Origin of the sequence: Algibacter luteus, from assembly GCF_030344935.1 — a bacterium.
GTDB classification, from domain to species: Bacteria; Bacteroidota; Bacteroidia; order Flavobacteriales; family Flavobacteriaceae; genus Arenitalea; species Arenitalea lutea.
Genome location: NZ_CP128313.1, coordinates 1647672 through 1878357, shown reverse-complemented (window position 1 = coordinate 1878357; position 230686 = coordinate 1647672). Strand labels below are relative to the sequence as shown.

Here is a 230686-nt window from a genome sequence, read left to right as displayed (position 1 = left end):
TTCTTATTCGTTTTCGCTAAATCGCAAACCACTTTAAAATTTTTCGCAGATACTGAATTGAAGTCGCTTAAACTCACGTAATAAGAAACGTTTATTACCTTTGGAAAGTATTTTATTTTCACATTTTTAGGCACATTAATAACATGAACCGGAAGTTTCAGCGTGCCTTCTGTGAATTTTTCCACATTACCTTTTAGCATGATTTGTTCAACTGAAAATTTCAAATCTTTTGTTTTAGCTGGTAACTTTAATTTTACTAAATCTTGTATATCTTCTCTAACACCAGCTAAACTAAATGGCTCTGTTTCTAGCTGATTAATTTCTGATACTAATAAATCAGGACCAACAACAACTACTGAATCTGGCTCAGAAAATAATTTTTCAGACATATCAAATCCTGGATGAAAGCTAATATCTGTGTTTAAAACCACAGGAACCTTCTTAACCTTATTTACACCGTATTTAAAAATCAACGGGTCTGGCGTTATATTTAAAATCTCCACTTGTTTATCAAATTGTGTATTATTTAAGTAAGACTTTGACTTATTCCAAACAAACTCTCCTTCTCTTTTTAATACATCTTTACTAAAATCGATAGTTATTTTAGGCGAATAGAAATAATACTTTAGCCATTTGAATCCGTGAGTTTTTAAGGTAATATTTAAACTGGCAGTATCGTTTAAAATGACGTTTTCTTGAGGGACATTTATTTTTTCAATATCAAATGGAATAGTTTTGGTATACTCTTTTGATAGTTTGGTAAAGAATAAGATAACAAAAGCCGACAATAAGAATAAAATAAAAACATTAATCTTTTTATTTTTAAATGATGCTATAATATCTGCTTTTATTTTTTCCATTATTTTAATTTAAAGAATAATTTAGGAAAATGAGTTTCAGGATCTTTATTTAAGAATGAAACCGCGAAGGTAGATTTTAAAAACCCGATGCCGTAGCCGAAAAATTGAATTAAAATGGCGGGTATTACCAATATTGAAACTATAATGTTTTTTGTTTTGATTAAAGCCAGAATAAATGCCAATACAAAATAGAAACCATAAACAATTAGCAACCAGTTAAATCCGACAACAGCTAAAACTACTGTGACGATTAAGCCTAGGGTAAATAAGGTTGGGAACCAATAGGTTATTTTTTTTGTTGAAGGATGCCATTTATTTAAAATAGGGCGAACCATCCCGAATTTATTGACTTGTTTAAAAAAGTTAGACCAAGAAATTCTGCGTTTATGATATACGAAAGCCTCAGGAATAAGTTTGGTTTTAAATCCTAAATTCCACAATCGAATCGATAAATCGGGGTCTTCTCCTGGATGTATTTGTCCGAATCCTTTGGAAGCTTCAAATGCTTTTTTTGAAAGTCCCATGTTGAAACTTCGGGGTTGAAATTTATCTATACTGCTCTTTTTTCCTCGAATTCCTCCAGTTGTAATAAAGGACGTCATTGAAAAGTTGATTGCTTTTTGAAGATTTGAAAATGAATCGTGGGCAGCATCAGGACCACCAAAACAATCTACATATTCTTTTTCTAAACTCTTCTTTACTTCTACTAAATAGGTTTTAGGAAGAATACAATCTGAATCTAAAATGATAAAATAATTGCCCTTGGCTTTTTGCATTCCATAATTTCTAGAATCTCCAGGGCCTGAATTCTCTTTAAAATAATATGAAATGTTTAAACTTTTACTAAACGAATCAACTACTTGTTTTGATGTTTCAGAAGAGCCATCTTCAACAATTACAATTTCATAGGATATATCGCCTTGTAAAGCTTCAAAACTTTCCAAAAGTTCTTGAATCTCGTTAGGTCTGTTATAAACTGGAATTATAAATGAATATTGTAATTGCATAATACAAATGTAATTAATCCTGTTGCATTTATTGGCAAACTTACAGTTGCTTTTTGATGAGATACTTATTTGGCGGACACTTGCGAGAGCGATAGTAGTGGTTAGCTTTTGGCGAGGCGCGCATCGAGCCAAAACTAGTAACGTATAGCGCGGTTTTTTTAAAACTCGCCATAATTATATCAACATATAAAAGCATAAAAAAGCCACCGTTTTATGGGTGGCTTTCTTGTATATTAAAAATTATTTTACTCTTCTCCAACAAAAGTAGACATTACTGCATCGCTCACACCCATGTTACTAAAACCGCCATCGTTATAAAGGTTTTGTAAAGTAACTCGTTTTGTTAAATCGCTAAACATGGCAACGGTGTAATTTGCACAATCCATTGCGGTTGCATTACCAAGTGGCGACATTTTTTCGGCATAAGCTATAAAGCCATCGAACCCTTTTACTCCACTACCTGCAGTTGTTGGTGTAGGGGATTGCGAAATGGTATTAACACGAACGTTTTTATCTCTTCCGAAGAAATACCCAAAACTACGTGCAATACTTTCTAAATAGGCTTTATTATCTGCCATATCATTATAATCTGGAAATACACGTTGTGCTGCCATGTACGTTAGCGCAACAATACTGCCCCACTCATTCATAGCGTCAGATTTATATAAGGTTTGCATTAACTTATGAAAAGACATTGCTGATACATCTGTTCCCTTCTGTGTCCAATCATAATTTTGATCGGTATAATGCTTTCCTTTTCTAACATTTATAGACATGCCTATGGAATGCAAAACGAAATCAATTTTACCACCTAATATTTCCATAGATTGGTCGACTAAATTCTGTAAATCTTCAAGCGAAGTCGCATCAGCAGGAATTATTTGAGAACCAGTTTTTTCTGCCAATTCGTTAATTTGCCCCATTCGCATTGCAACCGGTGCATTTGTTAACACAAATTGTCCGCCTTCTTCATGAACGCGTTCTGCTGTTTTCCAAGCAATTGAATTTGAATCTAGTGCTCCAAAAATGATTCCTTTTTTTCCTTTTAGTAAGTTATACATATGTAATGGTTTATATCTTGATTAGTTATGTTTTAATTTTAGACTTTAAATATACTAATTAATTGAGTAATTCTTTGGCATGAGCTATTGCAGAATTTGATATTTCTGAGCCACCAAGCATTTGTGCAATCTCTACAATTCGTTCGTTGTGATTTAGTTTTATTAAATTAGTTTGCGTTACCTCATTAACATCTTCTTTATAAACTTTGAAATGTGAATGGCCTTTTGCCGCTATTTGAGGTAAATGTGTTATTGAAAACACTTGCATATGCTTACTCATTTGAAGCATAATATCGCCCATTTTGTTCGATATTTCGCCTGAAACACCCGTATCAATCTCATCGAACATAATGGTTGGCAGTTGAATGTATTTTGCTAAAACTGATTTGATAGCTAACATGATTCTAGAAAGCTCACCGCCTGAAGCTGCCTTTTTTAATTCGTTAAAATTACCACCTTTATTTGCTGAAAACAGCAGCGTTAATTCATCTTTTCCGTTAGAATAAAAGGTATTACTCAATTCTAAATCTATTTTAAACTGAGCGTTTGGCATTCCTAAATCTACCAAAATAGTTTCTAATTGTTGTTTTAACTGCGGAATAACTTCTAGCCTGTTTTTATGAATTGATTGTGCGATTTTGTTCAGTTCTTCTTCCTTTTTGGTGATTTCTGAAGATTTCTTCTGAATGGTTTCATCCAAGTTTTCAGTAACTGCTACTTTTTCTTCAAGTTGATTTTTTATGTCGATTAACTCTGAAACTTCTGAAACAATATGCTTTTGCATTAAATTATGGATGCTTTTTAATTTCGCATCTACAACTTCTAATCTCTGCGGGTCTGCTTCTAAGCTTTCTTGTAGTTCATAAACTTCACTATACAGATCGTCCATTTCAATTAAACTGCTATTGGCTCTGGTAAATAACGTCTCATATTTATTAGAAATACCCGATAGTTTCTGAAATATATTTTTTAAAGAAGTTAATGACGTAATAATGCCTATTTGCTCTTCACTTAAGAGTTGATAGGCTTCATCCAGCTTTTCTTGAATCCCTTCTACATTGCTAAGTGTTTCATATTCTTCTTCTAAAGTTTCAACTTCTCCTTCAACTAAATGAGCTTCAACCAATTCATTTAATAAAAATGTATTGTAATCATGCTCTTTTATTGCTTCTGCCTGAAAAGCCAATAATTCTTGATGTTCCTTTTGAAGCGCTTTTAAGCCTTTTAATTCCACTTTATAATGCGATACAAGGTCGTCATGTTTTGCTAAAGCATCGATAACTTGAAACTGAAAATCGTTGCTTGTTAATTGTAAAGTTTGGTGTTGCGAATGAATATCTATTAATCGCTCACCTAGCAATTGCAAACTCGATAAGTTTACTGGCGAATCATTTACAAAAGCTCTTGATTTTCCTGATGGTAATATTTCTCTTCTGATGATTGTTTGATCTTCATAATCGAAATCTTCAGATTGAAAAAGCGATTTTAAATTGTAATTAGCAATATTAAAAATGGCTTCGATAATACATTTTTGAGTTGTGTCTTTTAAACTACTTAAATCGGCACGTTTACCTAAAATTAAAGACAAACCTCCTAGTAATATGGATTTACCCGCACCCGTTTCACCTGTAATAATGGAGAAACCATCATTAAAATCGACATTCAAATTATCAATTAAAGCGTAATTTTTTATGGAAAGTGATGTTAACATTTTTGATTTTCAGTAATTCAGGATAAGAATTTAAACTTAAAAATTCAATTATTAAGATAATACTTTTGTACTATTTATTTAATACTTGATATTCTGCCATTTACTACTATGCATTGGTGCAATTTTCTGTAAAGTTTCTTTTAGACTTGAAATATTTACACTCGGGCCATCAGTAAAAATTTGTTCAATTTCTTCAGCTTTAGCATCAAAAAATGTTCGTAAAACAAAAGAATTAGGTCTTCGGTTATTCATTGCCTGAAATGTTTCTAAAGCTTTACTAATAGACTCTTTTCCCGCTTTTACATCGTCGCTCATAACATCTAAACCTTTGCGGTGATAATTATAAAGCACAGTTCTGAACTCTTTAAAAGTGGGAGACAAAACATTATCAATTAATGTGAATCTACTTTGCAAACCATCTTCTAATTTCCAACCTTGAAAATTTCCTTGCTGTGAATAATTTGTAATAATTTGAGCTTGTTTATAATATTCATCACCTCCATTTTCCTTGAAAGAATCAGCATCTAAAGCCAACATCATATTAACATGAAACGCTATAACAGAGATTAAATTAGACTCAAACTGCGAGGGGTTGTATATTAAGTTTTGAAATTCTAAGTATCTAAAATTAAAATCTTTATCGTTAAAATTGTAGATAGGTGAACTGTACGAAGAACCATATATTGGTCGAGAAGACTGCACTTGTATTGTAGCCTGAAAAGACTCGCCACTATAATTAATAACATTTATAAACATGTTACAATTAATACGCTCTTGATCTTTGAATACTTTATTAGTCCACTTTGTATTATTTACAAACTCGTTTATTTGCTTTTCAAGGGTTTTAAAAATTGGAAAGTTTTCATTACCGGTTTGTTCTGCATTTACAACAACATTGCAATTTAACTCTTGAGAAAAACCTGCAAGTCCAATACAAATTAATAATACAACTAAAATATTACGCATCAATTTCTGATATAATTTTATTTATTAAATCTGAAGCTACTTCGGCCTTCGACTTTAATTGAAATTCGGTAATAACTTCCTCATTATCAATAAAAGTAACTTTGTTAGTATCGGTTTTAAAACCAGCTCCCTTATCATTTAACGAATTTAATACAATTAAATTTAAATTCTTTCTTTTTAATTTTCCTTTGGCGTTTTCTAATTCGTTAGTTGTTTCCAAAGCAAAACCAACAAGATATTGGTGTTTTTTTATTTCACCTAATGAAGCTAAAATGTCTTTAGTTTTTTCTAACTCTAATGTTAACGTATCAGACTTCTTTTTTATTTTTTGAGTTGCTACTTCTTTAGGCTTAAAATCTGCAACAGCTGCCGAAAGTATTGCCACATGTGCTGATTCATAATGCTTATGCACTTCATCATACATATGTTGTGCATTCACAACAGGAATAATGTTTATTAAATTATGGGTTACACTTTGATGAGTAGGACCTGTGATTAATATCACCTCTGCTCCATTATTTGCAGCCGCTTTGGCTATTTCAAAGCCCATTTTTCCACTAGAATGATTACCAATATACCTCACAGGGTCAATAGCTTCATAAGTTGGTCCCGCAGTTATAAGTATTTTTTTTCCTTTTAATGGAAGTTTTCCTAAAATATCATTTTCAATAAACGAAACAATATCCTCAGGTTCAGCCATTCTGCCCTCACCCACTAATCCACTTGCTAATTCTCCACTTGTAGCAGGAATCATTATATTTCCAAAGGCTTTAAGTTTTTTAAAGGATGTAAGTGTTGTAGCATGTTTGTACATATCCAAATCCATTGCTGGTGCAAAATACACGGGACATTTAGCTGATAGGTAGGTAGCTAACAATAAATTATCACAAACACCATTAGCCATTTTAGACAAGGTATTTGCCGTGGCTGGCGCTATAACAAAAAGGTCTGCCCAAAGCCCTAAATCTACATGGTTATTCCAAACTGCATTATCATCTTCTTCATTAGTAAAAGATGAGTAAACAGGATTTTTGGAAAGTGTGGATAAAGTTAAAGGCGTAACAAATTCTTTTGAAGCTGGTGTCATGACTACTTTTACATGAGCTCCTGATTTTATAAACAACCTGACTAAAGATGCTGTTTTGTATGCAGCTATTCCACCAGTAACACCTAACAATATATTTTTCCCGCTTAATACGCTCATAAAGAGACCCGTGTTTAATAACCAAACAAACTCCAATACCATCTATTAAAACGGTATTGGAGTTTGTTTAATGGTGTTTAAATTTAGAAATTATTCTTGAGAATCTTCCTCTGTATTTCTAAAATAAATTTTATCTGTTAACCATTCTTGAACAGCTAACGCATGAGGTTTAGGTAATTTTTCGTAAAATTTTGAAACCTCAATTTGCTCTTTGTTTTCAAAGATTTCTTCAAGACTATCGTTATAAGTAGCGAATTCTTCTAACTTATCAATAAGTTCTTTTTTAATCTCGGTGTTAATTTGATCTGCACGTCTTGCAATGATTGAAATAGACTCGTAGATGTTGTCTGTTGGCTCATCTATTTGATTTCTATCGTACGTTACGGTATTAACCGGAGCATTGGTTTTTTTTAAATCCATTCTTTTATTATTTAACTTTTGGTGCTGTAACTTTCTAATTCTTGGTTTATAGCAGATGTCATTTCATTAACATCTTCTATGTATTTTGAGTCGGCATAAAGTAATTTAAACGAATCAGAATATTCTTTTGCTATTTCTAATCGCTCTTTTCTTAAATGCACAAGTCCATTTTGAACTGTATTTTTATATTCTACACTGTTAATTGCCAATTTATATGCTGAATCTAACCTGTAATACAATGCATCTTCACGCAATTTTGAACCTGGAAATTCGAATATAAAATTATCAAAAGATTTAACTGAAGCAGGATAATCTGAAATTAAATTAAATTGCTTAGCAATTTCAAACGCCTTTTTTTCTAATTTAAAATCAAGTTCTTGAATTAATTTATTAGCCTCAGAAACGTGTTCGGATTCTGGGAACAAATTGATAAATTCTTGCAACTTTTCAATCGCTTCTACAGTTTCTTTCTGTTCTTTACTGTAAACTGGCGATAAATGGTAATAACTTTTTGCAGCTAAAAAAGAAGTCTCCTCCAACTTTTCGCTTTTAGGATAACTTGATGCAAAGCGTTCTAGTTGATATCCAGAAATATAATAATCTTCCATTTTATAGAAGGAAGTAGCATACAAATACATTAATTTCTCCGCTTGTGGTTTGCCTCTGTAATTGGGTACTATTTGAGCAAAAAGTCTATTAGCCTTAGCAAACTTACCTTCATTATACAAAGCCTCACCCATTTTAAATTTCTCAGCAATTGCTCCTTCTCCATCAGCTTTTAACGCTTTTTGATATTCGCTACAACTACTAAAAACTGCGAAAACTATTAATATGTAAAAAAAGTTCTTCATTTATTATTTTTCACTTTAAAAAACGGTCAAACGTCTTTCGCATTGTGTGTGTTTTAAAAAAAAGCGTTGCATTAATTAAGTTCATTTCAACGATTTTTAATACAGCAGGCAAAAATACGCTATTAATATGGATTTTAAAAATATTATTTCGGAGCTAAAATAAGAGCTTAACCTCAACGAAAATAAGGTTTAAGTAATATTTAACAGACTTAAAAATTATTTACGAATCTTTCTATTTTTTGTTTTAATGCTTTTGATGCTGGAACCAACGGTAAACGCACCGTATCTTGACATAAATTTAAGGCTTCAAAAACAGATTTTATTCCGGCAGGATTATTTTCTTCAAAAATATAGCCAATAACATCCATAAGTTTAAAATGAAGTTTGTACGCTTCTTTTGCATCACCTTTTAATCCTAAACGAATCATTTCTGAAAAATCTTTTGGGAAAGCTTGACCAATTACCGAAATTACCCCAGCACCACCAGCTAAAGTAACGCCTAATGCTAAATCATCATCGCCAGAAATAATTAAGAATCCGTCTGGTTTATTTTTTATTAACTCTAAATATTGAGCCATATTATTTCCGGCTTCTTTTACTGCTACAACATTTTTAAAATCGTTTGCTAATCTTAATGTAGTTTTTGCTTCTATATTTTTTGATGTTCGTCCTGGAACATTGTAAAGAATAATGTCTATTGGTGAAGCTTCAGAAATAGCTTTAAAATGTTGGTAAATCCCTTCTTGTGTAGGCTTACTATAATAAGGAGATACTGATAAAATAGCATCTATTTGACTTAAATCAGTAGATTTTATTTCATCTATAATCGTTGCAGTATTATTTCCACCAATACCAAGAACCAAAGGCAGTTTTCCTTGATTAGCTTCAATAATTGTAGCAATAACTTCTTTCTTTTCTTGTTTAGTAAGTGTTACACTTTCGCCTGTTGTACCACAAATTACCAAATATTCAGTCCCGTTTTCAATATTATATTTTACAATATTACTTAAGGCTTTATGATCTATACTTAAATCAGGATTAAAAGGCGTAACTAACGCAACCCCCGTTCCTACAAACTTACTATTCATTATTACTTATTTTATTTAATATCGTTAGGTATTTAAATACTTCGGTTTTAAAAAGACTAAACTCTTTTAAATCGGTTTTTATAATTAAATCGTTTAATCGTTCATCCGATTGTAAAATTCCAATTTTTAACTTGGCTTGAGATTCGGCAGTTATCATTTTTAATTCTAAAACTTCTTGCTCGTAATAACTTATCAAAGCATCAAATTTAGTGTCTATAAAAGACTTTAATTCTATATTTTTTATAGACCCACTCCATCCAAAATCTTTAGGATTAAAACAGTCATCCCAAGTAAGTGCAGCATCTTTTTTAAAAGATGAAAAAGCTATAATTTTAAGCTTATTTGGTCTTATTTTTATTAATTCTGCAAGGTCTCTAAAAGCCTCATAATCATCGAATTCATCAACATTTAAGATAACTCCTAAACTATTTACTTTACGCGCATCAATATTAACCTTACGCTTAGCCAGTAGTTTGTTTAAGTACTTTTTATTAGATTTTTCTTTAAATCCTTTTAAAATCATTTATATTTATACTTTGCGCAAAGGTAGCAAAAGTACATTCAAATTATATGTTTTCATATGAGGTTTACACATTTCTTTTTTTTGTTAAATTTTTTAATTTTTCTGAATTGCAAGCAAGAAAAATTACAACTTTCTAAAATAGAAGGAAAACAAATTCAAATTACTGATTCTATTTTACTTGACCCTGAAATTGAAGCCTATGTAAAACCATTTCGCGATAATATTCAAAAAGATTTAGACAGTGTTTTAGCGTATTCTGTAGATACATATTCAAAAAATGATGGTCATCTTAATTCTGCATTAGGCAATTTTATGGCAGATGTATTATACAGTGAAGCCAACCCAATTTTCAAATCTAGAACGGGTAAAGAAATAGACATGGTATTGTTAAATCATGGTGGAATTCGGTCGAGCTTAAATCAAGGAAACGTTTCTAAAAGAACTGCTTTTCAGCTCATGCCATTTGAAAATAGTGTGGTTATAGTGGCAATTAAAGGCGCACAAATTGATAGTTTAATAGACTATTTGAAAAGTTCGAAAAGAGCACATCCCATTTCTAATCTTAAATTGGTTGTTGATAAAAACTTTGATGTAGTTGAAGCCAAAATTAAAGGAAAAAATATTGAACAGAATTACACTTATTACGTAGCCACAAGTGATTATCTTTATAATGGTGGCGACAGAATGCGCTTTTTTAAACCAAACGATACGGTATATTATTTAAATTATAAAATAAGAAACACCTTAATTGATAGATTCAATAAGGTAGATACTATAAATCCTGTTATTGACGACAGATTTATTCAAATAAAATAGTTATGAAGCGTAGAAATTTTATTCAACAAGCGTCAGCAGGTACCGCTTTAGTTGCATTGGGAAGCTTTGGATTACAATCGTTTACGAGCAGTTCAAAATTAAGAAAAATAACCATCCTTCATACCAATGATGTACACAGTCATATTGATACTTTTGGTCCTGAAGATGGCAGAAATGCCAATAAAGGAGGAGTTGCAAGACGTGCAACTTTAATAGAAGCTATAAGAAATGAAAACCCAAATACACTATTATTAGATGCTGGCGATATTTTTCAAGGGACACCTTATTTTAACTACTATGGTGGCGAATTGGAATTCAAGCTAATGAGTAAATTAAAATACGATGCCGCAACTATTGGTAATCATGATTTTGACAATGGAATTGACGGTTTATTTGCCCAACTTCCACATGCGGAATTTGAATTTGTTACGGCTAATTATGATTTTAAAAACACAATCTTAGACACACACACCAAACCCTATAAAGTATTTAAAAAGGATGGTGTGAAAATAGGCGTTTTTGGTATTGGAATTGAACTTAATGGACTCGTTGCCCCTGCTTTGTATAAGGAAACAAAGTATCTTGATCCTATTGAAATGAGTCAAGAAATGACTAGAATTTTAAAAATCGAAGAACAATGTGATTTAATCATATGTTTATCTCACCTTGGATATTATTATAAGAACAACCCAGATTTAATAAGCGACCTAAATTTAGCCAAAAGTACTAAAGACATTGATTTAATAATTGGCGGACATACACATACCTTTTTACCAAAGCCAACAGTAGTTAAAAATAAAAATAACGAAAATATGCTGGTAAATCAAGTTGGGTGTTATGGAATAAATTTGGGTAGAATTGATTTTTATTTTGATGCTAATAAAAATAAAACTGCAAACGGTACTTCTATTATCGTTTAATAAATAAAGATTAATGCTACTCCACACAACTTATCACCGAAGTAATATTAGTTTAATATATATTGGGGCTTTTAATTCGAAAAGGAGTTCAACAATCTTGATATACCTATTTTAAAACTTAGGAATTAGCATTCTCATAATACATATGCATCCTCTTCACTAGAAATATTCAACCATTTTGATTGCTGATAGAAAAAATAAAAGGCGCTAAGGGCAAGTGTAGTTGCTAAAAAGTTTAAAAGACTTCTTTGAGTGATGTAGATATAAGCAATATCCATTACCTCGGAAAAAACGATACAAAGTGCACCTAAAAATAGATACAAAGATTTTCTATTGTCTTTATAGAAATAATTTAATAAAGCAATAGACAATAAAAGAATAGTAACTACATTGTATACAAATTCTATGTAAAAATCACTATCTAATACCAAATTAGGACTGATAATATTTTGTAAAACATAAATTAAATAAATATTCAAAATACTAAGCACCACCAAGTGTAATTTAAAGTGCTTTACGACATGTTTAAAACTAAGTGATTTTCCAATTTTTAATATTAAAAAGATATAAGCTAAAATATAAAGTCCATTTCCAAAATAATACTCAAAATCATATAAACTTGAGGTGCCATCTACAGGTATATTATCAATTATAATTCCTAGAATATCAGATAGAGAGTAAACAATTAAAAACCATAAAAATAATTTACTCTTTCGTTTTATAAAGAAAATGTAAATAATGGTTATTAATGGCACAATAAAAGAATGAAAATAGTAGGCAACTACTTGATTACCGTTAAATTCAAAAACGGCAAACAAAATATAGCATAATAAAACAAATCCTACTAATATTTTCGATTTGTACATGAGAGTTATTAATTATTGATGTACAAATATAAAACAAATTTTACAATTAAACGTATAAATATTACATTTTATCGATAAAATATTGATTTTAATTCAATTTTTGTAGGAATAAATCCTCTGAAATTAAAGACACACCTAGCTTTTCCGCTTTTTCTTTTTTGCTTGGTCCCATATTATCACCTGCAATAATATAACTTGTTTTAGAAGAAATTGAACTACTCACCTTACCTCCGTTATCCTCGATAAGCTTTTTTAATTCATTTCTAGACACTTTATGAAACACCCCAGAAACCACAACAATATCACCTTTTAGCTTATCTGTTTGAGCACTAAGTTGTTCTTCTGATAATTCTAATCTTACTCCAAAATCTTTTAACCTATTGATAATTTCTATATTTTCTTCTGCAGCAAAAAATGCAATGACACTTTCGGCTATTTTCACCCCAATTTCATCAACGTTTACCAATTCTTCCTCCGTAGCATTGGCAAGAGCTTCAATACTTTTATAGTGTTTAGCAAGCTTTTTAGCCACAGTTTCACCAACATATCTAATCCCTAAAGCATAAAGAACACGCTCAAAAGGTATGTTTTTAGATGCTTCAATGCCTTTAATTAAATTATCAGCACTTTTATCAGCCATTCTTTCTAAAGGTATTATTTGTGTCTTCGTTAACTCGTATAGGTCAGAATAATTTTTTATCATTCCTTCATTAACTAATAATGCAACAGTTTCTCCTCCTAAACCATCAATATCCATAGCTTTTCTTGAAATGAAATGCTGAATTCTTCCAATAATTTGTGGATTACATCCATTATAATTTGGGCAATAATGTTGTGCCTCACCGTCTTGCCTAATTAATGGAGTTTTACATTCAGGACATTCTGTAACATAACATGTTGGCTGAGAATCTGCTGGACGTTTAGACAAATCGACTCCCAAAATTTTAGGTATAATTTCACCTCCTTTTTCAACATAAACTTCATCACCCACCCTAATATCGAGTTTTTCTATTTGGTCTGCATTGTGTAATGAAGCTCGCTTAACCGTTGTTCCAGCTAATTCTACTGGTTCTAAATTTGCAACTGGTGTAATGGCTCCCGTTCTTCCAACTTGATATGTAATACTATTTAATCGTGTTGAAACTTGTTCTGCCTTAAACTTATACGCCATAGCCCAACGCGGTGCTTTGGCTGTATAACCTAATTCTTCTTGTTGTTGTAAATTATTTACTTTAATTACAACCCCATCGGTTTCGTAAGGTAAATTATGCCTATTAACATCCCAATACTCAATAAATTCGAAAACTTCATCAATGTTGTTTGCCAATTTAGCCGCCTCGGGTACTTTAAATCCCCATTGCCTTGCCATTTCTAAACTTTCGTATTGGGTTCTAATTCCTAAATTAGTTCCTGTTATATTATAAAGTAAACACTCTAAAGGACGTTTAGCTACCTCTGCACTGTCTTGTAATTTTAAACTTCCTGAAGCAGTATTTCTTGGGTTTCTATATGGTTCTTCGCCTATTTCAATGCGCTCCTCATTCATTTTATGAAATCCTTCAAATGGCAACACAATTTCACCTCGAATATCAAATTTTGGTGGATAATTACCTTTTAATTGTAAGGGTACCGATTTTATGGTTTTTATATTTGCAGTGACATTATCACCCTGAAATCCATCACCTCTAGTTACGGCTTTTACTAATTGGCCATTTTCATAAGTTAAGCTAATTGAAGCGCCATCGTATTTTAATTCACAAGTATATTGTAAATCCCCATCAACAAGTTTTTTAATTCGGGTTTCCCAATCCAGTAAATCTTCCTTAGAATAAGAATTGTCTAAAGAATACATACGATACTCGTGTACAGTAGTTTCAAAATTTTTTGTCACCTCACCTCCAACACGTTGAGTAGGTGAATTGGCATCAAAAAATTCAGGGTATTTTAATTCAAGTTCTTGAAGTTGCTTTAATTTAATATCAAACTCGTAATCTGAAATCGTTGCATTATCTAAAACATAATAGTTGTAATTGTGTTCGCGCAATTCATTTCGCAGATTATCTATCTGTTTTTTTATATCCATACTAATCAATTCTAACAGTCAAATAAGTTACCTCGCTTCTTTTTTACCTTTTATCATTCTATCTTTTTTAAAAATATCTTGTTTTAATTCAATCTCATAGAATTTATTCTCATGCAATAGGTTTATCATATCTTTTCCTAAATATTCATTGATTTCAAAAAACAAGCATCCTTCACTTTTTAAATGCATTATAGCAAATTGAGTAATAACCTTGTAAAATAGTAGAGGGTTTTCATCTTTTACAAATAGTGCTAAATGCGGCTCATTATCTAAAACATTGGGTTTCATGAGCTGTTTCTCTTTTTCTCGAACATACGGAGGGTTGGAAATAATTATGTCAAATTTATCAGGCAAAGATTCTTTTTCAATATTTTGAAAATCTAAAATATCAGCTTCAATAAATGCAACATCAACCTCGTTTAAAACAGCGTTTTGTTTGGCGATTTTTAATGCTTTCGCTGAAATATCCAAAGCATAAACTTTAGCCTTAGGCAAGTTTTTTGCTAACGAAATTGCAATACAACCGCTCCCCGTTCCAATATCAATAATATTTAAAGGTTTTTCTTTGTCAACCTTTTTTAACACCCACTGCACCAACTCTTCAGTTTCTGGTCTAGGAATTAATACATCGTTTGTTACTTTAATTGGTAAACCGTAAAATTCTGTTTCTCCAATTATATATTGAATAGGTACATGCTCTTTTAAAAAACTAAGTGCTTCAAATATTTTTTCCGGATCTTCGATAATATATGAAGTGTCCATAGCCATTTGAATTCTAGTAATATCAAAATAGTCATGGATTAGCATATAAAAGAAGCTATCCACTTCTTCCTCGCCATAAATGGCATCTAAATCTTCGTGAAAAATATTTTGCAGTTGTTTTAACTTCATTGATGTTGTTATAAATCTTTTATCATCCAAACACCACATGAATAATGTCCTGTGTTACCAAGGGCTTTATCTAAATGCTTAAATCCGTAACTTTCGTATATGTGGATTGCTGCTTTTAATTGCGATGCCGATTCTAAATAACATTTTTTATAGCCCAATGCTTTGGCTTTTTCCATGCATCTTTCAAATAAGGCACGCCCATAACCTTTACCTCTTACTTTTGGCGAGAAATACATTTTTTGTATTTCGCATATTGAAGCGTCATAATCTTTTAACGGTTTTACACCTCCACCACCAAGTATCTCACCATTGCAATCAATTACAAAATAAACATCGTTTATGTTTTGGTAGGATTCAAACATATTTGGAGTTTCGTCATCAGAATAGGCTGTGCCCTCCAACGGAATCTTAAACTCATGAAAACAGGCTCTTATAACCTGCTCTAACTGGGCATTGTCCTGAGCTTCAATTTCTCGAATAACTATAGTATCTTTACTCACTTTAATTGGTACTTTTAAAGTAGTGAAGATACATTAAATCGAAAAAAAATAGAATGAAAAAGCTTATAATCTTATCAACAATCTGTATCGCATTTGTAAGTTGTACTGTGAATGAAAAACCTCAATTTATAGGTATTGAGAATATAAAAGTACTAGAATCAACATCCAAATTTGTTACGTTTACCGCTGATGCATTATTTATAAACCCAAACGATATTGGCGGCGAATTACAAACCGACGACATTAAGGTATTTATTAATGATAATGAAATGGCAAGTATTTCTACTGAAAGTTTTGATGTGCCTGCGAAAAAAGAATTTTCAATTCCGCTTAAAACAAACATCCCAACAGACAGTATATTTAGTAATAAAAGCTTAGGCGGACTTATAGGAAGTTTATTCAGCAAAAAAGTAAAGGTGCAATATAAAGGCGATATTAAATATAAAGTCTTAGGGTTTTCGTACACTTATATCATCGACAAAACAGAAGATGTAAAAATTAAATTTTAGTATTGAAATCACATGAATTCTATATAAAACGCTGCTTACAAATTGCTAACAACGGATTAGGAAGCACGCGACCTAACCCTATGGTTGGAAGCGTTATTGTTTTCAATAATAAAATTATTGGTGAAGGATTTACCAGTGCTTATGGCGGAAATCATGCCGAAGTAAATGCCATAAATTCGGTTGCAAATAAAGAAATTTTAAATGAAGCCACCATTTATGTCACGCTTGAACCTTGCTCGCATTTTGGCAAAACACCTCCTTGTAGCGACCTTATTATTAAACATCAAATACCAAATGTTGTTATAGGTTGTGTTGATGACAACCTAAAAGTTGCCGGAAAAGGTATTAAAAAATTAATGGAAAACGGTTGCAACGTTACTGTTGGAGTTTTAGAGAAAGAATGTAAACAGCTCCATAAACGTTTTTTTACATTTCATAACAAAAAACGCCCTTATATCATTTTAAAATGGGCAGAAACCAAAGATGGATTTATTGCTCCCAAAACTAAAAATGAACAAAAGCCTGTTTGGATAACAAATTATTACTCCAGGCAACTGGTCCATAAATGGCGAGCTCAAGAGCAGGCTATTTTAGTAGGCACAAATACTGTTTCACATGACAACCCGAGTTTAACTACCAGAGATTGGGTTGGACAGAATCCTGTTAGAATAATTATTGACAGAGATGAAAAACTTTCTAAATCATTTGCTGTTTTCAACCATGAGTCTCAACATTTAATCATTTCAAAAAATAATATCAATTTCTCTAAAAACGTAGCTGCGCAAATTTGTGATATTCTATTTCAAAATGATATTAATTCTGTAATTATTGAAGGTGGTTCAAAAACGCTGCAAACCTTTATTGATGAAAATCTTTGGGATGAAGCTCGCGTGTTTTACGGGAATATCGCATTTAAAAAGGGCATTAAAGCACCTGTATTTCAAGGTAAATTCATTGCAGAAACGCACATTTTAAACGATAAACTTAAATTTTACTTAAATGATTAAAACCATTATTTTCGATTTTGGTAACGTGTTTATAAATTTAGATCTTGAAGGCGCTTATAAAAACGCAATAGAAACGTTTAAAATTGATACTTTATCAGAAGAAATGGTTGGTTTTAATAGTTTTTATGAGCAAGGATTAATTTCTACAGAAGAATTTCTAGGTTTTTACACTGATAATTTTCAGAATATATCTCAAGATAAATTAATTGATGTTTGGAATTTTATGCTTAAAGATTTTCCGAATTATCGTTTAGCTTTTTTAAAAAAATTGAAGCAATCTTCAAAATACAATTTGATTTTATTGAGTAACACGAACGCACTGCATATTGATTACATTAAAGCACATGTTCCATTTTACGAGGAATTTAAAAACTGTTTTGATGCGTTTTACTTATCTCATGAAATAAATCTCGTAAAACCAAATCATGATATTTTTGAATTTGTTCTATCAGAAAATAATATTAATGCTGAAAAATGTCTTTTTATTGATGATAATTTAGATAACATTACATCTGCCAACACTTTAAATATTCATACGTGGCATATTAATAATAAAAAAGAAGACGTTATTGATTTATTCGAAATTAATAAACACCTATTTTAAGTCGGTTGATTGAAAAAGACACATATAAAACTATTGATGTAGCCCCAGAATCATCATTTTTTAAAGATAAAAACAGTAAATTCTTAGGCTATGCGTTTCCGGTTCAAAATGAACATGATGTAAAAATTCATTTAGAATATTTAAAAAAAGAGCATTATTCGGCAAGACATTGGTGTTACGCATATCAAATAGGAACTGAAACACTAATTTATCGTGCCAATGACGATGGTGAGCCTAATAATTCCGCAGGCATGCCTATTTACGGACAAATTCAATCTTTTGAAGTCACCAATATTTTAATAGTTGTTGTTAGGTATTATGGCGGAGTAAAACTTGGTGTTGGTGGTTTAATTACTGCCTATAAAACAAGTGCACAACAAGTTCTTGAGGCTTCAAAGATTATTGAAAAAACAATTGATATTCATTATAACATCTCTTTTGAATATAAAAATATGAATACCGTAATGCGCATTATCAAAGAAAAAAATCTAAATATTATTAATCAAAAACTAGAATTAGATTGTGAAATAACCATTTCAGTCAGAAAAAACGAATCCGAAACGGTTTTTAATCTCTTTGATAATCTTTACGAGATAAGTATTAAAAAAGTATAATTAATCCGTGATTTGATCTAAAACGTATTGCGGTGCTCTCATTGGTCTTCCTGTATTTTTGTCAATAAATACCAAAGTTGTGTTTGCCGTAGTTAAAATATCACCTTGTTCATCAGTAATTTCATAATCGAATTCAATCTTCGCAGTTGGCATTCTTTTTAGTTGAGTTTTTACATTAATTACGTCATCATAACCTGCTGATTTTTTATAGTTTATAGATAAAGAAACTACAGGTAACATAATTCCATTTTCTTCCATCGATTTGTAAGAAATACCAAGTTTACGCAACCACTCAATTCGCCCCATTTCAAGATATAGCGCATAATTGCCGTGATATACCACTCCCATTTGATCGGTTTCACCATATCTCACTCTTATTTGTATTTCATCGATTTTCATAAGATTATTTGAATATTTTTTTGTAGTTTCGGCATGAGCTTAAACATGGGGAAAAATTTCTTTAAATTCAATAGAAAATCATTTTTTTTTTAAGAATTTTGTTCACATATTTGCGACTCGTTTAAGGGGATGACTTTTGTATTGCTCTTTTCACAAACTAACTAAAAACACGTAATTAAAACTAACAAATGAGTATAACTGCGCAAACGGTATGGAATAATTGTCTGGAGTTTATAAAAGATAACATTCAACCGCAAGCCTATAAAACTTGGTTTGAGCCAATTAAAGCGGTTAAACTTACTGATAACTCCTTGAGTATTCAGGTTCCTAGTAAATTCTTTTACGAATGGTTAGAAGAGCATTATGTTAAAATCCTTAAAGTTGCGCTTACCAAAGAGCTTGGTGAAACTGCCAAACTTGTTTACATTATTAAAATGGAAAACACCTATGGTAACAAGCAACCTTTTACAGAAAAAATTCCAAGTTCCAATAGAGGTGCACTTAAATCTCAAGATGTTGATGTTCCTTTTAATAATAAAAGTCCAGAATTACGCAATCCTTTTGTAATCCCTGGTATAAGGAACGTAAAAATTGAATCTCAGCTAAATCCAAATTATAATTTTGAAAACTTTTTAGAAGGTGATTCGAACAGGTTAGCTCGAAGTGCAGGATTAGCAGTTGCGAACAAACCAGGTGGAACTTCTTTCAATCCTTTATTAATTTTTGGAGGTGTTGGATTAGGCAAAACACATTTAGCTCATGCTATTGGTGTTGACATAAAAGATAAATACCCTGAAAAAACGGTGCTTTATATTTCTGCGGAAAAGTTCACACAACAATATATTGATGCCGTTAAAAAGAATAACAGAAATGATTTCATTCATTTTTATCAAATAATAGATGTTCTAATAATTGACGACGTTCAATTTTTATCAGGTAAAACGGGTACACAAGATGTATTCTTCCATATCTTCAATCACTTACATCAAAACGGAAAGCAAGTTATTTTAACAAGTGACAAAGCGCCTGTTGATATGCAAGATATTGAGCAGCGTTTATTATCTCGTTTTAAATGGGGTCTTTCTGCCGAATTGCAAAATCCAGATTTTGAAACCCGAGTCTCTATCTTAAAAAACAAACTTTATCGTGATGGTGTTGAAATGCCAGAGGATATTGTAGAATATGTTGCCAAAAACATTAAATCTAATGTTAGAGAATTAGAAGGAGCAATAATTTCTTTAATTGCGCAATCTTCATTTAATAAAAAGGAAATTACCCTTGACTTAGCCAGAATTATTGTAGAGAAGTTTGTTAAAAACACAAAACGCGAAGTTTCAATAGATTATATTCAAAAAGTAGTATCAGATTATTTCCAAATGGATATCGATACACTGCAATCTAAAACAAGAAAGCGTCATATTGTACAAGCCAGACAATTAGCTATGTTCTTTGCTAAAAAATTCACAAAAGCATCTTTAGCTAGTATTGGTTCCCAAATAGGAAAAAGAGATCATGCCACTGTATTGCACGCTTGTAAAACAGTAGACAACTTATCTTCAACAGATAAACAGTTTAGAAAATATGTTGAAGACATCAGTAAAAAACTTTCCGTTTAATACTACCAAATCATGACTAAAATATTGATGGTCTGCCTAGGAAACATTTGTCGTTCTCCGCTGGCCGAAGGTATATTAAAATCTAAATTATCAAACAATTTTGTTGTAGATTCTGCAGGCACTGCCAATTATCATGTTGGTAGCTCTCCTGATAAGCGTTCGGTTGCTGTTGCTAGAAAGCACGGTTTAGATATATCAAATCTAAAAGGAAGACAATTTGATTTGTCAGATTTTGACACTTTTGATATGATATATGTTATGGACGAAACTAATTATCAAAATGTAGTGAAATTAGCCCGAAACCCAGAAGATATAGCGAAAGTAAATATGATATTGAATGAGGTTCACGAAAATAAAAACTTTGAAGTCCCCGACCCCTATTACGGTGGCGATCATGGTTTTGAAAATGTTTACCAAATGCTCAATGAAGCTTGTACTATTATAGCAAATAAACTACAATAAAAAATTGAAATAGTTAGCGCTGCTTTTAAATATAAAATAGAATACAATGAATAACTCAATTGGTAAACTCTTTCTCATACCAACAACTTTAGGCGAAAATGAGCCTTTAGAAGTTTTACCAATTAAAGTTAAACAAACTATAGAACGATTAGATACTTTTATTGTTGAAAATGAAAAAACAGCAAGACGCTTTATAAAAAAAATAGCTCCAGAAAAATCACAACCTTCATTAAAAATTTTTCATTTAAATAAGTTTACTGACGAAGCTGAATTGCCAACATTTTTATATCCATGTTTAAATGGTTTTAACGTTGGGTTACTCTCTGAAGCTGGATGTCCAGGAATTGCAGATCCAGGCGCAGATATTGTAAAAATAGCACACGAAAAAAGTATAAAGGTCGTTCCGTTAGTAGGGCCTTCTTCAATTTTATTAGCTCTTATGGCATCTGGTATGAATGGACAAAGTTTTGCTTTCAACGGTTATTTGCCTATTGACAAAGGTGAACGTAAAAGCGAAATTAAACGATTAGAACGGTTATCATTCGATCAGAACCAATCTCAGATTTTTATAGAAACACCTTATAGAAACAATAAAATGCTAGAAGATTTAACATCTATTCTGGAGAATAACACCAATGTTTGCGTAGCCTGCGATATTACTTTAACTAGCGAGTTTATTAAAACCCAAACAGCAAATCAATGGAAAAAAAATAAGGTAGACCTCCACAAGAGACCTACCATATTTATTATTCATAAAAACTAAATGCTTAAATCGCTTTAGCTTTTTGATTAGGTTTTATAAAAGAAGTATCATACCCCGAAAAACGTTTCATGTAGTAATGTACCGTAGTTCCGTAACCATCGGCAAAATTATCTAATCCGTAACTTCTTAAATATTTTTTAATGCTACCAGGACCCGCTAAATGTGCTGCAGCAAGTATACCAGACTCTGTAATAATAATTCCGTTGATACGTTTACCTACAAAGTTTTTGATATCTCTTCTTAATATCCATTTATTACGAGCAGCATTCGCTATAAATGCCTTTTCTTGTAATCTTGGATTTTTTAAAAATTTCGCAGGATTATAAATACCTATCATTTTTAGAGTTTCCGCTCCAAATTGATATTTACCTAAATAACCATAAGTATTTACTGAATTGTAATCACCACCAGATTCTTTAAAGGCTAAAGCCTCTTTAAAACCAACAAACGACTTTCCTAAATAAGGAGAGAAAGAGTTTTCAGAATCTAAAGTTTTAGGTAGCGAAGCTGTTTCAGAACTTACAGTATAAGTGAAGTCTAAACCCTCTGTAGAGTAATTACTTAAATCAATCGTTTCGTTTGATTGAAACGAAAAATACAATAGTGCTAATATTGTAAGCGTCAGTGTGCTGTAACTCGCAATATTTTTTACCATAATTTTAAATTTTTTCAGTATACTTTAAAATCAAATTATACCTTGAAATTTGAGCGTGCAAAATTAGTGATTTTTTTAACAACTTCAAAATTAATCGCTTAAGTACTGTTATTAGTAGTAGAATAGATGAAATACTGCCCCTTTTTTATTAAATTCTAAAGTCGGGAAAGGTATTTTTATCATATTCAAAACGTCAAAAATAGACCTAAGTACTCTTGATTTTGTATTAACTCCATTCAAATTTAAGTCAAAACTTAAATAGAATTGTCTGTAGCGTTGATTACTTATTAACACCTGACTGTCAACATCTTCATTCCCAGTAAGCATACCGTGCCCTCCATAACCCACCGCAACATTTATCCATTTAGGAATGTGTTTGTCTTTAAAAAAAGAATGCAAATTAGCACTTAACCAATAGGTTTGCCCATTATAATCTTTCAAAATTTGTTCTAAATACGATTCCCCAAGCTTATCTGGACGTTGATTCGCAAACTTTGTTTGGTGAAATGAGTATTTTAAAGCTATTCGTTGTTCTTTCCAGAGTAATTCTTGCCCAATATAAAGTCCAGTTCCAGCCCCATTGGCCAAAATATCGCCCCAAGAGAAGCCCCATTCTTTAGAAAAACCATCAAAAACTTCTACCGCCGATAAAAATGTAAATCCAAGAGTTGCGCCATATATTAGTTGATTTTCTTCACTGACACCACTCCAATTTAAAAGATTAGCACCATGCTTACCAAGTTGATAAGAGGTAAAAACATGCCCAATTTTATCCATTTGCAACCACTCGTTATTATCGTTTATGGTATGGAATTTAGAGCGTTCAAAATCTTTATACCAAAGCTGATTTAACCCAACAAGTGTAAGAGATCCTAATGAAGCTTCAACTGCAATTACTGCATTTCTTCGCGGTTTATTTAGCGTGTCACTAGGTGTAAGAAATGCATTTAACTTAGATTGTGAAATTGATAAAAAAGGTAACAACACAAAACAAATGATATGTGCTTTTAAAAAACGCACTATCTGTTAATACCTTGTGATGTTAAATAGCGTTGATATTCTCGAGCATTCGCGTTATGTTGTGCCAGATTCTTTGCGAATTTATGATAGCCTAATCTTTTGGCATCGGCAGCAAAATATAGGTATTTGTGCTTTTCATAATTTAAAACGGCATTGATAGCAGAAATATCTGGCATTGCGATTAACCCAGGAGGTAATCCTCTATATTTATAAGTATTATAAGGTGAGTCTATATCTTTATGAACGTTTAAAACTCTTTTAATTACCGTATTCTTATACTTAGGAAGTTGATAAGCTGCAAATTTTAAAGTCGGGTCTGCTTGAAGCGGCATGCCTATTCTTAATCGATTTAGGTATACACCCGCGATTCTTGGCTGCTCTGTAGCCCGTTTTGACTCTTCATGAACAATAGACGCCAAGGTAATGACTTGATTTGGAGTCAAGCCCAAATCATTTGCTTTTTTAATTTTTTCTGGTGTCCAAAAACGATTATATTCTTTCAGCATTCTATCGCGAAAGGCTTCAGCAGACGTGTTCCAAAAAAACTCATAACTATTCGGTAAATACATGCCTAAAGCCGTTTCTAGCTTGAAATTATTATCAACTAAAAATGTTGAATCTTTCATTGCGGCTAAAATTGAAAGACTATCTGCTTCAATTTGATTTGCAACTCTACCTGCCAACTTTTCTAAAGTTTCTTGATTGTTGAACGATAATTTAATTGGTAGATTCCGACTTCTAATGGAATTAATAATATCATTATTTGTCATTCCTTTTTTAATTTCGAAACGACCAGCTTTAATATTGGATGTGTATTTTTTTTGTTCAGCTAAATCATCAAACGAATTAATATCTTCTAATAATGGCTCCAATTGCGATCTTACCTCTTGATAATTTGCACCTGATGCCACAAATATATATGCCGTTTCGTTATTAAACGCTGTATTCGGTTTTAACATGGCTTTGTATACAAAATTTGCAAAAAATGCTGCTACAATAAGCCCGACAATTAAAATAGCTAGAAGGATTTTTTTTATATACATCTAATTATTAATAAGTTGAAATAAATATTCGTTTTTAAAAGTACCATTTACATAGTTCCATTCTTTTTTTAATCCAATGTTTTTAAAGCCTTGATTGGAAAATAATTTAATACTCGCATCGTTTCCTTCAGAAATATTGCAATATAACTGATGCAAATCGAGATGCTTAAAACTATAATCTATCAATAATTTTAAAGCCTCTTTTCCATAGCCTTTCATTCTATCTTCCGGTTCTTTAACCAAAATACCAACACCTGCTCTCCTATTTTTAAAATCGAAATCGAATAAATCAATCATTCCTAAGGCTTCATTATTAAAACTAGAAATTACTAATCGTAATTGTTTTACTTCAAAAATATCTTTATGAGCATGATCGAGATATTGTTTTATAAGAAATTTAGAATATGGTGTTTGGGTGTTACTAATTTCCCAAATGGATTCGTCGTTTTCAATAGTATGAATAAACTCTAAGTCTTCAGGCTCAAGTGCACGTAAATATATGTTTTGGCCTTTTAGAGTTTTCATATGTTTCCTTTAAAAACAAAAGTTGCTGGCCCTATTAGCCAAACATTAGAATACGTATTATTTTTAACATCAAAACACACTTTGAGCTCACCACCTTCTACTTGAAGTGTCACTTGGTTTTTATCTGTTTCACCCAGAAAATGCATTGCTATAGCCACTGCGGTAACACCTGTACCACAAGAAAGGGTTTCATCTTCAACACCTCGTTCGTAAGTTCTAACTCTAAAAGCATCGTTAGAAAGCTTTTTAACAAAATTAACATTGCTTCCTGCTTCATTATAAGGTGCTCCATATCTAATTTTAGCCCCTTTGGTTTTGATATCGAAATTTTCAATTTCAGATTCAAATTGCACATGATGTGGCGACCCTGTATTTAAAAACACATGATTATCGTGCTTCTCAATGGTATTGACATCTAACATTTGCAATTGCACAATATCACCATTAATTTTGGCGTGATGCAAACCATCAATAGCTTCAAAAACAGCTTGGTTAGATATAACGCCCAACTGTTTTGCAAATGCCACTAAACATCGTCCACCATTACCACACATGGAACTTTCATTGCCATCGGCATTATAGTAAACCATTTTAAAATCGTATTCTGGATGGTTTTCAAGTAATATGAGTCCGTCAGCACCTATGCCAAAACGTCGGTCGCATAAAAATTGAACACGTTTGGTATTATTTTTGTCGAATATTTGTTGACGATTATCAATCATCACAAAATCGTTTCCTGTGCCTTGGTATTTGTAAAAAGTCTGTTGCATAATGTAAGGCAAAGATAAAGAAGTGAATTAAATTTTTTGATGAAAATTAAAAACTTGATGATTATTGACAGATACGAATTGGAAGCGCGTTAAGGATTGCAGCTGTATCCTTTTTTGAGATTATCGAAAACAATTTTTTTTAGTTGAAGATACCGAACCTAAGCTTTAAAATAGATATAGCCCTTTGACTCTGCTCAGGATAAATTACAAGCTCAACCCTTGTGGCAACCTGCCTAACGGCAGGCAGGCGCCGATTAAGGAATGATTTTAAAGATTGTTAAATCGTAGTTAAAGTTGAATTTGAAATTCAATATTTATTTAATTTTAATCGTTAATAAATAAAACTTAAACGAACATTATGAAGAAGATTTTAACATTAGTATTGGTTTCTGCTTTAGGTGGTATTTTTACATTAGGCGCCTACAAACTTTTTATTGAAGAAGATAAACCTGTCGTGGTAGCTACACAAGCTGCAACGCCTGCGTTTTTGCCAACAAATAGTTTGAATGCGGTTTTAAATACTGAAACGGCTCCCGATTTTACTTTGGCTGCAGAAAATACAGTTAATGCAGTAGTGCATGTTAAAAATTTAGCACAGAGTTCTGGACAGCTGACTTTTGAGGATTTATTTTTTGGAAGACGCTCACAAAGTCCGCAAATTGGTACGGGTTCTGGAGTGATTATTAATGCTGATGGGTATATTATTACCAATAATCATGTGATTAATAATGCGCAGCAAATTTCGGTAACGATGAATAATAATAAAACTTTTGTTGCTGAACTTATTGGAACAGACCCAAAAACTGATATTGCACTATTAAAAATTAATGCAGATGAAGATTTACCATTTGTAACATTCGCAGACTCTGACACGGCTAGAATTGGAGAATGGGTTTTGGCTGTTGGAAATCCGTTTAATTTAACTTCTACAGTTACAGCCGGAATTATTAGCGCTAAAGCAAGAGATTTATCGGGCACGAGTAGGCAATCTTTTATACAAACGGATGCAGCGGTTAACCCAGGTAATTCTGGTGGTGCGCTTGTAAATACAAATGGCGAATTGGTTGGTATTAATACGGCTATTACCTCGCAAACAGGATCGTATGTTGGCTATTCTTTTGCGGTTCCTAGCAATATTGCAAGAAAAGTTGTTGAGGATATTATGGAATACGGTAATGTGCAAAATGGAATTTTAGGCATACAAGGCGGTGCATTAAACAGCATAATGGCCGAAAAAATTGGCGTTACAGATACCGAAGGCGTATATATTGACAGCGTGATTGAAGATTCTGGTGCTGAAAAAGCAGGCGTGAAAAAAGGTGATATTATAAAAGAAATTGATAATATTAAAATCTCTAAATTTTCTGATTTAACAGGGCATTTAAATACCAAACGTCCTAATGATGTGGTGAATTTAAGAGTTTTAAGAGACGGTAAAACCAAAACTATACCAGTTATTTTAGCAAAAAACGAAACCACTACAATTCCTTTGGTTGGTCATGTAAAAAATGCTAAAGCAGCAGATTTAAAGAAATTTAAAACGCCTTACGGTGTAAAAATTACCGATTTAAATTCTCAATATGCCGATTATTGGAAAAGAAATGGTATTGAGGAAGGCTGTATTATCACTTCAGTGAATGATATTAAAGTCACATCAGTTGATGATGTTCAAAATGCATTAAAAATGCAAACTGATTCTGGCTCTTTAAGAATAGAACTTATAAATACTAACGGAGAAAAAGAACGATATAATTTTAAATAGTGACCCATTTTTCTTAAAAACAACCCTTCAGATTCAACGAAATTTGAAGGGTTGTTTTTTTTATTTATTTTAATTTTTGTTGCCTATTATGTTATCGAAACTCTATGCTGTTTAATTCTTATATTTTTTTTAAAATAGCTTACGAAAACGTTTGAATTATGGTATTTTTGTCAAAATTTATCAATACAAACTAAACTATTTAAGCAATGAGTTCTAACAAAACTTATGAAAAAGAATTGGCTTTTCAAGCCGACCGAAGAAAGGCCACCGTAGAATTTATAAAAACTGTAAGTGATTTGTGGTACGACAAATCTATTGAACTGGTTTTATTCAGAAATCAGCTAATTGACAGAAATGTAAGTCAGATTTTAAACTTACATGAATATGCAGGCAAATTTGTTCAAAAACCCATCTCTATTTTTGATTCGGTTGAAATTGCTCAGGCTATTAAAAGTCTAAATGTTCCACCCGCAAAATTAGATATTGGTAAACTAACTTACGAATATCATGTAGAAGACAATAAACACGCGAATGCTAAAGCATTTGTGGCTTCAAAATTAAAAGATGCTGGTAAGAGTAATGACTTTGACCCAAAAGATGTGGTGCTTTATGGCTTTGGTAGAATTGGTAGACTCGTTGCCAGAGAACTAATGGTAAGGACTGGAAAAGGCAGTCAATTAAGATTAAGAGCCATTGTTACTAGAGGTGCAATAGATGCCCAAATACTTGAAAAACGAGCGTCTTTACTCCGAAATGATTCGGTACATGGTGATTTTCCCGGAACAGTTAATATTGACGTAAAAAATAGTGCCTTAATTATTAACGGGACTACAGTACGTGTCATTTCTGCCGATACCCCAGAGGAAATTGATTATACCAAATACAATATTAATAATGCCTTAGTTATAGATAATACTGGTGCTTTTAGAGATAAGGCGACGTTGAGTAAACATTTAAAATCTAAGGGCGTAAACAAGGTATTACTCACTGCTCCTGGAAAAGAAGTTCCCAATATCGTTTATGGAGTTAATCATAAAGAAAACGACCCCGATAAAGTGGATATATTTTCTGCAGCATCATGTACAACCAATGCGATTACGCCTGTTTTAAAAGCTATTGAAGATTCGTTTGGTGTAAAGAGCGGGCATTTAGAAACCATTCATGCCTATACTAACGACCAGAATTTAGTGGATAATTTTCACAAAAAATACCGTCGTGGAAGAGCTGCAGCTTTAAATATGGTTATTACTGAAACTGGAGCAGGAAGCGCCGTTGCTAAAGCCTTGCCTAGTTTAGAAGGCAAGCTAACCTCGAATGCGATTAGAGTTCCGGTTCCTAATGGATCGTTGGCCATTCTTAATTTAGAATTGAAAAGTAAAACGTCATTAAATGGTGTTAATACTATTTTGAAGAAATACGCCTTAGAAGGTGATTTAGTTGAACAAATAAAATACGAATTGAGCGACGAGCTTGTTTCTAGCGATATTGTAGGCAGTTCTGCACCCTCAATTTATGATAGTAAGGCAACCATAGTGAGAAAGGACGGAAAAAACATTATTCTATATATTTGGTACGATAACGAATATGGTTATAGCCATCAAGTTATACGTTTAGCAAAATATATTGCCAAAGTAAGACGTTATACATATTATTAAAATCTAAATTGAAGTTTAAACCGTATATAAATTAGCCTCATAAAAATGAGGCTTTTTAATGATTTATAAGTAATTACTAAACAATATTTTATAAATTCGCAAACCAAATACAACCAAAATATTTATTAAAATGAATTCTATCAAATCTTTACTTTTTATAGTATTTACCTGCTTAATTACACTAAACTCTTTTTCACAAGCAGTACAAGACGACGAGGCCTTATCATTGTACAAAGGTACAATCGATAATCAATTCGAATATGTCTTAAAAAAGTCTGGAAATTTTAAAGGCACTAACGGTCAACCTTATGAAGCAGTAAGACTTAGTATGTTACTGGCTTTAAGAGCTCACACCTTAGATTCATTAAAAACGGTTCATAAAAATTTAGCTGAAACAAAAGCAGTCGTAGAAAATCAAGCAAAAGAAATTGAAGAATTAAAAGCTAATCTTTCAAACACGAAAGCCGATTTAGATAAAACTGATGCTGAGAAAAACAATATGGCATTGTTTGGGATGCAAATGAGTAAAGTTAATTACAACGTACTTATGTGGACCATTATAGCTGGTTTATTAGCGCTTTTAATTTTATTTATTTATAAATTTAAAAATAGTAATGCCATTACCAGAGCCGCCAATAAAAGTTTAGCTGAAATAGAAGAAGAATTTGATGAACACAGACGTACGGCTTTAGAGCGTGAACAAAAGGTAAGACGCCAATTACAAGATGAAATTAACAAACAAAAAAAGGGATAAAAAGGCTTTTTTTGTCTTTGCATAAATTTAAAATCTGTAATTTCACATTACAGATTTTTTTTTATGACAATAATTCAAGCTACAACAAAACATTTAAAAGATATTGTGCCGCTATTTGATGCATATCGTGTGTTTTACAGGCAACCTTCAAATTTAATAGGAGCTGAAAACTATATAAAAGAGCGTCTTACAAAACAAGATTCCGTGATTTATATTGCTTATATAAATAATGTAGCTGTTGGGTTTACACAATTATATTCCTTGTTCTCTTCCGTAAGTATGCAAGCGATGTATTTACTTAATGATTTATATATTGACACCCAATATAGAAACCAGAAAATTGGCACTTTATTGATTCATAAAGCGAAAGAATTGTGCCGAGAAAAAGGATGTAAAGGCCTCATGATTCAAACCGAAAAATCCAATCCTGCGCAACACTTATACCAACGTGAAGGTTTTATAAAAGACGAAGACTTATCGTTTTTTTGGAAGACGATTTAAAATTGACTTTCTAAAAAAATTTTGACTATCTTAGTTAGTACTTGACATCATACATTTTTTTATAATTTTTATAAAATGGATAGACTTCTCATCATATGTTTCCTCCTAGTTTTAATTAATTCCTGTAAAGATTCTAAAACTACAGATAGTAAAGTCACAACAAATAGTAATGAAGAGAAAATCGCATTTGTTACTAATAGAGATGGAAACTCCGAAATCTATCTAATAGATGTTAATGGAGAAAATCTTCAAAACATTACAAACAATAACGCACTCGATTTTAGTCCAGCCTGGGCTTTCGATAATTCAAAGCTTTTTTTTTATTCTAAAAGAGATGGAAATGCCGAAATTTATAGTACGGATTCTCAAGGGAATGCTGTTATACGGTTAACAAATCATCCTTCGCATGACGTGTTGCCAGTCCCCTCGCCTAATGGTGAGTTTATATTATTCATGTCTGAACGAGATTCTTTAAGCAAAAATATTTACGTAATGAATAAAGATGGTTCTAACGTAAAAGCGCTCACACAAAATAAATCATATGAAGAAAGTCCAGATTGGTCGCCAGATGGACAGAAAATTATTTTTACACGACAGCTTAGAGATCCTTCTGATACGTCTCATGCCGCCAATGGAGAAATACATATCATGAATGCTGATGGTAGCGATGTGAAAAGGCTAACGTTTAAAGATGGTTATGATTCAGGAGCAAAATTCTCACCAGATGGAAAAAGCATAGCATTTTACGGAAGTACAAACAATCAGTGGGATCTATTTATTATGGATTCTAATGGAACTAATTTAATTAATCTCACAAATGATGCTATAGAGTGTTATTCACCTGATTGGTCGCCAAATGGTGATTGGCTAGTTTATACGGCAGGCTCAAAAGGCAATTATAATATCTGGAAAATAAATATCAATACGAAACAACGCATCCAATTAACAAACACTACCGGGAGAAACGAAGGACCTGCATGGAGTAATTAGTTCGCTTTTTTAAAATAAATTCCCCATTTTCGTTCTGTATAAAAAAAGTCTGCATTGTCATGCAGACTTTTTAATTTATGTGGGGAGAGCAGGATTCGAACCTGCGAAGACGTAGTCAGCAGATTTACAGTCTGCCCTCGTTGGCCGCTTGAGTATCTCCCCAAAATCGTTCGCAAATATATTATTGTTTATTAATTCTGCAAAAAGAATTTTAAAATTTTAATTTAATTAATCGCTTTCCATCATATCATATTTCAAATAAAGTAAGTCAACCGCTTATAACTCATAACGTACTCTAAAAGTAACAAACCGTGGTTGTATAAATGTTTCAGAATTTAAAACTGATAAGTTTGTGGCGCTATTGGTTACTCTTGAATCTATATTCAGCAAATTGGTAGCTTTAATTTCGTATTCCCATTTGGAGTCTTCATTTTTGCGATACGCCAAAGATGCATCCCAAGTTTGAAACGATTGTGCAGGTTGCGTTCCACTATCTTGATTGGTATATGTATAATCGGTTTTAAATGTTAAGCTTTTCCAGATATAAGCATCAAAATCAATGGACGGCGCATTAGTAACAAATTTTGTTGAACTTGTGCCTTGATTATTATTTGAAACACTGTATCTGTAACGTAACCTAATGTTAGGAGCTTCAGTAAAATTAGTTCGTAATTCTGGCGTGTAGGTTTGAGTAATATTTTCGTTTACAGACTGTCTATCTTGAATAAATTGATTGATTTTGCTATAATTGAAACCCGTTGTAAGTCCAGCTCTTAATTTTCCAAAAGTACGTTGAATACGTCCGCTGGCTGAAACGCTTTCATCTGCAAAATTCGAATTAAAAAAGGTACTAGTTCTAATAACATTTTCAAAATTTGTTAACCCACGTATTTGATCGATATTCTTATTGTAAGATAAACGCGCAAAAACATTGGTATAATTAAACAAATTAAAGCTTCTGTAAACTAAATTAACTTTGTGAGATAACGCGTTTTGTAATTCAGATTCACCAAACTGAATACTGCTATAATTGTTGAAAACCAAACCTTCAGCTAACTTGGTGATGTCGGTAAAATTGTTCTGCATACTGTAACGCAAGGTTAAACTTTCGCTTTTCTTAAATTGAATTATAGTTTCAAAATCTGGTAAAAATTTCACGAAATTATCTTTATAAGTTTCACCAAACTGTGAATTTTTATTACCATAACTATGTATCGAAAAACCAGGAATAATGGTGAATTTCCCCGATTTTAAGGTGTAATGAGTTCCTAAATACACATCGGTAAAGTTATAATCGGTATCATTTTTTGCTAAACCATCATTAAAAGTTGGTGTAGGTTCAAACTCGGTACCATCATCTAAAAACTGAAAAATGTTCGAATTAAATTCTTGTTTACTTAATATGGTTCCTAAAGTAAAATTGATATTACTTTTAGAATTCAAAATGTAATAATAATCTAGTTTAGCATCTAACTGATTTGATTTTACAAGTCGGTCTTGGCCTAAATCGTAATTATCGAAAGAGGCATCAAATCCCATAGCTTCGGCAGTAGAATCAAAGGCATCGTCATCTGCATCATCATTATTCTCTGGGTCGTTTAGCAATACTGCATTATAAAAAGGATCTTCATTTTTAATTAAATGTTGAGCTTCAAAAGCAAAAATATTTGATTCGTTCAGCGTGTAATAATAATTTATATTTTGATTGATACTAAAAGGTGTTACGTTATCCAACTGGCTCGTGTTTCCTACAACAGAAGATAATAAATTTTGATCTTGAACATCTTTTGAAAAACGTCCTAAAACATCATAATCCAGTTGATTATTAACGTTTGGCTTGTAAGCCGCACTTAATTTCAAAAGACCCTGATCTGAACTTTCATTACTTGTTTGCTCTGTAGTTTCATCAGGTATACCCAAATCGGAATCGGTATATTGCACAAAATTCACTTCTTTAGATAAAGTACGGTTGCTATTTAATATCGCAAACCCACTAATATCTAAAGCTTTATTAGGAGAATAACTAAAGTTAGTAGCCGCCATTTTATTTTTAATCTCAAGAGCATTTGCTTGCGAGGTTAAAAAATTCAAACTATTATCTCCTAAATCAATACTGGTTCCGCTGCTTCTGCTAGGTGCTCGAAATCCACCTCCAAAACTTCTAATATCTCGCCTTGTAAGTGCTAATTCTCCTGTATTATTTAAATCACCTAAAAAATTAATGCTAAACTTTGGGCTGTAGTAAAACAATTTTGGCTGTACTAAATACAACTCATCTTCGGGAGAGGCTCCAGCACTTGCTGTAATGTTTCCAAACCAAAAGTTTTCTTTCCCTTCTTTTAATTTTATGTTAATGGCATAATTGTCTTGGTTATTAGTCACGCCACTTAATTGGCTTACTTCAGAGTAATTTCGAAGTACTTGAACTTTATCAACGGCATTTGAAGGGATATTTTTAGTGGCCAATTTGGTATCGCCATCAAAGAAATCTTTGCCGTTTACCATCAGTTTAGTTACTACGTTGCCTTCAACTTCAATTTGCCCAGAATCATTTATTTCAACTCCAGGTAACTTTTCTAAAACATCTTCAAGTTTTCTTTCCGAACCGTTTTTAAACGAATCTGCGTTGTAAACCAAAGTATCGCCTTTTATGGTTACTGGCATTTCATAAGTTAATTCAACCGCATCTAAAACATTGTCTGTTTGTAATACAAAATCTTTTGTGAGATCTTCTTCTTGTGTAGAAATATTTTCTGTTACCGTTTTCATACCAACATAGCTTACTTGAATGCTATAATTGGAATTTTTGGATAAACTTATTTGAAAACGCCCGTTTTGATCGGTTATACCGTAAGATTGAAGGGTTTTGGTTTCTTGATTAATGGCAATGACATTGGCCAATTCTAGTGAAACGCCTAAACTATCTTTTACTACACCTTGCATTTTAAGTTGTGCAAAAGCACAATTCGCAACTAGAAAGAGTGTAATGAATACTATTCTTTTTATCATTTGTGTTCAGTTAAATAATGTGTATAAATAGTTATCTTCTTCCGCCTCCTCCTCTACGTCTGTTCGCCCTAAATTCTTCCATTTTTGCAGTAATTATTTCATTATACTCTTGCTTAGTGACTTCCTCCCCTTTTTTAGGCGCTACAATTTTTGTTTTCTCTTCTGGATTAATCACAATCTTTGTACAAAGCATAGTGTTATTCCCAGCACTTATTTCTAAAATTAAACCTGGTAGTCCCCAAAATTCAGATGGTCCTTGGCTTACCGGTATTTGCGGAGTATACCACGCCACGACATCTATCATATCATCCTCTTCTTTTTTATCAGCGTCTTCTATAGGCTTTATAGAATCCGTTTTAGTTTCAGCATTTTCTCTTCTTGGTGGTGGACCTATATTTACTTGTGTTGAGCGTTTTTTAGCCGTTGCTTTAAAACATAAATACTGTCCTATTTGTTTGGTTTCGGTTCCCATAACCCATTCAATAGATTCTAATTCTTCTTTAATCAAAAATTGTTTTCCAAAAAATTCTTGATCTTGTAAATACAAACCTTCTTTAATGTTTTTGTATTGCGGACCAGGAGAAAAACTACTTCCAAACATGCCCATACCGCGTCCCGAACCAGGCGCAGCAAGCTTTTCTTCTTCAATAAAAATAGATTCCTCTTTATTAAAAGTTAAAACATAAGTTTTCTCAAACATCGATTTTAAGCGGTTTTCCATTTGCTTTTTTTCTTGCTCATTCATTTGTCTACCCCTACCAAAACGACTCATATCCATGGTTGTTTTAGAAAAATAATAGGCTTTCCCTTGAAAATCTTGAGCCTCAACTTTGGTAGCACCGATAAATGCGAAAGCCAGTATTAAAATAATTGTTGTAATTTTTTGCATTGTGGAAGTTTTTAATTGGTTAAATACTATTGCCGTTTAATAAAGAATGAACTTTTTTTAGACTGTAATGTTAACTTGAAGTTTAATTCTTAATCGTTAATATTAAGTTAAAATAAAGTCGCTTTACTTAAATCTCCACTAAAAACAACTTCAAATTAGTTTTATCTGTATCAAACTTTATAAGTGGTTTGATTTTTGTATTTTTCAAGTTGCAATGAAATACACCATTTATCTTTTTTTATGTCTTTCAGTTTCAATAAGTGCACAAAAACCTATTGAAACACAAGCATTATCAAACACCTCTTTAGATGCCGACACGATTATTTCGGTAGATAATTTTGGCACCACATATTTCATTAAAAATGATGTTTTTCATAAAAAAACAATAAACAAAAGTATTACATATAATAATGTACAACTGGGGGATTTATATTCAGCTAACGCATTCAACCCATTAAAAATCAACCTGTTTTACAAAGATTTTAATACCGTAATAATTTTAGACAATCGGCTAGCCGAAATATATAAAGTAGATTTTAACACGTTAACACCATATAAAAACGTAACGCATATTTCAACAGGACATGATAACACCATTTGGCTGTTTAATCAAGATTTACAAAAATTAGAAGTTTTTGATTATAAAACTAATACTACAAGAGCTCAAACCGTTCCAGTAAATAGTCCAGTTTTAGACTTAAAGAGCAATTATAATTACTGTTGGTTACTTACCAAAAACTATCTATTTATCTATAATTACTTTGGAAGTTTAATTCAAAAGATTCAAAATAATGGCTATACCAATATGGTAGAAAGCAATGGAAACATTATCTTAAAAAAAGATAACAGCTTATTTTATCTGAAAAAAAAACAAGACCAAATTATTCCTATAGAAACTCCAAATTTGTTGATAAAACAGTTTTTTGTAACCAATGAAACCTTGTATATTTACAACACCAAAATCTTACAACAATTCCAATTAAAAATTAATTAACCATGCACATTGCTATTGCCGGAAATATTGGCGCTGGAAAAACCACTCTCACCAAATTATTAGCCAAACATTACAAGTGGGAAGCGCAATTAGAAGACGTAGTAGACAATCCATATTTAGATGATTTTTACAATCAAATGGAGCGCTGGAGTTTTAATTTACAGGTGTATTTTCTAAACAGCAGATTTCGTCAGGTTCTTCAAATTCACGAAAGTGGAAAAGACATCATTCAAGACCGCACCATTTATGAAGATGCACACATTTTCGCACCCAACTTGCATGCTATGGGATTAATGACCAATCGCGATTTCGAAAACTACAAATCACTTTTCGAGTTAATGGAATCTCTTGTAAAAGGTCCAGACGTTTTAATCTATTTACGTAGCTCCATTCCAAATTTGGTGTCGCAAATTCAAAAACGTGGTCGCGATTACGAAAACTCAATAAGTATCGATTATTTAAGCAGGCTTAACGAGCGTTACGAAGCATGGATTCACGGTTACAGCAAAGGTAAATTATTAATTATCGATGTTGACAATTTAGATTTTGTAGACAAACCAGAAGACCTCGGAAGCGTTATAAACACTATCGATGCAGAAATAAACGGGTTGTTTTAAAATAATTTTGGCGTTCCCCTATGGGGTCGGGCTTTTCAATGCAATCTTTTTATTCGTGCCTCATAAAAAGGATTTTCTTTACAATCCCTAACGCACCATTTTGCCAAAACTAGGTCATAACTCCTTAATAATAGAATTTTTATTAAAGTTATATAAACCCATGGTTTCTAGCGTGACTTATTGCTTGTTGGGTACTTTCAACCAACAAAACCTCAGTGGTATTATAATTTTTGTACAATTCGGCAACTTTAATCATTTTTTTACTGTGGTTCACATGGCGCAAGTAAATTGCCAAAATCCTATCCGGAAATGCTTCAGCTACTTCTTTATAAATATAGGGATCGTGCTCACCACTATCGCCAATCAAAATAAATTTTAGCTTAGGGTAAGTTTTTAAAATTCCAATAATTTCCTTTTGTTTTTGAGGTTTTTCATTTTTAGATTTCTTCGAAAAAGGCTTGGGGAAATTTCTTAAAATAATTGGTCCCTTCGGAAAATTATTCTTTTTCAAAAAATACTCTAAGTATCGGTATAAATTCCAAGGGCTATGACTCACATAAAAAATAGGATTTGCTTCGTGTCTTGTCTTTCCTTGATGTAGTAAGTGATATAATTCTGGAGCATCTTCAAGCGGTAACCGCTTACCAGCAGAAGTTAATAAGGTATTTATTAAAACGCGCCATTTTAATATCGAGGTTAATCCTGTATGTAAAATTGTATCGTCAATATCGGTAATAACACCAAATTTTGCATTTGCGCAAGGAATAAGCATTTCACCAGGAAATCGATTTTCAGCCTGTATTGTTCTAGTTAATTGTTCTTCTTCATAAGAGAATTCAAATTTTACCCAACCTTCGACGTTAGCATACTTATTTAAATCGTTAACCCTTTCGTCTAATAAAAAATAACCTCGATTATCTGTTGTTACATAATAAAACCTATCATCGCCTATTTTTACTCTAAGTTTGGCATGTTTTATTTCATCGGTTTCAAAACGTTTCCACGCATTAAAAAGTAACTTAAAGGCGCCCTTTTGTTCTAAATTTATCGTTTCATCTTCAATCGCCCTTCCACGTAAATATAAATGATTGGCAGTTCCGTAAGTTTGAAAAACAATTATTTGAAGCGGATCTTTTCTAAACATGTACGATTTTAAATTCAGATTAAAAATACAAAAAAAACCACACCTTTTGGCGTGGTTTTTTAAGTCTACTAAAAGCTAAAAACCTTTAGTTTCCAACTTCTTTTTCAATCTCTTTAATTATCTTTTTCGTTTTAATTTTAACATCATCACTAGATTCGTTTAAAGCTTCAATTTTAGCTTTAACTTCATCTTCAGTACCTTCAAAAGTTTCGTAATTTGTTGAAGATTCTCCATCTTTAGTTGTTACTGTTGTAACAACTGCCTTTACAGTTCCATCATCATTACTAGTCATTTTTACTTTTACTTCTTTTGAAACAGATTGTTCAGTTGCATTCGTATGATTTGCATAAGCTGATACATCATCAGCAGACATAGCAATACTTGGTGCTATAACTAAAGCTACAACCGACATTAATTTCAATAATATATTTAAAGAAGGTCCTGACGTATCTTTAAAAGGATCTCCTACCGTATCTCCAACAACTGCCGCCTTATGTGCATCAGTTCCTTTTTTACCTTGCTCTTCTATAGTTTTTTTAGCATTATCCCATGCACCACCTGCATTAGATTGAAAAATTGCCATAAGTACGCCACATGTTGTAACACCTGCAAGTAATCCTCCTAACATTTCAGCGCCACCAATAAAACCAACAGCAACAGGAACCGCAATAGCTAATAAACCTGGTAATACCATCTCTTTAATTGACGCTTTTGTTGAAATATCAACACATTTATCATATTCTGCATAACCATCAGCAGCATCAAATATAGCTCTCTGCTCTTTTGTTGCTTTCGTCATATCAGAATCTACATCTCTCATAACTTGTAAAGCCGCTTTTAATTGAGGTATATCTCTAAACTGGCGACGTACCTCTTCAATCATAGCCATGGCTGCACGACCAACTGCATTCATCGATAAAGCCGAAAACACAAATGGTAACATCCCACCAACTAATAAACCAGCCATAATATCAGGTCTTGAAACATCAATAGCAGTTACACCTGCTGTTTTCATAAAGGCGGCAAATAAAGCTAATGCCGTTAATGCCGCAGATGCAATAGCAAAACCTTTACCAATTGCAGCCGTAGTATTTCCAACTGCATCTAATTTATCGGTACGTTCTCTAACTTCACTTGGTAATTCCGCCATTTCAGCAATACCACCAGCGTTATCAGAAATTGGTCCGTAAGCATCAACAGCTAATTGAATACCAGTATTAGCTAACATTCCAACCGCTGCAATGGCGATACCATATAATCCTGCAAAGTGATGTGACACTAAAATTGCAGCCGCAATTAAAATGATTGGAATTGCCGTACTCATCATACCAATACCTAATCCTGCAATAATATTGGTTGCAGCACCAGTTTCAGATTGACGTACAATAGAATTTACTGGTCCTTTTCCTGTTCCAGTATAATATTCAGTTATTTTTCCAACAGCTAATCCTGCTACTAATCCAGCAATAGTTGCCCAAAAGACACCCATAGCCCCGAAAGGTAATCCTTCAACAGTTTCTGGTATTAACGCATTTATTATAAAATAAGATGCCACTACCATTAAACCAGCAGAACCAAATTCTCCAATATTTAAAGCTGTTTGTGGATTTCCACCATCTTTTACTTTCACAAAAAATGTTCCTATAATAGACATTATAATACCAATTGCAGCTAAAACTAATGGTAAATAAACAGCTCCTAAACCATTAAACTCTGGTGTAATAATAAAAGCTCCAAGTACCATCGTACCAATTATAGAACCTACATAAGATTCGAATAAATCGGCACCCATACCAGCAACATCTCCTACATTGTCTCCAACGTTATCTGCAATAGTTGCAGGGTTTAATGGGTGATCTTCTGGTATACCAGCTTCAACCTTACCAACTAAATCAGCACCAACATCGGCAGCTTTAGTATAAATACCACCTCCAACACGCGCAAATAGAGCGATGGATGACGCTCCTAGTGAGAATCCAGAAAGTACATTTAATACTTCATTTAAGCCCCAGCCCATTTCGCTATAAATAGCAAATAAGCCACTTAAGCCTAAAACACCCAGACCTACAACACCTAATCCCATTACGGCTCCACCGGCAAAAGCGACTTCTAATGCTTTTCCTAGAGAAGTTCTGGCAGCACTTGTAGTTCTAACATTAGCTTTCGTCGCTACTTTCATTCCAATAAAACCGGCTAATGCAGAACAAATAGCTCCTACAATAAACGATACAGCTACCATACCGTTTGAGCCTGCTTCTGCACTACCTTTAAAGTAAAGTAAAATAGCCACTGCTATTACGAATACCGATAATATTTTGTATTCCGCTTTAAGAAAAGACATAGCACCATCGGCTATATTTTTTGCTATCCTTTTCATTTTTTCATCACCTTGATCTTGTTTTGTAACCCAGGCACTTTTAATAAATACAAATAGAAGTGCGAGTACTCCAAAAAGCGGTAAAAATTTTACTATTAATTCCATATTAAATTGATTAGTTTAATTAAGTTATTTTTTTAACGGTGCTAAAAATATGAAAATATAAATGATAAAAAAAACCTATATAAATTAAAGATTATTTATTGTTAAGACCCATAAAATTATAATTCATAAAATCATATGATATAAGACAGTTTTTTCTGGTTATATTTCCTTTTTCTTTTAAAAAATATTAATCATTTTAAACAAAAAAACACCCTAAATTAATAGCGTGTTTTTTAAACAAAATATATTCAATATATTATATTGTGAATGTTCTTTTTTTCTTGTGTTCGCTATTATCATAACGAGAAACACATTCGTGATAAATTTTTACTGCTTCTTCAGCACTTCCCCAACCACCTGTATCAACTTTTTTCTTCTCTAAATCCTTATATACTTGAAAGAAGTGTTCAATTTCTTTTAATCTGTGAGGGTTTAAATCAGAAATATCATTTCTTTTACTCCATATTGGATCTGAAACTGGTACACAAATAATCTTTTCATCTGGACCTTTTTCATCAGTCATGTAAAAAACCCCTATCGGCCTAACTTCCATAACTACCATAGGAAAAGTTGGTTCTGTACCTAATACCAAAACATCTAATGGGTCTTGATCTAACGCTAAAGTTTCAGGAATAAAACCGTAATCACCAGGATACATCATAGAAGAGAACAGCATACGATCAAATCGAATTTTATGTAACGTAAAATCGTATTCGTATTTATTTCTACTTCCTTTTGGTATTTCTATTAAAACATCAAATGTTACCATTTCTAATTTTTTATCACTCATATTAATATTATTTTTTGCTATTAAAAAGCTAGAATCCAATTATAATAATGTTGCAAATGTACTGAACACTTTAACTATTAGCAACTTTAAAACTTGCCTCAAACATCTTTTTAAAAAAGTATAATTTTAACATAATCTTACTGCGTATTTGTAAGAAATACAGGTCTTTATTTATTATATTGTGCAGGACTAACTTAAATAATTATTGAATCATGCGTACGTTAACATTTTTGCTGCTGCTATTTGTCTGTAATATTAATGCTCAAACCCAACCATGGCAAGGTAAATTTGAACCTATAGACAATATGATTTCAGCACCAAATGTCTATAGAGCTGCCAGTGGTGCTCCAGGGAAAGCGTATTGGCAACAACGTGCAGATTATAATATTAAAGCGACGCTTGATGAAAAAAACAATACACTTTACGGGGAAGAAACTATAACATATTATAATAACTCACCTGATGATTTAACTTACCTATGGGTTCAGTTAGAGCAAAACGTCAATAAAAAAGAAAACGAAGACTTTGGATCTATAAACAATAGAATGAAAGATTCAATTACTTCTAGAAAATTACAATTCCTAACAAGAGCAATTGATTTTCCTGCGGGTTACACCATTAAACATGTAAAAGATACTGATGGGAATCATATTAAAACTATGGTAAACAATACCATGATGAAAGTTAAACTCAATACTGTTTTAAAATCAGGTGAAACTACAAAACTTTCAATAGCATGGTCATATCCAATTACCGATAGAAGCATGTATTTATTATCTAGAGAAGGCTATGAATATTTCCCTGAAGATGATAATACAGTGTATTTAATAGCACATTGGTTTCCTAGAATGGCAGTATATAATGATACCGAAGGTTGGCAAAATCAACAATTCCAAAAACTAGGAGAATTTGCTTTAGAGTTTGGCGATTACAAAGTGGAGATTACAGTTCCAGAGGATCATATCGTTGCCTCTACAGGAGAACTACTAAATAGTGAATCGGTTTTAACTAAAACACAGCTTAAAAGATTAGAACAAGCTAAAAAATCTTTTGAGAAACCAGTAATGATTATTACTCAAGCTGAAGCTGAGGCTAATGAAAAGGAAAAAAGTAAAAAACAAAAAACTTGGAAATTTCATGCTAAAAACGTTCGAGATTTTGCATTTGCATCATCAAGAAAATTTATGTGGGATGCCCAAGCTGTGAAATTACCAACAAATACTGTAATGGCAATGTCTTTCTATCCTAAAGAAGGATTACCCGTATGGCAAGAAGAATCCACTAAAGCGATAATGCATGCTTTGGAAGTGTATTCTGAAGCTACTTTTGATTATCCTTATCCGGTTTGTATTTCTGTGAATACGTCAAATATAGGCATGGAATTTCCCATGATAAGTTTTAACGGTGGAAGACCTATAAACGGCAAGATAAGTGACAACGCAAAACAAGGCATGATAGGTACAATAATTCATGAAGTAGGACACAATTGGTTTCCTATGATTGTGAGTTCAGATGAACGTAAATGGATGTGGATGGATGAAGGTTTAAACACTTTTATACACCAAAGAACTGTTGCTGAACGCTATCCCGACTTCAATAGTGTGACGCCTAAAAGCATTGTACCCTTTATGAGCGGTGACCAAAACATTTTAAGACCAATTATGACGAATTCAGATAATGAATTAATGTCTCAGTTTGGAGCTAATTTCTATTTAAAACCAACTGTAGGCCTACAGATGCTTAGAAATTCAATAATAGGAAAGGAACTTTTTGATGATGCTTTTAGAGAATATGCTAATCGATGGAAATACAAACATCCTAATCCTGCAGATTTATTTAGAACATTAGAAGATGCCACCGCAGTAGATTTGGACTGGTTTTATAGAGGATGGTTTTTTACAACAGATGTTGTAGATATGGAATTAACCGCCGTAAAGTGGTTTAAAGTATATGAAGAACACTCAAATATAGAAGACCAACAAAATACCAAAAAAGTAAAACTAAGTGCTAATAGTAATAACACGAATGAAGCGGCTAAAGATTTTACTGAAGGACCAGAAATTGTAACTATGATTTCAACACCTGATAAAGCTTACGGTCAGTTTTTATCAAGACTCGATGATGATGAAATAAGAAAACAACTTTCTGGTAAAAACATTTATGAAGTAACTATAAAAAATATTGGTGGTTTAGTAATGCCCATAACTATTGAATGGATTTTTAAAGATGGAACATCAGAAATAGATACTCTTCCAGCAGATATATGGCGCAGAAATGAATATGAAATTCAGGAAACCTTCATTAAAACTAAAGAAGTAAGTCAGGTAAAATTAGATCCTAATTTTGAATTTGCTGATACTAATATAAATAACAATATTTTTCCTAAGACTGAAGAAATTTCAGAATTTGATGAATTTAAAAACAAAAAATCATAGGTTTATTATAGGTTGAAAATGCGCTCTACCTATAAAACTAAGGCATATTCACTTTTATTCTAAAAATTTAATGATTATCGGAAAATCCTTATATTTGAGATAACCAACCCAATTAAGTCGATATGAAATATCTTTGCAACATCTGTTTATGGTTAACAACGTTATCTGGTTTTAGTCAGGAAAAAGTATGTAAAGAGTTTAGAACTGGCGTATTTAAATATTCAAATCCTAATTATGCCGAATGGACTGTAAAAAGATTTGATTCTATACAAATTGAAACCAGCAATAAAACAGGGATAGAAATTCACAGTTCAATTGAATGGAATACGGATTGCGATTATATTTTAACTTGCCAAAAAGTAACTGACGCTAAGTATCAAAATATTATTGGAAAAGCATTTCAAATATTTATAGTAGAAACATCTAATAAAAGTTATCGCTGCATTTCAAAAAAAAATGAAGTTCAATTACAGGATTTAGAGCTTACCATGATAAAAATTAACGAACTATAAATTTCGTTAATTATTTTCTTCAAATTAAAATACGCACAACTACTTATTTTATTTACCGTTTTCATGGTCTATCTTTACGATACAACCTTAAAAACCAACATATTATGATACGCCTTAATTTAAAACCTTCGATAATAAAAAAGCTAAGTTTTAATAAAAAAAAGAAATCTTTAGAGATTGAATTTAAGGAAAACATTAAAACATCTAAATGTATAAATATTCCACTTTCTATTTTGCAAGAATATGTAGATTCATTAAGTCGTAATGAAATATTTACTGACAAAAATGAATATCAATCAACGCTAAAAATAGTGCACTCTAATTTTAAAGCATCCTAATTAAATACGTTCAATTTTAGCACCAATTGCTCTTAAACGTTCGTCAATATTTTCATAACCACGATCTATCTGTTCTATATTCTGAATAGTAGATGTTCCTTTTGCTGAAAGTGCTGCAATTAACAACGAAACGCCAGCACGAATATCTGGAGATGTCATTGTAGTAGCCTTTAACGTTGATTGAAAATCGTGACCAATAACAGTCGCTCTATGTGGATCGCAAAGAATAATTTTTGCTCCCATATCTATTAATTTATCTACAAAAAACAAACGACTTTCAAACATTTTTTGATGAATTAAAACACTTCCCCTTGCCTGAGTAGCAACAACTAATATAATACTTAATAAATCTGGTGTGAATCCAGGCCAAGGCGCATCTGAAATCGTTAAAATAGAACCATCAATAAAATTTTGAATTTCATAACCGTCAGTATGTGCAGGAATATGAATATCATCACCTTGTTTTTCTACAGTAATCCCTAATTTTCTAAACGTTTCAGGTATTAACCCTAAATCGTTCCAAGATACATTTGTGATAGTCAATTCGCTTTTTGTCATAGCAGCAAGACCAATCCAACTTCCAATTTCAATCATATCAGGAAGCATTCGATGTTCTGTTCCTCCTAAACTATCAACACCATCAATAATTAACATGTTAGAACCAACACCACTAATTTTTGCTCCCATCCTATTCAGCATTTTACACAATTGCTGTAAATATGGTTCACAAGCAGCATTATATATAGTAGTTTGTCCTTCAGCCAAAACGGCAGCCATCAAAATGTTTGCTGTACCTGTTACAGAAGCTTCCTCAAGCAACATGTATGTACCTTTTAGTTTATCTGCTTCTACACCATAAAACTGTTCTTCCTTACTATAACCAAACTTAGCGCCTAGTTTAATTAGACCATCAAAATGAGTATCTAAACGTCTACGACCAATTTTGTCTCCACCAGGTTTTGGAATATATCCTTTACCAAAACGCGCTAAAAGTGGCCCAACTATCATAATGGATCCTCTTAAACCACGCCCATCTATTTTAAATTGATCAGACTCTAAATAATTTAAGTCAACTTCATCAGCCTGAAAACTATACGACCCCTTACCAAGTTTGTTCACTTTTACGCCTAATTTTTGCAATAAGCTTATTAGCTTATTTACATCTACGATATCAGGAATATTATTTATTGTTACTGTTTCTGGTGTAAGTAAAACAGCGCACAAAATTTGTAACGCTTCATTTTTGGCACCTTGAGGCTGAATATTTCCTTTCAAACGGTGACCTCCTTCAATTTTGAATGTTCCCATGCTTATTTAATAGCGTTTACGCTGACGATTATTAGAGTTTTTCTTAGAGTGAGATTTTTTACTGCTACTTGAGTACTTACCTTTGGTTCTCAGTAAACTCGTTGAGTCTGATAAATCTTCATCAGAATTTTTAAGGTTTAGTTTACCACCAGAAAGCTCAAATAAATGATCGTAAATAACACTGTCTTCAACCGTATCTTTATTCCAATTTAAAAAACACTTCTTCATATGGTTTGCAATAGTAAAAGTTAAAGCTTCTTTTAGCTCTCCCTCTTCCCAAGTATTTGCAACATCTATCATCGTTTTAATGTTGTTTCCATAAAAACGATATTTTGGAAAATTTTGTGGGTATTTTAAAGGCTCAGGACGTTCTTCAAAAAGTTCTTTTGTTGGCTTCTCATAAGGTGAATCAACGTCCAATTCAAAATTGGCCATGATAAATAATTGATCCCATAATTTATGCTGAAAATCTGGAACGTCTCTTAAGTGGGGTTGCATATTACCCATTACAGATATAATAGCTTTAGCCACCTTATTACGTTCTTCTTTTGTTTCAAGCGTCTTAGCATAATTAATCATTTTTTGCATATGGCGCCCATATTCTGGAATGATTAAATGTTCACGCTCTGTGTTGTATTCTAAATTGTCTATAGTCAAAATAATTGTGTAGAGTTAAATGTTGTAGCACGCAGTTATTGTGCATGCGCAAAATACAAAAAAAAACTAAAGACTTATTACGCCTTCAACTTTTTCTGCAACTTCTTTGTACTTTTCAATAACAGCATCAGGGTTTTTCATTCTAACATTAATGGAAACACTCGTATATTTGCCGTTTTTTGATTCTCTATTTTCAATAACCGCTCCTAAATGGTTAAAAATACTTGCAATTTTATTAAGTTTTTCTTTATCAGAAATCACAATAAATTTATATAAATACTCTGACGGCCAAAGTGTTGTGTCTAAAAGCTGTGATTTCAATTTTTTATAAAATTCTTCAGAATTTGAAGGTGTGCTCATTGTCTTTTTTTATTGTGCAAATATAGAGTTTTGTTTCCATTTTTTTTATAGAAGTTAAATTCCGATTTTTACATCAAATTTGCTGCATTGAATACTAGAAAAATTGTGATTACTGGCGGTCCAGGAACAGGGAAATCAACCCTAATAAACAACCTTATTGGTAAAGGATATAATTGTCTTGAAGAAATTTCACGACAAGTAACTTTAAATGCTAAAAAGGAAGGTATTGAGCAACTGTTTCTAACCAACCCGTTGTTGTTTAGCGAACTTCTTTTAAAAGGTCGAGAAAAACAATTTTTAGATGCGAATATGTATAAAAATGATATTGTTTTTTTTGATAGAGGTATTCCGGATGTATTAGCTTATATGGATTTTATAGGTGATAAATATCCTGAAGAATTTGTGGAGTCTTGCAAAAAAGCTACATATGATTGTATTTTCATTCTAAAACCATGGGAAGCCATTTATACTATTGATAATGAACGCTATGAAAGTTTTGATCAAGCTTTAAAAATTCACGATCATTTAGTAAAAACGTACCAATCTTTCAATTATGATTTAGTTGACGTACCTTTTGATACTGTTGAGAATAGAACGGATTTTATTCTTAAAACGCTAAACATGTAACATGGAACACCCAATTAACATTTTAGAACGTTATTGGAATTTTACTAGTTTTAGACCTGAGCAAGAGGCTATAATTAATGCCGTTATAGAGGGGGAAGACACATTTGTTCTATTACCTACTGGTGGCGGAAAATCACTTTGTTTTCAGATACCTGCTTTAGCAAAAAAAGGCATTTGTATTGTTATTTCTCCACTTATAGCCTTAATGAAAGATCAAGTACAATCTTTAAATGATAAAGGCATTAAAGCCATGGCCATAACAAGTGGCATAAGTTATAGTCAACTTGATACTTTATTAGATAATTGTATTTATGGCAATTATAAATTTTTGTACCTCTCCCCTGAACGATTGCAACAAGAATTAGTACAAGACCGCATACGGCAAATGCATGTGAATTTAATAGCTGTTGATGAGGCCCATTGTATTTCGCAGTGGGGAAGTGATTTCAGACCTGCCTATAAAAACATAGCTTTATTAAGACAATTACAGCCTAGTGTTAATCTGGTTGCATTAACGGCTTCAGCGAAACCAGATGTTGTTCAAGATATCATAAAGGAACTCGATTTTTTAAACCCTAAAATATTCAAACAATCGTTTTTAAGACCTAATTTGGCATACATGGTTTATCATGAAAACGACAAATACTATCGTTTAGAAACCATATTGAAAAAATATACAGCGCCTTCAATAGTTTATGTAAGAAATAGAAAATTAACATTAGAAATAAGTGCCTTTTTAGAATCAAAGAAAATTACAGCAACCTTTTATCATGGAGGGCTTTCAAATCAAGAAAAAGACACCAACATGAGTGCTTGGATTAACAATCAAAAGCAAGTAATCGTAGCAACAAATGCTTTTGGTATGGGCATAGACAAGCCTGATGTAAAAACGGTAATACATCTTAATTTACCAGAGAGTATTGAAAGCTATTTTCAAGAAGCCGGAAGGGTTGGAAGAAATGGTGAAAAAGCATTTGCCGTAATACTGAAAAATAAGAGTGATGAAAATTTGGTTAAAAATCAGTTCTTGAGTGTTTTGCCAACTGTAGAATTGGTGAAGCAAGTTTATAGAAAATTATGTAGTTATTTTCAAATATCCTATGGTGAAGGCGCCTACCAAACTTTTGACTTTGATTTTAACACCTACTGTAAAACTTATAATTTCAGTCCTATATTATGTTATAATGCGCTTTTATTGTTAGATAGGAATAGCGTAATTACCTTATCAAAACAATTTAAAAACAAAGTAACGGTTCAGTTTATAATTACAAACAATGTCCTTTTTAATTATCTGGAAACACACGAACAATATAATATTATTATTAAATCTATTTTAAGACTTTATGGAGGAATTTTTGATCATATAACAAAAGTTGATTTAGCAAAAATCGCTGAAAAAGCATCAACTTCAGAAAACGTCATTATAAAAGCATTGCAACAATTAGAAAGTGATAAAATTATAGATTTAAATTTAGCTAAAACCGATGCCCAAATCACCTTTATTGAACCTAGAGAAGATGATAAAACCATCAATAGAATAGCGTCAATTATAGAACAACAAAATAAATTAAAGACGCAGCAAGTAAAAGCAATGCTAGATTATGTTGAGAATGAAGCGATTTGCAAAAGCATGCAATTGTTGAACTATTTTGGCGAAAAAAACACTAAACCCTGCGGCATATGTTCCGTTTGTATAAATTCTAATAAAAGCAAGTCTAAAACTGATAAAGTCTCCATAAAAAATCAAATCATAAAATTACTTGAACATGGCGATTTATCTTCAAGGGCTTTAATTTCAGAATTAAACTGTGAAGAAAAAGAAATGAAAACGGTTTTAAAACTACTAATAGAACATAACATTATAAGTATTACATCAACCAACACATATAAATTAAGTCATTTATGAGCGCATTAAGAATTGTATTTATGGGTACTCCAGATTTTGCAGTTGCCACTTTAAAAGCATTGGTAGAAAACAATTATAATATTGTTGGTGTTATTACTGCTCCAGATAGACCCGCAGGACGAGGTAGAAAATTAAATGAAAGTGCAGTTAAAGTTTATGCAAAATCAACAGGGTTAACCATTTTACAACCAACGAATTTAAAAAATGAAGAATTTTTAAAGGCATTGAAAGCACTTCATGCTAATCTTCAAATTGTAGTTGCTTTTAGAATGCTTCCTAAAGTTGTTTGGCAAATGCCAGATAAAGGTACTTTTAATTTACATGCATCGTTGCTACCTAATTACCGCGGTGCAGCCCCTATTAATTGGGCTATTATTAATGGTGAAACTAAAACTGGTGTTTCTACTTTTTTTATTGATGAAAAAATAGACACTGGCGATATGATTTTGCAAGAAGAGAGTGAAATACTGCCTGAAGAAGACGCAGGAAGTCTACATGATAAATTAATGGCAATTGGTAGTCAATTGGTTTTAAAAACCGTTTCCCTAATTGAAATGGGTCAAGTTGAAACCATTCCGCAACGAGAAACAAAAGATATCAAAACAGCTTACAAGTTAAATAAAGAAAATTGTAAAATTAATTGGAAACAATCATTAGATAATATTTACAATCTTATTCGTGGGTTATCTCCTTACCCTGCTGCCTGGAGTCAATTAATAAATGGTGAAGAGAAATTAGATGTAAAAATAATGAAGGTAGAAAAAGAATTAATAAACCATTCTTTACCCGTTGGAAAAATAGTTAATACAAAAAAAGAATTAAAAGTAGCTGTTACAAATGGTTACATTATAATTAAAGAAATTAAGTTACCTGGGAAGCGCGCCATGGACGTAAAATCACTTTTAAATGGCTACTCATTTGATGAAAATGCTAAAATGCTCTAAACCCTTATTAACACTGATATTATAAAATATCGACAAAATGCAGTTCCTTTATTAACAAATGCCTTAAGTTATCAACAAAACCGCGTTTTTCCCTTACTGTTACTTGCATGGTTGCATAATCCGTATAAATTTGTAAAGGATTTAACAAAAATGTTTAACCGATTTATTAATAATTAAATTTTATATTATGAACAAAACAGATTTAATCGACGCAATGGCAGAACATGCTGGAATTACTAAAGCAGCTGCAAAAAAAGCATTAGAATGTGCTTTAATTGAAATTGAAGGAGCTTTACAAAAAGGTAACAGAGTTTCTTTAGTAGGATTCGGTTCTTGGTCAGTATCAAAAAGATCTGCTAGAGAAGGAAGAAATCCTCAAACTGGTGCTACAATCAAAATCAAAGCTAAAAACGTAGTAAAATTTAAAGCTGGATCTGATTTATCAAATGCTGTAAACTAATTATTTACTTCTTAATAATAGTATTAAAGCTTCCAAAATTTGGAAGCTTTTTTTTATATATAGGCTCAAGAGTTGCATTTTTAATAAATAAATATTAGATTTAATTACTAATTCCTGAAAATATGGTTACAACAAAGCCCAAAAAAGGAGATTTATTAATCGCTGAACCTGCAATTATTGGCGACGTATCTTTTAACCGTTCTATTGTCCTACTTGCCGACCATACAGACCAAGGATCTATTGGATTTATACTAAACAAACCCCTAGAATACAATATAAATGATTTAATTCCTGAGGTTGAAGCTACATTTAAAGTATATAACGGTGGACCAGTAGAACAAGATAACTTATATTTTATTCATAAAGTACCAAAACTTATTCCAAATAGCATTGAAATATCTTTAGGTATTTATTGGGGAGGCGATTTCTCTAAAGTGGCAGAACTTATTAAAGATGGTACTTTACAAGAAAACGATATTAAATTTTTCTTGGGTTATTCTGGTTGGGACTCTAGCCAATTAGAAAATGAGCTTAAGGCTAATTCTTGGGTAGTTACCGAGAATATCTACAAAAAAAATATTATTGAAAAAAACTACGAGTCCTTCTGGAAAGAAAAAATGTTAGAGTTTGGGGGTGAATACAGTATTTGGTCGAATGCGCCAGAAAATCCAAGCTACAATTAAGACAATCTGAGTTTTACTATAAGTTTTTGAAGTACAAGGGCTGCTACATCATTAGTAAATATCTTTTTTCTGTACTTAGTTATCGGTTGTATTCCAACAATGACATTGGTTAGAAACATTTCATCTGCTTTTTGAATTTCAAATGGAGATATTGAATCTTCAAGCAATTCATAATCTGGCATTGATTTTACAACGCTAATTATTTGAGTTCTCATTACCCCTTTCAAACAACCATCGTTTATAGGTGGCGTTTTTATCACATTTCCTTTTACCAAGAACACATTGCCATTTAGTGCCTCCACTACATGCTTGTTGGTATTCAACAATAAACAATTATTTAAATTATTTTCTTTGGCATAAATACTTCCTACAACATTTAATGCTTTGTTATTCGATTTTAAGGTTGACAACAAACTAGGAGCAACATAATAATCTTTAAACAAATCCACTTCATAATGATTTTCATTTATTTTATAAAAATCATCTGAGAGTGCTTTTGTATCAATAATATAACTAACATCGTTTGTGGTTGGCGTATATAACCCACCTTCATTTCTAAAAACGGTAAGCTTTACGCGAGAACTTTGGTTTTTTAATAGCTTAGCTTCTAACAACTTATGAATTTCTTCTTCTAAAAATTCCATAGTAAAGTTCATTGGAATTTCCATTCGCATAATACGCATAGAAGCCATCAGTCTAAAATAATGATCTTCCCAGAATAAAAGTTTACCATGACTTATTTTGATGGTTTCAAAAAGCGCATCACCATAGGCAAGTCCACGATTGTTTATAGAAATTAGTTGTTCTTCTGTTGCTATTGTACCGTTAAAATTGATCATAAAAAAAGTCCCGAAGTAAAATTCGGGACAAATATAATTTAAAATATCCTACTGATTATTAAGCAGAACCTAATACTTGCTTGAGACTTGAAATTTGATTGGTCCAAAGCATTTTAGCTTCGTCTACTTCATCTTCTTCAGCAAAATCTGTAACCATTAATGAAACATCCTTTGTAATTTCATCAACCTGTATTCTAATTTCAAAATAACAAGTTAAACCATCCTCCTCATCCTCTAACCATCTAAATTTAACACGTTCTCCGTTTTTCTTATTTAATAATTTTGCTTTCTCTTCACTACCATCCCAAATAAAAGTAAATAATTCACCACGAGAGTTTACATTATCAGAAAACCATTCAGATAAACCCGATGGGGTAGATATATATTGATATAATAATTGAGGTGAGGCGTGTATTGGAAATTCAATATCAAATTTAATTTTATCGTCCATAAATACTTTTAAAAATTTATTTTGCTCAATATATACATTAATTGATAAGTATAACAACAATTTTTAATAATATTTTCCCTTAGTTCTGTTTGCTTACAATAATATTGTTTTTATATTTGCAGCCTTAAATTAGGCGAGGTAGCTCAGTTGGTTAGAGCGTCGGATTCATAACCCGGAGGTCGGGGGATCGTGCCCCCCTCTCGCTACAATTCGAAATTGCCCATAAACAAACGGTTTAGTTCACTCTAAACCGTTTTTTTTATGTCTACATTAAACAAAATTCTTACATTTGAATACCAAAATGAACACGTTTTAGAATACAATTTAGAACACGATTTGACCCAAAAAACTCAATTTTCAACACCTAAAATTTATAATGCCAAAGGCGATTTATCCAAGCGCTGGTATGTGTATTTCTCCTTTAGGAACCCAAAAACAGGCAAGCTCGAACGGAGTAAAAATATCTACGGTAAAGCCAATGTTTATAAAACAAAAGAAGATCGTCTTTCTGTTTTAACAACCTATAGAAAACGCCTTATTATTCTTTTAAAAAAAGGATATAATCCATATGAAGATAATACAGCTTTATATGAAGCGAGCTTGACGCCAAGTGACCCGACGACAATGCCAGTTGAAAGCGTAACAATTAAAAAACCTGTTGAAAAAGTTCCTACTACCTTTAAGAACCCTCCCGAAGAAAAAAAATTAGACACCGAAAAAGAATCTGATAAAATGAGTATTCGGGATGCATTTGATTTTAGCTTGAAATTAAAAGCAAGTGTCATTGGTGAACGAACACTTAAAGATTATGAAGGCAGGTCGAATAAATTCATAAAATGGCTGGAAGTTGAGCGGCCAAAAGTGACTACCATTGATCAAGTGAATAAAAACGTTATCAATTCGTTTTTAAATGCCATGCTTTCAGCAACGAGTTCTAGAAGTTATAATAACTACAGAACAGATTTAAGTAGTTTAATGCAAACTATGGAAGATAACGACCTCATCGTTTCCAATCCTGTTAAAAAAATCAAAGCACTTAAAACAAGTCCTGAAAGAAATAAAACGTATTCTTTAGAGAAACAAACCGAAATTTTTGAGTATTTAAAAACAGAAGATCCCATTTTGTTGCTTTATATTCAGTTTATATCCTATAATTTATTGAGACCTATTGAAGTTTGCAGATTAAAAATTAAGGATATTAACTTACAAGAGAAGCTTATTCAGTTTAAAGCAAAAAACAGTCCATTAAAAACCAAGCGTATTCCTGATATTTTACTCAAGGAATTACCAGACCTAAGCCAACTAAATGGCGATTGGTACTTGTTTACACCAGATAAAATTGGCGGTGAATGGGATACCATTGAAAATAACAGGCGTGATTATTTTTCAAAACGTTATAAAAAAGTAGTGAAACAACATTTTAAACTGGGCAAAAACTATGGGTTATATAGTTTTAGGCACACTTTTATCACAAAACTCTATCGTGCTTTGGTTATTGATTCGTCACCACATGAAGCTAAAAGTAAATTAATGCTTATTACAGGGCATTCTACCATGGATGCTTTAGAGAAGTATTTACGCGATATTGATGCGGCCATACCAGAAGATTATTCACACCTTTTGAAATAAAACGATGAACGAAACTTTCAAAATTATACTTGATAATCTGATTCGGTCATATATCTATTATGTCCCTAAAAGCTTTTACAACGACTTGCAAAAGACTGAGTATAAAGATTTATTGGCCTACACTGATGTTAATACAGTTGCTTATATTGATAAGGATAAAAATCCAACCCTAAATAAAAGCCTGTTTAACAACATAGATCTCATAACAAAATCTAAGTTATTACAAGATAACACCTTCCTCCTTCTTGAAGCTCAATCTCAATTAGACCTTGAACAGTTTGGTTATCTTTTAAGGACGTACAGAGAGCATTTGGATATTCATACTCATATTACTGACTGGATGTCTAATAATATTTCTAAAGATATAATATATGCCACTGAAGATCTTAAAAACATGTTTAACAAACAATCGGCTCATTTTAAATCACATCAAGAAGAGATTCAAAAAAAGTTTGGAGCTGTGGAGTCTCAATTGAAAGGCATTGAACTCAATAACTATTTTAAAGAAAAATTTGCATCGCCAGATTTTAAACATTCTCTGATGAATTTTTTTAAGAGAAAGGAGAACCTTGGTAATAAAACCAAGAAGCCTCGAAAAAAGAAAAAAGTAATCATTAGTGATGAAGAAGCCGATGCTTTTTTACTAGAATCTGTTTTTAACGTTAAAATGAACTAAAATTTAATACTATTTGACCATGGAATTGATAATGGCTGTCTTTAATTGACCTTGGATCTTATCATGGCTGTCTTAAACTGACCATGGATATCATAATGGTTGAATACATTTTACCATGGAATTTATAATGGATTAGCTTAAAATCGGTTCCATTTGTAACCTAATATCCATAAATACACTAAAATTTACTTGAATACCTATTTAAAAATCGAAAATAATATTGATAAAAAGAAATTTAAAGTTATCGCATGATTATAATATAAACTAAACCCGATAAAATGCATCGCGAATACCTAATACAATCGTATTATAAAAATCGTATCTAATTTCAATTTGTTTAGCATGAGGTAAACTAAAAAACCAATCGGTTTTGACCAAATAGTCCTCGCAATTTCTATACATCCCGTATTTTGAAATTTTGAACTTAGAAAGCTCATTCATGCGTTCAATCATAATGTTTATCTCTCTAATAGGAATGTACTCATCTAGAGTGGCGAGATGTAGATAATTGTTTATCGAAGCCTCCAAATCCCTATAATGAAGTATGAATTGGTCGTATTCTTCTTGAATACTAGGTATTTTGTTCAACAGTGCCTCAATGGTATTCAAATTAAACAAATTGTCATCATAAAAATCATCAATAAAGGCACTCATAATTAACTATCCATTCATTTTTTAATGGAAATAAAATTATAAGATTAGTATAAAAAAACGAAGCGATTTGCTAAAAATAGTTCTCTACAGAAATTTATGTTGACAAGTCTAAATTATTAACAAATGTTATATTTCTGACGTGATTTTTCTGTTTACTCTTATTGTGTTATATGCAATTGACTTCAGGTAAGATATCTAATATAAGTAATTTCAAAAAAAAAATTATCCAGCTTGTTGATAAACATTTTTTCCATTACCATAATAGTTGGTATAAATATGCTGGTAGACATTTGCCGTTTTTAAACCAACTTCTTCATCAGAATATGATTCTTGAGGTAAATACAGAAGATTATCATAAATCGTACTTTTTACTTGTGCTTTTATTTGCCTACTTTCTCTCCAATTTTCAATTTTAAGCTTTTCTGATTTTAATGTTTCCAAAGTTTTAGCTGCAACTTTTTTAACTTCTTTTAATTCCTTTTCAGACAGTTCTTTACCTTCTTTTAGTAAATCAAATATTGCTAATGTTTCTTGATCTTTTAGATTTTCTCTTACCACACGTTGTTCTTCAACGGATAAATCTTTGATAAAGTTATTTAATTTATCAAATGTTTTTATCGTATCCTCTAAGCTCTTGCCCCTATTATATTCATCAATTATTTCTTTGTAGCGTTCGTAAAACTCAATACGTAATGGGTTTTCTTTAAGCATTTGCTCTAAACGTTGCTCGATAGCATTTTGAAGATTAAAAACTAACGTGTTTTTACGGGGTGTTTTTGCGAAAGCAGCTCTTAACTTATCAAAATCTAAAGATGATAAATCAACATAAACTTCTTCGTCACCTTCATTAACTTCTTTATCCTGAATTACAACGCTATCACTAACGATAGACTGTAAATCCATAATAATTTGCGTTACGTCAGCAGATTTTACATTTTGATTTAGTGCTGCATAAATGGCTTCTATAGCATTAAAATCTTTAACATGCTTCTTTAATTTATCTGATGGAAACAAAGCTTTGTACTTTCTAAATACATTACGCGCCATCATTTCAAAAGTGGTGCGCGTTGTTTCATTTAAACACACACAATCTGTTGCGTCTTTAATCATAGCGATTTTAAACATAGGTTTGGCATCTTTTAAGTCTTGAAGCGAAAAATTAAGTTCCTTCAAATACGCCTTTACATCTTTAATCGCTTGCTTTAACTCTATTTCAACATCTTCTAATGGTTCTACTGGTTTTCCTGATGGCTTTCCTTTTCCACCAGATTTACTGCCTTCTCCATAAATAGAGTAAGCATGCTCTAATTGTTTATATACGTTGCCATAATCTACAATTAAACCATTTTCTTTTTCATCATCATACACACGATTTGCTCTTGCAATGGTTTGCATTAAAGTGTGACCTTTTATAGGTTTGTCAAGGTATACTGTGGATACACAAGGTGCATCAAAACCAGTAATCCACATCGCACATACAATAGCAAGTCTAAATGGATTATCTTCATCTTTAAACTCTTTTTCAAGATTACGCTCTACCATTTTTCTGCGATGCACTTCGATATCTAAATCCATTTTACGGAATTTATCTACTTCGTTCTGCTCGCTACTTACTACTACACAAACTTCGGTTTCTTTTACTTTGTTATATTTTCGTTTTAGTTCTTGCGCTTCTTGTTGATCTTCTGCGTTTTCAATGCGTTCTTCCAACTCTTTTAAATATTCAGGCCAATAACCTTGTATGAGTACATACATTCTAACCGCAGTAGGTTTATCTAAAGCTACATACATCGCTTTACCTTGATAACCTCTTTCATTAAAATGCCACACTAAATCTTTGGCAATGGCGTCTAATCTTGGTTGTGCTGTAAGTATAGGATAATCTCTATTAAAAAGGTATTCTAATTTTTTCTTTTGGTCGTCGTCTAAGTCTTCATTTTCAAAAACCTCAGCCATTCTTTCATCAAGCTCGGGATTAGTGATGTCTAACTTTTCACCTCTGTTTAAATAGCGCAATGGTAAGGTGGCTTCATCTTCAATGGCACGTTTAAAATCGTAAACTGACACATATTCACCGAAGATGTTTTTAGTTAACTCTTCTTCCTCCTTTATAATAGGTGTGCCTGTAAACCCTAAATATGAGGCATTTGGTAATCCATGAAAACGCATATTACGCGCATAAGTACCAGATTGTGTGCGATGTGCTTCATCACTAATGACAATAACGTTTTTGCGTTCTGTAATTAAAGGATATTCACTTTCAACTTTTGGGTCGATAGAGAACTTATGAATGAGTGTAAATACATATCTGTGGTTTTCAGACAATAACTCGCGTAAATGCTCACGTCCTGTCATGCCTTTCTTTTTGCCAGCGATGACATTTTTATCATTAACCACACCTACTCCAGAAAACGTGTCATACAATTGGTTTTCTAATTCGGTTCTATCAACAGCAATTAAAAAGGTGTAAGAACCACCTAATTTACGATGAATTTTTTCACATAAAAATACCATTGAATAGGACTTCCCAGAACCTTGCGTATGCCAAAACACCCCCAATTTCCCTTCTAAATCTTCAATGTTATTTACGTTTTCTATAACTTTATTTACACCAATGTATTGGTGGTTTTTTGCCATTAACTTCACCACATCGCCTTGTGAATCGTCAAATAATAAATAATTTTCAAAAATATCCATTAGACGATGCTTATCACAGGTACCTCTAATCATGGTATCTAAACTTACTTCGCCTTCTTCATCTTCCTCGATTCGTTTCCAATCTAGAAAATATTTAAACGGACTTGTTATGGTACCGACTTTTGCATCTAAACCATTACTTAAAATGATAAATCCATTGTTATGAAATACATGCGGAATGGCATCTTTATAATCTTTTAGGTTGTCGTTATACGCATGACGTAAATCTTGATGATGTGCTTTCAACTCAAAAAACACTAGCGGAATCCCATTTACAAATCCAACCACATCTGGACGTCTTAAATATAATTCACCCAAAACTTCAAATTGTCTTACCGCTAGAAAATGATTGTCGTGATAATCCTTAAAATTAAAAACACGCAGTTTCGTTCTAATCAACTCTCCTTTATCATTGGTATAACTTATAGGAACACCATTTTTAAGTAAATTACTTTTGTCTTTATTGATGCGTCCCAATGTTTGGTCTGCTACATTTTGAGTAATAAACTCAATGGCTTGTTCATAAGCTAATTCTGGGTGATTTGGGTTCAACTTTTTTAGCGCTTTAAGCAAATAGCGCACTAATACAACCTCACTTTTATTGTCTCTTCCCAATAAACCATCAGAACCAAATGATTCCTTTTTCCATGCTGTAAGTACTGTCCAACCCAATTGTTCTAATACATCTTGTGTGGCGTTCTCTATAAGATTATCTTCTGAGTATTCGTAGCTCATTCTTAATTACTTTACTAAGGGTAATTTAACACCTAATTTATAAACATCATAATAATGTTTAACGGGTTTATTTTTCAAATTAACTTCTAACAAATGATCTAAACCATTTTGATCTGGATGAATAATTAAACAGTCAATTACTTCTCCTCGTTCTTTATTTAATGCTTCATATACTTTTTTAAGTCTAGCATAACCACTTACCTGCCTTATATCTTCATCGTATTTACCATTCAAATATTTAAGTTTGTATTTAGCATCGATAACCATTTGGTAATCTTCATTATTTAAAAGGTAATCCAACTCATTGCCATAGTGTTTGTATTGATATTGCACCTGATTATGAAACCTATCTTTAAGCAAGCCAAGTACATACAATTCAAACAAATTGGTCATGTCTATCCAAAAAGGCGGGGATTGAATTGTATCTTTTACTGTATTAGAGATATTATAACCAAAACGTCTTAAAATGAGTTTTGCTAAATATAACGCTTGCTCGTATTCTTTATAAAACACATTGGTTTTGGTGTGTTTTATTTCTGTGATTTCTATCTTGTCTGATACTTGTGCAAATGCTGGATTGATATAATTAAAGGTATTTTGCATAACCTCTTTATTAGTAAGTTGCGCATAAGTTGGCAAGTAGTGTTTAATAAACTGCAAGGCTTTTTTTAGCAATCTATTTTCTTTATTGTTTATGCCAAACTCATCAAAACTACAATAGGTGTAGAGGCTTTTGTTTTTAACTAAGTTTTGTTTTATAGTTTTGGCCACTTGCACTTTACCCTTTACCCTACCTTGTAAATTGTGCTCCACTTTGTAATATGATTTTTTTAAACCCTTTCTAACAATTTGCTTTAATAAGCTTAAAAACTCGACCACTAAAAATGGTGTTAGTAAATCTTGTTTCTGACTAATTTGAATAGTTGGTTTATCCCATTTTACTTCAAATAGCTCATGTAATTCTTTGGAAACTCCATCATGCTTTAATGAGGCTAACAGCATGTTTACAAAATCTATTTCTTGAGTTTCATAGTTAAGCTTTGGTGCTATGTATAAAGCCGATTTATTAGGTTCTATCCAATCTAAACCTATAAAATAGCCAGTATCTATGGTATATAATTCACTGTCTGCAACATGTTTATTTATTGAAAAGCATGGCAAACTAGCATCATATCCGCGATGCTTTTTAGCAAAGGTTTTTTGGTAACGCTCTTTTACAAAAGCACTAGCATCTTCGTGAGGTATGACCCTCGCTTTTTCATGCTCATTATATGTTAATAGCCTAACACTCAAACTTTGCTATTTCTTTTAATTTTTCTTTAGCTGTTTCTAGTAATAAGCCATCTTTTACATACTCATTAAGTATTGGCATTATTTCGTAATCAAGCTTTAATTGCAGTTGTTCAGACTCACTTAACTCACTATTTTCATCCAATATAAAGTAACTATGCCCTAAATGCACATCTTTACTCTCAAAATCTGAAGCCAAATATTTCTCTGTAAACAACTCGCTAACTATGTTAAATAGTGTTTTAGCCTTGTCATTAGTTATCACCTCAGCATTAGGTAGCATATCTACAAAAGCGAAACGACGCTTTATCGCATAGTCTATATGCCCAACACTACGGTCTGCCGTATTCATGGTGCCAATAATGTACAGGTTTTCTGGTATGGTAATTTTAGCATCACCATCTATGGCATACATGCTATCTACAGCTTCACCCCTGTACTCTAAAGCGTAAATAAGCTCACCTAAAACAGAAGGCAAGTTAGCTCTGTTTATTTCATCTATGATTAAAACGTAATTTTTTAACAGTGGCTTTGATACCCTCTTACTAACAGCTTCATTTAACTGACTACCAAATTCTTTTTTAAATTGCTCTAATACTTTAAAAAAGTAGGTTGCATGTTGTCTTGCTAATCCTGAAACGCTGTCTAACCTCTTAAATTCTTGTCTAGAGTTAACATTTTGCAAAATAGCAGAAACTAAATCTTTAAACTTCATGCGCTGGCTTGTTTTCCATTTGCCAGTATATCTAAATGCATCTTCTTCTACAGCAACTATAGAAACTGCTTCAGTAATTTTATAGTCTTCATTTTCATCAATCTTATCTTGTACACTTTCAGAAAATTCTATTAACAAGTCTTTTATGCCTTCCTCCTTTGAATAATCTTCTACATCTTTTTTACTTGCTATTAAGTTAATATTGGCTTCTTCGGCTAATAGTGCTAAAGTTTTATTTTCAGTATCGTAACTTATATGTTCACCTTCACTTTTTGCGGTAATTCCTCTTATAAAATCTTCATAGGTGTATGATGGATGAAATTGTACCAATTTAAACTGACCACTTGCTTCTAACTTGTTTTTTTGGTAACGTTTATCTGATGATATAGGATCATTCGGAAAAATAATTCGTTCAGCAATATCCTTACCTGTATAGGTTTTTCCAGTTCCTGGAGGTCCTTGTAAAATGATTTGCTTTTTTTGATAGAGCAATTGCTCGTATATGCTCTTAGTTATCTCAGTGTTCATACTTTCTAATTCTAATAATAAGCCCTTGTATTTTTTTAATGATGAAGAAAACATACTGTGACCCACTCTATTTCTTTCCTTATACTCTTCAACCTTTTTAAGACTAGCCATTAACGTTTCATAGCTACTCATATCCTGAACCTCATAAAGTGTTTCGTTTAATATATTAGCATCAATTCCTATCCTATTAATTGTAGATACGGCCGACAAATAATTATTTACACTATTAGGGATGACTTTTATAAGGTATTCCTTAAATAGTTTCTCCATTTTCTCAAACGAATACTTTCTTGTTGCCGTTGTTTTCATATTACTAATTACTTCTTTATACGTTTCAAACAATATCCCTTTTAAATTACTAATCATTTCTTGAAAAAAAGCATCGCTTAACTCAAACACATCCTCTTTTTTGATTACCTCTATTTTTGAACCAATTAAAACATAATTGTCATAAACCAGATTTTTTAAATGGTTTTCATCACCTATTACATACTCAAATCCATTATCTTTTAAATTTTTATATAAATTAGGATTAGCTAAAAAACTATCAACATATGGTTGAATATACTCTACTGGTGATTTCTTGTTTGCAAAAGGAACATACTGTGTATTAAACCCTAAACCATAACAAACCACATTATCCCTTAAAAATAAATGGTATTGAAATTCTGTGCCACCACCAGGGTTTATTACCCAGTCTCTACTATCATTAGAATTAATAAAAAGTTTATCCCTATTAGTGGCACTACCCATTTTTAACAATTCTTTTCTTTTGTATTGAAACTCAGAACAAAATTCGCCTAAAGTAGTATTGATGATATCTACTAGTTCCTTTAAGTTTTTAAACGTCACTTTGTTATTTAATTCAATTACTGGATAACCAGTCATTTCTTCAAGATTTAATCTATAATGTTTATTACTACTAAAATCATTAGCGGTTAAGTTTACTCCTACTAATTTTGCTGCTTCTGTAATGAGTAATTTAAAAGGGTAGTTTTTGCCTTTAATAGTAACGGCATATTTTGTACCCATTCTACCAGTAGGAATACCGTTTTTATCAATTTCTAAAACTGCTCTATCTATTAGCTCTTTGGTAACAAAGTCTAGCTTTTGGTTCATTTATTCATGTTATTATAGGTTTCACTACTCTCCGCAACCATACCCAAACCTGCATTTACCTCCAAACTATCTACAACCTGCCCTGAGCTTGCCGAAGGGTCTATCATCCCACTCATTAAACGTGGCAATAAAATATCGCGTGCTTCTTTTAATTTTGTGATTTGATTGCCAAGAATATATACAGACTTAATTATTGGTTCAACTTTTTGATTAAACTTATTTAATTTTTCTTTTTCTGGCATCTTTACTTTTTGAAATTTCAAAAATGCTTCCCAGTTATAATTAACAATATTACTTGCACTTCGCTTTTCAAATATTTCAGTTCCTTTAGTCTTTCGTAAATATTTTAAAAACAAAATCAAAGCGTATGAGAAATCTTTAGTTTTAGGTCTCATTAGTTTGCAAAAACTCGCACACATAACATCTGAGTCAAATTGTTTTAATAAACCATCTGTGACTAAAAGAGTTTTTGCGACTCCCTCGTAAGTACTGCCACCTGACACTTCAAAAACAATGTCACCATCTTGAAGCTTTCTAGATTTTAAGTTTGACTTTTTATGCCAACGTAAAGGAACATTCTCAATTGAACCTAAAGGTAAATTATCCATATCTGTTCCTCTTATAACATAAGCTTGGTCTGGAAAGTCATCTTCTTTTACCTCTTGTCCCCATCCACCTCCTATATGGTAGCCTATTAAATCACCTAAAGCATACTCTTTCCAACCTACTGGCACTCCAGATACACTAAACCACTCTTCATAGGTTTGTTGTGCTTGTTCTTCTAATAATTTGATGCGTTTGAGGTTGTTTTCTATTAAATCATCATAAGCAGATAAAATGGATGCTATTTTACGTTGGGTTTTTAGTGGTGGAAGGTTGATTTCATATTGAGGAATAGATTTTTTATTACCACGAGGCATCTTAGTACCGTTTGCTCCAGCCATCATATAATCGAAGAAATCATCTTTTGATAAATAATAGTAAATAAAAGTTGGGTCAGCTAAATCCAGTTTCGTTCTAAAAACAATAACATCATTAGAGCATCCACCATTTTTATTTGCAAACCAAATCTTCTTAAAATAAGGTCGAATATTGGAAACTAAAATATCCTTCGTTTTAAAACTTGTTGCTTTACCTGAAGATGGTGCATAGCTAGATTTTTCAACACCTCCTTTTTCAGGAAACATATTGTCTGCAGAAATAAAATTATGTTCATTTAATAATTCTGCTTCAATTTTTCCTGTCCAATATGGAGCTACTTCACTTAATTTAATCTTCTTCCAACCTTCCGTCATAACTTCACCGCTTGTATTTGCTCCATTAAACTATTGGCTTCGGTATTGAGTTTGGCAAGTTCGTTATGTATTTCTGCCATACGTGTTTTATAATCAAAATCCATATCAATATCAATGCTTACACCAACATAGCGTCCTGGTGTTAGGCTGTAGTCTTGCTCTTTTATTTCTTCAATAGTAGCTATTTTGCATAGGCCCTCTACGTCTTGGTATTTTCCTTTTGGGAAGTGGGTTTTTAGCCAATCGTTCTCTTGGAGAGATTGCTTCGTGCCTCGCAATGACGTTTCGTTGGTTCTAAAGGCATTCATTATAGCAGTTAAGCCTTCTAGTTGCTCGTCGCTAAAGTCGTTAATGGTTGTGCTTACTTTTCTAAAGGTATTGCGCGCATCTATCATAAGCACCTTGTCTTTATTTTCTTTTTTCTTGCCTTTGTTAAAAAACCAAACGTGGCATGGTAAACTTCGGGTGTAAAAAAAGTTGTTGCTAATGGCTACAATACATTCTACATCGCCTGTTTCTATCAGTTTTTGTCTTATTAGTTTTTCGGCATTGCCAGCATCTGTTGCCGAAGATGCCATGACGAATCCTGCTCGCCCTGTTGCATTTAAATAAGAATGAAAATACTGCATCCATAAATAGTTACCGTTGCTAATGGTACCTTTTCCTGTAAGTGGTGGACCAAATGGCAAACGGTCATCATCGGCTAGAAACTTATTTTTGGCATCAATCTTATCGACATTAAACGGTGGATTAGCCATAACGAAATCGCACTTTCCTGTAAGGTTATGCGGATTGGTATAAAAGCTATTGCTTTCTATAATTTTACCCTCAATCCCATGAATAGCGAGGTTCATTTTGGCTAAGCGTGTGTTGTTGCTTTTTAGTTCTGTACCATAAACTCTTATGGTTTCGTTTACTTTTTTATGCTCATGGTCTTCTACAAAATGAGCGGTTTGTACAAACATACCACCTGAACCACAAGCTGGGTCGTGCACAATCCCATGATTGGGTTGTATAAAGTTAACGATGAGGTTAACCAACGATGGTGGTGTAAAAAACTCGCCACCTTCTTGTGCGCCTGCACCTTGCATAGAGAATTTCATTAAGAAAAACTCGTAGATACGACCAAACACATCGCCTTTGGCATTTTTAACAGCGTCTTTATTAAACACACGTACCAAATCGCGCAATAGCTTATCATCAAACTCTTGGTAATTTTTTGGCAGAATACCTTCAAGGTCTGGATATTCGGCTTCTATGAGTTTCATGGCATTGTTAATGGCTTCGGCTATGTTTGCCTCTTCAGGTAAGTCTGCTAAATAATCGTACTTTGCTTTTTCAGGCAAGAACATAGCGCCTTCACCTGCATAATCTCCTTTATTGGCTTCTCGTTTTTTGCCTGTTCGTGGGTTTATAGGTAGTTTTTTTTCTACCTCTATTTTCGCATCTTCGAAACGGTTTTGAGCAAAACGCAGAAGCACTAAGCCTAAAAGTGGGTCTTTGTATTCGGCTGCTGTTAGTTTGGAATTTGCTCTAAGGTCGTCTGCTGCGTCCCATAGTTCGATTTCGAGTTGTTTTATGTTTTGTTGGGTCATTACTTGATGTTAGTCTTTTTTTATAATAATTCTGATAAAGATTCAGGGTAAACAATCCACTTTGTTCCTTGTTTATTTTGTTTATAAGCAATGCCCTGTTTTTCGCCTTCTTGAGAAATAGTATTTTTATCCAGGATGAAACCTTTTTGCAACATAACTTGAATCACCTCATCATAAGATTTGTTTTTAAGTCTTCCTAAACTTGTAGCTGAGTGTTTCTTTTCGTTTTTCTTTGCTTCAGCTAATTGATTAGCTTGATACTCATCCCTTGTAACAACCTCATTGTTTTCTTGGACATTAACATAAGATTCTTCCATGTAATCAAACACAGGTATTTGTTGTGATAGGTTACCAGCTACTAACTCTTTAGTTAAATCTAATTTAGTTTCAGATCCTAGATAGTCTTTACCAAGTAACTTTTTTTTATAAAAAGGTCTTCTAACATAAACGGTATAACTATTTGATAAAACTTTCATAGTTTCATTCCAAGCTTGTTTATCTATATCTGTACCACTAAAAAGAGAACTTTCACTAACTACACCAAATTCTACATTATTATCAAAAGAATAATCGTATAAATTTACTGAAGTTATAAGTCCTCGTCTTTCATTCGCGTAGTACTTTGCATGTAAATTAGGAATGTACACAATTGAGATATTTGGAAATTCTTTAAAATATTCTACATCTTTTTCCTTAATACTTTTCGATGGGTTTTTTTGGTTTTTACCAAAGGCAATTAAAATATGAAGACTAGAATTACCTTTGAGCTTATTAAATAATTCATTTTTAAAATAATCATCTAGTTTAATATAAGGAGAAACTATTAGTAATTGTTTTTTAGCTCCTCTTAATATTGCACACAATTCATCTGTAAGTTCTTTTCCAGTAATAAATTTAGCCATTTTATTTTGTTTGTTTTTATAAATTAAGCGTCTCAGAGAGAGTCGCTATTAGTAAGTAATTTTAGGACTTTAAAGATATAAAAACCGAGTTATAAACCTAAGTAGTTACGCACAAATATTATAAGTGTATTTCAATAAATAAAAGTAAAGTAAAATAGTATAGTTAACTTATGGAATTCCGTAACATTAAATAACATTTTAAATAATAATTTTCTGCTCCAATCTTATATTTGCTTAAAGTGAATTATCCTTAAGTAAGTTCTTTAAATCTACAAAAGGCATTCGCCAATTTAATTTGATATGGACTTTTACACTCTGCTTCAAAAATTTCTGGGTTCGCCACCATAATAAATCGAGTTCTGGCTCTAGATACAGCAACGTTAAAACGATTTGGGCTAAACAGAAAATCCATACCACGTGGGGCTTCATTGGAATTAGAAGTGGCTACAGAATAAATAACAACAGGTGCTTCCTGCCCTTGAAATTTATCAACGGTTCCGATTTCCATAGTTGGTAATTGCTGAGAGATAGCTTGAACTTGAGCATTGTAAGGTGTTATTATTTTAATATCACTAGATTGTAATGTAGCTTCCTCTCCGTTTTCGTTGATAAAATACACTTTACCATTGGTAAGCTGATTTACAATTTCCACAACTTTCTCAACTTCTTCTATTGATGAATTTGTATTTCCACTATGTTCAACTGGTTCTAAATACAAACCAGCACCTGCATATTTAGAACCAACTATTATCTGCTGGTCTAAATGTTCTTTTGAGTGTAATTTATTTTCATAAAATAGTTCAGAAACAAAAGCATTAATAGATGAATGCATTCGCCAAGTTTTAGCTAAAAAAACACCTTTTTCATCGGAAATGGTCTTCTTGCCCTGCAAAACGTGCTCCAAAACAGAAACTTCAGTACCATCTGGGTGCACTCCTTGTTGTGGTTGTTTTAGTTGTTGAGGATCACCTAATAACACTAAATTTGAACAACAATGAGATACTGCAAGTGTATCAATTAAAGATAATTGTCCTGCTTCATCCACAAAAAGGTAATCTACACTATCTTCGTAAGGCACCTTACTCCACATAAACGATGTGCCGGCAATAACATCTACATTTCCTATTCCTGCTTGGATAACATTCTCATCTTTACTAACAGTCCAAGGGCAGGGGTTTTCTTGATCTGGTTCATTTTTCTGTAATAATTGAATATCAATCCCTTGTTCTTGAGCTGCTTCCCAAACTTTAGTAAGCAGGTTTGCTATAACCTTATGACTAAGTGCTGTAATGCCTATTTTCTTACCTTGCTCAACCAAACGAACAATTAAATAACTACCTGTAAAACTTTTACCCGCCCCAGGTGGGCCTTGAATAGGCAAATAGCTATTGCCTAATTTTTCAGCAAAATCAATTGTTCTTTTAAGTATATCTTTAGTTTCAATAAGCTGATCTTTCAAACTTGGTGGATTATTCATTAACAATTGCCGTACTGCACTATATTTTTCTAAATCACTATCTATACCATTATCAACAACCCATTCTGCAAAGTTAATTATAGACTCTTCCTTAGTTCTAGTATTAATATTCTCTAAACTCATGACAGAAATAGGATGTGGAAACTCTATTTTAGATGGTCCTTTTTTTATCTGAATGATACCTTTATCTAGATCAATCGAATGAATAGTACCCAACTTATTACTTTCTTTATCCTCCAAAGAATGTCCTTCGCGCAGATCACATTCTTGCCGAGGAAAAGTGTAAGTATCTATAAAACTTCTTTTTATGGGTTCTCGAATTCCTGTGAATTGAAGAAAAGATAATGCCTTGCGTTCGTCTAATAGCTCATCTTCAGGAAGCTCCTTCAATCTAAAAAATTCCCACCAGAATGACTTTTTCTCTCTACGATACCAATCTAACATATGCGCCAGAATATATTTAGCTTGTTGAACTCTATTACGTTCTTCTTTTAATAATGGAACATCATTTAACAATGACTCCATAATTGGTAGTATTCGTTCTTGATGGGCTGTAATGTTTTCACTTGCCTCTCCATCTCCATCATCTGGTCGTGTGATATTTACGCCTTCTATTACAAGATTATTACGTAAACCCTCTAACCATTTTTGAAGCCGAACTAAAGACTCACAGTCATCTTGATTATATAGTTGTACAGCGTCTTTCGTTTCATTTGTTAACTCCTCAATATTTCCAGTTTGCAGAAGAAACTCTAACTGTGCTTTCATACTTGATACTTTGCGTAAATCCATCTTTCTTTCATAACCAAAAAATATCTCCAAGTCCTTAATTGAATACTTTTCAACACTAGCTCGAACGGATTGACGCACCACACTGTATAGGTCTACAAATGTGTTTGATCTTAAAAAAATATCTATCTCATTTTCACGAGAGGCATATTTCCCCATTAGCCGTTTCAACGCTGTAACTTCGTAAGGTGCATAGTGGTATATATGCAGAGAAGGATCTTCTTTTTTTAAATTAAAGGCAAAATCTACAAATTCTTCAAAAATTAATTTTTCTTCGGCTTCATCTTTTGCCCAAAGTGCGCAGTACAGGCCTTTGTGCACATACCCTATCATATATTCGAGACCATTGGGTTCAACCATGTGATCTCCTTCAAAATCTAGGTAAATATCATTAACAGAGGGTTCTGGTAGTTTGTTTAACCCCTTACCTTCTTCAATTTCTAATATTTCATATATTGGTTTATACCCCTTTTCTCTGGAACTGTATTGTATTCTTGCTTGTTCCCTAAGCTTATTGTACGTTTCTTTGACGCCTTTAGAAGGTTCAAAAGGTATAGGCAAGTCTATTTTAGCTAGCTTTTCTAAAGTATCAACATCATGTAATTTAAACTCCTTCATTTGAGAAGATCCCATTCCAGCAACAAAAGTTAAATGATCATCTTTCCTGCGTCTTGAATTACAATTTTTCCACCACCTACAAACATCGCAATGACCAACAGGATCAGGGTAAGTTTCATAATCGTTGACGATTGCGTCTTCAAGATTTTTTTTGACCAATCGAATATAGGCCGCATAATCATCAATTCGATACTGCTCAATACCTTCAGGCTTTATAACGCCCATGTGTTCTGGTATTGCCTCCTGAATTTGAGCAACGCGCTCCGAGTAAAGACCTATCTGTAAAATTGTACCGGCCTTTGTTTCATTTGCAAGTTTAGTGTCCCAAACTTCATAAGACCAAGCGCCTAATGCACTCGGTTTTGATACCTTTTTAAGAAAATCAGCCCATCCACTCCATTTACCTTCCTCCTTTAACCGTGCCTGATAAATAACATCAACACCAGCTTTCATCGCATCAATTGTATCTTTTTCTGCATTAGAATCATCTGGATTGATTTCTAAAACAGTCATTCCATTATCTTTAAGCTCTTGCAGATGTTTTTCTTCAAACTCAATACCTTTATCCTTGAGCATTGACAAAACATGATTTGTGTATACTTCGGGATCATTAATTTCACCTCTAGAATGTCTTTTGTTAAGTTGAGTTAGGTGTTTACAGCTGATGTGAGCTGATAAATCTGAAGGACTGTAATAAATTTGATTGTTTTTATTTTTCATGGGTGATTAATAAAATAGACTTTATTAGTATAAATTGAAAATAAAATTCAGTCTTATTCATAATTACATTTAAATACATAAAACCAATAATGGATTTTATTAATTAGAAAATAATTAAGTTTATCCTCCTAAACACAAAGCGTACATTTTTTAATTTTGTGTCATTATAAATAACATAAGCACTTGATCTTACTTTAATATCTCTTATAAAACCTTTACTATAGACAGTTTATACTTCGGACTTTTTAAATATTGTTATTATTAAACCCAAACCAACAATGACATCGACCACATTCCATAAATCTCTTCCTAACGCTATTTTAATAAATGGTTGAAAAAGTAACGCAAGTGCACCATAAACAATCATTTGAGTCTGTTTTTTCTGTTGATTTGATTTAAATGCCAAAACTCCGAATCCTATTAATGCGGTAAAACGGACAAATTGATAATATCCGTAAGGCATATCCAATAAACATATGAACATGAGAATTGCTAATGCAACCTTAATCATGATCTGACTATTCTTCATTGCTCTCTTTCAAACTGTCTAAAAGTTCATCATCAATCTCACTTATTAACTCAAATTCGTTAGAAATATGAGTGTCAAAGAAATCATCTTGAAGTCTCGCTAAATATGAGTCAGTAATAATGTCTTGCTCCAAATAGTCTTCAAAATCAGGATGCTTTTCAAGAATTGGTTCATTGTCAATTTTTAGTTTTGAACGAATTACTTTGAAAAACTTGATTTCGCTATATTCAACTTTTTCGTCTGCTTTTATTGTGTCAATTGCAACTTCAATCAAGTTAAGCTCATTGGCTTCTGTCAATTCAGAAGTTGTTAGCTCATCAAAATAATCTCTCATAAATTGATGTCCATCTTTATTGATTGCAATTAAAAGATTGTCCATTTCGGTATTTACATCCAAATTCCCAAAAGTCTTTTTCTCTTTATGTAAACGTTTAATCAGTTTTATTTCTCGCTTGTCTATGTCGCCATCACAAGCCATACAGGAAAAAGCTGTTTTAAGCAAAAGTTTGTCGAATTGTAATGTTTCCATATCTAATTGTTTTTAAAACCGATTCTTGGTCGGTCGTTTGTATTTTCTGTTAAACCTTCCATTTTTGCTTTTATTGCGATATAACTATTCAAATCTTTTAGCGAAATAGAGGGTTTGTTATTCTTTATTGTTTCAAGCAAAATCTCCTTTGAAATTCTTGACTTTAACTTTAATGCTGTCCTTGAAGCTTCATCACAAAGAAATTTAATGTCGCTCGAAACATAGTTTTCTGTTTTCCTTGCTAACTCGGAATAATCTAAACCAATCTCTCTTGGTCTTTTCTCCAAGTATAATTTAAACATCAATTCACGAGCTTCAAAATCTGGTGGTGGTAAATAAATTACTTTGTCCAATCTTCCTGCTCTCAAAATAGCTGGGTCAATTGAATTTGGTCTGTTGGTTGCACTAATAATGAAAATGCCATCTTCACCACAATTATTCATTTGTGCTAAAAATTCATTAACAGCACTTGTGTTCATATGATTAACACTCGAATTATCACGATTTGGAACAACTGCATCTAATTCATCAATAAAAATTATACTTGGTGCATTTTCACGAGCTTCATCAAAAATATCTTTAATTTGTTCTTGTGTTTGATTTACATACTTGCTTTGAATGTCGGAAGGTTTTAATTGATAAAAGCTAAATCCTATTTCTTCTGCCATTCGTTCTGCAAAAAATGTCTTTCCACATCCTGGTGGTCCATATAGTAACATTCCGTTAGGAATTGTTAAACCATATTCTGCATAACGTTCTTTTTCGTTTAAAGCATCAATAACGTCAAGTTGGATTGTGTCTTTTAATTCCTGCATTCCTGCAATAGCTGAAAAACCTCTTCCTTTTTTTATTTCTTTTAGTTTAGGTTTTGAAGTCTGTTTTAGCGAAGACAATTGAACTTCCAATTCACCGTTAATAGCTTTTACAAAATCAATTACATTTTTAAAACGATGTTCCGCATTTGGTTGTAAAGATTTGTTAATGATATTTTGGGTTTGTTCGTCATTAATGTTTGAAAATTTTAAAGGCTTTTTTCGTTCGCCAATAACCACATCTTCTAACTTTACGGCATCAGCCTTGTATTTGGAAATTTCAACAAACCAAGGTGGTAATCCTTCTAACAAATGATAATACAAAGCTCCAACCGAAAACACATCACTTTGCACAGAAAAGATTTTATTAAATGCTTCATTCGCTTGGTAAAATGGATTTAAACCATCTTTCAAAAATTCCTTATTAGATTGACTTAAAAAACGAGCATAACCAAAATCAATTATTTTTGGAATAGATATTTTACCTGATAAATCCAACATCACATTTAAGTTGGTAATATCGTTGTGGATGATTGGGTTGTTTAAAGAATGTAAATACTTCAATCCGTTTAAAACTCCTAAAATGATGTCTTTTGCTTCGTAAATATTTAGTGATTGTTCACGTTTTAATCTATCCGCCAAAGTTTCACCACTAATGAAATCAAGAATAGCATAAGCATATTTTTGACCATCAAGAGGTAATTCACCGCTATCACAGAATTTAACTAAATTAGGATGTTTGATTTCCTTTAAAATCTCAACTTCCAAAACTTCATCATTTTCGGTAAACTGTGTTCTATTCAATTTTGAATACGCAAACAGCTTCAATAATTTGGTTTTTCCTTCTTGGTCTTTTACTCGATAGGTCTCTGCATAACTTCCCTTTTTAAGAAAGAACGTTACTTTGTACTTATCATCAATGGATTGACCTTTGGACAATATGTTGTTCTGTTTATTCATTCAAAAAGCTTCTTCAGGATTGCTAGGTCGAGTACTGAAGTTTCCATTTTGTTGTAAAATTAGCTCATACGTTAATACATTATTACTTAAATGCTGAGGGTCATCTTTACCGAAACTCTCGTTTGTTATAAATCCTCCTTTCATTTCTCCTCCTTTCATTTCTTTGTTTGGATTCCATCCTTTACCATAGTAAAAGAATGTTTGATATGTACCATTAGGGAATGAAAACGTATAACTGTTTCCTGAATTAATGAAGGCGTGACGAACTACCCGATTATTCTTTTTAATTGTTACAATCACATCAGAATTACTTGTCCTTACTTTAATCTGTGAACAACCATAATCATCACAAGACGAATTGCCACCGTAATAGCGAGAATAAGGTGTTGCACCTGTTCGAAGGGAATTATTAATATACTTTTCATAAATGGCTTTTTCCCTTCTTTCTTCTTCAAGACGAGCTTCTCTAGCAATGCGTTCTGCTTCTTCTTTTTTTTCTCGCTCTATTCGTTCTTGTTCCAATTGAAATGCACGTTCTGCTTCTTCTGCTTTTCGTTTTTCCTCTATTTCAACTCTTTGTTGTTCTTCTTTTGCTAAACGTGCTTTTCTATCTGCTTCACTTTCGCAAGAAGAAAGAATAAAGACAAAACAAATAAGCGGCAGAAATAATGCTGTTTTTAATTTCATAACTTTAAATATTTATCCAACTAAAACAGAATCGTCTCCGCTTGGTCTTTCTTCCATTGGTAATAAATCATAAAGCGAAACAACAATCGGTCTTAAATCATTGACATTTGGATTTTCGCTAATAATTTGTAACCCTTTGTTTACTAATGTTCTTGCTCTATTCGAATCAGCCCAATGCAATGAGTGGAATTCACTATCAAATCCTCGAAGAATACCAACTAATTGATAAATCATGGTTAATTGGAAAAAGAAACCTCCAATTTCTTCTAAAAGTACATTTCCGCGTTTAACGTCTTTTGCTCGAATGACTTCATCTAATTGTGAACGGAATTGATTGACTACTTGATTAGTTTGCTCGTTACCTAATTCATTGTTGGCTTTTTCTAATCGATAATATTCCTCTTTGAGTTCTTCTTCCAATTTAGGCCACTCGGTGGTCGCGTTCAGTTCATCAATGGTTTTTAATGATTTTCTTAAACTGGTTAAAACTTCCTGTTTCCCATCAACATCGTTTTTGTTGTTTTCAAACGCCTTTTCAATCTGTGCTATTTCTGCTTCAACTTTCTCCAATTGGCCATTTTGAGAATTACCATCTTCTTTCAATTCAGCAATACTTCCTTTTGCTTTTTTGATTTCATTAGCTAACCAAGATGTTTCAATTGATGAAACTGTTCTTTCTACAAAAGCTTCATAAGTAAAGTCTAAATATGGAAAGTAGGCATTTACAGTAATTTGTTCAGACCTATCTATATTAACAGTCAAATCTACATCTTGATTTTCAGGTAGAAGTGAAGGCAAATCAGCACCACTAATTATAATATCCTTTACGTGATGATTATATATTGCTCTTGTTCCTTCAGCGTTATGCTCTCCCTCATAAATCGGAATTTTAATAAAATCCGAATCCATTCCTGGGCGAATTTGCTTTTGGGTTTTTAGTCCATTTCTTGTACCAACAGCTGGTATCGATTTGTTTTTTTCTAAATTTTTTAATGTCGAGAAAACAACTTTACCCGTTGCTCTACTTTTTATTTCAATTCCTACATTGAAAGGTAGCGTAGCACTTCCAATTTTTGAACCTTGAATTACACTAAACGATGATGGTTCACATTCCAAAATATTTCCTTTATTATCATAAAGCACTACTTCAAAAATATTGGTTTTACCCTCGTTCAGTTGGATTTCTACCACTTCACCAATGGTGTTAATCTCTACCTTTCCACTTGACCAAGCTTTGTCTCCTCTTGTAACTTCTGCAAAAACGGTTACAGGAATGCTACCTTCCGTTTTATCTTCTAAAATTTTAATAGGAACAAATTCTTCAGTTTCAACTGTTGATGCTTCGTGTGCTATTTCAAGTTGAATTTTTGTTTTGTCTCTTGTTTGTTCTCTTACTTCTTCAGAAACGTCAACAGTTGATGCGTATAATGCAGCTCCTTTTGAAACTACTGTCATTGGGTCTGCACTTGTATCAGGTTTGCAAATTTGTTCTTCCAACATTTTTCTTAATACAGGCGAAAAAGTTGGTCCACCAACAAGAATTAGAGAATCTAAATCAGCACCTTTTAAATTTTTACGCTTTAAAAGACTTAAACTAACGTCAATTGCTTTTTGAAAAACAGGTGCAACAGCCTTAGTTATATCTACTTGGGTAACAGTAATGTCTAACTCAAATTCTTCGCCTTCGTCATCTTCTCCTGGAATATCACCTAAATCTGAAAGGATATTATGTGTATCATTAAAAGAAAGCTTTATTTTAGTTTCCTCTGCATAAAATTTCATTGCATTACGCAGAATTTGCTTTTTTGTATCATCTGCTAAAATGGAATCTATCACAAAATTTTCTTGGATGTATGGTAAAATGATTTCATCAACAATAGCAAAGTCCAAATTTTTACCGCCCAAATAATTGTCACCTTCGGTGTCAATTACTTTCATAATACCTTCTTCTACTTTTAGTAATGCTGCATCAAATGTTCCACCACCAAAGTCAAAAACTAACCAAAAGCCATCTTTTTTATTAGAATCCAAACCATAAGCCATTGAAGCTGCCACAGGCTCTTGTAACAATTCGATATGATTGAAACCTGCTAATTTTGCGGCTTCTCTGGTTGCTTCTTTTTGATTGTTTTTGAAAGCCGCAGGAACTGTTATGACAATAGAATTTACATTTTCATCTTTTACAAAAGATTTTAGCGTTTTAAGGACTTCTGCAGACAATTCTTCACTCGAAAGTTCTTTCTCAAGATTGGAACTTTGATATTTTTTGTCAGTTCCCATTGTACGTTTGAACTCAATAAAAGCATTTGATTGAAAAGTATCAGCACCTTTCATTGATTTCAATTTGTCTCGTTTTAAGGCATTATAAGCACTATCTCCAACTTGAATTGCTTTCTTTTTGTTGATATACACACAAGAGGGCATTGTGTCTTTTAATGTATCCGTTTTTTTAATGGTTGGCTCTCCATTTTCCATTCTTGAAATAGCGGAATTAGTTGTGCCTAAATCAATTCCGTAGTCAATTTTAGTTCTTGCCATTTGAAAATATTTTTTTATGCTTCTGTTACTTCTATTTGTGCTGTTTGAATCATTGTTCCTTTGTAATTTACTTGTGGTTTAATGATTCTTGTTATAACTCTTTTTCCTTCTTCAAAATCTTCATCTTGAACAAAGTTTACTGTTGCTTTCATTCCTTCATTATATTCTTTACCAAGCATATCTACCAATTCGTAACCATTAGAAGCAAAATTGTCTTGAATACGTTTTACGGAAGAATTTAACTGTTTTAAACCTTTGGTTTTTTCATCCATTCTACTCAAATTCTTTTGAATACGAATAATTTCATCTGCAACTTTCAAAGCCAACGAATGGTCTGCTTTTTCTGTCGATGAAACTGGTTGTGATTTGCTTGCTTCTTGTTGCAGTTTTAATTGTGTTTCTAAAACTTCTACCAATTTGTTGTCCAATTTTATACTTTCCTCTTCAAGTGAAGCTTTGGTATTTCTAATTTGAGTTTCCACATCTGTTTTGCTTGAAGTGATGCGTTTGCCCAATAACCAATAAATCAAACCGCCTAAAAGAAGTGTTCCTAAAGTCGCAATAATCCAATACAAACGATTTTTCTCAACACTACTATCTAATTCTGCAATTTGAGAATCTGCTTTCTTTTCTGTGTCTTGAATTTTAGTCCCAAGTTCTTCGGAATTGGTTACAATGTTTTGCTTATTGGTTTCAATAAGTTGACTCAAACTATCAATAGTAGCGTTTAAGTTTTTATTTTCAATTTTCAAACTAGAAATTGTTTGACCTTGCTTTACAATCGTATAGTTTTGACTGTTTAACTTTTTGGTTAAGTCATCAATTTCTTGTTGTTGCTTTAATAAATTGCTTTGTATAGTTGGTATTTCTTTAACCAAAATTGAATCATGTTGCTGTTGTGCAAAAAGATTACTTATTGTGAATATTGATATTATGAGAATAATTCTTTTCATATTTGTAACTTTTAATCGAATATTACGGATAGTAACCAAATGATAAATAATATAATAGCAAATCCAATAATTCGGCTAAAAATCTCTCCTAAACAACCACCTGATGCATCATTTGCACTTGATGCTGTGTCGACAGCTGTCCTACCTATTTTTTTTGCTGTAGATTTAGCTTGAGCTGCTCTAACATCCTTCCAATAGCAAAGATATTTGACTTTATTAATTTGAATTGGACCAAGTTTACTAAAGAGAAAATCAACAAGATTTTTGTAATCTAAAACTTTGCTTTGGTTCGAACAATTTTGAATGATTGCAACATCATTTGCACTTATGCCATTGCTCAGAACTTCTACAACCTTTGACCAATCAAGACAATTAGCCTTCATTTTATCTACTTTAGAGTAATTTATGGTTTGATTGTACGACATTGTCATAAGCATTTGAGATACTTGATTATCAATTTCACTTATGGCTTTCTCGTAAGCTAATTTTATTGAACTCAATAAAGTGACTGCTTTATTAACCTCTTGGTCTTTCATTTCTTCAAGAGTTGCGAGACAATCTTTTGCTTTATCCTTTGTAAGCTTTCCAGTAGCAATTCTATCTGCAATCTTTGTTAATTTTTGGGCTTGATCTAAATAGTTCTCATTTGAATTGTTTTCTCGACTTTCATTGAAATAATCTATACCACATTGCATTATTTCGTTAGCCAATTTATCCGCAACTGCTTGATATTCTATGTCCACATTTCCAAGTAAAGAATTTAAAAAAGATAAATCGTCTTTACAGTCAGTCACTAATTTCAATCCAAATTCATAAGCATCGCCATTGGCTGCTCTTCGTTTCTTTTTGCAGCTTTTGATTTGGTTTTCGATTTTATGAAGCGGTTCTTCTGCTAGTTTTTTAAATAAATACTGTTTTATATCTCCCTTGCATCCACTAAAAAGCTCCAAAGTATCTGAACTTGAATATCTATTTTTTAATTGAGTCAGCAATTCATCTATCAGTATTTCGGACTGTTTTTGATTGTCAATTGTATAGGTTTTATCTGCAACCGTATGAACAAAATTTTCAAAATAATCAGATTCAATTAGTTTGATTTTGGCTTCAATTCCTGCTTTAATATCGGTTTTGTATCTACTTAATAGCTTGTAAGTTCCTAAATTATTGAAAGCAGAATAATTTTTAGAATTAATATTCTTGTCGCTTGTGACTTTTTCCCATATTTCAACTGCTTTTTCTTTATCTCCATTTTTCAAGTACTCAATCGCAGTGTTATCAAACGGACTTACATTTAAAAACCAAAAGAGTGAGTAATTTACCTTTTCTTGATTTTGCTGTACTTTTGAAAATGCCTTGTTAACAGAATCCTCTGTTCTGGAAATATTAACTAGAAATTGAAAATCTAGGTCTGATTTAATTTCTTTTCCAACCTTAGTATATGCTTTGATTCTCCCTTTTTGCCTTTCAAATTCTCTTGTAGTTGCGCTTGATAAAATACCCGCAATTCGATAAGGATTATTATGGATTATATTCATCTTTATTAGAAGATTTTGAAAATTTTAAATGTAATGTATTTCGTTTTAAATTGAAAGGAAAAATACTATTAATAACAACTTAATCTGTCATTAATAGTATTAAATTCATATATAATAGTTTTATAACTTTGGTTTGGCTATATGTACTTATGCTTATAACATACCTCAAAAAAGAATTGATGAATTTCAATAATATTACTTCTTCCTATTTGTACAAGACCTTTCGTTTCTTTTAAAAATATATCTAACGGTCGTGCATTATAAACCAATTTCATTTCGAAAGAATATTTGGTCACAACATAAACATCTCCATTTAGCTTGAAAAACGGTAAAACCAATTTAATCTTGTTATTTATATCTTATTTACTACTTTACCATGAGACTCGTCTTTTCATTTTCTGATAAGTTTTTATCAAAAAAAAGCTTTGTCTATTCTCTCATCTCACATACCAACTTTTTTGTAGCGTCCTTTATGATTAATTCATACTCATTTTTTTTTAACTCCTTCATAACCTTTAAACTCTTTTTTGAGATTTATTTTATGTTCTTCTAAAAACTATTTAGTAGATTTTTTAGTCATACATCCTTCAAGACTAGGAGTATATTTAAGCTTATAAATTCTAGCAAATTCATTGAATTTAATTAATCAAGCATTTAAAAAAATATAAGAATGAAAACTTTTTTCATTGCTTTTAAGTTAAAAATTAAGCTTCATCAAATCTAAACCTTACAAAACACAAAACCTTACGGTATCCCGTAAGGTTCTTTAAAATCAAAATTGAACTATTATTTACTTGGTAAACTCAACAATTTGAGCAGAAACAATGACTTTGTATTTACTGACAAATGGAAAACCAGATTTTTTTATTTCAACGGTTTCATTAATAACGGTTCGGGAAGCTCCTTCCATATCAGCTGACGCCAACATTTGCTTTTTTGCTTCTGCTATTAAACCATCTTTAGATAATCCACCAATACCAAATATGTATTTGGCTTCTGCTTCGCCCTTAACAAGTTTAACTATTTTAAAATTATTTTGAGTTAAAACTACTTCGGTGTTGTGTTGGTTGTAATTTCTTGTTAATCCATGATGTGTTGCACAACTAGATAAGACAATTGAGGCTAAAACAATTAAGGCTATTTTCTTCATTAAAAATTAATTTGATTATTGAGTGCCTACTCCTGGTTATAGTCTGTTTTCGGCTTATTCCGACTTTTCTAAATCAAAACTATTACTCCATTCATTTAAAAACTTACGGCAATCCGTAAATACAATAAATATTTTTATAGAATTTGCATAAAAAAAGCATGCTTAAAAAACATGCTTTACTTTCCCTCTAATCCTTGTTGATAAGATTGAGTATTAATAGCAATACAAACTTATTTATAATTGATATAATTATTTTACGGAAAACCGTAGCAAAAAAAATTTAAATAATCCCGAAATCTTTAACAATGGCTACCAAATGGATGGCATTATTAGCTTTGAATTGATCCCGAAGTTTATTCAATCGTTTTTCAATAGAACTTAAACTACTTGGAGAGATATTCTGTTTTTTTAGATTTTTACTAATTTCATCTTGAGATAATCCTAAAGAAAGTTGTTTTAAGAGTTCGATATCGTAATCGTTAATCTCTAAGTTATTTTTTGGGTTTAGCGCGCTAGAAACTTCTTGCGAGAGGTATAAATTATTATTATAAACGGCATTTATGGCTTTTGACAATTCTGAAAGTCCTTTTCTTCCCTTACAGACATAAGCATTTACATTATAATCATTTACTAGGCTTCTTACTTTTTGAATACGATCTTCTACTGAGTAAACGATAGCCTTTAAATCTGGAAATTCTTGCTTTAAAACCTTAATAAGATCATCACCTGCTGTAATGCGTTCTTCACGGTGGTCAGATTTAAAGGATAAATCGGTAATAAGTAAATCAAAAGGTGCATCATCTAAAAGTGCTTTTTTGAATTTAAGATAGGCGTCATCGCAATATTGTACTTGAACAATTTCTTTACAACCTATTTCTAAAAGCGTATTATAAATACCCTTGTTGATGTCATCCATATCCTCAGAAACTAGAACTTTACTAAACATATTCTAAATTGTTATTTTTACTTTAAATCCCTTATTAACTTGAGAATCAAATGTAATAGTTCCATTTAGTGATACGATACGGTTTTCCGCATTTTGAAGTCCATTATGTTTTTTTATGCTACACCCAATACCATTATCGCTATAATTGATAATGAGTTTATCTTTTGATTTTTCAAACTTTAGCACAACTATCGTAGCATTACTGTGCTTTTTCATATTGGTCATTAATTCTTGAACAACCCTATATATTGCCGTCTTTTTTAAATCGGTTACAATATCCCAATTTAATTGCTTTAATCCCTTTGTGATGACACTTACTTCGCTGGAATGAAAGTTTTGTAATAAATCATTAAGGACCTCATCAAAATTTTCGGTTAAATCTATAATGCCACTTTCTTTTGAAATGTCTCTTGTTTTAGAATAAATCGATTCTAAATCGTCTAAAACAGTTTCTTCCTTGGCATTTTTACTTTGAAGCTTATTCATGACATGATAAATTTCATTGGCCACCTCATCATGTACCTTTTTTGAGATTCTAGTTTCCGTATTATAAACTTGAAGGAGTTTTTCTTTTTTGTGTTTTGATTTTATAATGATATATAAGAAAATAGTGAGCAAAAGACCTATTATTGTAATAGATTGAAAGATTGTTTTATTTAATTTTTCCTTTTCTGCTATAAGCTGACCTTCTTTAAACTTAAGTTCAATAGCACGTGCCTCCTGCTCTTTCTGAAAATAATTATACTTTATGTAAGCAAATTTATTTTCGTTGATTTGTTGAGCGTTCGCAATACTATCTGTTAACTTCTTGTACTCTTTAACCAAACTTACATCTCCAGTTTCTATTAAAAATGATAATGCCATGATCCTATCGATACTATTGCCTGTAACTAACGTCATATCATAGGCTTTTTTCGCATAATATGCCATTTCTGTTATACGCCCTCTATCTTTAAAATACTCAGCAATTGAGGTATAACTAGAAAACAAATCATGTGAATCATTATGTTTTTTCCTCATGTTTAACGCCATCATTAAATCTTCTAAAGCCTTTGGATTGTTAAATTTAGATTTAACAAAGGCCAAGTTATTTAAAGCACGTGCTATTTGTTTTTCATCATTTAATTTCAAACTATTATGATATACTTTTTCAAACTCGGCGGCTGCTAACTCAAACTTTTTCTGCTCTCTATAAACATTTGCTTTATTGTTATGAATAATGTTTATATGATGAATATCTGTTGCTGTTTCTAAAAGCTTATTATATAAATCAAGTGCGCCTTCATAATTCCCTAATTGATTGTAAATAATACCTAAGTGATTTGACAAACCAATACGCGCCTCTGAGGTTTTTGCATTAACAGGTAATTTATCGAGTATCTTAATGGCTTGAACCGCTGAAGATTCACTTTCATGTAATAACCCTAGTTTGTATTGAATACTTGTTATAAATCTTAAATCTCTTATAATGCCTAAACTATCGTTTAGTCTTATATTTAAATCTTTATGTTTTTGATAGTATTGAAAGGCATTAAGAAGGCTATCATTACGTCGGTTATAATCAGCCAATTTTCGGAAAGCTAATAATATTTTAGAAGTATCTTTTTCTTTATTGCTTATCTCAAGTAAAATTTGAGCAGTAGAAATGGCTTTATTATAATCTCCGATTTTTGAATACAGATAACTTTTACGATTTAAACCGTTTAATACAAAATCAATTTGGTTATGCTGGTTAGCCAAATCGATTAATCTATTTATCGCTTTTAACTTCTCGTCGCTAGTTTTTTGATTATCCTTAGATAAATCGTAATAATAATTTAAACTATCATTTAATTCTTGACCTTGAAGTTGAAAACTAAAAACACTCAAAAAGAATGAATAAAAGAAGAAAAAAAAGAGGAATGAGGTTTTTATAAAATTCATTCCCCAAAATTAACAACTAATATTTATTTAGAGTTTTAATTCAATAAAAAAACACATTAAATTAGTACAAATAATTTAATGTGTTCATTTTCAATAGAAATTTAAGTAAGACTAGAAAGTATTACTTCTTAACAATTTTTTCAGTAATAGTACCTAATTCATTTTTGATTTGTAAAAAGTAGACACCAGATTGATAGTTCATAATATCTAATGTATTCTCCCCTTGTTTTACGTTACCTGATTCAACAAGTTTTCCGTAGACATCTATAATCGAATAAGTACTATTTCTGTTTATTTTAACGTAGAGCAATTCATCAACTGGATTAGGATATAGAACTAACGCTTTTTCTTGATTATCAAGATAATCTGTACTCAATGTGCCATTTATTGTTATTTCACCAATACTAGGCGCTGCGGTAGAGATATCTGTATTGTTAATGTCTGAAATAGTAACATCCGTAAATGGAATGGAATATATTCCAGAACTCATATTGGACTCTATAAAAACAGGAATATTGAAAGCAAGACCTGTTCCTGAATCAATTATTGCAGCGGTTAACGAGAAGACGATAACTCTATAAGTATTTGTGTCTATTTCTTGAGCAGTTATGGTGAAACCGTCGAGTCTAGGACTGCCATTTATACTTGAAGGATTAAATGTAATGCCTTCTGGTAAAACAAAATCGAACTGTAAGCCTTTAACGTCATCTTCATTTTCTAAGTTTATTTCAATTGTTTCAGATGAGTTTGGAGCATAAGAAGCATTGTTGACTACTAAATAATTAGCACCAGCTAACCCTTTAGCAGCAGTTCCCGTAGTTTTAACTGTGGATGATTTTGCTGCAGGATTTAATATAATATCTTGAATACCTAAGACATCTAAAATATTGATGTTGTTATCAGAGTTAATATCAGCTAAGGCAAAATAAAATTGAGACGATGGATTTTCAAAAATATAATCCACTGTCCCTAATATATCTAATATATTAACTGCATTATCCCCATTTGCATCTCCCTTAGGATAGGTGTATACAGTAATTACACCATCTGCTATACATGAAGTTGATATGTCAAGATTATTAACATCAGAAAGTGTTACATTACTTATAGGTATTGCATACTCCCCAGCAACTGTCCCTTCATTAATGAATGTTGGAAACTTAAGAATTGATGTAATTCCAGCTGCAATGGTTTCATTTGTTAATGAAAACCCAACTACACGGTATGTATTTGCTCCAACATTAGACGCTGAGATTTGGAAATTTTCAGGTAGCCCTGTATTTATTATATCATTTGAATCAAAAACAAATCCTTCTGGAAATGTGATATCAAACTGAAATCCTTTGATCATTTCAGAGCTCTCTAAACTTAAACTAATATCATTTGATATTCCAACGAATCCATTTGCATCTTCAACAGATAAACAATTAACTATGATATCACTACAATCCAAACCGCCATCAGTTATTGTCCATCCATAAGTATTAATGATGTAATCTCGAGCAGATTCACTATTACAATAACTTGCATAGCCACCAGAGAAGATGACATTAGATTGCAAGGTGCCGAGTGCTGCCCAACTATTAAGAATTGAGTCATAGTTTTCAGTAGTTAAATTTGTTTCATTAAACATATTGTCCATATATGTAACATTGCTTACATTCCATTTGCTAATAGTCTGATTGAAACTAGAATTCTCGAACATAGAAATCATATCAATCACATTACTCACATCCCAATTTTCGATGGGTTGATTAAATTGGCTATATCGAAACATACCTTTCATATTAGTAACATTACTCACGTCCCAACTACCTATATTTTGGTTGAACGAACTATCAGTAAACATAGAATACATATCTGTAACACTACTAACATCCCAATTAGCTATATTCATATTGAATGAACTATTTCTAAACATATCTCTCATATCAGTAACTTTACTAACATCCCAATATTCAATAGATTGGTTAAATGAAGTTGCATTATGGAACATTTGTCTCATATTGGTCACATTACCTACATCCCAATTTTCAATGGGTTGATTAAAATTTTCAAAACCTGCAAATAAATTATTCATATCTGTAACTTTTGAAGTTGACACTTTAGTTACATCCTGATCATTCAAAATCATTTGTCTTAACATAGTTTCATCAACAACAGTATATATTATTCCATTAATTTCACCAGTATCTCCTACATTAGCCCAGTAGTGACATTTAATTGTAATACCATTATCAGCCAAATAAATTGGATTTAAGTTATTACAATCTTCACTAAAAAATGACTGAGTATCTATATTTGTCCAGTTGGAGGTGCTATACTCAGCATCATCTACTTCAATGCAGTTTAAATTATAAGTTTCACCATCTTCATTATTACCGCCATTATTTGAAGCGTCAAAATAGGTGAAATTGGTATTGTTTCCATTCTTCACATTCAAACTGCTTAAATTATTGTCACTGCAGTCCAAAAAGTTTAAAGCAGTATTACTACTTAAACTCAAGCTCTTTAATCTATTAAAATTACAATCCAATTCGACCAAGTCTGTATTATTGGATAGATTCAAAGTCTTTAAACGATTGTAACTACAGTTCAAATAAGTTAATGCTGTATTATTATCAATATTTAAACCATGATTCTCATCATTATGACTGCAATCTAAATAAGTTAAGGCAGTATTATTTTCAAAATTAAAATATTCAATAGAATTAAAACGACATTCTAGATGAGTTAAAGAGGGCCCGAAAGTTATTTCACCACCCCAAATACCTAAATCATTTTCATTACAAATCAAATGGGTTAATGATTCATTGTAACTTAGATTAGTTAAAGAATTAGAACTACAGTCCAAATAAGTCAAGGCAGTATTATTATCAAATGAAACGCTTATATAGTTATGGTCCGGACCAATGCCTAGACGATTATTATTACATTTCAATTCAGTTAAACTGATAAAATCTTCTATTCCTGTTAAATACGTTATACCTTTATCGCTAATATCCAAAGTAATAATCGAGGATACATCACTTGTAAAAACCTGCCCATTAATTATTCCATCACTATCGATATTCAAATCTATTAAGGCCTGCTCGAAATTGGCATCTGGTATTAATGTGATTTCACTGCAATCGAGACCTCCATCTGTAATCGTCCAACCAAAATTATTAACTAAAATATTTCTGGCACTTTCCCCATTACAATAAACAGAAAGTCCACCGTTAAAATCAACATTAGATTGTAACGTGCTAAGTGCCGCCCAACTATTTAAAAGATTATCATAGTTTGCAGTTGACAAAGAACTATTAGCAAACATCGAACTCATATCTGTCACACTACTTATATCCCAATTACTAATTGGTTGGTCAAAATTGCGTGCATATTGAAACATCCCATTCATATTGACAACATTACTAACATTCCAATTACTGATATCTTGGTTAAAGGATGCTGAACTAAACATGTTACTCATATTGGTTACACTACTAACATCCCAATTCCCGATAGGTTGATTAAAATATGTTGAACTAAACATACCACTCATATTAGTAACATTACTTACGTCCCAATTGCCAATAGGTTCATTAAAATACGCAGTACTAAACATATAACTCATATCAGTTACACTACTTACATCCCAATCGCCAATATACCCTTCGAAGCCAGTCTCAAGAAACATTCCGCTCATATTGGTTACATTACTCACATCCCAGTCACTAATATCTGTATAGACACCATCGATATATGCAAACATACCAGACATATCTTTTACATTGCTTACATCCCAACTACTAATATCATGATAAACTGGATGGTTATAAAACAAATATGACATATCTGTAACGTTACTAACGTCCCAATCACTAATGTGCCCGTATGTAACTTCAGCTGCTGGACGATCATAGTTCCATAAATCAACAGCTTCATGAATATTTGAATTTGTAAGAGGTGTTAAAGCACAACCAATACCACCATCTGTAATTGTCCAGCCATAATTATTAACTAAAATATTTCTTGCACTTTCCCCATTACAGTACAAAGAAAGTCCACCGTTAAAAACAACATTGGGCTGTAAAGTACTAAGTGCCGCCCAACTAGTTAAAAGATCATCATAATTTGCAGTTGACAATGAAACACCACTAAACATTCCACCCATATCAGAAACATTGCTAATATTCCAAGAACCTATTGGTTGGTTATAACTTGACCCAGAAAACATAACATGCATATTAGTCACATTACTAACATCCCAGGTATTTAATGGTTGGTTGAAACTTGAATTTTCAAACATACCACTCATATCGGTAACACTACTAACATCCCAATTGCCAATGTCCTGATTAAAAATAGAACCTGTAAACATGCCACTCATTGTAGTTACATTGCTAACATCCCAATTGCCTATGTCGCTGTTAAATCCTGTATTTACAAACACCCAGTGCATATCTATCACACTACTAACATCCCAATTGCCTAATGGTTGATTAAACGCTAATGCATTATAAAACATACCACCCATATCTGTAACACTGCTTACATTCCAATTACTGATATCAGCATTGAAATCAGTTTTACCCAAAAAAGCATTTGCCATGTTGGTCACATTACTAACATTCCAAGTGGGCATTGCTCCGTATTCTGAATCATTACACAATCCATCAATAGGATTTGTACTTAAACAGGTTTGTATAGCATCGTAAAAATTTGCGTCCGTAATAGGCGTTTGAGAAATTGAATAGTTAGAATAAAACGTAATAAAAAGAAATAATAAAAATGTAATTTTTCTCATGAGGAATGGATTAAATTAATTAACAGCACATAAATAGTTTGCACATAGTTTTGCAACTACGAAAAATTGATAGAGAGAGAATATTTACTACTTCTTGAAATGCTATTAAATTCAAGAATTTAGAAAGGGAATTAATGTTATTAATAAAACATAACAACTATAATAAACCTAACACAATAATATAAATAATTTGGGGAAAAATTTTACGGGATACCATAGGAACTTGTATCTCAAATGTAATAAAAATAAGTTAAAAATGTCAGTTTTTTTACAATAAATTATTAAGTAAATTTTGATAAAAAGCGTCAAAAACTTTTGGTTTTTTAGTTTAATAACTATCTTTATTTCAAGAAATATATTAATAATTAGTGAACACAAAACTGCACACGTTTTGGAACACGATTTAGAATATAAGCATCTGGGAAGCCTTATAAACAGGGGGTTCAGGAATTTTTAAATTCCTTCATAACCCGGAGGTCGGGGGATCGTGCCCCCCTCTCGCTACAGTGAACACAAACAAAAGCCAAGGAATTAAATCCTTGGCTTTTTTGTTTTGCTAAAACATTTACTCTTTTATAAAGCACGTAATCACATGTTTTATAAATCGCGCAGTAAAATTTATACAATAGAATTAATTTTGCATTCTATGAAACCCAAACATTAGTCCTTCTTCGCTACTTTTTTTTCGCTGAAGCACTCATTTACCAATTTTTTCTCTTAAACCCAACCCGTAAAATTAAGACGAGGGATAGAAATACAACAAATTATTCTTATCTTAATACAAGATATTAGTGTTTAAATGTATTGGTATGGCCTTTAAAAATAAGTTAAAAAAAGACTTAGGATTATTTGATGTTTTTGCTATTAGTACGGGAGCAATGTTTAGTTCTGGTTTCTTTTTACTTCCAGGTATTGCATCGCACTACACTGGCCCTTCTGTTTTTCTAGCGTATTTATTTGCTGGCATATTAATATTACCCACCATGTTTAGTATTGCAGAAATATCAACCGCTCTACCTAGATCTGGCGGCGCTTATTTCTTTCTAGACCGTAGTTTAGGCCCTATTATGGGTACCATCGGAGGGTTAGGTACTTATTTTGCTTTAATGTTAAAAACGGCTTTTGCCATAATTGGTATTGGGGCTTATGCGGCTATTTTCTGGGAAGTTCCCACAAAAATCGTTGCCATTGTTGCAACATTTTTCTTTATGATTTTAAATCTGATAGGTGCCAAAAAAACCTCTGCCTTCCAAAAAGTATTTGTAATATTTCTACTCATAATTTTAACAACCTTTATTATTGATGGTTTTTTTTCAATATTCAACACAGCGTCTATTAATAAAGAATCTATTACATCGCAATTCACCCCATTCTTTTCAGATGGTATAGGAGGTTTGTTTACTACCGTTGGATTTGTTTTTGTATCTTATCTTGGATTAACCCAAATTGCAAGTATTGCAGAAGAAATTAAAAACCCTGAAAGAAACATTCCTTTAGGTATGATATTGTCGTTAGTTGTTACAGGCCTAATTTATGGGTTGGGTGTATTTTTAATGGTTGCTGTAATTGAACCCACAACATTAGCCACAGACATGGCTCCGGCTGCCACTGCTGCCACACAATTTTTTACATGGTTACCTGAAAAGGCCGGGGTATTGTTAATGTCTATAGCTGCACTTGCTGCTTTTGCTTCAACAGGTAACGCTGGGTTATTATCAGCATCACGTTATCCTTTTGCTATGGGACGAGACAAATTGCTCCCTGATATTTTCTCAAGAATAGGTCGAAAAGGAAGTCCGGTTATTGCCATTATGTTTACCACGGTTTTAATTATTTTATTTATTCTGTTATTATCAGAAGAAGGCATTGTAAAACTAGCCAGCACCTTCCAGTTACTCATTTTTATTTTTATCAATTTCTCGGTGATTGTTTTTAGAAAAAGTAAAATAGAATCATACGACCCCGGCTATTTATCGCCACTGTATCCCTATATGCAAGTTGCTGGTATTGTTATTTCGTTTATTCTTATAATATATTTAGGGTGGATGCCCATTCTTTTTACCACAGGCATAGTAATCATGGGCTTGCTTTGGTATCATTTTCATGCCCGAGGGAAGGTTAAACGAGAAGGCGCCATATTTCATTGGTTTGCACTATTAGGTCAAAACCAAGACAGTGAGCTGGAAAATGAATTGATGACTATTTTAAAGGAAAAAGGGCTAAGAGAAGGCGATCCGTTTGATGAAACAGTAATCAATTCAAAAATTTCAATTTATAAACAACCAGTAGATTTTAAAGACCTTTTAAAAAAAGTTTCTGATAATTATAGTGCTGCATTAAACCTTAATTACAAAGGTGGTATTCATAAATTAATACATTCTACTCCCGATGAATCATTAATAAGTTTACCTGGCGTTTTGGTTTTTCATGCAAGACTTAAGGAGGTTTTAAATCCTTCAATGCAAATAGTGATTTCTAAAAATTCTATAGAAGGTATCTTACCTTTTGATGATGATTTTGATATAAAAAGGCCTTTACACATATGTGTGTTTTTGGTTAATTCTGACAATTACCCAAAACAACAATTACGTATGTTGTCAAGGCTTCTTGATATTTTAGAGCGAGAGGATATTGTAAAAACCCTTATCAATATGGATAGTCACCGTGAAATTAAGGAGTACTTATTGCAAAATGAACGCTTTGTGAGTATAAAACTAAAAAAGGGAACTCCACAAAGCGAAATGATTGGTCTGCAATTAAAGGATACACAGCTTCCTAGCGATGTTTTGGTAGCATTAATTGAAAGGAATAATAAAACTTTTGCTCCTAATGGTTCTACCGTTTTATTGAAAAATGATATCCTCACCATACTTGGTGAAGTTAAATCAATTTCAAAATTATATAACACGTTTATGAGTTACGAAATTGATGATTAGTCACAACATTAGAAACTTAAGATGGCTATAAGTAATTGCTTGTTCTCACCTACTTCTGAAAATCCTAGTAGATTTTCGGTTAGGTGGGGTCTTGTAAAGTTATGTGCTAAACAACGCAACTAACCACAAACAAACACATTTTTAAATATTTGATTAATAAACTTTTTTTGACATAGATTAACTAAAAATTAAACCTTTTAGTATCTTTCTTAACGAATGAAATAAGAAATATTATGAAACTTGAATCTAATGCAACAATACAAATTCAAAAACCAGTTGGAGAAGTTTTTGAAGGGATTGTAAACCCAGAGAAAATGACTAAATATTTCATTTCGGAAAGTACTGGAAGATTAGAAACCGGAAAAGAAGTGATTTGGAAATTTCCTGAATTTGATAATAAGTACCCAGTCAATAAAATTAAAATAGAAACCAATCGTTCAATTTCCTTTGTATGGGACCCTGAAACTATTGTAAAGATTACCTTAGAAGAGTTACCAGACCATAGTACCCTAGTGAGAGTAAACGAAAATGGTAAAGAACTAAATGAAAATAACCTTAAATGGGCTTTAGAAAATTCAGGAGGATGGGCAAATTTCCTCGCCTGTATGAAAGCCTATTTGGAATACGGTATTCAACTTAGAAAAGGTGCATTTGACTTTATGAGAAAAGGTTAATCATTTAAATAGTATCAAAATGTAAGATGCTGCCTAAAAATTCAAAAAGTCACTAATAAGATATTTGCATCCATTTATACTTTACATGAATAGTTGGTAGAAGAAAGGAAGAATAAATGTGAACTTAATTTAAAGCGGGTTAGTTATGAAAAAGCACTTCAACATAATTATTGCAGGCGCTGGAGGTATTGCTGAAGCTGCTGGACTTATTTTGGCAGAATGGAGCACCGTAACACCAACCATTTATATTGGTAACCGTACACTATCTAAAGCTAAAAAAGTTGCCCAATGGATTATTAATGGCACCGCCAAGTCTTGTAAAGTGATAGCATTTCATTTAGATCCGTTACATATTTCTGACGAGGTAAAAACGATATTAAAAAATGGTGATGCACTACTAGATTGCTTACCTGGTAGTTTAGCACCAACTATGGCGATACTCGCAAATAATTACGAACTTCAATATGCTAATCTTACCGAATATGTTGATGAAACCAACCAAATTATAGCTTCATCAAAAAACGCCAAAACAGGTTTCGTGTTGCAAACAGGTTTGGCACCTGGTTATATTGATGTATTATCACATTATATGTTTCAAGAATTTTGCGAGAGCCACCAAGTGGACCGTGTTGCCAGATTAGAATTAAAGGTAGGTGCGCTTACCAATCACGCCATTGCACCACATTTTTATGGATTTACCTGGAGTCCCATTGGTGTAGCCACGGAATATGTAAAAGACTGCATTGTAATTCGAGATTATAAAAAAACATCGCGTCCTGCCCTTTCAGAAAGAAGTGGTATTATCATTAATGGCATTTCTTATGAAGAAGACCTAACCTCTGGAGGTGCAGCAGATCTTCCTGATGCCTTGAGTGGAAAAATTCAACATTTGGATTATAAAACGTTGCGTCATCCAGGGCATTATAATTGGGTTGATAACCAATTAAAAAAGATAAAAAATAACGAGAACCCTATTTCTGATTTGCAAGACATTATGCTGAACGAAATTCCGCATATTGAAGACGACCAAGTAATAATTTATGCCGCCTTAGAAGGTAAGGATTCCAAAGGCGTTTTACGCAGACAAGAAATTGCTAAACAAATTAAACCACAACAAATAGGTAAACATAAGTTTCGTGCTATACAAACAACTACTGCGGCTCCTTTGGTGCAGTCAATTCAATGGTTACTCGAAACAAAGCCTCAAGGCGTTATACTTCAAAGTCAGTTAGATGCCAGGGCTTTTTTAAATGGTTCATTTGTAACATCTGTTTATGGTAAGATTAATTAAATTGTGCTAAAAAATTAGCATATTGAGGATTATTAGGATACAATTGAACCAGTTTAATCAATATTGTTTTTGCTTTTTCGGGTTGATTAGTTTTTGAGTAATGATACGCCAAAGCGTAAAGTAAAGATTCATTGGTATCATCAATAGTCAAGCCCTGTTTTAAAATATTTTCAGCCTTTATATTGTCGTTCACTTGATCATATAATAAACTTAAATTATAATACAATCTTGGGTTTTCTGGCATTTTAGTAATTGCCTTATTTAGCAATTCTATGGCGTCATCGTTTTGCCCTAATTCGGCATATAATAACGCTAACGAATAGTAGGCCGGACCATAATCTGGTTCTTGTTCTATTACAGTTTTAAACGATTGTTCTGCTTTTGTGAAATTTTGAACGTTGTAATATAAATTAGCTAAGGTTAATCGTAACTGATTGTTCAAATTATCCATGGATAATGCACTCTCATAACCCGCAATACCTTTATCAAAATCTCCTTTTTTTAAATAATAATTCGCTCTTTTTGCTCTTCCACCTACAAAATCAGAATTCGTATCTAAATGTGCAAAAAACTCTAATTTAACTTTTTCATAAAGTTCTTTGTAAGCTTCAGGTACACTACTTTCGTTCATTCCACTTAATCCATAAAAAGCTTTGATTCTCACACTTCGTTTCGGGTCCTTTAAAAGTGGTAAAAATGAATTTACGTAATCGGTGGAGTTTATTTCACTTAAAATATCTATTGTGGCTCCTCTTACAATTGCAGACTCATCATCTAACCATGATAAATACTCATTTATAAAATTTTCCACATTATAATGAGATAATGCTTTTACTGCTGATGCCCTAACCACTTCGGTATGATTTTTATCTTTTATAAGTTCCAATAATCCTGTATCTCCATGTGGCAGCCCCATTACTCCAGGAACCAATTTATCGGAGTAATGAATGGAATCTACAGTGCCAAAAAGCTCTTGAAACGCTTCCCATGCCCATTTATCATCCTTTTCATGACAACCTGCACAAGCGTTTGGAGTGCCATATTTAACACTTAAATCGGGTCTTGGCACTCTAAAACTATGGTCTCGTCTAAAATCGTTACCCATATAAAATTTACCAGGCATATGGCAATTTATACATTGAGAACCATCAGTATCCATCTTATGAAAATGATGTTTTGGTGTATCGTAGTTTTCTGGAACATGACATTGCGTACATAGATTGTTACCTTCAAACTTAAGTTTCAGTGAGTGTGAATTATGGCAATTATTACAGGCTACATTATTCTTATACATTTTACTTTGCACAAAAGAACCGTAAACATAATCTTCATCGCGAATTTGCCCATCGGCATAATAAATAGGCTCTTCTATTAATTGCGGGAAGTAATGGTCTAGCATGGTTCCTTCAAAATTAAAAGCTTCAGAGAATTGCTCTCTACGCATATGGCAGCGTGCGCATTGGTCTACTAACTCTTTTGGTTTAATATCCGATGTCATATGCATTGTTTTGGTCGAGGTATATTGATCTCCAAGCCTATTCACATCTTCTACATGCTGTTTTCCCGGACCATGACATGCCTCACAATTCACGTTAATAATTGCGTATTTTGTATCGAAACTTTCGGTTTTTAAATCGTAATTTTTTCTAACATTAGTAGAATGGCAATCGGAACACATGGTATTCCAATTTAACCCACCTCTTGACCAATGCAACCATTCTGAATGTACTACTTTAAAATCGGGGTATAAATCAAACCATTTATTTTTTACAGAATCCCAAGCTGTTCTTAAACATTGAAATCTGCCATCTGGAAATTCTACGATGTATTGCTGTAATGGCATCACGCCAAAGGTGTAGATTATTTTATAATCATAATATTTACCATCAGGACCTTCGGTATTTACATAGAAATCGTCACCTTTTTTAAAAAAACGAGATGTTACACCTTGACTAGTGAACTTTACGTCATCAAAATTTCCCAAAACGGATTCGTGATTAGCCGATTCCATGGCTTTATCATGATGTGATCCTTTCCACTCTTTAAACTCTTCTTGGTGGCATTCTTTACATTTTCCGTCTCCTAAAAAATGACTATCAGGTATAAGTTTATCTGAAATAAAAACGCCATCATTTTGACTTATATATTCTTGTTCTCCATCTTTTTTACAGCCTATTACCGAAGAAAAAACGATAAATAAAATAAGAAGAAATTTGATGTTCATATGAAGAATTTGAATTTTAAAAATACAAATATAACATATAATAAGTCACCCCCTTTCTAAATAAAATACAACGTGTTTTTCATAATTAATCTGATCACTACAATAAATTTGGATACTTGATAAGAACAAAAAACCCAAGATTATTATTCTTGGGTTTTATATTCAATAGAGTTTTGACTTACTCTTATTAAACACTTAAAAAACGTTTATGTTATTTTCAGAAATTAAAAGAAACATTATTAATCATGCGTAATTTTAAAATCGTAAGTATTAAGATTTGCCGTTAACCTTACACTAGTTTCACCATTCACCCAGGCTACATCAAATACATGCTCTGGTGAATTATGGATTTTAAAACTACCGAGAAATGCTTTTGAAGTGTTTCTTAAACGAATTAACTCTAATTGTTTAATTACGATATCTTTTGATAGGCCTTCTTTAACCTCTTGCATGTTTATGGTTGTTCTATTTATTTCTTTATGCCCTCCGCTACCTCCAGCATCAGCAGCTGCATAATTGTTTTTACCCGCAAAAAGATCTAAATACCATATTTGAGGTGTCCCAGGCATAAACAATTGAATGGCTCTAGCTACCAACAGTTTTTTTTCATCTTCACCTAATGCACTAAAAAATGTAGCGTTAACTTGATAGTAAGAAATCTTATTACCAGATGCATCGTAAAGATTCTTTACACGACCACCACGTTCTAAAATTACGGACATAATAGATTCAATTTCATGATCTTCTAGCAGTCCTTTATTATAAATTCCATTAACCTCTTTTCCTTTTAAATCTAAAACAGGAATCCCGTCGTGGCAACCTAACATATTTACCGTTTTATAATCTTTGGCTATAATTTCTTTAGCCCAATTTAAAATCGCTTTACTTGAATGTTTTTCAAGTGTATGAATCATTAATCCTGGTAGAAAAAAATCGTAAATCTGATAACCTTCTTCGGCTACTTCATTATGCAGGTTTAAACCATATTCAGCATGAATTTCTGGCAATAAAATTAACTCGTTTTTATCAGCTATTTGTTTTATGCGTTTCAAATAATCCCAAGTTCCTGGTTTATTGAAAAAGTTCGATTGACCAACTTCTTTGTGTAAATAAGCAAAAGCATCCAACCTTAAAATTTTGCATCCAAAATCTTTCAATTTAGCGAGTGTTTCTTCATAAAAATCCCAAACAAGTTCAGATTTTGCATTCACATCCATTTGTCCTAAATAGCTGCGTTTTTTATTGACAATTTTAAGTATTTCACTTTTAAGATGATTACAATCTCCAAAATCTATACTCGCAACATCTTGATTTTCTTCAATGGCTTTATTAATATTATCTGAAATGAATTTAGATTGCCAACTGTTTAATTCTTCAATACTTTGTAATTCGCTTTCAGAAATTTTATGGTAAGATATTTGCTGATAAAACGTATTCCAATAGGGCTTTTCTGAACCATCTGGAAAAAGCACCTTCAAAATTGGAAGTCCAGATTTTCGCATGAACAATTTACTCAGATATTCTTTATGTGGAACTATTATTCCATCTTCATTCATAGTTCCGTTTCCTTCCCAAAAGGTATTCCAGTTGATAAAAAAGTCTTTATATTTTGAACTATCTCCGTGTTCTAACAAATCTTTGAACTGTGGAGATGCTACCGATAAATGATTGAGAACAATATCGAATTTTAATGAAACATTCAACTTCTCTAAATCTTCTAAATCTGAAACTGAAACTAGGTCTTTATTCAAATTGTAATCAATGATTGAAAAGCCTCTGTCTAAATCGCTATTAAAAAATGTTGGTAAGACATAAAAAAGCGAAAATGCATTTTTAAACTCAGGCATTTTAAGCATTCTAACAATATCGCTTAAATTGTTACCAATACTATCTGGGTATGCATTAAGCATTACACCATTATTAATGCTAGTATTCTTTTTTACTTCAGACATTTATTTTATTTATTAAAGAAGTTGTGATAACACGTCTATGTTATTTGGCAATCTACCAACATTTTGAAGTTTTAATGCCGCTAGTTTAAGTGCAACTTTTAAACATTCTTCAATAGGTTTTTCTTTTAAATATGCAAATAGAAACCCAGACCAAAAGGCATCACCAGCGCCAGTGGCATCCATAACCTGTTCTATTTTCATTGCAGGTAATTGAATAATGCCATTTCCTTTTTGAGATAATTTAACACCTTTACTACCAAGAGTTAGGCATATCGTTTCAACCCCTAAATCATGAAAAAATTTAAAAATATCCTCATGTGGCAATTCCTTTTCAAACAAACGAAGCATATCATCTTCACTAATTTTAATAAGCGGATTAAATCTGCAATAGTCCTTTATTACTTTTATAGCATCTTCATGAGAAGTCCATAATTTCTTAGCATAATTTATATCAATACTAAGCTTACATCCTAAATTATAAGCCTCTTCAGCTTTCTTAAGAATAACCGATTGCGCTGGCTCTTTGCTTAACGCGAAACATGTGGTATGAAAAATATTTGTGTTGTAGAGTGTTTCCGTAGAAATCTGATGTTCTAAAATATAAGCATCGGCTTCTCTAAATGGAATAAAATCTGGTGTACTATCCGTTCTTGAAACAAAAATTACACTTGTAGGTTTAGTGCTTATTTTATTGATATAATCAGTATTAACTCCAACTTCATTTAATCTTTCTAAAATATATGTGCCGAATCCATCATCGCCTACTGTAGCAACCAATACGGCATTAAGCCCTAATCTGGCCGAATTCATTGCGACATTTGCTGGTGAACCTCCTAAATAACGATGATAATCTCTTGTTTGATCTATTTGAGCACCAATTTGATGACCAATAAAGTCTACAAGCACCTCACCCACGGATAAAATATCAATACTTTTCAATTTGGTTTCGTCTAGTTTTTAATTCTTTAGAACAAATTACAATTACAAATTCCATAATATCAAATTCTGACGCCAAAATAGTTTTTTAGCTACACGAAAACGATTTCGAAAGCTTTCAAATTCTTTAGTTTCTGTAAGTTTTAAACCTAAAATTTGATTTTTCTTTTTGTCAATGCCGTTAGAAAAGCAACAATTGATAATATAAACAAGGCGAAAAAACTTACTTTCAAATTGAAAGTGTTTGAAATATAACCCAATATAACTGGTCCTAGAAGAAAGCCTACGAACCCAACTCCGGAGACAAAAGAAATACCTACAGATGCTTTTACGCCTTCTGTTTTTCCTGCTATCCTAAATAATTCTGGAATGATTACAGATAGCCCCAATCCTAAAATACCAAAACCTAAAATAGAAGTGTAAAATTGACTCGTTAATATGGCCAAATAGCCGATACTAGCCAACACACAGCCAAGTAATATAATTTTTATTGAACCGATGTTTTCACTTATTTTATCTCCAAAGAAACGTCCAATAGTCATAGTTGTTGAGAAAACTATAAACCCTATTCCAGCTAAATTATTTTTAGCTACCCCAATTACTTCAGTGAAATAAAGCGTACTCCAATGCTCAATAGCTCCTTCACTACACATAATAACAAATGCTATTAAAGCTATGGTATACAAAGGTTTTAGCGTTTTAAAATGATAGCTTGTTTTCTCTTTTGGCACAACTTTTTCAGCAATAAGAAAGTAATGTTTACCTAAGATTAAATTAACCAATATGATAAACGATACCATAACAACCATATGATAAAATGGTTTGGTAAAAAATGGCATTAAAAGACTGCCCAACATGGCGCCTAAAGCACCTCCCAAACTAAAAAATCCATGAGCTGCAGACATGATATTACATGAGTTGTTTCTTTCAACTTCTGAGACTAAGGCGTTCATAGCCACATCTGTAGTTCCTAAAAATATTCCTGCAAAAAATAATGAAGCACAAAGCGTTAAATAACTTGGAGCTAACAACGGTAACAAAAATGTCATTGAAAACAATAAGACACCAATTAAGGTATAGCGACCTAGACCTATCTTTTTACTTAAAAAAGGTACAAATGGAATAAATAATAACACGCCTAATGCCAAACAAAATAGAGCCAAACCTAATTGTGAATCATTAAGTTCTAATTTGGCCTTAACATAAGGTATGTATAAAACCCAAGTGCCGATTATAAAATTCAATGAACTAAATACCCAAACTGGAGCAAAATATTTAAGGTTTGTTAAAATTAGTTTTAGTGAGTTCATTTAAGGTTATTAGAAAATCTTTTCAGGTTCGATGAGGGCGTTTAATTTTTGAATAAATTTTTCCTCTAACAAGTTTAAGCCATACTGATAAGAAGCGTTCATCCAACCAAACCCTTCTTGAGAAATATATTCAAAGTCGGTACCAACATTTCCGTATTCTGCAAATACTTTGTGCGTAGCTTCAACAACATCATATTTTTCTGGTATAGTACCGTTATAATCCACCGCATTCTTAGTAATCATAAATAGCCAACGGTAAATCAATTCTTGAGCTTCTTTATTAAAACCGTAATTGAGCAGCCCTTTCCAAATCATCATTTGATGCGGTGCCCAACCATTAGGATAATCCCATTGGCGTGCTGGACGCTCATTCGTAATATCTCCTCTACTCGCTTTGGTACTACCTGCAATTCCTCCTTTTTCCTTTAAAAGCGGTAATGCATTTTTAACTATTGCTTTAGCTTGTTCTAAACTAGCTATATTACACCATAACGGCGTGAATGTAGTTGCAGCCACAAATGTAGATTGCGTTTTAGTAACATGATTATAATCTACATACAAACCATTTTTAGGGTTCCAACAGAACGAATTAACCAATTGTTTTCTCTTTTCTGCTTTTTTCAACCAATATGAACTTGTGTATGTTTTTGAATTGAATTCAAAGCTATCATCAAAAACATCTTTTATCAATTCAGCAAAATCTAATTCGTATTTGTAAAGCAATACATTGAGTTCTACTAAATTTAAATCGGCACAATTACCTTCAATTCTATAAGAAGTATCGTGTCCCGACTCTCTTACGGTTCTATCATGCAAAAAGTAAGTATCTAAAAAATCATTTTGCAACTCACCTTTCTGATATTTTGAAATATAATCTTCAATACTACAATTAACCTCTGATGCAAAAGGTTTTAAAATGGCATCATAATGGCCTTCTTCACATTCAGGAGGTATCCCTAAACCTTCAGCTAAATATCTATTTAATCCATTTTCTGTAAGCCTTTTACCTTGAACCATCCAAACCGTTTCGTATTCTTTGATTGCTGTCTTTAAATGATTATTTAACCAATTTTTATCCTTAGTAATATCAAAAACTTCTCTAATTAAACTTGTATAAAATGGTGGTTGTGTTCTGGTTAAATAATAAGACCTGTTGGCATTTAATATTTTTCCATAATGTTCTATTTCATATTGAAAATTATCAGCCATAGCTTTTGCTAAATCCACTTTACCATCAATAAGCAACCCAATGGACTCAAAGTAACTATCCCAACCGTACATTTCGTTAAATCTACCTCCTGGAACTACAAAAGGGACGCCTTTAATTTCTCCATTTTCCTTTTCTAATTTCAATGATAAAATACCTGGTTTATCATTTAATGTTTTTACAAATTCAGGTGAAATATCTTCTGGTAACCTAGACGCTTTTATATTTAATTTATCCTCTAAAGTTTTATAGTAATTAAAAGCTAACTCATCTTGAAAAGGAACATAAATAGGGAGTTTTTCTGCAGTAAGCGCTTCGTTTTTTGTGTCTGAAATCAGTTTTTCAACACCTTGAGCATCCATGCTTCTAGTTAACCCTTTCCAGTAATACTCACGTATCATTCGGGATATTCGACTTACTGGCGCTTCGTCAATTTTATGTAATGGAATTTTAACAGACCTTTTACCGTCGTACTTGGCAATAACCAATTCTTGTAGCAAGTTAGATAGTTGATACGTTCCTTTTACAGTATGCTTTGTTCCATCCTCAGACTCTAAATGGAATGCTTTTGGTCCTTTATCTTCAATGGTAATTTTTTTATCACCATCGGTATCTTCTTGAAGTAGTAAACTGTTTAATGTTTCTTCAATTTGTAAATTAAAAATCTTCATTATACGACTACTTGTTTTTTAGACATTCTATCAATAAGCAATACAAAAACAATCAATAACCCCATTGGAATTAGTAAAAAGTAAAATGCATTGGCACCACCAACACTTTCAAAAAGTTCGCCAACTATTCTTGATCCAATTGTACCGCCCAATGCCGAAAAAATGATAATTAAACCAGACATGGGTGAATGTAAACTCTTTGGTAATGAACTTAATACCGTAGAGTTAAGCAACGGATAAATGGGCGCAATAAACAACCCAATTAAAGGTAAAATAAAACCCAAAGTTGGCACATCTGATAAGCTGGTAATTTCTCCAATCGCTTCAACGTCGCCTTGCAGTTGCGGTAAAATATAAATCAAAATACCTCCTGAAATCACAACACAAACTACCACTAATACCACCCAATTTATATACTTGGTTAGGAAACCTGCAATGAATCTTCCTAGTGCCAAGGTAAGCGCTAGAATACTTGCCATTTGGACACTTAACACAGAATTAAAATTGAATATTTTTTTATTGAATGTTGGTAACCACGTCATAATACCTTGTTCTATCATAACGAACAAAAATGCTGAAATAATAAAAACCAAAACCAAAGGCACAATTATCAATTTAATAGACTCCATTAAATCGTCTTTTAAACTGCTGCCAATAGCTTCAACTTCATACTCAACCTTTGAAAAAAGTAGAAAAATAAAAGAGACCGTAATAAGTCCACATAATAGATAATAGACATTTAACCAAGAATTTTCATCTTCAGAATAAAAAGCAGGGAATAAAAAATAGGCCAATGCAATTCCTACCATAAAAAACCCTTCTATAGAACTCATTAAAGACGCGTGTTCTTTTTTTGATGATGTTAATATGCCTATAAGCGAATACACTGATAATTTTATCAATGCAAAACTTACACCTATAGTTAGAAATAACACTTTGGTGTAGAAAAATGAATTACCAAATATCATTTGCAAACAACCAAAAAACACAATAGCTAAAGCTACTAACATGGCTTTTTTATACCCAAAACGTGGTAAAAACGAAGCAATTAAAAAGGATACTAAAGCAATTGGTAAATCTTTAAACGCCTCTAAAACGGATGCTTGAGACTCGGTTACTTTATAAACATCAATAGATTTTTCGATAACTATGCCAACACTATTTAATAAAATAGCAAAAACAAAATAGTTGAGGTAAATGGAAATCTTAATACCTAAATTTTTCATAATTATATTGTATTAAAATTACTCGTTTATTTCCGACTTCGGTTCGTTTAAACGAAACGCTAATAAAGCGGCAATAATAAAGAAAACACCTGCAAACAGAATAGCATTAATAGCATTTCCTCCTAAAAGATACTTATAAATAGGGCCAAAAGTTAGTGTTTCTATACCCATAGGTATAACTATCATCATATTTAAAATACCCATATAAACACCTCTTCTGTCTTGGGGTACAGCTTTAGAGACCATGGTATATGGAATCCCCATCATAGCTGCCCAACCAATTCCGAATAAAACCATAGGCGCTAAAACCAATGTCATATTTTCAATAAATGGAATTGAAAATAATGCTATTGCGGTACCAATTAAACTAAAAGCATACACTTTCTTACCTCCAAACTTCAAAGTTAGAGGCACTAAAGCAAGTGCTACTACCATCGTTACAATGTTATAAGTCAAACTCATTTGAGCTGATTGTGAAGCGGCATCAGAAATGCCATAATCCATCGTTTTCATAAACAGAGGCGTGATATACTGCCAATAAACAAATAACGCATACCATTGAAATAAGTATACCGCACTTATTTTCCACATAAATTTTGGCATCTCCTTTATGGCTAGACCAATTTCATTAAATGGTTGCCAAACCCGTTCCATAAATGGCTTGCTTTTGGCTTCAATAATCTCTGATAATTCCTCTTCTGAAGGCGGTATTTCGGGAGTTTTTAGAACAGACCATAATACCGTTGAAATTGATAATATGCCTCCTAAAGAAAAAGAATAAAACATCCAGGTTGGTATCACACCATCATCAGAAACAGCCTCGGCACCAAATATTTTTTGAAACAATACAATTGAACCCATGGCAAGTAAAATACCTGCTCCAACAAAAAGACTTTGCATTTGATATCCTAAACTCAATTGTTTTTCAGGAAGTTTATCACCTACAAAAGCTCTGTAAGGCTCCATAGCCATATTGTTTCCAACGTCTAAAATCCACAATAAACCAACCGCAAACCATAAGACTGGACTTGTAGGAAAGGCAAATAAGCAAATACTACCAATAATGGCACCTAATAAAAAATAGGGCTTTCTTCTACCCCAACGCGGAGACCAAGTTTTATCTGACATAGCACCAATAATAGGTTGCACTACTAAACCCGTTACGGGTCCAGCTATATTAAGAATTGGCAACATATCTTCAGGAGCACCCAGATAAAGAAAAATTGGATTTATAGCCGTTTGTTGTAATCCGAAGCTATATTGAATCCCGAGGAATCCAACATTCATATTGAATATTTGCCAAAACGATAATCTTGGTTTAGTTAGTTTCATGTTTATTTTAGTTAGTTAGTTTAATCTTTATTTACACTTATTCCTGCATTATACTGATTGCAAATCCTCCTCCTGGAGCTAGTTTCACATTGATTGTTGACTCATTTGTTACTTTCATTTCTTCTATTTCATAGGCTTGTGGATTGTTATCCCAATGCGCGGTGGCTGCATCCTTATAAATAGTAGCCTTGTACGTTTTACCAGTCTCAAGAAAATCAAAAGTCACACTTTGGGATCTTTCATTCTCATCTGTTACACCTCCAACAAACCAATTGCCGGTGCCACGTTCTTGACGAGCAATAGTAACATAATCTCCTATTTCACCATCTAAAACTTTTGATTGTTGCCAATCTACACCCACATCTGAAATAAATTTAAACGCAGGATGTACTTTACCATCAACCATATAATGCTCTGGCAAATCGCAAGCCATTTGTATCGGGCTATAAATTACAACATATAAGGCAAGTTGATGTGCTAACGTGGTATTTACTTGATTATCTTTTTTATATTCATCAAACTTAATATTGAAAACACCTGGTGTAAAGTCTATGGGACCAGATAACATTCTAGTAAATGCAACAATAGAAATATGATTAGGAGGGTTCCCACCATCTGTAGCCCAAGCATTAAATTCCTGCCCTCTTAAACCTTCTCGAGAAATGGCATTTGGATAGGTTCTACGTTTTCCGGTAGCTTTTATAGGTTCGTGTGCATTAACGGCAATTTTCATTTTAGCTGCTTCTTCTAAAACCTTATGATAATGATTTACCATCCATTGACCGTGATGATATTCTCCTTTAGGAATAATTTGACCAACATAACCTGTTTTTACAGAATTAATGCCATTGACTTTCATGAATTTATAGGCTTCATCCATTTGCTTTTCGTAGGTAAGTGGTGCTGCCGAAGTTTCGTGATGCATAATAACCTCAACACCTTTTTCTTTAGCGTAATTCATAACCTCATCAAAATTATAATCGGCATATGGTGTCATAAAATCAAAAAGACCTTCTCGCGCATCGGCATCCGAAAGCCATTTGTCCCAACCAGTATTCCAACCTTCTACCAATAATCCTTTAATTCCATTTTGTGAAGCAAAATCAATATATTTTTTAGCGTTTTCAGTCGTTGCTCCATGCTTAGACGTTGCCGATTTTCCTTCAGTCCAGGTATTCATATCCTGACTTCCTTCCATATCCCAAGTCGATTTGCCAATATGCATTTCCCACCAAATACCTACATATTTCATAGGTGTAAAATAGCTAACATCGCCTATTTCGTTAGGGTCATTAAGATTTAAGACCATTTTGGACTCGATTAAATCTCCAGCTTTTTCTGAAATTTGAATAGTTCGCCAAGGTGTATTAAATGGCAACGTCAGTTTTGCTTTTCCACTTAATCTGTCAGAACCAACCAACTCGCTAACCATTTTTAAATTTTTATAGTTAACCTTTAAAGTCATGCCCGAATAATTTGTTAAATCTGCTTCATGAAAACTCAAATACAAACCATCAGTAGTTTTCATTGTAACAGGTGTATTTACGGCATTTTCTGGAATATAAGTTGCCGCTAAATTCTCATGATTTCGTTTGGATAAAGCATCAATTTCAGAAAATTTAGTTTCGCTATATAAATGTTCGTAAATATCCCAATCTCCAGGAATCCACCATACTTTATGGTCACCAGTTAGATTGAACTCAGTATTTTCATCTGTAATTAAAACCTCTTTTAAGTTTGCTTGTTCTGGAAATTCATATCTAAAACCAACACCATCGTTATACACTTTAAAGTGGATATTCAAAAGCCTTTTTGCTTCAGATTGTTCTTCTAAATTTACAACCAATTCATTGTAATTGTTGTTTACAGTTAGTTGCTCACCCCAAGGCATATCCCAATCTTCGTTTACCGTGTTAGAACTTGTGCTAACAACTTTAAAATTATCCTTTAAAGCTGGTAAATCTTTAAAATCGAAACTCATAAAAGAGGTATCAATCACTGTTTTGCTTTTATGATTAACCATGTATAATGGTTGACCAGCTTTTGAGAGTGTAAACTCAACTGAAATATTTGTGTCTGGCGAATTAACTGTAAAACTTGTTTCTTCTTTATTACAAGAAGAAAAAATAAATGCCGCTAGAAATATTAAACTAAAATGAAACTTTAAATTTTTCATAATGATCTTATTAAATTATTTAGTTAGTTCACAAATAATAGCTTGATAAGGTTTTAGAGTTATTCTATTATCTTCTTTTGAAAAGTCTTCATAGTTATTAATAATAGTACTATCAATTGTATTGGCCTCATACAATTCTATACTCGAATCGTGGTCAGTGAAATTTAACAGCACAAGCATTTTTTTATCTTCTAAAGTCCTTGTATAAGCATATATCTCAGGATGTTCTTCTTGTAAAAGCTGATAAACTCCGTATACTAAAAGCTTATTATCTTTTCTAATTTTAACCATTTTTCTAAAATGGTTTAATACGCTATTGGGTTCATTGTTTTGTTGTGCAACGTTTATTTCTTTATAATTTGGATTAACGCGCTTCCAAGGTGTTCCTGTTGTAAATCCAGCATTATCTGTATCATCCCATTGCATTGGCGTACGTGCATTTTCACGTGAGCTATAATTTAGAAATTCCATAAACTCATCCATATCAGCATTTGCTGCCAAAGCAGATTTATACTTACCGATAGCGTCAATATCAACATATTCTTCAATAGTTGGCATATCTATATTGGTCATACCCAATTCGTCTCCGTAATAAGTGTATGGTGTGCCTCTCATACTTAATAAAAATGTATTAAGCATTTGCGTTGAAACTCTTCTAAATTCTGGGCTAGGATTTCCGAATCTATTTACCAATCTTGCATTATCATGATTGGATAGAAAAATAGCAATCCAACCTTTTTCTGAAAATTCTTTATCCCATTTTGTAAATACTTTTTTAAATTGAGTTAGCTCATACCCTTTTGGTGTATTAGACATATCAACATATTCAAAATGATAAGCCGTTTGTAGCTCGTTTCTATCTTCATCTACCAAATCGTGAGCATCTTGAAACGTACTTCCTGCACCTTCTGCAACTGCAAATAAATTATAAGGCTCAATAACTTCTGTGTACATTTCCTTTAAATAATCGTGAAGTTGTGGTCTTAAGCCGTACCATTTGATGAAATCTCTTTCATGACCTTCTGGGAATTCAGGATAAGTTGTGTCTTTACTTGCAAATTGAAAAGCGTCCATTCTAAAACCATGTACCCCTTTTTCTGCCCAAAATTTCATAATATCATAAACTTCCTGACGAAGTTTAGGGTTTTCCCAATTTAAGTCTGGTTGTGCTTCAGCAAATGTGTGCAGATAATAGGAATCGGTTTCTTCAACATAGTCCCATCCACCTTCGGGATCAAAAAGACTGTGTCTGTGAGGCGGTTTTCCTTTTTCAGCTGGCCACCAATGGTAATAATCTCGATATTCACTGTCTCGTGAACTACGTGCCGATTTAAACCATTCATGCTCATCACTACTATGGTTTACTACAATGTCTAGAACAAACCTTATCCCCCGTGCTTTCATGCCATCCAACATCTCTTGAAAATCTTCCATCGTTCCGTATCGCGAGTGAACTGCTTTATAATCACTTACATCATAGCCATTATCAACTAAAGGAGATTCAAAAAATGGGTTCATCCAAACCATGGTTATGCCAAGGCTTTCCAGATAATCTAATTCTTCAATAACTCCTCTTAAATCTCCAAAACCATCACCATTGGTATCTTTAAAACTTTGCGGGTAGATTTGATAAAGTACACCTTCTTTCCACCATGTTTTTGAGTTATCAGAATTCATTTCTGCATCAGTTATTAATTTAGAATCTTTTTTTTTACAACTACTTGTTGTTAATACAATTGAAAACAGTAATAGAATTATCTTTTTCATTCTAATGTAATTTTTAAAAATTAAAACAATTTCACTATAATTTTAAGGAACAGCAATTATAATGTCTTAAAAATGATAAATCTTTAATCTAAATCGTTTTCGACTCTATTAAATAATTAATATTAGAAGCATATAAAAGTTAAATAAAGCTAATAATGATTAAAATAAACAATTATAAATTGATGTTTTCCAAAATATTTGAACCTAATGTATTCAAAATATTGAGGCAAAACTTTTATTACAACTCGAGTTTTTTCGCAACAAAATGCCCCAATTGCTTTCCTTGATCTAAACCATTATCAATAGCTGCTCTATAATGAATACCGCCATATAAACGACTTAAAGCAGCTTCAGCAGAAGCATCATAAAACGAATTAAAACTTCTAACTGGTAATCCGAAAGGGATTTCGGTATCGTCATCAAAATAAAAATCATCACCAAAAAGACCAGTTAGAACAACGGACGCAGCACCTGAAACTACCGAGTGTCCGCTGGTATATTCAGGAAATGGTGGTGTTTGTAAGATGGGTAACCAGTCCGGATCGAGAGTTTGATTAATCAATGTTTCTGGTCTTACCAAATTACTTCTATATTTCTCGTCCCAGCAACTTATAAAAGCATCGGCAATAGCCAATGATGTTTTTGTGTAGGTATTAACTGTTTCTTCTAAGTTCGAGTTTGTTTTCCTAGAAGCAATTTTTGCAATTCCAATCCAGTGTGCACCCGGAGATATTTTCTTTGTTGCGAACATAAAATGCCCTCTTGTTACCGATACAAATGGATTACAATCCCAAAACCTGGCAATTGCAATTTCTTCAGATTCATCACCATCTTTAGTAATCGCTTTACTTACGTCATAAACTTCCATCAGTTCTTTATGAAACAAAGTGCCTTCTTTTAAAGAAAACTCTGGATGCGGTTCTGGTTTAAACTGTTGTGCTGAATCTAATAAAAAAGGTCTTATTTTATTCCAATGTGGTTCAATGCCGTCCATATATGATGGAGGTGTTGGCTGCCATCTGGTTTGATCATCGATATCAACTGTAAACTTCGGCATGGTTCTGGTTTGATTGTAATTATCAGCATCCATGTATTGTTTTATGTGCTCGACGACGTCAAAGGCGTAAGCCTTAGAAACATTAAACTCATCTTCGTTAACTTGCTCCCAAACCTTGTACAAGCTATCTTGCAATACTTCCATTTTTTCTTCAGAAAAAATGAGTTTTTTACTTACCTCCATATGTGCAATTAAAGCCGATAATTCCAGATTTACCTGTTGTGTAGAATCAACTTTCGGGATTGGCTTTAATTCGTTAATAGTCCCTACAAGGGTCTGTAACTTTGAGCTTTTTTGCGCTAAAATTTCATATGCAGCAATATTAGGATATGCAAAAATTCGACTTGCTACCGGTGGTGAGAATATATCATGTATTTGAATATCCATAACCTTATCCACTGATTTATGGAATAATTCTGGAGATACTTCAATAGGATTTGGCTTACTACAACTTGTTAAACCAACAATTGCAATAATTAAATAATATTTAGATTTTAAAATTTTCATTTGATACGTATTCAATTTTTTAATTTACGATATATGATTTGTCGTTATTACCAATAACTAAAAATTTACCATCTTTTAGTTTAAGAATTTTTCTACCACTAAAATGTTTAGGTAAATTCAGTGTTCTTACAGAATTAAAATTATCATTTTCAGAATATTTCAAAGCACCTCCGGAATTAGACGTACTTCGCCCAAGTTCAGAAACATGACTATTAGTGTTTCCTGTATAGAATATTTCCTTTCCATCAACATAAAAATCTTCAATTGTACTAAACTGTGCTTCATTTGGCAATGCTCTTTGTTCAAAAGCATTTCCTTTATTAAAATAAACCATGTTACGCAGCTCGTAAATATATTTTGTTTCTAAAATTTCTTTTTTATCGACCAAGTCTAAAACATCTTGCACATTTGCAAAAGCTTCATAGGTCGTAAAATTCTTTTTTAACATGGGTATTTGTTGCATCAATTTGTCTTTCGATGCAAATGGAACATAAGTACCAAAATAATCGTAAAAAATAAGTTGGTCTAAGGTTTCATTATTATCAAAATCATCCAAGTACATTTTTACTGGTTTATCAATTGAGGCTTTCCATTTAAAATTTAAACCTGTGTTTCCAGCTAAAATATCCAATTTTCCATCGTTGTTTAAGTCGGTAACATGAACCACATTCCACATGCCATTGGTTTTATCTAGGCCAAATGCTTTGGTTTTATCTTCAAAATTGCCTTCAAGGTTATAAGTATAAATACGAATAGGCATCCAATCGCCAACTAAAACTAACTCTGTTTGTCCATCATTTTCAAGGTCTGCCCATTTACTGTCAGTAATCATTCCCATTCTTGCTTTGCTAACAATTTCAAAATTGTTATTACCTGTGTTTTTTAAAATAAAACTGAAAGGTGTTAAGCCATAAGCACCAGGAATTGAGCGGTTTCCAATAAACAAATCTGGATAACCATCTTTATTAAAATCTGCACTCGATACCGAACCTCCGTTGGTAGCAAGGAGTTTTGAATTTAATCTGATAAAATTGCCTTTTCCATTATTTATATACACACGATCTTCTAGCATGGGGTCGCCTTCAGGAAAATCATTACCCCCACTTAATGCGTAAATATCTAAATCGCCATCGTTATCTATATCAAAAGCTATGGCATCAACATCCTCATAAATTTTATCATTTTCAAAATAACTATTCGACTGCAAATTGAAGTTTCCTTGAGTATCTTGAAAATAAAGCGAAGGCTCTTGGTCTCGAGCACCACCAATAAATAAATCTTCTAATTCATCTCCATTAAAATCTGCTTGCACGACTGAAGGCCCTTCAATAGATAATTTTTCAGGAATTAAACCTTCTCTTTCGTAATCTAAAAAATTATTTTCTTCATGTGAATAATTGAAAGTTTCAAGATTACTTTTTATAGATTTTACAAACTCAACTTTTGAAGTATTTTCTTTTTTAATTGATAGAATTCTATTCTTTTCGATATTGGTTTTTACTGTTTTTGTACCATCATTCCAAACGACAGAAATGGAATCAATTTTTGATACTTCACCTAATCCAAAATGCACTTTATTTGATGAACTAGACATAAATCCTCTAACTGTAATCTGTTCATTTAAGTACGTTTTTCCATTGGCATAAAGATAAACTTTAGCTCCGTTGGTATTTAGCCCAAGGTTTTCTGTATTTAAATCAACTGTTAAATAATTGTTATTGCTAGTTGTGTTTTCTAGAAGTGTGACTTTTTCATTTAAATTATTAACCACAATATCTAAGTCGCCATCATTATCTAAATCTCCATAAGCTGCGCCATTAGAATACGTTGCCAAATTATTGGTATCAACTGGTGTTTTTTCAAAGTTTAGCTCACTTCTATTCGTAAATAACACATTTGGCAAACTTAACATCGGCATTGTGTTTATCAACTTATATTCTATTTCATCAGCTTCTGATTCTTTGTATTTTGCAAAATCAACCGTACTCAAATAATTAATATAATCAAGATCGTTAGGGCGTTTATAAATACCATTCGTAATATAAATATCCTTTAAGCCATCGTTATTATAATCTAAAATTAAAGGCGACCAACTCCAATCTGTAGCATGGGTTTGGGTTAATAAAGCAACATCTGCAAAATGATTACCTTGATTAAGATGGAAGTGATTTCTAGCGTATTGTTGTTCAAAACCAAATGATGCTTTTATTTGATCGATTTTATCGGAATCTTCACCACCAGATTTTAAAAACACATCAGCTTTGTATGGCATCATATCTAATGTAAAAATATCGAGACGTTGGTCGTTATTGATATCTGCAATATCGACACCCATGGTAAATCTTGACGTATGATTAAAATATTCTGCACTAGATTCAGTAAAAGTTTTATCGCCATTATTGATGTATAAATAATCATTTTCATGAAAATCGTTACCCACATAAATATCTATATACCCATCATTATTAACATCCGAAGTTGAAAGCGCTAAACCATATCCCAAAGGACTGTTGTAGATGCCAGTATCTTTAGTTACATCAACAAATTTAATTTGTTCGCCTTCTTGTTTATTTTCATACAGAACATCTCCTGAAAGTGCATCAGATGTTTGGCGAATTCTTATATTTCCGTACGAATGCGTTGAATGCACAGAATGATTCATCAAATACATATCTAAATCGCCGTCATTATCATAATCAAAAAATGAAGCTTGCGTTGAAAACCCTGAAAAATCTAAACCATAGTTTTCAGCCTCATCCTTAAAGGTATTATTCCCTTGATTGATGTACAGTTCGTTTTTCGCATGTAATCCTTTATAATTACCGACTTTCGATACATAAATATCTAGTAAACCGTCTTTATTTACATCTGCCAAAGTAACTCCTGTAGACCAAGTACTATCTTGACTAATGCCACTTTCTACAGTAATATCTTTAAATTTCAGATCGCCTAAATTTAAAAATAGTTTATCCGCCTGCTGGTTGGCCGTCAAGTAAATGTCTTCTAATCCATCGTTGTTTATATCACCAATTGCTACACCGCCGCCATTGTAATAATATAAGTATTCAATAATGTTTAGATTGCCATCTGGCTTTAATTGATTAGAGAAATCTAAACCAGACACATTCGCATCAACCACTTTAAAAGGTGCAGATGCTTCAATATGGGCAGTTGTTTTTTCTTCTTTGGAACAGCCTAAAATGATTAGAAAAATAAAAACAAATTTTTTCGCCATATTAATAGTTATAGACTTCTAATGAGTCGTTATTTTTTGAGATAAACACTTGGTTGTTAACCACTTTAATATCTCTAATTTGACCTTTGATATTCAGCCCTTTTCCAGTTTTAAAATGTTTAAACTTACCGTTACCTAAATTTTCAAGATAGTTACCAAATGAAGCATCATATCTGCCAAATTCAGGCATAACACCAAAAAGATTTCCTCCTAAAATAATATCCACATCTCCATCATTATCAAAGTCTGATATCGATATGGCATAAATAGGCGTTAACTGTGTTTCAAACGGCAATTCTTCTACTTTAAAATTAAAATCGCCTTCATTAAATATAACTAAAGAACTTAATGTATTAGCTTCAAGTTGTATACTACCTTCAAGTTCTTCTTTTGAAAATATATCTTGAATGGTAGCATGCTTAAACGATTCGTAATCCGGATATTTTTTTGATAAATATTTTAACTGATCCACTAGATTATGACGTAAGGCATATGGATATTCCTTACCATTTTCAGCAGTAAACCCAAGTATAGGGTCTACATAACTATTTCTATCAAAATCTTTAGCATATAGTTTAATTGGCTGCTCATTACTCGCTTTAAATCGACTGTTTAATCCATGGTTACCAACAACCAAATCTTGGTCGCCATCATTATCTAAGTCTGCAAATTCAATAGTATTCCACCAACCTTTAAGATTTGCCAGTTTGTTGTTTTCAGATTTGCTAAATTTACCATTCTGGTTTTCAAATACTTGAATACCCATAAACTCGCCAACTACCACTAAATCTTTAAAATTATCTTGGTTCAAATCTACAAAAGTGGCATCTGTAATCATGCCTAAGTCTTTAAAATCTGGCGCTAAAGTTGAAGACGACTCGGTAAAATTACCTGTACCATCATTAATTAATAGAAAACCAGACCCTGGCGAAGCATATGCATTAGGAATACTTCTTTCACCAACAAAAAGGTCTAAATCGCCATCGTTATCTACATCTGCAACTGAAACAGTACTACTACTATGAAAACCTTCTGTGGTCGGTAATAGTTGAGTAGATAAGGTAAAATTACCCTTTCCATCATTTAAGTAAAGCTTATCCAAATAATTAGCACTGTATTTTGAAGCTTCTATACTACCACTGCATACATAAAGGTCTAAATCGCCATCATTATCAGCATCAAAAAACACGCTTTCTGCAGCCTCAGAGGCCTTTTGTCTGTCAAAAGCTTTGGTATTACTTTTTATGAATTTTTTATTTTTTTGAAGAAATAAGGTCGAAGCAAATCCTTTTGCACCTCCAATAAATAAATCAACTTCACCGTCATTATTAACATCGCCAAAAGCCATTTTTGGTCCTTCTTGACTTCTCATGAAAGGTAATAATCGATCCATATTAAAATCTACATAATTATTCTCTTTATGATGGTAATTGATTATGCTTTCGTTTTTATTAAAAAGAATTTCAGGATTAATGGTAGTGTTAACGTTTTCTGGTAATACTGCATCTGTTTCGTTAACTGTAATGGTCGTATTTGGTTTTAAGCTAGTTAAAGTAGATACTTTTCCAGAAGGCCATTTTACTGTTAGTTTCAACTCTTCGGTTTCCGTAAAACCAAAATTAGGTCTGAAATCCATAGACGATTGAAAACCTCTAACTGGTTGTTGTTCAAGAGAAATGGCATTGTTTTTTGTACTTAACTCAAGTTTAGCACCTATACCGTGTATGTTTTGTCCTTCGCCTTTTAAAATCACTTTTAAATAGTGTGCATCTGGGTTTTCTAAATTGTTTCTGTAAAGAAAAGAAGGCATATTCACATTGTTAACCACAAGATCTAAATCACCATCATTATCTAAATCGCCATAGGCAGAACCGTTTGAAAAACTTGCTGTGTTCAAGCCATTGTTAACACGTTTAAATTTTAAATCGCCATTATTGATATAGGCATGATTTTCAACTTTATTTGAAGGTATAATGTCTATTAATTTCTTGTAATTGACTTTGTCACCCGAGACGATTGTTTGAATGACTTCTTCATTTGAAACATACTTTAAATAATCCTGATTGGTAAGGTCTTTATAAATACCGTTTGCGATGTAAAGATCTTTTAAACCATCATTATTCATATCAAAAAACAGGGCTCCCCAACTCCAATCGGAGGCTTCAACTCCACTAAAACGACCAACTTCACTAAAGGTGAGATTGCTATTATTTAGTTGCAACATGTTTCTTGTAAATTGGTGGTAGTAACCATTTTTTACATTGTATTGGTATTTGTTCCAGTCTTCAAATGTGGTTACAGTTTTTAAACGGTCGTATTCACTTGGGAGCATTTCCGTCACAAAAATATCGTTATATCCATCATTATCTATATCTGCAGCATCAGCACCCATCGATGCTCCACTAATAGAATTTAAAGATGTTGTTAGTGTTTCTTTAAATGTCCCGTCTTGTTGATTAATGTATAAATAATCACGTTCGAAAAAATCGTTTGATACGTAAATATCTTGCCATCCATCATTATTCATGTCACCAACGGTAACACCAAGTCCGAAACCAATAACACTTCCGTATATACCCGCCTTTTCACTAATATCTATAAATTTTCCATTTCGGTTTTCAAATAATTTATCACCACCTAACACATCGCGTTTAGGGCGTTCATTCTTTTTTAAATTGAAACTTCCAATAGATTGATATGAGTTATTAAGTAAATAAACATCTAAATCGCCATCATTATCAAAATCGAAAAAGGAAGCATGTGTAGAAAACCCTTTATCGTCAAGACCTAATACTTCCGCTTTATCGGTAAATGTACCATCGCCATTATTGATAAAAAATTCATTTTGTTTATTATCCCCTTTTACATCGCCAGAATTACACACGTAGATATCCAAGAACCCATCAGCATTAATATCGACCATAGATACGCCTGTAGACCATGCTTTTGTACCACCAACCTTTGCTTTTTCTGTGATGTCTTCAAATTTAAAATTGCCTTTGTTGATGTATAATTTATTCTGGTTTAGGTTCGATGTGAAATAGATATCCTCTAATCCATCATTGTTAACATCGCCTATTGAAACGCCCCCTCCGTTATAAAAATTTCGGTATCTATACACGTTAAATTCATCGGTAGAAACCAGATTATTTTCAAAGTTTATTCCAGTAATTTCAGATGAAAGCGACTCAAACTGAGGCTCTTCAGTAATATGAACACCTTCTTTGTTTTCTTCCGTTTTTTTACAAGTTGCAAACAAAGCAAATGCCAAAAAAGTTAATATTATTCGATTAAATTTCATTTTTACTTCTTCAAGTTATTGTATTTATAATCTAAGTCTTCAATTAAAACAGCCACATCCTTAACTGTTTCGGTATTAAGCTGTATTTGTCTATTACCATCCACTTTTACCAACACATTTTTGACTTTTATAAAATCGTTTCCTGGATACCATTTCATTAATGAATCTTTAACCACAGGCAACAAATCATCAGACTCTAAATTTTCATTCCAAGGCGACCAAGCCACATAAGAAAATTTTAAATTCATAGCTCGTATAGTCATTTCTGGACCAAACTTAGGATAGAAAAGCATCTCTATTTTCTCTGTAGATCTTGCACTATCTTGCGGATATAAAATAACTTTCACATTTTGATTATTACCACCATGGGTTGCAAGACCAATTTTATTTAAATTCCAGCAGATTTCAAAAAACTCTTTTTGCGATTGCCCAAATTCTAATCCATGAAAAATTGTTTTGTATTTTACCCCGCTATTTAATTCACTCTTTACTAATTTTGTGTATTCTGATTGACAACCTATTATAAAGCTAACCACTATTAAAAGTAATGCAATGTTAGTTTTATTGAATTTCATAAAATGTTACGCTTTTATTATTAATTGCTGTTAGTAAGTATCGTTTATCGTCTTTATTAAAAACTTTAAAATCTCTTATTTGTCCATTAATTCTTAGTGGCACGACCTCATTAAATAAGCTATTTTTATTGCCATAAACCAACCAACCTTTAGAAGCATCTTGACGTCCAAATTGTGGCTTTACCAAGTATTGATTACCTCCTAAAATAAGATCTAAATTTCCATCATTATTCATATCCAAAATTTCAATTGCTTCAACGTTAGAATATTGAATTTCATTGGGTAATTTTTGGCTTATAAATGTATCATTTTTATTTAAAAACACAGAAGTTTTAACAGTGTTAATATCAACAAAGATTGCATTTTCTAGTTGTTCTTTAGTGAAAATACTAGACATGTTTGCAGTTGCATAATCTTTATAATACAACAATTTTTGTTTTAAACTTGGTAATTGCGCTATAAGCTCATCTCTATCCATAATTGGATAATATTTATCGTCTATTTTATGGCAAATAATTTGCTCTTTAGTGCCATTATTATCAAAGTCTGAAATGTACATTCTAGCGCCGTCTTTAAAGAACGTATTCGTGCCTTTGTTTCCAACTAAAATATCCAACTTCCCATTATTATCTAAATCCGATAATTTCAAAGATTTCCAATAGCCTGATGAATTTTCCAGACCATAATCGACCGTTCTATTAACTAATTCACCTTTTTGATTGATAAAAATTGAAATAGGCATCCATTCGCCAATAACTATTAAATCTTTTAGACCATCATTATTGAAATCTTCCCAAGCAGCATCCGTAATTAATCCGATATTTTGTAGCGCTTCGGGCTCAATAATTTCAAAAGTATTGTTCCCCAGATTTTTTAAAATATATCCGCTTGTAGGAATTCCATAAGTTTCAACTTTAAAACGTTCTCCAATAAATAAATCTTGATCGCCATCTCCATCGTAATCATAAGCTTTCACTACAGAAGTGCTTATGGGCGCTTTAAATGGAAGCGCATCATTTTTTAAAGAAAAATTTTGTTTCCCATCATTAATATATAATCTATCATTTAAAGCGAAATCAAATTTTGAAAATGATTTTCCTCCGCTAGCCACATACAAGTCTAAATCGCCATCATTATCGCTATCAAAAAAGACCGCATCTAAATCTTCAGATTTTGTATTCAAATGAAACGGAGTTGAAACTTCTAGATATGTACTGTTTTTTCCTGAAATAAATAATTTGCCCGATTGTCCTTTAGCCCCACCAATGTAAAAGTCTTGGATGCCATCATTATTCAAATCTGCTTCGGCAATGCTTGGGCCTTCATTATTATACATCTCAGGTAATAACTGCTCTTGATTAAAATCAACAGCATTATTTTCACTATGATTGAAGTTGAAAAAAGGTTCTACTTCCTTTAATATAGAAAGTGAATCAGATCTGTTAACAAAACTATTCACGATTGATGAATCAGATTCAGAAAATGAATAGGATTTATTAGTTTTAATATTTTTATGAATCGACTTTTTCCCACTAGTCCAAGTAATGATTAAACTATCAATTTTTTCGGTATTATTAACACCGAATAGTAGATGATTTGATACCGAACTTTGAAAACCTCGAGACGGATAATTCTCTAGAACACTATATTGGTTGTTATAAAAAATTTCAACTTTTGCCCCAATAGCTTTGGTGTTTCTTGTAATGCCTTTTAGTTTAATAGTTAAACTTTTTAGCAAAGTGGTATCAGTGGTATTTTCATAGACAAACGCTTTTGCATTAACATTGTTTACTACTAAATCTAAATCACCATCGTTATCCAAATCAGCATAGGCACTTCCATTACTAAAACTAGGATGATCTAATCCCCAATTTTTAGATTCATCTGAAAATTCAAAATTTCCTAGATTTTTAAATGCCGCATTAGGAACAGGTTGAGAAGGCATTAAATTGATTAATTTTTCCATGACTTGTTTGTCATTCTTTATCATGTCTCTTATCTGATCATCATTAGCCATATACACCAGATAATCTCTGTCCAAAAGATCTTTAGCTATACCATTACTAATGAAAATATCTTTGTAACCATCATTATCTGCATCAAACAAAAGCGAAGCCCAACTCCATTCTGAAGCGGCAACGTTTGAAAATCTACTAACTTCTAGAAACATGCTATCTCCCATATTTCTATGTAAAGCATTTCTAGAAAACTGATAATGATATCCTTTTTTTACGGCTAAATCATACTTATTCCAAGATTCGAAAATTGTTTTTGTGCGCTGTCTGTCTAAAGATTTAGGTAACATTTCTGTAACCATTATATCTGTTCTAGAATCATTATCCAAATCTGCAGCATCAGCACCCATTGATCCCATTGAAATGGAATTGAATTGTTGCGCTAAATTTTCTTTAAAAGTTCCATTCTTTTGGTTGGTGTATAAATAATCGCGCTCGAAAAAATCGTTAGAAATGAATATATCTGGCCAATCATCATTATTATAATCACTCACCGTAATTCCTAAACCAAATCCAATAGCGCTGGAATAGACATTAACTTCTTTCGTTACGTCAACAAATACATCATTATCATTTCTTAAGAATTTATTACCTGAATTAGTGGCCGTGTTTCTTTGGTCTGTAATTAAATCGTAATTGCCCACAGATCGAATGGAATTACTAAGCAAGTAACAATCTAAATCACCATCTTTATCATAATCGAAGAAGTTAGCCTGTACAGCTAAACCCGTAATATCTAAACCATATTTTTTTGATTGTTCAGTAAAAGTTAAATCGCCGTTATTAATAAATAACTCGTTATGCCTATTACTTTTATTGCTTGGTGGACCCGCTTTACACACGTAGATATCTAGAAAACCATCGTAATTTATATCAACAAAAGTTACTCCAGAAGACCATATATCTTGACAAGCAACGCCAGCTTTCTCAGTAACATCTTCAAATTGCCAATTGCCTTTGTTTAAATAAAGTTTGTTATCTACTAAATTTCCAGAGAAATAAATATCTTCTAGACCATCATTATTGATGTCTCCAATGGCAACACCCCCACCATTATAAAAATTTTTATAAGTATATGGGTTTAAGGCTTCTGTTTCAATTAATGTATTCTGAAAAGTTATTTCTGTTGGTTTTAATTTGAACATTACATCGTCTTTTTTTTCTTCTGAAGTACAAGAAAAGACAATGAATAAAACCAAAATGTAGCAATATAGTTTCAACGTATTATGTAATTATTATGATAAGAAAAACGGGTTATCAAATATAGTTGATAACCCGTTTAATATAAAACTCAAACTACAAATTAATATCCAGGATTCTGTGTTAAAGTACCGTTTGAAGCATCAATTTGCTCCTGTGGTATAGGAAATATGTTTTTATTAGGAGTTGAAGCTGGTTTTTCCCACCAAGCATCATTAAATTTCCCAAAACGTATTAAGTCTTGACGACGAGTTACTTCAATAAACATTTCTCTACCTCTTTCTGCTAAAAATTCATCAGCAGTAATTGATCCTAAAGCAGGAACTCCTGCTCTTGCTCTAATAGTATTAACATCTGTTAAAGCTAAAGACCAATCGCCAGCTGCTCTAGCGTCAGCCTCAGCACGAATTAAATACATATCACCTAATCTAATAATTGGGTAATCGTTATCCATATTATCTCTTTGACCTTGACGGAAGCTAAATTTACCTAAACGCGCACCACCTTGTCTAGATGCATTAGGCTCTAGCTCATCAATCTCAGGAGTATAAATTAATGTGATATCTTCTTCAGCACTCGCATAATCTAAAATCGGAGAACCGTTGTAATCAAGTTGAGTACCAACAATAAAGTTGTTTGCTTTACGCTTATCAGCTGCATCATAAGAATTATAAAAATCCTCTAACGCTGAATAACCATTCCAAGGCTGATTTTGCAAGTTCCAAGTAAATTGACTTGAATAATGTAAAGTCATTTGTGCAAAATTCATATTTCCACCAGACACATTATCATATGCTATAGACCAGATTAGTTCTGGGTTATTTTGATTGTTAGGTGCAAAAACCGCTGCGTATCCTTCTAACATATCAGGATCTGAAGCTACACTAGGTCTTTTAGCTGCATTTGGCACAGTACATCCGTCGCCACATAACATGTATCCACCATTATCAATTACATAACCAGCAGCAGCCGAAGCCTCTGCATATCTAGGCGTACCTGTATATACTTCTGCATTAAGATAAAGTTTAGCAATTAAACCTAAAGCTGCAAATTGATTAATTCTATAAGGTGTTTGTAAGGTGCTAAGTGGACTTGAAGATAAATCCATACCTAAAACACTAGGAACACCCAAAGCCGCTAATAACTCACTTTCAACAAAGTTAAAAACTTGAACTCTAGTTGCTTGTGGTGCATCTACACCAGGTGTAGTTACAATTTTTACTCTACCATATAAATCTAATAATCGGTAGTAGAAAAATGCTCTTAACGCTCTAATTTGAGCGGTTTGATCTGCATCTAACCCACCATCAGCCAATGCTGAATTACAAGCTCCAATCGCAGCATATTGTTGTGTCCAAGTTCCATTTACTGGACCATTAGCAGGACCATAAGTATGTCTGTGCATATCTATCCAGATTCCACCATCATACCAGTCACCACCTTTTTGAGTAATAGCTGCTTCATCAGAAGAAACGGTCTGAACTGACCAATATCCTCCATGGTTAGCAGAACCAGATTCTCTTAATTGATTGTATGCAGAAGAAACTGCATCTGAAGGTCCTGATCCGCCTCCATCAAAGTTACCGAAAGTTGGCTCTTCTCCATTGAATTGAGAATCAACTTCACCAACTAAAACTTCGTCTAAGTCTGTACATGCACCTGCAAATATGAGTGCACTAGACATTAAAATTATTTTAAATATATTTTTCATAGTTTTTTAATTAAAAGTTAACATTTACACCTAACGTAAAAGTTCTTGATGCAAAATAATTATATCTTCTATCGATACCCGGAATTAACGGGTTAGCATCTGTTCCTAAAAATCCTCCATTATCAACAGAACCTCTATCTGTTAATGCTGGTTCTGGATCAGCACCTGTATAACCTGTTATTGTAAACAAGTTTTGAGCACTTAATGATAATCTTAAACTTTTAATGTATTTATTGCCTTCAGCAATATCAAAGTTATATCCTACTGATAAGTTATCCAATTTAACAAAATCTGCTTTCTCTACATATAAAGAGCTAAATTTTGCATTTGTAATTGCAGGGTCTGCGTACTTAGTATTTATTAAGTTATAAGAACCTTGGCTACCAACTACTGGCTCGTAAAACACTCTAAATGCATTAACCATACTATGACCAAATGCACCTCTAAAGAAAGCATTTACATCCCAATTCTTATAAGTTAATGTATGAGACCAACCTAATTCAAAATCAGGAATACCTTTTCCTAACTTCGCTAAATCACCATCTCTTACTCCATCACCGTCTGCATCAAGATAATTAGCAATTAATTGCCCATCCTGAATAGTACCATCACCATTAACATCTTTAAAAGTTTGACTACCATCAACTACATCTCCAGTCCATACTGGTCCCCAAATTTCACCTATTGCTTGACCAGGTGCAACCAAAATTACAGCCGTGTCATTCTGACCAGGAGCACCTAGGTTACCATTTAAAGTCGTATTTGCAAAAGTGTCTAAAGTTGTTTTATAGCTTGATAATACAATTCCAGAGTTATAAGATAAATCTGAATTCTTAACAATATCATAATCTAGAGCTAACTCAAAACCGTTGGTTGATAAGTCACCTCCATTTTCAACTCGTCTTCCTGTTGGGTAAACCGCAACATCGACTGCTCTTTCTAAGATAAAGTCTGAAACTTTACGTGTATATAAGTCTAAGGTTGCAGATAAGCGTCCCATGTTAAATTCGATACCAAAGTTAGTTTCTGCTTTTTGCTCCCATTTTAAATCTGGGTTAGCATCTGTTACTTGGTTTGTACTTAATAAATCTGCCGTTGGCTCAAATCTCGCATTTGCTAATCCGTATTGACTCGGTAAAGAACCTGTAACACCATAACCTAAACGCACTTTGAATAAATCTACATTACTAAGTTCTAAGTATTTGTTTAAATCTACACCTAAACCAAATGCAGGAAATGTTCCCCATTTGTTATTTTCTCCTAATTTAGTAGAACCTTCTCTACGTACAGATGCGTTGAAATAAATAGCATCATCAAAAGTTGCATTTGCTCTTGCGAAAAATGCTATGATTCTTTGCTCAGGAGATCTGTTACTATTAATTTCTATTTGTCCAGCATTAATTTGATCTTGAGACCACTCTAATGCATCTAAATAAGCTAAATTATCATTTGGAAAATCTCCAGCAGCTAAGAAGTAATCATTAAATGTTTCTTCTTGCCAAGAGTAACCTCCAGTAAATTTCAAGTTTAATTTCTCACTTGGATCAATACTGATGTCTCCATACAATTCAAATAACTTAAACTTATCATCTTTAGAGTAAAGTCTAGCTAAACCTTTACGAGATGGACTACTTGCACTACCTCTAAATAATGAAGTTGTTCTGTAGTATTCTCCATTCGTTAATTTTTTAAACTGCTCAGAATATGTTGCGTTTACAGCAATATTATCCGTAACTGAATATTTAAAATTAGCGCCGTAAATAAACTCGTTACGGTTTCCGTTATTCGTATTTTGATTTATAATAGATACAGGGTTGAAACTATCAAATAAACCAAGTGTTTCAAAATAACCTCCATAAGGATCTCCATTATATGGATATGGAGAATCTGCACCTAAAACAGGCGCTGTAGGGTTATAAAGTACTGCATATCTTAATGCTTCATTAAATCCAAATTCTGAATCTCTTTTAGTATAAGAAGCGTTAAAGTCAATTTTTAATTTATCATCTAAAATAGTAGTAGATGCTTGCAGTCTTGTATTAAACTGCTTAAATCCTGATTTATCTAGGATACCTTGCGCATCTCTAAAGTTAGTAGAAACTCTGAAATTCGTTCTATCGTAACCACCTGTGATAGCTACATTATGAACGTTAGTAACAGCATCTCTAGTTACTAAATCTAACCAATCTGTTCTACTTCCTAAATCTGTACCACCGGCAGCAACAAATTGACTACCTGACATGTTTTCAACCTGATTAGCAATTGATGCAACAGCAACAGAACCATTATAAGAAACAGATGTTGAACCTGCTTTACCTCTTTTCGTAGTTACTATAATTACACCACTTGATCCACGAGAACCGTAAATCGCAGCTGCTGAACCATCTTTTAAAACAGTCATACTATCAATATCATTAGGGTCTATGTTATTTAATGATGCACCAATTACACCATCTACCACCACCAACGGTGATGCGTTAGATCCTACAGTAGAAATACCTCTTAAACGAATAACTGCATCTTCATTAGGGTTTCCACCTTTGTTATAAATACTTAAACCAGCAACTTTACCCTGAAGTAATTCTGAAGGACTATTTATAGTACCTTTATTAAATTCCTCCTCGCCTACTTTAGTAACGGCTGAAGTAATTTCTTTTTTAGTAGTACTACCATAACCTACAACAACAACTTCATCCAATTGGGCAGCATCTTCACTTAGGGTTACATTTAAAGTTGAACCCGATACAACAATTTCTTGAGTTAAATAACCTAGAAATGAAAATACTAAGGTATCCCCATTGTTAGCGTTAATTTCATACTCTCCATCAAAATTTGTTACAGTTCCAGTTGTAGTTCCTTGAACCAAAACATTTACTCCTGGTAATGGACCCGACTCATCAGAAACTGTTCCTGATACTGTTTGCGCATACATAAAACTTCCACTCAAAAACAGGAGTAGAAGCAGCGTTTTTTTTAGTAATTTGTTTTTCATATTTAGTTATTTAATTAAGTTTAGTTACATAAAAAGCACTTAAAAACTTTCCATGCAATACAAACTTTGTATTTTTCTCTTGAAGGCGCAAAAAATAGGAAAAAAAACGTCCATTATATTTCCGAAAACGTTTTCGATTTTACCTAATCACAAAAAAAATATGACAAAAATCATAGTTTGAGAATAAATTAAGGACAGAATTATGAAATTAATAATTTATTGAAAAATTTAATAAATGACCTTATATAGAAATATTACTAGGTCTTTCAGCAGTAAATAAGTCGAAAATGAAAGTTTTTTAATATCAATTAATCCTTAAAAGAAGAACTAATCTAAAAACAAAGGAAGTCTTGAAAGGAATTCCAAAAATGAATACTAATTATTTTCTATTAAAAGATTAATAGTATCATTTGAAATTTTAGGGTTTGCTCCCACGCTAGATGCTACTAATGCACCCACTGCGCATGCAAAATCGATAGCATTTTGTGGATCTTCATTATTTAGAAGTTTATGAGATAAAGATGCTAGAAAAGAATCTCCGGCACCCACAGTATCTTTCACTGTCACTGTGTAACCTTTATTAGTATAAAAAACACCATCACTCAACAACATTGCACCTTTGCCTCCTAATGTTACACAAATGGTTTTCGTGTTTGTTTTGTTAGAAATAAACTCAATATTCTCTTTTAAGTTTTCAGAATTAAAATTGAGTGCGCTGCAAATTTCAAAAAGCTCTTCATCATTAAATTTAATGAGGTTCGCTTTATTCATCAATTCTAGTAAAACATTTATTTTATAATGTGGAGGTCTTAAGTTAACATCAAAGATCTTGAATTTGGCTACAGTTATTAGGTTAAGTAAGGTCTTGTACGATACAGTATTTCGTGCAACTAAGCTTCCAAATATAAAGGCATCTGCCTGTTTTACTGTATTTACAAGCGTATCATCTAATTTAATATAATCCCAAGCACATGGATATTCTATGGTATAACTGGCTGTCCCATTGTCATCCAAAAATACGTTTACTTCACTGGTTTTATAATCTTTGTTTATCTGAATTTGGTCAAGGTTCAGTCTTTCACTTTCAACATACTTTAATAATTGATTACCCCGTTCATCATTACCCACGCTACTAATCATGGTAACTTTGTTATTAAACGAATTAAGCCTTAATGCCACATTAAGTGGAGCGCCACCAATTTTTTCATATTCAGGAAATATGTCCCACAATACTTCGCCATAACAAACAATATTCGCCATTCTAAAAATGATTTAATTAAATTGAAATTCTTCAACTTTTATATTTTCAACTAACAGTGTTTCATCAGAAGTTTGAATAGATAACGTTTCGAATGGTTTATTTGGAAAAAACAATTCTGTTATAACTGTTTCTCCTTCGTTAAAAAATACTTCAATAGAGGTTTTATCCATAAGCACTTCTATGGTAATATCTTTTGCAATGTTATCCCTAAGCACCTTAGATATATTTGGTGCAAATTTTTCCGAGAATTTAACCAGTCCCGATTTTGTTCTGTCTAAAAAATAATACTTCTCTTTGTTATCTATTCCAAAGGAAAGTCTATCTCCCTGTTTATTTTGAAAAAGAAATGTGTACTTCTTATCTTTTAAATTATTCATTTCTAATTTAACTCTTAATTTAGAAAGATTGACATCATTACTTGAAACGATTACCTTATTTTGATCCACTTTTAAGGAATCTATACGAATAGTTTTTGAGGTGTATTTATCGAGTTCTGAAACTGGCATGCTAACTAATTGATAACCATCATCCAGCTTTTTAAGTTTCAATTCTCTTGCTATGGTCATTGTACTTCGCCATGTTTCAGTAGGAACATCTCTGGCATAATCCCAATTAGACATCCAACCTATAAATAGTTTTCTTCCGTCTGCTTCTGGAATATTAGACCACGTTACCCCTGCATAGTTATCTCTTCCGTAATCCAACCAAACAGCATTATGTTCTTTTAATTGTTTAGTAAATGTAGCATCTAACTTGAAAGTTTTACCATCAAAATCACCTAAAAAATACTGAGTAGCACTACCTCCATTTGGTCCGCCAGGGTTGATACTTACAATGAGCACCCATTTTTGTTCGTTTGTACCTTCAATGGTCATCGGAAATAAATCAGGGCATTCCCAAACACCACCATGTGCCCCAACTCCATCTCCAAATTCAGAAATTAACTTCCAATCTTTTAAATTCTTCGAACTATAAAACATAATTTTTTGGCCCGCAGCTAAAACCATAACCCATTGTTCCCTAGCCGTATCCCAAATCACTTTTGGATCTCGAAAATCTTTAATTCCTGGGTTTTTAATTACTGGATTTTGAGTATATTTTTCAAACGTTTGTCCCTCATCCAATGAATAAGCTATAGCTTGGGTTTGAAAATCTAAACGCTTTGCTTTTTCACCATCCATATTATGATAAGTGTACATAGCAACAATCGGCGTTTTACCATCTTTACCAAAGCCAGACGTGTTGTTTTTATCTACTACGGCGCTTCCCGAAAAAATAAGACCAATACTATCTGGATAAATTGCAATGGGTTGTTCTTCCCAAGAAATTAAATCTTTACTTTTTGCATGCCCCCAATGCATAGGACCCCAAACATTTCCATCTGGATAATACTGAAAATATAAATGATAAACTCCATTATAATAGAACATACCGTTAGGATCATTCATCCAATTAGCCTTGGGTGTAAAATGATAATTAGGACGGTATAATTCCTCTTCAAGATTAGCCGAAATATCTAAAACTGTTTCAGGATTTTCTGCTTTTTTATCTTGCTTACATCCTAAAATTAAGAACGATAATATCAGACCAATTACATGCAAATATGTTTTCATTATACTTTGGGTTAGTTAGATTATCTAGTAAGCTTTTTACTTAATTCTTCAAGTGAAACCCCTTTGGTTTCCGGCATCATAAATATAACAAATAAGAGTTGAAATACCATCATGATGGCAAATACCATAAACACCACCCCGGCTCCTATTGTAGAAAACAATACTGGAACTAGTGATGGAATTATTGCTGCCAACACCCAATGTGTTGAAGTTCCGAACGATTGACCACTTGCTCTTAAGTTATTCGGGAAAATTTCTGAAATGAACACCCAAATTATAGCACCCTGACCTATGGCATGTGACGCAATAAATAGAAATAAAAATATAGGTACAGCCATACCTTCCCAATTTAGAAAGAAAGCTGCTGAAACCAAACTTAACGAAATAATATAGCCTATTGAACCGATATACATGAGTGTTTTTCGTCCTAATCGATCAATTAAAAACACACCTAAAAGTGTGAATATCAAATTGGTAACACCAATTCCTATACTACTTAATAAAGCCGTACTTTCTCCCAAACCGGCTTCCTCAAAAATTCGCGGTGCATAATATAAAAAGGCATTAATCCCAGAAAGTTGATTAAAAAAAGCAATTAGAAAAGCGAGTATTAACGGAAATCTATACTTTTTCATAAAGATATTTTCGCCGTCAATATGACTTTCACTTTCTGTTTTTATTTCTTGCATTAATACTTCGGCATCATCATTAGGATTGATAATTTTTAACACCGCTTTGGCCTCGTCATACCTATGTTTGGAAACTAACCAACGCGGACTTTTAGGTACTGTAAAAATTAAAACGGTATAAATTAAAGCAGGAAAGGCTTCAACACCAATCATCCATCGCCATGCATTTTCACCTACATTGCTTAAAAGGTAATTTGATAAAAATGCAATTAAAATTCCAAGAACAATATTAAATTGATACAAAGCAACCAGTCGCCCTCTATTTTTCGCGGGGGAAATTTCAGAAACATAAGCGGGAGCTGCAATTGTAGAAGCACCAACTCCTATTCCACCTAAAAATCTAAAAACGGCAAACGTATACGGGTCGTTGACTAATGCAGACCCTACTGCCGAAATAAAATAAAATAACCCAATCCAAATTAAGGTCTTTTTTCGTCCCAGCCTGTTAGTAGGAATACCACCAAAAAGAGCACCAAATACGGTTCCCCAAAGTGCCATCGCCATTACTACAGAGCCGTGAAAGGCGTCAGAAGTTCCCCATAATGCTTGTAGTTTTTTATCTGCTCCTGATATTACCACGGTATCAAAACCGAATAAAAATCCTGCCAATGCTGCAGTAATAGACCAAATTAATATCTTTTTGTTCATAGTTTTAGTTCAGTTAGTTCAATACCAAATTAGATAAAACCGAATAAAAATTGCTTTGAAATAATGAATTCTTAAAGGATTTCATATCGAAATCGATTTCGGCAAGGTGGTTTTAATTTCTAAACAATAAACAATTGTTGTTTGTCAAATAGTATAAATTCGTAATTTTATGTACCTAAAATTAATGTTATGAAATTTTTTTGGTCTCTTTTACTATGCTTTAATGCAGTTTTATTATCTGCTCAAAACGACGGATGGCACATTTCAACAACCAACAAATCCAATTACACAGGTATTGTTGTGGCTAATGGACGCATTGGTGTTTTACCTTCTGAAAAGCCTTTTAAAACCAAACAAATTATTCTAAATAATGTCTATGAAAAAGCTTCTCAATTGGGTGTGAGTAAAATTTTAGAAGGGATGAATTTTGGAAATCTCGACATTTCTATTGATGACGAAATGGTTGATGAAACTAACATTTCCAATTGGAAACAAACTCTAAATATGAAAGCGGGAAGTTTTACAACCTCGTTTAAATTTAAAGACAAAGCGACCATTTCTTATACTTTTTATGCCTTAAGAAATGTACCTTATAGTAGTTATATCGATATTAAAGTTGAAGCTTTACAAAGCTTAAAAATCAAAGCTATTGGGAAAATTGAAAGTAATGATTCGTATAAAAATCCAATAAGCACCTTCCGCATTTTAAAAGATTTAGAAACCACAATGCCTATTTTACAAACTGTTGCAAATACTGAATTTGGCAGGCACACTGTAGCTACTTCGGCAACGTTTATTTGGCATGATATAAACTCTACCCGAGAACATCAAAGACCAGAACTTCATCATAATAAAGTAAGCGATCTCAATAATCAACTGTCTTTTGAAAAGTCAATCAAAAAAAATAACACCTTAGAATTTGCGTGGACTGCGGCACAATGCACAACACAAGATTTTGATGATCCGCAAAATGAATCTGAACGCTTTGTAATTTTTAATTTATTAACACCAAAATCTGATTTATTAAAGCAGCATTTTGATTTGTGGGCAAATTTATGGGAAGGCGATATAATTATTGAAGGTGATTTGCAAACCCAACAAGATGTTCGTTTGGCTCTATACCATCTCTACGCATTTGGCAGAGGCGATTCTAATTTAAGTATTGCTCCAATGGGGCTTTCTTCGCAAAACTATAATGGACATATATTTTGGGATACAGAACTTTGGATGTATCCTCCCCTATTATTGCTCAATCAGGATATCGCGAGGTCTTTAGTAAATTATCGTTCCGATAGTATTAAAAAAGCACAAGAAAAAGCTATAAACTTTGGTTATAAAGGTGCGATGTTTCCATGGGAAAGCGATGATACAGGTGAAGAAGCAACCCCTGCATGGGCGCTAACAGGAACTTTTGAGCATCATATAACTGCTGATGTTGGCATTGCTTTTTGGAATTATTATCGAGTTACAAAAGATAAAAAATGGCTTATAGAGCGTGGATACCCTATGCTTAAAGAAGTTGCAGATTATTGGGTAAGTCGCTCTACAAAAAATGCAGATAATACATACTCCATTAAAAATGTGGTTGGAGCGAATGAAGATGCTCCGAATGTTGATGATAATGCGTTTACCAATGGATCCGCTATTACATCTTTAAAATATGCTGTTCTGGCTGCTAATGAATTAAATATTCCTGCAAACCCAATGTGGCAAGACGTTGCAGACCATATTAAAATTCATAAATTTCCTGATGGTACTACCATGGAGCACAGTAAGTATGCTGGGGAAAATATAAAGCAGGCCGATGTGAATTTATTGGCATTTCCCTTAAATGTGATTAATGATAGAGAAACTATCATAAAAGATTTAAAATATTATGAACCTAAAATTAGAATTGATGGCCCTACAATGGGGAAATCTGCTCTAGCAGCAATTTATGCACGCTTAGGTGATGCCAATAACGCTTACAGGCTTTTTAAAGAAAGCTATGTGCCTAATAAAAGACCACCATTTGGCGCACTATCTGAAACAGCCACAGGACACGAACCTTATTTTGCAACTGGAGCTGGAGGCATGCTTCAAACTATTTTATTCGGCTTTGGCGGATTACATTTAACCGATGAAGGGATTGTACAGAAACATCCAATTTTACCCAAAGAATGGAAATCTTTAACACTTAAAGGTATAGGTGTTGATAAAAAAACGTATTCCATAACACATTAATTTAGATTAACCCATCAATAAGTCTATCTTGTATAATATTTATAAAGTTTAATTCTCAGAAAACTTATTAATAGCAAAAGTAATCATGAAACCAGTTAGCCTAAAACAAATTGCAAAGGAATTAGGAATTTCTATCACTACAGTATCTAAAGCACTGAATGACTACCCCGATGTAAGTGAAAAGACTAGAAAAAAGGTAAAAGATCTGGCTTTGAAATTAGATTATTCGCCAAATTCATTTGCACTTGGATTGCGTAAAAATGAATCAAAAACCTTAGGTTTAATTATACCAGATAATGTGCATTATTTCTTTTCCAGTGTTATTAAAGGTATTCTTGAAGTTGCCGAAAAACATGATTATTTGGTGATTGTAATGCAATCTAATGAAGACTATGAACTTGAAAAAAAACAGGTTGATTTGCTTATTAGCAAAGGTGTTGCTGGTATTTTAATATCGCTCTCAAATAGAACACATATTTTCGATCATTTAAATAAGATAATTAATAACGGTATTCCTTTACTTCTTTTTGATAAAATTTCAAAAAATGTAAATTGTTCTAAAGTATTTATTGACGATAGAAAATCTGCTTATGAAGCTGTATCCTATTTAATTAAGAAAGGATACAAGCGAATTGCTCATTTTAGAGGCGATTTAAATCCACAAAATTCTATTGACCGCTTTTTAGGTTATAAGAAAGCTTTGGCTGATAATAATATAGAATTCGACCCTTCATTAGTCTATCTGTGTAATAATAATTCAGATTTTGAAGATGGTTATAATAGCGCAAAAAAACTTATTAGCGATCATCAAGGAAATGTAGATGCACTTTTTACCGTAAACGATTTACTCGCTATAGGAGCTATTAAATACTTCAACCAAAATAATATTAAAATCCCCGAACAAATAGCATTAATGGGATTTAGTAATTGGTTTATGGCATCGGTTATAACCCCTGCGCTTACCACAGTTGAACAAAACGGTTTTGAAATGGGTAAAAAAGCTGCAGACATTTTATTTCATGAAATAAACTGTATTCGAAAAGGAATTTCTTTTGAACCACAAAAAGTCGTTATTCCAACTGAATTGATTTTTAGAGAATCTAGTTAATTGATTACTAATTCGGTAATGCATCAAACAGATTTAAAACTCCTGTTAAAAGTGGATTTCTATTCATTTTATTCCAGACTAATGACAAATCTGTTTTTTGTGAAATTGAATTCAATTCAATAAATTTTACACCATCTGGATTGTTTAAAGATAAAGACTTTGGTACTATAGACACTCCAAAATTATTCTCAACCAATTTATAAATAGAACTTGCATGAATAGTTAAATGAGAAATTATAGGCGAAAAACCACTTTCATGAAAAATATCAAGAACTTTATTGTAGTAAGATTTACTATACTCAGGATCAAAAAGAATAAATGATTCGTTTTTAAGTTGAGATATACTTTTAAAATTATTCAGGTTTATAGCATGATTCTCGGGTAACACCAAACAAAAAGTATCACTTAAAACACAAAGTTTATTTATTGTTTTAGGAACTTCTTCTAATCTTACAAATCCAAAATCGATATTAAAATTGAGTAACTCTTCAATTTGCTTTTGATTATCCATTTCCTTCAAACTAAAAATAATATCAGGGTTTTTAATTTTGTAATTAATCAATAACTCAGGAATAATTTTCTGCATTGCAGACCCAACGTAACCAAGTTTCAGTTGGCCTTTTTTACCATCTTGAAGCAATTTAGCATGATCGACTATGTCGTTCAACTGCTTTAAATTTCGAGATAATTCGCTTTTAAGATAAGTACCTGCTTTGGTTAAAACCACTTTTCTGTTATGGCGGTCAAACAATTGCACACCTAAATCTTCCTCCATTTGCTTAATTTGTCTACTCAATCCTGGTTGAGAAATATACAAACGTTCAGCGGCCTTTCTAAAATGTAAATCCTCTGCAACGGCAAGGAAATACTTTAAATGTCGAATTTCTAATTGATTACTCATAGTTATCAATAATGTGATTAAATGGTCTTTTTAAACATTAAAAATAGGAATAACTTTGTAATAATCAAGTAATTCAATTAAAATGATATTTAAATACGGTATTGATAAATTAACATTAGAAAAGGTTTTAGATATAGCCAACGGTAAGATCAAAGGTGAACTTACCACTGAAGCAAAAGATAAAGTTAATGCTTCGAGAAAAAAAGTAGAAGTTTTGGCAAATTCTAACAAACCTGTATACGGCGTAAATACTGGGTTTGGCCCTTTATGTGATGTACAAATTAGTTATGATGAAACTAATAAACTTCAAGAAAATTTATTAATTACCCATGCCGTTGGTGTTGGCAAACCTATTGATAAAAACCTTTCTAAAATTATGATGATATGCAAGGTACACGCATTAAGTCAAGGGTATTCCGGTATTAGACTGAAGGTATTAGAGCGTATTATCTTTTTTATAGAACATGATCTATTACCTGTTGTGCCCGAACAAGGATCAGTTGGCGCTTCGGGAGATTTAGCCCCTCTAGCCCATTTGTTTCTACCATTAATAGGCGAAGGCGAATTTTGGGTAAAGCATAAAATTATTGATGCTAAAAAAGTGTTATCAGATTATAATTTAAAGCCTATTAAATTAAAAGCAAAGGAAGGATTAGCTTTAATAAATGGCACACAATTTATACTAGCACATACCATAATTGGCTTAAAAAAAATGGAATACTTATTGGATTTAGCCGATGTTGCTGGAGCAATGAGTATAGAAGGATACCAAGGAAGTAGTTCACCTTTTAGGGATGAATTACACAAACTACGACCATTTAAAGGAACGATAGAAGTCGCAGAACGTATGTTTATGCTGCTTTACAAATCACAAAATGTTGATGCTCATGAAGACTGCGAACGTGTACAAGACCCCTACTCTATGCGATGCATACCACAAGTTCATGGTGCTTCAAGAAATGCCTTTTTTCATTTAAGAAAGCTGGCACAGATTGAAATGAATTCGGTTACCGATAATCCTATTATTTTAAGCGAATCTGAAGCGATTTCTGGCGGTAACTTTCATGGTCAACCATTAGCCATGGCTTTAGACTATTGTTCGATTGCTGCATCAGAATTAGGGAATATTTCTGATAGACGATGCTTCTTATTGCTAGAAGGTAAATTTGGTTTGCCTCGATTATTGACAACGGGTGGCGGATTAAACTCTGGTTTTATGATTCCTCAATATACCACTGCAGCATTAGTTTCAGAAAACAAGTCGTTGTGTTTTCCAGCATCTGCAGATAGTATTCCGACGGCATTGGGACAAGAAGACCATGTTTCTATGGGCAGTATATCAGGGAGAAGATTTAATGAAATACTAGGCAACTTAGAAAAGATTTTAGCTATTGAACTCATGTATGCAGCTCAGGCTTTAGAGTTTAGAAGACCAAATACTTTTTCAGATATTATTGAAGAGAATTTTAAAATAATAAGAGAAAAAGTTCCCAAACTTGAAAACGATCGTTTGTTAAAAGATGATATCAATGCCATGATTAACTTGGTAGTAAATAGAACTTTTATTTTAAAATAAATATAAAATGACATTTAAAGAGCAAATTTTACAAGGGATTCCAGATAAATTACCAGCTATAAAAGAATATCCTAATGGTGTTAATCGAGCTCCTGGAAGAAAAGAGATACTCACTTTAAACGAAAAAAAATTAGCCATAAAAAATGCTTTACGATATTTTCCAAAACAATGGCATAAGGAGTTAGCTCTTGAGTTTTCAGCGGAGTTAAAAATTTACGGACGTATTTACATGTACAGGTTTAAACCAGATTATCAGGTTTATGCTAGACCAATTTCTGAGTATCCAGCAAATTCTGAACAAGCTGCCGCTATTATGATGATGATTCAAAACAACTTAGACCCAGCAGTAGCTCAGCACCCTGAAGAATTAATTACCTATGGAGGTAACGGTGCCGTTTTTCAAAATTGGGCGCAATACCTGTTAACAATGCACTATTTAGCTACCATGACGAATGAGCAAACTTTACACATATACTCAGGTCACCCAATGGGTTTGTTTCCGTCGTCTAAAGAAGCTCCAAGAGTTGTGGTAACCAACGGCATGATGATACCAAATTATTCTAAACCCGACGATTGGGAAAAATTCAATGCTTTAGGCGTTACACAATACGGACAGATGACGGCAGGATCGTACATGTATATTGGGCCACAAGGCATCGTGCACGGTACTACAATTACTGTTATGAATGCATTTAGGAAAATATTGTCGCCCAATGAGTCTTTAGCGGGAAAAATATTTTTGACTTCTGGTTTGGGAGGTATGAGTGGCGCTCAACCTAAAGCTGGAAATATAGCCGGTTGCATTACAGTTTGTGCTGAAGTCAATACTAAAGCTGCTAAAAAAAGACATGAACAAGGTTGGGTTGATCTTTTAATAGATGATATCAATTTACTCATAAAGCGAATCAAGCAAGCCCAGACCAATAATGAAGTCATCTCAATTGCCTATGTTGGAAATGTAGTTGAATTATGGGAGCAATTTTATGAACACGATATTTTTGTGCATTTAGGGTCCGATCAAACCTCATTACATAATCCTTGTTCTGGTGGTTACTATCCAGTAGGTTTAAGCTGGGAAGAATCAAATACTTTGATAAAAGAAAATCCTAAACTTTTTAAAGAAAATGTACAAAATTCACTCATTCGTCACGTTAATGCCATAAATAAGCATACTAAAAGAGGAACTTATTTTTTCGATTACGGGAACGCCTTTTTGCTAGAGGCCTCACGTGCGGGAGCCGATATAATGGCAGAGAATAATATAGATTTTAAATACCCATCATACGTACAAGATATTTTAGGTCCATTATGTTTCGATTATGGTTTTGGTCCATTTAGATGGGTGTGCACTTCAGGGAAAGATGAAGATTTAGAAAAAACCGACGCTATTGCAGCGAAAGTTCTTGAAGATATGATGATAGAAGCACCAAAAGAAATTAAGATGCAAATGCAAGACAATATTAATTGGATAAAAAATGCAAAAGCAAACAATTTGGTTGTAGGCTCAAAAGCGCGCATATTGTATGCCGATGCTGAAGGACGAATGAAAATAGCATTAGCTTTTAATCAAGCGATTTCAAAAGGCACTATAGGTCCGGTAGTGCTTGGTAGAGATCATCATGATGTTGGTGGAACTGATTCTCCATTTCGCGAAACGTCAAACATTTATGACGGTAGCAAATTTACAGCTGATATGGCAATCCACAATGTAATTGGCGATAGCTTTAGAGGGGCAACTTGGGTTTCCATACACAATGGTGGTGGTGTTGGCTGGGGAGAAGTTATCAATGGTGGTTTTGGAATGTTATTAGATGGAAGTGAAGATTCTGAGAAACGATTAAAGAACATGCTGTTTTACGATGTAAACAATGGCATTTCTAGACGAAGTTGGGCAAGAAATGAAGGCGCATTACTCGCCATAAAGAGAGAAATGGAACGTTCACCTAATTTAAAAGTTACCATTCCCAATATTGTTGAAGAAGAAATCTTAGATAATTTGTTCTAACATTAGTAATCTAAATAAAAAAAGTCAAGATTTAAATCTTGACTTTTTATTAAAAAATTTATTCTAATTTAACTAGATTCCTAACCCTTGACCACCTGTAACTTGAATAGTTTCAGCAGTTATGAAAGATGCATCTTCACTTGCAAGGAAAGAAACAACACTCGCTACATTTTCAGGTTGACCTAATCTTCCTAACATGATGTTATTTTTCCAAGAAGCAAACACTTCTGGCTTAGTTGATTTAATCTGTTTATGGAAATCTGTATCAATAGTTCCTGGAGATACGGCATTTACTCTAATACCATATTCTGCTAAATCTTTTGCCAACGCTCTTGTAATAGCATGAACTGCTGCTTTAGATGTACCGTAAACTCCTGCACCAGGGCCACCAGCATTCCATCCTGCAATAGATGTATAATTAATAATCGATGCATTTTCTCCTTTTTTAAGGAATGGAATTGCAGCTCTTGAAGCAAAAAATGTAGAATCAAGATTTAACGCCATAACAAATCTGTAAAATTCAGTTGTCATATCTTCGAATCTTGATCTTCCTCCTAAACCACCCGCATTGTTTACAAGAACATCAATTTTACCATATTTCTCTCCAATTTTATTGATGTTTGAAGTTACAGCCTCTTCGCTAGTAACATCAAAACCATAATATTCTGCTTTTATACCTTCAGCTTCTAGTTGTTTAACTCTTTCTGCTCCTGCTTTATCTTCAATACCGTTTAAGATCACTGTAAATCCATCATTACCTAATCTCTTCGCTACTTGAAAACCTATTCCACCAGTTGCACCTGTTATAACAGCTATTTTACCATTTAATTTGCTCATTTTTTTTAATTTTTAGATATTCTTGTTTTTATTATTTATTTTTTTAGTTCTTTTTCAGCGCTTCAATTTTCGGGATTAATATCCAAACACTTGCCATAGTTATAATTGCTAAAGCTGCACCAATAATAAATGCGGGCGTATAATTACCGCCAGATGTAAGCCAAGGCACTAAAGCAGTCAATCCAAAAGCTCCCAATTTAGCTGCCATACCAGCAAAACCAGAAAGAGTTCCAACTGTTTTTCCTCCAAATAAGTCACTTGGTAAAGTTTGAACATTTCCTATCGCTGTTTGAAATCCAAATAGTATCACTGCCATTAATAAAACGGCTGTAACAGGTCCTCCAGGGTTCGCCATTGCAATTAATGTTGGTAACATAATAAGACACCCTAGAGTGATTACAAACTTTCGTGTTCTATTAACGGTCCAACCTGCTTTTATACGATTCTGTGCTAAAAGCCCTCCAAACCACGCTCCAATCATGGCACCGACGTAAGGTACCCAAGCATAAAAACCAATTGATTTTACGTCCATACCATATACTTCATTAAGATAAATTGGTATCCAAAAAATAAATAACCACCAAATGGGATCTAAAGCAGCTGATGCAATAATAACTCCCCAGCTTTCCTTGTGAGAAAGCATTTTATTTGTTGTTGGATTGTATCCTTCATCAAACTCTCCATCATTATCTTTATCTTGATTTTGTTGACCTGTTAAAATATATTTACGCTCATCATCAGTAATCCATGGATGTTTAGAAGGTGGAGATTTAACTAATATCCACCATGGAATAAGCCATAACAATCCAATTAGACCAACCAATATAAAAATATATTGCCAGTTGAAATAAACTGATAACAATCCAATAGTAGGAAAGGCAATAATTCCGCCAATAGCTGCACCTGAGTTAAAAAGTCCTTGTGCAAATGCTCTTTCTTTAGTCGGAAACCACTCGGCATTCCCCTTTGCCGCTCCCGGCCAGTTTCCTGCCTCAGAAATACCTAAAATTGAACGAAAAATACTAAGGCTAACTACGCCTTTAGCAAATGCATGTACCGCCGTTGCGATGGACCAAAATCCTATAGATAATGTAAATCCAATCCTTGTTCCAAATTTATCGAAAATTTTACCAAAAATGGCTTGACCAAACGCATATGAAAATATAAATATTGTAGAGATAATTGCATAAATTCCTTTTCGTTCATCAGGAGTTTTGTCTGGATATAAATCTTTTGCAATATCGGGCCATAAAACAGGCAATGCTTGTCTATCTATATAATTAATAACAGTTGCTAGAGCAATTAACCCAATTACCCACCATCGTAATCCTTTTATCTTCATGTTTTTATTTATTAATTAAATTGTAATAGGCCTTCTGCCCATAACTCACTATTTTAAAATAAAATACTGCTTTAAAAGTTTTTTAAATTAAGTATTATAGCAATATTGATATAATACACTAAAATGATCTTTCATTTTTTGTTTAGCCAGTTTTGGATTTTGTTCTTTTATAGCCTTATAAATCGCTTTATGTTCATCAATACCTATTTGTGCTAATCTTTTATCACAAACATGGTACTTTTCAAAATCGATGATAATCTGAGGTGTAATACTCAACATAAAAGCATTTATCGTTCTATTACCACTAGCTTTTGCAATTGCTAAATGAAACAACAAATCTTCTTGTACTGCATCTTCTCCTGATAAAGCTACCTTTTCATAAGCATCTAATGCCGATTTTATATTTTCTAAATCTTCTTCTGAACGTCTTATTGCTGCTAACCTGACCGTTTTTAATTCCAATAGAATTCGAGTTTCAACCAACGATTTAAAATCAGGATCTTTTAAACGCAAGATATCATCAATCATTCCATTCATAGCGACTACTCCTATATTAGCAACAAAGGTTCCGCTTTGAGGAATAGATTCTAAAATACCGTAATATTCTAGTCTTTGAATAGAGGTTCTAACATTACCTCTACTCACTCCAAATTTCTCAGACAACATTCGTTCTGAAGGTAGTTTATCTCCAGGCTCAAGATTTTTGTAATTTATTAGCTCCTTAATTTTACGAATTATATCGTTTTGTAATTCTACGTTATCACTGACTGCTATTGATTCTAACTTCATACCTTTTAATTTTAATTATACAAGTCTATGGCAAATATATACATTACAACACATATTAATGACTTACTTCTAATTCATAAAACCTTACTTTGGAATATGCACCATCATCTCGAGATTGAAAGTAATTCCCAGCTTTGAAATAATTTTCAAAAACGCCCCATCTTCTTATATGTATACTGTCATAAACTTTGTATTCATTTCCATTTAAAATAATAACCATTTTACCATTCGAAACTTGCACTTCAAGGGTGAATTTTCTAAACCCAACTTCCTGTTCAAAATTAAACCCTTCATCGTCATCCCAAGCATCTTCATGAAGTATTTCAGATCCTATTGCATTTAAATTTTTAAGAACCTTGGTTTTTACGCGTACTTTGCCGTTATCCCAATATATCTTTAAGATAGGCGGTGCATTATTATCGTCTTCACCTATTAAATCACGCTGCTCATTTGTTAATCGTCCATGAATTTGCATTATAATAGTTCTATGATACTTTCCTCCAGAGTCTCTTGTGGTCTCTTCCATCTGGATTTCACCTTTCATTATCCCTCCTTGTGTAAATGTCCAGTTTTTATTATTATTTCCTGGTTCCATTTGTTCTCTAAGTTCCGACCTTGTGTACTTTGTGTTTTTGGTTTTAGATTCGGTAGGCATTGCATGAAAAACAATTGCCCCTTTTGTAGAATCTATATACATATATGGTTTAGCAATTTCATTTGAAGCAAAATTAAATATTTCTGGCGGCTCTATTTCATATGGTTTCCCCATTTCATTATTAACTGGTAAAGTTACCTTCCAATGACTCAAATCTATGTCTGGTAATTTCACCCTTTTTTTCTTCTTCTTTTTTTTCTTTTTTACTTTTTCAGTGGTTGAAGGTGTTATTTGATCTGATTGTGCATTTAAAAAATTATTAAATGAAATTAGAACAAGAAGAATAGTTAATATGTTTAATTTAAAATACCTCATCTCTTTTTATTTATTGACTATTGAGCCTACTACGTATGGACTCAATAATCAATTTTCAACAATTATACCAGATTAATTTTTGTATAAAACATCAATTAAAATCCAGGTGTAATTATATCTATATTATCAATAAATACTTCATTACTACTATCTATCGCATTTAATGCTCTAACATAAATTACAGCTATATTAGATGTAGCAATAAATGTAAATGAACTTGTGGTAAAGGTGTCATTGGTGCTTGAAGACTTAGTGGTATTAAAATCATTTGTAATATTATAATATGCATCTGAATTAGCTTCAATTCCTACCTCTGTAGTTATTTCATTATTTAATATAAATACTTCAGTATTAATACCTTCGGCTTCAGAGCGCGTGTCAATAGTGAAAGTATACTCCACACCTGGTTCTACTGCCACTACTTGATACAGTCTACGACAATTATTACTTAATTTAACTCCTCGGCCTCCACCAGCTTTGGGACCAAACTTGTTCCCATCACTTGTTGATCCTGGTTGCTCGTTTGTACAATATGTAGCATCTATGTAAGCATTTAAATCAGTATTATTCCAAATTGCTCTATAAGGGCTATCAATTGTTCCTAACACATCATCAACAACCGTACTATTTGGAGTCATATCCCAAGCGTCTGCATTATCACCTGTTACACTTGTATGATCATTACATTCACCATTTAGTACTTCAGCAGCAAAAGTTGCATCAACTCCAGTTGGATCTCCATTTTCATCAAATCCAGGAGTAAGTATATTGATATTATCAATAAATACTTCATTACTACTATCTATCGCATTTAAAGCTCTAACATATATTACCGCAATATTTGAAGAAGCTTGAAATGTAAATGTAGTTGTGGTAAATGTGTCGTTAGTACTTGAAGACTTTGTAGCATTAAAATCATTTGTAATATTAAAATACGCATCTGAATTAGCTTCAATTCCTACCTCTGTAGTTATTTCATTATTTAAAATGAATACTTCAGTATTAATACCTTCGGCTTCAGAACGTGTATCTATAGTAAACGTATACTCCACACCAGGTTCAACCGCCACAACTTGATACAGTCTACGGCAATTATTACTTAATTTAACTCCTCTACCTCCTCCAGCAAGTGGACCAAACTTGTTACCATCACTTGTAGATCCTGGTTGCTCGTTTGTACAATATGTGGCATCTATGTATGCATTTAAATCAGAGTTATACCAAATAGCTCGATATGGGCTATCAATTGTTCCTAACACATCATCAACAACCGTACTATTTGGAGTCATATCCCAAGCGTCTGCATTATCACCTGTTACACTTGTATGATCATTACATTGACTGTTAAGAACTTTAGCTGCAAATGTTGCTTGAATACCTCCTATAGGAACTGTTTTAGTTATACTTCTTGAAACTCCAGCTAAATTTGTAGTGGTTAATGTTACTTCGTAAGTACCTTCACCAGGAAACATATGAACAGGGTTTTGCTCAGTTGATGTACTTCCATCTCCAAAATCCCAACTATGCGATTCCGCTAAAATTGATTCGTCTGAAAACACTGCTGTAAAGCCTGAAACTACAAATGAAAAATCGGGAACTGTTGATAAAACTAATCCTTCAATATTTTTAGTAACAGAAACCTGAACACCCAGAAATGTTGTTGCCGTTAGTGTAGCTTCAAAAGTCTCAGCCGATTTATATGTATAAATAGGACTAAAATCAGGATCATCCTCTGTGTCTTCTACATTCCACTCTACACTTTCACCATCTCCAAAATCCCAGACTAAATTCTCAGCTCCTGACGATAAATTTTCGAAAGTCACTTCAGAATCTATTATAGTGAAGTTGAAATCTAGAAAAATAGGCGCTACATCTGATGAATCTGAGGCTTCTAAACCATCAGAACTAATTGTAGTTAAAGTTACTGTATATAATCCTCCTTCTTCATATGTATAATTTGGATTTTCCTCTGTTGAGGTATTCCCATCTCCGAAATCCCACAAATACGACTCAGCATCTGTTGAATAACTTCTAAATACGAATGACATTGTATCATCAGCACTTGTAGTAGTTGTAAAAAGTGTATTAGGCTGAATGTTATTTACATTACCAGTTGGGGGTTCAAAATCTTCGCTAACACTATCATAGCATGATATTAATGAAAGTGTTAATACTAATGTAAAAATACTAACTAAGTATTTTATTTTTTTTTCGTAAGTCATATTATTAAATTTTAAAACTTATTTACTGTTTAACTGTAATGGCAAAAGCATCCAGTCTACTTTCTACACCAGAATTTGTTGCAAATATTATTACAGACTCATTATCACCTGCTTCAAACGTAATAGCATGTTGTTTAAAAACATTATCTATTCTTCCTTCGTTTGTATCAGTTCTAGTAGCAATTATATTTTCTTCTAATTGAGCTTCGGCATAAGTTGATGTTGTTGGCGCTAATATTGAAACTTTCATATCGCCAAATGCATTTTCTTCAAATGCACTAAAATATGTCATCACATAGGTTGCTCCAGGTGTAACTTCTATTTCTTGATATGCCACTCTTGCTCCGTCTGCTGGGAATTTTGCAGCTTGTACGCCATCAGGTAAATTTGGAGGGTCTACTGGATTAGTATCTGTATTAATTTGTATTACAGTAGTACCACCACCTAAAGGACTCCAAGCAGAATTACTTGGTGCTCTCCATGAATCTCTACCATCTCCTGTTCCATCAAATAAGCTGTTATCTTCAAAACTAGGTTCAGCAATTTCCGGTGTTGGGATTGTTGGTATAGCCTGGTTTACTGTTATCAAAGTCTCAGTATAATCAGATTTACCTAAATTATCTGTTACTGTTAAACCTACTTTGTAGATTCCAGGTTCTGGAAATTCAATAATTAATTCTTGATCTTGTAATGTTGCTGCTGGTAATGCCGCTATTTGTGCTTCTAAATTGGCAACATTTTGCAGGACTTCATCAGAAAGGCCGCTCACTGCTGCTGCTAAAGCAACTTCTAGTGAAACTAATTCTGCTTCTAATACTGTAACTTTAGCCGGATCATCCTCACAAGGGATTTTAAATTCTATGTCTGCTATATCTTCTTCTAATGCTACTACTGAAGCTAATTCCGCATCTATAAGTAGTTCTAGAATTTTTTTATCTGGGTTAACTAAATTGATATTATTAATGGGATTTCCGTCACTATCTAAAACTACCCAGTCATACATAGTTCCATTAACTGCTAAATTTGAACCTGCTTGAAAATTAAATTCATATTTCGCCCATAATTCTATGTCTTCACAATCAAATTCAGATGTAGTTATTTCTGAGAAATTGTAAAATGGTGTTGGTCCTGTTATATCTTCTAAATCTCCCACACCTGCTAAATCGTCACTAATACATGATGCTAAAGAGACAAAAGTCACTAATGCAATCCATTTTATATTTGATAAGTATCTTTTCATAATTTTGCTTTTTTTAGTATCCACTATTTTGAGTGTATAAACCAGGTGAATTATCTATTTCTCTCTGTGGAAATGGAAGATATTTTTTATCTGGATTATAAGTTAAACTATTAACATTAGAAAATTCTTGTAATACATTATCTGCCTCACCAAATCTTATTAAATCGTATAATCTTTGATTTTCGTAAACAAATTCAAGTCTTCTTTCTTCTAACAGTTCTGCTTTTGTTAAACTAGCTACTTCTTCTAATCCCGCTCTAAGCCTTACTTGATTAAATGCTTCTATTGCTCTAGTATCTGTTGTACTATTTCCTCCGGCTAAAATTGCTTCTGCATATAACAATAATACGTCGGCGTATCTTAATACTACCCAATCGTTATCTCCAATTTCACCATCTGTTGGGAATTTGTTGTTAAAAACATCTGCAGTAACATTTGAAAGGAAAGTATTGTACTCATTAGTATTTATTGTTCCATAAAATCGAACTGGTTGTAACTCTGGTGTCATTACTTCTAAAAGACTTACTGTTGCTAAATTTACACCATTTGAACCTCCTTGTAATGTCATTGCGAAACTGTGTGATTCTGAATCTGTTTCTACTTGGTCATCTAAACCACTATCACTAGTTGTATAATTATCACTATTTACTAAATCGTAAGCAATTGAAAAAATAACTTCATTATTAATTTCTAAACCAGAATTATTTGTCCAAGTTCCATCTGGCGTTCCATCATTATCTGATAATTCACCTATAAACTCATTGCCAAGTACATTTCCAAAATCTAATACTAAATTGAAAAAATGTTCAGCATCAGTTGCTCCAGGTTCACGTTCTGTATATAATAAGTCAAAGCCATAACTATCATTATTTTCTACTACAGATGCTAAAAGCAATTCTGCTTCTTCGTAATTAGGTGTTGGCTGACTTAAATAGGCCTTAGCTGCAAATATAATTGCTGCTCCCTCCGATGGGCGATATCTATTTAATGTTTCACCATTTAAATAGGCTATTGATGTTTTAAAATCGTCTATGATTTTTGCGTAAACTTCTGCCTCTGATAATTGTGGATAATCATTAGCTTCATTTACATTAACGTCTAAAACTTTATCTATAAAAGGTACATTTTGATATGCTCTAACTAAATTAAAATGGCATAATGCTCGCATAAAATAAGCTTCACCTACGGTGTACTGTTGACTTTCTGGCGCTAAAAACCTATTTTCTATAATCGTATTTGCATGCTTAATAGTATGCATGTTGTTAGAATAATAGGTAGCTACATCTCCATTGTTTGGATCTACTATATAGGCACTTATATCTGGTAGGTTACCATTAGCTGAGTTTGCCCTACTGTTATCTGAACGTAACTCGGTTAATAAAAATTCGTTAGCTGGTACTTTTTGATATGCATCTAAAACACCGTTTGCTAATAACTCGAATCCATCGTTTGTCTGTAATAACTCCTCTAACGTAAGTGCAGTAGGGTTAGTAAGATCTAATTCTTCTTCACAACTTGTAAATAAAGCAATGAAAGAGAAACATACTATTAAATTTTTAAATATTCTTTTCATAATAAATTAAAATTGTAAATTAAGTCCAGCTGATATTGTACGTACTATTGGCCCGTCACCTCTTTGATAACCTGCAGTTAATGGCGTATTGGCGTTATTTGAAGTTTGACCTTGCGCTTCAGGATTGAAACCTTCATAATCTGCAGCGGTAAAGTATAATAAGTTTTCCCCTGTTATATATAATCTTAAAGAAGTAATATTAATTTTAGATGTAAATGTTTCTGGCACTTTAAATCCTAAAGTTATATTTCTTAATGTTACATATGATGCGTCTTGTATATGATCATTAGTAAATCTTCTATGAACTGTTAAATCATAATCTGGGAAGTTTGAAACTGGGTTAACTGCTGACTCACTTGCATAATACAACTGGTCTAAGTCTGCAACTCTAACCTCTGCTCCGTGTGAACCCTCCAACTGAAAAGAAAAATCGAAATTAGATAACGTGAAATCTGAATTGAATCCCCATGTAAAATCAGGGTAAGGATTTCCTAATTCTGTTCTATCTTCATCATCAATAATTCCATCGTTATTTAAATCTTTTACATAAACCCTTGCAAAATCGTTATTAAATCTATTAAAAGGATTATCTACCCATTCTAACGGTATTTCTTTATCGTATACCCAACCATAAAAAGAAGTAATTGGCTGACCTACTCTTGCTATAAATTCAGTTGGTCTTGTATCTTGATCTATTCTAGAAATAATTTGTTCATTGCTTCCTAAACTAACTACTTCATTTCTGTTTAATGAGAATTGACCTCCAACAGACCATCTAAATTTTTCGTTTGAAATAAGTCTTGAGTTTAGCTCTACTTCTACACCTTCATTTTTAACTTCTCCCAGGTTTTGTAACCAATTATCCGCACCGTAAACTGCTGCTTCTGGGGCAAATAGAATTAAATCATCACTTGTTCTTGTATAATAATCTAAAGATAAACCTACAAGACCTCTACCAAAACTTACATCTAAACCTGGGTTAAATTCTATTAATTTTTCCCATCCTAAATTGCTGTTTTGAAGTGTTATTGCTTTAACACCTAAATCTCCGTTGTAACCAATTGTACTATAGGTTTCTTGAGATCTATAAAGTGACTCATATATATTTCTTGAAATTTCGTTTGAACCAGAAATACCATAACTAGCTCTGAACTTTAAAAAAGTTACTACATCGCTTGAAGATAAAAAGTCTTCGTTTGAAACTATCCAACCCACAGAACCGGCTGGAAAGAATCCCCATCTAGAATTTGAACCAAATCTAGTACTACCATCTGTACGAGCAGATAACTGTAAAAGGTATTTCTCATTATAATTATAATCTATCCTACCAAAATAAGATACTAGCTTTTCAGACGCATTATCAGTAAAGGTTGTTCCTGCATCTGCTAAGGCTATATTATTTGTAAAATCGTTTGTATATCCAACAGCTTCAGAGTCTTGTCTAAAATTTTCACTATTCATAAATTCAAAACCTAATATAGAATTAAAGTTATGTTTTTTAAAACTTGTATTGTATTTTAATAATGATTCGAAAGTAAATTGATTTAATTCATCTCTTCTTTCTAACCTATAAGATTCTTGGTCTCTATTTTCTTGACCATATAAATAATCTGCTTCATTTGATTTGTTATGTCTAAAAACACCTGAAATAGTTTGTCTAAAATTTAGTCCTTTAGCTAAATTAACATCTATGTAAGAAGACACATTTAAACTTAATTTCTTTTTAGTTCTAGATCTTTCTAAAAAGTGTACTAAAGGATGTACGTTTTTTGTTGTAGAAAGCGTTAAACCTCCTGATGTTAAACCACTTGCTATTGGCAAACCATTCGCGTCTCTTAGAATATTTCTTGGGTTATTCGGGTCTACAGTAAATGTATGATCGAATGCTCTAGAAAATCCGTAACTACCAACACCTAAGTTTTCAAATAATTTACCTGCGTCTGTAGATACACCTATGTCTGTTGAAAACGGTGTTACATAAGGTAAATGATCTTCTGTTATATGAAGTGGTAAATGCCCATATTGTCTTAAAGGGTCAGTAAATCTTGAAGGCAATTTATCTTGGTCATAATAGTTTACCCGAATATTAGCGCCATATTTAATCTTCTTATTTTTTGATTTACTATCAACTTTAATTCTTGCATTATATTTATTAAAGTTATCTATCAAAGCGATACCCTCGTCTTTAACATAACCTAATGATGCAGAGTAACTTGTTAATTCTGTACCACCTCTTACAGCTAATGAATGACTCTCTATAGTACCTCCAACAAAAATTTCGTCTTGCCAATTCTTTTCACCATCTCCTAAAGATGCTAAAAAGTCCATCGCTTCTAATTCAGCGTATGCTGAGTTATAATCGCTTATAACTCTATCGTAATTTTGACTGTCTGTAGGAATGCCATTTACTATACTTTGTAAACCATCTAATCTTAACCTTTCATCTGCAATAGAAGTATTAAAATTGTCATTTTTATTAGAAAATCTATAACCTGTAAACGTATTATATGAAAATCTTGTTTTTCCAACAACACCTTTTTTAAGTGTAACTAAAATTACACCATTTGCACCACGTGATCCATAGATTGCAACCGAAGAAGCATCTTTTAATACACTTATAGATTCAATATTATTATTATCTATAGATCCTAAAATATCAGCATCAGTACCTAATATTATTCCATCTACAACTATTAATGGTGCAGATTCTCCTGTAATAGAACCAGGGCCTCTTAAAGTTATTTTTGGATCACCACCCGCTTCAGAAGCAACAGTTTGAATTCTTAAACCAGCAACTTTACCTCTTAATGCGTCTTCAACACGAGATACCGAAATATCTTCAATATCTTTACTGTCTATTTTAGTTAATGCACTGGTAATAGTCTTTTCTTTTTGGTCCCCATAAGCTACTACTACAATCTCATCTAACTGAGCAACATCCTCAAGAAGCGAAACATTAATTGTTTTTTGTTCACCAACAATTACTGTTTTAGAGGTGTAACCTACATATGAGAACTGAAGTACATCATTCTTTTGAGCTTTTATTACGTAATTTCCATCAAAATCTGTTGTTGTTCCATTGATTGTTCCTACGACTATAACATTAACACCTGGTATAGGAATACCGTCTGACTTGGCAGTTACTACACCTTGTATAACTATTTCGCTTTGCGCGAATAACATCATATTGAAGAACAATAATGCTATTAAAGTTAGTTTAGTTTTTATATTCATTATTAGCTTGTTTTGTTTAACGAAAGTTTTAGTTTTATACTTACTACTTTATTTCATTCAAAAAATAAATTTAGATTTTAAGAGTAACAACCTATCTCAATTACTTAATATAGTTAATATGAAAGAATCTATTTTAAATTTCAAAAAATCAATTGGTTGCCCAAAGTGGTTTACCAAATTTATGTTAAATTTTTATGAAAACCAATTAATTCTGATATTTATAATCTGACTACGGCAATTATTCTTCATTTATTAGGAATTAAAGTTTCTTTTTTAAGCCTCTTTATCTCCAAAATAAGACACTCCGCCACCACTTAAGAAATCTTCTCTTACAGGACTAAATGTATCAATTAGCATCCCTTCTTCTAAGCATACTGCACTATGCAATAAATTAGGCTCGATATAAACCCCATCGCCTGCTTCTACGATTTGCTTTACGCCATCAATTTCAAATTCAAATTTTCCTGAAACACAATAGGTTGCTTGCGTATGAAAATGTTGATGAGGAGAACCTAATGCACCTTTTTCAAATTTTACTTTTACCATCATGATTTGGTTATCGTAACCTAGGAACTTTCTTGATACGCCGCCACCAAGTACTTCCCATTCCATATCTTTTGTGATGATGTACTTTTCACTGAATCTATTCATAATTTATAGTTTATTGATTTTCTGTAAATGTATAAGGACCTACCCATGAATACACTTTATTGTTTATTGTTAATTTATGTTCTGCTTCTTTTTCACTGTTTTCATTTGATAGGATAAAGACATTGGTTTTACCATTATTTGTTTTTATACTAACAGCTGTATACGCTTTTGAGTTATGTACCACCTTAATTTCATCAATATTACTATAAGCATTTAAAGCTAACTCAGTAACAGGATTGTAGGTTCCGTGAGATTCTATAGTAGATACATATAATGCATCTTTCGCATTTTTCTTTCTTAAAATTAATGTTTGTTCATTACGCAAATTGTATTCTGGATCGTTAGCTCCTATTCTTCCAATAATAACTTCATCGTTATTTGAACAAATTGCAGTATATGAGTAAAATTTATTATTCAACAACCAATTCAATTTTACATTGCCTTCATTAACCAAAGCAGAAGCCTCTTTATATAGATGCTGATATCCATGCGATTTACCCAAAATTTGCGGAGTATTTAGTTTCGTATACTCAAAATTGGTTTGCATGATATGTCCTAAAAAGTAGAATGGCACATCGTAATGATTTGAAGTTGCAGAAGATACCCGCATGATATCCAACACATAAGGCTTATCATATCCTTTATCTTTTATTGTTACGAATGTTCTTTGAATTTTAGTTCCTGGATAAGCGTTGTCTTCTTTCGCGCTTGCAACTTGCACACTATCGTTAACACTAAATATATACTTATTAGAATGATGTTTACTACCTATGTCATACTTTCCTTGAAATTGAGAAGTTTCATTTTGCACTAAAGTATTATGCGCAACAGTCTGTTTAGCCCAAGTTGTATTCTCTTTTAAATAGTTTCCACCACCTTTTTGTTCAATATTTACAAAACGACTCATACCGTAATCTTGTACCACCTCATCACCATCTTCAAATAAGGCAAACGATAATTTATCGTAATGTCCATGACTTAATCCGTGTGCCGTATATTTAAAAACCAACTCTAAACCTTCACTTCGTAAAATTCCAACTGCACCTTGATTGCCATTGGCACCATCTGATAATTCAATAGATTTTTTATTAAATGGTTTTTCCTTTCCTGCTTTCAAACCTAAAGCCACAGCTAAACCTGCATCGTCAAGCGCCACCTTTCCTTGTTTTTTTGCTATACTTAATAATTCTGGATTGTTGCCACCAAAATGATAAGCAATATCTACCGCAGAAACTAACGACGCATTTCTGTAAGACATCCCCTTTTGTGCATCATTCAATAAAAAGAACTCTCCATCGGCATCCGACAGATTTATTAAAGCAGAAACACTTTTAAGTAGTACACCATCTTTATGTTGCAAAACTTTTAATTCTGGTTTTTTATTTTGAAGTGCTTGGGCAAAAATTAAAAACGGATAAGACGCATACCTTTGATAGTATGGTCCTTCGGTAAAATAACCGTCTGGAGAAAACGGCTCTTCAAGATTTGCATAAAATCCCATATCACCTTCTCTATTAATATAACCGCCGTCATTATCTTTTAAATTAGGATCTATTTTAGCCTCTTTATAGCCATACAATGCCCTTTGCAACAAACTGTCATCATCCATTGCTAAAGCAATCATACCAACAGCAGCGTTACCCCATGTACTGTGATTATGAACTCTATTAAAAAACTGAGGGTTTTCTTTGGAAATATAATCTGCAAAAGGTCTAAACAAATCGGTTTCTAAAGTATTTCGTTCATCTTCAGTTAAAAAATCGTAAATACAATCATAAGCCTGACTTGTATATACCAACCAATTAGAATCATTTAAACATTGCCAAAATACTTTTCCTCGAGAGTAAGAGCGTGGTTTTGGATGAATAGGCCATGTTGGATATTGTTTAGCATACTCAAACAACATGTCTTTTACAAAATTCGCGTACTTCTCATTATTAAGAATTTGATATAACACACCTGCTTTTTGCATTAACACATAATTTTTTTTGTGTGTTTCGTGCGTATAACCTCCAGAATAATCTTTAGGTAATGGCACATCAAAACCCTTTTCAATCTCAGCATCAATCTCTTCTTGGGTAAGCGCTAAAGTTTCATCAAAAATCGGAATACTTCCTAAATTTGCGCGAATTTCTTTAACTCCTTGTTTGGTCAAAATCAAACTTGGATGCCCTAGATTGTTGTCTTGAGAACTATTATTATCAGCGTTTTTTTCATTACAAGAAAAAACTGCAATTAAAACACCTAATAGCAAGATTCGAATTTTTGAAGTCATATTAATTGTTAAAAATTATACTCAGAACTTACTCACATTAACTATAATTTGTTAATTATAAGGAAGTTAATTGCTTAATATCAATTGGTTTACCAGTTTGGTTTACCAAAAATACGATATTTTATTAAGTTAACAAAAGTTAAGTTGTTAAAAAAACAACTTCGTGTTTTTTGAGCTTTACAACAGTTCAGGTCATTTGTTAAGATATCTCTTAATACATCAACTTCATTTCTAAATTTTCTTCAGTCTTTATTTCACCAGAATTACTTAAAGTATTGTTAGACTCCTTGTTATTTTTAGCGCCCCATAATACTGAAACAAAGTTTACTGCATTGTTTTTAAACACATTATTAGTAATGTTTACATTAACAATTCCTGTATGATTGAGTAACCTTTTATTTTTTTCTTTGGCACCACAGTTAGCAAATGTGCTATTTGAAATTAAAAGATTTCCACCAATAGTAGACTCATCGTAGCCTCCTCTGTAATAATCTATAACATTGGCTTTAACATTATTGAAATTACAGTTGTTTATCGTTAAATATTCGGTATTATAATCACCTTTATCATTCTTTTCTTCTGATAATTCAATCCCGTTTTCACAATCGGAAATTGATGTACCCTCAAAAGTAATACGTTCTGCAAAAGATTCTTTATACACTTTTAAAACATAGTTAAAATCACTGATTTCAACATTGGAAACTGTTAAACCAAAATGATTAGACATATTTTCTTTTAAACTTGCAAAAGCAAAATTTGAATTATTTCCTTTTAAAACTAAATTATTAACCGTTAATTTTCCTTTAGGATTTAATGCAAACAATGGTGTTTCTGCAGCTCCAGTATAATTTAACTGCACTTTAGTCTTGTCTTTTGCTTGAATAGTAATTGTTTTATTAATTTCTATTGAATTCTGAAGGTTATAAACTTCACTACTCAATGCAATAATGTCGCCATTACTCGCCCCGTTAATTTTTTCTTGTAACTCATTGGCATTTGAAACATTGTGAGTAATTGGTTCGCGTGGTTCAACCACGTTTGAATACCATGAGGTTCCATATTTAGTTTTATCTAAAATATTAGGGTTTGCAATATCTACTCCTACAACAGCTCCAATACTATTGTTTTCTTTTCTAGAATTACCAAACAAATCTTTTTCAATAGTATTAAAATCGAAACCCATATAAGGTTCTAAATCCTTTGGAATTCCTACCGGAAGTTGAATATTTTCAGATATCGTTTTTAATTCTAAAGATACTTCTTTTATGCCACCATCAAAGTCTTTAAATGCTACTCCTTGATTATCAACTATATTATTTTTAAAAGTGACACCATCTGCTTTATCATTTTCAATCACAATAGCATCAATTCCTTTTTCATTATAAATAATATTATTGGCAACTGTAGTTCTAACCGCTCTTGCAGATCGTATTTCAGATAGTGGTAAAACATCAGCCTGATCAATGTTTGTTCCAACTCCAAATTGCCAAGGTGATGCACAATTTACATACGTATTATATGCTACAACTACATCGGTAACTTGATTATATCTGTTTTGTGGAGATTTTGGAATTCCATTCATAACAGCAAGCGGACTCCTAAAGCTTTTTCCTTTTAAATTAAAGAAATAGTTATTTATTACCCAATGCCCGGTGTTTATTATACGTATACCTCCAATGTTTTCATTTTCAGAATCTCCAATAAAATAATTTCCATCAATGGTGCAGTAATTTCCATGACGCGTTACTAAGGAGCCTTCACTCTTATAAAAAACGTTATTTCTAAATTCATTAAAATTAGTTTTACTAGAAATAATTTCCACTTCACCATTACAAGCTTCAAACAAATTGTTAGCTACCATAGTGTAACAAGGCGCCATAGATGTATAACTATTACCAATTTGAATAGTTTCTCCGCTTGGACCTCCTTTCACAGGTCTTGGTCCGAAATGATTATTAACTATTTGATGATAATTGTTTATACTTTCAATACCTTCAAGATTCACACGAACCGTAGGACCACGATTGGTTTTTCCTGCGATGTAACAGTTGCTTAACACATTATGTCTTCCCCAGAAATTAACCCACAAATCGGTATCATCTCGTTTTAGCTTGTTAAAATCTTCAATAACACAATTAGTTAATGTGCATTTATTGGCAATTTCTTCGTCGTTAATTTTAAAATCGACAACAGCTCCAGAAGGTGAATAACCATTTTTAAAATGTAAACCTTCAACAATTAAAAATTGACCTCCAAATTTTAAATATGATTTACCTTCAATACTTACTTTACCAGCAGTTTCTGCTTTTAAAATTATAGGCTGATCTTTCGTACCTTGACCTCTAAATTTAATTTCTACATCGTTCCAAACGCCATTGTTTAAAACAATTTCTGTACCTGGCGATGCATTTTTGATAGCGTCATACAATTCTTGATTTGTTTTAACTAAATTGGTTGTATTCTTTTTAGTTTCAGAACAAGAGAAACAGAGAATAAATACGGTAAGGAAGTAAAAATAAATTTTCATATTTGAGTTATAATTGGTATTGATGAAATATTAATAATAAAAAAAGCCTTTTACAAGTTAAAAGGCTTTTTTTATTATTTATTTGTTTTATTCAATAACTACTTTTTTCGTAACGCTTCCGCCTTCTTCAGCATTTATTTTCATGAAATAAACACCTTTAGTCAAATTAGCAACATTTATACGCTTATTTAAAATTTTAGAAGTCATAATTTTAGATCCTAAAACATTAAATATATCTACAGAAGATAATTTTACAGTTTTTGATTCAATATAAATGAAATCTTGAGCTGGATTAGGATATAGTTTAAAACTAGAGGAAAAATCAGATACGGATGCCGTTGCATCCTTAACGAGCGAAATATTATCATAAAACACCTCAGTACTTCCATCTATAGAATTAAGTGACCTTACATAAATCACAACATCAGTAGTTGTTGCCGTAAAAGAAAATGTGTTTGTTACCCACGTACCTTCATCATTAGTAATATCCATTCCTGCAACAACCGATGTATCGGTATAACCATTAGTGTTAATACCTGTCTCATCGGCAATTTCGTTATTTAGTATATACACTTGTGATGGTGTACCTGCTGCTTCAGAACGAGAATCTATAGAGAAATTATAAACATTACCTATAATAAGTCCTACTACTCTCTGATATAACCGACGTGTAGATTGAGTTATAACAGGCTGTCCGTCGGCATCGTCGTATAATTTAACTCCTCTAGTACCGTTATTTCCACTAGATGTAGAACCTGGTTGTTCATCAGTACCATATAAATCCATAGGATCTGTTGTATATGTAGCTTCAATATAATCTTCTAAAGCATCATTTCTCCAACCATCAGGATTAGTAGTTGCATCGTACCTATAAGGACTAGTTATACCGCCATTTAGTGTGCTATTAGGAGTCATATCCCAAGCATCTGCATTATCACTAGTGTTTGAGGTGTCAGCGCCTGTTCCGTGCTCATCACAAGTACCGTTTTTAACAAGTTCTTGGCTCCATCCATTGTTAAAACATAAGCATAACATCATAAAGATGCACAGTGATTTAGAATTTTGCTTTGTAAAAAGTATTTTTGTTTTCATACGTTTTGTTTTAAATAATTTGTTAATAATTAGTTTATTTATAACACCTATAGGAAAAAGGGAAGATTGTGGGTTAATCAAACTGGTTAACCAGTTTGGTTTTCCAAATATAGATAATTCTTTCGGATTGAAAAAATATTATCGTAAAATATTTCATAAAACTGAATGCTTTCAAATCTGAGTCTTATAAAATAGTATAATAACTCCACAAGAAACTTAGTTTATAAGTACCAAAATTTATCATTACATTTAAAATCTTAAAACGCACTGATAAAGATGACTAATAAAACCAATACTGCTCAAAATAATTCTAGTAATACGTTAATCCCAATAATCATTATTGCTGGTTTGTTTTTCATTTTCGGATTTGTGACTTGGATAAACGGAGCGCTCATTCCTTTTATGAAAACCATTAATGAATTAACTGAAGCTCAATCGTACCTTGTCGCTTCGGCATCCTATATTTCTTTCGTGGTTATGGCGCTACCAGCATCTTATATATTAAACAAAATTGGATATCGAAAAGGAATGTCTTTAGGCTTAATTGTTATGGCCATTGGTGCCTTAGTTTTTATTCCAGCTGCTGAAGCACGAACGTATTGGATGTTTTTATTAGCCATATTTATTCAAGGCACGGGAATGACTTTATTACAAACTGCTTCTAACCCTTACATTACCATACTGGGGCCCATAGAAAGTGCTGCTAAACGTATTGCCATAATGGGAATAGCAAACAAAGTAGCAGGGGCTTTAGGATCAGTTATTTTTGGAGCTATTTTATTGTCTGGGATAGATGAAATAAAAGAAAAACTGAGTACAGTTGATGATGCAGAAAAAGCAACTTTATTAGATACCATGGCTGATAGTGTGGTAACGCCATACATTGCAATGGCAGTGGTTTTGATTATTTTAGGAATTTTAATTAGAAAAGCACCGTTACCGCATGTTGAAGCGAAACCAATAGAGGTCTCGGAATCTGGAGGAAAGGCAAAATCAAATATTTTTCAATTTCCGCACTTATGGATGGGCGTTTTAGCACTTTTTGTTTACGTTGGTGCTGAAGTGATTGCAGGAGATACCATTATTGCTTATGGCATATCATTAAATATACCCGGTGAAGAAGCCAAGTTTTTCACTTTGTTTACTTTAATGGCAATGGTTGCTACATATGCGTTAGGTGTCTTTTTAATTCCTAAATACATGAGTCAATCTTTTGCTTTAAAGGCTAGTGCTATTTTGGGTGTCATTTTATCTTGTTGTATTTTATTTACTAACGGATTTACTTCAGTACTTTTTGTTGCAGCACTTGGTATTGCGAATGCTTTAGTATGGCCTGCAGTATGGCCCCTAGCCTTGAATGGATTAGGAAAGTTTACAAAAACAGCGTCTGCCCTACTAATAATGGCTATAAGTGGTGGCGCTATCATACCGCCGTTATACGGCACTTTAGTCGATAATAAAAAAGAACTTCTCATCAACTCGGGTATTAACGAAATTAATGCAACTGCCGAAGCCGCATCTTATGGTTACTGGATTTTAATCCCTTGTTATTTAATTATCCTTTACTATGCCTTTTACGGTCATAAACTTGGTCTTAATGAACGTGTTTAATCATTTTTTTATGAGAAATATACTATAAAAGGCAATTTTAGTAATATTTTACCTTCATAAATATTTATTGATTTATATAATATAAAATTCTAATAATCAATCTATTACATTTTATTGTAAAAAAACATATTGCATTTCATCGGATTTTTTTGCGTTTCACAGATATTAATAGATAAAAATTCTATCTTAGCCCCACAAAATTCATTCAAACCCCAAAATCTGATGAAGAAAATTACTCTCTTAGGCTTAATGCTTATTTTAATAGCACAATTTAGTTTCTCTCAAAACCTAAATCAGACCGCAAAAAGAATTGCGGTTCCTAATCCCTCAAATTTCACCCTACAAAATATTCAAAAAGCAGGGATCGACTTGTCTTGTGGACCAAAATTTGTTAATAACAACCTTCAATTAGAATTGAGTTATGCCGAATTATTACTTCTAGATAATAATGGTATTAGTTATAATGTTTTAATCGATGACTTATCCACCTATTACAAACAAAAATTTGAAAGAGAGTTACCAATAGCTAAAGCTGCGTTGAAAAGAGAGCAGCAAAAAGCAGCCTTAATCAATGCAAACAAATCTTTAAGTAAAAAAAGCAGTTTAATGGACAACCCTGCTCAACATGATGATTGCGATGAAATTGATTGGGCAGCACCTGCCAATTTTAAGCTTGGTACAATGGGTGGAGCTTTAACTTTAAGCGAAGCTTATGCAGAACTTGATTTAATGCGTTCTATGTACCCCAATTTAATTTCTGTAAAAACAGATGCTTCTACTTCTAATACCAAAACACATGGTAATTCAACTGGTGGTACAACATGGGCTGGACAACCCATTTATTACGTAAGAATCTCTGATAATCCAGATACAGATGAAGCTAACGAGCCAGAAACCTTAATTACTGGAGCCATGCATGCCAGAGAAATAAGTAGTGTAATGAACACCTTTTATTTCATGTGGTATATACTTGAAAATTATAGTACCGATCCGTTTATAAAAAATATAGTTGACAATCACGAGATTTACATCATGCCAATAAGTAACCCTGATGGGTATCGATGGAACGAGGTTATTGAACCTACTGGTGGTGGATTACAACGTAAAAATTTAAGACCTGGTGCCGCGGATAATGGTACCACAAATCCAAACAATAATGTACGTGGGGTTGATTTAAACAGGAATTTCAACTATTATTGGGGTTGGGACAATTCTGGTTCTTCTCCAACAACGAGCAGCAATACTTATAGAGGTCCCACAGCTGGTTCTGAACCTGAAACTCAAATTGTGCAAGAGTTTATTGCAAGTCATGATATAAAAGTGGCAGTAAATCATCATGGTGGTTTAAATTCAATTGTAACATCCTCTTATAATGGAGATGCTTCTGCTACGGATTCAGGAAGAGAAGACGAATATGCTAAAATTTGTCATGATTTAACGCAATACAACAGATATATTTATGGCTCTGCACCGAATACATTGTATGAAGCCAATGGTGATGTTAATGACTGGATGTTAGGTGGCCCAAGTGTAACTTCTGGTACGCCGTCTCAAACTAGTTCTGGTTCTGGTAAAGATGTTTTAGCACTTACTCCAGAAAATGGTGATGACTTTTGGCCAACAACAACTTTAATTGTAGACATAGCTAGACGCGCTATGAGAATGAACCTTATTTCTGTAATGCACTCTGGGAAATTTGCGAAACTTCACGATTTAAACACGAATGATATTTCTTCTACTTCTGGTAATTTAATTTTTGGTGTTGAATACTTAGGAAAAACTTATAACGATATTACATTAACCGTTACTCCAGTTTCTTCAAATATTACTTCTATGACTTCTCCTGCTTTACAGACAGGTTGGACCAAATTAGAACAAAGAAATTTAAATGTGCCTTATACACTGGATGCTGGTATTCAACCAAACGACAAAATAGAATTTCAGGTTACTTTAAGTAACGACGATTTTATTATTTATAGAGCAAATTATGTAAAGTATTATCAGCCTAATACACTGTTTCAAGATAATGACACCAATATATCAAATTGGACAACTTCAGGTGGTACTTGGGGCACAACTGCAGACGCACATAATGGTTCTGTAGCTATTACAGACTCCCCTTCTGGTGCTTATTCAAATAACGAAAATAAAACCTTAACCTTAAATTCAACCATAGATTTATCATCTTCTTCTCATGCTTTAGTGCAATTCTATGCCAAATGGGATCTAGAAAGAAACTACGATATGGTGCAATTTGAAGCCAGTATTGATGGTGGAACTAATTGGACTGCACTTTGTGGGAAATACAACAAACCAGCTGCCACTTCTTTAACCAATTTTCATTTAAACAAAACGACAGACACGCACCAATCAACTAACGGAGATATTGTATATGATGGTGATAGTATGGATAAATGGGTTATGGAAGAATTTCTTATCAATAATGATGATAATACTTTTTTATATCAACAAAATAGTGTTCAATTTCGTTTTAGATTTAAAACAGATAGTTCAAATCGAGAAGATGATTTAACGACTACTTTTGATGGTTTTATTTTTGATGATTTCAAAATATTAGGCATTGACATTGCTTGTGTAACAGATGTTCCTACTAATTTATCAACTTCTAATGTTGCTTCATCTACAGCTACTGTTTTATGGGACAATGTACCATCAGCGACTTATGACTTAAGATACAAAGCAACTGCTTCAGGCACATGGATTGATATCTTTGATATTACAACAAGTAGTTATCCTTTAACTGGATTAACAACATCTACTGAATATGAAGTGCAAGTAAGATCAAAATGTATGGCTAGTAATTCAGCGTATACAGCTTCCGCTAACTTCACAACTACAGAACCTACATATTGCTCTGCTGATGGTGACGATGGAACTTTTTTTTATATTAACAATGTTACTTTTGGAACCATAAATAATAATTCGACAGCTAGTCCTACGGGATATTCTGACCACACATCATTAAGTACATCATTAGTCTTAAATAGCACTGAAACTATTTCTATATCTAAATTTTATACTGGAACTCAGTATAATTTAGCAACTTCGGTTTGGATAGATTTTAATAAAGATGGAGACTTTTTAGATACTGGGGAGCAAGTTCTTGCAAACGGTGCTTCTACTATTAGTCCAATAACAACTAATATTACAATTCCTAATGACGCTGCTTTAGGCTCAACTAGAATGCGCATAATTTCGAAATATTATGGTAGTGAGGGACAAACTGCTACTAATTCCTGTGAATCATTTACTTATGGAGAGGTTGAAGACTATACCATAAATATTACGAGTAGCTTAACCACGTGGTATCAAGATTTAGATAGTGATACTTATGGGAATCCGGCTGTAAGTCAAGTTGCAGCATCCCAACCTGTTGGATATGTTGCAGATAATACGGACTGTGATGATACGGATGCTAATATCAACCCAACTACCGTGTGGTACTTAGGTGTAGATAATGATTCTGATGGGTACTTCGGAAGCCAGTTAACCGCTACACAGTGTACAAACCCTGGTGGGTACTCGACAACTGCACCTACTATTGACGACTGTGATGATACGGATGCTAATATCAACCCGACTACCGTATGGTACTTAGGTGTAGATAATGATTCTGATGGGTACTTCGGAAGCCAGTTAACCGCTACCCAGTGTACAAACCCTGGTGGATACTCAACTACAGCGCCTACTATTGACGACTGTGATGATACGGATGCTAATATCAACCCGACTACCGTATGGTACTTAGGTGTAGATAATGATTCTGATGGGTACTTCGGAAGCCAGTTAACCGCTACGCAGTGTACAAACCCTGGTGGGTACTCGACTACAGCGCCTACTATTGACGACTGTGATGATACGGATGCTAATATCAACCCGACTACCGTGTGGTACTTAGGTGTAGATAATGATTCTGATGGGTACTTCGGAAGCCAGTTAACCGCTACACAGTGTACAAACCCTGGTGGATACTCAACTACAGCGCCTACTATTGACGACTGTGATGATACGGATGCTAATATCAACCCGACTACCGTATGGTACTTAGGTGTAGATAATGATTCTGATGGGTACTTCGGAAGCCAGTTAACCGCTACACAGTGTACAAACCCTGGTGGATACTCAACTACAGCGCCTACTATTGACGACTGTGATGATACGGATGCTAATATCAACCCGACTACCGTATGGTACTTAGGTGTAGATAATGATAGCGATGGTTACTTCGGAAGCCAGTTAACCGCTACTCAGTGTACAAACCCTGGTGGGTACTCGACAACTGCACCTACTATTGACGACTGTGACGATACGGATGCTAATATCAACCCGACTACCGTGTGGTACTTAGGTGTAGATAGTGATAGCGATGGTTACTTCGGAAGCCAGTTAACCGCTACACAGTGTACAAACCCTGGTGGGTACTCGACTACAGCGCCTACTATTGACGACTGTGATGATACGGATGCTAATATCAACCCGACTACCGTGTGGTACTTAGGTGTAGATAGTGATAGCGATGGTTACTTCGGAAGCCAGTTAACCGCTACACAGTGTACAAACCCTGGTGGATACTCAACAACAGCGCCTACTATTGACGACTGTGATGATACGGATGCTAATATCAACCCGACTACCGTGTGGTACTTAGGTGTAGATAGTGATTCTGATGGTTACTTCGGAAGCCAGTTAACCGCTACACAGTGTACAAACCCTGGTGGATACTCAACAACAGCGCCTACTATTGACGACTGTGATGATACGGATGCTAATATCAACCCGACTACCGTGTGGTACTTAGGTGTAGATAGTGATTCTGATGGGTACTTCGGAAGCCAGTTAACCGCTACTCAGTGTACAAACCCTGGTGGATACTCAACTACAGCGCCTACTATTGACGACTGTGATGATACGGATGCTAATATCAACCCAACTACCGTATGGTACTTAGGTGTAGATAATGATTCTGATGGTTACTTCGGAAGCCAGTTAACCGCTACTCAGTGTACAAACCCTGGTGGGTACTCGACTACAGCGCCTACTATTGACGACTGTGATGATACGGATGCTAATATCAACCCGACTACAGTATGGTACTTAGGTGTAGATAGTGATTCTGATGGTTACTTCGGAAGCCAATTAACCGCTACACAGTGTACAAACCCTGGTGGATACTCAACAACAGCGCCTACTATTGACGACTGTGATGATACGGATGCTAATATCAACCCAACTACCGTATGGTACTTAGGTGTAGATAATGATTCTGATGGTTACTTCGGAAGCCAGTTAACCGCTACACAGTGTACAAACCCTGGTGGGTACTCGACTACAGCGCCTACTATTGACGACTGTGATGATACGGATGCTAATATCAACCCAACTACCGTATGGTACTTAGGTGTAGATAATGATTCTGATGGTTACTTCGGAAGCCAATTAACCGCTACACAGTGTACAAACCCTGGTGGGTACTCAACTACAGCGCCTACTATTGACGACTGTGATGATACGGATGCTAATATCAACCCGACTACCGTATGGTACTTAGGTGTAGATAGTGATTCTGATGGTTACTTCGGAAGCCAATTAACCGCTACACAGTGTACAAACCCTGGTGGATACTCAACAACAGCGCCTACTATTGACGACTGTGATGATACGGATGCTAATATCAACCCAACTACCGTGTGGTACTTAGGTGTAGATAATGATTCTGATGGTTACTTCGGAAGCCAGTTAACCGCTACACAGTGTACAAACCCTGGTGGCTACTCGACTACAGCGCCTACTATTGACGACTGTGACGATACGGATGCTAATATCAACCCGACTACAGTATGGTACTTAGGTGTAGATAGTGATAGCGATGGTTACTTCGGAAGCCAATTAACCGCTACACAGTGTACAAACCCTGGTGGGTACTCGACAACTGCACCTACTATTGACGACTGTGACGATACGGATGCTAATATCAACCCAACTACCGTATGGTACTTAGGTGTAGATAATGATTCTGATGGTTACTTCGGAAGCCAATTGACCGCTACTCAGTGTACAAACCCTGGTGGGTACTCGACAACCGCACCTACTATTGACGACTGTGATGATACGGATGCTAATATCAACCCGACTACCGTATGGTACTTAGGTGTAGATAATGATTCTGATGGTTACTTCGGAAGCCAATTAACCGCTACTCAGTGTACAAACCCTGGTGGCTACTCAACAACAGCGCCTACTATTGACGACTGTGATGATACCGATGCTAATATCAACCCGACTACCGTATGGTACTTAGGTGTAGATAATGATAGCGATGGTTACTTCGGAAGCCAGTTAACCGCTACACAGTGTACAAACCCTGGTGGGTACTCAACTACAGCGCCTACTATTGACGACTGTGATGATACGGATGCTAATATCAACCCGACTACCGTATGGTACTTAGGTGTAGATAATGATTCTGATGGGTACTTCGGAAGCCAATTAACCGCTACACAGTGTACAAACCCTGGTGGATACTCAACAACAGCGCCTACTATTGACGACTGTGATGATACGGATGCTAATATCAACCCAACTACCGTATGGTACTTAGGTGTAGATAATGATAGCGATGGTTACTTCGGAAGCCAGTTAACCGCTACACAGTGTACAAACCCTGGTGGGTACTCGACTACAGCGCCTACTATTGACGACTGTGATGATACGGATGCTAATATCAACCCAACTACCGTATGGTACTTAGGTGTAGATAATGATAGCGATGGTTACTTCGGAAGCCAATTAACCGCTACACAGTGTACAAACCCTGGTGGATACTCAACAACAGCGCCTACTATTGACGACTGTGATGATACGGATGCTAATATCAACCCAACTACCGTATGGTACTTAGGTGTAGATAATGATTCTGATGGTTACTTCGGAAGCCAATTAACCGCTACACAGTGTACAAACCCTGGTGGATACTCAACAACAGCGCCTACTATTGACGACTGTGATGATACGGATGCTAATATCAACCCAACTACCGTGTGGTACTTAGGTGTAGATAATGATTCTGATGGTTACTTCGGAAGCCAGTTAACCGCTACACAGTGTACAAACCCTGGTGGCTACTCGACTACAGCGCCTACTATTGACGACTGTGACGATACGGATGCTAATATCAACCCGACTACCGTATGGTACTTAGGTGTAGATAGTGATAGCGATGGTTACTTCGGAAGCCAATTAACCGCTACACAGTGTACAAACCCTGGTGGGTACTCGACAACTGCACCTACTATTGACGACTGTGACGATACGGATGCTAATATCAACCCAACTACCGTATGGTACTTAGGTGTAGATAATGATTCTGATGGTTACTTCGGAAGCCAATTGACCGCTACTCAGTGTACAAACCCTGGTGGGTACTCGACTACAGCGCCTACTATTGACGACTGTGATGATACGGATGCTAATATCAACCCGACTACCGTATGGTACTTAGGTGTAGATAATGATTCTGATGGTTACTTCGGAAGCCAGTTAACCGCTACACAGTGTACAAACCCTGGTGGGTACTCGACAACTGCGCCTACTATAGACGACTGTGATGATAACGACAATACCGTTTACCCTGGCGCTACAGAAGTTCCGAATGATGGTATAGATCAAGATTGTAATGGATCAGACCTAACAACACTAGAATCAGAAGATTTGAGTCTTGAAAGATTAACTGTTACTCCTAATCCGTTTAATGATTATATCTCAATAAAACTTCCGTTAGGATTTACTAATAGTGAGTTTAACATTAAGGTATTTGATTTAAATGGTAGAATAATCATAGATAGAAGTTATACGAGCATGAATAATGAAATCCAAATTAAAGATTTAGATAAACTCGATCAAGCACCATACCTGTTTAAAATCATAAATAAGAAATCAGGTTTAATAACTTACAAGAGATTGATTAAATACTAATCGTTCTTAAATCAACGTAATCTTAATCTAAAGGGATGAATTTTAATAAAATTCATCCCTTTTTTTGTTCTTAAGTAATTATCATTCAATTTCCTGAATAATAGTTAAAATATCATAGAAATCAATATTTTTAACTATCTGATTATCAATATAATCAAACATACATTGTGCATTTCATCGATTAAATTTGTATTTCATGGAGTTATCATCTACTTTTGTAGAGTAAAATAATTAGTCCCAAGCTAAATTTAACCTCTTATGAGAAAAATTACTTTTTTAATAAGGGCTAGTATACTTATATTAGGTGTATTACTCTCACATAATGGAATCTCACAAACTTGTGGTTCCACTATTAATACATATCCCTATAGCCAAAATTTTGAATCTGGCATAGGAGGATGGACTCAAGATACTGGAGATAATTTTAATTGGACTAGGGATTCTGGAGGAACACCTTCAACGGGAACAGGCCCAAACACTGGACAAGGAGATACATGGTATATGTATATTGAAACCTCATCGCCTAGATCTAATGGAGATACTGCAAATTTTGAAAGTCCCTGTTTTAATTTAACAAGTGCCTCTGCTGCCACATTTTCTTTTTGGTATCATATATACGGCGCAAACATAGGTGGTTTATACGTAGAATTAAGTACAGATAACGGAACTTCCTACCCTAACTTATTATGGTCTCAAACAACACAAGTTCAAACGTCTAATGGACAAGCCTATAATCAGGTTAACTTAGATTTAGCAGCATACGTTGGTCAAACAATAAAAATTAGATTTAGAGGGGTTAGAGGAGCAAGTTGGAATGGTGATATTGCTATTGATAACGTTTCGATGACTGCCACGTTAGGTACTTTTCCTGAAATAAACGTTCAAGGTAATGCTACTAACATTGTAGACGGAGATACAACTCCTACTACTGCAGATGATACCGATTTTGGAAATGTAGATGTTACTGTTGGCTCAAACGCCAATACTTTTACCATTCAAAATACAGGTACCGGAACTCTGAGTTTAACAGGTACGCCGAGAGTAGTTATAGGTGGCGCACATCCAGGAGATTTTACGGTTACAGCAACTCCCGCAGCAACAGTTGCCTCTTCAGGAAGTACAACATTTACTATTACGTTCAATCCGAGTGCAACCGGTTTAAGAACAGCAACTGTTAGTATTGACAACGATGACACTAATGAAAACCCTTATAATTTTAACATTCAAGGAACTGGAACGACTACATTACAAGAAATGAACGTACAAGGTAATGGTGCTGATATTGCAGATGGCGATAATACACCTGCTACTGCTGATGATACCGATTTTGGTGGCATTAATGTAGCAAGTGGTACCAATGCAAATACATTTACTATTCAAAATTTAGGAACCGTCTCTAGTCTTAATTTAACTGGAGCTTCACCATATGTAACAATTACAGGAACACATGCAGCTGACTTTACTGTTACTGTAATACCAGCTTCCACAATTGCTGGTAGCAGCAGTACAACTTTCGAAATTACATTTGACCCTAGCGCTTCTGGCTTAAGAACAGCCACTATTAGTATCGCAAATAACGATTCAGATGAAGATCCATATAATTTTGATATTCAAGGTACAGGTTTATTAGGTCCACCAGAATATACTATTTACTATGAAAATTTCGATAACAGTAATGGTGGTTGGACTATGACAGATACTGGATCTGGTTCTACTTTTGCGTATGGAACAGATGCCGCTGAAGTTGGAGAAGGGAATTATTGGTACACAAACAATTTTAATAATTACGCAAATAACACTTCAACATACGCAACAAGTCCAGTCATTGATTTAACTGGATTCTATAACTTAGAATTTAAGATAGATGTTCTATACAGTACTGACACCAATGATGGTGCCTTAATCGAATACACAACAGATGGCACTACTTGGACAACTTTGGGTGCCACTGGTTCCGGAACGAATTGGTACGATTCTGCTAGTGTTAACTCATTAGGCAGTGTTAATGGTTGGAGTGGTTATAATCCAACTTATGACCCCAGTAATTCTCCTACTACATATATAAGTGGACGTAATAATTTCAACGAAGCTTCTATTTCTTTACCTTCTGCGATAGATAATCAAGCTACAGTACAATTTCGAGTATTTTTCGCAACTCAAACTTCGAATGGCGATGGATTTATGTTTGATAACGTATTCATTCATGGAGATCCTTATGTGGCATTTTCAGATCCTACTTTTGCACCAGGCGGTGTCACGAATAATTTAAAACTATGGTTAAAAGCAGATTCTGAAATAGGTACTGTTACTGATGGCACTGATATTGCAATTTGGAACGACCAAGCACAAGATAATGATGCTATAAGTATAACATCAAATAGCCCAGTTTATAATAACAATGCTGCTGGAAATATAAACTTTAATCCTTACGTTGATTTTACGAAAGCCAATCAAGATTTAATGAAGGGTAAAGGTGGGTATTATGCTAGAGATTACTACATTGTCTTAAAAACAGATGGAATTATTGATAACCAAGTTTCAAATACACAAGCACCAATATCGGGAAGATATGCCACAAAAATTATGCATAGTGATGGTACTGGATTATACTTTGGTGCTGGATCTCAAAGATTTCAAAATTACGATTCTATGGTGAATCATATGGTAAGTACTGTACCAGGTAGTTTAACTGCCGGTGTTGCTCCAGAAGGCTCGTATGGACGTACTTATTCAAGCGCTACTGATTTCTATGATAGTGATGTTATTGTATTTAATATTAAAAATAATGCCACTAACACGTCAACTGAAATTTATAAAAATGGTATTAGAATTGACAATATTACTGGTGAAACTTCAACTAGTTTTGAAACCTTACCGTTTACAGAATATTTAAATTCTTATTTTTGTTTAGGTAGTGGACGTATTTCTATAAATGGCCACCCTTTTGATACATTTTTTGACGGAAAAATTAGTGAAGTATTAAGTTATTCTTTAACAAATTCATCAACAGATCAGCATAAAATTCTATCTGCACTTTGTTTAAAATATGGCATTACACTTCATGATACTGGAAGTACTACTGCTATTAATTTAAATGATAAAGATTATATCGATTCTCAAAATACAGTAATTTGGGATACAAGTGCAAACAGCGGATATAACTATGATGTTGCCGGAATAGGTAGAGATGATGCTTCAGAATTAACACAAAAACAGTCAAGTAGCTCAAACGATGCTACAGATGGCACAGGATTAATTGAAGGTATTTTATCTATTGGATTAACTGATATTTATGATACTAACAGCGATAATATAACCAGTAACCCTACCAATTTTAATGATAGAGAATTCCTAGTGTGGGGTAATAATGGGGTCGATTTAAACTTAGCTGCTTCAACGGTAAATGTAGATATGAGCTCTGGTATCGCTGGTTTATCAACACCTGTTTCATTTGTTGCGATGCAACGTATATGGAAAGTTGTTGAAACTGGAGGTGATATTCCTTCATGTAAAGTAAGGATTCCACAAAATGCTATTCGAAATATCACACCTCCTGGTAATTACTATATGTTTATTTCTGATAATGGTGTATTTGATCCAACTGCAGATTATAGAGTAATGACTGCCGATGGTAGCGGGAATTTAGAAACGAATTATGATTTTAGTGGCACTAAATACATCACTTTTGGATATGCACCTCAAGTCATTGTAGAACGCTCAGTATATTTTGATGGTGCTGTTGATTATATAGACATTGAAGATAATTTAGATTTAAACCCAACTGAATTTACAGTGTCTGCATGGATTAAAAAAAATCTTACTACTTTAAATGCTTCCATTCTTTCCAAAAGAAATGCGGCCAATAGCGAAGGTTATGATTTAAGAATCAATGCACTTGGTAGATTAGAATTTACATTGAATGGTGGTGCCGCAGCCTTAACATCTTCTGTAGCAATACCTGCAAATGAATGGCATCAAGTAGCTGTTATTTATGATAATGGTACTGCCACTTTATACATTGATGGCGTTCCAGATACTTCAGCAACCGGATTACCCGCACCTGTAGCTACTTCTCAAAAGTTTCTTATTGCGGCTGCAGATGGATGGGATCCTAATACAACAGATTATTTTGGAGGAAATATAGATGAAGTAAGAGTTTGGGATAGGGCGCTTTCAGTAGATCAATTAAGATATATCATGAACCAAGAAATTTCTAATGATATTACTTTAGCATTAGAATATGGTGATGTTATTCCAACCAGTATTACTAAAAATGAAATAAGCGCAATACCTTGGACCGATTTAGCTGGATATTACCCAATGTCTGTTTATACTTATACAAATACAGATGATATGTCTGGAAATGGAAATCAAGGGGCTTTAAGAAATTTAAATACAGTTGATTTTCAAACTGCACCCCTGCCATATCAAACGCAGGCTGCAGGGTCATGGGATGCAAGTGCAACATGGTTAAACAATACTGTTCAAACATTACCAAATGCACTTTCCATTATTGACGGAACTACACCAATTGACTGGAATATAGTTGAAATGAACCATGATTTATACCTTGGTGCAAACACTACAGATGCTAGATCGAGAGATTGTTCAGTTGAAGCTTTAATTATCAATAGTGGCGATTTACAAGTTAACGGGAGTACCGCTTCTAATACTGGTATTGGTTTAACAGTAACACACTATTTAAAACTAGACGGAACTATAGATTTAGAGGGAGAATCTCAATTAGTACAAACAGATCAAAGTGATTTTGATGCTGCAAGCACAGGTACTTTGGAACGTGACCAACAAGGTTATTCAAATACATTTTTGTATAATTATTGGTGTTCGCCAGTAGCTCCTACCAGTAATGCGGCATATACGATACCAGATGTTATTAACAATGTTGGCTTCTTAACTTCTGGATATAACGGAACGACTTCCCCAGTAAGAAATGCAGATTATTGGATTTGGAAATATACAAATAGACCAAATGACACCTATAGTGAATGGCAACATGTACGAAGTACTGGGTCGCTAAATGTAGGTGAAGGTTTTACAATGAAAGGCCCTGGTACAGGAACACCAGACCAGAATTATGAATTCTTAGGACAACCTAATAACGGAGATTTTAGTTTAGCTGTTACTGTTGATAATGAGTATTTAATTGGTAACCCATACCCTTCTGCTTTAGATGCTAATCAATTTATATTAGATAATATTAGTACTACCGATGGTGGAACCAATACAACTAATGTTATTAACGGTGCACTCTATTTCTGGGATCACTTTACAAATAACAGTCATTATTTAAGTGATTATGAAGGTGGTTATGCAGTATATACCTTATTAGGAGGAACCGTTGCAATTTCTACAGATACAAGAATAAATGCAAGTTATGCTTCTGGAACTAAACTTCCGGAACGCTATATAGCTGTTGGACAAGGATTTTTCGTATCAGCAGTTGATGATGGTGGTTTAACCGGATTAACGCAACCAATTGTTGGTGGTAATATTTTAATTAAAAATAGCCAAAGGGCATTTCAAAAAGAGATTGTTTCTGGAAGTAATACAGGTTCTGTATTTCATAAAACTGGTAAAAATTCTAAAACTACCGCTAATAAGATAAAAGATACAAGAGAAAAAATAAGATTAATGTTTGATTCTCCAGACGGTTACCATCGTCAATTACTAGTTGGAGTAGATAAAAATGCTTCTAATGATTTTGATTTAGGTTATGAAGCTATTCTAGCCGAATCAAATCGTGAAGATATGTATTGGAATTTGAATGGTACAGACCTTCTAATTCAAGCACTAGGTGATTTTAATGAATCGCAAAAAATCCCATTTACAATGAAAATTAATAAAGAAGGATTAGCTGTAATTAAAATTGATGCTTTAGAAAACATTGATGAAAGTAAAAATATATTTGTGCACGATTTAGAATTAGACACGTATCACGATTTAAGGGATGGTAACTTCGGCATCGTTTTAAGTCCAGGAATATATGCTGATCGTTTTGAAATAACATTTTCAAATAATGCTTTTGCTTTAAGCACCGATAATTTTGACCAAGAATACGTCTATGTATATTTCTCAAATGAAAAGGAAAGTATTATTGTTCATAATCCTAATTCAAAAAATATACAATCAGTAGAATTATATAATGTACTTGGTCAATCTATATTTAATCAAACTAATAATGAAAATTCAGATTATTTAGAATTTAAAACGAATAAAATACAAGCTGGAACTTTTATCATAAAATTAAATACGGAAGATGGTATAGTTTCCAAGAAAGTATTAATTGAATAATAATTAAATTTCAATAAAAAAAAGCTAGATTCTTATAATTAAAGCCCTAATAAAATAGGGCTTTACTTAAATAAATTACATTTAATCGGATTTTAATATCATTTTATCGATATAATTAATAAATTTTATTATATTAGCCAAATAAGTGATTTTATAAAACTTATCAATATTTAGCCCCAAACTAAATACCAACTTATGAAGAACATTACTCGTAATATATTATTAGTGCTCTCACTCTACTTTTGTAATTTACAATTGCACGCTCAACTTCATCCCGAGCCTAGTTGCGGGCAAAACTTCAATTTAAATTGGACAACTAGTACTGTTAGCGATGATCACTACTGGCCACCAGGACAACTCTCTACTACTTATACTAACGTAGACGGCTCTGGAACAGATATTACAGTAACTTTTACTGGAGAAACAAGCACATTAGGCTTTTGGGCTGGACAAACACCTAAAGTAGGAACACAATCAAGTTACCTTTACAAAGGCATCGATTTATTATCAAATGGTTTCTCGGGTGAAGGTATAACATGTACAATAACATTTAGCAAGCCTATTTATGCATTTTCTTTTGATATTCATCATGTAAATGTCTGGGAAACAAATGGTGATAAATTCACTTTTACCGGAAAAGACACTAATGGTAACACCATTTACCCTGAATTCACGAGTTCTCCATATCCAACATACACGACAGATAATAGTACTGGTGTTGTCAATGCAATATCGAACATGAGTTCAGGTACAAATCCTATTGTAGGCGTTAATTTTGCAGACCCTAACTACATTGAAAGCGTTTCTTTTTTATGGGATGATTGCAACGATTGTGGTCCTAATCTTCCACATGCTGCAGGCATTGGAAATTTTAGCTTTTGTACGCCACAAGCACTAGGTTTTGATGGTGTAGATGATTACATAAGCCGCGATCAATTATTAAATGGTCAATCGGATATCACTATGATGTCATGGATTAAACTGGATGATGATTTTAATGGTGGTGAAATTATGGGTCAACCAAACTTCAGACTATTTGTAAACTCTAGCAATAAATTAAAAGCATATTTTAAACCTAATATTGGCAATGGCATAAGTTCGCCTGAAATATCAAAATTAACTCTTGAAGAAGACCTTTGGTATCATGTTGCATTATCATTTAATTCTAATACTGGCGCACTAACACTATATTTAAATGGCACTGCTATTTGGAAACATGAAGATAGTGCTTTAATTGGTGCATATATTATTGATACCGATGAGTATGATGATTATGATTTTGAAATTGGAAGGAATTCTGAATTCGATAATTACTTTTTCAAAGGATCGATAAATGAGTGCAGAGTTTATAATAAAGCTTTAGATTTAAATCAATTACAGCAACAAATAAATCAAAAAATTGAAAATAACAACGGTAGTGTTTCAGGAACAGTAGTACCGAAAGATATTGAAGGCTTAATGTGGAGTGATTTAGTATTGTATTACCAAATGGACGTTCTGGATACAGGCCATACTGCTGACGATTCTGATAGCAAAATTGATGGAATCCTTCATAATATGACGGACTTCCAAGAATACACTGCGCCGTTGCCTTACGAAACTACCTTAACAGCAAATGGATTTTTAACCAATGCTAACAACTGGCTTCATGGTGATGTTTGGGATGTTTCAAATAATATACCCGAACATGCCATAATTAAAATTAATGGTAATCTAGAAACATTCTCAGATTTAAATACGTCCGGACTTATAATAGAAAAAGACGGTTCCTTAACCGTAAATCAAAATTCCGGAGTATATAATTCTTGGTATTTAAAGTTAGATGGTAAGTTAGATTTAGTAGAGCAATCTCAATTAATTCAAACCGAAAACAGTACGCTTGACAGCAATAGCATAGGATTTTTAGAGAAAGATTTAAAAGGTACCGCAGATATTTATACATATAACTATTGGTCTTCCCCAGTTGGAAGAATTGGCAGCAATAATATAAATAGCAACTATACGGTTAGAGAAATATTTAAGGATGTAGATTTTTTAACAAGTGGTTATAACGGAATAGCTTCTCCTTTATCCATTTCAGATTACTGGATTTGGAAATTTAGTAACAGATTAAGCGATACCTACTCAACTTGGCAACATGTAAGAAGCAACGGTGAAATCATACCAGGTGAAGGCTTTACAATGAAAGGCCCAGGAACTGGCTCTATTACCGAAGAACAAAATTACACTATTCAAGGAAAACCGAATAACGGCGATATTAATTTAACAGTAAATGCGGGTAATGATTACTTAGTAGGTAATCCCTATCCTTCAGCTATTGATGCTGTTAAATTTATTGAAGATAATAAATCAACAGACGCTCATAATGGTGCTACGAATGGATCCTTATATTTTTGGAATCATTGGGGTGGCGGTTCTCATGTAGCCAGTGATTATCAAGGTGGATACTCTACTTTCTCCCTTTCGGGAGGTGTTCCCGCTGCATCAAAAAACACAAAAAGTTACCTAGTTTCGACTGGTGGCACTCCTGCCGATATACCTAATAGGTATATTCCTAGCGGACAAGGTTTTTTCACAACTGCCGTAAAAAATGGTACTATAAAATTCAAAAATACGCAACGTGTATTACAAATTGAAGAAGACGCTAATTCAGGAGCTCATAAAAATAATAGTAAATCTGAAAATCTAGCTAGCAAATCGTACAACGATACAAGAATGAAAATTCGCTTAGGGTTTAATTCTGTGAATACACTTCGAAGACAATTGCTAATTACGGTAGATGAAAATGCATCATCAGATTATGATTGGGGTTACGACTCCAAGTATATAGATACTCAGGTTGACGACATGTACTGGCTTATAAACAGCGAAAAGTACACCATTCAAGGTATAGACAATATTGACGAGGAAACAACCATTCCTTTAGGCATACACACCAATAAAGATGGAATAAACAGTATCGCTATTGATGAGTTAGAAAATATTCCTAATGATAAAAATATTTATTTACATGATAAAGATTTAAACATCTATCATGATTTAAAACAAGGCAAATATGAAACATTTATTCCTGTCGGCGCATACTTCAATCGATTTGAATTAACCTTTGCTAAAAATCAAACACTAGGCACAGAAGAAAATGAAAACAAGCAAATAGAAGTTTACTTTTCAAATGAAAAACATTGTGTTGTTATAAATAATCCCGAAGCCAAATTAATTGAAACGGTGGAGATGTTTAACATTCTTGGTCAAGCTTTATTTAAAATACAAACCAATACCAACAATAGTTATTTAGAATATAAAACAAGCCAGATTGTGGCAGGTAGTTACATTTTAAATATAGAAACAGAATATGGTACCATTACCAAAAAAGTATTAATCAAATAAAAAGTTAAGTTTTTAGAATTATTTTGAATTAGTCACAAAACCAAATCTTCATACACTTAACTTATTTCAAGTCCTGAGTTGATCCTCAGGACTTCTTTATTTTAGTAATTAAAGTTTCGAGCGACACTTGATCTTGTTCCCCAGAAATCATATTTTTTAAAGTATAAGTATTCGATTCCATCTCCTGCTCACCAACTAAAACTACAAACGGAATATTACGCTTGTTAGCATGATTCATTTGCTTTTTCATTTTGGCAGCATCCGGATATAATTCGGCATTAATACCTTGTAATCGCAATTGTTTAATAGCCTTTAAACTAAACAACGCTTCCTTATCGCCAAAGTTGATAAATAGAACCTCAACATGTTTTGCTACTGTTTCAGGAAATAACCCCAATTCTTCGAGCACTAAATAAATACGATCCAATCCAAAACTAATACCAACACCGCTTACATTTTTTAATCCAAAAATTCCAGTTAAATCATCATAGCGACCACCTCCACCTATAGAGCCCATTTGCACAGTTTCAGGTGCTGCAACTTCAAAAATGGCACCCGTATAATAATTCAATCCTCTCGCTAAAGTAACATCAAGCTGCAATGTCGCAGTTGACAGTCCTAATTCTGAAATGGCTTTATTTATAAAATCAAGTTCTTCAATACCTTTTTTACCTTCTTCAGAAGTATTCAATATACTTTTCAAACTTGCTATTTGAGACTCGAACGAACCGGATAAAGTGAATAAGGGTTGTAATTTTGTAATACCATCTTCTGAAATACCTTTGGAGCGCATTTCTTCTTTAACCTTCTCCTCTCCTATTTTATCTAATTTATCTAGAGCTACTGTAAAATCAATGAGCTTATCGCTTGCACCAATAACTTCAGCAATTCCAGATAATATTTTACGATTGTTTATTTTAATGGTAACACCATCCAATTTTAATGCAGAAAAAACAGTGTCGTATAACTGAATAAACTCAACCTCTTGCCATAACGAATCGCTTCCAACAACATCTGCATCACATTGGTAAAACTCTCTAAAACGTCCTTTTTGTGGTCTATCTGCTCTCCAAACAGGTTGTATTTGGTAACGCTTAAACGGAAATTCTATCTCGTTTTGGTGTTGCACCACGTATCGTGCAAAAGGCACCGTTAGGTCGTAACGAAGGGCTTTTTCGGAGATTGAAGGGGTTAATTTATTTGAATCTTTTTCAGAATAAGCAGCATTATTAGCTTTAGACAAATAATCCCCAGAATTCAAAATCTTAAAAATCAGTCTATCGCCTTCATCACCATATTTTCCCATCAACGTATCCGAGTTTTCAAAACTAGGTGTTTCAATAGGTTGAAATCCGTAAGTTTCAAATGCAGTACGAATCGTATCAAAAATATAATTTCGTTTCGCTACTTGTTCCGGATTAAAATCTCTTGTTCCCTTTGGGATGCTTGGTTTTTGGGCCATATATATGCCTGCTTATACAGGAGTCTTTTTTAATTATACTTTTAACATCATCATTTCCTTAACGAGTCAGGACAAACAAAAATAACAGTTTAATTTGAAACAAGTTACCACGTATTTAGAATAGACAATTCTCAATTAATCAAATTATTAAAATAATTAAACAATTCGCCTTTTGTAATCACTGCACCTTGCTCAATCATTTTAAATTTATCTAAATTTTTGTCGTCGGTATACGCTTTATCTGCTTGCAAAAACTCAACCGAATCATCCATCAAATTTTCACGAAGCCAATCATAACCTTCTTGAGTTGTAATATCTATAGCTTCATTTTTCACATTCACAACTATGGCTTGCATATTGTTTTCACCTAAATAAAATAAGTACATATGCTGTGGCGCAAAGTGCTCTAAATATTCAGCTTTGTTTAAAACACCTTCCCAAATTAAATCGCTAAACACATCCAGTTCGGTTTCAGCAAGCTCTGGTTTATTAACTTTTAAGTTGGTCCACTCATCATGCGTAATAGATTGAGTTGCCAAAAAATTTATAAACTCATGGTGTAATTCTTCAAACTGCTCTTTGGTAAGTCTTCTATATTTCATAATTAATTATTTGGGCGTTTTAACACGCTTTACGCTATATCTTTTTGCACACAAAAAGGATGTCGCTGCAATCGTTAACGCAAAAAAAATGCGCTCCTTTTTGTTAGGAGCGCAAATTTAAGAATATCTAAACTATTATTTTAGAAAATATATCTTAATCCAAATTGTGCTTGCCATCTTGATGCTAAACTAGAATCAAAACCAAAGGTACTTGTTTGGCTACCATTAAAAGAATAGGTTGGAGTTCCAGTACCATCAACCGACACACCTATTGGCTGTACGTTGTTTGGTTGTTGAATTACACCCCAATCAGAATTTAACAAGTTTCCAACGTTTAAAATGTCTACACTAAATTGAACAGTATTGGTTTTATCTTCAGAAATTTTAATATTTAAATCTTGTAAGAATTTAATATCCCAACGCCCTCTCCAAGGCGCGATCGCACCGTATCGCTCAGCATACTTCCCTCGTCTGTCATTTAAATAATCATCTTGCTGTATAAATGATTCTAAGGCAGCAGCATCTCCTGAATTGGCAAATTGCATTTGCCCTATTTCATTAGCTGTTGGAATATAAATTAAATCATTTAAGTTAGACCCATCTCCATTAATGTCGCCTCCATATGTATAGTTAAAACGACCTCCTTGAGCATACTCAAAGAATGTGGATAAGGTTGTACCCCATTTACCATTTCCGTAATTCCATTTTTTACTTGCTACACCAATAAAACGATGTGTATCACCGTATTTAGAATAGCCTAAAACATCATCATTCACATCTCCTAAAGCTGGGTTAAAAGCAAAGGCATCACCAGTAATTTCGGCTTCAATAGAGTTAACATCTTTTGAGTTTAAATAACTATATGCTAACATGGTATAAAGACCGTCGCTAAATGTTTTTTGAGCTTTTACCGAAGCATTCCAAATTCTACCTTTGTCAGAATTCGTAAATACGTAGGCATTATTTATAATATCTGAAGATTGATAAATGGCTCTATTATCAACACCTTGTAATGTTCCTGTTGGAGGTAATAAGCCCCAGTTTTGAACATGTGCACCATTAATATCCTTAGTAAACGATACATCTCCAGTTAAAATTAAGCCGTTTTCAAACTTATAATCTGAACCAATGTTAGTTCTCCAAACTTGTGGATATTTATAATCTGGATCTACCATTTGGTAGAAAAACACTTCAGGATTTGCAATTTGATTTCCTAACCATACAAATGGGAAACGACCTGTAAATAATCCAGAACCACCACGTAATTGGAAGGTATCATCGCCATTAACATCGTAATTGAAACCTATTCTAGGAGAAATTAACCATTCACTGTTAGGCATTCTTGTATTATCTAATAATACGGTTTCTCCTGTATTAGGATTTCTATAAGGTATGTCTGGCACATAACAACAAGCTCTATCAATAACCTCTTGTGCTTTTTGGGCAGTATCAAAAAACATAGGTTTATCAAAACGTAAACCATAGGTTAATTTAAAGTTCTCGGTAAGGTTCCATTCATCTTGTAAATAGAAAGATAATTGTCCTACATTGGTTTCAGCTAAAGCCCAACCTCCAGCAACACCTTCGCCATTGGCATCAATCGCATTGTGTGCTGCAGTGGCATCATTTAACATCGCTTCAAGGCCACCACCTGGTGCTGAATCAGCTAAAAAATCTGCTACACTTCCATATGATGGAAAGAAAACACCTCTCGCACCATAAACACCTAAATTAAATGAATTATCAAACTCGAATTTCTCAAAAGATATACCTACTGTAAATGTATGATCACCTTGATAAAAATTTAGATTATCGGTAAATTGGAATACTTTCTGATCCAATTTATTGTGAATTGAAAATGGCTCATGACCCGCAATAATGTAGTTCGATCCACCTTCTTGAATCGTAATTGTTGGTGCTGGAACAGATAACGGGTTTCTAAAATCATCAAAATGAGTATATCCTACTTGTAATTTGTTAGAAGAAGTTTCAGAAAGCGTAGAGTTTAATTCTAATTGAACAGATTTTAAATTATTATTAATCTCATAACCTGTATTTTCAAATTGTAATGTTGCTGCACCAGGACCTCTAAACCCTAAAGCTGTTGGATGCGCAGGTTTTTCTTTTGATGCATTTAAGAAATTATATATAACTGCTAATCGGTTGCTATCGTTAATATTCCAGTCTAATTTTACAATTCCTTTTTTAGATTGTGAAGCATATGTAAACCCTTTATAAGCGCCTGTATTATAACCTAAAGTAGCTAATGCACTTTGTACTGCCATGAGGTCTGTCTCGGTAACTCTAGATTCGTTTATAGCACCAGAACCCGTATTTGGCACCCAACCATTAGACCCTAAATCGTCTCTTTCATCGCTTTCAAAATTCGCAAAAAAGAACAATTTGTTTTTAACTATAGGTCCGCCTATACTAACACCATATTGAGTTTGGTTTAAATCTGGTCTTGTTACTTCTTCACCCTTTATTTTTTTACCAGTCATTTTTTCATTTCTGGTAAAGCCATAAACGGTTCCGTGAAATTCGTTTGTACCACTTTTTGTAACAGCATTTACAGAAGCTCCTGTAAACCCAGACTGAGTCACATCATAAGGGGCCGTAGATACTTGTATTTGGTCTATAGCATCTAAAGAAATAGGTTGTGCATCGGTTTGTCCACCTGGAGTTGCAGCATCTAATCCAAATGGATTATTAAAAATAGCACCATCTAAAGAAAAGTTGTTAAACTGATCGTTTCTACCTCCAAAAGAGTTTCCACTTGCTGTTGGCTCTAATCTAGTAAAATCTGATGCTGATCTTGAAATAGTTGGTAATCGGGTTAATTCTCGTCTGCCTACACTCGTTTCAGCTCCTGTTCTATCGCTTCCAAATGTACCAGTACCTTGACCTCCTTGAATAACTACTGCATCTAGCTGCTCATTATCCTCGCTCATTACAATGTCAAGGTTTTTCGTTTTACCAAGGGTTAGGAACACATCATTAAATGATTGTTCTTTATACCCTACATAAGTAATTGTAATGGCATAAGGGCCACCTACTCTTAAATTTAATAGATTAAATCTTCCATCAATGTTTGATGCTGCACCATACTTAGTACCTGTGGGTGTATGAATGGCAACAACATTTGCACCGGGAAGCGGTTCTGAAGTTTCGTCCTGAATTAAACCTTTAATGTTTGACGTAGTAACCTGTGAATAGGCCAGTACACCAAATGCTAAAAACAAGATTAAAAGCGCTGTTTTTTTCATGAGTTGAGTTTTATTGTGTTAGTTATTATGCGTGCATAGTTTGTAATGCCTAACAAAAATAACATAAATAAAAAAGACCACTCAAAATGAGTGGTCTTTTTATTTAGTCTTTTATTAACTTTATGTTAATATTAATTTGCTTGAGCAATAACTTCGAATTCTAAATCAACAGATACTTCTCTGTGTAAACGCACAACAGCAGTATATTTACCTAATCGCTTTACAGTTGTAACTGTAATGAATTTTTTGTCGATTGATTGTCCTTCTTTTTCTAAAGCAGCTGCAACATCAATGTTGTTCACAGATCCAAATAATTTGTCTCCTGTACCAACTTTAGCAGGTATTTTAATTTCTAAAGCTTTAATTGATTCTGCCATTTTATTAGCATCATCAACTATTTTCTTTTCTTTAAAAGCACGTTGCTTTAAATTTTCTGCCAATACTTTCTTTGCAGATACTGTTGCTAAAACAGCTTGTCCTTGCGGAATTAAAAAGTTTCTACCATAACCGTTCTTAACTGTTACAACATCGTCTTTAAATCCTAAATTTTCAACGTCTTGTTTTAATATAAGTTCCATTGTTATGTGTATTTTATTTTAATAAATCTGCTACATAAGGCATTAAAGCTAAGTGACGTGCTCTTTTTACAGCTACTGACACTTTTCTTTGATACTTTAATGAAGTTCCTGTTAAACGTCTTGGTAAAATTTTACCTTGTTCGTTTACAAACTTTAATAAGAAATCTGGATCTTTGTAATCTATATACTTAATTCCAGACTTTTTGAAACGGCAATATTTCTTTTGCTTATTAGTTTCAATATTAAGAGGCGTTAAATATCTAATTTCGCCGTCTTTTTTTCCTTTTGATTGTTGTTCTATTGATGACATAATTAAGCTTTTTGTTTAAGTTTTTCTCTTCTTCTCTCTGCCCAAGAAATTGCATGTTTATCTAAAGCAACAGTTAAATAACGCATAAAACGCTCGTCACGTCTAAACTCAACTTCTAATGGATTGATTACCTCTCCATCTACAGTGTACTCAAATAAATGATAAAAGCCACTTTTCTTGTTTTGTATTGGGTAAGCTAATTTTTTAAGCCCCCAATCTTCTTTAGCTATCATCTTAGCGCCGTTAGAAACAAGAAAATCTTCGTATTTCTTTACTGTTTCCTTTATCTGATCTTCAGATAAAACGGGATTTAAGATGAAAACAGTTTCATAATGATTCATAAAAATCGTTTTTAATGTTAAAAATTGGCTGCAAAAGTAGTAAATACATACATATAAAACAACAAATATTTAATTCATATTTTATCACTAATTTATATGTTGATATCTCTTAATAAAAATTATATTAGTGAATTATCAATTAATAATATATTTACCACAAATATTATAAAATGTATTTTGTTAAAATTATGTTAAAATGAGCATTTTAACGATGTTTTTTGGTTTTTAACCGAATTATTCGTACTATTGTCGATATCTTAACCGAAATAATATAAAATGTTATGACTTTAAACTGTGTAGTAGTAGACGATTCAGCAATACAACGTCTCTCTATTGTTAAGTTAGTCGAGAATCACCCTTCTCTTAACTTAATAGCAGAGTACAGTAGTGCTTTAGAAACTAAAAATGGTTTAAATACGCATCAAGTTGATTTAATTTTTTTAGACATTGAAATGCCAGTGCTAAATGGATTTGAACTTTTAGACGTATTAAACAACAAACCCCAAATTATCTTTGTAACCGGTAAAACTGAATATGCTTTTAAAGCATTCAATTACGATGCTACCGATTACTTACATAAACCAATTACAAGAGAACGATTTAATACTTCTGTAGATAAGGCCCTTGAGCAACATCGATTGACTTTAGACTTTAACGAAGAAGAAGGTGAACATATCTTTGTAAAGAGTAATCTTAAAAAACGAAAGGTTTATATTAAAGACATTAAATGGATTGAGGCGCTTGGTGATTATGTAAAACTAGTTACCGAAGAGAACAGTTTAGTGGTACTTTCTACCATGAAATCTTTTGAAGCCGAATTACCAGAAGGTAAATTTTTAAGAATTCACAAATCTTACATTGTGAATCTGGATAAAATTGATAGGTTTAATAGTAAAAATGTTGAAGTTGGAGCTTATGAAATTCCTTTAAGTAGAAATAAAAAGACCCAACTCGTTGATGCTTTAAATAACATTTAAATTCTCAACCTAACCTTACTAAATTAAAAGTTATCGACATTTAAAATTACTTTAACCGACCGAAAATCTTTTACACTCAAGAAGCTATTATTAATTTTAATAATGGCTTCTTTTGTTTTTGCCAAAGATTGTTGTTTGGGTATTTTTACTAAAATATTCTTATGAAACTGATTTCTAATTCTTGCTATTGGCGGCGCTTCTGGTCCTAGTATATTTTCTTTAAAAACTTGTCTTAACGACTTTGCATACCAAATGGAAGCTGTTTCTACCCTATTGTAGTCTTTGTGTTTAAGGGTGACCTTTATTTGTTTATAAACTGGTGGATACTTAAAATTATATCTGTCATTCATTTGTTCATTAAACATTTCAATGTAATTATTCGTAGAAACTTGCTGTAATATATTATGATGCGGATTGTAAGTTTGAATTAATACTTTACCACGTTCTTCCGTTCGTCCTGCCCTACCTGCAACTTGCAGCATCAATTGAAAACTACGTTCGTGCGCTCTAAAATCAGGAAAATTTAACATAGTATCAGCATTCATGATTCCAACTAACTTTACGTTTCTAAAATCTAATCCCTTCGTTAGCATTTGTGTACCTACTAAAACATCAATTTCTTGCTGCTCCAATGCTGTTATTATTTTTTCATATCCGTATTTTCCTCGAGTGGTATCTAAATCCATTCTTGCGACCTTATAATCTGGAAACAGCACTTTAACTTCTTCTTCAATTTGCTCTGTACCAAAGCCCTTATTATCCAAATCTTGACTTCCGCAGGCTTCACAATCTTGCAGCATAGCAGCATGATAACCACAATAATGACAGCGTAATTGATTTCTATATTGATGATATGTTAAACTTACATCGCAATTAGGGCACTGTGGTGCATGTCCGCATGTTTTGCATTCTACAATGGGTGAAAATCCGCGACGGTTTTGAAATAAAATAACTTGATGCCCTTCTTTTAGCGTTTCGGTCATTTCTTCAATGAGTCTATCGCTAAAATGCCCTTTCATGCGCTTCTTTTTTAGTTTCTCTTTGATGTCAACCAATTCAATATCAGGCATTAATACATCATTAAAACGGGTTGTAATTTCAACCAAACCGTATTTGCCTTGTTGCGCATTAAAATAACTTTCCAAACTAGGTGTCGCAGATCCTAAAAGTGTTTTAGCTTGATGCATATGTGCAAATACTACTGCAGTGTCTCTTGCATGGTATCTAGGCGCAGGATCAAATTGCTTAAAAGATTGTTCGTGCTCTTCATCAACTATTATTAGTCCTAAATTATTAAATGGTAAAAATATTGATGAGCGCGCTCCTAATACTATTTTCGCTTTCGCGGAATTACGCAGTACATGATTCCAAACTTCAACACGCTCATGGGCAGAATATTTAGAATGAAATACAGACACTTGCTCTCCAAAATAATTTTGAAGTCTTGTTACCAATTGAGTTGTTAAAGCTATTTCTGGTAATAAATACAAGACTTGTTCTCCTTTTTCAAGAACAGCTTCAATTAGTTTTACATATACTTCGGTTTTTCCTGAAGATGTGACACCATGCAACAATGTAACTTGATGCGTTTTAAAAGATTCATTTATTTCAGATAAAGCCGTTTTTTGTGCTTCATTTAATAATTTAGAGTTTTCAGTTTCATCTCCTATATATTGTACTCTATCCGTTTGAATATGATATTCTTCGAGAACGCCTTTATCTATTAATGCTTTAATTATCGATGATGATGCTCCACTTTCATTGGCTAAATCCGATACTTTTACAGGTTTTTTTGTTTTGGCAGAAATGGAAAACAAGGTCATTATGACATCACGTTGCTTTGGTGCTCTACTCAATTCATCTAACAAATTATGTAATTCCTTTTCAGATGAAAAGTGCGTATGGAGTTTAACATAACGGACCAATTTTGGGATGTACTTTTCATATACCTCTTCCTCAACAATTATTGCATCTTTTTCTATTAATCTTTTTATAACTGGAAGCACATTTTTTTTATCAAGAATGTTCGAGATATCATGAATTTTTAAAGTTGATTGGTGGTGTAGTGCTTCAAAAACCAAAAACTCATCATCTTTTAAAATTGACTCGTCGAAAGTTTTAACTGTATTTAAGGTTATAACGGTTTCGCTTTCTAATATAAAAGCAGATGGTAAAGCCGCTCGCATAACATCGCCAAGGGTACACATGTAATAACTTGCCATCCAATTCCATAATTGTAATTGAATATCGTTGACAATTGACGAATCATCTAATATTTGCTGGATATCTTTAGCTTCATAAGCAACGGGCGCATTGTTATGAATATGATAAACGATACCTGTATAGATTTTAGATTTCCCGAAAGGCACAGCTACACGCATGCCAACTTTTAAAAATTTCGCTTCGGCAGCAGAAATTTTATATGTAAACAGCTTTTGAAGGGGAACCGGAATAATGACATCAATAAAATAAACCATATTCTATTTGATTTTTCTGAGCTTATTTAATGATGCATTTAATTCGTACCCTAGTAAAAGTATGTTGGCATTTAACCACAAGTAAAAAAGTAGTATTAATAATGCGCCTATGGATCCGTAGAGCTTATTATACTGACCAAAATTTTCAATATAAACTCCAAACAGATACGATGTGAGCATAATTAACAACGTTGTAAAAATGGCGCCAACAGAAAAGAATTTAGAATCTCGTCCCTCTCGAGTTCCAAAATAGTATAATGTGGAAGTCGCAATATAAACCATAACTACAAAAAAGAGATATTTCACCACATCTGCCCAAAACACAGCGTTTGCGGCTACTTCATAACCTCTCTCTTCTAAAGCATTTAGCAATTCTTGTACTACATAAATTTGAATATATCCTAAAACAATAATCGTTATAATTAGCAAAAACGCTAAAATTAATGCAATACTTAAGGCATACATATATTGCTTAAAAACATTACGTGTTAATTGCTCATGATAAGAATTTTCAAAACCAGAAAAAACAGCATTTACACCATTTGCCATAAGCAAAATGGATAAAACAAACACAGATGATAGTAACCCGCCTCTTTGAGATTGATCTATATTTTCAAAAATATTTTCGAAGAAAAAATCTGATGTACTTGGCGGTAAAAACGATTCTAAAAATTGTAAAAATTCTATTTTAAAATCATCAATTGGTACATAAGGTATAATGATTAAAACGAATAATAAAAACGGAAATATGGCTGTAAAAAAACTAAAGGCTATAGCACTTGCACGCGTTGTAAGCGCTCCTTTAACAATCCCGGTTATATAAAGTTCTAGTAAATCAAAAAAAGATAACCCCTCTAGTCCTGGCAGTTTTAATCGCTTTAATAGTCGTACCAATATGTTTATAATTGGGATTTTATCAAGCTTATCTTCAATAGGATTAGTCATTAATAATTTGCACTTTAGGTAATGACAAAGTTATTAAAATAAGATGGCAAATTTATTTAAAAGAAAATTAAGCTATTAAATTTATTTTATAGCTTTCAAACTCAAGTCCATGTTATACACAGAGTGCGTTAATGCCCCACAAGAAATAAAGTTTACTCCACATTCGGCATAATGTCTAATAGTTGTTTCATTTATATTACCCGAAGATTCTGTTAAACACTTATCACCAATCAATTTAACAGCTTTTCTAGTATCTTCATAATCAAAATTATCTAATAAAATTCTATAGACACCTTCGTTATTTAAGATTTCTTGTACTTCACTTAAATCTCTGGCTTCAACCATAATTTTCAGGTTTTTACCAGTTTCATTTAAATATTGCTTAGTCATTTCAATAGCTTTTGTAATACCACCAGCAAAATCAATATGATTATCTTTTAGCATAATCATATCGTAAAGTGCAAATCTGTGATTTTCTCCACCGCCAATTTTAACTGCCCATTTTTCTAAAACACGAATACCTGGAGTCGTTTTTCTAGTATCTAAGATTTTAGTTTTTGTGCCTTCAACCAAATCTACAAACAATCTCGTTTTAGTTGCAATAGCACTCATGCGCTGCATAGCGTTTAACACGGTACGTTCTGCCTTTAAAATTGATTGTGAAGACCCCTCGATATACATAACAACATCACCATAGGTAACCTCAGTACCGTCTTCTATACGAACATCTAGCTTTAAATTTTTATCAACATATGCTAATACTTTTTTAGCAAAATTAACACCGCCAATTATGCCCTTATCTTTAACTAAAATCTTAGCTTTTCCTCTAGCATTTTCCGGAATACAGGCCAATGAACTATGATCGCCATCGCCTACATCTTCTCGAATGGCATTTTCAATAATCATCCTCACTTCTGTATCAAACTGCTCTTGTGTAATCATAATAAAAAGTTGGTTAATGCCAACAAAAATAAGAAATAGATTTACTAATTTAAATATTAGTTTTACGAATTTTCAATTTTTTTCTTATTTAAATGCATTATTCATAATTTCTAAATAGTAATTTTGCTTTATGACGATAAAATTAATTGCCATTGGCAAGACTGATAATAAGCAGCTTATACAATTAATAGATAATTATATGAAGCGCTTAAGCCATTACATAAAATTCTCATTGGAAATTATTCCAGACCTTAAAAACACTAAAAATTTAAGTGAAACACAACAAAAGGACAAAGAAGGTGAATTAATCTTAGGCAAAATTAATACAACAGATGTTGTTATTTTACTAGATGAAAACGGTAAACAATTTGATTCTGTATCATTTTCTTCTTATTTACAAAAGCACATGAATTCTGGAATTAAACAATTGGTGTTCGTAATTGGTGGTCCATATGGTTTCTCTGAAAGTATTTACAAAAAAGCAAATGGAAAAATATCACTATCAAAAATGACATTTTCCCATCAAATGATTCGCTTATTTTTTATTGAGCAGCTTTACAGAGGTTTCACAATATTAAAAAATGAACCTTATCATCATCGTTAACTGCTTTTATTTGTAAAACTAAAAAGTTTTATAAACTTGCTTGCGTTTTTTAAGTTGACGCTCTAAATCTTTAATTGTTTCTCTTACAGAAACCTCATAATTTCGTTCGTTAGAAATGGCATAAATTCGGGGTCCTGGCAAACTTAGTTCGATACTGCATATTTTGCCTTCGGTATGATTTTTTTCATCTTGTTTAAAATGTACCGAGGCACTTATTAAAAACTCATATTTATTAAATAATTTTTCTAATTTCTCTTTTGTAAAAGCCGAAAGGGTTTCACTAACATCTACTCCTACGTACTGAAAATTTACTGTCATAATCAATCTCTTTTGTATATTAATATATTCTAAATATAATTAATTTTTTATAATTCAAAATTGATTAAAATCATAAAAAACGTAATTTTTTATAATTCATAATTTGGATAAGCCTTTATAGATTTAAATTCAATTAGTTGTATTTTTGAAATCCAAAAATTTAAATGCCATGGAACTCGTTTTTGCCACAAATAATCTAAACAAGTTAAAGGAAGTACAGGCTTTAATTCCCTCAACAATTAAACTATTAAGTTTAAAAGACATTGGGTGTTTTGAAGATATTCCAGAAACCAAAAACACTATTGAGGGTAATGCCATTCAAAAAGCAAATTATATAAAAGAATGCTACGGTTTTGATTGTTTTGCTGATGATACTGGATTAGAAATAGAAGCGCTAAATGGAGCTCCTGGAGTGTTTTCTGCACGTTATGCCGGAGAGCAGCGCAGTGCTGAAGACAATATAAATAAGGTACTGAAGAATTTAATTCAAACTAAAAACCGGAATGCTCAATTTAAAACGGTTATTGCATTACATTTAAATGATACTTTGAAATCATTTACGGGTACCTGCAAAGGTGAGATAACCAATCATCAACAGGGAGAAAACGGTTTTGGGTACGACCCTATTTTTAAACCCAATGGCTTTGATATCACCTTTGCTGAAATGGAACTTAGTATTAAGAATAGCATTGGGCATCGCGGAAAAGCCATTCTAAAACTTGTTGAATTTTTAAATACTATCAAACCTGAAAATAAGTTATAAAAAAATATATTTCATGTTGGCTGTTAATATTCTTTATGTTACTTTTAAAATATGACTGAGGAAGCTATAGAAAAAGAAAATGCTGCCATTGCTAAAGCGTACAAAGAACTCCTGCAAGTAAGTTACAGGACTCTTTCGGATGATGATAAAAAACTTATCCGAAGTGCTTTTGAAGTTGCATTAGATGGCCATAAAAACCAAAGAAGAAAATCTGGAGAAGCTTATATTTTCCACCCCATTGCTGTGGCTAAAATTGTGGCTCAAGAAATTGGGCTTGATGCCACTTCCATTGCTGCTGCACTGCTTCATGATGTAGTTGAAGACAACCCCGATTATAGCATTGAAGATATTAAAAAACAATTCGGGAAAACTATTGCTACTATTGTTGATGGACTTACTAAAATTTCATCGTTAAGCAAAGAGAAAGATATGGATGTTTCTCTACAAGCGGAGAACTTTCGAAAAATGCTTTTAACGCTTAATGATGATGTCAGAGTTATTATTATAAAAATTGCCGATAGACTCCATAATATGCAAACCATGGATTCTATGCGACCTGATAAGCAAGAAAAAATTGCTTCAGAAACCTTATACATATATGCGCCTTTAGCACACAGAATTGGACTTTATAATATCAAAACCGAACTGGAAGATTTAGGTTTAAAATATACCGAACCAGATGTATACAACGATATTTTAGATAAAATAAAAGAAAGCAAAGAAGAGCAAGATAAATACATTGCTCAGTTTAGTGAGGTTATTAAAAATTCTTTAGATAAAGAGAATTTGAGATATGAAATAAAAGGACGGCCAAAATCCATTTTTTCAATTAAAAAGAAAATGATAGATCAAGGCGTATCCTTTGATGAGGTCTATGATAAGTTTGCGATTCGAATTATTTACAAATGCGACTCAGACCCACATAACGAAAAATTTATTGCTTGGAAAATCTATTCGATTGTTACAGACCATTTTAGACCTAACCCTATTCGATTACGCGATTGGATTTCTTCTCCTAAATCAACCGGATACGAAGCGCTACATATAACTGTAATGGGACCAAAAGGCAGATGGGTTGAAGTACAAATACGAAGCGAACGTATGCATGAAATTGCCGAAAAAGGCTATGCAGCACACTATAAATACAAACAAGGCAGCGAAAAAGAAGATAATTTAGAAACTTGGATTAACAGACTACAAGAAACCCTAGAAAGTCACGAAATGAACGCTGTAGATTTTGTAGAAGAATTTAAATTAAACCTGTACTCTAAAGAAATATTTGTTTTTACGCCTGCGGGCGATTTAAAGTCGCTTCCAAAAGGTGCTACAGCTTTAGATTTTGCATTTCACATCCATACGGAAGTTGGCATGAAAACACGTGGTGCAAAAGTTAATGGAAAACTGGAGCCATTGAGTCACGAATTAAAAAGTGGCGACCAAGTTGATATTATTACGGCCGAAAATATAAAACCCAACCCTAACTGGCTCGATTACGCCACAACTGCCCGAGCCAGAAGTAAAATTAAATCGGCACTAAAAGAAAATAAAAAGCTAATTGGTGAAGATGGGAAGGAGATTCTTCGTAGAAAGCTAAAACAATTAAAAGTTCCGCTTGATGAGAAAACCATCAACGAAATGGTTAACTATTTCAAGCTAAAAACAAGCTTAGATTTATTTTACAGAATTGGTGTTGGCACGATTGATAATACCATGCTAAAAAATTATGCGTCTTCTAGAAGCAACGCATTAATGAGCTTTTTTAAAAATAAAATTTCTAGAAAGCATACCATTTCTAAAGAAGAATTAGAAAAACAAGAAATCACCTTAAAATATGATTCGTTAGTATTTGGAAAGGATGAAGAAAAGTTAGATTATAAACTAGCAAATTGCTGCAACCCAATTCCTGGAGATAAGGTTTTTGGTTTTTTAACGGTAAATGAAGGTATTAAGGTTCATAAAAAAAATTGTCCTAACGCGGTAAGCTTACAATCAAACTACGCCTATCGTATTATGCCTGCTAAATGGATTGATTCATCACAGCAAGAATTTTTGGTTAAAATAGTTGTTTCAGGAATCGATCATATTGGGTTAGTAAATGATATTACAAGTATAATTTCTGAGAATATGCACGTAAATATGAAAAGTATTAGCTTCGAAAGTAACGACGGGCTTTTTTCAGGAAAAATTAATGTGGTTGTAAAAAATAATACCATAATTAGAAAGCTTTTAGAAAAACTTAAAAAAATTAATGGTATAGATAAGGTTACAAGAGTCTAAAAAAGTGTAAATTTGCGACGAAATTATGGACGGAAAGGCAGATACAAAAAATCAAGAAATTGTAAAAAGCGTATTTACAAGCTTTTTAGAAAGTAACGGGCACCGCAAAACACCCGAAAGATATGCCATACTTCAAGAAATTTACAACAATACTGAGCATTTTGATATAGAATCTCTATATCTAAATATGAAAAATAAAAAGTATCGCGTTTCTCGTGCGACGCTTTATAATACCATAGAATTACTTCTAGAATGTAAATTGGTAAGAAAACATCAATTTGGACAAAACCAAGCACATTACGAAAAATCTTATTTTGACAGACAACACGATCATGTTATTTTAACAGATACAGGTGAAGTCATTGAGTTTTGCGATCCTAGAATTCAATCCATAAAAAAAACTATCGAAGAAGTTTTCGATATCGAAATTAATAACCATTCACTTTATTTCTACGGAAATAGAAAATCAACAACTAATAACTAATATTTTACAATGGCAGTAGATTTACTACTAGGACTACAATGGGGAGACGAAGGCAAAGGAAAAATTGTTGACGTATTAACTTCAAACTACAATATCATTGCACGTTTTCAAGGTGGTCCAAACGCAGGACACACTTTAGTTTTTAACGGACGAAAACATGTTTTACACACCATTCCATCTGGAATTTTTCACGATGATGCTACTAATTTAGTAGGTAACGGTGTGGTTATTGATCCTGTGATTTTTAAAGGCGAACTAGACAAACTAGAAGAACAAAATGTTGATTACAGAAAGTCGTTATTAATTTCTAGAAAAGCACACATCATTTTACCAACACACAGATTACTAGATGCTGCAAGTGAAGCCTCAAAAGGTAAAGCTAAAATTGGTTCTACTTTAAAAGGAATTGGTCCAACATACATGGATAAAACGGGCAGAAACGGTATTCGTGTTGGCGATTTAGAATTAAGCGATTGGAAAGAGCGTTATAGAAATCTTGCAGATAAGCATGAATCTATGATTGCTTTTTACAACGTTGAAATAGAATACAACTTAAAAGAATTAGAAGAAGAATTTTTTAAAGCTGTTGATGTTTTAAAATCTTTAACTTTTATTGATTCTGAAGAATACATTTACCAAGCTCAAAAAAGCGGTAAAACAATTTTAGCAGAAGGCGCACAAGGCTCTTTGTTAGATATCGATTTTGGAACCTATCCTTTCGTAACTTCGAGTAATACTACAGCTGCCGGTGCTTGTACAGGTTTAGGAGTTGCTCCTAACCAAATTGGAGAAGTATTTGGCATATTTAAAGCCTATACGACACGAGTTGGTTCTGGCCCATTTCCTACCGAGTTGTTTGATGAAGACGGTGCAACTATGGCCAAAGTAGGTAACGAATTTGGTGCTACTACAGGTAGACCAAGACGTTGCGGTTGGTTAGATTTAGTAGCCTTAAAATATGCTTGTCAGGTAAACGGGGTAACACAATTGATGATGATGAAAGGTGATGTGCTTTCAGGGTTTAAAACATTAAAGGTTTGTACTTCTTATAAATATAAAGGAAAGGTAATCGAACATTTACCTTATAATATAGAACCAGAAAATGTGGAACCTATATATACAGATTTTAGTGGATGGAATGAAGATTTAACAGAAATGTCTGAAGCTTCACAAATGCCAAAAGCACTAAATGACTATATAGCATTTCTTGAAAAAGAACTGGAAATTCCTATTACAATAGTTTCTGTAGGTCCTGATAGAAAGCAGACTATTTTCAGGAAATAATTCCAATTAAAATATATCATAAACAAACGCTCCAAAACATTTTGGAGCGTTTTTTGTTTCAAAACAATTATCCATTATAATAATCGTTATTTTTGCGACAAACATTTGTGATTTTGAACAAGCTAAAAACCATACTTTTAATTTTATCATTTGTTGCATTCAATAGTCTTTTAAATGCACAATCTAAAAAGCAAATTCAAATTGAATATGCGGGTAAATTAACTATAGATGAAGAAAACTATCCTGGAGCCAAAATATTAACCAGAGATGATGCAGAACAAGTTCATATAGAACATAGTGGAACCAATTTATGGTGTGATAAAGCTATTCATTATAGTAAAGAAAATTTTATTGAAGCTTACGGAAACGTTATTTTAAAGCAAGGTGACACCATTAATATGACTTCTAATTATATTGAATATAGCGGTATTACCGAATTCGCCTTTGCCAGTGGTAGTGTGGTATTAAAAGACCCTAATTCAACAATTTCTTCTGATACACTTTATTTTGACAGAACTAAAGAAGAAGCTTTTTATAAAAGTGGAGGTACTGTGGTTAAAGACTCCTCTGGGACTATTACTAGCAGAATTGGTAGATATTTCATGAGTCAGAAAAAATATCAATTTGTTGAAGATGTCGTTTTGGTTAGTGAAGAATCTACAATTAATTCAGACTATTTTGATTTCTATTCTGATACTGGTTATGCCTATTTATTTGGTCCGTCAACGATAACCACAGAAACGAGTAAAACCTATTGCGAAAAAGGATTTTATGATACTGAAAACAAGGTAGGTTATGCCCTCAAAAAGGCAAGGATTGATTACGACAACAGAATTATTGAAGGCGATAGTTTATACTTTGATAACAATACAAGTTTTGCCTCTGCATCTAATAATATTAAAGTAACCGATACTATTAATAAAAGTATAGTAAAAGGGCATTATGCCGAAGTATTTAAAGACAGAGACTCCTTGTTTATAACAAAACGTGCATTGGCTATTACTTTACAAGAACAAGATTCCGTTTACATACACGCCGATAAAATTATGGTTACTGGTAAGCCAGAAGAGAGAATTATTAAAGCTTATTATAATGCTAAAATCTTTAAAACAGATTTAAGCGGAAAAGCGGATTCAATCCACTCCGACCAAAAAACAGGAATCACAAAATTAATAAATCTTCCTACCAGAGCATCTTCTGATAAGTTTGCTGTAAAACGGAGACCTATACTCTGGAATATTGAAAGCCAAATGACTGGAGATACCATCCACTTATTATCAAACAAAGAAACAGAAAAAATCGATTCGCTTTTAGTTTTTGAAAATGCCTTCATTATAAGTAAAGACACCATTAGCCAAAATGGATACAACCAAATTTCAGGCAAACGCTTGGTAGGACTTTTTAATGATGAAAATCAATTAAAGCAAGTTGATGTTACCAAAAATGCCGAATCTATTTTTTACGCACGAAATGACAAGCAAGAACTTATTGGAATTGACAAATCTAAATCTGGAAGTATTACTATTTTATTCGACAATGGAGATATAGACGAATACACAAGGTACAATCAAATTGACGGAAATTTATATCCCGAATCACAATTTCCTGAAAATGAAAAAATACTTAAAGGTTTTGATTGGCGCGAAGAAGAACGACCTAGAAGTGTTGAAGATTTATTTAAGGACGATCCTCCTTTAGTATTACCTAAGATTAAGGGCTTAGACGATTATATTCCACAAGAGCAGTTTTTTAATATTGATCTTAAAGACAGATTAAGTGCTTCAAAAAAAATATATAAGTTTAAAATTCCAGAGAAAAATAATCTGCTGCTTTATACCAATGAATTTGACAATAACAAATGGTATAAGAATGGTTTGAAAGTTTTAAATAATAAAGAAATCGCACCAAATGGCAAAAATAATGCTGTAAGCATAATTGGTACCGGCAATAAAGATGGACACATTTTACAAGTGGTTAGCGAAAAGGAAGGTGTTTTTAAATTTTCTATTTGGCTGAAAGGATCTGGATCAATTAGGATTAGATTTCAAGAAGCAGGAAGTGACTATACTAATTATGAAACACTTGACATAGAATTAACGGATAGCTGGGAGCAATACGAGATTGAATCCGAAAAAGATAATGATGGTAATGGATTAAGGTGTGTGATTAGTAATATTCAAACGATCGACAATGTTTATCTATGGGGCGCTGAATTAATAAAGACTTCGAGTTCAAAATCAACTGAAAAAGCAAAGCTTGTTGTTAAAAAACCAATACTGAAAAAACAGTAGGTTATGAAGTCTGATTTCTTAAAATATCAAGCGCAAACCACACCCCATCCGTTGGCCACGGAGATATCTCATGCTAAAGGATCTTACATTTATGATATCCATAATAAACCACACTTAGATTTTGTGGCTGGAGTTTCTGCATGTCCTTTAGGTCATAACCATCCAAAAGTTGTTGATGCGATTAAAAAACAGTTAGATAGCTATATGCATGTCATGGTTTACGGTGAATACATTCAAAAACCAGCAGTTGAACTCACAAAATTATTAGCAAAACATTTACCAAAATCACTAGAAAAAACATACTTAACTAATTCTGGAACAGAAGCCATAGAAGGTGCTCTAAAGCTAGCTAAACGAGCAACAGGAAGAAGCGAAATAATAGCTGCTAATAAGGCTTATCATGGAAACACCATGGGAGCTATGAGCGTTATGGGTTTTGAAGAACGAAAACAAGCATTTAGACCACTTTTACCAGATATTAAGTTTATAAACTTTAATTCTTTTGATGATATTAAGCAAATCACCAATAAAACGGCTTGCGTCATTTTAGAAACAATACAGGGAGGAGCAGGATTTATTGAACCTATTCCTGGTTATTTAGAGCGTGTGCAACAACAATGTAAAAAGGTTGGTGCCTTACTTATTTTGGATGAAATTCAACCAGGTATAGGAAGAACAGGCAAACTTTTTGGATTTCAAAACTACAATTGTGTCCCAGATATTTTAGTTACTGGTAAAGGACTTGGTGGCGGTATGCCTATTGGTGCGTTTACTGCGTCAAGTGAATTAATGGATTTACTTCAAGACCAACCTAAACTTGGGCATATTACAACCTTTGGTGGTCATCCCGTTATTGCAGCTTCAGCTTTAGCAACTTTAAAAGAAATCACAGAAAGTCAAATTATACCAAATACACTTGAAAAGGAACTGCTATTTCGAAAACTATTGGTGCACCCTTTAATAAAAGAAATTAGAGGAAAAGGACTTATGCTTGCCATAATTTTAACGTCTTCAGAAATAACAAATGCATTAATTCTTAAATGTCAAGATAGAGGTTTAATACTTTTTTGGCTCCTTTTTGAGTCGAAAGCGGTTAGAATAACTCCACCATTAACCATAACAAATGATGAAATTTCCAAAGGATGTAAAATTATTTTGGAAGTTTTAGACGAACTACACGCTTAACAAAATCACATCAACTTATTGATAATCAAACAGAAGCAGCGATATTCTTCACCAAAGCTTTAAATGTTGATTACTTTGTTAAAAACATTTAACCATTCTTCAACAGAAAAACAAATAGAACGTTAATTTTATTCGTGAAGAAACTTACAAATGTGCCTATGGAGTTTAGTCATGATGACAACAATAATTTGCCTCTTACCAAGTTTGAATCGATGTTAAAAACAAACCACGTTTTGTTCTTCGATTCTGAAGAATTTGAAAACATTATTCATCATTACTTAAACCAAGGTAAAATAGCATTAGCAAAAAAAGCTATTAAATTAGGTCTAGATCAGCATCCAACTTCTATAAATTTAAGATTGTTTAGAGTAGAGATTTTTGTCTTCGAAAACAAGCTAATTGAGGCGGATAAACTTTTAAGTGAATTATATGCTATAGATCCAACCAATGAAGAAATCTACATTCAAAAAGCAAATATTTTCTCTAAAAAAGATGATCATGAGCAAGCTATTGAAGTGCTAAAACAAGCATTAGAACTCACTGATGATGTTATTGATTTATATTCCTTAATTGGAATGGAATATTTGTTTCTTGATCAGTTTGAAAATGCGAAAACATTTTTCATGAAATGCTTAGAGGCTGATATGAATGATTACTCAGCACTTTACAATGTCATTTATTGTTTCGAATTTTTAAATCAAAACGAAGAAGCCATTTCATTTTTAAATGAATTTTTAGACAAAAATCCATATTGCGAAGTGGCATGGCATCAATTAGGGAAACAATACTACACCTTAAAAGACTATAAAAAAGCATTAACAGCTTTTGATTTTGCTATTATTTCTGATGACACTTTTGTTGGCGCATATATAGAACGTGGCAAGGTTTTAGAAAAACTAAAATGCTTTGAAGATGCCATTGAAAACTATACCATCACTTTAAAATTAGATGAACCAACTTCCTTTGCATTGTTGCGAATTGGTAATTGTTACGAAAAGTTAGGAAATGAAGATTTGGCCCTTCAATATTATGATAGAACGGTACATGAAGATCCTTTATTAGATAAAGGTTGGATTGCAATTACCAAGTTTTACAATAAAAGAGGAAATCATCAAAAAGCATTATTCTACATTAATAAGGCCATAAATATAGACTCTGAAAACGTGTTATATTGGAAGCTTTATTCTCAAATAAATCAAAGATTAAAATTTTACGAAGAAGCTGAACGCGGTTACAAAAAAACGATAGAATTAGGGAACTTCGAGTTAAACACTTGGTTATCCCGCGGCGATTTATTAATAAAACTAGGAGAGCCTGAGGCTGCTGTATTTAATTTTGAACAAGCAGTTGTTTTTTATCCCGACAATGCTGAAATTGAATTTAGACTAGCAGGAATATTTTTTACACTGAAAGAAATCGATAAAGGAACTTTTCATTTAAAAAACGGGCTAAAAAATAACGAAGATTATGCGTTTATAATTGATGAACTTTTTCCCAATCTTACGAATCAACCAATTGTAAAAAATATACTCAAGAAAATCTACAAGTAAGCTTTCTCAACTTACATCAACAAGTTTTTTTTTAGTCTCCAATTGTATACCTTTGGATTTCTATTAAATCAAAATTATGCAAAGAAACCTTAAGGAATATTTAATTATTTCATTTAAAGGATTAGCCATGGGAGCAGCAGATGCAGTTCCTGGGGTTTCCGGCGGTACAATAGCTTTCATTTCCGGAATTTATGAAGAACTTATATCTACCATAAGCAATATTAAAGGATCGCTTTTTAAAACCCTTTTTAAATCTGGTTTCAAAACTTTTTGGCAAGAATTAAATGGGAATTTTTTATTGGCTCTTTTGTCAGGTATAATCATCAGCTTTGTGTCATTCATGAAATTGGCCAAATATCTTTTAGAATACCATCCTATTTTAATTTGGTCCTTCTTTTTTGGATTAATTGTAGCTAGTATTTATTTCGTTGGCAAACAGATAACAAAATGGAATTTAGTTACCATACTGGCATTAATAATTGGTGCAGGCATTGCTTTTTATATAAGTAAACTCCCAGCCTCGGATGCTAATGACAATCCTTGGTTTTTATTTCTAGCCGGAGCCATAGCTATTTGTGCTATGATTTTGCCTGGAATCTCAGGCTCATTTATACTCATTATATTAGGAGCATATAAAACACTTAGTCATGCAATACATGACATCAATATTAAAAAACTTATCATATTTGTTTCTGGAGCTGTAGTTGGACTGCTTAGCTTTAGTCACGTATTAAAATGGCTCTTTAAAAATTATCATAACACGACGCTCGCTTTGTTAACTGGGTTTATTTTTGGGTCATTAAATAAAGTTTGGCCTTGGAAAAACACACTAACATGGCATACCAACGCAAAAGGTATTCAATCGCCTTTATTACAAGAAAGTATTTCTCCTTTTTCTTTTCAAGGTGATAATCATTTTATATTTTCCATAATTCTAATGATTTTAGGATTCTTAACTATTTTTATTCTTGAAAGAGTTGGGTCAAAACAAGCGTAATGGAAAGCACCAGAACACTCACAGATAAGTTGTTTCTAATCTTAAAAGGATTAGGCATGGGTGCTGCTAATAAAGTACCCGGAGTTTCTGGTGGTGTAGTTGCTTTTGTTGCTGGGTTTTACGAAGAATTTATTTATTCATTAAGAAAAGTAAATAAAAAAGCGTTTAAATTACTATTTAATGGTCGCTTTAAGAGTTTTTACAGATATATCAATGGCAGGTTTTTAGGCTTATTATTCTTCGGCATGATTGTAAGTTACTTTAGTGTTTCTAAAGTTTTAGATTATCTTATAAAACACTACGAACTCTATATTTGGAGTGTGTTTTTCGGAATGATTATTGGCTCCATTTATTATATTAACAAAGATTTTAAAGACTGGAATTATAAAACTTACACCTCGCTCGCATTAGGAATTATTCTTGGTGTGAGTATAAGTTTTTTAAACCCCGCGAAAGAAAACGATAACCTTTGGTTTGTTTTTTTCTGTGGCATTATTAGTGTTTCTGGTATGACTTTACCTGGATTTTCAGGGTCTTTTATTCTAATTTTACTAGGAAACTACGTGTTGCTGTTGGTCGATTCTGTAAATGCATTGTACGATACAATGTCAGATATTATTCGTGGCGATTTAAGTTTTATAGATAACCACGAACGACTTAGAATGCTTAAAGTACTTATCGTTTTCACTTTAGGTTCGGTTACAGGCTTGGTTACATTTTCGCATGTTTTAAGCTATATTTTAAAGCATTATAAAAGTATTACACTTTCAGCGATTATTGGTTTTATTATAGGGTCTTTAGGTGTTGTGTGGCCATGGAAAAAAACTATTTACAAAATCGACGAATCTGGTAATTTCCTATTAGATTCAACAGGAGAAAAAATAATTGAAAATTATCAACGTTTCAAACCAGAATTAAATACTGAAACGTATTACGCCATTGCTTTTATAATTCTAGGAGTTTTAATAGTTTTAGCGTTAGAATGGTACGGACAAAAAACAAGAAGAATAAAATGAACAAATTAGGCTTGTTAGGTAAAAATATATCCTATTCTTTTTCAAAAACATACTTTAAAAAGAAATTTGAGAATGAAAACATTAACGATATTACTTATGAAAATTTCGATATTGAAAGTATCGAATTATTTCCTTTAATAATTAAAAACACTAAGGGTTTAAAAGGGCTAAACGTTACTATTCCGTACAAAGAACAAGTTATTCCTTACTTAGACAAAATCAATAAAAAGGCCAAAACCATTGGTGCAGTTAACACCATTAAGGTAACTAAAAAAGGAAAATTAAAAGGCTATAATACAGATTGCTACGGTTTTAAAAACACGCTGAAACCTTTTGTTAAAAAGCATCATAAAAACGCATTAATTTTAGGTACTGGCGGTGCAAGTAAAGCCATTGCGTTTTCGTTGTATGAAATGGGAATCTCCTATCATTACGTATCCAGAAAATTAAAAGAAGGTATTGATTTTACTTATGATACTTTAACAGAAAGCGATATTGCAAATCATCAAATTATAGTAAATTGTACGCCTTTAGGCACGTTTCCAGATATAGATGTATGTCCAAAAATTCCGTATCAAGCCATAACAAAAAATCACATTCTCTTCGATTTAATTTACAATCCAGACGAAACAAAGTTTTTAAAATTAGGGAAACAAAACCAAGCCACTATTGTTAACGGATTGAATATGCTAAAACTACAAGCCGAAAAATCTTGGTCTATTTGGAATATAAAATAAGAACTTCTAAAATATAATTAAATCTTATAGTACTTTGTAAATACTTTACTTGTTAGTATCTTTAATGTCGAAACCATTATTGACGAACCTTAACATTTTTAAAATGTCTGATATTAAAAAATCTAACGAAGTAGAAGGAACTACAGAACAGAATTCTGAAGACCAAAATTTAATCAATAATCAAGAAGTTGAAGCTACATCTGCTGTTGAGGCCGAAACTCCAGAAACATCTACTCAAACAGATCAAACTATCACTGAAGACCAAACTGAGAATGCTGAGACAGATGCTGACCATGACGAAGTTTTAAATGAAATTGAAGAATCGAATGCCGAAGACGCCGAAGATGAAGGTAATAAAGATCGACATACTATTGAGGTAAAGGCATACGATACCATGTCGTTAGAAGCTTTGGCTATCGAATTAGAAAAGCTTATAAAAAATGAGAAAGTTCAAGCTATAAAATCTCATGTTGAAAATATTAATTCTGAATTTAAAACCAAGTTTCAAGCTTTAATAGAAGAAAAGAAGGAAGATTTTATTAATAATGGTGGCAACGAAATCGACTTCTATTACAGTTCTCCAGTTCAAAAACGATACAAAGAAGCTTACAATACTTACCGAAAAAAAGTGCATGAGCACTACCAAAGTTTAGAAAAGAATTTAAAGCAAAACTTACAAGATAAGCTTGAAATTATTGAGGAGTTAAAAGGCTTGATAAATGTTGAAGAAAACATAAACACTACTTATAAACACTTCAAAGAATTACAAGAACGTTGGAGAAACACGGGACCAATTCCTCGAGATAAGTATAATAATGCATGGAATAGTTATCACCACCATGTAGAACGATTCTACGATTTTTTACACATCAATCGAGACCTACGCGATTTAGACTTTAAGCACAATTTAGAAAAGAAATTACTCATTATTGAACGTGCCGAAGAACTCGCTAAAGATGACGATATTATGCGCGCCTTTAGAGAACTGCAAGAGCTTCATAAAATGTGGAAAGAAGAGTTAGGGCCTGTAGCTAGGGAACATCGTGAGGAAATTTGGGAGCGTTTTAAAGTAGCTACCAAAACGATTAATGATAAACGCCAGCTTTATTACAAGGAAATAGATAAGGTTTACGAGAAAAATCTAGAAAACAAATTAGAAATAATTTCTAAAATCAAGGAAGTTTCAGAACAAGAAAGTAAAAGTCATGGTGGCTGGCAGAAAAAAATCAAAGAAATTGAAGTCCTTAGAGAAGCCTTTTTTAATGCAGGTAAAGTTCCTATTAAGGTGAATGAAGAAACGTGGGCAAAATTTAAAGATGCGGTAAGAACGTTTAATAGAAAGAAAAATGCTTTTTATAAAGATCTTAAAAAAGAGCAATACAATAACCTACAACTAAAACTAGATTTAATAAAAATTGCTGAAGACAATAAGGAAAGTGAAGATTTTGAAACCGTAACGCCATTGATGAAAAAAATTCAAAGCGATTGGAAAAAAATTGGGCATGTTCCTAGAAAAGACAGCGACAAAATCTGGAAACGTTTTAAAGCAGCCTGTAATTATTATTTTGATAGAATACATGCCAAAAGAAACGCTGCAAGCCAAGAACAAGTTGATGCTTACAATAAAAAGAATGAGCTTTTAAAAGGCTTAAGTGATTTGAAGCTTCCAAAAGATAAAGAAAAAGGCGTTGAAACTATTAAAGAGCAAATTAAAGAATGGCAATCCCTAGGTAGAGTGCCTAATGACAAACGTTATATTGAAGGTAAATTTCAGAAAACGATTGATAGTTTGTTGTCTTCATTGAAGGTTGATAAAAAAGAAGCCGAATTGATTAAGTATGAAAATAAATTGGATAGTCTTAATGATTCGGAAAACTCAAAGCATTTAGATAACGAACGCATTTATATTCGTAAAAAGATTGATGAAGTCAAAGGTCAAATCAATCAACTAGAGAATAATTTACAATTTTTTACCAATGTTGATGATGACAATCCTTTAGTAAAAGAAGTACATACCAACATTAAAAAACATAAAGACGATTTGGTATTGCTAAAAGCAAAACTTCGAAAAATAAAAGATTTATATTAAAGCTTTTTTGCTTCCTCCCAAATTTTATATTTGAAAATCACAGATTTTCTAATTCCTTATTTTGGCAATCGCTTTGCTTCTTCCCAAATTTTGTATTTGAAAATCACAGATTTTCTAATTCCTTATTTTGGCAATCGCTTTGCTTCTTCCCAATGATTTGTATTTGAAAATCACAGATTTTCCAATGCTCTATTTTGGCAATCGCTTTGCTTCTTCCCAAAAAACATCCATTTCAGCAAGTGTCATATCTTTTAGAGGTTTGTTTAATTTTTTGGCTTTTTCTTCTAGATACTGAAAACGTTTAGAGAATTTTTTATTTGTTCGTTCCAAAGCATTTTCTGGATTTATTTTTAGAAATCGTGCGTAGTTAACCATAGAGAACATAACATCGCCAAATTCGCTTTCTATTTTATCTTGGTTTCCAGCTTGTACTTCGGTTTTAAATTCGTTAAGCTCCTCCTCTACTTTTTCCCAAACTTGATGCGGCGCTTCCCAATCAAAACCTACACCAGCAACTTTTTCTTGAATTCTATTAGCCTTAACAAGCGCAGGTAAACTTTTTGGAACACCCTCTAAAACACTTGTTTTGCCTTCTTTAAGTTTTAGGTTTTCCCAATTGCGTTTTACATCGTCTTCATTGTCTACTTTTACGTCACTATAAATATGAGGATGTCTGCTTATTAGTTTTTCGCAAATACTATTGCATACATCTGCGATATCAAAATCTTTCGTTTCGCTGCCTATTTTAGAGTAAAACACAATGTGTAACAAAACATCGCCTAATTCCTTTTTTACTTCATTTAAATCGTTATCCAGAATGGCATCACCAAGTTCGTAAGTTTCTTCAATAGTTAAGTGGCGTAAGGTTTCCATGGTTTGCTTTTTATCCCACGGACATTGCTCGCGTAACTCGTCCATTATGGTAAGAAGTCTATCAAAGGCTTTCAGTTGGTCTGCTCTAGAATTCATTTTTGAAGTTTTTGTAAAAATACAATTTTGATGATGTTGACATAGCATTATTAATCCAAAATAATTGCTTGATTTTGTCAGAAAAATGGACTAATTTCGTTTAACGTTGGATATAAAACATTTAAACGTTTGATATCCGACTTAGTTATGTGTTATTAAAACTTAACAATGTAAATATTAATAAATTAAAATAATGATGAAAATAAAACTACTATTTCTTTTAACCACAATTTTAAGTTTTAATTGCTACTCTCAAATTTCTTTTGAAAATGGATATTACATTGATAATAATAATCAAAAAATTAATTGTTTAATTAAAAATCTTGATTGGGAAAAAAATCCAACAGAATTCAAATATAAACTATCAGAAAATAGCGAATTGAAGGAAAATTCAATAAAATCGGTTAAAGAATTTGGGATTCCTAACGCTTTAAAATATGTGAGAAGCTCCGTAAAAATTGATAGGTCTAGTAATAAAGTTGATGAATTAGATAATGAAAGAGGACCTACGTTTCAAGAAGAAGAACTCTTTTTAAAAGTATTAGTTGAAGGAAAATCTACGTTGTATACTTACGTTGACATTGGTTTAATAAGGTATTTTTACAGCATCGATAAATCTAATATTGAGCAATTAATATTTAAAAGTTATATAACTCCTGAATATAAAATTGGCACAAATAATAGATTTAGAAACCAGCTATGGGATGATTTGAAATGCTCTGACATAAAAAAGAACAGAGTAGAAAAATTAAAGTATAGAAAATCAGATTTGGTCAATTTTTTTGTAGCATATAACGGCTGTAATAATGAAAAATATATCAACTTTGAAGAAAAGCAAAAAAAAGATTTATTTAATTTGAATATAAGGCCTCGATTAAATATCTCTTCATTTGAATCTAATTTTAGTAATTCTACTATTAAAAACTCACTAGATTTTGGTTTTGGGCTAGAAGCAGAATTTATTCTTCCTTTTAATAAAAATAAATGGTCATTTATCGTTGAACCAATTTATACAAGTTTTACAGTAGAAAAATCAACTAATGGTGGTTTAGAAGATGTAATTAATTATAGTACTATTGAATGCAATGCTGGTGTAAGATATTACTTCTTTTTAAATGATAATTCTAAATTTTTTATTAATACTTCTTTAATTTATGATTTAAGAATAAATGAATCAACGAACCTTACAACAATATATATGGCTTATGGTTTAGGTTATAAGTATAATGATAAATACAGCATAGAGTTAAGGCATCAATCACCTAGAAGATTAGGTAATGATATAAATGTGGATTCTAAAACATTATCAATAATATTTGGATATTCTCTATTCTAAAATAACAACACATAACATCTTATAAAATTAGTTGCTTGGTTTGTGCTTGCTTACGAAAATCCTCGCGGATTTTCTATTCGGTTTTTTTTACTAAAATATATGTTTAACCATGCAACAAACCATATACAAACACGTTAAACGAACTCTCCAAAAACAATACTACTTTCAGTTTAAAACATCAGCTAGCAAATAATTGCGTTAGGGATTGCAGTGGCATCCTTTTTAAAAAATGGTTAGTAATAAACTAGCTTTGACATTATAAATAAAAAGCTAGCCACGTCGCTCGCTCTTCGCTATGGCGTTTTTAAAAAGATATAACGAAAAGCCCGACCTATGCCCTGAACTGAATTCAGGGTATAGGTAACGCCCAACTTATCGGTACAATTCCGATAAACATCGAAATGACTTGAAGTATCATTATCATAAACAAAAAAATCCAGCTATTAAGCTGGATTTTAAAATATATATGCTTGAAATTTAAGCGTTTTGCTTCTTAATTAAATTAAGCGCCGAACCTTCGTTATACCATGCAATTTGCGCATCGTTATAAGTGTGATTTAATTTGATGGTATCTTTTGTTCCGTTGGTGTGCACCACTTCGAGTGTGAGTTGCTTACCTGGAGCAAAGGCGTTTAAATCTAGGAAGTTGAAAGTATCGTCTTCTTGAATTAAATCGTAATCGGCTTCATTAGCAAAGGTTAACCCCAACATACCTTGTTTTTTAAGGTTCGTTTCGTGAATTCTGGCAAACGATTTTACAATTACTGCCGCAACACCTAAATGACGTGGTTGCATTGCCGCATGCTCTCTTGAAGAGCCCTCGCCGTAATTATGATCGCCAACAACAATGGTTTTTATGCCTGCTTTTTTGTATTCGCGCTGTACATCTGGCACACCGCCATAATCGCCAGTTAATTGGTTTTTAACGAAGTTGGTTTTTTTGTTGAAAGCATTTACGGCTCCAATTAAGGTGTTGTTTGCAATATTATCTAAATGCCCACGGAAACGTAACCAAGGTCCTGCCATAGAAATATGGTCGGTAGTACATTTTCCAAAGGCTTTTATTAATAGTTTGGCACCTGTAATGGAATCGCCAATAGGCTCGAAAGGTGTTAAGAGTTGTAAACGCTCAGAATCGTCTTTTACCGAAACTTGAACATGACTCCCATCGGCTTCTGGCGCTAAATATCCGTTATCATCTACAGCGAAACCTTTTGGTGGTAATTCCCATCCTGTTGGCTCGTCGAACATCACCTCTTCGCCATTTTCATTTATTAATTTATCGGTTAATGGATTAAAATCTAAACGACCTGAAATAGCTATGGCTGCTGTTATTTCTGGAGATGCTACAAACGCGTGTGTGTTTGGATTGCCATCGGCACGCTTAGCAAAATTTCTATTAAACGAATGAACAATACTGTTTTTTGGTGCGTTTTTAGGGTCTGAATATCTGGCCCATTGCCCAATACATGGCCCGCAAGCGTTGGTGAATATTTTAGCATCTAGATTTTCGAAAATACCCAAAATACCATCGCGTTCTGCGGTGTATCGTACTTGCTCTGAACCAGGATTGATTCCGAGTTCAGCTTTCATTTTTAAACCTTTATCTATAGCTTGTTGCGCTATGGATGAGGCTCTTGATAAATCTTCGTACGATGAGTTGGTACAAGAACCTATTAATCCCCATTCTACTTTTATTGGCCAATCGTTAGCTTTTGCCTTTTCGGTCATGGCTTTACCAACTGTGGTTGATAAATCTGGAGTAAATGGTCCGTTTAGCAATGGTCCTAATTCTGATAAATTAATTTCAATAACCTGATCGAAATATTGTTCAGGGTTTGCATAAACCTCGGCATCCGCAGTTAAGTGCTCTTTTACTTTATTAGCAGCGTCGGCAACATCGGCTCTTTCAGTAGCTCGTAAATAACGTTCCATAGATTCGTCGTAACCAAATGTAGATGTGGTTGCTCCAATTTCGGCGCCCATATTACAAATAGTTCCTTTACCTGTACAAGACATGGCTATTGCTCCTGGTCCGAAATATTCAACAATTGCTCCTGTTCCTCCTTTTACGGTTAGAATTTCGGCCACTTTTAAAATGACATCTTTAGGCGCTGTCCAACCCGATAATTTTCCGGTTAACTTAACACCAATCAGTTTAGGGAATTTTAATTCCCAAGCCATTCCCGCCATAACATCTACTGCATCTGCTCCACCAACACCAATGGCAACCATACCTAGTCCTCCAGCATTTACGGTATGCGAATCGGTACCAATCATCATACCTCCTGGAAATGCATAATTTTCTAATACCACTTGGTGAATAATACCAGCACCTGGTTTCCAGAAGCCAATACCGTATTTATTTGAAACGGATTCTAAGAAATTAAAAACTTCACTACTTACCGAGTTTGCATTTTTTAAATCGGCAACAGCGCCATCTTTAGCTTGAATAAGGTGATCGCAATGTACCGTTGTAGGCACAGCAACTTTACTTTTTCCAGCTTGCATGAATTGTAGCAATGCCATTTGCGCGGTAGCATCTTGACAAGCAATTCTATCGGGAGCGAAATCCACATAATCTTTTCCTCTCTGAAATGCCTTGTTTGGAGTACCATCCCAAAGATGAGAATATAATATTTTTTCAGATAATGTTAATGGTTTCCCTACAATCTCTCGAGCCTTATTTACTCGCTCTCCCATTGTGGTGTAAACACCTTTGATCATTTCAATGTCAAATGCCATATTTCTATATTATTAGTTGAGTTAAAATTGAACAACAATATACAAAATATAGAGTGGTTTTGAAAATGAGTTTGTACTAATAAAAAGTTAATCTCAAAAAGAAAGCCCGAGTATAAAACCCGGGCATTTTATTTATTAAAATAATATTGAAATTATCTCACTAATTGCTCTGTAGAAGGTGCAAATCTTGTTAAAACAATACCATTTACTGCGGTTTCATATTCTTCCATAGTAGGTGTTCTTCCTAGAATAGTGGATAACACAACTACTGGAGTTGATGATAATAAAGATTCTCCTTTTTTCTCGCCAGAATCTTTTACAACGCGTCCTTGGAATAATCGTGTAGATGTTGCCATTACAGTATCTCCTGGTTCTGCTTTTTCTTGGTTACCCATACAAAGGTTACAACCCGGGCGCTCTAAATACAGCATGTTTTCATATTTAGTACGTGCAGCCGCTTTAGGTGCGTTATCATCAAATTCGAAACCAGAATATTTTTGAAGCACTTCCCAATCGCCTTCTTCTTTCAATTCATCTACAATATTATAGGTAGGAGGTGCTACAACTAGAGGTGCGTTGAATTCAACTTTACCTTGTTGCGATTCAATATTTTTTAGCATTTGGGCTAATATTTTCATATCTCCTTTATGCACCATACAAGATCCTACGAAGCCTAAATCTACTTTTTTGGTTCCGCCGTAGAATGATAATGGTCTGATCGTATCGTGAGTATAACGTTTAGAAACATCTTCGTTATGCACATCCGGATCGGCAATCATTGGTTCAGCAATTTCATCTAAATCAATCAACACTTCAGCGTAATACTTCGCATTCGCATCAGGTCTTAGTGCTGGTATTTCTCCAGATTTAATTTCTGAAATTCGCTTATTAGCTTTATCAATTAAACCTTGTAACACTTGCTTTTTGTTATCCATACCCTTCTCAATCATGATCTGGATTCTAGATTTAGCAATTTCTAAAGATTCTATTAAGGTTTCGTCTTCAGATACACAAACCGAAGCTTTAGCTTTCATTTCTGCTGTCCAATCAGTAAACGTAAAGGCCTGATCTGCAGTTAATGTTCCTATATGTACTTCTATAACTCTTCCTTGGAAAACATTCTCACCGCCAAATTGCTTTAACATTTGTTGTTGCGTAGCATGAACCACGTCACGGAAATCCATAAAGCTTTTCATACTGCCCTTAAAAGTCACTTTTACTGATTGTGGAATTGGCATTGTCGCTTCTCCTGTAGCTAAAGCTAATGCCACGGTTCCTGAATCTGCTCCAAAAGCAACACCTTTAGACATACGTGTGTGTGAATCGCCACCAATAATAATTGCCCAATCATCAATAGTAATATCATTTAAAACTTTGTGAATCACATCAGTCATTGCATGGTAAACACCACGAGGATCGCGAGCTGTGATTAAACCAAAGTCGTTCATGAATTGCATTAACTTCGGAATGTTGGCTTTTGATTTATTATCCCAGACCGATGCTGTATGACAACCCGATTGGTAAGCCCCATCAACAATAGGAGAAATAACTTTAGCCGCCATAGATTCTAATTCCTGAGCCGTCATTAATCCTGTGGTATCTTGCGATCCTACAATATTAACTTCTACACGAACATCGGAACCTGCATGCAACACTTTTCCAGGAGTGTTACCTACGGCATTTTTATTGAATATTTTTTCAACTGCAGTTAAACCTTGTCCTTCGATAGAAATTTCTTTAGAAGGTGCATAAACTTGTGGAATATCAATACCCAAAGTTTTAGCTGCGAATGTTTGTAATTTTTTACCAAAAACAACAGCATAAGAGCCTCCTGCTTTTATAAACTCTACCTTTTGTGGTGTTAAAGCCGCAGAAATATCAATTAATTCTTGATCGCCTTTATATAATTTTTTCTCTTTAGTATTTATAGTAAGAACTGTTCCAGTTTCTACTGAATACTTTTGTTCTAATACTGGTTCTCCATCTGCATCTAAAACGGTATTACCGTTAGCATCTTTTAGTTTTACCCAGTTTTTTAAATCTATTCCTATACCTCCAGTTACACCAACAGTAGTTAAAAAGATTGGGGAAATTCCGTTGGTTCCAGCAATAATTGGAGCAATATTAATAAATGGTACATAAGGACTTGCTTGAATACCTGTCCATAATGCTACATTATTAACACCAGACATTCTTGAAGACCCAACTCCCATAGTTCCTTTTTCAGCAATTAACATCACTCGCTTATCTGGATGTTGTTCTTTTAAGGCTAAAAGTTCGTTTTGCATGTCTTTATTATGCTCAAAAATACATTGTCCATGTAATTCACGGTCTGATCTTGAATGCGCATCACTACCTGGCGACAATAAATCTGTTGAAATATCACCTACGCCAGCAATGAATGTTACAATATCAATTTCTTCATCAATTTCTGGAAGCTTCGTAAAAAACTCTGCTTGTGCATAACTTTCAAGAATTTCTTCAGCTATTTCATTTCCGCTTTTATAGGCTTTTTCTAATCGAGCCGTATCTGCTTCGTATAAATACACTTGTGTTTTTAAAACTTCGGCAGCTTCTTTAGCCTTTAAAGCATCATCACCCAAAGCAATATCAAGTAAAACTTCAATAGAAGGTCCACCTTTCATATGAGATAACAATTCAAAAGCAAAAGTTGGTGTAATTTCTTCAATTAGAATTTCACCAAGAATAATTTCTTTTAAAAATTTAGCTTTTACATCGGCTGCACTGGTAGTACCAGGTACCACGTTATAGATAAAAAAGTGTAATGAATCTTTTCTATACTTATTATCTAAATCTCTAATTTGCTCTATAATTGCACTTAACAATTCGGCACCATCAATTGGCTTAGGACTAAGCCCTAGATCTTTTCTTTCTTCGATCTCTTTGATGTAACTTTCATAAATATTCATAAGAAAAATGTTTTCAATTTTATATTCAATTTAAATCATAATGATTTACTTGAATAGTACTAAATGATATTTGTAAGGATGTAACCTGACTTGATTTTTTTAAAGTCCCGAAAATTACAAAATTAATATGTAGATGTAAAAATAAACCTTGCAATACATTCACTGAAAATCGCAATTTATTATTGTCACATTTTTAGTTAATCTCATTATATATTCTCTAAAAAATTCGGAATATAAATGGTTATTTAGCAACATTTAAATGAGATTTCATGTCATTCTGGTAATAAGTATTACCAAAAAAACCTCAGTATTCAATCGTTATAGTAAGATATATGATCTAAAAAACGCTAAGGATATAATATGAGTTGAAGAATTTTAAAATAAAAATAACTTTAGAATAAGCTTTCGATAATTTGAGCCTCAGAAATTCCTTCAGCTTCGGCTTTGTAATTCTTTATAATTCTATGGCGAAGAGTGCTTTGAGCAACCGCTTGAACATTTTCAATATCGGGTGAAAATTTACCATGAATAGCAGCATGAGTTTTGGCAGCTAAAATTAAATTTTGCGATGCTCTAGGGCCAGCACCCCAATCTAAATATGTTTTCACAAGCTCTGGTGCTTCCTTAGAATTTGGTCTTGTTTTCCCAACCATAGAAACCGCATATTCAATGACATTATCTGCAACAGGAATTCTACGAATTAAATGCTGAAAATCTACAATCTGATTTGATGAGAATAAGGCATTGATAGTAACTTTTTCGTCGTTGGTAGTTGCTTTTACTACCTGAACTTCTTCTTCGTAAGAAGGGTATTCTAGGTTAATAGCAAACATAAATCTATCTAACTGAGCTTCTGGTAAAGGATACGTACCTTCTTGCTCGATAGGGTTTTGAGTGGCCAAAACAAAATAAGGTAATTCCAATTTATAATGATGACCTGCTACCGTAACCGCTCGTTCCTGCATAGCTTCTAATAAAGCGGCTTGTGTTTTTGGAGGTGTTCTGTTTATTTCATCTGCTAAAATAATATTAGCAAAAATAGGCCCTTTTATGAATTTAAAATGACGGTCTTCGTCTAATATTTCACTACCCAGAATATCACTTGGCATTAAATCTGGAGTAAACTGAATGCGTTTAAAATCTAACCCTAATGCTTGCGCTATGGTGTTCACCATCAAGGTTTTTGCTAAACCTGGTACTCCTATAAGCAACGAATGACCACCAGAAAATATTGATATAAGTATTTGTGTTACAACTTCATCTTGACCAACAATAACTTTGGCAATTTCAGTTTTTAATTCTTTAAATTTTTTTACAAAGTCCTCAATGGCAGCAACGTCACTCATATTATTATTTTTTTAACCAGTTACCAGAAAAATCACAACCTCTATGCTCTTTACTTATTTTAATATAAGTATCAAGTATTTTTTCATCTTGCCACTTTTCAATGGCTCTAATTTTCTTTTCCTCTAATGCTAAATCTTTAATTTTTAAAAAGTCACGTGCATAATCTGCCTTATGCTCATCAATTCTATCTGTAACCATTAAAATTTTAAATTTTACTTTACCAGTTCTATCTTCTTCACGCAGTACTAAACTTACTTCGCCATCTTTTAAATTCTGAATTTGTGCATAAAGCTCTGGGTCCATTCTTGTTAATTCAAAATTATAATCTTGTGTAGTTGGGTTAATCAATTGCCCGCCATCATATTTTGTTTCTTTTTCATCACTCACTTCTCTTGCTGCTTCTGCAAATGTAATTTCTTCAGCTACAATTCGCTTTCTTACATTTTCTAGTCGCTCTTTAGCTTCTTCTACAGCTTCGTCTGAAACTTTTGGAGTTAATAAAATATGGGCCACATCATATTCTTGTCCTCGTATTTTTTCTAGAGTAATAATATGGTATCCAAAATCGGTTTTGAAAGGTTCTGAAACTTCACCTTCTTGTAAGGCGAAAGCAACCTGTCTAAACTCCTTAACCATACGCGGTTGTTTTCTATTTAGCGTATACTTCCCACCTTTACTTGCAGATCCTGGATCTTGAGAATATAAGACTGCTTTAGAACGGAAACTTGCTCCCCTTTCGATTATATCGGCTTTAAATTGTCTTAACCTATCGATAACTCTTTTTATTTCTACTTCTGAAACTTTAGGCTCTGCAACAATTTGAGCTACTTTTAGTTCTGTCCCAAATGTTGGCCTTTCATCTTCAGGAATCTTATTAAAAAATGTTCTTACTTCTTCTGGAGTAATCTCAATTTCTTCAACGATTTTAGATTGCATTCTTTGAGCTAATAAGTTCGATTTGTTAATTTCAAACATTTCATCTCTAAAGCTTTTTTCATCTTCTTTGTTATAAAATTCTAACAAACGCTCCATAGAACCATTTGTTTGTTGAAGAAACTGCTGAATTTGATAGTCTACATTTTTTCGTACTTCTGCATCAGATACAGGAATACTATCTTGAATGGCATGATGCGCGTACAATTTTCTTTCTAGCATTAAACCAAACAGTTGGCAATCATCAACGCCTTCAATAGAACCTCCTGCAGCTATTATTTGTTCTTTTTCTTTTTGAATATCAGACTCAAGAACTATAAAATCTCCAACAACCGCAGCAACACCATCTACTTTTCTGGCTTGAGAGGTATCAACAGAATCCACTTTTTTGGCTACCTCCTTTACTTCATCATCAATAATTTCTTGCGCATAAGTGGCACCGGCTAAAAAGGCAAAACTTAAAACTAAAAGGCGTTTTAGGTTAATTGTATATTTCAAATTGTTTGTTTTTAATGGCATCTTTTGTGATATCTTTTTCTAATTCTTTTATCAGTTCTAATTTTCGCTTATTAATGACTATTTGGTCTATTGTAGGCTTTACATACTCTAAAGGCGCAGTATCATTTCTTACAAGCACATCATTAATTTGCATCAAATATACTCCTAATGAATCTTTGAGTTGTACAAAATTAGATTTTTTTAACAGTTGATTTTTGTTTTCAGAATTTACCGCAGGTATTTTCCTTATAACATGACTAAGTTTAATCCAAATAGAGTCATTAAACGAATAGGATTTAAACTGAATAGAAATAGAATCTAGAAGCTTTTTATCTTTATCATTATAACGTTTAAAGCGTGTTCGAATATCATCATAATTAATAATATTTTCATCGATATGCACGTAACGAAACTTCAGAAGTTCTTCGTTTAATTTGAACACCTCTTTATTGGCTTCATAATATTGTTGCGCTTCATTTAAAGGAACAGTGGTGTCAATACTTCGTTTGACTAAGGCTTCAATATATGCTTTTGAGTATAAATCATTTTTATATTGAACAACCAATTTATTGAATGCCTCTTGTTTCTCTTCGCTTAAGTTAAGTTTTGCGCCATCAACAAACAATTGTTGTGTAGCCCATTTATTAATAAAGTTTTGAACCAAAAGTGTACTGTCTTCTTTTGATATTCCTTCTGCCAATATATCTTCTATGTCTTCTTGATACAGGTAATTTTCATTTACCCTAGCAATTGGAGTACCATCTACTGATTTTTTAATAAAATCACAAGAACATACTAAAACAAATAGCCCTATTAAAAAGTGTTTTATTCGCACGTTTATTGTTTTTGTTTTGATTTTATATCGCTAAGCACGTCTTCATTAACCTTAACAACATATTTGGCTTTCAAATCATTAAGCCATTTCTCTTCTTTGTAATTTTGATAATCACTAATTACTTTCCCTTTAGCTTCGTTGAAAGACTTTTGTTCTTTGGGTAAAACCTCGTTAACTTTTACAACTACAAAACTATCATTATGTTTATATATTTTAGAAACTCCTTTTTTAAATTCAAATGCTTCTGGTAGTGCTTGATGTTCAGCATCCATAACATCCGAAGTAAAAATCACATCAATCTTATCATTACCATTTACAAGGGATTTAATTTGATCTAACTTCATGTTTTTGCTTAACAGTTTGGATACTTTTTTTAGTGTTTTTTGTTTGGTTGAAACTGCAACCACCGCATTAATCCTTTCTGGTTTAAAATAGTTAGCCTTGTTTTTCTGATAAAAACGCTCAATTTCTATGGAATCTGATTTTGATGAATTCCAGATAGTATTTTCCATTAAATCAAATAACAACAATCCATCCCTATACTCTGCAACAATGTTTGCATAATCTTCATTTTCAGATTCTAAATGATCTTCTTGATACTTTATCAAACTTTCCTTTAAGAATGATTGATATTTCTCTGAAACTAATGTTTCGAAAGGTGCTTCTTTTGTTCTTTGACGTTGTGTGTTTAGCAAATAAACTGCAAAATCATTGTTAGTAAATTGCTTGTCTCCTATTTTTATTAAAGATTCACGACCATTAAAATTATCAGGCAAACTCCAAGTCCTCTTAAAATAATCGTTGTTTAATATTGATACGAAATACTCCAAATTTGGTTCAACTCCAATATTATATTTTAATTTAAGTTTATTGATTAACGCCTCATCTATTAACTTCGATCTATCATCTCGTTTAACCTTTTCTACCAATTCCGGTTTCATTTCTTCAAAACTCGGCACATTAGTAATCTTATGAAGTTTTACAATATGCCAACCAAACTCTGTTTTAAAAGGCTCGGATACATCCCCTTCTTTTTCTAAATTAAAAGCTACATCTTCAAAAGCTTTGGCTCTTATTTGTCCTCCAGAAAATGGTTTTAATTTCCCTCCATTTGGTGCTGAATTTTTATCATCTGAAAACTGTTTAGCCAAACTTTCAAACGATTCTCCTTGCGTCAATTTTTTATAAATTTCTTGAATTTTAACTTCGGGCTTTTCACTTAAAGAATCTTGATTTTTTTCAACTAGCATAATGTGAGCCACGGTTCGCTCTCCTCTAGATTTACGCTTATCAAGTACATTAACAATGTGATATCCAAAACGGGTTCTAAATGGTTCCGAGATGTCTCCCACATTTGTATTAAACGCTACGTTTTCAAATTTATACACCATTTTAAAGCCCGTAAAATAACCTAGTTTTTCTCCAAAAAGAGTTTGACCATTATGCACTTCTGCCCTAACCTTTTCAAAACCTTCATTTAATGCTCTATCTCTTAACTTAAGGATTTCAGTATAAGCTTTAAGGGTATCTTGTTGGGTTGCGTTTTCATTTACCTTTACTAAAATATGATCCGCATTCACTTCATATGACATTCGGTTATACGCTTCTTTTACCAACGCATCGGTGACTTTCGAGTCTGTAATGTAGTTTTTAGCTAATTGTTTTTTGTATTTATCTAGCTCTTTTAAATACGACGCATTTTTATCTAATCCTAAACTTTTTGCTTCTTTTAATTTAAGCTTGTAGTTTGTAAATAGCTTTAAATATTCATCAATATTTTTTTGAGAATCATCTTGTACTAAATCTAAGTTTTTATTATAAACTCTTAAAAACTCGGATGTATAAACAGGTTCATCCGCAACGGTAAATAGTACATCGTTCTTAGCCGATTGCCCATTTAATTGCATAATTAAGCAAGCCAAAAATAATGTTAATGAATATTTTAATTTCATCAGTTCAATCTTTATTAATTTCATAGGTAAATCGTCATTTACTAATAATTAATTATATTAAAATCAACTTATTTATTAATGCTAATTTCTTGGAGTATTTTTTTTTCAACGATTACAAAAATACTAATATAAACCTATAATACAAGTTGTTTTGCAAACGATTAAAAAAAGTAAATATTATACCTAATAAACATAAAAACATATATATAAATTGTATTTTTAATTCAGCTATATTTGGAATATAGATTACCCAGTATTATCAATAAAAGTGAAACCTTAAATGCGTAAATTAAAACTTATTTGGGATTTTCATGGACCCGATGCTCTTAAAATTGCTGAACATCATGAAATCCACCTCAAAGAATATATAAAACTTGAAGGTTTAAATATTAATTTAACTGGATTTGAAGTTTTATCCAACAATCATTCTATAGCCTTTTTAGTTGTTGATGAAGACCAAATGAAGCCTATTAGAGATGCTTTAAAACCGCATAGAGGACAAATTTATTCTATTGCATAAAAACGAAAGCAAAATATGATAATATTGGAAATAATTGGGCGATTATCTATTTTAAAAGCAAACAAATAAACCATAATAAAACGTTAACTATTGAGTTATAAGTTATAACTAACCATATTACTACGTAATGAAATTTACAAAATCTATAAAACAACTGGTTTGCTTTTTTAGTATTGTAAGCTTACATTTCTCTGTAAAAGCGCAGACACCAGAAACTGGCAATTCTACTCATGAAAAATGGGAATTTGTTTTAGAAGATACGGGCGATATTTTACAAATAGCCATTCCTTCAATTGCTGGTTTAACGACCATAATTAAAAAAGACTGGAATGGCACCAAACAGTTTGCTTTATCTTATGGCACTAGTTTTATTGTAACGCATTCATTGAAAAAAATAATTAAAAAAGAACGTCCTGAAGGGCGAAATTTATTTGATGCGTTTCCTTCGGGCCATACCACTTCTGCGTTTTCCGGAGCTTCATTCATTCAACGACGCTATGGATGGAAATACGGCAAATGGGCTTATTTAGGTGCTGCAATTGTAGGAGTTAGTAGAATGGAAGGACCAGATGGATGGCACGACCATTGGGATGTTCTAGCTGGAGCACTGGTTGGCATTGGTAGTACTTATTTATTTACCACAGAATATCAAAGAGAGCATATGGAAATGGGTTTTTCTACAAATAAAGATGGGTTTTTAATCGCTTTTAGATATAAATTCTAATTAAGTATTTATAACCAATTTATAGCCAATACCACGTACATTCACAATTTTCAATTTAGAATCAAATTCTAATTTCTTTCTTAGCTTCGATATAAAAACATCTACGGTTCTGCCTATATAATCGCCATCATCACCCCAAACCATGTTTAAGATTACATCGCGCTCTACAGTATCATTTACCGACCTGTAAAGTAAATGAAGTAATTCTGCCTCTTTACTTGTTAATTCTATTTTTTGGTTGTCGATGATAAGCTCTGTATTGTTTTTATCAAAATGATACGCACCTAAAGGAATCAAATTAGAATTTAATTTCTTCTTTAAAGATTGCTTCCTTCGATAAAAGAAAATTATTAAAAAAATAATTACTAGTGCTAAAATAATTGCATAAAAACCGTTGTCAAATTCTTGAGGATTTGAGTCACTATTTAATAAAGTGTTAAATTCTGCGCCAGAAAGCTCTTCATCTATTATGGTGAATAAAATGTTATAGCACGATTTTGGTTGTATTCTGCCACCACAAGGAATAATATCAAGTTTTGAGGTTTCGTTAACTTCAAAACTGTAAATAATTTCAGAAGTATTGCAATGTTCTACCTCAACAATATAATTATTAGCAATTTCCGTATCATTTACAATATCTTTTACCATGGCCACTAAACCTTCAGAAGTAAAAGCAAAATCAGATTCAAATTGTATTCTATATTGATTGTTTTCTTTAATAACTGGCAACACCCTTGAAGTGCTATCCGAAACGCTTTGTAGAATTTTATGCCCTAGCATACGAAGCGCTACTTCAATATGTTTGTCTTTTAAAGAATTTTGTGCATTCAAACTCCCTGCAAATAGCAATAAGCACGAAAAAATACCAATTTTTGATCTAAAATACCCCAAATTCATTTTACAAAACTATAGTATTAAACGACAATTAATAATGATTTACACAAAATTTACATTAATTTACAATCGTTTAAACAGTTAATTTTCTAGAAGTTATAGATTTGATAGAAATTAATCAAAAGAACAACAGTTATGAAAAAATCAATTATAATTACTTGTATCGTTATTGCAGCCATTAGTTTTTTCGGTTTTAATTATCTGAGTCAAAACAAAAGTGATGAAAAGGCCCTAAATATTGCGAGTATTGAAGTTACAACTGAAGCCAAAAAATCTGATGCAGATTTTATTTATGGTATTGGTCCTAGATTTGGTCCTATAAAGAAAGAAATTATACATAACGATTTATCAATCACTCATTTTTTAGACGACATGCAACAAGATAGAATTACCTCTATAGAATCTATTGAATTGATAGTTATTGAAAACGACGTAGAATCTAATAAGCGAATTAAAGCTAAAAGTAGTGAATTTAACGAAGCACAAATTAACTTGCTTAAATCCTTTAATTATTCTGATGGATTTAAACTCAGAATTGATTACAAAGAAAAACATTTTGGATCGACTGAATTATTTGATGCCTATTCTACGCCACACCATACAGTTGTTCCAGAAACACAAGCCGAATATATTTATGGAAAATCTGCCTTAATTAATTTCTTTGTTGAAAACACTAAAGCAGCTACTGCTCAAATTCCTGAAGACAAACTTAAACCTGCCAAGTTATATTTTACAGTGACGAAAAAAGGAAGCATTGAAAATGTGAATTTAGACAGATCTTCAGGATTTCCTGAAATTGATGATTTAATGACACTGTTAATTTCTGAAACTCCAGGTGGATGGATTCCTGCTTCCAATGCTAAAGGTGATAATGTAGACCAAGAATTGGTAGTTTCTTTTGGTTTAATGGGTTGCTAATCCATATAAAATAAGATCATAAAAAAGCTTCGGATTAATTTTCGAAGCTTTTTTTAATACTTTTTTTAGGATATTGCTTTTTTATATTTCTAATTAATTCCTCCAAACCATTCAATTTCAATTCGTAAACTTGTTCTAACATTGTTCCTAGTTTCCCTTTCGGGAATCCTTTGCTATGATACCACACCACATAATACTCTGGTAAATCAATCAAATAGCGATCTTTATATTTCCCATAGGGCATTTTGGTATGTGCTAAGTCTATTAAAAATTGTTTGTCTGGTAGCATAAATTAATTAACGTATTGGTATTTATCATACTTCTTTAATTCAGCATCAATATAGGCTTTCCAAAGTGCTTGTGAGGTAAAGTTTCTAGAAAAATCTGTTTCAGAATCATATTTATCCTGCATTTCAGCTAATTCAGAATTGATATCATTATGCATTTTTTGCAATTGTTTTTTTATCGAATTAGAAACCTTCAACAGGCCAATTCTATATCGAAACTTACGAGCATACAATTCAGTGATATCAAAATGCAATCGTTCGTGATCTAATATATGTGCATCGGCACGTTCCACTTTGTACCAAGACTGCTTTGGGTAAAAGTGTGCATAAACTTCTGTGGTAAAATCTACCACCTCATTATTATTTTTTTGAGTTATCGCGAATCCAAAAGTAATACCCGAAGCTGTTGTAGCAACTGCATCACTATTTAAAATAGACTTTCCTTTAAAATCAGACCAAGTTATCTTGTTTGAAGGATTCCAAGATATAACCGGTTCGTTATCTTGTGCTAAAACTGAAAAGAAAAATAAAAATAGAAACTTTAAATTTAATAGTGCCATAAAGTTAAAAACGTATCGCACTTAGTCTTATTGTTTTACCTCAACAATTGTTAAATCGTCATATTTAACTAAATAAACAGTATCATTATAATAGCCACCAAATAACTTCTTTTTGTAGGCAAACTTGTTTTCTACATATTCGGTAAGTGGCGCATTATTAACTGAAGCATACAAATCATGTGAAGAAACCAAACGCAAAACTACATCCATCGTTAAATCGAAACCTTTTACAGCCCTTTTATTAGGTGTAATATTATATAGTTTATTATATTTTTTCACGAATGAATTATTATCATTTTCACTATACTCTTTTGATGCTGTCGCAAAATGAAATTGTAAGGTAGACAAGTGGGTGTTATTTATTTGGTCGCCCTCAAAAGCTGAATTAATATTAGTTGTAAACAACATGATATTAGGTGCTTCTTCATTAGTTTCTGGATCTTTCTTGTTGTTTAAGGAAGCCAAAACACTGGTTACATTGGAGGCGTAACCTTCGTTTTGAGTTTCTAAAAACACCACATTTTTACCTGGTTTTAAAGCGGCTTCAATATCTTCTTTAGTAACAAAAAATTCATCTTTACCTTCTTTGTTTTTTCTAGAATAAACCAAACTTGCCGCATTAAACTCACGTTTTAATTCGTTGGCAATAGCCATATTTTTTGTATCCGCTATAATGATAACATTTCCAACTAAAGTATCAGCTTTTACAAAATTTACCACTTTTGACTTCAGTAAATCGTCTGATGGTCTAGATTGAAATACGTTATCGTATAATTTTAAATTTGTGCCTATAGGCGAAATTACCGGCGTATTATACTTTTTTAAATCTGATGCTACTTTATTAAAACTATCAGGTGTCAATGGTCCAATTACGGCATCAACATCTTCAAAATCGATTTCTCTTAAAATGCGAGCTACTTCACTTACTTCATATCTTGTGTCGTAAACATCAACCTTTAAAGAAATTCCTAAAGATTTTAAAGAATCAACAGCTAACAATACGCCCGAATGAAAATCTAGAGAAGCCTGTAAATAGGGATCTTTCTTTATACTATTTTTAGTGTCCGATATAGAATCAAAATCTACGCGATGCATTCTAAAAGGCAACATCACAACAATATGCTTTGTTTCAAAATCAGAAATACTATCCAATAAATTAATGGCTACATTCTCACCTAAACCAGCACTTTCAATAGCATTTGAATGCGGTATTTTTAAAATCATACCAGATTTTAAACCCGTTTCTTTAAGGCTTGGGTTTAAAGCTTCAATTTCTTCTTGCTCCAAACCTAATTTAAGTTTTAAACGGTAAAACCCTTCCTTTGGTAAAACTTTATAGTAACTGTATTTATCATCGTATTGTTTTTGTCCTTCTTTATCAATATTAGGAACATTTATAACTTGACCTTCTTTTAAAACCTCATCTATACCGGGGTTTAACATCTCCAACTCAGTTACCGAAATACCAAATTTATAGGCAATACGCCACTTCCCTTCTTTAGGTTGAACCGTATACTCTTTAGTTGGCGCTACCTCTTCAACAATTTCTGTTATTTTATATATTGGAATTTGAAGTTTGTCACCTTTACGCAAAGCATTGGCATACAAAAACTTATTATATTTTTTTATATCTTCTTCTTCAACTTCATATTTTTTAGACAAACTATAAAGCGTTTCTTTTCGTTTTGTTTTGTGTTCCTTAAAGCCTAAAAGTGATTTGTTGATAGTAATCTTAGGAGTTCTAGCCTTAGAAACAGGAATAATTAAAACCGTGTTAGGTTTCAACTCTTTCTTAACTTCAGGATTAAGCTGATAAATATCAAAAGGCGTCACTAAATAACGCTTAGCAATATCTTCAATTGTTTCTCCTGTTTTAACTTGGTGTGTGCTAAAGTTTTGAGCATAAACTGCGTTAAAACCAAATGCTAAAACCAAAATAAGTACTAATAAAACTCTCTTCATATTGTTATCTGTGCTCTATAAATATAGTAAAACCTAACCACTTTATAATATACGCTTCATTCTTAAAAAAAGTTTAAAACAAACCCTTTTAACCTTAGTAGCATATAGCATGCCAAATTTTATTTGGGCGTTACCACAAGGGGCGGGCTATTCGCTACAAGTCCTCGGTCGTCCCTCCCTGTGGGCTTTGCTCTACTATCCCTAACGCGGACAAACCTGCAAAAAACCTGTTTACCAAATTATTCCCACTCTATAGTTGCAGGTGGTTTCGAACTAATATCGTAAACTACTCTATTAACGCCTTTTACTTTATTTATTATATCATTAGATGTTTTTTGAAGAAACTCGTATGGTAAATTTACCCAATCGGCAGTCATTCCATCTGTACTTTCAACAGCTCTAAGCGCTACACATTTTTCGTAAGTACGCTCATCTCCCATTACGCCAACGCTATTAACTGGCAATAACATGGCACCTGCTTGCCAAACCTTATCATAAAGTCCCCATGCTTTCAAACCATTTATAAAAATAGCATCAACGTCTTGTAAAATACGTACTTTTTCAGCCGTAATATCACCTAAAATACGAATACCTAAACCTGGTCCTGGAAACGGATGACGCCCTAATAATTCAGGATCAATACCCAAAGTAGCTCCAACACGTCTTACCTCATCTTTAAATATCGCACGCAATGGTTCTACAATTTTAAGTTTCATAAAATCAGGCAAACCACCTACATTATGATGACTTTTTATAGTAGCCGATGGCCCTCCAGTTGCCGATACACTTTCTATTACATCAGGATAAATAGTACCCTGTGCCAACCAAGAAACATCTTCTATTTTATGAGCTTCATCGTCAAAAACTTCAATAAAAGAATTTCCAATCGCTTTTCGTTTTAATTCTGGATCCTCAATACCAGCCAAGGCTTCAAGAAAACGTGCCGATGCATCAACACCTTTTACATTAAGTCCCATACCTTCATATTGCTTTAAGACATTCTCAAATTCGTTTTTACGAAGTAATCCGTTATTAACGAAAATACAATATAGGTTTTTCCCAATAGCTTTATTCAATAAAACCGCCGCAACTGTAGAGTCGACACCACCAGAAAGACCTAAAACAACTTTATCATTACCTACTTTCTCTTTGATAGCTTCTACAGTTTCTTCAACAAATGAATCTGGCGTCCAATCTTGATGTAAACCAGCAATACTCACTAGAAAATTTTCTAAAAGTTGCTTGCCATCGGTAGTATGATATACTTCTGGATGAAATTGAATGGCATAGGTTTCTTCACCATCAATTCTATACGCTGCATTTTCAACATCGTGTGTACTCGCAATTAGCACACCGTTTGTTGGTAACTTTTTGATGGTATCACTATGGCTCATCCAAACCTGACTTCCGGTGTGGATATGCGCAAAAAATGGTTCGTTGCCTTTAATAAAAGATAAATTAGCACGACCATATTCTCTAGTATTCGAAGGCGCTACTTCGCCTCCTGAAAAATGAGCCAAATACTGTGCGCCGTAACAAACAGCAAGCAAAGGCTTTTGTCCTCTTATCTGTGATAAATCTGGATGCAATGCATCTTCACCTCTCACAGAATTCGGGCTACCAGAAAGTATCACCGCTTTATACTCTGCTAAGTTTGTTGGAATTTTATTGAATGGGTGTATTTCGGAGTATATGTTGAGTTCTCTAACTCTACGGGCAATAAGCTGAGTGTATTGCGATCCGAAGTCTAAAATAAGTACCTTGTCATGTTGCATGCGCAAAAATAGGAATTGATTTTATATTGAGGAATTAGGATTCGTTCTTTTTTTAACAATTTTTAAACCATAGAATCTAAAATCATTTCAATATCCTTTTCTGTGGTATCTGGATTAATAAAACAAAATCTAGAAACCGTTTCAAAAGTATCACCCATTTTCCATTTTGTTGGGGTAACCAAAGCAAATCCTTTTTCATGATTCTCGTAGGTCCAATGTGTATAATCCTCGGGCTTCCATCCTATTCTTCTATATAAAACACAAGATAAACTAGGTTCTCTAACCAATTCTACATGAGGTAATTCTTCAATTATTTTACCAGCCATTTGAGCTAGTTCTATACCTCTTTCAACAGCTTCTTTATAACGATCTGTTCCGTGGGTAGCTAATGAAAACCATAATGGTAACCCTCTAACGCGGCGTGTTAACTGTATTTGATAGTCGGCTGGATTAAAACCATGCGCTCCTTCGTCTTTAAAAATTTCTAAATACGATCCTTCTTGAGAGTGTGCTTTTTTGGCTAATTCAGGTTTTTTGTAAATAACCGAACCACAATCATATGGAGAAAACATCCATTTATGCGGATCTATAGTAATACTATCTGCTTTTTCAATACCATTAAATAAGTGGCGAACAGAATCTGCTACTAAAGCGCCACCACCATAAGCTGCATCAACATGAAACCATAAGTTTTCGTTTTCACAAACCGCAGCAATCCCTTGTAAATCATCAATTATTCCAGCGTTTGTTGTGCCTCCTGTTGCAACAACTGCAAATAATCTTTTTCTTTGATGTATCGTTAAATTATCAATAGCTTTTTGCAACTCGGTACCTAATAATTGATCTTCAGTATCTACCAAAATTACATCGGCATCAATAACTATTGCCATGGCTTTTATTGATGAATGCGCTCCTATAGATGTTATAATCAATCCTTTTTCACCTCTAAAATCATCATTTTCCCTCCAGTGTTCTCGAGCTGTTACCATGGCCGATAAATTCGCTGCAGTACCACCACTTGTAAAAACACCAAAAGCACCTTGAGGCATTCCTGTGAGAGATACCATCCAGTGCATCGCTTCGTTTTCGCAAAATATGCCTCCCGCGCCTTCCATCCAATACGCACCATGAATGCTAGAAGCCGATGTAACTAAATCGAACATAATAGCTGCTCTCGTGGGTGCCGCTGGTACGAATGCTAAATGACGCGGATGATCTATAGGTACATTAGCTTTCATTAAATGCTCTTTCCATAGGTTAAAAGCAAATTCTCCCCCAATTCCTTTCGTTGTGATCGTTTCTCCCACGATTGATTTTAATTCAAATTCACTCTTAGGTTTTCCTATTTCTCGCTCAGTAGCCGAAATTCTATCTATGGTATATTTCATTACATCCATAGTCATTTCAACTAAATCTATGTCTATTTTGTGCATATGCTAATTAATTAGAGTTTCAAATTTCATATTTTTTAGGGTTATTTCCGTGAAATTTTTTATTTTATTAGTAATAAATCTCTGCTATTAAGTTTCCGTTTTTTATTTATAGAAAAGAATTCAAAAGATGTTTTAAACAAGGAATTCTCACTGAATTTATATTATCAAAGCATTGTACCCCTTTTGTCTTACCACTATATTTCGGGCCTTTTTAATTATTTGTATCTTTATTTTACTAGAAATATTTATTTATGAAAAAATTTGCATTCACCATATTTATAACACTTTATTCTTTACAATTTGTATCAGCTCAAAATTTTACCAATAACGATAAAAAAGTAGACAGTATTTTAAAACTTGTTAAGACTCAACCAAATGATTCAGTCAAAGTAGCAAATATTCATTTTCTATTCGATTATTATGTTTATAAAGATACGGAGAAAGCAAAGTATTATGCAGATGAAGAAATCAGAATTTCAAAGAAAATAAATTATGATACTGGGATTGCAAATGGTCTTTACAATTATGGTGTTTACTATAATACTCTAGATAAACCAGACTCGGCAAGAGTAAATTACCTAAAAGCACATGACATATTCGAAAATAAAAAAAATTACGGTGGTATGTTTAGTGCTAGTTTCGGTCTAGCAATTCTAGAGTTTAATTATGGAAATCATAATGAAGCACTGAAACTAACAGAAAAAAACATAGATATTTATAAAAATAAAATAAAAGACTCGGTAAGACTAGCTATTCAATATGACTTTTTATCGGGAATTTATTCTGCAAAAGGAAACTATCAATTGGCATTTATTAATAATCTGAAAGCCGTAAAAATTCTTGAAAAAACAGATAAAGAAATAAGGTATGCAGATGCACTTTCTCACTTAGCAGATACTGAACTAGACCTTGAAAATTTCAATAAATCTTTGGAGCATAAAATGAAAGCTTTAAGCATTTACAAAAAAAATAATGACAAATATTATGAAACTACTGCGCTTAATGATATTGGAAACACCTATTATTACCTAAAAGACTACGAAAAATCTATTGAATATTTAAATGAAGGTCTGAAAATGGCTAAAGAATTAAACCTCATAGATATAAAAAAGATATTACTTGATAATTTAGGTAAAGCACATATGGAAATCAACGATTATAAACATGCCTTGATTTACATTAATGAAGCACTAAATATTACTGATGAAACCAAAAATGAATACGCAAAAATTGAAACGCTAAATAATCTTGGACAAATTTACAATAGCACAAAAAAATCAAAGGAAGCTCTATACGCATTTAATAAAGCGATAGTTCTTGCAAAAGAATATGAAAAACCTTCTGCCTTAGAAATTAGTTATTTCAATAGGTCTGCAACCTATACAAATTTAGGGCAACCAGAGCTCGCTTTAAATGATTTCAAAACATACACTAAATTAAAAGATTCTCTTTTCGATATAGAAAAAATAAAACAAATAGAAGAACTCCGTACCATATACGAAACCGAAAAAAAAGAACAGCAAATACAAATTCAGAAAAATGAAATAGATTTATTAAATATAAAAGGAAGAGTTAATAAGCTTCAACGATTATTATTAGGTTTAGGCTTATTATTAGCCTTAATTGCTGTTTATGCTTTTTACCAAAGAAACAAACGCAACAAACTTGCTAAAGAAAAGGCTGAATCCGATTTAGAATTCAAAACCAAAGAACTTACCACACACGCTTTACACTTGGCTAAAAAGAATGAAGTTTTAAACGATTTAAAACAAAAAGCGAAAGTTCTAAAAGCAGATGCCGATTCAGATCCAGGTTACCAAATGCTTATACAAACTATAAACTTCGATTTACAAGATGACAATAACTGGGAAAACTTCTCACGCTATTTTGAAGAAGTACACAAAGATTTTAATACCAATGCACAACAACAATTTCCTAACATTACATCAAACGATTTGCGCTTAATGGCATTGATGAAAATGAATTTATCTTCAAAAGAAATAGCTAATATTTTAAATATTTCTAGTGATGGTATTAAGAAAGCCAGACAACGTCTTCGTAAAAAAATGGGCATTGATTCTAATGACTCATTAGAAGCTATTGTTATTGCCATTTAGATTAAATTACAAATAATAAAACCTCTCAAAACACCTGTAATTACAGGTGTTTTTTTATGTACCCCTTTTGTACCCAGCACTTTTTTTGATACAGAAAATGAGTCGTATATGTTTGTCTTGTCATTAAGTTGACAACAACCGTTTTTGTGGTGTCTTGTTCAAAAGGGCTGCAGACCTTTTTTGAGCAAGTCGCACAAAACGCTATTAACAAAACCACAAAAAATATTAATTATGGAATCTTCAAAAAATTACAAAAGCAGCAGTGCAGGTAAAAATTTATTAAAATCGATGTTTTTATTTATGCTTTTAATCGCAATTAATTTATCATGCTCGAAAGATGATATTAACAATCCTGAAAATTTAGAAACAGGAGAAATTAAAAAAAGTGCTGGTGCCACACCAGATGATTTCGATGCTTATCCTGGAGATGTAGGATTTGTTATTGACGCTCGCGAAATTGCAAAAAAAGGCTATATGCCATCTGTTGCAGAAGTTACAATAGAAGCCACAGAGGGTAATTATTCGCAAAATGTTGCAATAGACCCTATTACTCTTATGGGTCAGATAAAAATTTCTAAAAAAGGATTAAGTGTAGATGCAATAAACGAGCTTAAAAGTGGGGTAAGTGTTAGCTCCGTTATAAAAGATGAACATGGGAACTCTATTCTAACGGATCCTAAATCTAAAATCTCATTTTTATCAAATCCAAATGCGAGAACAATAAATGCAACAACCTTGGTTGAAACCGAGGAACACAATTCTATAAAATTAAGTGACAGCACCACGTATTATATTCAAAGAATGGATGCAGATGGAAACCCTGAAAACTCTGCATGGAGGTATCTGGAAGCTGAAGGCTATTCTGAGGTTATCACCTCCAATGACACACAATTTAATGGTAATGAACCCGATAGAGGTTTCACATTTATTGCCATACCAGGAGAATTAAACACTTTTGCTATCCGACATGCCGCATCTAAAAGGTACGTACAAGCAACACAAATAACAACCAATGTAAATATTAACTATTATGGCACTTTTGTAGCACCTAACTTAAGTAACCGTACGAGCTTTTCTAAAATACAGAGTGCATCAGATTATGATAATTTTAAATTTAGGTTCAATAAAACCGAAGACTGGAGTTATTCTATAGTAAATATAGCCTGGGGAGATAATTTTCCTATACAGCAAATTGATGGCTATGGACTTTCTATAAGTAAGCACGTTTATAATCCATTAACTAATACACAAATCAATGCACAGCCTCGTACTTGGCGTATTATTTCTACAACTATAGACTGGAATGTACAAAATATAGGTACAAATTTTTTAGAACCTATACTTGGTCCTGCACAAACTGCATTTGGGTTTAATAATACGTTAATTAATTGTGGAAACGGAGGATTAAGTCAAACTGTTGGCGGGGAAGTTAGCGAAGATTATTCAGAAACAGTTGGCTGGGAAGAATCATTATCCTTTACCTCAACATCAAGCACTAGTATTTCTGCAACTATAGGAGTAGAGTTTGAAGCTGGTTTTTTTGGTACTAGTGCAACTTATAGTGCGTCGATAACAGCAAATCATACACATGAACAATCTTCAACCCAATCTTCATCTCAATGGCTAACAAAAACTAAAGACGAAAAGAAATCGTTTTTTTCAGAGCGAACAGTTACAGTACCTTCGGGAAGTGCCACTTTAGTTTACGATGCCTATCAATTTTATGATAATACACTTGTTAATTTTGTTCAACGATTACGAATAAGTGGTACAGATTCAAAAACAGGAAAACCTTTATCTGGAGAAGAAATTCAATCACAATTTCATTTTAGTGGTTTTAATGGTGTTATTGCTGCTGTAGAACCTACATCAGTAGTTATCACTCTAAGAGGAACAACCCTTTTGAGTAAAATTTTTAAAACAGAAAGTAATGCACAAGATGTACCTGCTAATTGTAATTAATATAAACAGAAAGGAAGTGCTATCATTATTTTGCACTTCCTTTCTTAAAAACACGAAATTATGAAAACCATTATAACATTTATTATTATACATTTCTACCTTAGTTCACTCACGGCCCAAGCTCCCATTTTAGGAAATTCAGGATGTGTCGATGCATCCATAGTCTCACAAGGGTTAAACGGTAACCAATTTTACGGACAGACATTCCAAGCACAGTGTTCTGGTTTTTTAGAGTACGTACAAATTAATCTACATCCTAATCAATCTGGTATAGTAACAGCCAATACGCTAAAAATAAATGAAGGGAACGTTATAGGTTTTGGATACTACTCGCAAGACTTTGATGATGTTGTTATTAACAACGGCGACCATCTTCGTATTTACCTCAACAATGATTATCCAATTATTGAAGGCAACCAATATGTATTTGAAACCTATGTTGCTAATTTAAATGTTTCTGTTGACCTTATAGACACACATCCTAATGGACACATGCTTGTTGGTCATGCAAGCTTTTTCAATTCAGATTTAGGTTTTGAGGTAGGTATAAAAGAAAATTCCGTGCTAAACGTTACAACAAAAAACAACTCTAATATATTGATTTTCCCAAACCCGACTTCAGACTACATTGGTTTTAAAAACTTACATACTGGTAAAAACTACGTCATTTATAACGTTTTGGGTAAAGAAGTAGCATCTGGTCAGTTAACATCAGACCCAAGAATACCAGTATATCTTTTTGAAAAAGGCATATATTTTCTGAAATTTGAAAATCACGAAACCCTCAAATTTATTAAAAAATAGGATTGATTGTGTTAGAAAAGGATAAGCAAATCGAAAAACTTTCTTTCTTAAAATGTCATGATTACGAACTCTCCTCTTAAAGGCTTTAAGTTTTCTATCAAATTAGGGATGAGCAATTCGCCATACTCCAAATAAAACTCTGAGAAGTTAGTGTTTCGCTCTTGCAAACTTCCATTAGGAAACAATTGATTTTGAAGTTCTGTCATTCTAAAAACTTGGTCTGACAGAGCTTTCTTTTGGGCTTTTAATAAACGTTTTTCTAAGGTATCCAATCCTTTAAGCTGTTTGACTTCTTGAGCTTTTACAGCACCTAAAAAGGATTTGTCTGTTTGTTCAGCCAATTTATATAAGTCTTTGAATTGCTTTACTAAATGCTCTTTCTGACTTGAAAAATCGATGTCTAGATTAGATATTTCCCTTACTTTTTTATTAATAAAAGTGTCTCGCTTTAAAAAAATGTCTTCAGCAGAAACATTTAATTTTTCAAGTTTTTTATGTTGACTTTCAGATTGAATTAAAACAGAATTACGCAATAATAATATGGGAAAAGGTATTTTTACTTCATCAAAAAATTGCTTTAACTGAAACCAATACGCTAACTCTCCTCCTCCTCCAATATAGCATAAGTTTGGTAAAATAACTTCTTGATATAACGGCCTCAAAATTACATTTGGTGAAAACCGCTCAGGAAATTTAGCGACTTCTTGTAATATTTCATCTTTGCCCCAAACAATATCAGTATTTAAAACTTTAAATATGCCATTATCAAAAACGATACGCTCTCTTAAGTTTTCTTTTAAATAGAATAAATTAATTTCACGCGGATTAACTTGAATTTTATAGGCTTCAGAAATCTTCGAAAGTACTTCGTTAGTTTTTGAAACCTGTTTAAAAGATGTTTGATTTATGAGCTCTTCTTCAATATATGGAATAAATAAACGCTTCAATTTAGGTTCATTAGCGTCAATAATGACCAATCCGTAATCTTTAAATAATTCGTTTGCTAAATATCGTGTGGCATCGGCAAGATTATCATGATGTAAATAAGCCTGCTGAAACATTTTTTTCAATTCTTCGGCTTGAGAAGAAGTTCCTAGCACCTGTGATAACAACTCATAAACCTCATTTAAACCTTCCGTATTCAATTCACCTACAGCGCCTTTGGCCTTTCTATTCCATTGAAATTTTCTGCCTTTAAGATTGAAGTAATTTATTTCCTCAAAATCATGATCTTCTGTGGCCATCCAATATATTGGTACAAAATTATTTGCGGGGTATTTATCTTTTAAAGTTTCCGACAGATTTATTGCAGAAACTATTTTATATAAAAAGTAAAGCGGTCCAGTAAATAAATTAAGTTGATGCCCAGTTGTAATTGTGAACGTGTTAGCTAAATTAAGACTTTCAATATGTTGAAGTGTGATGTCTGAAGTCTTTATTTTTTGATACTGCTGTTTTAAAACATTTACTAATACATCTCGAGATTCTTGTTTTATTGTGCTTTTCTTTTCTTCAATTTGAAGCTTGAAACTCTCGATATTAGGAAACCGATTGTAAAAACGATTTAATTCTGATTTTTTATCTAAATAATCACAAATTAAAGAGGAGAAATAGCCTGTTTCCTTAAATGGTAAATGTTCTTGCTGCATATAACTATTAAAAACAT

General features: G+C 32.9%; 162 protein-coding genes and 2 tRNA genes (1 of these 164 running past the window's edge). 58 read left to right on the top strand and 106 right to left on the bottom strand.

Features of this window, described 5'->3' with window-relative positions:
• The 10 genes from O5O44_RS07830 to O5O44_RS07785 form a co-directional block, all read right to left on the bottom strand.
• A protein-coding gene (locus O5O44_RS07830) for a YbbR-like domain-containing protein (protein WP_289193819.1) crosses the window boundary here: on the bottom strand, positions 1–860 show its 5' portion. The gene continues 97 nt to the left of window position 1, outside the view; the window shows 860 of its 957 coding nt (coding positions 1–860); it begins with the start codon at positions 858–860; the stop codon falls past the left edge of the window.
• On the bottom strand, positions 860–1867 hold the full coding sequence (locus O5O44_RS07825; protein WP_289193818.1) for a glycosyltransferase family 2 protein: 1008 nt from the start codon (positions 1865–1867) through the stop codon (positions 860–862). The genes O5O44_RS07830 and O5O44_RS07825 overlap by 1 nt, the downstream gene beginning before the upstream one ends.
• 245 nt (positions 1868–2112) lie before the next feature.
• On the bottom strand, positions 2113–2928 hold the full coding sequence (locus tag O5O44_RS07820; protein ID WP_019386596.1) for an enoyl-ACP reductase FabI: 816 nt from the start codon (positions 2926–2928) through the stop codon (positions 2113–2115).
• A 58-nt stretch (positions 2929–2986) separates the two neighbouring features.
• The gene (gene recN, locus O5O44_RS07815) at positions 2987–4639 is read right to left on the bottom strand and encodes a DNA repair protein RecN (protein WP_289193817.1); all 1653 of its coding nucleotides are present in this window, start codon (positions 4637–4639) and stop codon (positions 2987–2989) included.
• 78 nt (positions 4640–4717) lie between these two features.
• Positions 4718–5605, bottom strand: a complete 888-nt coding sequence (gene porD, locus O5O44_RS07810) for a type IX secretion system protein PorD (RefSeq protein ID WP_289196438.1) — start codon at positions 5603–5605, stop codon at positions 4718–4720.
• Entirely contained in the window at positions 5598–6809 is a 1212-nt protein-coding gene (gene coaBC, locus O5O44_RS07805) for a bifunctional phosphopantothenoylcysteine decarboxylase/phosphopantothenate--cysteine ligase CoaBC (protein WP_289196437.1), read from the bottom strand. The genes porD and coaBC overlap by 8 nt, the downstream gene beginning before the upstream one ends.
• A 90-nt stretch (positions 6810–6899) precedes the next feature.
• Entirely contained in the window at positions 6900–7229 is a 330-nt protein-coding gene (locus O5O44_RS07800; RefSeq protein ID WP_019386600.1) for a DNA-directed RNA polymerase subunit omega, read from the bottom strand.
• 11 nt (positions 7230–7240) lie between these two features.
• Entirely contained in the window at positions 7241–8080 is an 840-nt protein-coding gene (locus O5O44_RS07795; RefSeq protein WP_289196436.1) for an outer membrane protein assembly factor BamD, read from the bottom strand.
• Between the two features lie 209 nt (positions 8081–8289).
• Positions 8290–9168, bottom strand: a complete 879-nt coding sequence (dapA, locus tag O5O44_RS07790) for a 4-hydroxy-tetrahydrodipicolinate synthase (protein WP_289196435.1) — start codon at positions 9166–9168, stop codon at positions 8290–8292.
• The gene (locus O5O44_RS07785) at positions 9161–9691 is read right to left on the bottom strand and encodes a DUF6913 domain-containing protein (RefSeq protein ID WP_289196434.1); all 531 of its coding nucleotides are present in this window, start codon (positions 9689–9691) and stop codon (positions 9161–9163) included. The genes dapA and O5O44_RS07785 overlap by 8 nt, the downstream gene beginning before the upstream one ends.
• Before the next feature lie 81 nt (positions 9692–9772).
• Between O5O44_RS07785 and O5O44_RS07780 the strand changes: the two genes are divergently transcribed.
• A complete protein-coding gene (locus tag O5O44_RS07780; RefSeq protein ID WP_289196433.1) occupies positions 9773–10507 on the top strand; it encodes a 5'-nucleotidase C-terminal domain-containing protein in 735 nt (244 codons plus the stop codon).
• A gap of 2 nt (positions 10508–10509) precedes the next feature.
• Entirely contained in the window at positions 10510–11427 is a 918-nt protein-coding gene (locus tag O5O44_RS07775; RefSeq protein WP_289196432.1) for a bifunctional metallophosphatase/5'-nucleotidase, read from the top strand.
• 134 nt (positions 11428–11561) lie between these two features.
• Here the strand turns inward: O5O44_RS07775 and O5O44_RS07770 are convergent, their stop codons facing one another.
• The 4 genes from O5O44_RS07770 to O5O44_RS07755 form a co-directional block, all read right to left on the bottom strand.
• A complete protein-coding gene (locus tag O5O44_RS07770) occupies positions 11562–12293 on the bottom strand; it encodes a hypothetical protein (RefSeq protein ID WP_289196431.1) in 732 nt (243 codons plus the stop codon).
• A gap of 88 nt (positions 12294–12381) precedes the next feature.
• The gene (ligA, locus tag O5O44_RS07765; RefSeq protein WP_289196430.1) at positions 12382–14376 is read right to left on the bottom strand and encodes an NAD-dependent DNA ligase LigA; all 1995 of its coding nucleotides are present in this window, start codon (positions 14374–14376) and stop codon (positions 12382–12384) included.
• Between the two features lie 27 nt (positions 14377–14403).
• Positions 14404–15267, bottom strand: a complete 864-nt coding sequence (gene prmC / locus O5O44_RS07760) for a peptide chain release factor N(5)-glutamine methyltransferase (protein WP_289196429.1) — start codon at positions 15265–15267, stop codon at positions 14404–14406.
• Positions 15268–15275: 8 nt separating this feature from the next.
• On the bottom strand, positions 15276–15767 hold the full coding sequence (locus O5O44_RS07755) for a GNAT family N-acetyltransferase (RefSeq protein WP_289196428.1): 492 nt from the start codon (positions 15765–15767) through the stop codon (positions 15276–15278).
• A gap of 53 nt (positions 15768–15820) precedes the next feature.
• On the opposite strand from O5O44_RS07755, the gene O5O44_RS07750 reads away from it, so the two are divergent.
• From O5O44_RS07750 to O5O44_RS07735, 4 genes are read left to right on the top strand one after another with little or no spacing between them, the layout of a single operon-like run.
• Entirely contained in the window at positions 15821–16276 is a 456-nt protein-coding gene (locus O5O44_RS07750) for a hypothetical protein (RefSeq protein ID WP_289196427.1), read from the top strand.
• Positions 16277–16278: 2 nt separating this feature from the next.
• On the top strand, positions 16279–17283 hold the full coding sequence (gene ribD, locus O5O44_RS07745) for a bifunctional diaminohydroxyphosphoribosylaminopyrimidine deaminase/5-amino-6-(5-phosphoribosylamino)uracil reductase RibD (RefSeq protein WP_289196426.1): 1005 nt from the start codon (positions 16279–16281) through the stop codon (positions 17281–17283).
• A complete protein-coding gene (locus O5O44_RS07740; RefSeq protein WP_289196425.1) occupies positions 17276–17887 on the top strand; it encodes an HAD-IA family hydrolase in 612 nt (203 codons plus the stop codon). The genes ribD and O5O44_RS07740 overlap by 8 nt, the downstream gene beginning before the upstream one ends.
• Positions 17888–17892: 5 nt before the next feature.
• Positions 17893–18501, top strand: coding sequence for an IMPACT family protein (locus O5O44_RS07735; protein WP_289196424.1), 609 nt, complete (start codon positions 17893–17895; stop codon positions 18499–18501).
• Here O5O44_RS07735 and O5O44_RS07730 read toward each other — a convergent pair whose 3' ends face one another.
• Positions 18502–18900: an acyl-CoA thioesterase gene (locus O5O44_RS07730; RefSeq protein ID WP_289196423.1), complete on the bottom strand. Its 399-nt coding sequence runs from the start codon at positions 18898–18900 to the stop codon at positions 18502–18504.
• A 188-nt stretch (positions 18901–19088) separates the two neighbouring features.
• Here O5O44_RS07730 and dnaA point away from each other — a divergent pair, with 188 nt between their 5' ends.
• From dnaA to O5O44_RS07715, 3 genes are read left to right on the top strand one after another with little or no spacing between them, the layout of a single operon-like run.
• Positions 19089–20516, top strand: a complete 1428-nt coding sequence (gene dnaA / locus O5O44_RS07725; RefSeq protein ID WP_289196422.1) for a chromosomal replication initiator protein DnaA — start codon at positions 19089–19091, stop codon at positions 20514–20516.
• A gap of 12 nt (positions 20517–20528) precedes the next feature.
• Positions 20529–20978: a low molecular weight protein-tyrosine-phosphatase gene (locus tag O5O44_RS07720; protein ID WP_289196421.1), complete on the top strand. Its 450-nt coding sequence runs from the start codon at positions 20529–20531 to the stop codon at positions 20976–20978.
• Positions 20979–21024: 46 nt separating this feature from the next.
• On the top strand, positions 21025–21741 hold the full coding sequence (locus O5O44_RS07715) for an SAM-dependent methyltransferase (RefSeq protein WP_289196420.1): 717 nt from the start codon (positions 21025–21027) through the stop codon (positions 21739–21741).
• A gap of 4 nt (positions 21742–21745) precedes the next feature.
• Here the strand turns inward: O5O44_RS07715 and O5O44_RS07710 are convergent, their stop codons facing one another.
• From O5O44_RS07710 to dapF, 5 genes are all read right to left on the bottom strand, one after another.
• Positions 21746–22396 carry a lysozyme family protein gene (locus tag O5O44_RS07710; RefSeq protein ID WP_289196419.1) on the bottom strand — a complete coding sequence of 217 codons (651 nt, stop codon included), beginning with the start codon at positions 22394–22396 and terminating at the stop codon, positions 21746–21748.
• 111 nt (positions 22397–22507) lie between these two features.
• Positions 22508–23383, bottom strand: a complete 876-nt coding sequence (locus O5O44_RS07705) for a DUF2279 domain-containing protein (protein WP_289196418.1) — start codon at positions 23381–23383, stop codon at positions 22508–22510.
• Positions 23384–23415: 32 nt separating this feature from the next.
• Positions 23416–24459 (bottom strand): endolytic transglycosylase MltG, encoded by a 1044-nt coding sequence (gene mltG, locus O5O44_RS07700; RefSeq protein ID WP_289196417.1) that lies wholly within the window; start codon positions 24457–24459, stop codon positions 23416–23418.
• The gene (locus tag O5O44_RS07695; protein ID WP_289196416.1) at positions 24460–24984 is read right to left on the bottom strand and encodes a GNAT family N-acetyltransferase; all 525 of its coding nucleotides are present in this window, start codon (positions 24982–24984) and stop codon (positions 24460–24462) included. It lies immediately after the preceding gene.
• The gene (gene dapF, locus O5O44_RS07690) at positions 24981–25754 is read right to left on the bottom strand and encodes a diaminopimelate epimerase (RefSeq protein ID WP_289196415.1); all 774 of its coding nucleotides are present in this window, start codon (positions 25752–25754) and stop codon (positions 24981–24983) included. The genes O5O44_RS07695 and dapF overlap by 4 nt, the downstream gene beginning before the upstream one ends.
• A 358-nt stretch (positions 25755–26112) precedes the next feature.
• On the opposite strand from dapF, the gene O5O44_RS07685 reads away from it, so the two are divergent.
• From O5O44_RS07685 to O5O44_RS07665, 5 genes are all read left to right on the top strand, one after another.
• Positions 26113–27516 (top strand): trypsin-like peptidase domain-containing protein, encoded by a 1404-nt coding sequence (locus O5O44_RS07685; protein WP_019386623.1) that lies wholly within the window; start codon positions 26113–26115, stop codon positions 27514–27516.
• Positions 27517–27722: 206 nt separating this feature from the next.
• Positions 27723–29171 carry a glyceraldehyde-3-phosphate dehydrogenase gene (locus O5O44_RS07680; protein ID WP_289196414.1) on the top strand — a complete coding sequence of 483 codons (1449 nt, stop codon included), beginning with the start codon at positions 27723–27725 and terminating at the stop codon, positions 29169–29171.
• A gap of 130 nt (positions 29172–29301) precedes the next feature.
• Positions 29302–29925 (top strand): tRNA (guanine-N1)-methyltransferase, encoded by a 624-nt coding sequence (locus tag O5O44_RS07675; RefSeq protein WP_289196413.1) that lies wholly within the window; start codon positions 29302–29304, stop codon positions 29923–29925.
• A 63-nt stretch (positions 29926–29988) separates the two neighbouring features.
• Entirely contained in the window at positions 29989–30426 is a 438-nt protein-coding gene (locus O5O44_RS07670; protein WP_289196412.1) for a GNAT family N-acetyltransferase, read from the top strand.
• A gap of 75 nt (positions 30427–30501) precedes the next feature.
• The gene (locus tag O5O44_RS07665; protein WP_289196411.1) at positions 30502–31416 is read left to right on the top strand and encodes a TolB family protein; all 915 of its coding nucleotides are present in this window, start codon (positions 30502–30504) and stop codon (positions 31414–31416) included.
• An 80-nt stretch (positions 31417–31496) separates the two neighbouring features.
• Here O5O44_RS07665 and O5O44_RS07660 read toward each other — a convergent pair.
• From O5O44_RS07660 to O5O44_RS07650, 3 genes are all read right to left on the bottom strand, one after another.
• Positions 31497–31578, bottom strand: a tRNA-Tyr gene (locus O5O44_RS07660).
• Between the two features lie 114 nt (positions 31579–31692).
• Entirely contained in the window at positions 31693–34425 is a 2733-nt protein-coding gene (locus O5O44_RS07655; protein ID WP_289196410.1) for a TonB-dependent receptor, read from the bottom strand.
• 31 nt (positions 34426–34456) lie between these two features.
• Entirely contained in the window at positions 34457–35314 is an 858-nt protein-coding gene (locus O5O44_RS07650; protein WP_289196409.1) for a GLPGLI family protein, read from the bottom strand.
• A gap of 214 nt (positions 35315–35528) precedes the next feature.
• On the opposite strand from O5O44_RS07650, the gene O5O44_RS07645 reads away from it, so the two are divergent.
• Together O5O44_RS07645 and O5O44_RS07640 are read left to right on the top strand one after the other, a co-directional pair.
• Entirely contained in the window at positions 35529–36308 is a 780-nt protein-coding gene (locus tag O5O44_RS07645; protein ID WP_289196408.1) for a hypothetical protein, read from the top strand.
• A gap of 2 nt (positions 36309–36310) precedes the next feature.
• Positions 36311–36925, top strand: coding sequence for a deoxynucleoside kinase (locus O5O44_RS07640; RefSeq protein ID WP_019386631.1), 615 nt, complete (start codon positions 36311–36313; stop codon positions 36923–36925).
• A 148-nt stretch (positions 36926–37073) separates the two neighbouring features.
• Here O5O44_RS07640 and O5O44_RS07635 read toward each other — a convergent pair whose 3' ends face one another.
• The 3 genes from O5O44_RS07635 to O5O44_RS07625 form a co-directional block, all read right to left on the bottom strand.
• The gene (locus tag O5O44_RS07635) at positions 37074–38069 is read right to left on the bottom strand and encodes an App1 family protein phosphatidate phosphatase (protein WP_289196407.1); all 996 of its coding nucleotides are present in this window, start codon (positions 38067–38069) and stop codon (positions 37074–37076) included.
• A gap of 85 nt (positions 38070–38154) precedes the next feature.
• Positions 38155–40551: a sodium-translocating pyrophosphatase gene (locus O5O44_RS07630; protein ID WP_019386633.1), complete on the bottom strand. Its 2397-nt coding sequence runs from the start codon at positions 40549–40551 to the stop codon at positions 38155–38157.
• 256 nt (positions 40552–40807) lie between these two features.
• Complete coding sequence (locus O5O44_RS07625) at positions 40808–41341, bottom strand: inorganic diphosphatase (protein WP_026009945.1); 534 nt, start codon at positions 41339–41341, stop codon at positions 40808–40810.
• A gap of 212 nt (positions 41342–41553) precedes the next feature.
• Here O5O44_RS07625 and O5O44_RS07620 point away from each other — a divergent pair, with 212 nt between their 5' ends.
• From O5O44_RS07620 to O5O44_RS07610, 3 genes are all read left to right on the top strand, one after another.
• Entirely contained in the window at positions 41554–43776 is a 2223-nt protein-coding gene (locus tag O5O44_RS07620; protein ID WP_289196406.1) for a M1 family metallopeptidase, read from the top strand.
• Between the two features lie 122 nt (positions 43777–43898).
• Positions 43899–44288, top strand: coding sequence for a hypothetical protein (locus O5O44_RS07615; protein WP_289196405.1), 390 nt, complete (start codon positions 43899–43901; stop codon positions 44286–44288).
• A gap of 104 nt (positions 44289–44392) precedes the next feature.
• Positions 44393–44626, top strand: a complete 234-nt coding sequence (locus O5O44_RS07610; protein WP_289196404.1) for a hypothetical protein — start codon at positions 44393–44395, stop codon at positions 44624–44626.
• On the opposite strand, the gene murA is transcribed toward O5O44_RS07610, so the two are convergent.
• From murA to O5O44_RS07595, 3 genes are all read right to left on the bottom strand, one after another.
• Positions 44627–45934, bottom strand: a complete 1308-nt coding sequence (murA, locus tag O5O44_RS07605; protein ID WP_289196403.1) for a UDP-N-acetylglucosamine 1-carboxyvinyltransferase — start codon at positions 45932–45934, stop codon at positions 44627–44629.
• 6 nt (positions 45935–45940) lie between these two features.
• Positions 45941–46591, bottom strand: a complete 651-nt coding sequence (locus O5O44_RS07600) for a DUF4290 domain-containing protein (RefSeq protein WP_019386639.1) — start codon at positions 46589–46591, stop codon at positions 45941–45943.
• Positions 46592–46657: 66 nt separating this feature from the next.
• The gene (locus O5O44_RS07595; RefSeq protein WP_289196402.1) at positions 46658–46951 is read right to left on the bottom strand and encodes a DUF493 family protein; all 294 of its coding nucleotides are present in this window, start codon (positions 46949–46951) and stop codon (positions 46658–46660) included.
• 87 nt (positions 46952–47038) lie between these two features.
• Here O5O44_RS07595 and O5O44_RS07590 point away from each other — a divergent pair, with 87 nt between their 5' ends.
• From O5O44_RS07590 to O5O44_RS07570, 5 genes are all read left to right on the top strand, one after another.
• The gene (locus O5O44_RS07590) at positions 47039–47578 is read left to right on the top strand and encodes an AAA family ATPase (protein ID WP_289196401.1); all 540 of its coding nucleotides are present in this window, start codon (positions 47039–47041) and stop codon (positions 47576–47578) included.
• 1 nt (position 47579) lies between these two features.
• On the top strand, positions 47580–49484 hold the full coding sequence (locus O5O44_RS07585; RefSeq protein WP_289196400.1) for a RecQ family ATP-dependent DNA helicase: 1905 nt from the start codon (positions 47580–47582) through the stop codon (positions 49482–49484).
• Entirely contained in the window at positions 49481–50428 is a 948-nt protein-coding gene (gene fmt / locus O5O44_RS07580; RefSeq protein WP_289196399.1) for a methionyl-tRNA formyltransferase, read from the top strand. The genes O5O44_RS07585 and fmt overlap by 4 nt, the downstream gene beginning before the upstream one ends.
• A gap of 187 nt (positions 50429–50615) precedes the next feature.
• A complete protein-coding gene (locus O5O44_RS07575) occupies positions 50616–50888 on the top strand; it encodes an HU family DNA-binding protein (protein WP_019386644.1) in 273 nt (90 codons plus the stop codon).
• A 122-nt stretch (positions 50889–51010) separates the two neighbouring features.
• Complete coding sequence (locus tag O5O44_RS07570) at positions 51011–51571, top strand: YqgE/AlgH family protein (protein ID WP_289196398.1); 561 nt, start codon at positions 51011–51013, stop codon at positions 51569–51571.
• On the opposite strand, the gene O5O44_RS07565 is transcribed toward O5O44_RS07570, so the two are convergent.
• Both O5O44_RS07565 and O5O44_RS07560 read right to left on the bottom strand, forming a co-directional pair.
• Complete coding sequence (locus tag O5O44_RS07565) at positions 51568–52410, bottom strand: aminotransferase class IV (RefSeq protein ID WP_289196397.1); 843 nt, start codon at positions 52408–52410, stop codon at positions 51568–51570. The two genes, O5O44_RS07570 and O5O44_RS07565, sit on opposite strands and share 4 nt — an antisense overlap.
• Positions 52411–52468: 58 nt before the next feature.
• Positions 52469–52861 carry an START-like domain-containing protein gene (locus O5O44_RS07560; RefSeq protein ID WP_019386647.1) on the bottom strand — a complete coding sequence of 131 codons (393 nt, stop codon included), beginning with the start codon at positions 52859–52861 and terminating at the stop codon, positions 52469–52471.
• A 132-nt stretch (positions 52862–52993) separates the two neighbouring features.
• Between O5O44_RS07560 and O5O44_RS07555 the strand changes: the two genes are divergently transcribed.
• The 3 genes from O5O44_RS07555 (at position 52994) to O5O44_RS07545 (ending at position 55166) form a co-directional block, all read left to right on the top strand.
• A tRNA-Met gene (locus tag O5O44_RS07555) sits at positions 52994–53067 on the top strand.
• A gap of 55 nt (positions 53068–53122) precedes the next feature.
• Entirely contained in the window at positions 53123–54490 is a 1368-nt protein-coding gene (locus O5O44_RS07550; protein WP_289196396.1) for a tyrosine-type recombinase/integrase, read from the top strand.
• Positions 54491–54494: 4 nt separating this feature from the next.
• A complete protein-coding gene (locus tag O5O44_RS07545) occupies positions 54495–55166 on the top strand; it encodes a hypothetical protein (RefSeq protein WP_289196395.1) in 672 nt (223 codons plus the stop codon).
• A 264-nt stretch (positions 55167–55430) separates the two neighbouring features.
• Here the strand turns inward: O5O44_RS07545 and O5O44_RS07540 are convergent, their stop codons facing one another.
• The 19 genes from O5O44_RS07540 to O5O44_RS07450 all read right to left on the bottom strand — a co-directional run bounded on the left by O5O44_RS07540 (position 55431) and on the right by O5O44_RS07450 (position 87651).
• Positions 55431–55820, bottom strand: coding sequence for a hypothetical protein (locus O5O44_RS07540; RefSeq protein WP_289196394.1), 390 nt, complete (start codon positions 55818–55820; stop codon positions 55431–55433).
• 222 nt (positions 55821–56042) lie between these two features.
• Positions 56043–59252: a type I restriction endonuclease subunit R gene (locus tag O5O44_RS07535; RefSeq protein WP_289196393.1), complete on the bottom strand. Its 3210-nt coding sequence runs from the start codon at positions 59250–59252 to the stop codon at positions 56043–56045.
• Between the two features lie 6 nt (positions 59253–59258).
• Positions 59259–60545, bottom strand: a complete 1287-nt coding sequence (locus tag O5O44_RS07530; RefSeq protein WP_289196392.1) for a 5-methylcytosine restriction system specificity protein McrC — start codon at positions 60543–60545, stop codon at positions 59259–59261.
• The gene (locus tag O5O44_RS07525) at positions 60535–62904 is read right to left on the bottom strand and encodes an AAA family ATPase (protein WP_289196391.1); all 2370 of its coding nucleotides are present in this window, start codon (positions 62902–62904) and stop codon (positions 60535–60537) included. The genes O5O44_RS07530 and O5O44_RS07525 overlap by 11 nt, the downstream gene beginning before the upstream one ends.
• Positions 62901–64199: a restriction endonuclease subunit S gene (locus O5O44_RS07520; protein WP_289196390.1), complete on the bottom strand. Its 1299-nt coding sequence runs from the start codon at positions 64197–64199 to the stop codon at positions 62901–62903. The genes O5O44_RS07525 and O5O44_RS07520 overlap by 4 nt, the downstream gene beginning before the upstream one ends.
• Positions 64196–65794: a type I restriction-modification system subunit M gene (locus O5O44_RS07515; RefSeq protein ID WP_289196389.1), complete on the bottom strand. Its 1599-nt coding sequence runs from the start codon at positions 65792–65794 to the stop codon at positions 64196–64198. Before O5O44_RS07515 ends, O5O44_RS07520 begins: the two co-directional genes overlap by 4 nt.
• 20 nt (positions 65795–65814) lie before the next feature.
• Positions 65815–66696: a phospholipase D family protein gene (locus tag O5O44_RS07510; protein WP_289196388.1), complete on the bottom strand. Its 882-nt coding sequence runs from the start codon at positions 66694–66696 to the stop codon at positions 65815–65817.
• 250 nt (positions 66697–66946) lie between these two features.
• Positions 66947–70300, bottom strand: a complete 3354-nt coding sequence (locus O5O44_RS07505; protein ID WP_289196387.1) for a TM0106 family RecB-like putative nuclease — start codon at positions 70298–70300, stop codon at positions 66947–66949.
• A 229-nt stretch (positions 70301–70529) separates the two neighbouring features.
• Positions 70530–70811 (bottom strand): DUF6804 family protein, encoded by a 282-nt coding sequence (locus O5O44_RS07500; protein WP_289196386.1) that lies wholly within the window; start codon positions 70809–70811, stop codon positions 70530–70532.
• Positions 70812–70818: 7 nt separating this feature from the next.
• Positions 70819–71358, bottom strand: a complete 540-nt coding sequence (locus O5O44_RS07495) for a hypothetical protein (RefSeq protein ID WP_289196385.1) — start codon at positions 71356–71358, stop codon at positions 70819–70821.
• Positions 71359–71360: 2 nt separating this feature from the next.
• Positions 71361–73130, bottom strand: a complete 1770-nt coding sequence (locus O5O44_RS07490) for an AAA family ATPase (protein WP_289196384.1) — start codon at positions 73128–73130, stop codon at positions 71361–71363.
• Entirely contained in the window at positions 73131–73817 is a 687-nt protein-coding gene (locus O5O44_RS07485) for a hypothetical protein (RefSeq protein WP_289196383.1), read from the bottom strand.
• 12 nt (positions 73818–73829) lie between these two features.
• On the bottom strand, positions 73830–76355 hold the full coding sequence (locus tag O5O44_RS07480; RefSeq protein WP_289196382.1) for an Hsp70 family protein: 2526 nt from the start codon (positions 76353–76355) through the stop codon (positions 73830–73832).
• Between the two features lie 14 nt (positions 76356–76369).
• Positions 76370–77308: a hypothetical protein gene (locus tag O5O44_RS07475; protein ID WP_289196381.1), complete on the bottom strand. Its 939-nt coding sequence runs from the start codon at positions 77306–77308 to the stop codon at positions 76370–76372.
• Positions 77309–77319: 11 nt separating this feature from the next.
• Positions 77320–78843, bottom strand: a complete 1524-nt coding sequence (locus tag O5O44_RS07470) for a hypothetical protein (protein WP_289196380.1) — start codon at positions 78841–78843, stop codon at positions 77320–77322.
• Positions 78844–79633: 790 nt separating this feature from the next.
• The gene (locus O5O44_RS07465; protein WP_289196379.1) at positions 79634–79993 is read right to left on the bottom strand and encodes a DUF6567 family protein; all 360 of its coding nucleotides are present in this window, start codon (positions 79991–79993) and stop codon (positions 79634–79636) included.
• 280 nt (positions 79994–80273) lie between these two features.
• A complete protein-coding gene (locus tag O5O44_RS07460; RefSeq protein WP_289196378.1) occupies positions 80274–80939 on the bottom strand; it encodes a DNA-binding response regulator in 666 nt (221 codons plus the stop codon).
• A gap of 3 nt (positions 80940–80942) precedes the next feature.
• Positions 80943–82862: a tetratricopeptide repeat-containing sensor histidine kinase gene (locus tag O5O44_RS07455; RefSeq protein ID WP_289196377.1), complete on the bottom strand. Its 1920-nt coding sequence runs from the start codon at positions 82860–82862 to the stop codon at positions 80943–80945.
• A 121-nt stretch (positions 82863–82983) separates the two neighbouring features.
• Positions 82984–87651, bottom strand: coding sequence for a BspA family leucine-rich repeat surface protein (locus O5O44_RS07450; RefSeq protein ID WP_289196376.1), 4668 nt, complete (start codon positions 87649–87651; stop codon positions 82984–82986).
• Positions 87652–88460: 809 nt separating this feature from the next.
• On the opposite strand from O5O44_RS07450, the gene O5O44_RS07445 reads away from it, so the two are divergent.
• The 3 genes from O5O44_RS07445 (at position 88461) to O5O44_RS07435 (ending at position 92552) form a co-directional block, all read left to right on the top strand.
• Positions 88461–90587: an amino acid permease gene (locus O5O44_RS07445; RefSeq protein ID WP_289196375.1), complete on the top strand. Its 2127-nt coding sequence runs from the start codon at positions 88461–88463 to the stop codon at positions 90585–90587.
• A 233-nt stretch (positions 90588–90820) separates the two neighbouring features.
• A complete protein-coding gene (locus O5O44_RS07440) occupies positions 90821–91261 on the top strand; it encodes an SRPBCC domain-containing protein (RefSeq protein WP_019386649.1) in 441 nt (146 codons plus the stop codon).
• A 145-nt stretch (positions 91262–91406) separates the two neighbouring features.
• Positions 91407–92552 carry a saccharopine dehydrogenase family protein gene (locus O5O44_RS07435; protein WP_289196374.1) on the top strand — a complete coding sequence of 382 codons (1146 nt, stop codon included), beginning with the start codon at positions 91407–91409 and terminating at the stop codon, positions 92550–92552.
• Here O5O44_RS07435 and O5O44_RS07430 read toward each other — a convergent pair.
• The 19 genes from O5O44_RS07430 to O5O44_RS07340 form a co-directional block, all read right to left on the bottom strand.
• Complete coding sequence (locus O5O44_RS07430; protein WP_289196373.1) at positions 92545–94776, bottom strand: tetratricopeptide repeat protein; 2232 nt, start codon at positions 94774–94776, stop codon at positions 92545–92547. The genes O5O44_RS07435 and O5O44_RS07430 overlap by 8 nt on opposite strands.
• Before the next feature lie 239 nt (positions 94777–95015).
• Complete coding sequence (locus tag O5O44_RS07425) at positions 95016–96728, bottom strand: alpha-amylase family protein (RefSeq protein WP_289196372.1); 1713 nt, start codon at positions 96726–96728, stop codon at positions 95016–95018.
• A gap of 12 nt (positions 96729–96740) precedes the next feature.
• Positions 96741–97667 (bottom strand): carbohydrate kinase family protein, encoded by a 927-nt coding sequence (locus O5O44_RS07420; protein ID WP_289196371.1) that lies wholly within the window; start codon positions 97665–97667, stop codon positions 96741–96743.
• 146 nt (positions 97668–97813) lie between these two features.
• Positions 97814–98974 carry an MFS transporter gene (locus tag O5O44_RS07415; protein WP_289196370.1) on the bottom strand — a complete coding sequence of 387 codons (1161 nt, stop codon included), beginning with the start codon at positions 98972–98974 and terminating at the stop codon, positions 97814–97816.
• Positions 98975–98983: 9 nt separating this feature from the next.
• Complete coding sequence (locus O5O44_RS07410) at positions 98984–100852, bottom strand: alpha,alpha-trehalase (RefSeq protein ID WP_289196369.1); 1869 nt, start codon at positions 100850–100852, stop codon at positions 98984–98986.
• Positions 100852–102078 carry an MFS transporter gene (locus O5O44_RS07405; protein WP_289196368.1) on the bottom strand — a complete coding sequence of 409 codons (1227 nt, stop codon included), beginning with the start codon at positions 102076–102078 and terminating at the stop codon, positions 100852–100854. The genes O5O44_RS07410 and O5O44_RS07405 overlap by 1 nt, the downstream gene beginning before the upstream one ends.
• 18 nt (positions 102079–102096) lie before the next feature.
• Positions 102097–103410 (bottom strand): MFS transporter, encoded by a 1314-nt coding sequence (locus O5O44_RS07400; protein ID WP_289196367.1) that lies wholly within the window; start codon positions 103408–103410, stop codon positions 102097–102099.
• A 37-nt stretch (positions 103411–103447) separates the two neighbouring features.
• The gene (locus tag O5O44_RS07395; protein ID WP_289196366.1) at positions 103448–105586 is read right to left on the bottom strand and encodes a glycoside hydrolase family 97 protein; all 2139 of its coding nucleotides are present in this window, start codon (positions 105584–105586) and stop codon (positions 103448–103450) included.
• Between the two features lie 15 nt (positions 105587–105601).
• Positions 105602–107353, bottom strand: a complete 1752-nt coding sequence (locus O5O44_RS07390) for a glycoside hydrolase family 13 protein (protein WP_289196365.1) — start codon at positions 107351–107353, stop codon at positions 105602–105604.
• A gap of 238 nt (positions 107354–107591) precedes the next feature.
• Positions 107592–108917, bottom strand: coding sequence for a vanadium-dependent haloperoxidase (locus tag O5O44_RS07385; RefSeq protein ID WP_289196364.1), 1326 nt, complete (start codon positions 108915–108917; stop codon positions 107592–107594).
• A gap of 19 nt (positions 108918–108936) precedes the next feature.
• Entirely contained in the window at positions 108937–112152 is a 3216-nt protein-coding gene (locus tag O5O44_RS07380; protein WP_289196363.1) for a VCBS repeat-containing protein, read from the bottom strand.
• Between the two features lies 1 nt (position 112153).
• Positions 112154–115453 (bottom strand): VCBS repeat-containing protein, encoded by a 3300-nt coding sequence (locus O5O44_RS07375; RefSeq protein WP_289196362.1) that lies wholly within the window; start codon positions 115451–115453, stop codon positions 112154–112156.
• Between the two features lie 2 nt (positions 115454–115455).
• Positions 115456–116028 carry a hypothetical protein gene (locus tag O5O44_RS07370; protein ID WP_289196361.1) on the bottom strand — a complete coding sequence of 191 codons (573 nt, stop codon included), beginning with the start codon at positions 116026–116028 and terminating at the stop codon, positions 115456–115458.
• Positions 116015–119188: a VCBS repeat-containing protein gene (locus O5O44_RS07365; protein WP_289196360.1), complete on the bottom strand. Its 3174-nt coding sequence runs from the start codon at positions 119186–119188 to the stop codon at positions 116015–116017. Before O5O44_RS07365 ends, O5O44_RS07370 begins: the two co-directional genes overlap by 14 nt.
• A gap of 158 nt (positions 119189–119346) precedes the next feature.
• On the bottom strand, positions 119347–120954 hold the full coding sequence (locus tag O5O44_RS07360; RefSeq protein ID WP_289196359.1) for a RagB/SusD family nutrient uptake outer membrane protein: 1608 nt from the start codon (positions 120952–120954) through the stop codon (positions 119347–119349).
• 10 nt (positions 120955–120964) lie between these two features.
• Entirely contained in the window at positions 120965–123946 is a 2982-nt protein-coding gene (locus O5O44_RS07355; protein ID WP_289196358.1) for a SusC/RagA family TonB-linked outer membrane protein, read from the bottom strand.
• A gap of 375 nt (positions 123947–124321) precedes the next feature.
• A complete protein-coding gene (locus O5O44_RS07350) occupies positions 124322–125206 on the bottom strand; it encodes a carbohydrate kinase family protein (protein WP_289196357.1) in 885 nt (294 codons plus the stop codon).
• 12 nt (positions 125207–125218) lie between these two features.
• Positions 125219–126820: a glycoside hydrolase family 32 protein gene (locus tag O5O44_RS07345; protein WP_289196356.1), complete on the bottom strand. Its 1602-nt coding sequence runs from the start codon at positions 126818–126820 to the stop codon at positions 125219–125221.
• Between the two features lie 20 nt (positions 126821–126840).
• Complete coding sequence (locus tag O5O44_RS07340; protein WP_289196355.1) at positions 126841–128157, bottom strand: sugar porter family MFS transporter; 1317 nt, start codon at positions 128155–128157, stop codon at positions 126841–126843.
• A gap of 189 nt (positions 128158–128346) precedes the next feature.
• Between O5O44_RS07340 and O5O44_RS07335 the strand changes: the two genes are divergently transcribed.
• Together O5O44_RS07335 and O5O44_RS07330 are read left to right on the top strand one after the other, a co-directional pair.
• Positions 128347–130380, top strand: a complete 2034-nt coding sequence (locus O5O44_RS07335; RefSeq protein ID WP_289196354.1) for a kojibiose hydrolase — start codon at positions 128347–128349, stop codon at positions 130378–130380.
• An 85-nt stretch (positions 130381–130465) separates the two neighbouring features.
• Complete coding sequence (locus O5O44_RS07330) at positions 130466–131488, top strand: LacI family DNA-binding transcriptional regulator (RefSeq protein WP_289196353.1); 1023 nt, start codon at positions 130466–130468, stop codon at positions 131486–131488.
• A 7-nt stretch (positions 131489–131495) separates the two neighbouring features.
• On the opposite strand, the gene O5O44_RS07325 is transcribed toward O5O44_RS07330, so the two are convergent.
• Positions 131496–132389 carry a LysR family transcriptional regulator gene (locus O5O44_RS07325; RefSeq protein WP_289196352.1) on the bottom strand — a complete coding sequence of 298 codons (894 nt, stop codon included), beginning with the start codon at positions 132387–132389 and terminating at the stop codon, positions 131496–131498.
• 82 nt (positions 132390–132471) lie between these two features.
• On the opposite strand from O5O44_RS07325, the gene hutH reads away from it, so the two are divergent.
• Both hutH and hutU read left to right on the top strand, forming a co-directional pair.
• Positions 132472–133965 (top strand): histidine ammonia-lyase, encoded by a 1494-nt coding sequence (gene hutH, locus O5O44_RS07320; protein WP_289196351.1) that lies wholly within the window; start codon positions 132472–132474, stop codon positions 133963–133965.
• A gap of 7 nt (positions 133966–133972) precedes the next feature.
• Positions 133973–135970: a urocanate hydratase gene (gene hutU, locus O5O44_RS07315; protein WP_289196350.1), complete on the top strand. Its 1998-nt coding sequence runs from the start codon at positions 133973–133975 to the stop codon at positions 135968–135970.
• A gap of 72 nt (positions 135971–136042) precedes the next feature.
• On the opposite strand, the gene O5O44_RS07310 is transcribed toward hutU, so the two are convergent.
• The 12 genes from O5O44_RS07310 to O5O44_RS07255 form a co-directional block, all read right to left on the bottom strand.
• On the bottom strand, positions 136043–136807 hold the full coding sequence (locus O5O44_RS07310; protein ID WP_289196349.1) for an SDR family NAD(P)-dependent oxidoreductase: 765 nt from the start codon (positions 136805–136807) through the stop codon (positions 136043–136045).
• A gap of 43 nt (positions 136808–136850) precedes the next feature.
• Complete coding sequence (locus O5O44_RS07305) at positions 136851–138149, bottom strand: MFS transporter (protein WP_289196348.1); 1299 nt, start codon at positions 138147–138149, stop codon at positions 136851–136853.
• Between the two features lie 87 nt (positions 138150–138236).
• Positions 138237–138938 carry a FadR/GntR family transcriptional regulator gene (locus tag O5O44_RS07300; RefSeq protein ID WP_289196347.1) on the bottom strand — a complete coding sequence of 234 codons (702 nt, stop codon included), beginning with the start codon at positions 138936–138938 and terminating at the stop codon, positions 138237–138239.
• 55 nt (positions 138939–138993) lie between these two features.
• Positions 138994–139908 carry a polysaccharide lyase family 7 protein gene (locus tag O5O44_RS07295; protein ID WP_289196346.1) on the bottom strand — a complete coding sequence of 305 codons (915 nt, stop codon included), beginning with the start codon at positions 139906–139908 and terminating at the stop codon, positions 138994–138996.
• Positions 139909–140003: 95 nt separating this feature from the next.
• Positions 140004–142130, bottom strand: coding sequence for a PKD domain-containing protein (locus O5O44_RS07290; RefSeq protein ID WP_289196345.1), 2127 nt, complete (start codon positions 142128–142130; stop codon positions 140004–140006).
• Between the two features lie 22 nt (positions 142131–142152).
• The gene (locus O5O44_RS07285; RefSeq protein WP_289196344.1) at positions 142153–143370 is read right to left on the bottom strand and encodes a hypothetical protein; all 1218 of its coding nucleotides are present in this window, start codon (positions 143368–143370) and stop codon (positions 142153–142155) included.
• A 13-nt stretch (positions 143371–143383) separates the two neighbouring features.
• Positions 143384–144943, bottom strand: a complete 1560-nt coding sequence (locus tag O5O44_RS07280; protein ID WP_289196343.1) for a RagB/SusD family nutrient uptake outer membrane protein — start codon at positions 144941–144943, stop codon at positions 143384–143386.
• A 6-nt stretch (positions 144944–144949) separates the two neighbouring features.
• Positions 144950–148177: a SusC/RagA family TonB-linked outer membrane protein gene (locus tag O5O44_RS07275; RefSeq protein ID WP_026010165.1), complete on the bottom strand. Its 3228-nt coding sequence runs from the start codon at positions 148175–148177 to the stop codon at positions 144950–144952.
• A 273-nt stretch (positions 148178–148450) separates the two neighbouring features.
• Complete coding sequence (locus tag O5O44_RS07270; RefSeq protein WP_019388866.1) at positions 148451–148828, bottom strand: cupin domain-containing protein; 378 nt, start codon at positions 148826–148828, stop codon at positions 148451–148453.
• A gap of 10 nt (positions 148829–148838) precedes the next feature.
• A complete protein-coding gene (locus O5O44_RS07265) occupies positions 148839–151103 on the bottom strand; it encodes a heparinase II/III domain-containing protein (RefSeq protein WP_289196342.1) in 2265 nt (754 codons plus the stop codon).
• Between the two features lie 211 nt (positions 151104–151314).
• Positions 151315–153630, bottom strand: a complete 2316-nt coding sequence (locus O5O44_RS07260; RefSeq protein ID WP_289196341.1) for a chondroitinase-B domain-containing protein — start codon at positions 153628–153630, stop codon at positions 151315–151317.
• Positions 153631–153717: 87 nt separating this feature from the next.
• On the bottom strand, positions 153718–154722 hold the full coding sequence (locus O5O44_RS07255) for a T9SS type A sorting domain-containing protein (protein WP_289196340.1): 1005 nt from the start codon (positions 154720–154722) through the stop codon (positions 153718–153720).
• Positions 154723–154998: 276 nt separating this feature from the next.
• On the opposite strand from O5O44_RS07255, the gene O5O44_RS07250 reads away from it, so the two are divergent.
• The 4 genes from O5O44_RS07250 to O5O44_RS07235 all read left to right on the top strand — a co-directional run bounded on the left by O5O44_RS07250 (position 154999) and on the right by O5O44_RS07235 (position 174024).
• Positions 154999–156333 (top strand): sugar MFS transporter, encoded by a 1335-nt coding sequence (locus O5O44_RS07250; protein WP_289196339.1) that lies wholly within the window; start codon positions 154999–155001, stop codon positions 156331–156333.
• Between the two features lie 222 nt (positions 156334–156555).
• Positions 156556–164325: a M14 family zinc carboxypeptidase gene (locus O5O44_RS07245; RefSeq protein ID WP_289196338.1), complete on the top strand. Its 7770-nt coding sequence runs from the start codon at positions 156556–156558 to the stop codon at positions 164323–164325.
• A 258-nt stretch (positions 164326–164583) separates the two neighbouring features.
• Positions 164584–170637: a choice-of-anchor D domain-containing protein gene (locus O5O44_RS07240; RefSeq protein ID WP_289196337.1), complete on the top strand. Its 6054-nt coding sequence runs from the start codon at positions 164584–164586 to the stop codon at positions 170635–170637.
• Positions 170638–170832: 195 nt separating this feature from the next.
• On the top strand, positions 170833–174024 hold the full coding sequence (locus O5O44_RS07235; RefSeq protein WP_289196336.1) for a DUF8693 domain-containing protein: 3192 nt from the start codon (positions 170833–170835) through the stop codon (positions 174022–174024).
• 85 nt (positions 174025–174109) lie between these two features.
• Here O5O44_RS07235 and hisS read toward each other — a convergent pair whose 3' ends face one another.
• The 6 genes from hisS to rpsF all read right to left on the bottom strand — a co-directional run bounded on the left by hisS (position 174110) and on the right by rpsF (position 180583).
• Positions 174110–175486, bottom strand: a complete 1377-nt coding sequence (hisS, locus tag O5O44_RS07230; protein WP_289196335.1) for a histidine--tRNA ligase — start codon at positions 175484–175486, stop codon at positions 174110–174112.
• 131 nt (positions 175487–175617) lie between these two features.
• Entirely contained in the window at positions 175618–176088 is a 471-nt protein-coding gene (locus O5O44_RS07225) for a DUF6495 family protein (protein ID WP_289196334.1), read from the bottom strand.
• Between the two features lie 140 nt (positions 176089–176228).
• On the bottom strand, positions 176229–179354 hold the full coding sequence (locus O5O44_RS07220) for a TonB-dependent receptor (protein WP_289196333.1): 3126 nt from the start codon (positions 179352–179354) through the stop codon (positions 176229–176231).
• A 131-nt stretch (positions 179355–179485) separates the two neighbouring features.
• Positions 179486–179932 carry a 50S ribosomal protein L9 gene (rplI, locus tag O5O44_RS07215; RefSeq protein WP_019388302.1) on the bottom strand — a complete coding sequence of 149 codons (447 nt, stop codon included), beginning with the start codon at positions 179930–179932 and terminating at the stop codon, positions 179486–179488.
• Between the two features lie 13 nt (positions 179933–179945).
• Positions 179946–180242 (bottom strand): 30S ribosomal protein S18, encoded by a 297-nt coding sequence (gene rpsR, locus O5O44_RS07210; protein WP_019388303.1) that lies wholly within the window; start codon positions 180240–180242, stop codon positions 179946–179948.
• Between the two features lie 2 nt (positions 180243–180244).
• Positions 180245–180583: a 30S ribosomal protein S6 gene (gene rpsF, locus O5O44_RS07205; protein ID WP_019388304.1), complete on the bottom strand. Its 339-nt coding sequence runs from the start codon at positions 180581–180583 to the stop codon at positions 180245–180247.
• Positions 180584–180864: 281 nt separating this feature from the next.
• Here rpsF and O5O44_RS07200 point away from each other — a divergent pair, with 281 nt between their 5' ends.
• A complete protein-coding gene (locus O5O44_RS07200; RefSeq protein ID WP_019388305.1) occupies positions 180865–181560 on the top strand; it encodes a LytR/AlgR family response regulator transcription factor in 696 nt (231 codons plus the stop codon).
• 23 nt (positions 181561–181583) lie between these two features.
• Here O5O44_RS07200 and priA read toward each other — a convergent pair whose 3' ends face one another.
• From priA to nadC, 3 genes are all read right to left on the bottom strand, one after another.
• Positions 181584–184037, bottom strand: coding sequence for a replication restart helicase PriA (gene priA, locus O5O44_RS07195; protein WP_289196332.1), 2454 nt, complete (start codon positions 184035–184037; stop codon positions 181584–181586).
• A gap of 3 nt (positions 184038–184040) precedes the next feature.
• On the bottom strand, positions 184041–184982 hold the full coding sequence (locus O5O44_RS07190; protein ID WP_019388307.1) for a YihY/virulence factor BrkB family protein: 942 nt from the start codon (positions 184980–184982) through the stop codon (positions 184041–184043).
• Positions 184983–185063: 81 nt separating this feature from the next.
• Positions 185064–185924, bottom strand: coding sequence for a carboxylating nicotinate-nucleotide diphosphorylase (nadC, locus tag O5O44_RS07185; protein ID WP_019388308.1), 861 nt, complete (start codon positions 185922–185924; stop codon positions 185064–185066).
• A 130-nt stretch (positions 185925–186054) separates the two neighbouring features.
• Between nadC and rlmH the strand changes: the two genes are divergently transcribed.
• The gene (rlmH, locus tag O5O44_RS07180; protein ID WP_289196331.1) at positions 186055–186528 is read left to right on the top strand and encodes a 23S rRNA (pseudouridine(1915)-N(3))-methyltransferase RlmH; all 474 of its coding nucleotides are present in this window, start codon (positions 186055–186057) and stop codon (positions 186526–186528) included.
• 18 nt (positions 186529–186546) lie between these two features.
• Here the strand turns inward: rlmH and O5O44_RS07175 are convergent, their stop codons facing one another.
• The gene (locus O5O44_RS07175; protein WP_019388310.1) at positions 186547–186846 is read right to left on the bottom strand and encodes an HPF/RaiA family ribosome-associated protein; all 300 of its coding nucleotides are present in this window, start codon (positions 186844–186846) and stop codon (positions 186547–186549) included.
• A gap of 169 nt (positions 186847–187015) precedes the next feature.
• Between O5O44_RS07175 and O5O44_RS07170 the strand changes: the two genes are divergently transcribed.
• The 11 genes from O5O44_RS07170 (at position 187016) to O5O44_RS07120 (ending at position 201519) form a co-directional block, all read left to right on the top strand.
• Positions 187016–187609 (top strand): non-canonical purine NTP diphosphatase, encoded by a 594-nt coding sequence (locus O5O44_RS07170; protein ID WP_289196330.1) that lies wholly within the window; start codon positions 187016–187018, stop codon positions 187607–187609.
• Positions 187610–187660: 51 nt separating this feature from the next.
• Entirely contained in the window at positions 187661–189886 is a 2226-nt protein-coding gene (locus tag O5O44_RS07165) for a RelA/SpoT family protein (RefSeq protein ID WP_289196329.1), read from the top strand.
• A gap of 25 nt (positions 189887–189911) precedes the next feature.
• Entirely contained in the window at positions 189912–190370 is a 459-nt protein-coding gene (locus O5O44_RS07160; protein WP_019388313.1) for a Fur family transcriptional regulator, read from the top strand.
• Between the two features lie 9 nt (positions 190371–190379).
• Complete coding sequence (locus O5O44_RS07155) at positions 190380–191654, top strand: adenylosuccinate synthase (RefSeq protein WP_019388314.1); 1275 nt, start codon at positions 190380–190382, stop codon at positions 191652–191654.
• A gap of 113 nt (positions 191655–191767) precedes the next feature.
• Positions 191768–193945 (top strand): OstA-like protein, encoded by a 2178-nt coding sequence (locus O5O44_RS07150; RefSeq protein WP_289196328.1) that lies wholly within the window; start codon positions 191768–191770, stop codon positions 193943–193945.
• 3 nt (positions 193946–193948) lie between these two features.
• A complete protein-coding gene (locus O5O44_RS07145; protein ID WP_289196327.1) occupies positions 193949–195130 on the top strand; it encodes an aspartate aminotransferase family protein in 1182 nt (393 codons plus the stop codon).
• Between the two features lie 158 nt (positions 195131–195288).
• A complete protein-coding gene (locus O5O44_RS07140; RefSeq protein ID WP_289196440.1) occupies positions 195289–196680 on the top strand; it encodes a tetratricopeptide repeat protein in 1392 nt (463 codons plus the stop codon).
• 76 nt (positions 196681–196756) lie between these two features.
• Complete coding sequence (locus tag O5O44_RS07135) at positions 196757–197677, top strand: polyprenyl-phosphate transporter (protein ID WP_289196326.1); 921 nt, start codon at positions 196757–196759, stop codon at positions 197675–197677.
• On the top strand, positions 197677–198693 hold the full coding sequence (locus tag O5O44_RS07130) for a DUF368 domain-containing protein (RefSeq protein ID WP_289196325.1): 1017 nt from the start codon (positions 197677–197679) through the stop codon (positions 198691–198693). The genes O5O44_RS07135 and O5O44_RS07130 overlap by 1 nt, the downstream gene beginning before the upstream one ends.
• On the top strand, positions 198690–199430 hold the full coding sequence (locus tag O5O44_RS07125; RefSeq protein WP_289196324.1) for a shikimate dehydrogenase family protein: 741 nt from the start codon (positions 198690–198692) through the stop codon (positions 199428–199430). The genes O5O44_RS07130 and O5O44_RS07125 overlap by 4 nt, the downstream gene beginning before the upstream one ends.
• Before the next feature lie 103 nt (positions 199431–199533).
• Positions 199534–201519 (top strand): DUF349 domain-containing protein, encoded by a 1986-nt coding sequence (locus O5O44_RS07120; RefSeq protein WP_289196323.1) that lies wholly within the window; start codon positions 199534–199536, stop codon positions 201517–201519.
• 189 nt (positions 201520–201708) lie between these two features.
• Here O5O44_RS07120 and mazG read toward each other — a convergent pair whose 3' ends face one another.
• On the bottom strand, positions 201709–202488 hold the full coding sequence (gene mazG / locus O5O44_RS07115) for a nucleoside triphosphate pyrophosphohydrolase (RefSeq protein WP_019388322.1): 780 nt from the start codon (positions 202486–202488) through the stop codon (positions 201709–201711).
• Positions 202489–202681: 193 nt separating this feature from the next.
• Between mazG and O5O44_RS07110 the strand changes: the two genes are divergently transcribed.
• A complete protein-coding gene (locus O5O44_RS07110; RefSeq protein WP_289196322.1) occupies positions 202682–203824 on the top strand; it encodes a tRNA modification GTPase in 1143 nt (380 codons plus the stop codon).
• Between the two features lie 477 nt (positions 203825–204301).
• Here the strand turns inward: O5O44_RS07110 and O5O44_RS07105 are convergent, their stop codons facing one another.
• From O5O44_RS07105 to O5O44_RS07080, 6 genes are all read right to left on the bottom strand, one after another.
• The gene (locus O5O44_RS07105; protein ID WP_289196321.1) at positions 204302–206569 is read right to left on the bottom strand and encodes an aconitate hydratase; all 2268 of its coding nucleotides are present in this window, start codon (positions 206567–206569) and stop codon (positions 204302–204304) included.
• A gap of 152 nt (positions 206570–206721) precedes the next feature.
• The gene (locus O5O44_RS07100) at positions 206722–209499 is read right to left on the bottom strand and encodes a bifunctional aconitate hydratase 2/2-methylisocitrate dehydratase (RefSeq protein ID WP_289196320.1); all 2778 of its coding nucleotides are present in this window, start codon (positions 209497–209499) and stop codon (positions 206722–206724) included.
• Positions 209500–209891: 392 nt separating this feature from the next.
• Positions 209892–210845 carry an AAA family ATPase gene (locus O5O44_RS07095; protein ID WP_289196319.1) on the bottom strand — a complete coding sequence of 318 codons (954 nt, stop codon included), beginning with the start codon at positions 210843–210845 and terminating at the stop codon, positions 209892–209894.
• A 4-nt stretch (positions 210846–210849) separates the two neighbouring features.
• Positions 210850–212298 carry a peptidylprolyl isomerase gene (locus tag O5O44_RS07090; protein WP_289196318.1) on the bottom strand — a complete coding sequence of 483 codons (1449 nt, stop codon included), beginning with the start codon at positions 212296–212298 and terminating at the stop codon, positions 210850–210852.
• The gene (locus O5O44_RS07085; RefSeq protein WP_289196317.1) at positions 212261–213112 is read right to left on the bottom strand and encodes a peptidyl-prolyl cis-trans isomerase; all 852 of its coding nucleotides are present in this window, start codon (positions 213110–213112) and stop codon (positions 212261–212263) included. The genes O5O44_RS07090 and O5O44_RS07085 overlap by 38 nt, the downstream gene beginning before the upstream one ends.
• Before the next feature lie 2 nt (positions 213113–213114).
• Complete coding sequence (locus O5O44_RS07080; RefSeq protein ID WP_289196316.1) at positions 213115–215088, bottom strand: peptidylprolyl isomerase; 1974 nt, start codon at positions 215086–215088, stop codon at positions 213115–213117.
• A gap of 256 nt (positions 215089–215344) precedes the next feature.
• On the opposite strand from O5O44_RS07080, the gene O5O44_RS07075 reads away from it, so the two are divergent.
• Together O5O44_RS07075 and O5O44_RS07070 are read left to right on the top strand one after the other, a co-directional pair.
• Positions 215345–215584 carry a hypothetical protein gene (locus O5O44_RS07075; protein ID WP_289196315.1) on the top strand — a complete coding sequence of 80 codons (240 nt, stop codon included), beginning with the start codon at positions 215345–215347 and terminating at the stop codon, positions 215582–215584.
• A gap of 127 nt (positions 215585–215711) precedes the next feature.
• Positions 215712–216308: a phosphatase PAP2 family protein gene (locus tag O5O44_RS07070; RefSeq protein WP_289196314.1), complete on the top strand. Its 597-nt coding sequence runs from the start codon at positions 215712–215714 to the stop codon at positions 216306–216308.
• Here O5O44_RS07070 and O5O44_RS07065 read toward each other — a convergent pair whose 3' ends face one another.
• Entirely contained in the window at positions 216309–217139 is an 831-nt protein-coding gene (locus O5O44_RS07065) for a winged helix-turn-helix domain-containing protein (protein ID WP_289196313.1), read from the bottom strand. It abuts the gene before it with no gap.
• A gap of 198 nt (positions 217140–217337) precedes the next feature.
• Between O5O44_RS07065 and O5O44_RS07060 the strand changes: the two genes are divergently transcribed.
• A complete protein-coding gene (locus tag O5O44_RS07060) occupies positions 217338–218120 on the top strand; it encodes an energy transducer TonB (protein ID WP_289196312.1) in 783 nt (260 codons plus the stop codon).
• Positions 218121–218154: 34 nt separating this feature from the next.
• On the opposite strand, the gene O5O44_RS07055 is transcribed toward O5O44_RS07060, so the two are convergent.
• From O5O44_RS07055 to O5O44_RS07035, 5 genes are all read right to left on the bottom strand, one after another.
• Complete coding sequence (locus O5O44_RS07055) at positions 218155–218409, bottom strand: DUF3820 family protein (protein WP_289196311.1); 255 nt, start codon at positions 218407–218409, stop codon at positions 218155–218157.
• A 3-nt stretch (positions 218410–218412) separates the two neighbouring features.
• Positions 218413–218967 carry a DUF922 domain-containing protein gene (locus O5O44_RS07050; RefSeq protein ID WP_289196310.1) on the bottom strand — a complete coding sequence of 185 codons (555 nt, stop codon included), beginning with the start codon at positions 218965–218967 and terminating at the stop codon, positions 218413–218415.
• Between the two features lie 27 nt (positions 218968–218994).
• Positions 218995–220929 carry a LysM peptidoglycan-binding domain-containing protein gene (locus O5O44_RS07045; protein WP_289196309.1) on the bottom strand — a complete coding sequence of 645 codons (1935 nt, stop codon included), beginning with the start codon at positions 220927–220929 and terminating at the stop codon, positions 218995–218997.
• Positions 220930–221168: 239 nt separating this feature from the next.
• Positions 221169–222704, bottom strand: coding sequence for a glutamine-hydrolyzing GMP synthase (guaA, locus tag O5O44_RS07040; protein ID WP_289196308.1), 1536 nt, complete (start codon positions 222702–222704; stop codon positions 221169–221171).
• A 62-nt stretch (positions 222705–222766) separates the two neighbouring features.
• On the bottom strand, positions 222767–224137 hold the full coding sequence (locus O5O44_RS07035; protein WP_289196307.1) for a pyridoxal phosphate-dependent decarboxylase family protein: 1371 nt from the start codon (positions 224135–224137) through the stop codon (positions 222767–222769).
• A gap of 251 nt (positions 224138–224388) precedes the next feature.
• Here O5O44_RS07035 and O5O44_RS07030 point away from each other — a divergent pair, with 251 nt between their 5' ends.
• The 3 genes from O5O44_RS07030 to O5O44_RS07020 all read left to right on the top strand — a co-directional run bounded on the left by O5O44_RS07030 (position 224389) and on the right by O5O44_RS07020 (position 229020).
• Positions 224389–226254: a tetratricopeptide repeat protein gene (locus tag O5O44_RS07030; RefSeq protein ID WP_289196306.1), complete on the top strand. Its 1866-nt coding sequence runs from the start codon at positions 224389–224391 to the stop codon at positions 226252–226254.
• Between the two features lie 231 nt (positions 226255–226485).
• Positions 226486–228216 (top strand): hypothetical protein, encoded by a 1731-nt coding sequence (locus tag O5O44_RS07025; RefSeq protein WP_289196305.1) that lies wholly within the window; start codon positions 226486–226488, stop codon positions 228214–228216.
• 60 nt (positions 228217–228276) lie between these two features.
• Positions 228277–229020: a T9SS type A sorting domain-containing protein gene (locus tag O5O44_RS07020; protein ID WP_289196304.1), complete on the top strand. Its 744-nt coding sequence runs from the start codon at positions 228277–228279 to the stop codon at positions 229018–229020.
• A gap of 47 nt (positions 229021–229067) precedes the next feature.
• Here the strand turns inward: O5O44_RS07020 and bshC are convergent, their stop codons facing one another.
• On the bottom strand, positions 229068–230669 hold the full coding sequence (bshC, locus tag O5O44_RS07015) for a bacillithiol biosynthesis cysteine-adding enzyme BshC (protein WP_289196303.1): 1602 nt from the start codon (positions 230667–230669) through the stop codon (positions 229068–229070).
• Between the last annotated feature and the right edge of the window lie 17 nt (positions 230670–230686).

Coding starts and splice junctions, on each gene's coding strand:
- O5O44_RS07825 (WP_289193818.1), bottom strand. CDS start 1,867: ATGCAATTACAATATTCATTTATAATTCCAGTTTATAACAGACCTAAC.
- O5O44_RS07820 (WP_019386596.1), bottom strand. CDS start 2,928: ATGTATAACTTACTAAAAGGAAAAAAAGGAATCATTTTTGGAGCACTA.
- recN (WP_289193817.1), bottom strand. CDS start 4,639: ATGTTAACATCACTTTCCATAAAAAATTACGCTTTAATTGATAATTTG.
- porD (WP_289196438.1), bottom strand. CDS start 5,605: ATGCGTAATATTTTAGTTGTATTATTAATTTGTATTGGACTTGCAGGT.
- coaBC (WP_289196437.1), bottom strand. CDS start 6,809: ATGAGCGTATTAAGCGGGAAAAATATATTGTTAGGTGTTACTGGTGGA.
- O5O44_RS07800 (WP_019386600.1), bottom strand. CDS start 7,229: ATGGATTTAAAAAAAACCAATGCTCCGGTTAATACCGTAACGTACGAT.
- O5O44_RS07795 (WP_289196436.1), bottom strand. CDS start 8,080: ATGAAGAACTTTTTTTACATATTAATAGTTTTCGCAGTTTTTAGTAGT.
- dapA (WP_289196435.1), bottom strand. CDS start 9,168: ATGAATAGTAAGTTTGTAGGAACGGGGGTTGCGTTAGTTACGCCTTTT.
- O5O44_RS07785 (WP_289196434.1), bottom strand. CDS start 9,691: ATGATTTTAAAAGGATTTAAAGAAAAATCTAATAAAAAGTACTTAAAC.
- O5O44_RS07775 (WP_289196432.1), top strand. CDS start 10,510: ATGAAGCGTAGAAATTTTATTCAACAAGCGTCAGCAGGTACCGCTTTA.
- O5O44_RS07770 (WP_289196431.1), bottom strand. CDS start 12,293: ATGTACAAATCGAAAATATTAGTAGGATTTGTTTTATTATGCTATATT.
- ligA (WP_289196430.1), bottom strand. CDS start 14,376: ATGGATATAAAAAAACAGATAGATAATCTGCGAAATGAATTGCGCGAA.
- prmC (WP_289196429.1), bottom strand. CDS start 15,267: ATGAAGTTAAAACAACTGCAAAATATTTTTCACGAAGATTTAGATGCC.
- O5O44_RS07750 (WP_289196427.1), top strand. CDS start 15,821: ATGAAAAAGCTTATAATCTTATCAACAATCTGTATCGCATTTGTAAGT.
- O5O44_RS07740 (WP_289196425.1), top strand. CDS start 17,276: ATGATTAAAACCATTATTTTCGATTTTGGTAACGTGTTTATAAATTTA.
- O5O44_RS07730 (WP_289196423.1), bottom strand. CDS start 18,900: ATGAAAATCGATGAAATACAAATAAGAGTGAGATATGGTGAAACCGAT.
- dnaA (WP_289196422.1), top strand. CDS start 19,089: ATGAGTATAACTGCGCAAACGGTATGGAATAATTGTCTGGAGTTTATA.
- O5O44_RS07720 (WP_289196421.1), top strand. CDS start 20,529: ATGACTAAAATATTGATGGTCTGCCTAGGAAACATTTGTCGTTCTCCG.
- O5O44_RS07715 (WP_289196420.1), top strand. CDS start 21,025: ATGAATAACTCAATTGGTAAACTCTTTCTCATACCAACAACTTTAGGC.
- O5O44_RS07710 (WP_289196419.1), bottom strand. CDS start 22,396: ATGGTAAAAAATATTGCGAGTTACAGCACACTGACGCTTACAATATTA.
- mltG (WP_289196417.1), bottom strand. CDS start 24,459: ATGTATATAAAAAAAATCCTTCTAGCTATTTTAATTGTCGGGCTTATT.
- O5O44_RS07695 (WP_289196416.1), bottom strand. CDS start 24,984: ATGAAAACTCTAAAAGGCCAAAACATATATTTACGTGCACTTGAGCCT.
- dapF (WP_289196415.1), bottom strand. CDS start 25,754: ATGCAACAGACTTTTTACAAATACCAAGGCACAGGAAACGATTTTGTG.
- O5O44_RS07685 (WP_019386623.1), top strand. CDS start 26,113: ATGAAGAAGATTTTAACATTAGTATTGGTTTCTGCTTTAGGTGGTATT.
- O5O44_RS07680 (WP_289196414.1), top strand. CDS start 27,723: ATGAGTTCTAACAAAACTTATGAAAAAGAATTGGCTTTTCAAGCCGAC.
- O5O44_RS07675 (WP_289196413.1), top strand. CDS start 29,302: ATGAATTCTATCAAATCTTTACTTTTTATAGTATTTACCTGCTTAATT.
- O5O44_RS07670 (WP_289196412.1), top strand. CDS start 29,989: ATGACAATAATTCAAGCTACAACAAAACATTTAAAAGATATTGTGCCG.
- O5O44_RS07665 (WP_289196411.1), top strand. CDS start 30,502: ATGGATAGACTTCTCATCATATGTTTCCTCCTAGTTTTAATTAATTCC.
- O5O44_RS07655 (WP_289196410.1), bottom strand. CDS start 34,425: ATGATAAAAAGAATAGTATTCATTACACTCTTTCTAGTTGCGAATTGT.
- O5O44_RS07650 (WP_289196409.1), bottom strand. CDS start 35,314: ATGCAAAAAATTACAACAATTATTTTAATACTGGCTTTCGCATTTATC.
- O5O44_RS07645 (WP_289196408.1), top strand. CDS start 35,529: ATGAAATACACCATTTATCTTTTTTTATGTCTTTCAGTTTCAATAAGT.
- O5O44_RS07640 (WP_019386631.1), top strand. CDS start 36,311: ATGCACATTGCTATTGCCGGAAATATTGGCGCTGGAAAAACCACTCTC.
- O5O44_RS07635 (WP_289196407.1), bottom strand. CDS start 38,069: ATGTTTAGAAAAGATCCGCTTCAAATAATTGTTTTTCAAACTTACGGA.
- O5O44_RS07630 (WP_019386633.1), bottom strand. CDS start 40,551: ATGGAATTAATAGTAAAATTTTTACCGCTTTTTGGAGTACTCGCACTT.
- O5O44_RS07625 (WP_026009945.1), bottom strand. CDS start 41,341: ATGAGTGATAAAAAATTAGAAATGGTAACATTTGATGTTTTAATAGAA.
- O5O44_RS07620 (WP_289196406.1), top strand. CDS start 41,554: ATGCGTACGTTAACATTTTTGCTGCTGCTATTTGTCTGTAATATTAAT.
- O5O44_RS07615 (WP_289196405.1), top strand. CDS start 43,899: ATGAAATATCTTTGCAACATCTGTTTATGGTTAACAACGTTATCTGGT.
- O5O44_RS07610 (WP_289196404.1), top strand. CDS start 44,393: ATGATACGCCTTAATTTAAAACCTTCGATAATAAAAAAGCTAAGTTTT.
- murA (WP_289196403.1), bottom strand. CDS start 45,934: ATGGGAACATTCAAAATTGAAGGAGGTCACCGTTTGAAAGGAAATATT.
- O5O44_RS07595 (WP_289196402.1), bottom strand. CDS start 46,951: ATGAGCACACCTTCAAATTCTGAAGAATTTTATAAAAAATTGAAATCA.
- O5O44_RS07585 (WP_289196400.1), top strand. CDS start 47,580: ATGGAACACCCAATTAACATTTTAGAACGTTATTGGAATTTTACTAGT.
- fmt (WP_289196399.1), top strand. CDS start 49,481: ATGAGCGCATTAAGAATTGTATTTATGGGTACTCCAGATTTTGCAGTT.
- O5O44_RS07575 (WP_019386644.1), top strand. CDS start 50,616: ATGAACAAAACAGATTTAATCGACGCAATGGCAGAACATGCTGGAATT.
- O5O44_RS07570 (WP_289196398.1), top strand. CDS start 51,011: ATGGTTACAACAAAGCCCAAAAAAGGAGATTTATTAATCGCTGAACCT.
- O5O44_RS07565 (WP_289196397.1), bottom strand. CDS start 52,410: ATGATCAATTTTAACGGTACAATAGCAACAGAAGAACAACTAATTTCT.
- O5O44_RS07560 (WP_019386647.1), bottom strand. CDS start 52,861: ATGGACGATAAAATTAAATTTGATATTGAATTTCCAATACACGCCTCA.
- O5O44_RS07550 (WP_289196396.1), top strand. CDS start 53,123: ATGTCTACATTAAACAAAATTCTTACATTTGAATACCAAAATGAACAC.
- O5O44_RS07545 (WP_289196395.1), top strand. CDS start 54,495: ATGAACGAAACTTTCAAAATTATACTTGATAATCTGATTCGGTCATAT.
- O5O44_RS07540 (WP_289196394.1), bottom strand. CDS start 55,820: ATGAGTGCCTTTATTGATGATTTTTATGATGACAATTTGTTTAATTTG.
- O5O44_RS07535 (WP_289196393.1), bottom strand. CDS start 59,252: ATGAGCTACGAATACTCAGAAGATAATCTTATAGAGAACGCCACACAA.
- O5O44_RS07525 (WP_289196391.1), bottom strand. CDS start 62,904: ATGAACCAAAAGCTAGACTTTGTTACCAAAGAGCTAATAGATAGAGCA.
- O5O44_RS07520 (WP_289196390.1), bottom strand. CDS start 64,199: ATGACGGAAGGTTGGAAGAAGATTAAATTAAGTGAAGTAGCTCCATAT.
- O5O44_RS07515 (WP_289196389.1), bottom strand. CDS start 65,794: ATGACCCAACAAAACATAAAACAACTCGAAATCGAACTATGGGACGCA.
- O5O44_RS07510 (WP_289196388.1), bottom strand. CDS start 66,696: ATGGCTAAATTTATTACTGGAAAAGAACTTACAGATGAATTGTGTGCA.
- O5O44_RS07505 (WP_289196387.1), bottom strand. CDS start 70,300: ATGAAAAATAAAAACAATCAAATTTATTACAGTCCTTCAGATTTATCA.
- O5O44_RS07500 (WP_289196386.1), bottom strand. CDS start 70,811: ATGATTAAGGTTGCATTAGCAATTCTCATGTTCATATGTTTATTGGAT.
- O5O44_RS07495 (WP_289196385.1), bottom strand. CDS start 71,358: ATGGAAACATTACAATTCGACAAACTTTTGCTTAAAACAGCTTTTTCC.
- O5O44_RS07490 (WP_289196384.1), bottom strand. CDS start 73,130: ATGAATAAACAGAACAACATATTGTCCAAAGGTCAATCCATTGATGAT.
- O5O44_RS07485 (WP_289196383.1), bottom strand. CDS start 73,817: ATGAAATTAAAAACAGCATTATTTCTGCCGCTTATTTGTTTTGTCTTT.
- O5O44_RS07480 (WP_289196382.1), bottom strand. CDS start 76,355: ATGGCAAGAACTAAAATTGACTACGGAATTGATTTAGGCACAACTAAT.
- O5O44_RS07475 (WP_289196381.1), bottom strand. CDS start 77,308: ATGAAAAGAATTATTCTCATAATATCAATATTCACAATAAGTAATCTT.
- O5O44_RS07470 (WP_289196380.1), bottom strand. CDS start 78,843: ATGAATATAATCCATAATAATCCTTATCGAATTGCGGGTATTTTATCA.
- O5O44_RS07465 (WP_289196379.1), bottom strand. CDS start 79,993: ATGAAGAAAATAGCCTTAATTGTTTTAGCCTCAATTGTCTTATCTAGT.
- O5O44_RS07460 (WP_289196378.1), bottom strand. CDS start 80,939: ATGTTTAGTAAAGTTCTAGTTTCTGAGGATATGGATGACATCAACAAG.
- O5O44_RS07455 (WP_289196377.1), bottom strand. CDS start 82,862: ATGAATTTTATAAAAACCTCATTCCTCTTTTTTTTCTTCTTTTATTCA.
- O5O44_RS07450 (WP_289196376.1), bottom strand. CDS start 87,651: ATGAGAAAAATTACATTTTTATTATTTCTTTTTATTACGTTTTATTCT.
- O5O44_RS07445 (WP_289196375.1), top strand. CDS start 88,461: ATGGCCTTTAAAAATAAGTTAAAAAAAGACTTAGGATTATTTGATGTT.
- O5O44_RS07440 (WP_019386649.1), top strand. CDS start 90,821: ATGAAACTTGAATCTAATGCAACAATACAAATTCAAAAACCAGTTGGA.
- O5O44_RS07435 (WP_289196374.1), top strand. CDS start 91,407: ATGAAAAAGCACTTCAACATAATTATTGCAGGCGCTGGAGGTATTGCT.
- O5O44_RS07430 (WP_289196373.1), bottom strand. CDS start 94,776: ATGAACATCAAATTTCTTCTTATTTTATTTATCGTTTTTTCTTCGGTA.
- O5O44_RS07425 (WP_289196372.1), bottom strand. CDS start 96,728: ATGTCTGAAGTAAAAAAGAATACTAGCATTAATAATGGTGTAATGCTT.
- O5O44_RS07415 (WP_289196370.1), bottom strand. CDS start 98,974: ATGAACTCACTAAAACTAATTTTAACAAACCTTAAATATTTTGCTCCA.
- O5O44_RS07410 (WP_289196369.1), bottom strand. CDS start 100,852: ATGAAGATTTTTAATTTACAAATTGAAGAAACATTAAACAGTTTACTA.
- O5O44_RS07405 (WP_289196368.1), bottom strand. CDS start 102,078: ATGAAAAATTTAGGTATTAAGATTTCCATTTACCTCAACTATTTTGTT.
- O5O44_RS07400 (WP_289196367.1), bottom strand. CDS start 103,410: ATGAAACTAACTAAACCAAGATTATCGTTTTGGCAAATATTCAATATG.
- O5O44_RS07395 (WP_289196366.1), bottom strand. CDS start 105,586: ATGAAAAATTTAAAGTTTCATTTTAGTTTAATATTTCTAGCGGCATTT.
- O5O44_RS07390 (WP_289196365.1), bottom strand. CDS start 107,353: ATGAAAAAGATAATTCTATTACTGTTTTCAATTGTATTAACAACAAGT.
- O5O44_RS07385 (WP_289196364.1), bottom strand. CDS start 108,917: ATGAAAATTTTAAAATCTAAATATTATTTAATTATTGCAATTGTTGGT.
- O5O44_RS07380 (WP_289196363.1), bottom strand. CDS start 112,152: ATGGCGAAAAAATTTGTTTTTATTTTTCTAATCATTTTAGGCTGTTCC.
- O5O44_RS07375 (WP_289196362.1), bottom strand. CDS start 115,453: ATGAAATTTAATCGAATAATATTAACTTTTTTGGCATTTGCTTTGTTT.
- O5O44_RS07370 (WP_289196361.1), bottom strand. CDS start 116,028: ATGAAATTCAATAAAACTAACATTGCATTACTTTTAATAGTGGTTAGC.
- O5O44_RS07365 (WP_289196360.1), bottom strand. CDS start 119,188: ATGTTCAAATTAAAACCAACAGAAATAACTTTTCAGAATACATTAATT.
- O5O44_RS07360 (WP_289196359.1), bottom strand. CDS start 120,954: ATGAAAAATATATTTAAAATAATTTTAATGTCTAGTGCACTCATATTT.
- O5O44_RS07355 (WP_289196358.1), bottom strand. CDS start 123,946: ATGAAAAACAAATTACTAAAAAAAACGCTGCTTCTACTCCTGTTTTTG.
- O5O44_RS07350 (WP_289196357.1), bottom strand. CDS start 125,206: ATGGCGAATATTGTTTGTTATGGCGAAGTATTGTGGGACATATTTCCT.
- O5O44_RS07345 (WP_289196356.1), bottom strand. CDS start 126,820: ATGAAAACATATTTGCATGTAATTGGTCTGATATTATCGTTCTTAATT.
- O5O44_RS07340 (WP_289196355.1), bottom strand. CDS start 128,157: ATGAACAAAAAGATATTAATTTGGTCTATTACTGCAGCATTGGCAGGA.
- O5O44_RS07335 (WP_289196354.1), top strand. CDS start 128,347: ATGAAATTTTTTTGGTCTCTTTTACTATGCTTTAATGCAGTTTTATTA.
- O5O44_RS07330 (WP_289196353.1), top strand. CDS start 130,466: ATGAAACCAGTTAGCCTAAAACAAATTGCAAAGGAATTAGGAATTTCT.
- O5O44_RS07325 (WP_289196352.1), bottom strand. CDS start 132,389: ATGAGTAATCAATTAGAAATTCGACATTTAAAGTATTTCCTTGCCGTT.
- hutH (WP_289196351.1), top strand. CDS start 132,472: ATGATATTTAAATACGGTATTGATAAATTAACATTAGAAAAGGTTTTA.
- hutU (WP_289196350.1), top strand. CDS start 133,973: ATGACATTTAAAGAGCAAATTTTACAAGGGATTCCAGATAAATTACCA.
- O5O44_RS07310 (WP_289196349.1), bottom strand. CDS start 136,807: ATGAGCAAATTAAATGGTAAAATAGCTGTTATAACAGGTGCAACTGGT.
- O5O44_RS07305 (WP_289196348.1), bottom strand. CDS start 138,149: ATGAAGATAAAAGGATTACGATGGTGGGTAATTGGGTTAATTGCTCTA.
- O5O44_RS07300 (WP_289196347.1), bottom strand. CDS start 138,938: ATGAAGTTAGAATCAATAGCAGTCAGTGATAACGTAGAATTACAAAAC.
- O5O44_RS07295 (WP_289196346.1), bottom strand. CDS start 139,908: ATGAGGTATTTTAAATTAAACATATTAACTATTCTTCTTGTTCTAATT.
- O5O44_RS07290 (WP_289196345.1), bottom strand. CDS start 142,130: ATGACTTACGAAAAAAAAATAAAATACTTAGTTAGTATTTTTACATTA.
- O5O44_RS07285 (WP_289196344.1), bottom strand. CDS start 143,370: ATGAAAAGATACTTATCAAATATAAAATGGATTGCATTAGTGACTTTT.
- O5O44_RS07280 (WP_289196343.1), bottom strand. CDS start 144,943: ATGAAAAGAATATTTAAAAATTTAATAGTATGTTTCTCTTTCATTGCT.
- O5O44_RS07275 (WP_026010165.1), bottom strand. CDS start 148,177: ATGAATATAAAAACTAAACTAACTTTAATAGCATTATTGTTCTTCAAT.
- O5O44_RS07270 (WP_019388866.1), bottom strand. CDS start 148,828: ATGAATAGATTCAGTGAAAAGTACATCATCACAAAAGATATGGAATGG.
- O5O44_RS07265 (WP_289196342.1), bottom strand. CDS start 151,103: ATGACTTCAAAAATTCGAATCTTGCTATTAGGTGTTTTAATTGCAGTT.
- O5O44_RS07260 (WP_289196341.1), bottom strand. CDS start 153,630: ATGAAAATTTATTTTTACTTCCTTACCGTATTTATTCTCTGTTTCTCT.
- O5O44_RS07255 (WP_289196340.1), bottom strand. CDS start 154,722: ATGAAAACAAAAATACTTTTTACAAAGCAAAATTCTAAATCACTGTGC.
- O5O44_RS07250 (WP_289196339.1), top strand. CDS start 154,999: ATGACTAATAAAACCAATACTGCTCAAAATAATTCTAGTAATACGTTA.
- O5O44_RS07245 (WP_289196338.1), top strand. CDS start 156,556: ATGAAGAAAATTACTCTCTTAGGCTTAATGCTTATTTTAATAGCACAA.
- O5O44_RS07240 (WP_289196337.1), top strand. CDS start 164,584: ATGAGAAAAATTACTTTTTTAATAAGGGCTAGTATACTTATATTAGGT.
- O5O44_RS07235 (WP_289196336.1), top strand. CDS start 170,833: ATGAAGAACATTACTCGTAATATATTATTAGTGCTCTCACTCTACTTT.
- hisS (WP_289196335.1), bottom strand. CDS start 175,486: ATGGCCCAAAAACCAAGCATCCCAAAGGGAACAAGAGATTTTAATCCG.
- O5O44_RS07225 (WP_289196334.1), bottom strand. CDS start 176,088: ATGAAATATAGAAGACTTACCAAAGAGCAGTTTGAAGAATTACACCAT.
- O5O44_RS07220 (WP_289196333.1), bottom strand. CDS start 179,354: ATGAAAAAAACAGCGCTTTTAATCTTGTTTTTAGCATTTGGTGTACTG.
- rplI (WP_019388302.1), bottom strand. CDS start 179,932: ATGGAACTTATATTAAAACAAGACGTTGAAAATTTAGGATTTAAAGAC.
- rpsR (WP_019388303.1), bottom strand. CDS start 180,242: ATGTCATCAATAGAACAACAATCAAAAGGAAAAAAAGACGGCGAAATT.
- rpsF (WP_019388304.1), bottom strand. CDS start 180,583: ATGAATCATTATGAAACTGTTTTCATCTTAAATCCCGTTTTATCTGAA.
- O5O44_RS07200 (WP_019388305.1), top strand. CDS start 180,865: ATGACTTTAAACTGTGTAGTAGTAGACGATTCAGCAATACAACGTCTC.
- priA (WP_289196332.1), bottom strand. CDS start 184,037: ATGGTTTATTTTATTGATGTCATTATTCCGGTTCCCCTTCAAAAGCTG.
- O5O44_RS07190 (WP_019388307.1), bottom strand. CDS start 184,982: ATGACTAATCCTATTGAAGATAAGCTTGATAAAATCCCAATTATAAAC.
- nadC (WP_019388308.1), bottom strand. CDS start 185,924: ATGATTACACAAGAGCAGTTTGATACAGAAGTGAGGATGATTATTGAA.
- rlmH (WP_289196331.1), top strand. CDS start 186,055: ATGACGATAAAATTAATTGCCATTGGCAAGACTGATAATAAGCAGCTT.
- O5O44_RS07175 (WP_019388310.1), bottom strand. CDS start 186,846: ATGACAGTAAATTTTCAGTACGTAGGAGTAGATGTTAGTGAAACCCTT.
- O5O44_RS07170 (WP_289196330.1), top strand. CDS start 187,016: ATGGAACTCGTTTTTGCCACAAATAATCTAAACAAGTTAAAGGAAGTA.
- O5O44_RS07165 (WP_289196329.1), top strand. CDS start 187,661: ATGACTGAGGAAGCTATAGAAAAAGAAAATGCTGCCATTGCTAAAGCG.
- O5O44_RS07160 (WP_019388313.1), top strand. CDS start 189,912: ATGGACGGAAAGGCAGATACAAAAAATCAAGAAATTGTAAAAAGCGTA.
- O5O44_RS07155 (WP_019388314.1), top strand. CDS start 190,380: ATGGCAGTAGATTTACTACTAGGACTACAATGGGGAGACGAAGGCAAA.
- O5O44_RS07145 (WP_289196327.1), top strand. CDS start 193,949: ATGAAGTCTGATTTCTTAAAATATCAAGCGCAAACCACACCCCATCCG.
- O5O44_RS07140 (WP_289196440.1), top strand. CDS start 195,289: ATGGAGTTTAGTCATGATGACAACAATAATTTGCCTCTTACCAAGTTT.
- O5O44_RS07135 (WP_289196326.1), top strand. CDS start 196,757: ATGCAAAGAAACCTTAAGGAATATTTAATTATTTCATTTAAAGGATTA.
- O5O44_RS07130 (WP_289196325.1), top strand. CDS start 197,677: ATGGAAAGCACCAGAACACTCACAGATAAGTTGTTTCTAATCTTAAAA.
- O5O44_RS07125 (WP_289196324.1), top strand. CDS start 198,690: ATGAACAAATTAGGCTTGTTAGGTAAAAATATATCCTATTCTTTTTCA.
- O5O44_RS07120 (WP_289196323.1), top strand. CDS start 199,534: ATGTCTGATATTAAAAAATCTAACGAAGTAGAAGGAACTACAGAACAG.
- mazG (WP_019388322.1), bottom strand. CDS start 202,488: ATGAATTCTAGAGCAGACCAACTGAAAGCCTTTGATAGACTTCTTACC.
- O5O44_RS07110 (WP_289196322.1), top strand. CDS start 202,682: ATGATGAAAATAAAACTACTATTTCTTTTAACCACAATTTTAAGTTTT.
- O5O44_RS07105 (WP_289196321.1), bottom strand. CDS start 206,569: ATGGCATTTGACATTGAAATGATCAAAGGTGTTTACACCACAATGGGA.
- O5O44_RS07100 (WP_289196320.1), bottom strand. CDS start 209,499: ATGAATATTTATGAAAGTTACATCAAAGAGATCGAAGAAAGAAAAGAT.
- O5O44_RS07095 (WP_289196319.1), bottom strand. CDS start 210,845: ATGAGTGACGTTGCTGCCATTGAGGACTTTGTAAAAAAATTTAAAGAA.
- O5O44_RS07090 (WP_289196318.1), bottom strand. CDS start 212,298: ATGCCATTAAAAACAAACAATTTGAAATATACAATTAACCTAAAACGC.
- O5O44_RS07080 (WP_289196316.1), bottom strand. CDS start 215,088: ATGAAATTAATAAAGATTGAACTGATGAAATTAAAATATTCATTAACA.
- O5O44_RS07075 (WP_289196315.1), top strand. CDS start 215,345: ATGCGTAAATTAAAACTTATTTGGGATTTTCATGGACCCGATGCTCTT.
- O5O44_RS07070 (WP_289196314.1), top strand. CDS start 215,712: ATGAAATTTACAAAATCTATAAAACAACTGGTTTGCTTTTTTAGTATT.
- O5O44_RS07060 (WP_289196312.1), top strand. CDS start 217,338: ATGAAAAAATCAATTATAATTACTTGTATCGTTATTGCAGCCATTAGT.
- O5O44_RS07055 (WP_289196311.1), bottom strand. CDS start 218,409: ATGCTACCAGACAAACAATTTTTAATAGACTTAGCACATACCAAAATG.
- O5O44_RS07050 (WP_289196310.1), bottom strand. CDS start 218,967: ATGGCACTATTAAATTTAAAGTTTCTATTTTTATTTTTCTTTTCAGTT.
- O5O44_RS07045 (WP_289196309.1), bottom strand. CDS start 220,929: ATGAAGAGAGTTTTATTAGTACTTATTTTGGTTTTAGCATTTGGTTTT.
- guaA (WP_289196308.1), bottom strand. CDS start 222,704: ATGCAACATGACAAGGTACTTATTTTAGACTTCGGATCGCAATACACT.
- O5O44_RS07035 (WP_289196307.1), bottom strand. CDS start 224,137: ATGCACAAAATAGACATAGATTTAGTTGAAATGACTATGGATGTAATG.
- O5O44_RS07030 (WP_289196306.1), top strand. CDS start 224,389: ATGAAAAAATTTGCATTCACCATATTTATAACACTTTATTCTTTACAA.
- O5O44_RS07025 (WP_289196305.1), top strand. CDS start 226,486: ATGGAATCTTCAAAAAATTACAAAAGCAGCAGTGCAGGTAAAAATTTA.
- O5O44_RS07020 (WP_289196304.1), top strand. CDS start 228,277: ATGAAAACCATTATAACATTTATTATTATACATTTCTACCTTAGTTCA.
- bshC (WP_289196303.1), bottom strand. CDS start 230,669: ATGCAGCAAGAACATTTACCATTTAAGGAAACAGGCTATTTCTCCTCT.